The sequence below is a fragment of the Enterobacter sp. GD03975 genome, assembly GCF_029838645.1.
Classification (GTDB): domain Bacteria; phylum Pseudomonadota; class Gammaproteobacteria; order Enterobacterales; family Enterobacteriaceae; genus Enterobacter; species Enterobacter quasihormaechei.
This window is the reverse complement of sequence record NZ_JAOBZC010000001.1, coordinates 287,727-518,412: the sequence shown is the minus strand read 5'-3', so window position 1 is coordinate 518,412 and position 230,686 is coordinate 287,727. Positions and strand designations below refer to the sequence as shown.

The window sequence follows — 230,686 nt, the reverse complement described above, 5'->3', positions numbered from 1 at the left end:
CCTGCAATACACGGGCGGCACCACCGGCGTGGCGAAAGGGGCGATGCTGACCCATCGTAACATGCTGGCGAACCTGGAACAGGTTAACGCCACTTACGGGCCGCTGCTGCACCCGGGCAAAGAACTGGTGATCACCGCGCTTCCGCTGTATCACATTTTTGCGCTGACCATGAACTGCCTGCTGTTTATCGAGCTGGGCGGGCAAAACGTGTTGATCACCAACCCGCGCGACATTCCGGGGCTGGTGAAAGAGCTGGCGAAATACCCATTCACCGCCATGACCGGCGTGAACACGCTGTTTAACGCTCTGCTCAACAATAAAGAGTTTCAGCAGTTGGATTTCTCCACGCTGCACCTCTCTGCGGGCGGCGGAATGCCGGTTCAGCAGGCGGTTGCCGAGCGTTGGGTCAAACTCACCGGGCAGTATCTGCTGGAAGGCTATGGCCTGACGGAGTGCGCCCCGCTGGTCAGCGTTAACCCGCATGACATCGACTACCACAGCGGCAGTATCGGCCTGCCGGTGCCGTCAACGGAAGCCAAACTGGTGGACGATGAGGGTAACGAAGTGCCTCACGGCGAGCCAGGCGAGCTGTGCGTAAGAGGGCCGCAGGTGATGCTGGGCTACTGGCAGCGCCCGGATGCCACGGACGAGATCATCAAAGACGGCTGGCTGTACACCGGCGACATCGCGGTGATGGACGACGAAGGCTTCCTGCGCATCGTCGATCGCAAGAAAGACATGATCCTCGTTTCCGGTTTCAACGTCTATCCGAACGAAATCGAAGACGTGGTGATGCAGCACAGCGGCGTGCTGGAAGTGGCAGCGGTGGGCGTTCCCTCCGGCAGCAGCGGGGAAGCGGTGAAGATATTTGTGGTCAGGAAAGATCCTTCTCTTACCGAGGAAGCGCTGATAACGTTTTGTCGCCGGCAGCTGACGGGCTATAAAGTGCCGAAGCTGGTGGAATTCCGCGATGAGCTGCCGAAATCCAACGTCGGAAAGATATTACGACGAGAATTACGTGACGAAGCCCGTGCCAAAGTGGACAATAAGGCCTGAGCATCACGTTAATCGCCCAGACGCCGGTTAAGCCGGCGTTTTTTATGGGCGCAAACAAAAGAGAGTCCGATTTGAATTACCAGATGATCACTACCAACGACGAGCTGGCTTCGCTGTGCGAGGTGACGCGTGATTTTCCCGCTATCGCCCTGGATACGGAATTTGTCCGCACCCGCACGTACTACCCGCAGCTGGGCCTGATCCAGATGTATGACGGCAAGCACGTGTCGTTGATTGACCCCCTCGGCATCACCGACTGGGCGCCGATGCGCGCGCTGTTGCTCGATACCGCCGTAACCAAATATCTGCACGCCGGCAGTGAAGATCTGGAAGTGTTCCTCAATACCTTTGGCATCATGCCGGAACCGCTGATTGATACCCAGATCCTCGCGGCGTTCAGCGGTCGCCCGCTCTCCTGGGGCTTCGCCGCGATGGTGGAAGAGTACACCGGCCTGACGCTGGATAAGAGCGAATCGCGCACGGACTGGCTCGCGCGCCCGCTGACCGCGCGTCAGCTTGAATATGCCGCGGCGGACGTCTTCTACCTGCTGCCGATTGCCGGCCAGCTGATGAAAGAGGCGGAGGCGTCCGGCTGGCTGTCTGCCGCGCTGGACGAGTGTCGCATGACGCAGCAGCGTCGCCAGGAAGTGGTCGACCCGAAAGACGCCTGGCGTGATATCACCAACGCCTGGCAGCTGCGCACGCGTCAGCTGGCCTGCCTGCAACTGCTGGCGGACTGGCGCCTGCGTAAAGCGCGCGAGCGCGACCTGGCGGTTAACTTTGTGGTGCGCGAAGAGCACCTGTGGGCGGTAGCGCGCTATATGCCGGGCAGCCTTGGCGAGCTGGACAGCATTGGCCTTTCCGGGAGCGAGATCCGCTTCCACGGTAAAACGCTGCTGGCGCTGGTGGAAAAAGCCCAGCAGGTGCCGGATGACGCGCTGCCAGAGCCGCTGCTTAACCTGATGGATATGCCGGGCTACCGCAAGGCGTTCAAGGATATCAAAGCGCTGGTGCAGACGGTGGCGAGCGAAAGCAAGCTGAGCGCGGAGCTGCTGGCTTCACGTCGTCAGATTAACCAGCTGCTGAACTGGCACTGGAAGTTGAAACCGCAAAATGGTTTACCGGAACTGGTGGCAGGATGGCGGGGGGAACTGATGGCAGAACGCCTGAACACCTTGCTGGAAGGGTATCCGCGCTAAAGAAGTGTAGCCCCGGTAAGCGCAGCGCCACCGGGGAAATTGCCGGGCGGCGCGATGCTTGCCCGGCCTACGATACGACGAACCGCAAACGGTTTAACGCGACTCTTCCGCTTCCGGAAGCGTCACGTTCAGCTCCAGAATCGAAATATCCCCGTCTTTTTGCTCCAGCTGAACGGTGACCATTTCCGGGTCAATCTGCACGTACTTGCAGATCACTTCCAGAATGTCTTTGCGCAGCTGCGGCAGGTAGTGCGGTTCGGCGTCGCTACGACGACGCTCCGCAACGATAATTTGCAGACGTTCTTTTGCGATGTTGGCGGTGCTTTTTTTCCGCGAGAGAAAAAAGTCCAATAATGCCATAACTTATCCTCCGAACAGGCGTTTGAGGAAACCTTTCTTCTCTTCTTCAATGAAGCGGAAAGGACGTTCTTCTCCCAGCAGACGGTCAACGGTATCCGCATACGCTTTACCCGCGTCTGCCTGTGTATCCAGAATCACCGGCTCGCCCTGGTTAGAGGCGCGCAGTACGGACTGATCTTCCGGGATCACGCCAACCAGTTTGATGCGCAGGATCTCCAGCACGTCTTCCATGCTCAGCATGTCACCTTTATTTACGCGGCCCGGGTTGTAGCGGGTCAGCAGAAGGTGCTCTTTGATCGGCTCCTGGCCATTTTCCGCACGACGAGATTTCGACGCCAGAATGCCGAGAATACGGTCGGAGTCGCGTACTGACGAGACTTCCGGGTTGGTGGTGATGATGGCTTCATCCGCGAAGTAGAGCGCCATCAGCGCGCCGGTTTCGATACCGGCAGGGGAGTCGCAGACCACGAAGTCGAACTCCATCTTTTTCAGTTCGTCGAGCACCTTTTCCACGCCTTCACGGGTCAGCGCGTCTTTGTCACGGGTCTGGGACGCCGGGAGGATGTAGAGGTTCTCGGTGCGCTTGTCTTTAATCAGCGCCTGGTTAAGCGTGGCATCGCCCTGAATGACGTTGACGAAGTCATACACCACGCGACGCTCGCAGCCCATGATCAGGTCCAGGTTACGCAGACCGATATCAAAGTCGATTACGACGGTTTTCTTTCCCTTCTGGGCCAAACCAGTAGCGATGGCCGCGCTGGAGGTGGTCTTGCCAACGCCTCCTTTACCCGAAGTCACAACAATAATGCGTGCCATAGAAATTCCTTGTTAAAAGGGATCAATTTAACGGTTGAACGGTCAAAGCGTTGTCTGCCAGTTGCAGACGGGCCGCTTTGCCATAAAATTCGGCTGGGATTTTGTCGCTCAGCCAATATTCACCTGCGATAGACACCAGTTCTGCCGTCAGGTGAGTACAAAAAATTTGTGCTTCTCGATCGCCGCTGGCGCCCGCAAGCGCACGCCCTCGCATCATACCGTAAACGTGAATATTGCCATCCGCAATCAGTTCCGCGCCCGCGCTGACGTGGCTTGTAACAATCAGATCACAGTTTGGCGCATAAATGCGCTGACCGGAACGAACCGGCAGATCAATCAATCGCGTTTTTGTGACTGGGGTTACATTTTGCGCCGGAGGCGGGGGAGCGGGAACGGGTGCAGGCGCTGCACGTGGGGCCTTTTCTTTGCCTTCGTTCAGCAAAGGCAAACCTGCGCGGTCAATTTCGGCTTTCAGTTCAGCGTCTTTGCAGCCGCTAATGCCCACGATGCGTAAGCCCGTAGAGGTGACGGCCTGCTGGAGTCGCTTCCAGTTAACCGGACCCTCAAGGTCGCTTACGTTGACGACGACAGGAGCATGCTTAAGAAAAGCGGGAGCCTGCGCGATTTTGTCTTCTAACGCCTGACGAATAACCTCGGGTTTTGCATCATGCAAATGAACCACTGATAAGGTGAAGCTACTGCCTTTAAGCTCGATGGGCGTATTTGACATCCTGGCCTTACTCAATTTGCTATTAACCGCAACACATCGCCGCGATATTCCGAAGAGTATCAGGCATGTTATAGTCAGGAGTATATTGAGGCAAGCAACCACCCGTTAATTCAGAGTAAAAACATGTTTTGTGTGATCTACAGAAGTACGAGCCGCGACCAGACCTACCTTTATGTCGAAAAGAAAGACGATTTTTCCCGCGTGCCTGAGGAATTAATGAAAAGTTTTGGCCAGCCGCAGCTGGCGATGCTGCTACCGCTGGACGGCCGCAAGAAGCTGGTGAACGCCGATCTGGAAAAAGTCAAAAAGGCGTTGACCGAACAAGGCTATTATTTACAGCTTCCGCCACCGCCGGAGAATTTATTAAAACAGCATCTTGAGATGAGCGGAAAGAAATAAGCCCGGGTCACGCCGGGAACAACCCATCAACCGATTAGGGGTCGAGCATGTATCAACATCATAACTGGCAAGGTGCATTACTGGATTATCCCGTCAGCAAAGTGGTCTGCGTAGGCAGCAACTATGCAAAACACATTCAGGAGATGGGGAGCGCCGTGCCGGAAGAGCCGGTTCTGTTTATTAAGCCAGAAACTGCACTGTGCGATATTCGTCAGCCGCTGGCTCTGCCGCAGGGACTGGGCTCGGTGCATCATGAAGTGGAGCTGGCGGTGCTGATCGGCGCCACGCTGCGTCAGGCCACCGAAGAGCACGTAGAGAAAGCGATTGCGGGTTACGGTGTTGCGCTTGACCTGACGCTGCGCGACGTTCAGGGCAAAATGAAGAAAGCAGGGCAGCCGTGGGAAAAAGCCAAGGGTTTTGATAATTCATGCCCGATTTCCGGTTTCGTTCCGGTGAGTGAATTTACCGACGATCCGCAGAATACGCCGCTCAGCCTGAAGGTCAACGGCGAGATCCGCCAGCAGGGCTCGACCGCTGATATGATCCATAAGATCGTTCCGCTGATTGCCTACATGAGCCGCTTCTTCACCCTGAAACCCGGCGATGTGATCCTGACCGGCACCCCGGAAGGTGTGGGCCCGCTGCACGCTGGCGACGAGCTGGACGTCAGTTTTAACGGCCTGTCGCTAAAAACCCGCGTGCTGTAAAAGCACCTTGCCGCCTGAAAAGGGCGGCAAAACTTGCATCAACGTGCCAGACTCGTTATAAGGTGCGCTCTATTTTGACGTGTGGACATCCCGATGAACGATATTCCTTTCTGGCAAAGCAAAACGCTCGACGACATGACCGACGCGGAGTGGGAATCGTTGTGTGACGGCTGCGGGCAGTGCTGCCTGCATAAGCTGATGGATGAAGATTCGGACGAAATCTATTTCACCAACGTAGCGTGCAAGCAGTTGAACATCAAAACCTGCCAGTGCCGCAACTACGAGCGCCGTTTCGAATATGAGCCGGACTGCATCAAGTTAACCCGTGAAAACCTGCCGACCTTTGAGTGGCTACCGCATACCTGTGCGTATCGCCTGCTGGCGGAAGGAAAGGATTTGCCTGCGTGGCATCCCCTGCTGACGGGGTCGAAAGCGGCGATGCACGGCGAACGTATTTCCGTGCGCCATATTGCGGTGAAAGAGTCAGAGGTGCGGGACTGGGAAGACCACATCATGAATCATCCCAACCGCTGATAATAAAAAACCCGCCGAGGCGGGTTTTTTATTGTGCGCTGTTGTGTCGTGTGGCGCTGCGCTTACCCGACCTACAAAACCGTAGGCCCGCGCAAGCGAAGCGCCGCCGGGCACATTAACGCCCAAAAAGATCGCGTTTTTTCGGTCTGAACGGCTGGGCAATCAGCACCAGCAGCGCCACCACGAAGTAGGCGACGAAAATGCCCACCAGCCATTGTGGCATCTCCAGCGTCAGAAACTCCCACTGGCGTACGGAGCAGTCACCGGAGGCAACGAACACCTGCGGCAGCCACTTATCCAGCGGCAGCCAGCCCGGGAAGCGGGCCGCAAAATCGCAGGTCATAAACGGTGACGGATGAAGCTGCATCTGGGTGTGCTCCCAGGAAAGCGCAATCCCTTTCCAGGCGCTGTACAGCCAGATGGCAATCGCCGCATAGCGTAACGGTGTTTTGGGTGCAATTGCACCGACCAGACCCGCGCCCATAATGCCGAACAGCGCACAACGCTCATAAATACACAGTACGCAAGGTTTCAGCCCCATCACATGCTGAAACCACAGCGCGACCATTTCCAGCGCAAAGGCGGTCAGGGCCATCAACAACCACGCTCCGCGACCGCGTGAGCACTGGTTCAAAAATCGCAACATAATCATTTCCCTGGAACATGCTTAGACAGCGCAGTGTAAACGAATTTTAATGCGCCGCAAGTATACCTGCTTGTAACAACCATTGCGTACAGGGAACGAGAGTAATTTTGATGCACAGCAAACCAACCAGGGTAAGCACCAGCGTATACGGCAGCGCCATCCAGACCATTCTTCCATAAGAAAGCCGTATGAGCGGTGCCAGCGCCGAGGTCAGCAGGAAGAGGAATGCCGCCTGACCGTTCGGGGTTGCCACCGAGGGCAGGTTGGTTCCGGTGTTGATCGCCACCGCCAGCAGCTCAAACTGTTCACTGCTGACAATGCCTTGCTCCATCGCGGCTTTGGCCTCATTAATGTATACCGTCCCGACGAAGACGTTATCGGAGATGGAAGACAACAGACCGTTAAACAAATAGAACAGCGTAAGCTGAGAATCTGGCGTAGCCTGAAGCACAAAAGCGATAATGGGCGCGAACAGATGTTGATCAATAATCACCGCCACGACGGCAAAAAACACCGCCAGCAGGGCGGTAAACGGCAGCGCTTCGGTAAAGGCTTTACCGATAGCATGTTCGTCCGTTACGCCGCTCAGGCTGGTTGCCAGAATAATCACCGACAGGCCAATGAGCCCCACTTCGGCAAGGTGCAAGGCCAGCGCAGCGATAAGCCACACGCCAATAAGACCCTGTGCAATCAGGCGCAGCGTCTCCTGACGCGTACGTTGTTTGCGGCTCTGCTCGTCAAACTTTTGCAGCTCATGGCGGACCTGATCGGGCAACGTCGCGCCATACCCAAAAAGGTTAAATTTCTCAACCAGCACGCAGGTCGCTAATCCACAGACCAGCACGGGCACGCTGACCGGCGCCATGCGCAGGAAAAATTCGCCAAAATGCCACCCGGCGGCTTTAGCGATGATCAGGTTTTGCGGCTCCCCGACCATGGTCATCACGCCGCCCAGCGCCGTACCCACGCCCGCGTGCATCATCAGGCAGCGCAGAAACGCGCGGAACTGCTCCAGCACGTCGCGGTTGTGCGCCTCAACGTGGCTGTCGTCCTGCAAGTTATCGCCGGGACGAGACGAGGCCACCCGGTGGTAAATTCCGTAAAAACCGACGGCGACGCTGATCACTACCGCCACCACCGTCAGCGCGTCCAGGAAGGCTGAAAGGAAAGCTGCGGCGAGGCAAAACGCCAGCGAGAGAAGCGTTTTCGACGGAATGCTCAGCAGCAAACGGGTAAAGATAAACAGCAGGAGCTGCTTCATAAAGTAGATCCCTGCCACCATGAAGATCAGCAGCAGCAGGACTTCAAGATTCGACGCAATCTCGTTTTTAACGTGCTCCGCGCTGGTCATTCCCGTGGCCACGGCCTCCAGTGCCAGCAGCCCGCCGGGCAATAGCGGATAGCACTTCAGCGCCATCGCCAGGGTAAAGATAAACTCGGCGACCAACAGCCATCCGGCAACAAAGGGATTCAGCAAGAAGATAACGGGATTAACGACCAGGAATACCAGTAAAGTGAGTTTGTACCAGTCAGGTGACTGACCTAAAAAGTTGCGCCACAGCGCGCGCCCAAACGAAATTTCCACGACAGACGTCCTTTCCCCGTCAAATAAGACAAGACATCAGTATACGCAAAAATGGCGTCGGTGAGGGCGTTAACGCCATTTTGTAAATTTCATAAAAATGAAACGGCGATCCCTCTTTTCTGTCTCGGCTGCGCTATCTGCCTCTGTCCGCCTCTGGTATGATGAGTGCAATTTGCTAAAGCTGTGTAATGGAAATCTCACTATGGTCATTAAGGCGCAGAGCCCGGCGGGTTTCGCGGAAGAGTACATCATTGAAAGCATCTGGAATAATCGTTTCCCTGCGGGATCAATTCTACCTGCTGAACGCGAACTCTCTGAACTGATTGGCGTCACCCGTACCACGCTGCGAGAAGTGCTCCAGCGTCTGGCGCGCGATGGCTGGTTGACGATACAGCATGGCAAACCCACTAAAGTGAACAACTTCTGGGAAACGTCCGGGCTGAATATTCTGGAAACGCTGGCGCGTCTCGACCACGAAAGCGTACCGCAGCTGATTGATAATCTGCTTTCGGTGCGCACCAACATCGCTACTATTTTCATCCGCACCGCGTTTCGTCAGCACCCTGAAGATGCGCTGAAGGTGCTCGCCACCGCCAATGAGGTGGAGGACCATGCGGATGCCTTTGCAACTCTGGACTACAACGTGTTCCGCGGTCTGGCGTTTGCCTCCGGCAATCCGGTTTACGGCCTGATCCTGAATGGGATGAAAGGGTTATATACGCGCATTGGTCGTCACTACTTTGCTAACCCTGAAGCCCGTAGCCTGGCGCTCGGCTTCTACCATAAGCTGAGCAAACTCTGCACCGAGGGGCTGCACGACCAGGTTTATGAAACGGTGCGTCGTTACGGTCACGACTCCGGTGAAATCTGGCACCGAATGCAGAAAACGCTGCCGGGCGATCTGGCGATTCAGGGCCGATAATAGAAAAAACCTCTCGATTGAGAGGTTTTTTTTCGCCAGGTGGCGGCTTCGCCTGACCGGGCCTACAGGTCCCGTAGGCCCGGTAAGCGTAGCGCCACCGGGCAAAAAACCCCACTACAGCGTATTCATCCGCGCCGGACACCGGTCCAGCAGTTCCACGCTGCCGTCTTCGTTCTGCTGCTCCAGCAATACGTCAAACCCCCACAGGCGATGCACGTGCTTCAGCACTTCCTTACGCCCTTTATCCAGCGGCGCGCGGTTGTGCGGGATATAGCGCAGCGTCAGAGAGCGGTCGCCGCGCAGATCCACGTTCCACACCTGAATGTTCGGTTCAAGGTTGCTCAGGTTGTACTGGGACGACAGACGCGAGCGGATCTCCCGATAGCCTTCCTCGTTATGGATCGCCGAGATCTCCAGGTAGTTGTTGCGGTCATCATCCAGTACCGTGAAGAAGCGGAAATCACGCATGATCTTCGGCGACATGAACTGGCTGATAAAGCTCTCATCCTTAAAATCACGCATCGCGAAGTGCAGCGTTTCCAGCCAGTCAGAGCCCGCAATATCCGGGAACCAGTATTTGTCCTCTTCGGTGGGCGACTGGCAGATACGCTTGATATCCTGGAACATGGCAAAGCCGAGCGCGTACGGGTTAATGCCGCTGTACCACGGGCTGTTGTACGCCGGCTGGAACACTACGTTGGTGTGGCTGTGCAGGAACTCCATCATAAACCGTTCGGAGACTTTTCCCTCGTCATAGAGGTGGTTCAGAATGGTGTAGTGCCAGAAGGTCGCCCAGCCTTCGTTCATGACCTGGGTCTGCTTCTGCGGATAGAAATACTGGCTCACCTTGCGCACGATGCGCAGGATTTCACGCTGCCACGGCTCAAGCAGCGGGGCGTTTTTCTCCATAAAGTAGAGCAGGTTTTCCTGCGGCTCGGAAGGATAGCGACGCGCTTCGGCGACGGTTTTCTCCTCCTCACGTTTCGGCAGGGTACGCCACAGCATATTCACCTGGCTTTGCAGATACTCCTCGCGGCTCTTCTGCCGGGCTTTCTCTTCCTGCAACGAGATTTTCTGCGGGCGCTTATAGCGGTCAACGCCGTAATTCATCAGCGCGTGGCAGGAGTCCAGCAGCTTCTCCACTTCGTCCACGCCGTAGCGCTCTTCGCAGTCGGTAATGTAGTTACGGGCGAAGATGAGGTAATCAACGATGGAGCTGGCGTCCGTCCAGCTGCGGAACAGATAGTTATTTTTGAAGAACGAGTTATGACCGTAGCAGGCGTGCGCCATCACCAGCGCCTGCATGGTAATGGTGTTCTCCTCCATCAGATAGGCGATACACGGGTTAGAGTTAATGACGATTTCATACGCCAGCCCCTGCTGCCCGTGCTTATACAGCCGCTCTGTCTCAATGAACTTTTTGCCAAACGACCAGTGGGGATAGTTAATCGGCATCCCGACGCTGGAGTAAGCGTCCATCATCTGTTCAGAGGTGATGACTTCAATCTGATGGGGGTAGGTATCCAGACGATAGAGTTTGGCAACCCGGTCGATCTCCGCCAGGTAGACATCCAGCAACTCGAAGGTCCAGTCGGGTCCATCGCTCAGACGGGTGCTGTCCCTGGACATGGAATCTATTGTAGCCATTAGCGCGCCCTCGTTGTCGGTCGCTCTCTCTGACTGGAGAGCCTCCTTTCAAGCATAGATCACCCCATTCAAATACGCGGGGCGCAGAAATTTTTTCTTTGCGATTTCCCGTTTTCGATACGGCAAAAAAAGCGGAGGTCGCAGAATTTTATACTGGTTAAAAATAACGCGCAGCAGGAGATCCCAAATAAGCGTTATCCCCTGATACAGCGGGATATGTGAGTTAAGTCACCATAAAAAAGTCATATGTTGAATAATATTTTCAACTAGGTTATCAATCTGTAATTAGATGATTGTTCTTTTGCTCATAATGGAGTGGCTATGCGTGTTGTCATACTGGGAAGTGGTGTCGTTGGCGTAACCAGCGCCTGGTATTTAAGTCAGGCAGGACATGAGGTTACCGTTATCGATCGCGAATCCGGCCCGGCTCTGGAAACCAGTGCGGCGAATGCGGGGCAAATTTCCCCGGGCTATGCTGCCCCGTGGGCGGCCCCCGGCGTGCCGCTGAAGGCGATTAAATGGATGTTCCAGCGACACGCGCCGCTGGCGATCAGCCTGGACGGTTCACCCTTCCAGCTGAAGTGGATGTGGCAGATGCTGCGCAACTGTGACACCCGCCACTACATGGAAAACAAAGGGCGCATGGTTCGCCTGGCGGAATACAGCCGCGACTGCCTGAAGGCGCTGCGCGCCTCGACGGGCATTGAATATGAAGGGCGCCAGGGCGGTACGCTTCAGCTGTTCCGCACCGAGCAACAGTACGAAAACGCTACCCGCGATATCGCCGTGCTGGAAGATGCGGGCGTACCGTATCAGCTGCTGGAAGCCAGCCAGCTGGCGCAGGTGGAGCCGGCGCTTGCCGAGGTGGCGCACAAGCTGACGGGCGGCCTGCGTTTACCGAACGATGAAACCGGCGACTGCCAGCTGTTCACTCAACGTCTGGCGCGCATGTGCGAGCAAGCGGGAGTGACGTTCCGCTTCAACACCTCTGTCGACAAGCTGCTGTCAGAAGGGGAGAAGATTTACGGCGTGAAGTGTGGGGAAGAGGTGATCAAAGCCGATGCCTACGTGATGGCGTTTGGCTCCTACTCTACCGCGATGCTGAAAGGCATTCTGGATATCCCGGTTTATCCGCTGAAAGGCTACTCTTTGACCATCCCGGTGAAAGAGGACAGCGGCGCGCCAGTCTCTACCATTCTTGATGAAACCTACAAAATCGCCATCACCCGCTTCGATAACCGGATCCGCGTCGGCGGCATGGCGGAGATCGTGGGCTTCAATACCGAATTGCTCAAACCGCGTCGTGAAACGCTGGAGATGGTCGTCGGGGATCTCTTCCCGCGCGGCGGTTTTATTGAGCAGGCGACGTTCTGGACGGGCCTGCGCCCGATGACCCCAGACGGCACGCCGATTGTTGGCCGTACGCCGTACAAAAATCTGTGGACCAACACCGGTCACGGCACGCTTGGCTGGACCATGGCCTGCGGTTCGGGCCAGCTGCTGAGCGACCTGATCTCCGGTCGCACCCCGGCTATACCGTTTGACGATTTGAGCGCCGCACGCTATCAATCAGGGTTTACCCCCTCGCGCCCCCAGCACCTGCACGGCGCGCATAATTAAGGAGTTGTCATGTCCCGTCCAATTCTGGCCCAGCTGGATTTGCAGGCGCTGAAGGATAACCTGCAAATTGTTCGCCGTGCTGCGCCGGGTTCTCGTGTCTGGTCGGTGGTGAAGGCTAACGCCTACGGTCATGGTATCGATCGTATCTGGAGTGCGCTCGGTGCCACCGACGGTTTTGCTTTGCTCAACCTGGAAGAGGCCATCCTGCTGCGCGAGCGCGGCTGGAAAGGGCCGATTCTGCTGCTGGAAGGGTTCTTCCATGCGGAAGATCTGCCGCTGCTGGACAAGTACCGACTGACGACCAGCGTGCACAGTAACTGGCAGATCAAGGCCATTCAGGACGCGAAGCTGCACGCCCCGCTGGATATCTATCTCAAAGTGAACAGCGGCATGAACCGTCTGGGCTTCCAGCCCGAGCGGGTTCACACCGTCTGGCAGCAGCTGCGCGCGCTGAAAAACGTCGGTGAGATGACGCTGATGGCGCACTTCGCCGATGCGGAAAAGCCGGACGGCATTGCCGATGCCATGGTACGCATTGAACAGGCGGCAGAAGGGCTGGACTGCCCGCGTTCGCTGTCGAACTCAGCGGCTACGCTCTGGCATCCTGAGGCGCACTACAGCTGGGTGCGTCCGGGGATCGTTCTGTACGGCGCGTCCCCTTCCGGCCAGTGGCAGGATATCGCCAACAGTGGCCTGAAGCCGGTGATGACCCTGCGCAGTGAAATCATTGGCGTGCAGACGCTGAAAGCGGGCGATACGGTGGGCTATGGCAGCCGCTTTCGGGCGTCGGGCGAACAGCGTATTGGTATTGTGGCGGGTGGCTATGCGGACGGTTATCCGCGCATCGCCCCGAGCGGCACGCCGGTTTGGGTCGATGGCGTACGCACGGGCACGGTAGGTACCGTTTCAATGGATATGCTGGCCATTGATTTAACGCCGTGTCCCCAGGCGGGTATCGGCTCGCCGGTAGAGCTGTGGGGCAACGAGGTCAAAATTGACGACGTGGCCGCTGCGGCGGGCACCGTTGGGTATGAACTGATGTGCGCGCTGGCGCCAAGAGTGCCTGTTGTGACGGTGTAACGTGTTCGTGTGCCGGGTGGCGCTAACGCTTACCCGGCCTACGTTCGAGGGTGTTGTAGGCCGGGTAAGGTGAAGCCGCCACCCGGCAAAAAACAGCTACTCCGCATCCTCCTCCATCGGCCTTACGCCGACTTTGCGCACCGCGTTATCTTCTTTTTCGGCCACCGTCCAGATCATCCCGGCAAACTCCACCTGGTCACCCACAACCGGCGCAGCGCCTAATAGTCGCTGAATAATCTCGCCCAGCGTTTGCTGGTTATCGCGATTCTCAAGGCCATCTTCCAGGCCGTAAATCAGCGCCACGTCCGCAAAGCGGGCGCTGGCTTCCAGAATAAAATCGCCAAAGAAACGCTGATCCAGCGCCACCGGGGGCGACTGGCTGAACAGCTTGCCGAGGGCAGGCAGGTCGCGCTCGCGGCCAATCACGCAGAGGATATCGTTCTCACGCAGCCGCGTGCTGCCGGTCGGGTGGAGCAGGGCGTTGTCCCGGAACAGGGCAGCAATGCGCGTTTCAGCCGGCATGTGCAGATCGCGCAGGGAAGCGCCCACGCACCACTTATCGGCGCTCAGCTGATAGACAAACTGTTCCCACGGATTCTCAGGGTGAAGATCCAGCCCCACGCGGGAGACCGGCCAGCCGACGGGCGGCACCACCACTTTGGCTTTTTTCGCCGCCCAGCCCAGGGACGTCCCCTGAAACAGCAGCGACACCAGCACCACGAAGAAGGCGACGTTGAAGAACAGGCGGGCGTTGTCCAGCCCGGCCATCATCGGGAATACCGCCAGAATAATCGGCACCGCGCCGCGCAGCCCCACCCAGCTGATAAACACCCGCTCGCGCAGGTTAAACCCGCGGAACGGCAGCAGGCCGGCAAACACCGACAGCGGACGGGCGATGAAGATCATCCAGGCCGATAAAAGCAGCGCCGGTACGACGATGGGCAGCAGGTCGGAAGGCGTCACCAGCAGGCCCAGCACCAGGAACATCGCGATCTGCGCCAGCCAGGCCAGCCCGTCAAAGTTTTGCAGAATCGCATAACGGTTACGAATCGGTCGGTTGCCCAGCAGGAACCCGCAGAGGTAAACCGCCAGAATACCGCTGCCGTCCAGCGCGGTGGTGACGGCAAAGATCAGAATGCCGCCGCTCAGGGCGAGCAGCGGGTAAAGGCCGGAGGGGAGCGTAATACGGTTGATCGTATGCTGTAAGAGATAACCGCCGCCAAGACCAATGATAATGCCGAGGCCAAACTGCTGGAGGATGTGCCAGACAAACATCCAGCTCAGGCCGGTTTCGTGCTGCTGGATCATCTCAATCAGGGTGATGGTCAGGAACACCGCCATCGGATCGTTACTGCCGGATTCAATCTCAAGCGTTGAGCCAACGCGTTCGTTCAGCCCTTTGCCGCCGAGCAGAGAGAAAACCGCTGCCGCATCGGTCGAGCCGACGATCGCGCCAATCAGCAGGCCTTCCATCATATCGAGGTTAAACAGCCAGGCCGCCATCATGCCGGTCAGGCCGGAGGTGATCAGCACCCCGACGGTCGCCAGCGACAGCGCCGGGCCCAAGGCCACGCGAAACGAACTTGCCTGGGTGCGCATGCCGCCGTCCAGCAGGATGACCGCCAGCGCGAGGTTACTCACCATATAGGCGAAAGGGTAATTATCGAAGGGAATACCGCCGATCCCGTCGACTCCCGCCAGCATGCCGATAGCCAGGAAAATGACAAGAATAGGTATGCCAAGGCGCGATGAAAATGAACTTAATAAAATGCTGAAGGTTACCAGGATGGAACCGAGAATGAAAAGGCTGATTATCGCTGTGGCACCCAATGTCGTCTTACTCCCACCTCAATGTGAACGCTGTTATTAAAACCCTAACATATTAACAACGGTAACAGCGTTTTATTGAGGGGGAATAACGGCTTTTTTATGCCTTTAAGACCGGATGACCGCTGATTGTTAACCGACTGCCTGAATGATCGTGCGTCAGGCGCGCCCGGGCGCCCAGCGGCAGCGTGACGGTTTGCTGCTCATGGCCGAAGTCCAGCCCGGCAATCACCGGAACGTCCAGCCGGGAACGAATGAAATCAATCATCGTCTCGAGGGAGTAGCCCGCATCGTAATCGTTGGGGGCCGATCCGCTAAAACTGCCCAGCACAATGGCCGACTGCCGATCCAGGATCCCGGCGTGATAAAGCTGCAACAGCATGCGTTCGACGCGGAACGGGTGTTCGTTGATATCTTCCAGCACCAGTATGCCGTCCTCAATCTGCGGCAGCCACGGTGTGCCAATTAGCGACACCAGCATCGCGAGGTTCCCGCCCCACAGCTGTCCTTCACATTCCCAGTGCGGTCCGTTGCCTTGCCACCCAACGGTAAAAGTCGGGTTTTGCAGGGCGCGCCAGAAATGTTCCTCGGTAAAAGCATCCAGCTCCGGCGCGCCAAAGTTACCGGCCAGCATCGGGCCGCTAAAGGTAATGACGTTATGCAGTGCCAGCAGGCCGAGCTGGATCGCCGTGAAATCGCTGTGGCCGCAGATCAGCAGCGGATCCTGCTGCTGGCGTGCTGCCAGCCCGGCCCAGTCGATACTCTCCAGCAGCCGGCTCGCACCATATCCGCCGCGCACGGCCAGCACAACGTTGTTTTCGCCTTCCAGCGTCGCCAGGCTGTTGATATCGCTCAGTCTCTGCGCTTCCGTACCGGCAAAACGCTGCATGCGGCGGGGGATAATTGTCTGATTTTCTACCTGATGGCCCCTTTCCAGCAGGCGCTGAACGCCCCGCTGTGCCGCTTCCTGGTTGATGCAGTAGCCCGACGGTGCGATGAGATGAAACTGAGGCATGGCAATTCCTTGCTGAATGAGAAACTAATTGTCTATATCATGCCGCTTAAACGCCGCCTGCTTCAAGGGGCGACGTACCGCGATGACCGGCTATAAGGATAGATGACGTGAAATTGAGATGGTTTGCTTTTTTGATTGTGTTGCTCGCTGGCTGTAGTTCAAAACATGATTATCAAAATCCCCCCTGGAACCCTGACGTGCCGGTGAAGCGGGCCATGCAGTGGATGCCGATCAGCGAACAAGCCGGGAAGGCCTGGGGCGTGAGCCCGCGTCTGATCACGGCAATTATTGCGGTGGAATCCGGCGGCAACCCAACGCTGGTAAGTAAATCGAATGCGGTGGGGCTGATGCAGCTAAAAGCCTCGACGGCGGGAAGGGAGGTCTATCGCTATATGGGCTGGAAGGGACAACCCTCCACCAGCGAGCTGAAAAACCCGGAACGTAATATTTCTATGGGAACCGCCTACCTGAGCATTCTGGAGCACGGCATTCTGAAGGGAATTGAGGATCCGGAAGTGATGCAATACGCGCTGGTGGTGTCGTACGTTAACGGGGCCGGCGCGCTGCTGAGAACCTTCTCCTCCGATCGCAAAGAAGCGATAGAAGAGATTAACGATATGGATAAAGATGAATTCTTCGAACACGTTGTGAAGAACCATCCGTCAGCACAGGCGCCGCGCTATATCTGGAAAGTACAGAAAGCGATGGACGCTATGTAATCCCTTTGTCGGGCGGCTGCACGCTGCCCGACGCCTTTCAGAGCACTTTATTCGCGCGTTCACGCGCTTCACGCTCCAGTGAGAAGATGATGCGCTGGAGTTCGCGCTCGGCGCCTGGCCCAACATTCAGAAAGCGAAAGCTCAGGCGTGGCGTCGTAATGGTCTCGTTTTTGCCGTCCACCACCTTGCGCTCGCTGATGGCAATCAGCTGAGCATCAAACCAGAAGCGTCCCCATCCGCCCATATCCAGCTCGATCTGGCTAAAACGCATACCTTCCACCAGCCCTTCCGGCTTCGGCGTATCCATTAACGCGCCCATGCCGCCCAGCGATAAATCGAACAGGCGAAAGCGGATCTCTTTTTTGTCCGGCATTTTTGCCTTACAGAAGTAGGCCGGGTGAAGCGGGGCGCTGATGCGAAAAAACTCGCGGCGCTGCACGAACCAGAGATTTTCAGGCAACGGCGCGATAAACGCTGGCAAACCCTGGTAGGCGATCGCGGTGAGGCGAGGCAGCACAAACTCAACTTTTGCTCCGTGCGTTTCGGCCATTACCGAAAGATTTTCTGCCTGTAACGCGGCACGGTTTTCATCGCTCTGGCTACCCAGATCCACAATCAGGTGCTCTGCCGTCACGTCCAGGATCTTGCTGATAAACTGACGGGTTGTCCAGTTGATGCGCAGCGGCACCTCACCTTTTTTCAGGTCGCGTAACACCCCTAATACAGCCAGCGGATTTTGTTTCAGGAACTGCTCACTGTAGCTACTCACGCCAGATGGCTCCTCGATAGATGACAGACTGTCTCTGGGTTATCGGCACGCTCGCATGAAACTTAAGACAAACGATCTGTTTTCTCCGCGCATATTGCTTTGCTAATGGAAATGATAATAATTGGCGTTCCCAATATCATCTAATAACAAGACGACACTATGCATACTTCACGTTTGGCGTTATGCGCGTTGGCAGGCGCCGTTACGCTGGCATTGCAGACACAGGCTTTCGCAGAAGAATCCACCATCGTGGTGACAGGAACTGAGCAGGGCGATGCGCTTCCCGGCTGGACCAACAGCGCCACGAAATCAGCCGTAGCGGAAAGTAAAACGCCGCAGGTGATCAACACTATCGCAGCTAAAGAGATCGAGCAGCGGCACGCCGGTTCGGTAAACGAAATCCTGCGCTATGCGCCGGGCGTTTCCACGGAGGTGCGCGGCAGCACTTCTTATATGAGCGAATATAAAATTCGCGGGTTCAACGTTGAGCAGGAGTTCTACAACGGCCTGCAACTTCCCTATAACGTCACGGGTAACACCAAAGCGCGAATCGATCCGCTGTTGATTGAGAGCGTCGATATCCTGAAAGGGCCATCATCCGTGCTTTATGGCGGCGGCTCCCCGGGCGGGCTGGTCAATATCCAGAGTAAAAAGCCGCAGAAAGCGGCGAAAACGGAGCTGGGCTTTAATACCGGCAACCGCAATCTAAAAGAGGGTTATCTGGACTCCACGGGGCAGATCGCGACCAGCGACTGGCACTATCGCCTGCTGGGCAAAGCGACGGAAAGTGACGAACAGGCGCATACCACGCGCTATGAAAACTATCTGGTTGCCCCCTCCGTGACCTGGCAGCCGGACAGCAAAACGCGCCTGACCATTGACGCGCTGGCGCAAAATACGCCGAGCCTGACGCCGTCTGACCCGATGCCGCTGAGCTATCTGCGTTCGAAATACGCCGATCGTCGTGATTACGCCGGCGATGAGTGGAGCGGCTTTAAGCAACGCCAGTGGATGCTGGGCTACAGCTTTGAACATGAGTTTGACAGCGGCTGGGGCTTTAACCAGAAAGCGCGCTATTTTGATGTGGACACCCACCAGCGCAGCGTCTATTCCACCGGGACGGGCAGTGAGGTCTACCAGCTTAACCGCTTCGCCTACACCACGGATGAAGATTTGCAGAGCTTCAACATTGATAACCAGGTCACCCGCACCGTTGCGCTGGGAGACTGGAAGCATCATCTGCTGGCGGGCTTTGACTATCAGAAGCTGAACTCTCACTTCCACTATCGTTACGCCTCGTCCACGCCGGGTATTGATATGCGCAATCCGGATCGCGGGCAGATCGAAAGCAATGCGCTGGGGCTTTATACCGCGCAGAAAAACCGGTTGAGCTATCAGCAGAACGGCTATTACGTGCAGGATCAGGTGGAGTTCGGCGGGCTGAACCTGCTGGCCAGCCTGCGCTATGACGACTACCGTTCGGTCACCACCAACTATCTGCAAAACGGTGACAAAGCCTGGGTATCGCAGGATCGCCTCACCAAACGACTGGGCGCGCTTTATGCCTTCGATAACGGGCTCTCGCCGTTTATCAGCTACTCGGAAGGGTTCGCCCCGGTATCGCCGCAGGGTACGCTGACCGCAAAAGACGTTAAGCCCACCACCAGCAAGCAGGTGGAGGGTGGGGTGAAATACCTGCTGGCGGAATACGCAACCACCTTCACCGCCTCGGTGTTTAACATTCGTCAGAAAAATGTGGTGACCAGCGATCCGGGCTTCCTCAACTACCGCCAGACCGGGGAAGTGGAATCTAAGGGCGCGGAGATCTCAGCCATCAGTCGTCCAACGGAGAACCTGACGCTGATTGCCAACTACGCCTACACCCACGCCATTAACACCGAAGATGACAAATATCAGGGCAAACAGCCAACGCAGGTTCCTGAGAACGCCTTTAACCTTTGGGGGGATTACACCTTTGACAGCACGCCGCTGAGAGGGGTAACGCTGGGGGCCGGCGCGCGCTACACCGGGCCGATGGAAATCTCGCCGGGCAACGACGCAGGCAAGCTGGGCGGGACTACGCAGTACGATCTGGCGGCTTCTTACCGCATGGGCGAACTGGCGCCAGCGCTGGAGGGACTCACGCTGAAGGCGAGCGCGCAGAACGTCACAAACAAAGAAACGCTCACCTGCTATGACGCGACCAATTGCTGGATAGGCCGCGACCGGACCTTCCAGGTTGGGGCAAGCTACAGCTTCTGAAAAAAGCCCGGTAACGCTACCGGGCCACTTTATTGCACGGACCTTCCCCTCGCCTCTTTGGGGAGAGGGTTAGGGTGAGGGGCGCTACTGCGCCGCCTGTTTTGCAGGCGCGACATCATCGTTCGCCGCAGGCTGATTCTCCGGTACGCTGTCGCACGGATTCTCTTTCGGGCAGACCATGTCCAGCATCCTGAGCGTCACGCCGTTACTCCAGCCGAAACCGTCCTGCAACGGATACTCGCCGCCGCCACCGCCGGTACCGGTCGAAGAGACGTCATACTTCTCAACCAGTTTCTTCTCGCGATCGTAGGTATGCTGAACGTTTTTCAGGAAACGCCAGGTTACGTCCATCGCCACCTTTTGCTGACCGTAGTTTTGTAACCCTTCCACCGCTACCCACTGCAACGGCGCCCAGCCGTTCGGCGCATCCCACTGCTGCCCGCTGTTGATGGTGGTGGTAGAGATACCGCCCGGTTTCAACAGGCGCGACGACGCGGCTGCGGCCACCTTATCGGCGCGCTCCTGTGACGCGGCCTTCACGTAAAGCGGGAAGAGGGCCGCAGCCGTAAGCTGATTACGGACTTTCTTCGTTTTCAGATCGTAATCCGCGTACCAGCCCTCTTTATCGTTCCACAGGTGGCTTTCCATGGCTTTCTGGCGCGCGGAGGCCAGCGCGTCGTATTTGCTTGCGCTGGCGCTATCGCCATCTTCCTGGCTGGCGCGGGCCAGCAGTTTCTCCATCTTAAACATCAGCGCATTCAGATCCACCGGCACGATGCTGGTGGTGCGGATGGTATCCAGCTTCTGCGGATCGTCCATCCAGCGGGAGCTGAAATCCCAGCCCGAGGCGGCGGCAGAGCGCAGATCGCGGTAAATCTCCGTGGCCGGACGGTTAGGGTTGTTTTTGGCGGTCGTCACGTCATCCAGCCAGGATTCAGGTCGCGGCGTGTCCCGATCGTCCCAGTAGCGGTTGAGAAGGGCGCCATCGTCCAGCTTCACCACGCGTTTGTTCGCCTGGCCGGGCTGAACTCCCTCTGCTCCCTCCATCCAGTAGGCATACTCTTTCTCCATCTGCGGACGGTATTTCTTTAACGCGTCGCTGTCATGCGTGGCGAGCAGTTCCACCATCAGCGAGAAGAACGGCGGCTGAGAGCGGCTCAGGTAGTAGCTGCGGTTGCCGTTAGGGATATGGCCCCAGGTATCAAGCTCGTAAGCGAAGTTGTCCACCATGTCGCTGATTTTGTCCCAGTGTCCGCTCTCGGCCAGCCCCAGCATGGTGAAATAGCTGTCCCAGTAATAGACTTCGCGGAAGCGTCCTCCCGGCACGACATAGGGTTTTGGCAGGGGCAGGAGGGAGTCCCATTTGTTCGCTTTGTCTGTGGTGCGGGTCAGTACAGGCCACAGACCGTCGATGTGTTCGCGCAGGCTTTGACCTTCCGGAGGAACGTATTTCTCACCCTCCTTCGGCAGGATAAAGTTCATCTCCACGAAGTGGCGCAGGTCAAAACCGGACTGGGTATGCTGCATCCGGTAATCCGCCAGGATCATCAGCGGGTCGCTTTTGGGAACGGCATCCGCGAAGGTTTTCTGATCCGGGAACAGTTTGGCGCTCTGTACGTCATTAAAGAGAGGGCCAAGGAGAATATCCGGTGAGCGTTGCTGGCTCGTTGGCTGGTCTTCAGCATAACCAAATGCGGTAACACCGAGTAGTGCGCCTGCCAGCGCAAGGGGCAAAAAAGCGGGGCGTCGTGCGCGAGGTCTTATCATCGGTTCGTCTCCTGTCTTCACTGAGCAGCGTGACCGCTGTTGTCAATTACCTGAAAACCTTAGACGAATATCGTTAACTTAGCGTGTTGAATATCCCATTTTTCGCATAACCAGACAATTCGGGCGCGCTTTCACCGCACCGGGATCAGATCGATTCCTGAGGCTTTGAGCATTAACGAAATGAAACGGTGACTGACAAGCCGGGTAGGCTTCAGGCCACCCGGCTTAAGCCTTACAACCCTTTCTTATCCATCAGCACCGCCAGATCCACCAGACGGTTCGAGAAACCCCATTCGTTGTCGTACCACGACAGGATCTTCACCATATTCCCGCCAATCACCAGCGTTGATAGCCCGTCGATAATGGATGAGCGCGGGTCGCCCTGATAATCACTGGAGACCAGCGGTTCATCGCTGTAGCCCAGAATGCCTTTCAGCGGCCCGCTGGCGGCAGCCTGACGAAAGGCGTCATTCACCTCTTCGGCGGTCACATTGCGGCTCAGCGTTACCGTCAGATCGACAATCGACACCACCGGAACCGGCACGCGCAGGGAATACCCGGTAAGCTTGCCGTCCAGCTCGGGGATCACTTTCCCGAGCGCTTTTGCCGCGCCGCTGGAGTAGGGCACAATCGATAATGCTGCCGCGCGCGCGCCGCGCAGATCTTTTTCCGGCTGGTCATGCAGCGCCTGGCTGTTGGTGTACGCATGGGTGGTGTTCATCAGCCCGTGCTCAATGCCGAACTGCTGGTGCAGCACCTGCGCCGCCGGTGCCAGCCCGTTAGTGGTGCAGCTCCCGTTACTGACCACGAAATGCTGAGCCGGATCGTACAGCGTGTGGTTCACGCCCATCACCACCGTGAGATCGTCATTTTTAGCCGGCGCGGAAATAATGACGCGTTTTGCGCCGCCGCTCGTGATATGCACCGCCGCTTTTTCACGTTCGGTAAAGAACCCGGTCGCTTCTATTACCACCTCAACGCCTGCGTCTTTCCACGGAATATTTGCCGGGTCGCGTTCACTGAATACGGTGATGCGTTGCCCGTCAACCTGTAGCGCGCCCTCCGCCGCTTCAACAGGCACCGGCAGCGTGCCGAGCAGAGAGTCATATTTCAGCAGATGGGCGAGGGTTTTGCTGTCCGTCAGATCGTTTATGGCCACAATCTGGAGATCCGGGTTGCCCAGCGCCGCGCGCAGAACATTACGTCCGATACGGCCGAAACCGTTAATACCGACCTTAACCATGATGCACTCCTTATCTGTGTTGTCTGAAGTGACTGTAGGCGTCAGGTCGGATGGCGTAAATGACAAAAAAGGATCAGATTACGCCATTTTGCGGCAGTGGAAGCGCTGGCGGTATTCGCCCGGCGTGAGATGAAGCTGCTTTTCAAACACCCGACGCAGGTTAATGCTGGAACCAAACCCGCTTTTTTCGGCAATGACCTCAAGCGGATGCTGGGTCTGCTCCAGAAGCTGGCGGGCGGCGGCCAGGCGCGCTTCAGTGACATAACGGGCCGGTGGTACACCGACGTCACGCGTGAACACGCGGGTAAAATTGCGCGGGCTCATCGCGACCCGTTCAGCCAGCTTTTCGACGCACAAATCTGCGGTAAGGTTTTGCAGGATCCAGCTTTGCAGCTCGCTTACGGGTCCGGTCGCGCCGGACTGCTCCAGATTATAGCGGCTGAACTGTAACTGGCCGCCGGGCCGACGCAGGTACATCACCATATCCTGCGCCACGTTGCGGGCGAGGGTGAAGCCGTAATCGTCTTCCACCAGCGCCAGCGTCAAGTCAAACCCGGAGCTGACGCCGCCGGACGTCCAGACGGGTCCATCCTGAACATAGAGCGGGCCACCCTCAACGTTAACCGCAGGATAGAGCGTTTTCAGCGTATCCAGCAGCCGCCAGTGGGTCGTTGCCCGGCGCCCATCAAGCAGTCCGGCCTGTGCCAGCAGCAACGCTCCGCCGCAAACAGAGGCAACGCGTCGCGCATGCGGCGCGGCAAGGTGCAGCCAGTCCACCACGGCGGTGCTCTCCTGCTCATTTATGCCGCGCCCGGTAATGATGATAGTGTCCAGCGGCTCGCGCGGATCCAGCTCCGGCAGGCGATAGTCCGCCAGCAGGTTTAAACCGGACTGGCCGTGGATCACCAGATGAGGCTGGGTGGTGGCAATAATGATGCGGTAGCGAGGCTGCGCAAGGCCGTCCGGGTGCAGCCGGTTGGCCTGCATCAGAATGTCGGCGATACCGGCGGCTTCAAACAGCATGCCGCCGTCAGGAACGATAATCAGGATCTTCTTCATGTCCTGAAAAGTACCTTTATCACAAAATAAGTCAAGCGGCGGGATGAATGGCCAGGAGGATGTTGGCAGGAAGTAAAAAAAATATGTAGCAATGGTAAAACTTTTAGCGACAGGTATACCGTCAATACCCCTGATTGTGGGGTTAAATGCTTCCTGTTGAACATTAAAAGAACAAAAAGATGTAGCGGGACTTAATTATCAAGGCACAAAAAATAACCCCGAAGGCTAAATTCTCAAAAGTTATTTCGGCACGCGAAATTAATATACTGGTGTTATTTCCCTCTGCCTTGGTTAATGCGTGCACTCGTTAAGAATAAAACTTATCTTTGAAATGCAACAATGTAAATATCCTAAATATATCCCACAGCGCACAGAAAAAATGAAATTCTACTAATTATGGTAGTGGCGATAATAGGTGGCTTACGTTAATGATAGTGGTTCTCTTTTGGGTATTTAATTATTAATTTTCAACAAGATATACGCATTCTCTGACTAAGAAAAAGCAGATTTAAGCTAAGTGCGCATTTTTAATGAGATTAATCCTATAATGCATTGGGCGGATCGTTAAACGCCATTAAGCAGGCGGGAAATATTGAATTGATGGCAAGCTCATGTAAACTTGTCTACCGTTTGTCAAAATATGTCAGGAACACGCTGGGCCTATTTCTGGAGGGCTCGTGCGGTAGCTATGCCCTAAAATAGTTACATGCTGAAAATATTCTGACTATTTTAACAATAGCACCTAAGTCAAATTTTATCCCCTCTCTTCATCCTCTAAATATCGCTACGGAAAAGCATATGAAACTGCGCGTATTGTTATCACTTCTGTTTGTTATGGCGGTGGCGGGCTGTAAGGCGCCGCAGAAACCAGCGATCACCGATGATACGATCGTGACGAGCCAGGTTAATGGCGTCACGCTGACCCACCGTCACGCTGTTACCCCGCCGGCGGAGTTCACTCAGGTGAATGAACCGTATCGTGCCATGTACCCGGCATCCCTGATGAGCCGCCCTGACTACGGCGGAAAGGTGATCCGCACGCTTGAGACCGGCAAAACTTACGTTGTGCTGGGGCAGGTTGAACATTTCTGGATGGCGCTGGCCGATGAAGGGAGTGAACAGCTGATTGGTTACGTGCCGATGCGTGCCGTGATCAAGGCTGACCAGTACGAAGCCACCGTGCGTAAACAGGCGCAGCGCCCTAAAGCGCGCAAGAAAACCACCTGCGTCGATGTCGATGGCAACAGCAAAGCCTGCAAAGACAGCGCGAACGGTACCTGGATCCTGAACTAAACGGGTTTCACGAGCATATTTTTATGAATAATAAAAATTTTCATCGGATGTGGTTCCCATTTTTTGCGTTGATTTTCGCGCTGATCGGTGGTTGTACGTCGTCTTCACACAGCGACCCCTCCCGCTACAATCTACAGTTTCAGGCTCATCCTCAAATCAATGATTCTGCGCCGCTTAAGGTCAGAGTGATGCTGCTGAAATCCGATGCGGATTTCATGTCCAGCGACTTCTACTCCTTACAGAACAACGCGTCAGCCACGCTTGGCGCGAATCTGCTGAACAGCGATGTGTTCTTCCTGATGCCGGGCCAGCTTTCGAAAACCCTGAGCGGTCAAAGCTCGCCGGAAGCGCGCTATATCGGCGTGATGGCGGAATACCAGGCGCTGGACGGCAAAAAATGGCGTGTCTCACTTCCTTTGCCTGTTCCCGGCGAAAACGCGATTTACCAATTCTGGAAATGGTCCGCAGATGAACTCCAGGCCAGCGTCTTCCTTGACGTAAACGGTATCCGGGTCATCAGTCAGTAACGCCCTTCATAACAGGAAAGAGATCATCATGACGAAAGCAGAAAAGGTCGTCTGGACAGAGGGCATGTTCCTGCGTCCCCACCATTTTCAGCGGACAGAACGTTACCTCCTCAACCACGTTCGTGAATGGGGAGCATTGCAGCGATCGTACCTCTGGGGCTTTCTCGACCTTGAGCTGGACGAAGCGATGCTTCGCCAGGGCTGCATTGCCCTGAGCTACTGTAGCGGTTTGCTGCCTGATGGCACGTTTTTCCAGGTTCGCAGCGATCGCAACGGACCAGCCCCGCTAAAAATCCCTGATAACCTCACCAATGAAAAAGTGGTGCTTGCGCTGCCGGTTCGTCGCGGTGGCCGTGAAGAGGTGATTTTCAGCGAGGAGCACGCTTCTCTGGCGCGTTTTATTACCTTTGAGCAAGAGGTGGAAGACGATAACGCCATGTCGGTCGGGGAGGCGACGGTCCAGTTTGGCCGCCTGCGTCTGACCCTGATGCTGGAGAAAGATCTGACGGCAGAGTGGACCGCCATCGGCGTGGCGTTCGTTACCGAAAAGCGCAACGACAACCACGTGCGGCTGGATAACAGCTACATCCCGCCCATGCTGAACGCCAATAACAGCCCGCAGCTGTACGGCATGATCAACGATCTGCACGGCTTGCTGGTGCAGCGTAGCCAGCAGATTGGTGGCCGTCTGCGCCAGCCGGGGCGTTTCAATACGTCCGAGATGGTCGAGTTCACGCTTCTCTCCCTGATCAACCGCCACCTGGGCGACGTCTCGCATTTAAAAACGCTGCCGCTGCTTCACCCGGAAGCGCTCTGGCACAGCTGGCTGCCGTTTGCCACGGAACTCGCCACCTGGACGTCGCAGCGTACCGCAGAGAGCATCCTGCCGGTATACGACCATGACGATCTCGCCGCTTGCTTCAGCAAACTGATGCTGATGCTGCGTCAGGGGCTGTCGCTGGTCATGGAAGATCATGCCATTCAGCTGCCGCTGCACGAACGCTCTCACGGACTGAACATCGCCACCGTGCCGGAGACCAGCATGGTTCGCGAGTTTGGCTTCGTGCTGGCGGTAAAAGCCAACGTCCCGGGCGAACACCTGCAAACCCATTTCCCTGCCCAGATGAAGGTTGCGCCAGTCTCAAAAATTCGCGATCTGGTTCAGCTTCAGCTGCCGGGCATCATGCTGCGGGCCATGCCCGTCGCACCGCCGCAGATCCCGTGGCATGCGGGCTACAGCTATTTCGAGCTCGAGAGGGGCAGCGAGCTGTGGCACGAGATGGACAAGTCCGGGGCATTCGCGCTGCATCTCGCAGGGGAATTCCCGGGTCTCGATATGGAGTTCTGGGCCATCCGTAGCCCGACAGAATAATAAAGCGAGCGCTTAATATGCAGGAACGACAGGATACCGGCAGCGATGCCGTGTTTACCGGAGCCAGTGGGAATAATCAGCTGGTGGCGGCCGCCAATCCGCTGCTCAATGCGATTCCGCAAATCCGTCATTCGGTTTCCCACGACGATCAGGTCGGGCTGCGCCAGCGCCTGATCGACGAAATTCGCCGATTCGAAGTGCGGTGCCAGCAGGCGGGCTTACCGTATGAAGTGATTGTCGGCGCGCGCTACTGCCTCTGCACGGCGCTGGACGAAGCCGCCGCCCTGACCCCCTGGGGAAGCAGCGGCGTCTGGTCAAGCAACGGCCTGCTGGTGACGTTTCATAACGAAACCTGGGGCGGCGAGAAGTTTTTCCAGCTGCTGGCGCGTCTGTCTCAGAATCCGCGTGAACACATTCTGCTGCTGGAGATGATCAACTACTGTCTGCTGCTCGGCTTTGAAGGGCGCTACCGCGTGCTGGACAATGGCCGCACCCAGCTGGAAACCATCAAACAGCGTCTGTGGCAAATGATCCGCGGCGTGCGCGGCAGCTACCCGCCGCCACTCTCCCCGCATCCGGAAGATCGCCCCGTGCTGCGCAAGCTCTGGCGGCCAATGATTCCTCTCTGGGCGTGCGTGGCGCTGGTGGGCTTTATCGCCTGCCTGTTCTATATCGTCCTCAACTGGCGCCTGGGCGATAACACCAGCCCGGTGCTGGCGAAGATTTACCAGTCCCAGCTGCCGGAAACCACTATCCAGCAGCCTGCGCGTCAGATGCCGGCGGTGCTGAACCTGCGCGGTTTCCTCAAACCTGAAATTGAGGCCGGTCTGGTGGCCGTGAAGGATGAGGCGGATCGCAGCGTAGTGATCCTGAAAGGGGACGGACTGTTTGCTTCGGCCTCAACCGTGGTGCGCGATCGCTATGAGCCGGTCATCGACCGCATCGCCCAGGCGATGAATAACGTCAGCGGCAAAATTCTGGTGGTGGGGTACAGCGACAACGTGCCGATCCGCAGCGCCCGCTTCGCCTCCAACTATGAACTCTCGCTTGAGCGCGCCCGCTCGGTGCAAAAACAGCTACAGGGCAGCCTGTCCCAGCCTGAGCGCGTCAAAGCCGAAGGGCGGGGCGAGATCAACCCGGTAGCGCCTAACACGACGCCTGAGAATCGCGCCCGTAACCGCCGCGTGGAAATTACGCTGCTGGTGTCGCCTGACAATACCCAGGCCGAGCTGAACGGATTGCCGCAAGGAAACTAAGGATGCTGACTACTCTACTTTCTATACTGACCAATCGCATTCTGTGGAGCTTCCTGGGCGTAACGGCGCTCGCGGCGGTGATCTGGATGATTGGCCCGCTGTTGTCCATCGTGGATACCCGGCCTCTTGAATCCGAGCAGAACCGCGTCATCAGCATTGCTGTGGTCTACCTGATTTGGGCCCAGAGCCACATTCTGCCCCGGCTGTATAACGCCTGGCTGAACCGCAAGCTGATGGACAAGCTCAACGAAAACACCACCAGCCCGGAAGCGGCCGATCCGCAGAAACGTCTGAACAGCGAGGAGCAGATCCTTGCCGGGCGTTTCGACGAAGCCGCCCAGATGCTGAAAAAAGCCCACTTCAGCAAAGCGGGGCACGGCGCGCAGTGGACGCAGCGCTTCAGCACCCAGTACCTCTATCAACTGCCGTGGTACGTCATTATTGGCGCACCGGGTTCCGGTAAAACCACCGCGCTGGCTAACTCCGGGCTGCAATTCCCGCTGGCGGACCGCTTCGGTAAAACCGCGCTGCGCGGCATTGGCGGCACGCGCAACTGCGACTGGTGGTTCACCAACGAGGCGGTGCTGCTGGATACCGCGGGGCGCTACACCACTCAGGAGAGCGAGCAGGTTCAGGACGCCGGCGAGTGGCTGGAATTTATCAACCTGCTGCGTAAATACCGCCGCCGCCAGCCCATCAACGGCGTGATTATCACCATCAGTATTTCCGACCTGCTTTCGCAGTCCGCGGAGGCCTCCCGCCAGCAGGCGGTGAACCTGCGCCAGCGTCTCTCCGAGCTGCACGAACAGCTGGGCATTCGCTTCCCGGTGTACGTGATGGTCACCAAGGCGGACCTGCTTAAAGGCTTCCGCGCCTGGTTTGCGGATTACGACAAAGCCCAGCGCGATCAGATCTGGGGCTTTACCCTGCCGTGGGAGCAGACCAAACACGCCGATTACGACCTGATGGGCAACTTCCAGCAGGAGTTTTCCCTGCTGCAACAGCGTCTGGATGCCGGCCTGCCGGAAACCATGCTGAAAGAGCACGATGCAAAAGCCCGTGCGGAAGCTTATCTCTTCCCGCAGGAGTTCGCCGCGCTGCGCCCGCTGCTGGCGGACTACCTGAGCACGGTCTTTGCGCGCTCAAATTTCGAAACCGAATTTTCCCCGCGCGGCATCTACTTCGCCAGCGGCACCCAGGAAGGCATGCCGTTTGACCGCGTGATGGGCGAGCTGAACCGCGCGCTCTCGCTGCCGGAAGGGGGCGAAAGCGACCGCTGGGACTCGGTGAGTAAAGAAGCGCCGATCCCGGGGGCGAAAGGTCAGAGTTTCTTCATTAAAAACCTGCTGCAAAACGTCATTTTCCAGGAGGCGGGCATCGCCGGCGAAAACCGCTGGTGGGAACTGCGCAACCGCGCCGTGATGTGGTCCGGCTATGCGGCGCTGCTGGCCCTGCTGGTGATCCTGGGCGGCCTGTGGCTGACCAGCTACGCCAAAAATAAAGCCTATCTGGAAGAGGTGGATGCAAAAGTGCCGGGGCTGGAGCAGCAGAGCAAGGCGCTGCAAAACCAGCCTCAGCGCGATCTGTTTGCGCTTCTGCCGCTGCTTAACAGCCTGGTGGATCTGCCGAAAAGCGAGGCCTTTGACGTTAACGATCCGCCGGTTTCACGCCGCATGGGGCTTTATCGCGGAGATGACGTCAGCGATGCCTCGCAATCGCTGTATCAGAAAGCGCTGGATCAGATGCTGCTGCCCGCCGTGGCGATGCACATAACCACCTGGCTGCGCAACGACAACGGCAGCGACGTGGAGTACAGCTATGAGGCGCTGAAGGCCTATCAGATGCTCTACCAGCCGAAGCATTACGACGGCAAATTCCTGCACTCGTGGGTGATGCTCAACCTGCAACGTAACCTGCCGCAGAACGTGACGCAGGCAGAGCTTCAGGAGCTGGAGTGGCACCTGACGCAGCTGCTGGAACCGAAAATTCAGGCTTCACCGTATGCCCAGGATGAGGATCTGGTGGCCCGCGAGAGGGCGCTTATCAACCAGCAGCCGCTCTCCACCCGCGTGTACGGACGCCTGAAGCGTCTGCTGGAGCATGATGAAAACCTGAAGCCGGTTTCGCTTTCAGATCTCGGCGGCCCGCAGAGCGAGCTGGTGTTTTCCCGTAAAAGCGGCAAGCCGGTGAGTGAGGGCGTGCCGGGGCTCTATACGCCGGACGGCTACTGGAAAAGTTTTAACGACCAGATCGACAGCGTGACCACCGCCCTGCACGAAGATGATGCCTGGGTTCTGGGGGCGACCACCGCTCAGGAAGATAAACAGCAGATCGACAACGCCGTGCGTCAGCTTTACATGCGCGACTTCATCGTCAACTGGGATCGCTTTCTCGCGGACATACAGCTCAACAACAGCGCCGATCTTTCCCAGCGCATCAACACCGCGCGCTTGCTTTCAGGCACCAACTCGCCGCTGCGCCGCCTGGTGCTCAACCTGAGCAAGGTGCTGACGCTGTCGCGCACTGCGCCTGCGCCGGAGGATGCGCAGAAGGCGGAAGAGCAAAGCAACCGCGCCACCCGTACGCTGGAAGCGCTGTTCAGCAACGGTGACAACGCTCCAACGCAGGGCGCGGTCGTAACGCAGGCGCCCGAGCAGCTGGTGACCGACCACTATGCGCCGATGATTGAGCTGGCGCAGCCGCTGGAGAAGGGCGGTAAGACCATCGTCTTTGATGATTTTCTCAAGCAGGTTGACGAGCTTTATCGCTACCTGACAGCCGTTCAGGATGCAGCAAACAGCGGTATGCCCGCCCCGGGCGGCGATGCCATCAGCCGCCTGCAAGCCAGCGCGGGCCGTCTGCCGGGCGGGCTGCAAACCATGTTCAGTAATATGGCCGTGGGCGCCAGCAGCGATACCCAGCGTCGCGATCTGGAGAACGTGCGTAAGCGCATCAACGTGGAAGTGGGCGGGTTCTGCCGTCAGGCGATTGCCGGGCGTTACCCGCTGGTGCGTAGCGCCAGCACCGAAGTGACGCCGGACGATCTTGCCCGCATGTTCGCGCCGGGCACCGGGCTGATGGACACCTTCTTTCGCGACAACCTGACCAACAAGGTGGACACCACCCAGGCGAACTGGCGTTTTATGCCGGGTATCGACGGCAAAACGCTGCCGGGCAGCGAAGGGCTGCTGCGTCCGTTCCAGCAGGCGCAGTCCATCCGCGACGCCTTCTTTGCCAACGGCGCGACCACGCCATCCTTTAAGGTCACGGTGCGCACCGTGCGGATGGATAACACTATTCTGAACCTCACGCTGGACGTGGACGGTCAGCTGCTGCGCTACAGCCACGGTCCGCAGGCGGTGCAAATCATGAACTGGCCGGGGCCGGGCGGGACGAACCAGGTGCGTATGCAGCTCGGTCTGGCAAACGGCAGCACCGCAACGCTGGTAACCAACGGTTCATGGGCGCTCAACCGCTTTTTCGACAAGGCGCGCACCAGCCCTGGCGCGGGTAGCCTGAGCCGTCAGGCCACCTTCAACGTCGACGGACATCAGGTCACGCTGGAGTTTGCGCCGAACAGCATCCGCAACCCGTTCCAGCTTCCCCGTTTTTCATGCCCATAACCGCAAGGACAGCCGTATGACGAATACCCCTGCGATGAACCGCTACAGCTGGTATGGCAAATTACCCAGCGCCGGAGATTTTTTGCAGCGTCGCTTTCCGGATACCCTGCAACGCCAGTGGTCGCACTGGTTCCAGGTCGGCCTGCTGGCCTGGAACCAGGAAGAGCAGCGCAGCGGCGAGCGCCCGTTTTCTAAAGCCCCGGTGTGGAATTTTGTCGTCCCCCCGATGCTCGGCAGCCAGATGATTCAGATGGGCTGCCTGCTGCCGGGCCGTGACAGCGTGGGCCGCCACTATCCGGTCTGTATTCAGCTAAGCTTTACGCCGGCCGAGTGGTCGTCCCGCCTGCTCGGGCAGGCCGAAAGCTGGTACCAGCAGCTGGGGCGTCTGGGACTGCACGCGGTGCGTAACAGCTATTCTGCCTCCCAGCTGGATGACATGCTGATGACCATCCCGGCGCCACAGCCGGTAGAGCCGCAAAAGCGTTCCGACATTCTCGACGTGATTGGCTATGACGACGATGGTCAGAACACCCTGGGCTGGCCGCAGGCGGCAGAGTGTTTCGATCCGCTGCGCCAGACCAGCTACTGGTGGACGAACCGCTGCGACGGCTACCCGCTCTACACCCACGTGCACAGCGGAAACTTCACCGGGCAGCTCTTTACGCTGCTGTTCGATCCGGCAGGCGGCGCCCGACCGGGCCGCCACGGGCTTTACCCGCCTATGTTTGAATAAGCAGGGACCTTATGAATATCGATGAATTTCTCGCGCCGATAAGCCCCGACAACCCCTGCGGTGAAAACCTGGAGTACGACGCCGATTTCCAGGCGATGAACCAGGCAAGCCAGGGCAAAGCCGAGCAGCAGTTTGGCGACACCATCATCCCGGCAGAGCCCGCAGACTGGAACACCGTTGAAAAGCTCGCCACCGGCCTGCTGACCCGCACCAAAGATCTTCGCGTGCTGCTGGCGCTCACCCATGCCTGGACGCGTCGCCGCGGGCTGGCAGGCTACGCCGACGGGCTGCTGCTGGTGCAGGAAGCGTTGTCCCGCTACTGGGAACAACTCTATCCGCTGCTGGAAGAGTATGGCGAAACCGATCCGTTCTACCGCATCAACGCCCTCGCCGGGCTGAGTGATAAATCCGACCTGACCGTCGCGGTGCGCAACGCCTCGCTGCTGCGCTCAAACGGCGATGAAATTTCGCTGCGCGACGCGCAGGCGCTGCTCGACGGCAGCAAAACCGAATGCCCGGACTACCCCGGCGGTCGCCCGAGGCTGATTGACGAGCTGGCGCACGGCGACCAGCCCGGCACCGCGGCGGTTATCGTGATCAACGAGCGCCTGCTGGCTATCCGCGAACTGCTTACCGGCTATCTCGGCGAAAGCGGCGTGCCGGAGATGGAACAACTGCTGAAAACCGTCGGGCTGGTTTCCAGCGCCTGTCAGGTGACCGATATCAGCAAGCTGCTGCCAAACCGTGACGCGCAGGCTGAACCGCACGCCGAGCCACAGCAGGTGGCCGCCCAGCCCGTCCAGCAGGTGACGGACTGGCGCAGCGTGCAGGTGACCAGCCGCGCCGACGCGCAGCTGATGCTGGAAAAAGCGAAGCAGTATTTTGCTCAGTACGAACCAAGCCATCCCGCACCGCTGATGATTGAACGGGTGCAGCGGCTGTCTGAACTCAACTTTATGGACATTATTCGCGACCTGGCGCCGGACGGCGTTAACCAACTGGAAAACATCTTTGGACGCCGCGAATGACGCGTCCTGGCATTATGACGACAGGCATGGAGTCTGCCGTTTCACCTTCACCGCGCATCTTTGATGGAGAACATCATGGCAATGAGTAACAGTGGACAGAAATTCATCGCACGCAACCGTGCTCCCCGCGTGCAGATCGAGTACGACGTAGAGATCTACGGTGCAGAACGCAAAATTCAGCTGCCGTTTGTGATGGGCGTTATGGCCGATCTGGTTGGCAAGCCGGTGGAAAACCTGCCAGCCGTCGACGAGCGTAAATTCCTGGAAATCGACATCGATAACTTCGACGAACGCATGAAGGCGCTGAAGCCGCGCGTGGCGTTCCAGGTAGATAACACCCTGACCGGCGAAGGTAAGCTCAACGTCGATCTGACCTTCGACAGCATGGATGACTTCCTGCCGGACGCGGTGGCCCGCAAAGTTGAGCCGCTGAACAAGCTGCTGGAGGCGCGCACCCAGCTCTCTAACCTGCTGACCTATATGGACGGCAAAAACGGCGCGGAAGAGCTGATTGCAAAAATCCTTCAGGATCCGACGCTGCTCAAATCCCTGAGCCAGATGCCAAAAAATGACGAAAGTGCGAAAGGTAGCGAGGAATAATCGATGAGCAACCAGACTCAACAACACGATCAACAGGCGGGTCAGGCGTTCAGCCAGGACGAGTTCAGCGCGCTGCTGAATAAAGAGTTTCGTCCGAAAACCGACCAGGCGCGCTCCGCCGTTGAAAGCGCGGTAAAAACCCTGGCGCAGCAGGCGCTGGAAAATACCGTCACCTTCTCTAACGACACCTACCGCACCATTCAGAACCTGATTGCCGGTATCGACGAGCAGCTCTCGCAGCAGGTGAACCAGATCATTCACCACGATGAATTCCAGAAGCTGGAAAGCGCCTGGCGCGGCCTGAGCTACCTGGTCAACAACACCGAAACCGACGAGATGCTGAAGATCCGCTTTATGAGCATCTCCAAGCAGGAGCTGGGCCGCACCCTGAAGCGCTACAAGGGCGTGGGCTGGGACCAGAGCCCGATTTTCAAAAAAATCTACGAGCAGGAGTACGGCCAGTTTGGCGGCGAGCCGTTTGGCTGCATCGTCGGGGACTACTACTTCGACCACAGCCCGCAGGACGTTGAGCTGCTGGGCGAGATGGCGCGCATCGGCTCTGCCGCCCACTGTCCGTTCATCACCGGCACCGCGCCGGGCGTGATGCAGATGGAATCCTGGCAGGAGCTGGCTAACCCGCGCGATCTGACCAAGATCTTCCAGAACACCGAATATGCCGCCTGGCGTTCCCTGCGTGAATCCGAAGATGCCCGCTATCTGGGGCTGGTGATGCCGCGCTTCCTGTCGCGTCTGCCGTACGGCATTCGCACCAACCCGGTGGACAGCTTCGATTTTGAAGAGCAGACCGACGGCGCGAACCACAACAGCTACTCGTGGGCGAACGCGGCCTATGCGATGGCCGCGAACATCAACCGCTCCTTCAAAGAGTACGGCTGGTGTACCTCGATTCGTGGCGTGGAGTCCGGCGGGGCGGTGGAAAACCTGCCGTGCCATACCTTCCCGAGCGATGACGGCGGCGTGGACATGAAGTGTCCGACCGAGATCGCCATCAGCGACCGTCGTGAAGCCGAGCTGGCGAAAAACGGCTTTATGCCGCTGGTGCATCGTAAAAACTCCGACTTTGCCGCCTTCATCGGGGCGCAGTCCCTGCAAAAACCGGCCGAGTACCACGATCCTGACGCTACCGCGAACGCGCGTCTGGCCTCCCGTCTGCCGTACCTGTTTGCCTGCTGCCGCTTTGCCCACTACCTGAAGTGCATCGTGCGCGACAAAATCGGCTCCTTCCGCGAGCGCGAAGAGATGGAGCGCTGGCTGAACGACTGGGTAATGAACTACGTCGACGGCGACCCGGCGAACTCCTCTCAGGAGACCAAGTCCCGTAAACCGCTGGCGGCTGCGGAAGTGCAGGTGCAGGAAATCGAAGACAACCCGGGCTACTACGCCGCGAAGTTCTTCCTGCGCCCGCACTACCAGCTGGAAGGTCTGACCGTTTCCCTGCGTCTGGTATCTAAACTGCCGTCGCTGAAGACGAAAGATGCGTAAGAGCGTCAGCCTGCTGACAACGTGCGTTTTGTGAGTTTCGCCCGGCGGCGCTACGCTTGCACGGGCCTACGATGAAGCGTGCAATTTATTGATATCGTTGCGCAATGTAGGCCGGGTAAGCAAAGCGCCACCCGGCAAGAAAGACGGCTAAATTGTTAATCCTGTCCTTAACAGGTTCCACAATAACGCACGGTAATAAAGACTTCACATTCATTCCGTTATTTCGGGGGAATGTAAGACTGTCAAATGACACGGGTCGTTTGATATGAGGCAGAGGTAAAATATGGACGGTTTTATTCAGCCCCATGCTTTCCTGTTTGCCATATAAGGGCTTTTTCGAAAGCAATATTGTTCATCCACGAAGAGTAGATATTATGGCTATTGATATGTTTCTGAAGGTCGAGGGTGTTACGGGCGAATCTAAAGATTCTAACCACACCGGCTGGACTGACATTACCTCCTTCTCCTGGGGCGCGTCCCAGCCAGGTAATATGAGTGTGGGTGGTGGTGGTGGTGCCGGTAAGGTTAACTTTAACGATCTGCACGTTAACGCTCTGATCGACAAGTCCACTACAGCAATCCTGAAACACTGCGCAAGCGGTAAGCACCTGACCAAAGTTGAACTGTCCGTCTGCAAAGCGGGTGGTCAGCAGGTTGAATACACCCGCATCACCCTGGAAGACGTTCTCGTGACTTCCGTTCAGTACACCGGTGCAGACAACGGCGATACCGTTGGCGTGACCTATGCATTCCAGGCTGCGAAAGTGAAACAGCAGTACTGGGAGCAGACCACTGCCGGTGGTAAAGGTGCTGAAAGCAGCGCTGGCTGGAACATCAAAGAAAACAAAGAAGCGTAATTGCGCATATGGCCGGGGAGATATCCCCGGTCATTATTCGGAAGGCTTAATTTATTTTTTAGAGAATGAATTATGAGCGTAAAATCAATGATTTCCCCGGGTTATTGCGTTGTGCAGCAGGCGGGGACATTAGATTTCCAGGCCAGACTTCTGTTCAGTAAACCTGATAGTGAAGCGGCGCGTTACTTTATGCAAATCAACAGGGATACAGCATGGTTGAAGCCAGGGCAAATATTAATTCTTAATACCCCCGGTGCTGAGAATACTGTTCAGCTAAAACAATTACAAAATGCAAAGCAAAAGGTTAATGGTGCCCTGTCAGAGCTAAATACAGATGAGGCCAATTTCTTTAATAAACATTTTAATACCATCGCAGCATTAACAAATTTTATGGATAAATCCCTCGGGGTGGTTGCTGATGCGGGTGAAAGGTACTTTAGCGAAATAGAAAAGAAATTAAAAGCTATTGAGTTGGCTTATCAAAATCAATACAGAACGCAAGGGACGTTGATCGGGCAGCAGTTTTTTGTTGAGAGACAAAAACTTTTTTCTGAGCTGGACGTTTTATTAAATAAGCTTTCCAGACTAACGCTGAAACTGAAACCTTATGAAGAAATCAAGCACGCTTTAGGTTTATCAAGCAGGTCGATTGTCCACGAATGGAGTACCGCAGGTGTTGCCTCGATACGAGGGTATTCAACATATGTAGACAATGCATCAAAAGCTGCCCGTTACCTGAAAATGGGAGGATGGCTTGCTATCGGCTTCGCTGGTGCAAACACAACCAATGAAGTTTATGATGCCTGTACAGTAGGTAGAGAGCAGAATTGCTCTAAAGTCGCCGTTAAGAAGTACAGTCAATTCGGTGCAAGTCTTGCGGGCGGGATTTATGGCGGAAAATATGGAGCCATGGCTGGCGCTGGCGTATGTGTTGCATTGGGAGTGGCAACAGGTGGTGTAGGGTTGCTCGCATGTTCCGTGGTAGGCGCCGCTGCGGGTGGATACGTTGGTGGCGAAGTAGCCGGTGGAGCAACGGAATATGTAATGGATAAACTATGGTGAATGTAGAAAATATTCTTTTATTTCTGATCGTAGTTTTATTCTTAATTGTCGTAATCATGGATCTCGCTAGTTCTCGTTATTTTAAAAGACACGAAACTGAATATAATCTACTTCTTTCAGAATATAGGCAAAAAGGCTACGATCTCGATCTGGTGACAAATACCGCATCATTTTTTGGTTCGCTGGCGAATTATCAAAAAATAATCTGGTTTGTTCGTCTTCGCAAAGGCGTGAAGATGAAGTTTACCAAAGACAGAAATGTTCAGGATGATGCCTATAAATTCGTTCAGGCTTTACCGGAAGAGAGAATTGGCTGGATATTAAAACTGCATCGACACTATAAAATTCAGGCCTTGTTTTTTACACTATGGCTGCTTATCGGCATTATTTTCCTGAATTTAGTCAAATAGCACTAATCAGTTCTTAACCCCCAAACCCCGCCGTTCTCACCCCCGAGAGCGGCAGCGTTTGAGCGCTAATCATACCAGCAGGAATACGCCATGCGATTCACGATTATTTCTACGAAACCCGGTCATCAGCCGCCGCAAAGCAGCTGTGATTTTTATGCCCCGGGCGGCACCATTGGGCGCGGTACGGATAACAATCTGGTGCTGCCGGACAACGATCGCACTATCTCGCGTTTGCAGGCTATCGTTCACGTCGACGCCAGCGGCGAATGTCGCGTCACGAACCGTGGCAGCGTCACCCGCGTGGTATTGAATGATATTCCGCTGGAGCGTGGGCGTCAGGTTGAGCTTCAGGATGGGGATATTCTCGGTATTGATGATTATCGCATCGAAGTCAGCGAACTTATTCACGATACCCAGCCCGTGAGCCGCATGGCGGCCAGCATGCAGGAGGCGCGTCCAGCGGCAACACCTGCACCGGCAGCGGCGCCGCAACCAAAACCGGCCAGCGCCGCGCCTCGCGGAAAAGCGGAACCTACGGCCGTGCCGTCGGAAATCTGGGACAGCCTGATGCAGGAGTTCTCCATCTCCGACAGCATCTCCAGCAACCGGGCGAAACCACAGCCCGCCGCGTCCCACGACCCGTTCTCCCAGCCTGCGGCTCCGGAGCGGAATGCCGAAGATCCGCTGGCGATGTTCAACGACACCGATCCGGCACTTGAACGTAAAAACGTGGATCCGGACTCGCTGTTCAGCGATGACGCGTTGTTCAAGCAGGAGAGCATCTTTGACGATGTCACCCCTTCAACGCTGGTGCAGCCGGACGAAAGCAAACCTGCCCAGCCAAAGGAAGAGGCCGCGGATGAACTCGATCCGTTAGCCCTGTTTGGCGGGACGGCCAGCGCGCCTGCCGCGCGTCACGACGACCCGCTCGGCCTGATGGGCGGCGCGCCGTTAACCCATCCGGATGAAATCGCGGCTGATAAGCCGGAGCCAAAGCCTGAACCTCAGCCCGCACCGGAAGAGGATGCGCTTGCCGGTTCGCCGCTGTTCGATCCGGAACCGACTGAACCGCAGGACGCGCCGCGCGCGGAAGAAGAAGAGCCCGCGCGTCCCGATTACGCCGGCTTCACCATGCCAACGCCGCAGGCCGTGGCGCGCAGTCACGCCCAGGCGCCTAAGGGCCGCCTGCGCATCGACCCGGTTAAAAACGCCGCATCCCCCGCTGCTGCCGCACAGACCGGCGAGCGGGGCGAGGTGCTTCAGGGCGAACTGCTGGAGGCGCTGCTGGAAGGCATGGGCCTGAGCGAAATGCAGCCAGTGCCGCAGTTTGACCGCGAAAACATGCGTCAGCTGGGCCAGATCCTGGGCATGTTCTCGCAGGGGACCGTGGCGCTGCTTTCGTCGCGCTCCATCCTCAAGCGCGGGGTGAAGGCCGATATGACCATGGTGCTCGACGATGCCAACAACCCGTTCAAGCTGCTGCCGACCGGTAAAACGGTCCTGATACAGATGTTCGGCACGCCGATGCCGGGCTTTATGCCACCGACCAAATCGGTGCGTGATGCACTGATCGATCTTCAGGCGCACCAGCTGGGGATGATCTCCGGTATCCGCGCCATTATCGCCGCTATGCTGCAATCCTTTAACCCGGAACAACTGGAAGAGCAGGCGAAGCAGAACGGGATGACGTCGCGCCTGGCGCTGCCGGGCAGCCGTAAAGCCGCGCTGTGGGATTATTTCGTTCGCAGCTATGGCGAGACGGCGGGCGAGATCGAGGACGACTTCCATACCCTGTTTGGCGAAGCCTTCCTCCATGCCTATGACATGGAGGTCAATCAGTACAAAGACTCACAAAGCGGATCCGAAGAAAAATGAATATCGCAACGGCTTCTCTCTCCCGCCAGGGAACGCGCGCCAGCAACCAGGATCAGACGGGAGAAACCATCGGGGAACGTTCAGCCTGCTTTGTCGTCTGCGACGGCATCGCGGGCCTGCCGGGCGGCGAGGTGGCCGCTGAGCTGGCCCGCAACAGCATAATTTCCCGCTTTGATGGCGACAAGCACCTGAATGCGCAGCATATTCGTGACTACGTTCAAACGGCGAACCGTACCATCCTCAGCGAACAGCAGGCGGTGCAGGACTATCGCCGGATGGGCACCACGCTGGTCAGCCTGTTTATCGACAGGGATTACCGTCTGGCCTACTGGGCGCACGCCGGTGACAGCCGCCTGTACCTGTTTCGTCGCGGCTGGCTGTGGCACGTCACCACCGATCACAGCCTCGTCCAGCAGATGAAGGATGCCGGACATCAGACCGATGACCTCAACAGCAACCTGCTGTATCTGGCGCTGGGTATTGAGAATGGCGGACCGGAAGCGAGCTACAGCGATGTGGTGCAGGTTGAAGACGGCGATGCATTTTTACTCTGCACCGACGGTTTCTGGCACGGCGTCAGCGAAGAGCAGATGAAGCAGTCGCTGCACATGGTCAATACGCCACAGGAGTGGCTGACCTTAATGAACCAAATCATTCAAAAGAATGGCGAACAGGAGGGCAATGCTCAGGATAACTACACCGCCGTGGCGGTGTGGATGGGCAACCCTCAGGACACCACTTTGCTGCATACGCTCTCTGACGCAGCACAATTTCTTCCCTGCGGAACTGATTAGACACACAAGGATTGATATGAAACTTTGGCTATCGGGTTTGGCTCTTCTGACGGTGGCGACCACCGCACAGGCTGAAAACTTCCGCATCGTGCAGTCTCCTGCGCAGAAGCTGGATATCTGGATCGACAACATTAAAGACAATACGCCGCAAAGCTGGTGTAAGTCGGACGTGGCGCTGCGCATCGTGGCGAACGGTAAGAAAGAGGTTTCGGTGCTGGAAAACTTTGTGCCGCGCCTTGGCTCGCTGCTGGAGCACCAGTGCAGCAAGCTGAATACCCTCAACTGGACGCTGAACGATCCGCAGGGGACGACGCTTGCCCGTGGCACGGCGGCTAAAGCGCAGGACTGGGCACTGGTGGTAAAGCAGCAGGAAACGGCGGTGGCAGCGACCACCACCCCGGGCGCGCTGCTGCCGCCTGACCAGAATCCGGAGACGCACACCGTAGCGGCAGACCGTACCCCATGGCAGGAGTTTACCCTTCAGGACGGCTGCCACCTGCGCACCTTCTGGGAGGGTGGTTCCTCCGCGCCGGCGCTGTTTATTCCTGACTCCGACACCACCCGCTGCGGTAACGGCAGCTGGCTCAGCGGCCACACCGTGGTGACGCAAAACCGTAACGGGACGCAGAAAGCGATTCCGGTCACCTACATTCACGGCTTCCCGGTGATGGGGCTGAACAACGCGGTCGATCCTGAAAACGCGCTGATCACCTCCGTCAACAAAGAGCGCATGGTCTTCAGCACCCAGAACAGCGACCAGAGCTGGATGATCCTGCCGTACGACAGCACCCTGAACGGCTGGAAGAGCAACGGCACGGTGGCGGTGGAAATCACGCGCGAGATCGCCAGCGACGACGCCCGACTTCAGGCGCGTATCGCCGAGGTCAAGAAGATCTGGAGCGCATGGGTTGCACCGGGCGCTGAGCTGAACGTTGTTCTGATCGACACGCTGCGCCCGCAGCTGCGCGATCCGGCAATAGGCGCCTGGCGCGCGGCGAATTAAGGAGTGGCTATGAATACGCTTTATCAACGCCTGGCAGGTGAGTCGATTAACGACGCGCTGCTTCGCCTGGAAGCCGATATAAAAGCCCGCCCGGCGGATGCCGACCTGCGCGCCGCGTTTGTGCAGTTTCTGATCCTCAGCGGCAACTGGGCGCGCGCCCTGACCCAGCTGAAAAGCTGGCTGGCGCTGAAGCCGCAGGCAAAACCGACCGTGACGCTGCTGGAGCAGGCCATTCAGGGCGAACAGCAGCGGGCCCGCGTGTTTGCAGGAGAGGCGCGTCCGGCGATGCCCGAGGCGCAGTGGCCGTGGCTGACGACGTTAGCCCAGGCGCTGACGGAAAGCAGCGAGCATGCGCAAACGCTGCGTCTGGCGGCACTCGAACAAGCCCCGGCAAGCCGTGGACAGGTCACGCTGGAGAATGAAGAAAACCAGCCCTTCGAATGGCTGATGGACGGCGATGCCCGTCTGGGTCCAGTGTGTGAAACTCTGGTCAATGGCCGCTATTTCTGGGTGCCGTTCTGCGCTATCGACACGATCCGTTTTCAGGCTCCGGCCAGCGTGACCGATCTGGTATGGCGTCATGCGCTGGTCCGCCTCACGGACGGCAGCGAGCAGGTCTGTCAGATCCCAGCGCGTTATCCGTTTGCTGACGGCGCTTCCGATAGCGTTAAGCTGGGGCGCACCACCGAGTGGCTCCCGCTCGACGACGACGGTGTTCTGTATGAAGGCATAGGGCAGAAAGCCTGGCTGAGCGAGCAAAGCGAAAGCCCGCTGCTCACCCTGAGCCTGGTGACGTTTGCTGCGGATGGTGCGGATGAGTAATCCCGCTGGCGAAGGCGATCTGCTGCGCAGCGGCTGGCAGGCCCGCAGCAGGCAGGAGAAAGTGGGGGCACGCGACAAGATGCAGCCCTCGCTGTTGGATCGCCTGACGGATAACGATCCGGAAAAAAAACGCGAGTCCGCCAACAGCAATCTGATCACCCACGCCGCGCTGCGTCGCAACGTTCTGCGGGATTTACAGTGGTTGTTTAATACCATCAACCACGATGCCTCCAGCGACTTAAGCGGGCTGACGCAGGTGAGCCGTTCCGTCGTCAACTTTGGCGTTGCGCCGCTGGCGGGGAAAAGAATGTCCGATATCGAATGGCACGACATTCAGCGTAAGCTCACCGAAGCGATTATTAACTTTGAACCGCGGATCCTCCCGCAGGGGCTTCAGGTTCGCTGCGTATCCGATACCTCGTCGTTAGATCTGCACAACGTGCTGTCTATCGAAATCAAAGGCCGCCTGTGGTGCGTGCCGTATCCGCTGGAGTTTCTCTTTCGCACCGACGTCGACCTTGAAAACGGCCATTTTGAACTGAAGGATGCGGGGTAATTATGGAAAGCAAACTGCTCGAATATTACAACCGTGAACTGGCCTATCTGCGCGAGATGGGCGCGGAGTTCGCCGAACGCTACCCGAAGGTGGCGGGGCGGCTTGGCATGCGCGGCATCGAAGTGGCGGACCCATACATCGAGCGGCTGATGGAAGGTTTTGCCTTTCTGACCTCCCGCGTGCAGATGAAGATGGACGCCGAGTTCCCGCGCTTTTCACAGCGCATGCTGGAGATGATTGCGCCGAATTATCTGGCGCCCACGCCGTCGATGGCGATCGCTGAAATTCAGCCCGACAGCAGCCGCGGCGACCTGAGCAAAGGCTTCATGGTGCCGCGCGGCACCATGATGGACAGCCTGGCGCTGAAAAAAACCGGCGTCACGTGCAGCTATACCACGGCGCATGAAGTGAACCTGCTGCCGCTAAAAATCGACAGGATCGAGCTCGGCGGCGTGCCCGCCGATCTGCCGCTGGCCCAGCTCGGCCTGAGCCAGCGGGGGATCAGCAGCGCCTTGCGGATCCGCATTGCCTGCGATGGCCCGCAGCACCTTGGACACCTGGATTTTGACCGCCTGGAGTTCTTCTTAAGCGGCCCGGACATCGAAGCGCTGAAGCTGCTGGAGCTGGTCATGGAGCACCACGCGGGCATTGTCTGCCAGACGGTCAGCAAGCAGCCCCAGCGCCAGCTATTGTCGTCTGACGCCCTGCGTCAGGAGGGCTTTGACGCGGACCAGGCGCTGCTCCCGGACGATCTGCGCAACTTTGACGGCTATCGCCTGTTGCAGGAGTACTTTGCGTTCCCGGCACGCTTTCGCTTCATCAGCCTGAGCGGGCTGGGCAAGCTGATCCAGCGCTGCGAAGACGAAAAGGCGTTTGATATCTTTATTCTGCTCGACAAGAGCGACGATCAGCTGGAGCGCGTAGTGGACGCCAGCCACCTGGCGCTGCACTGCACGCCGGTGATCAACCTGTTCCCGAAAGTGGCGGCACGGCAAAAGCTGAACGAAGGCCAGCATGAATACCATCTGGTAGTGGATAACATCCGACCGCTGGATTATGAAATTTATGCCGTGAAAAAAATCTACGCCAGCGCCGACGGGCAGCGGGACGACCAGACGTTTCGACCGTTCTGGAGTACCTGGAGCGGCGACGCGGGTAACTACGGCGCCTATTTTTCCCTGCGCCGCGAGCAGCGTGTTCTCTCGGAACACGCGCTGCGCTACGGCACCCGCACGGGCTATATCGGCTCGGAGGTCTTTGTCTCGCTGGTGGATGCGCAGCACGCGCCGTGGCAGGAGAACCTGCGCTACATTTCCGCCGAGGTGCTGTGCACCAGCCGCGACCTGCCGCTGATGCTCCAGCAGGAGCTCGGGCAGTTTATTATGGCCGACTCCATGCCGGTGAAGGCGTTAACCCTGCGCAAAGGCCCGACGCCGCCGCGTCCGGCGCTGGCGGAAGGGTTCAGCACCTGGCGACTCATAAGCCAGCTGCAAATGAATTACCTCAGCCTGATGGACAGTGAAAACGAAGAGGGCGCCGCCGCGCTGCGTCAGCTGTTAGGCCTGTATGCCAACCTGGCGGAGACGCCGGTTGCCCGTCAGGTGGATGGTGTTCGCCACTGCGTGCTGGAGCCGGTTCACCGCCGCGTGCCGGAGCCGGGCCCGGTGGTGTTCGCCCGCGGGATCGGCATCACCCTGACCGTGGATGAACGCGCCTTTTCCGGCGCCAGCCCATGGCTATTCGGCAGCGTGCTGGAGCGCCTTTTTGCCCGCCTGGTCTCCATCAACAGCTTTACGGAATTCACGCTCAAGAGCCAGCAGCGCGGCGAAATCGGCTACTGGGCGCCGCGCATGGGTAAAAGGGCGCTGGTATGAGCGAGGTTGCCCCTGCAACGCTGCGCGTGCATCGCCTGACGCCGCTGCCCGATGCTTTCTGGCGTGGGGTGCGCGAGACGCCGTGGCGCTACGATCTGTTCCAGCTGTTAAGACGCATTGATGCCCAGGGCGGTGAACGTTATCCGCTGGGACGCGCGCCGCTGCCGAAATTTGAGCCGCTGCGTATTGGTCAGCAGCCTTCGATGGGCTTTGCGCCGTCAACGGTTGCCGAGGTCCGGCAGCGAGAAGAGAACGGGCTGCATGAGGTTTCTATTCTGAGCTTCGGCCTGTTTGGTCCTAATGGCCCGCTGCCGGTACACATGACCGAGTATGCCCGCGAGCGTATTCATCATCATCAGGATCACAGCCTCAGCGCGTTTGCCGACCTCTTTCACCACCGCCTGACGCTGCTGTTCTACCGCGCCTGGGCGGACGCGCAGCCTGCCGTTTCACTGGATCGCGACGACAACAGGCGCTTCGAAGGGTATCTGGCGTCGCTGATTGGCATGGGCCAGCCCGGTCAGATGTCGAAAGGCAGCCTGAGCGCGCATGCCCGCTTTACCCACGCCGGGCACCTGACCCGCCACGGGCGAGATCCGGAAGGGCTGGAGAAGATCCTGCGCAACTATTTCAACGTTCCGGTCAGGCTGGTGGCCAACGTCCCGCAGTGGATGCCGCTCTCAACGCGGGAGCAGGCACAGCTGGGTGAGGGGCGGCGCCTGCCGCGCATGGGGGAATCCGCCTTCCTCGGCATTGCGGTACGCGACGTGCAGCATAAGTTTCGGCTGGAGATTGGCCCCTTGAGCGCAGACGAGTACAACCGTTTTCTGCCGGGCGAAGGGTGGGTCACCGAGCTGCGCGACTGGGTGCGACAGTATGCCGGGGTGGAATTTGAATGGGAAACACGGGTGATCCTGCGCGCCGATGCGGTGCAGGGCGCCACGCTCGGCAGTGCCGGGCGATTAGGGTACAACACCTGGCTGGGCCTTCAGCCTCAGCCTGTTCCGCGTGGCGATCTGGTGTATCGCGCAGAGCGATAATCCTTCCGTATACCGAATCATTGTTAATGGAAACTAACATGTCAGAAATTAGCCGTGCCGTGCTTTTCGGCAAACTGGATACGCTGTTATTTACCTCTCTGGAGAGCGCGACTGCCTTCTGCAAACTGCGCGGCAACCCGTACGTTGAGTTGGTGCACTGGCTGCATCAGCTGATGCAGCAGCAGGATGGCGATCTGCAACGGGTCATCCGTCACTTCGCCCTTGATGAACAGCAGCTGACGCGCGATATCGTGGCGGCGCTGGATGCCCTGCCGCGCGGCGCCAGTTCCGTCTCTGACCTATCCGAGCATATCGACAGCGCCGTCGAGCGCGCCTGGGTCTACGGCTCGCTGAAGTTTGGCGTCAGCCGCATCCGCGGCGGCCATTTGCTGATCGGCATCCTGAAAACGTGGAATCTGGCTAACGTGCTGAAAGGCATTTCGGGGCAGTTCACCCGACTTAACGTCGAGGTGTTGATCGAGCAGTTCGACGCCATTTGCGCCGACAGCAAAGAGAGCCAGCAGGCTGCCGCCGCGGCGGACGCGCCTGCCGGTGCCGTACCGGCCGCGCAGGGCACGCTGGCGCAGTATGGTCAGGATCTGACGGCGCGCGCCCGGGAAGGCAAGATTGACCCGGTGGTGGGGCGCGATGAAGAGATCCGCCAGATGGTCGATATCCTGATGCGTCGTCGCCAGAACAACCCCTTGCTGACCGGGGAAGCCGGCGTCGGGAAAACCGCGGTCGTGGAAGGGCTGGCGCTGCGTATCGCCGACGGCGACGTGCCGGAGCCGCTGCAAAACGTTCAGCTGTGGCTGCTGGATATCGGCATGCTTCAGGCCGGGGCGGGCATGAAGGGGGAATTTGAAGCGCGCCTCCAGGCGCTGATTAACGAGGTGCATTCCAGCGCCACGCCGATTATTCTGTTTATCGATGAGATCCACACCCTGATTGGCGCAGGCGGACAGCAGGGCACCGGCGATGCCGCTAATCTTCTCAAGCCAGCCCTGGCGCGCGGCCAGCTGCGCACCATCGGCGCGACCACCTGGGCGGAATACAAAAAATACATTGAGAAAGATCCGGCGCTGACCCGCCGCTTCCAGACCGTACAGGTTCACGAGCCGGATGAAGCGAAAGCCGTACTGATGCTCCGCAGCACCGTGTCGCCGCTGGAAACCCATCATCAGGTTTTACTTCTCGACGAAGCGGTCAGCGCGGCGGTGAAGCTGTCGCATCGCTATATTCCTGCGCGTCAGCTGCCGGATAAAGCGGTGGCGCTGCTGGATACCGCCTGTGCGCGCGTGGCCGTCAGCCAGAGCGCGCCGCCTGCCCAGCTGGAAGACTGCCTGCGCCATCTTGCCGCGCTGGACGTGGAAATTGAAATTGCTGAACGCGAAGCCCGCGTCGCAGCCGGTGACGCAGAGCGCGTAACGACGTTACGCGCCGAACGCGATGCGTATGAAATAAAACGCGAAGCGCTGTCCCGGCGCTGGGAAGAAGAGCGCAGCCTGGTGCAGGAGATTATCCGCCTGCGTGCCGCGCTGTTTGCGGCGGGTGATGAGGATACGGCTGAACTGCGCGGCCAGCTGGCGGAGCAGCAGCAGGCGCTGACGACCTTACAGGGCGACGAACCGCTGCTGTTTGCCGCGGTGGATGAAAACGTGGTGGCGGCGGTGGTTTCGGACTGGACCGGGATCCCGCTGGGCCGGATGGTGAAAAATGAGATCGACGCGGTGCTTAACCTGGCCGACACGCTGAACCAGCGGGTCATTGGTCAGCGCCACGGTCTGGATCTGATCGCCCGTCGGGTGAAAACCGCGCGCGCGAAGCTTGACGATCCGAACAAACCGATCGGCGTATTTATGCTCTGCGGGCCGTCCGGCGTGGGTAAAACCGAAACCGCGCTGGCGCTGGCGGAGTCGCTTTATGGCGGCGAGCAGAACGTCATCACCATCAACATGAGCGAATTCCAGGAAGCGCACACCGTATCGACGTTAAAAGGTGCGCCTCCGGGCTATGTGGGCTATGGTGAAGGCGGCGTCTTAACCGAGGCCGTGCGCCGCCGTCCCTACAGCGTGGTGCTGCTGGACGAAATTGAAAAAGCGCACCCTGACGTGCACGAGATCTTCTTCCAGGTCTTCGACAAGGGCTGGATGGAGGACGGCGAAGGGCGTCACATCGATTTCCGTAACACCATTATTATTCTGACATCTAACGTGGGTACCGACCTGATCAGCGCCATGTGCGCCGACCCGGAGCTAATGCCGGAGCCCGATGCGCTGAGCGGCGCCCTGCGCCAGCCGCTGCTGGAGGTCTTCCCGCCGGCGCTGCTGGGGCGTCTGCTGGTGGTGCCGTATTACCCGCTGAGCGACGAGATGCTGGGGCAGATTGTCCGTCTCCAGCTCAAGCGCATTCAGCGACGTCTGGAAGAGAATCACAACATTATTTCTGAATTTGACGACAGCGTGGTCGAACAGATTGTTCAGCGCTGTACCGAGGTCGAGTCGGGCGGACGTATGGTGGATGCGATTCTGACCAATACGTTACTGCCTCAGATGAGCCAGATTTTACTTACCGCCAGCCGCAGCGACGAGCAGTACCGACGTCTGCACGTCACCTGCGAGCAGGGCGAGTTCCACTGTCAGTTTGCCGCGTAATAATCATCAAGAGAACTGTAAAAGATGACGGATAATGATAACAATCGGACTGTCCCAAACGCGCTCCCGGTCGGGTACCGTTTCAATGAGTTTGAAATAAAAGAGGTGATTGGCGGCGGCGGATTCGGCATCGTCTATCGCGCCTGGGATCACCAGCTCGAACGCACTATCGCTATCAAAGAGTTTATGCCTTCCTCCCTCGCCGTACGCGGCGAGGATATGACGCTGGTGCTGCGCAGTGAGCGCTTTGGCAAAGCGTTTTCTGCGGGCCTCAACAGCTTCATCCAGGAAGCCCGCCTGCTGGCGCGCTTTAACCACCCGAACCTGCTGCACGTGCTGCGTTTCTGGGTGCAAAACGACACGGCCTACATGGGGACGCTGTTTTACAGCGGCACCACGCTGTCGCGTCTGCGCGAAGAAAAACCGGAGCTGATTAACGAGGCGTGGATCCGCCGCATGCTGCCGATGCTGTTTGGCGCCATCAAAACGATCCACGACGAAGGCTACCTGCACCGCGATATCTCGCTGGATAACATTCAGATTCAGGATAACGGCCTGCCGGTGCTGCTCGATTTCGGTTCGGCGCGCCGCACCATCGGCAACCTTTCGGACGAGACGGAAACCATGCTGCGTCCAGGGTTTGCGCCTATCGAGCAATACACCGACGACAATGAAAGCGAGCAGGGGCCGTGGACGGATATTTACGCGCTCGGCGCCGTGCTGCGTACCCTCATCGTGGGCTCACCGCCGCCGGTCAGCGTGGTGCGTTCGATTCAGGACACCTGCAAACCGCTGGTGGAGCTGATGCCGCAGGGGTATTCCATCCCGCTGCTACAGGCCATCGACAAGGCGCTGGCGCTGCATATGGAAGACCGTCCGCAATCCATCGAGGAGTTCGCGGCGCTGATCGAGATGCCCGTCGCCGGTATCGACGAAGTGCTGACCGCGAAAAAGACCGGCACGATGCTGGTGCCGGTGGAAGAGGAAGCGTCTGCTTCCGCGCTGGACTGGCGACGTTACAAGCTGCCGGGTCTGGTTGCTGCGGGCGTGCTGGTTGGGGTTGTAGCCGGCGCGATGCTGTTCGGCGGCGGCAGTCAGGATACGCCAGCGCAGACGGCGCAAACGCCTGCCGTGAGTCCTCCGGCTAACACCACCGCCGCACCGGAAACCAAACCGGCAACCGCAGACGTGAGCGAACCGGTTGCGCCACCGCCTACGGCACAGCAGAGTGCGCCGCCTGTCGACGCCAGCCCGGTCGCACTGGTCTATATCCGCATGCTGGATGGCGAGACGCTGAAGGTTAACGGCGAGCCGAAAGCGCTGCGTCCGGGCAATAACGGCTACGCATCGCTGAAACTGCCGGCGGGTGAAACCCGTATTGAACTGGAAGGCAATGGAAGAACGCGTACCCAGACGCTGGATATTGCGAAGCCAGGTACCTGGCTGGTGAATCCGTAAGCCTGCGGGTAACAGGACGGAGCGAATGTATAACATCAAGTTTGTCTATCTTTTCCACGAGAACGTCTCGCCGGCGCTGTTTGCGAAAATTATCCGCCCGTCCGTTGCCGGGCAGTGGATTATGTCGGTTCCCGACCACTCGCTGCGCTCGCTCTTCACGCGCTACGATTTGCTGCGCACGATCACCGGCGCGAATCCTTATCAGTCCGGGCGTGATACCCGCACGCTGATCGCGCAGGATCTGGAGATGGGCAGGGTGGTCGCCATTGATGAAAGTTTTCGTGACTGGTCATCAGTAACGGAAATTTTTTATATCAACGCCAAAGGGCAACTTCAGGCTGCGTCCCTGGTTGGGCTGGGTTGGTATCCGGTGAGTACGATTGTCGACCGTTATGAAACCATGGTGAGAACGTATGGTTCTCGCCCTGCGCCAACGGTACTGCCGAAGCAGGTGGTGAAATCGAAAGCGGCGCAGGTTCCGGACGAGCCGACCCCGGGCAAAGACGGCAAAACCTATGCCGCACAGCTTCAGCAGATGACCAAAGCAGAACGCTGGCAGGCGCGTAAAGATCTGATCGCGAAGGGGAGCAGCAGCCTGTATCCGGATGCGCAGATCGCGGCTAAGCGGCTGGCGGCGAATAATATCGCGGTGGAAAAAGCGAAGCTGGCGGAGAATATTTACAAGACCGTCAACCCGCTGGAAGCCACGCCCGGCGTGCCGGAGGGGTGGACGGATATCAGTAATGATGATGCGCTGTTAGGAAAGTTCGGGCTGAACAAATCGATGCTCTTTGACGATGACACATCCCCCAATTTTCTGGCGCGCGTCTATCAACCGAAGCCGGAAGTGTTCGGCACTGACATGAACCCCACGCTGGTATTCAGGGGATCGCGCGAGCCTGGTTTCGCCTCGCTGTCTGAGAATGTCTCCTCTTTACTGACCAAAGGGGAGCTGGCGCCGGTGGTAAACGGGGCTGACTGGTCGAATAACTTCTCGCAGGGCATGGGTATGGCTTCAGATTATTATAAAAAGGCCGTGAGTATTGGTAAGGAGCTGGCAAGGTCAGGCCAGAATATTGATATTGCCGGACATTCCCTTGGCGGTGGCCTCGCCTCTGCAACCTCCATGGGCAGCGGGAAAGCGGGATGGACGTTCAATGCCGCAGGTCTGAATGCCGGAACCGTAGAAAAATACGGCGGCAAGCTATTAGGCAGTACGGATAATATCCAGGCGTATCGGGTAGAAGGTGAACTGCTCACCAGGATCCAGGAAGTTAACCCCTGGGAAGATCTTAAAACAATGAAAGGGCATGTCCCTTCGTGGATCCTCAAAGAGGAAATCTCTGCGCTGAGCCCCAACGCTGCCGGAATTCCTCACGATCTCCCTGGTGGAACCGGAAGCGCGCTGGACCGCCATGGCATTAACCAGGCGATAGATTGCATAGAGCAACAGAAGGATGAGGATATTTCGATAATCGGGAGTCGATTGTGAAAAAACGTTTGATGGCTTTTATCGCGTTATGTTTTTTATTCATGATTCAGGGGTGCAAGCAGGATATGGAACTTAATCCACAGGACTACTTCAGCGGCCAGCAGCTTGAACTGGCGAAAGCGATTGAGGAAGGCGACGTCGATGCGGTGAAGACGCTTGCGCCAGACAGCGACCTTAATCAACCGGGAAAGCAGGATATGACCCTGCTTTTCTGGGCCCTTGGCAATGCAATTAATGATAAAAAAACGTCGAACCATTTAGAGGTCATTACGTTACTTGTTCAGGCCGGCGCAGATCCGCTCCAGCCTCGACCGCAGGGAAAAAGCAGTCCTGCTGAATTTGCCCTGAAGGGAGACAGTGCGGACTGGATCAACGCAATGCTGGACGGTGGCCTCTCACCCAACGTGAAAGATAAGGTTTTTCACGAACCGATCGTCTTCCAGTCGCTTAAAGCGAAAAACTCAGAGACGCTGGAAGCCATGCTCGATCGCGGTGCTGACGTCAACTCAACCAACTCACTGGGTAAAACGCTGGTGTTCGATGCGCTGGATAATCAGTCATACGATCATGTCTTGTTGCTGCTCGATCGTGGAGCGGATCCGTCAATTAAGGCCAAAAATGGCTGGTCGATGAGTAATGCACTCGCGGACGCGCTGCAAGGGCTTGAGCGAGGCAGTGAGCAGTACGAGAAATTAAACGAAATAAAAGAGAAGCTTATCCAGAAGGGGGGCGAATGGCCACCTCAGCCCGTTAAGTAATTGCTTAACGGCCATGAAAGTCAGAGATAAGGTTTTCATTTTCTGGGGATGCATGGATGCCCTGGCCATTGTCCTCTATTGTGCCCAGTCCGTGCGTCATGACAGGATCCCTTTTATTTCCGATATACACGCCTTCAGTACGGTTGTGAACACGCTTTCTGCTGGCGGGTATAGCGCTCTGGTTACTCTTTTTTTTATTCTTGATTTCTTGCTGTTGCTCTCTTTTATTGCCTCAGCATGGTGCTTCTTCGCCCGGAATTTATACGCGAGCAGACTGGCATTCTGTCAGGAAATACTGCGTCTGGTTACATTTCGCTACTCAGTTTCCCTTTTTCCCCTGGTGTTAAGTTTCACGGGCGTGATGAATGTCTGGCTAAATGGCTTTTTGTTCTTTTTGTCAGAGTTTCTGAAAATATATTCCCTGTGGATTTATAAATATGAAGGGGAAAGGCCCCCGGTTAAAGAGTAAGACGGCCAATAACCAGAACATTCACGTTTAAAAAAACCTTGCGTTAAAAATATTCTCAGCATAAACCATTACGGAATAAAGATTATGCTCAACCGAATTACCGTTCAGCTCCCGGTCGAGGGGCTGCTTTTCTGGAAACTCTCCGGCCGCGAGGCGATGTCCGAGTCGTTCGCGCTGACGCTGACCCTGCTCGGCACGGATGCGCGCATTGACCGCAGCAGGCTGCTCGGTCAGCCGGTCACGGTGACCATCCCCACGCAGAGCCTGCTCACTCCCCGCTACATCAACGGCAAGGTGACGCGCGTGGCGGTGAGCGCCGTTGAGCTGACGGGCACCCGCTACGCGGTGTACCAGCTGACGGTGGAGCCGGACCTGTGGCCGATGAAGCGCGACCGTAACCTGCGGATCTTCCAGGGCCAGACGGTGCCGCAGATTGTGAAAACCCTGCTGGGTGAGCATCAGGTTAACCTCGAAGACAAGCTCACCGGCAGCTACCGGGTGTGGGACTACTGCGTGCAGTATCAGGAGTCGAGCCTGGACTTTATCAGCCGCCTGATGGAGCTGGAGGGGATTGCGTACTACTTCAGCCACGAGGCCGACAAACACACCCTGGTCCTGACTGACGCTGCGACGCAGCATCAGCCGTTCAGCGGCTACGAGGTCATCCCGTACCACCATACGCCGTCCGGCGGCAGCACTGACGAAGAGGGCATCAGCCAGTGGGCGCTCGAGGACAGCGTGACGCCGGGGATTTACAGCCTCGACGACTACGACTTCCGCAAGCCGAACGCGTGGCTGTTCCAGGCGCAGCAGAACCCGGCGTCACCGAAGCCGGGCAGCATCGACGTGTACGACTGGCCGGGGCGCTTTGTGGAGACGGGCCATGCGGAGTTCTACGCCCGTATCCGTCAGGAGCGCTGGCAGGTGGAGCATCAGCAGATTCAGGCGACGGCTACCGCAGCGGGCATTGCGCCGGGCCACATCTTTACCCTGACCAACGCCCCGTTCTTCAGCGATAACGGGGAGTATCTGGTCACGGCGGCGGGCTATCACTTCGAGGAGAACCGCTACGCGAGCGGCGAGGGGGAAACCATTCACCGCACCGATTTCAGCGTCATTCCGGCGGCGGTGTCGTACCGTCCGGCGCAGTCCACGGCGTGGCCGCGCACCTACGGCCCGCAGACGGCGAAAGTGGTGGGGCCGCAGGGGGAGAGCATCTGGACGGACAAATATGGCCGGGTGAAGGTCAAGTTCCACTGGGACCGTCTGGCGAAGGGCGATGACACCAGCTCCTGCTGGGTGCGCGTGTCGAGCGCATGGGCAGGCCAGGGCTACGGCGGGGTGCAAATTCCGCGCGTGGGCGACGAGGTGGTGGTGGACTTTATCAACGGCGACCCGGACCGTCCGATTATTACCGGGCGCGTGTACAACGACGCGAGCATGCCGCCGTGGGCGCTGCCGGCTGCGGCAACGCAGATGGGTTTTATGAGCCGGACGAAGGACGGCTCCGTGGACAACGCCAACGCCCTGCGTTTTGAAGACAAGGCGGGCGCGGAGCAGGTGTGGATCCAGGCCGAGCGCAATCTTGATACCAGCGTTAAAAATGATGAAACGCACAGCGTCGGCGGGGCGCGCAGCCATTACGTGAAGAAAAATGAGCTGCATCGCGTCGAGGCTAATCAGATCCAGGCCGTGAAAGGCGGAACCGAGATCCTGACGGGGAAAGGCAAGCTGGATGCGGCGGTGGAGCAGTATGTGATCGCGTCAGGGACGAAGCTGCGGCTGGTCTCGGGTGAAAGCGCGATAGAACTTAACGCTAACGGCAAAATTAACCTGATCGGTAAAGAGTTTAACTTCTTCGTTGAGGGGGATGGTCACATCACCACGGGCGGCAAGCTGCACCTGAATACGTCGGGTACCAAGCCGGGCACGACGGCGCCGGGATCAGGGCATAAAGGGGATATTGATGCGGCGGTGCAGGAGAAATTTTCGCCGGGAAAGGAGAGTAAGGCGGGTGCGGCTGCCAGTGCGCCTGCCGAAACATCCAAAACGGCTACTCCCCCAACGTCCAGTGTGCCTTCAAGCGGTTATGGCAAAGATGTAGATAGCCTTGTAGACAAATCACCTACCATGAAGAATGACATTGCAACCTTAAAGAAACGAGGCTGGACATTTGAAAAGGGTGAAGCAGGTAAAGGGACGTACGCCGATCGTCAAAAGCGCGTTATTACCGTTGATAAAAATGAGCTCGGTAATCCGGATGCAGTCGTTCAGTCTCTGTCACATGAAAGTGGCCACGCTTTATATGAACCCAACATTGATCTTTCATCGCGTGATGCTTACCTCAACAGTGCTCTCAGTGATGAGGGCGCTGCGACGCTGAACAATATTCGAGTACAACGCGAAATCTTAGCCAATAAGGGTGGAGATATAGGTATTGCAGGCAATCCGGCAAATCATTCACAATATAATCGCATCTATGATTCTCTCGAACGAGGGACTATTAAGGAAAGTGAAGCGCGAACGCAGATAGGCCGTATCTTTGGTAAAGGCGAACAAACGTCGAACACAGGGCAATTTTACGAAGATTATTATGGCGGTTGGTATGATAAAAATTATCCATAGTCTAAAAACTGGTGCGGTGCTAGCGGCTTTATTAACGACGGGAATGGCAGGAGGTAACATGCAGAAACAGGATCTTTGGCAGTTCATTACAGAAATGAGCGCATCACTCGAAACGTTGTCCGTTACAAGTCTGAATAACGCTCCGTTGTCATTTAAGCTGACGAAACAGAATGAATATATCAATTTCTACAATGCCGACGATGTTGAACTCGCGGATGGAACCAACATTACTGCAATAGATTTACGTTTAAGTAAAGAAAGCGATGGTATGGCACCGTTACTGAATTTTGCACCGTCCGGCCAGTGCATCACTCTTGATACCGTTAAAAAACATTATCCGCAACTAACGTTAACTGATTATCCGCGAGGCCGTTCGGAGAACGAAGTGACCAGTTATACAGCGCCAAAGGATAAGAATGGGCAAAAAATAAGCTTCAGTTTCACGGTAAAAAAACCTGACTGCCTGGGTGGGGTTGCTATTAGCGCCGACTAAGAATGCTGATTTCATTACACACCGTTTTTTTAAAGTGGTGAGTAGCATAATATTTATCCAGCAAATGACGATTAACGTGAATAAACGCCTTTTTGTTTCTCTTTGTTTTACCCTGATCTCGACCTTTTTGTGCAGTTATGAAGTATTAGCGCAGGCTATGCCACCCATTCTGGCTGAACAGGATTTTTCCAAACAGATTAGAGACAAATCTGTCGCCCTGGGCGACAGATGGACTCCTGATATTGCCCGAAAAATCGACGTGCCGGTGGAAGAGGAGGTTACCGGTGAGGTTCCTTTTGACGGGATTTGGGCTGCCGGGGTCGAGAACGACTCGTCATTAACCCTGCGGTTAGCGGAATCAGGCAACCGTATCACCGGCTCTTATTGCTATATATCCCAGAAAGGGAACCGCATAGATTGCCCGGAGGATGATGAGCGTAATCTTAGCGGTACGATCGCAGGCAATCATGCCAACGTTGAATTCAACTCATCATTTGGCGGCGTAGGCGGACAGGCTGTTCTGGAAATAAAGGGGAGTGAAATGGAATGGCGATTAGTTACTTCTCCTCAAAATGGAAATTACTATGCCCCGCTGCGGTATACGTTACGTAAAGCCGCTTCGGTTCAAAACGCTGAAACCAGAAAACTGGACACCGATAAATTCGCTGTTTCTCTGATAAACAAGTGCGGCCATTTTGAGAGCGAATGTGACCAGATGGTTTATCTCGGCGTGCGCAAAGGCGATAACAGTACGATCTCCTTAATGGGAAAAACGTTGCGCGACTCCGCAGGTAAAATAATCGGCTCAACGTACAGCAATGGCGGGATCGTTTACACCGTGACGTATGCGCCTGCGAAATTGGTTGTCAGCAAAGGCAACCATGTTTTAGTCGAACAGTCAGGTCAGTGGCTTAAATAACAGAATCATCGGCAAAAAGGCCAATGTGGATTGGCCTCTGTTATTTCTCTCAATACTAATCATCCCGAGTTCACTTATGAAATACACCCTCCAGGAAGGTTCCTTCACCCTATTTCCTGCCGCCTGGCAGGACAACAGCATGAACATCATTCGCGATGACGAGAGCGGGTTATCTGTAGTGGTCAGCCGCGGCGTCATCCCGGATGGTAGCGACTACGAACAAGAATTTCACCGCCAGTGGGAAGTCCTGCGTCCTCAGATGGGGGAGCTCGCCCAGAGTGAATTCCAGCGCGTCAACGCGGGACCTGACGGCAAAATCGACGGCCTGGAGGTTGAAACCACCTTTGACCGTAACGGCCAGCGCCTGTGGCAAAAACAGCTGGCCGTGCAGACGCCGGGCAAACCAGTATTGATGATTTTTACCCTCTCGTCGCTCAAAGCCTTTACGGAAGAGGACGAGGCGCGCTGGAGCGCACTGAAGCAAAGTCTGACGCTAAACGACAACCGGAATGTGTAAGGCATGAGCGATAACAACGCGGCCCGTAAGGGCGACGAGATTATTCACTCCAGCATTTTTGCTGATATAACCAGCATTGTGGCGGAAGGTGCCGCCTATGCGGTGATCGGCGCGGCGGTGGGCGCGGCAGCGACCGTCGCGGCTCCGCTGCTGGGTGCCGGGGCCGCTGCCGCAGGCGTGGCGGCGATAGGGTCCAGCTGTCTTTTGAGCGGCATTATTGGTGGTGTCCTGGCGAACGTTGCGGGGATCACCGACGATATCAGCAACGCCGCTGAAGGGCTGGGTAACGCGCTTTTCCCGCCGTCGCCTGCGGGTAAGATCACTACCGGTTCCAGCAACGTTATGACCAATTCGATCCCGGCTGCACGCGCAGCCGGGACCTTGACCCCTGCCGATACCCCATCACCTGAGCCGCAGTCGCCTGGCAGCTTTGCCGACTACGCGGGCATGCTGCTTTCCGCCGCCGGACAGTTCGGCAGCGAAATGTGGCAGCCGAGCGTGGCTTCTGCCGCTGCCGGCACCTCGCCGCTGGAAGAAGACAAGGTGGCGTGCGATAAACACTCCGGGCCGCAGTATCTGGCTGAAGGCTCCAAAAGCGTCTTCATCAACGGGCAGCCCGCGGTGCGCGCGAAAGATCGCACCACCTGCGAGGGCACCGTGTCCGACGACGTCTCCCCGAACGTGATTATCGGCGGCGACACGCTGACGGTCCGCGACATCAAAAGCGGCAAAACGCCGGGTCTGGCGCTGGGGATGATTGCGCTCTCCCTGCTGCGCGGGCGTCCTGGCAAGATTTTGAAAAACATGCCCTGCGCGCTGGCGTCTGCCGGCGGCGGGATGCTGGCGGATATGGCGGTCAACGCCGTGTTCGGCTCCTCGCACCCGGTTCACGCCGCCACCGGCGTGAAGGTGCTCAATGACGATGATGAGCTCGATTTCTCGCTGCCGGGGCGCTTTCCTTTGCGCTGGCAGCGCAGCTACAACAGCCTGACTACCCGCGAAGGGCTGTTTGGCCTTGGCTGGGCAACCACCTTTGACAGCTATCTGACGCTGGAAGAAAACAACGCCACCTGGTTCGACGAAACCGGGCGCGAGCTGAGCTTTACGCTGCCGCCGGTCGATCGCGCGTTTTACAGCATTAGCGAAGGCATTATTATCCGTCGCAATGACAGCGGCGACGTGGCGATTGCCGACGATGACGGCGCGGTGTGGCGTCTGTATAAACCGACCCGCGCTAACCCATCCATCCTGCGTCTGGCGTCCCTCAGCGATGAATACGGCAACGCGCTGCTGACGGAGTGGGACGAGCACGGCAGGCTGGTCGGTCTTCACGACGAGCCGCGGGCGATTGACGTCACCCTGCGCTATGAGGACGAGCGTTTCCCGCAGCGCGTTACCTCGGCGAGCCATTTTGACGGCAGCCGCACCTGGCCGCTGATGCAGTGGGGCTACGACGGACGCGGCCAGCTGGCCAGCGCGACGGATGCCTCCGGTGTAGTGACCCGTGAATACCGCTATAACGATAACGGACTGATGGTCTGGCACCGCCTGCCGGGCGGGCTGGAGAGCGAATACCGCTGGCAAAAATTCGACCACTGGCGCGTGGTGGAAAACCGCACCAGCACCGGCGACGGCTGCCGCTTTAGCTACGATTTAACCGCCGGGCTGACGACCGTCGAGCACTACGATGGACAGACGCGAAAGCACTACTGGAACGCGCAGAGCCTGATTGTTCGCTACGTTGACGAGCGCGGCGAGAACTGGCGCTACGAGTGGGATGAAAATGAGCTTCTGACGCGCCGCATCGATCCGCTCGGCAATGCCGTCACCTTCGTCTATGACGAGATGGGCAATCGGGTGCAGGAGATCGACGCAGACGGTAACGCCCGCACCACCACCTGGCTGGAGCACCGTGCGCTTCCGGCGTCAATCATTGAAGCAGACGGTAGCGCGACCCGCTTCTGGTACGACGAACACCACGGGCTGAAGCGCGTGGTCGATCCAATCGGGCACGTTACGCAACTGCGTCGGGACGAGTATGGGCAAGTTGTTGAAGAGGTGGATGCCGCCGGCAACAGCCGCTTCCAGGAGTACAACGAGGCCGGGCAGGTGGTTCGCGCCACGGACTGCTCTGGTCGGGTAACTCAGTATCGCTATCATCCGCTGGGCTGGCTGGTGGCTGAGATCAGTGCTGACGGCGAAGAGACGCGCTACCGCTACGATGCCGCGGGGCGTCCGGTACAGCTCGATCGCCCGGAAGGGTGGACAGAGTCGCTCAAATGGAACGAGCGTGGCCTGCCGGTGAAGCATGCGGGTGCCGACGGGAAAGAGAGCGAGTTTAAATACGATGACGCGGGGCGTTTAACCGCCACGCGTAATACGCAGGGTGAAGAGGTTCGTCGCCGCTGGGACAGCCGCGGGCGTCTGATTGCTCTGGAAAACGAAAACGGCGAAGCGTACCGGTTTATCTGGGGCGCAGACTCGCTGTTGCTGGAAGAGGTGGGACTTGATGGCGTGGCCTCGCAGTATCGCTACGATGCCTGTGGCCGCACGATAGCGCGTACCTTTGCCGCCGGACATCCGGAGGCCATCACGCATGCCTTCGCCTGGAGCGCGAGCGGTCAGCTGGTGGCCCGCACAACGCCGGAAGGGCAGACCCGCTACCACTACACGCCGTCCGGGCTGTTAAGCCGAATTGGGCTGCATCCCGCGCTTTCAGCCGATGCCTGGAGCACCGAGGCGGAGCAGGAACTCGCCTTTGAGTATGACGCGCTCGGTCGCGTGACGCGTGAGTCGGGCGAGCACGGGGAGCTGACGTGGGAATATGATGCGCTGGGCAACCGCACCTCCGTCACGCTGCCCGATGGCCGCGAGCTGAAACAGTTCTACTACGGCAGCGGGCATCTGCTCAGCATTGCTCTCGATAAGCTGTCGGTCTCCGACTTTACCCGCGACGAGCTTCACCGCGAGACCAGCCGCACGCAGGGGCTGCTGACCACCCGCAGCGAATACGACCGCCTTGGTCGCCTGCATCGGCGGGACGTCTTTACCGGCAACGCCCAGCGCCCGTCGCCGCGCCGCTGGTCCCGCCGCTGGGATTACGACTACCGTAATAACCTGGTTCGCGAAGAGCGGGACGATAACCCGTTCAGCTGGTACCGCTGGCAGTACGACAGCGCAGGCCGGCTGCTGGTTCAGGATGGCACGCTGCCCGGCCAGGAGCAGTGGCGCTGGGATGCAGCCGGTAACCCGCTGGAAGGCTCAGCTGAGAAGGTCACGCACAACCGCCTGAAGCAGCTGAACGGCATTCGCTGGCGCTATGACGTCCACGGTCGTACCGTGGAGAAAGATAACGGCCAGACCCGCTGGCACTACCGCTACGACGGTGAGCACCGCCTGACGGAGGTGATCAGCCAGCCGCGGGACCGCAACAGGCCGCAGACGCAGGTCAGCTTCCGCTATGATCCGCTCGGTCGCCGCATCAGCAAAACGCGTCGCCAGATGCTGGGCGGCCAGCCAACCGGTAAGCCTGTCACCACGCGGTTTGTCTGGGAAGGGTTCCGGCTGTTGCAGGAAGTGCACGGGGATGTGCCGCTGACCTACGTCTACAGCGATCAGGACAGCTACGATCCGCTGGCGCGTATCGACGGGGTTGATGCCCCGGAAATCTTCTGGTTCCACTGCCAGCCGAACGGCACGCCGGAACGGATGACGGATAGCGAAGGACAGGTGCGCTGGGAAGGGGTAAACAGTGCCTGGGGCAAGCTGTTGCGGGAAAGCGAAACGCAGGTATCAGGATATTCTCAGAACCTGCGCATGCAGGGGCAATACCTGGACCGCGAGACAGGGCTGCACTACAATCTGTTCCGGTATTACGACCCGGACTGCGGACGGTTTACGCAGCAGGACCCGATAGGGCTGGCGGGGGGGATAAACCTTTACCAGTATGCGCCGAATGCGCTGGGGTGGGTGGATCCGTGGGGGTTGAGCCGTGAGTGTAGCGGTAAAACAAAACCTGATTTCTATGTCGGGCCAGCGGGGCCAAGCGCTACAATGCCTTCAACTGCTTATCGTTATGTTCGATATTTGAATGACGATGGCAGTTTAGATAAATGGGTTCCTGGTCTTCTCGAAACAAAAAAAGCGCCCGTAACGTATTTTGGATTCGAAAAATTTGAAACGGGTAAAGCGACTCGTGATGCGTTTCAGATAAAAGGTCCCGATAAAGTTGATCCGAAGTTACCAGCGGATGTCTCTTGGAGTGATGCAAGGATTAGAGGAACGTTTGATACATTGCAACTTTATGAAAATGGTACTCCTCAAGTGAGGCATCCAAGAATGTTTGGAGATGAAATTGGTGCACCATTAGAACAATTTACGCATGCTTATCCGCAATACGGAAAGGGAGGCGTAGAACAAATGCATGCAGACAAACGGACAATTACTTTCGACAAAATTGATATTCTTCCGGAGGAATAATGAATTACGATTCATATGATGAAGTACTCGATTATCTCAAAGTTTTTTTCAACGAAAGAGTGGATTCATCAATTTATTTAGAAAAACTAATGACTTTGATTGAAGGTTCTCGCTCTGAAAAAACCGTGACTATAAGAGCTATTTATGAAACGTACATGCAGTATGTAAAAGAAAATAGAGATAACATTAAAGTTATCTCTGGGGAAAAAGAAATGTGGACTGATTTATTGCACCATTGGCAATAAGGATTTATTGTCATGTAGATTAGATTGAAATGGTTATAATAGTGTGGCGTAATGCAATAATTGATGCAGATGCATTTTATTTGCGTAGTGGGAAATGCAGTGTGAGCCTTGCATATAACACCTGTAATCTGTACGCGGAAATGCTTCTTTATATGGATGCCATCATGTTGTAGTTGATTTAGTTACAATCTCGTGTTCGGCATTCAAAAGTAGAACAGGGCAACATGATTGAATTAAATTTTAAACCGATCACAGGTGAACTAAATATTGATGGTCTGCCTTTGAAAATTGATACTGAAGAAGGCTTTTTGAGTGTGATTTATACCACGAATTAGTAAAGCAGAGAGCTATAAAGAAAACCATACCAAATCACTACCTTGTTGACTCAGTAGCGTTTTTTGAAAGAGAATTTCAAGTTACTATACGTCCTGTGTGCTATGGTTTTCCTTTTATGCTTCATCTTGTTGATAAAAACAGTCAGTAGTATAAATCATTAAATGATTGGAATGCCCGAACTAATATTAACATGCTAAATGAATCAGTGAAAAGCTTGTCTGATTGGCTGAAAGAATCACTAAGCCTGGACACTCCTGATACCACGAAAACAGACGTCATTAGGTGGAACTTTGAGTAGGGGCATGTTTCAGTCTCATATTAGACAAAGTCATTTAATCGTGGGGTATATATAGTTTGGAATTTAACGTAGTCACTTCCAGACAAGGTGGTTTAGATATGTTAGAAATGAAACTTGATGTTCATACTGGATTTGTAGCAATCAACAACTACCCCATCGAATTAAAAGATGTTGATACTTTTAAAAATTCCGCATTTTACAAGTTCTTCTCGCCGTTGACTACAGTAGGTCCTTTTTATTTCGCTATCGATAATATTAAATGGAAAGATCAAGTTTTCATTTTGGAACTGAGGCCTTCAGTATTTTCTTTTTCTCCATTAATATTCCTTACTAGTAAGGATGGAAGTTTTTATAAAACTCTAACGGATTGGGATAAAAGGGCTAGTCTAAGTAATTTATCGGATGAGCAGCAGCGTTTGATATCATGGGTTCAGAATGAAATAACCTCAAGCCCTAAGCTCAAAATTAACAAACCCCCATATGGATTTCAATGGGATCATGATTGGGGTAGAATTGTTGTACAATCTAATGAAAAAAGCTTCGATTGTGGTATTTATATCGAATGGAATGTTTGATTATACGATGTAATTGATTAATAAAAGCCTTCATTTTCCTCTCACCTGACTTTTCTATTAATACAATTAAAGGTTAGAAATGAAAATAATTAATAGACTAAAAAAGAAGTTATTAGTCCTCGATGGCACTGACAATGATTTCATAGAGTATGGAAAGGAAATAGCATGCCCTGAATGCGAGGGGATAATAGCCTACTCTATCGTAAACTCATATGAGTTTGACACGCTCACAGAAGAGGTAAAATGCTTTTTGGTTAAGAAAATGAGAGGTGTGAAGCTTGTTAGTGAACATAAAAAATATAGCTACGACGATAGCCAATTATATGTTTCGAAAAATACATGTTCAAAGTGTTTGAAAGAGTTTTCTACTGTATTAACGTATAAAGAAGTGCAGCCAGCCCGATACCGGGTATATCTTGTGGGGCTTTTTGAAGGTGATCTGAAACAGATCAAACTTTAAAAATTGAGGTTTATCAATGATTGAAAATCTCATTTTTTTTAAAGAAAAAGACCTGCTTCAATGGGGTCGTGGTGAAGGTAACATAGTGGTTAGTATGCCATTTTTAGACCATGCAATGGTCGACTCAACACGCCAGTTAGTCTTTGCGTTAAACGAGCCTAAACCATTACTAACCGTTTTGACCATCTTCAATGCTAAGGGCGAAAAACTATTTTGGTCTGCACCTCCTGAAGATGCGACTTTCTATTACTTAACATTCAACCTGTCAAAGGAAGTGGTCGTTGTCTGTAGCTATCCAGCAAAAAAAAATGGCTGGCATGACTGGTTTTATTCCTGGGATATGAAGCGTAACGCGTTGTCTCTATCGGGCCCTGCATACTAAGATCACAAGTGCCAAAAAATATGATAACTATAATCGGTGGCCAAAAAAGAACTGTATCAGCAGTTACAACAAGCAGTTAAAAAAAAGCTACAAGTTGAGTGAATAAAAAAGGGTATTCAGAGGGAATCTTTCTGACTTCCGGAAGAGAGATCCCAAGAACCGGAGGAGTCATTCTCGCTTAATCTGAGAGTCCTGCATCTCTTAAAGAGCGCTAGCGCGAGGGCTCTTTTCAGGCGTTAAGCTTGTGTCTGCCGAAATCATTCCCTTTGATTCCAGCATGAAAACTGAACTCTTAGACAATGTGTTTTAACCTCACAATAAAAAAATCCACGCCAAGGCGTGGATTTTTCCGTACAAAACAAATCAAACGTTAAACAAGAAGTTCATCACATCGCCATCTTTAACGATGTAGTCTTTCCCTTCCGCACGCATCTTGCCTGCTTCTTTCGCGCCTTGCTCACCCTTGTAGGTGATAAAGTCTTCAAACGCGATGGTCTGGGCACGAATGAAGCCCTTCTCGAAGTCGGTGTGGATCTTACCGGCTGCCTGAGGCGCAGTCGCACCGACAGGGATGGTCCACGCACGCACTTCTTTTACGCCTGCGGTAAAGTAGGTTTGCAGGTTCAGCAGCTCATAGCCCGCGCGGATCACGCGATTCAGGCCCGGCTCTTCCAGACCCAGCTCGGCCATGAACTCTTCACGGTCGGCGTCGTCCAGCTCGGCGATATCGGATTCAACGGCAGCGCAAACCGCTACAACCACAGAACCTTCAGCCGCGGCAATTTCACGCACTTTGTCCAGGTACGGGTTGTTTTCGAAACCGTCTTCGTTAACGTTGGCGATGTACATGGTTGGCTTCAGCGTCAGGAAGCTCAGGTATTTGATCGCCGCCTTGTCTTCTTCAGTCAGGTTTTTCAGCGCGCGGAGCATGCCCGCGTTTTCCAGCTGTGGCAGACATTTTTCCAGTGCAGCCAGTTCCGCTTTCGCGTCCTTGTCGCCGCCTTTGGCTTTCTTCTGCACGCGGTGAATTGCGCGCTCGCAGGTGTCGAGGTCAGAGAGCGCCAACTCGGTGTTGATGACGTCGATGTCGTCAGCCGGATCCACTTTATTATTAACGTGGATGATGTTGTCGTTCTCGAAGCAGCGCACAACGTGGCCGATCGCTTCGGTTTCACGGATGTTGGTCAGGAACTGGTTGCCCAGACCTTCACCTTTGGATGCGCCTTTTACCAGACCCGCGATGTCCACGAACTCCATGGTGGTGGGCAGAATGCGCTGCGGCTTCACGATTTCCGCGAGCTGGTCCAGACGCGGATCGGGCATAGGCACAACGCCGGTGTTCGGCTCGATGGTACAGAACGGGAAGTTCGCCGCTTCAATACCTGCTTTGGTGAGCGCGTTGAACAGGGTGGATTTGCCCACGTTTGGCAGACCGACGATACCGCATTTGAATCCCATTTCTAAATCACCTTAATCTCTTGATAATCAATCCGTTAACGATAACCGATTGAAGAAAAGTAAATAACTACGCCTATTATACACGTAACCCGCGCGCCGCGCGGTAAAAATGCCGCAGGGCCTTGTTTATTGCGCTTTGAAAGCGTGCAGTCGATTGGTGGCTTTCGTTAAGCCGTTCTGAAGCCAAATCTCGGTGCAGCGGGCCGCTTCGTCTACCGCTTCGTCAATCAGCTTTTGCTCAGAAACCGGTGGTTTACCGAGTACGAAACCAACAACTTTGTTTTTATCGCCCGGATGACCGATTCCCACGCGCAAACGGTGGAAATTAGGGTTATTGCCCAGTTTACTGATGATATCTTTCAGACCGTTGTGGCCACCATGACCACCACCCAGCTTGAACTTCGCCACGCCTGGCGGCAGATCCAGTTCGTCGTGGGCCACCAGAATTTCATCCGGATTGATGCGGTAGAACGTTGCCATGGCCGACACGGCTTTGCCGCTCAGGTTCATAAAGGTGGTTGGCACCAGCAACCGCACGTCGGCACCCGCAAGATTGATGCGTGAGGTATACCCGTAAAACTTTGGTTCTTCACGCAGAGGCGCGCGCAGACGCTCCGCCAGCAGATCAACATACCAGGCGCCGGCATTATGGCGGGTAGCGGCATACTCTGCGCCCGGATTGGCGAGGCCGACAATCAGTTTAATCGTCACGATTTACTTCCTAATGGGTTCCAGATCTGGTGCGTAGTTTACTGTCTGGCGCGCCGCTTGACAAAGTTCCGCCTGCTGTACATCGAATTGCGAATAATTTCTTATTTGAACAATTAGAATTTCAAGCTGTTCAATGTCTTATTTGTAAATTTTTGTCTGGGAGTTATCTGTAAATGTGATCGCTCGCGCAACTCATATAAGAGGCGTTGTCTATACTTTACACACAAGGAGAAGGGGCTTTTCCCTGACAACCCAAAGTTCCGGAGGTGACATATGAAACGCAAAAACGCTTCGATGCTCGGTAACGTGCTAATGGGGTTGGGACTGTTCGTGATGGTCGCCGGTGTCGGTTATTCAATTTTAAACCAATTACCGCAGTTTGACCTCCCACAATACTTTGCGCATGGCGCGGTGCTGAGCATCTTCCTCGGTGCGGTATTGTGGCTCGCCGGGGCGCGCGTAAGCGGACATGAGGAAGTCTGCGATAAATACTGGTGGGTGCGCCATTACGATAAACGATGCCGCCGCGACCAGCATAAACCCAGCTAGTGTGCCAGTTTTACAAAAGAACGACTCCTTCTGGAGTCGTTCTTTTTTCAGGCTATTTATTCCAGATCGGTGAGCGCCGCTTCACGATTCGGGTAAAAGGCCAGTCGGCCAGGGATCGGCTGTACGCCAGCGCGCGCCATCGTGCGCAGGGGCTGAAACTCCAGGTTACTCACCCGCAGCTCGCAGCCTTCCGGCAGGCGTTTCACAAAACGCTGGAAGGCATCCAGACCGCCGGCATCCAGAACCGGGACGGCATCCCACTTCAGTACCACAATCCGTTTACCCGCCACACGAGACTCCAGATCGCTGAACAACCCCTCTGCGGCAGCAAAGAACAGGGGTCCAATCACGCGCAGCACCAGTACATCGTCAGGCACCTCAACGTTAACCGGAGAGAGACGCGTCATCTGCGCGATGCGGCGCATAAACAGCAGCGAGGCCAGCACAATGCCCACGCTGATGGCGATAACCATGTCGAACAGCACGGTCAGCGACATACAGATCAGCATCACGATGATGTCGTCTTTCGGCGCACGGCGCAGCAGATTCACCACCTTATGCGCCTCACTCATGTTCCAGGCCACCATTAGCAGCAGGGCAGCCATGGCTGAGAGGGGAAGCCACGAAAGCAGCGGGGCCAGGATCAGCAGCGCCATGATCACCAGCAGTGAGTGAATGACCGCCGACACCGGCGATGTCGCCCCTGCGCGAACGTTCGCGGCGGAACGGGCGATCGCAGCCGTTGCCGTAATACCGCCGAAGAACGGCGCAACGATGTTCCCTAAGCCCTGGCCGACCAGCTCGCTGTTAGCTTTATGCTTTGTCCCGGTCATGCCGTCGAGCACCACGGCGCAGAGCAGGGATTCAATCGCCCCCAGCATCGCCATGGAGAACGCGGCGGGCAGCAGGGCGCGAAGGGAATCCCAGCTCAGGGTGAAGCTCGAACCTGGCATGTCCCACGGCAGAACCAGCTGCGGCAGCAGCTGCGGAATACCGTTACCCTGTGAACCGTCCGCCAGAATATAGTGGAACTGCGAGCCGATAGTGGCGACCTGTCCACCGAGCAGGTTGACGACGCCCATTACCGCGCAGCCCAGCAGCAGGGCGGGCAGATGCCCCGGGAGACGAATGCCCAGGCGAGGCCAGACGACAAGCGTCCCGAGGGTGACGATGCCAATGGCCGCATCGCCCAGGTTGGCCGTCGGCAGCGCCATAAACAGCGCGCCCACTTTCTGTAAATAGTGCTCCGGAACATGGGTCATTTGCAGACCAAGGAAATCCTTAATCTGCATGGTCCCGATGGTGATCCCAATCCCCGAGGTGAATCCCAGCGTCACGGAAAGAGGAATATATTCAATCAGGCGACCGAAACGGGCCAGACCGAACAGAATTAAAAAGACGCCGGACATCAGGGTGGCGACCAGCAGACCTGCCAGACCAAACTGTTGGGAAACCGGATAGAGGATCACCACGAAGGCGGCGGTTGGGCCGGAGACGCTGAAGCGGGACCCGCCCGTCAGCGCAATCACAATCCCGGCGACCGCCGATGTGTAAAGACCGTACTGTGGCGCGACGCCGCTACCAATCGCCAGCGCCATCGCCAGCGGAATGGCAATAATCCCGACGGTGATCCCGGCTATCAGGTCACGGATAAAGCGTGACGACGTGTATTTCTCTTTCCAGCAGGCGTCGATGAGGGCGCGAAAGGGCAGAACATGTGAGGAGGTTACGTTTTTCACAATTATCTATCATCCGTGTGCGCATCATCTGTCATGTGAATGGCAGGTGAAGGAGGCATAAATCATACAAATGAAAATTATAAACAAAAAAACCCGCCGTAGCGGGTTTTTTGGCCGTGCTCGATCAGTGTTCGAACATTGCAGAGATGGATTCTTCGTTGCTGATACGACGAATCGCTTCGGCCAGCATCCCGGACAGGGTCAACGTACGCACGTTTGGCAGTGCCTTGATCTCGTCGCTCAGTGGGATGGTATCGCACACCACAACTTCATCAATGACGGAGTTACGGAGGTTGTTCACTGCATTGCCGGAGAAGATCGGGTGAGTTGCGTAAGCGAATACGCGTTTCGCACCGCGCTCTTTCAGCGCTTCTGCGGCTTTACACAGCGTACCGCCGGTATCGATCATGTCGTCTACCAACACGCAGTCGCGGCCAGCTACGTCACCGATGATGTGCATCACCTGAGAAACGTTGGCGCGCGGACGGCGTTTGTCGATGATCGCCATGTCGGTATCGTTCAGCAGCTTCGCGATAGCACGAGCACGTACCACGCCGCCGATGTCCGGAGAAACCACAATCGGGTTGTCCAGATTCAGTTGCAGCATATCTTCCAGCAGGATTGGGCTGCCGAATACGTTATCAACCGGAACGTCGAAGAAGCCCTGGATCTGCTCTGCGTGCAGGTCGACCGTCAGTACGCGGTCAACGCCGACGCTGGACAGGAAGTCCGCGACAACTTTAGCGGTGATTGGCACACGCGCGGAACGGACGCGACGGTCCTGGCGGGCATAGCCAAAGTAAGGAATAACAGCAGTGATACGGCCAGCAGAAGCGCGACGCAGCGCGTCGACCATAACAACCAATTCCATCAGGTTGTCGTTCGTTGGAGCACAGGTGGACTGGATGATGAAAATATCACCACCGCGTACATTTTCGTTAATTTGTACGCTGACTTCGCCGTCGCTAAAGCGACCTACAGCGGCGTCGCCGAGGGAAGTGTACAGGCGGTTGGCAATACGTTGTGCTAGTTCCGGGGTGGCGTTACCAGCAAAAAGCTTCATATCAGGCACGAGAAGAACCTCAGGCATGCGTCCAGTGGTGGATAGCGTTCGCCGCAAACTGCGGGGCCTAAGCAAACGCTATCCAGGCGGTGTATTAAAGAGCGCGATGCAACGTCTGGAACAGGGTGACGTTGTCACCGAAACTCAGTCTGCGCCAGAATGGCCTGCTGTAGGGGGGAGGTGTTCATCCCGCGTGCTACAAAACCATGCAGCCAATCCGGCGCTTGCTCAAGCACCTGACGGGCGGCGGATTCGGTGTCAAATTCAGCAAAGACACAGGCCCCTGTACCGGTCAGGCGCGACGGCGCGTATTCTAACAGCCAGGAAAGCACCGCATCAACCTCGCGAAAACGTTTTCTTGCGATATCCTCGCAATCGTTGCTGAATTCACAATTTAATAACGTATCTATTGACCGTACCGGGGTATTTCTTTTCAGGTCAGGATCTTTAAAGATGACCGGGGTAGGAATGCTCACCCCGGGGTGAACAATCAGATACCATTTTTCCGGCGGATTAACCGGCGTGAGGATTTCACCCACGCCCTCGGCAAACGCCGCGTGGCCGCGCACAAATACCGGTACATCTGCGCCCAACGTTAATCCTAGCGCTGCCAGTTCGTCCGTTGTCAGACCGCAGCCCCACAGGTGGTTAAGCGCCACCAAAACGGTCGCGGCATTTGACGAACCGCCACCAAGACCGCCGCCCATCGGCAGACGTTTGTCGATACGGATATCCGCACCACTTCCCGCAGGCAGGCGACCCGACGCCGACGCCGCTTTCATCAGCAGGCGCGCGGCACGCACGATCAGGTTATCGTCGTGCGCCACGCCGTCGACCGGCGTCAGCAGGCAAATTTGCCCGTCCTGACGCGGTTCAATGAAAATCGTGTCGCCGTAATCAACAAACTGAAACAGCGTTTGCAAAGTATGATAGCCGTCAGCGCGCTGCCCGGTAATGTAGAGAAACAGGTTCAGTTTTGCAGGAGAGGGCCACTGGGTCATCATTTAACGATCCAGTTGTCCATTTTCAGCTTGATACGCTGGCTGCCCTGCGTCAGCTCCATGTTGGACGGCAGCGACGGTTGTGTCTTGCTGTCATACGCGCTGTACACCACTTTCCAGGTTTTACCGCCCTGGGTGTAGTTCACCTGGCTCAGACGGTATTGATCGTCGAGCGTATAGTCGGTCGCATCACCCGGCAGGCCAAGGATCCACTGGCGCAGGCTATTGAGCGGAATCGGCATCCCGGTTAATTTGCCAATCATCTCTTCGGCGTCGGTGGCCGTGTAGTGCTGGCCTTTATTGTCGGTGATCTGCGCTTCGCCAGGCTTCGCGTTAAGCTCCAGTTCGGTGCTGCCCAGCGGGTTCAGCAGCAGCAGGCGATAGTTGTCCTGACCCGTTTGCTGCCAGAAGAAACGGGCGTAAACCTTTTGTTCGTCAGAGAGATAGGCAAACGCACCGCGGGTCTGGTACTGGCTTAACTTCAGCACGTCCTGCTGGTGCTGGCGCCACTGCGGTGAGTCGGGGCTTTTGCCGGGGCCTTTCGGCTGATGAACGGAACAGGCGGTCAGAACCAGGGCCGCCAGAGGCAGCAGGCGAATCATTCGGGTCATAATGATGACAAATCCTTGAGATACGTTGCAGTTATAAGTGTTAATGCTAGCGTTGAAGGGTGTCACCGTCTACGTTCAAATTATCTCAAAGCGTTGAGTAACCTATTACTCCGAAAGGGTGCGGTCTCTTTTATTGATCTCGCGCATCCTGTATGATGCGTCCTGCTAACCTTATTAACGCTGGTACTACTCCCGCTCAACATGACCCTATTAGCACTCGGTATTAACCACAAAACAGCCCCGGTTTCACTGCGAGAACGCGTTACGTTTTCGCCGGATACGCTCGACCTGGCGCTGGACAGCCTGCTTGCACAGCCGATGGTGCAGGGCGGCGTGGTGCTGTCGACGTGCAACCGTACCGAGCTGTATTTGAGCGTAGAAGAGCAGGACAACCTGCACGAGGCGCTGATCCGCTGGCTATGTGACTACCACAATCTCAACGAAGAAGAGCTGCGCAACAGCCTGTACTGGCATCAGGATAACGATGCGGTCAGCCATCTGATGCGCGTTGCCAGCGGTCTGGATTCGCTGGTGCTGGGCGAGCCGCAGATCCTCGGCCAGGTAAAAAAAGCCTTCGCGGATTCCCAGAAAGGGCATCTGAAAGCCAGCGAGCTGGAGCGTATGTTCCAGAAGTCATTCTCCGTGGCGAAGCGTGTGCGAACCGAAACCGACATTGGTGCCAGTGCGGTTTCGGTTGCTTTCGCGGCCTGTACCCTTGCCCGTCAAATCTTTGAATCGCTGTCGACCGTCACCGTACTGCTGGTGGGGGCGGGTGAAACCATCGAGCTGGTGGCGCGCCATCTGCGCGAACACAAAGTGAAAAAGATGATCATCGCCAACCGCACCCGCGAACGTGCGCAGGTGCTGGCAGATGAAGTGGGCGCTGAGGTGATTGCGCTGAGCGACATCGATGAACGTCTGAAAGAGGCGGACATTATTATCAGCTCGACCGCCAGTCCGCTGCCGATCATCGGGAAAGGGATGGTCGAGCGCGCGCTGAAATCCCGCCGCAATCAGCCTATGCTGCTGGTGGATATCGCCGTTCCGCGCGATGTCGAACCGGAAGTGGGCAAACTGGCCAATGCCTACCTCTACAGCGTGGACGACCTGCAAACCATCATTTCGCACAACCTTGCCCAGCGTAAAGCGGCGGCAGTGCAGGCGGAAACTATCGTTGAGCAGGAAACCAGTGAATTTATGGCCTGGCTGCGCGCGCAAAGCGTCAGCGAGACGATCCGCGAGTATCGCGGTCAGGCGGAGCAGGTGCGTGATGACCTGACGGCCAAAGCGCTGGCAGCCCTTGAACAGGGCGGCGACGCGCAGGCGATTATGCAGGATCTGGCCTGGAAACTGACCAACCGCCTGATCCATGCGCCAACCAAATCTCTTCAGCAGGCTGCCCGTGACGGGGACGATGAACGCCTGACTATTCTGCGCAACAGCCTCGGGCTGGAATAGCGCCCTATACCCATTTTCTATGACAAGGTGCATTTACGCCTATGAAGCCTTCTATCGTCGCTAAACTGGAAGCTCTGCACGAGCGCCATGAAGAAGTCCAGGCGCTGCTCGGCGATGCCGGGACCATTGCCGACCAGGAACGTTTTCGCGCGCTGTCGCGTGAATACGCGCAGTTAAGTGATGTTTCAAAATGCTTTACCGACTGGCGACAGGTCCAGGAAGATATCGAAACCGCGCAGATGATGCTCGACGATCCTGAAATGCGCGAGATGGCGCAGGAAGAGTTACAGGACGCCAAAGCGCGTTCAGAAGAGATGGAGCAGCAGCTTCAGGTACTTCTGCTGCCGAAAGATCCGGACGATGAGCGTAACGCCTTTGTGGAAGTGCGCGCCGGTACCGGCGGCGACGAAGCGGCGCTGTTTGCCGGGGATCTGTTCCGTATGTACAGCCGTTATGCGGAATCACGCCGCTGGCGCGTGGAGATCATGAGCGCCAACGAAGGCGAGCATGGCGGATACAAAGAGGTTATCGCCAAAATCAGCGGCGACGGCGTCTATGGTCGGCTGAAATTTGAATCTGGCGGTCACCGCGTGCAGCGCGTGCCGGCGACCGAATCGCAGGGACGTATTCACACCTCAGCCTGCACGGTGGCGGTCATGCCCGAGCTGCCGGAAGCGGAACTGCCGGACATCAACCCGGCGGATCTGCGTATCGACACCTTCCGCTCGTCAGGGGCGGGCGGTCAGCACGTTAACACCACCGACTCCGCCATCCGTATTACTCACCTGCCGACCGGGATTGTGGTGGAGTGTCAGGACGAACGTTCCCAGCACAAAAACAAAGCCAAGGCGTTGTCCGTGCTGGGCGCGCGCATTCACGCGGCGGAAATGGCGAAACGCCAGCAGGCGGAAGCGTCTACCCGTCGTAACCTGCTGGGCAGCGGCGATCGCAGCGACCGTAACCGCACCTATAACTTCCCGCAGGGCCGCGTCACCGATCACCGCATTAACCTGACGCTCTACCGTCTGGATGAGGCGATGGAAGGTAAGCTCGATATGCTGATTGAGCCTATCGTGCAGGAATACCAGGCCGACCAGCTGGCGGCGCTGTCCGAGCAGGATTAATGGATTTTCAACGCTGGCTACGCCATGCCGCCAGCGCGCTTTCCGCGAGCGAAAGCCCGAAGCGCGACGCTGAAATCCTGCTGGAACACGTGACGGGCAAAGCCCGGACGTATTTACTGGCCTTCGGTGAAACCGAACTGACCGCTGAACAGCTGGCGCAGCTGGAAGTGCTCCTTGACCGCCGTAAAACCGGCGAGCCGGTGGCGCATCTGGTGGGCGAACGTGAGTTCTGGTCGCTGCCGCTGTACGTCTCGGCGGCCACGCTGATCCCGCGCCCGGACACCGAGTGTCTGGTGGAGCAGGCGCTGGCGCGGCTGCCGGCGCAGGGCTGCTCTGTTCTCGACCTCGGTACCGGCACCGGCGCGATTGCGCTGGCGTTGGCCAGCGAGCGGCCGGACTGCACCGTCACGGCAGTGGACGTGATGCCTGATGCGGTCACGCTGGCGCAGCGTAACGTTGCGCGCCTGGGGCTGAGCAATGTTTCCGTTCTGCAAAGCAGTTGGTTCGCCGCGCTTGAAGGCCGCATGTTTGACATGATTGTCAGCAATCCACCCTACATTGACGAAGCCGATCCGCATCTCGCGCAGGGCGACGTTCGCTTTGAGCCGCTGACGGCGCTGGTCGCTGCGAATCACGGCCTTGCGGATCTCGATCACATTGTGACAACGTCACGGCAACATTTGCTTCCCGGTGGCTGGCTGCTAGTAGAACATGGCTGGACGCAGGGAGAGGCGGTGCGAGCGCTGTTTACGCGTGCCGGTTACGCCGCGGTGGAAACCTGCCGGGATTACGGCGGCAACGAACGCCTCACGCTGGGGCAGTGGGCATGAAAGCAGTCGATACGCCATTTACTGATAAAGGCGCATGGCTGACTGAGACGCTGTTTGGCGTTATCATCTACATCGTTTTGGGTTTTATCGCGCGTAGGCGTTACCGTCCGCGCAGCCAGCACGCTTTTTGCTGGGTCTGGTGGTGCTGTACATCATCATTAAACTCGCCACCACAAGAATACCGTTACTGGGGTAAGTCATGAGGTCCTTAGCCGATTTCGAATTTAACAAAGTGCCGCTCTGCGATGGCATGATCCTGATTTCAGAGATGATCCGCGACGATTTCACGTCGCAGTACGTTTACGCTGAACTGGAAAATCTGGTCAGCCTGGCGCGCGAAGAGATCAATCAGGCACGTCCGCAGGACTGGCAATTAGAGAAGCTGATAGAGCTTTTCTACGGCGAATGGGGTTTCTGCGACACGCGAGGCGTATACCGCCTGTCTGACGCACTGTGGCTGGACCAGGTGTTGAAAAATCGTCAGGGCAGCGCCGTCGCGTTGGGCGCCATTTTACTGTGGGTTGCGCACCGGCTGGATATTCCGCTGGTGCCGGTCATTTTCCCGACGCAGATGATTTTGCGGGCGGAGTGGCTGGACGGGGAGATGTGGTTAATCAATCCGTTTAACGGCGACACGCTGGATGAACATACGCTGGACGTCTGGCTGAAGGGCAATATTAGCCCTATTGCTGAGCTCTTCAATGAAGATCTCGATGAAGCCGACAACGCTGAGGTGATCCGCAAGCTACTGGATACGCTGAAGTCTGCGCTGATGGAAGAGCGTCAGATGGAGCTGGCCCTGCGCGCAAGCGAAGTGCTGTTGCAGTTCAATCCGGAAGATCCGTACGAAATCCGCGATCGCGGCCTGATTTATGCGCAGCTCGACTGTGAGCACGTGGCGCTGAATGATTTGAATTATTTCGTCGAGCAATGTCCGGAAGATCCGATCAGCGAAATGATTCGCGCGCAGATCAACGCGATCGCGCATAAACACATTACACTGCATTAATCTTAATTCCGATTCACACCTGAATAAGGCGATCCTATGAAACAAAAAGTGGTTAGCATTGGTGATATCAACGTGGCAAACGACCTGCCGTTCGTGCTGTTTGGCGGTATGAACGTGCTGGAATCCCGCGATCTCGCTATGCGCATCTGCGAACACTACGTGACCGTGACCCAAAAGCTGGGCATTCCGTACGTGTTTAAAGCCTCTTTTGACAAAGCCAACCGCTCCTCCATTCACTCCTACCGTGGCCCGGGCCTGGAAGAGGGGATGAAGATTTTCCAGGAGCTGAAACAGACGTTTGGCGTGAAAGTGATCACCGACGTGCACGAAGCCTCTCAGGCGCAGCCCGTGGCGGACGTAGTAGACGTGATTCAGCTTCCGGCGTTCCTGGCTCGCCAGACTGACCTGGTTGAAGCGATGGCGAAAACCGGTGCCGTGATTAACGTGAAGAAACCGCAGTTTGTGAGCCCAGGTCAGATGGGTAACATCGTCGACAAGTTTATCGAAGGCGGTAACGACCAGGTGATCCTGTGCGACCGTGGTTCAAACTTCGGTTACGACAACCTGGTTGTGGATATGCTGGGCTTCAGCGTGATGAAGAACGTCTCTAACCAGTCTCCGGTGATTTTCGACGTAACCCACTCTCTGCAATGCCGCGACCCGTTTGGCGCAGCGTCCGGCGGCCGTCGTGCGCAGGTGACCGAACTGGCACGCGCCGGGATGGCAACCGGCCTGGCGGGCCTGTTCATTGAAGCGCACCCGGATCCGGCTAACGCGAAATGCGACGGCCCATCCGCGCTGCCGTTGGATAAGCTGGAGCCGTTCCTGAAGCAGATCAAGGCGATTGACGATCTGGTGAAGAGCTTCGACGAGCTGGATACCAGTAACTAATAAAAAACCCGCTTCGGCGGGTTTTTTTATGGGGCATATTGCCGGGTGGCGCTGCGCTTACCCGGCCTACAAAACCGTAGGCCCTGCAAGCGAAGCGCCGCTGGGCAAAAACACTACGCAAATATCGTCATCAGATACGCAATAAACAGCGCCATATGTGCCGCGCCGTTAAGCACATTGGTGCGACCGGTAGAGAAGGAGATCTGGCACAGCAGCAGCGACGCCACCATCACAATCATCTCTGGCGCCCCCAGCGCAAACTGCAATTCATTCCCCGTCATAAAGGCAATCAACGTTACCACCGGAACGGTAAGGGAGATGGTCGCCAGTACGGAGCCGAAGAACAGGTTCATCGCACGCTGCACCTGATTGTTCAGCACCGCTTTCAGCGCTCCCAGGCCTTCTGGCGACAGGATCAGCAGTGCCACCAGGAAACCGGTAAAGGCGACCGGCGCGTTCAGTTCGGTTAACAGCGTTTCCAGTGGGTTGGCGTTCATCTTGGTGACCGCGATAACCGCAATCAGATGCACGATCAGCCAAACCGTGTGCCACGCGCTGCTGTGGGCCGACGGCTTGCCGTGGTGCGGGTCATCGTCGTCGCTGTCATCTTCATGTTCGTAAACAAACAGGCTCTGGTGCGTTTTGGTCTGAATGAGCAGGAACACGCCATACATCGCCGCGGAAATCAGCGCGACCAGCAGCGCCTGGCCAGTGGAGAAGTTTGCACCCGGCAGCGCCATCGGGAATACCAGCACAATAATCGCCAGCGGGAACAGGGCAATCAGATACTGTTTAATGCCAAAAAGGTTCATGTACTGGGTGGCAAATTTACGGCCACCGAGTAAAAGCGAGAAACCGACCAGGCCGCCGGTGACAATCATGATGATGGAATAGAGCGTATCGCGCATTAACGTTGGCGCGGCGTCGCCGGTCGCCATCAATGCGGAAATTAAGCTGACTTCAAGAATAACAACCGAAAGACTTAATATTAATGAGCCGTACGGCTCTCCCAGACGGTGTGCTAAGACATCCGCATGGCGGACGACGCTAAATGCGCTGGTTAAAATACCTACCAGCGCCAGAATATTGATCCCGACCACCACTGGCAGTGACTGACTGCTTCCCCAGAAGAGCAGCACAGCCAGTGCCAGAACCGGGAAAATGAGAGACGTCTCCTTGTGGCGGGTCTTTACCGCCTCGTGTGTTGCTGTCATGTGCTTCTCCGTCAATGCAGGTGCTTGTAATTATAGATAGATTTTGAGGACATTAAACTAACAGAAATCTGTTAAATACCCTTTGTTTTTTACTTAATTTTACCCTTTGCTATGTTTTTTATTCTTGAGGGTTATAATACCTCATCTTCATAAAATAATAATTTAATAACAACACGTTGTGATTTTAAGTCGTTCATTTCTTCCTGTCGGCTGGCACCCTGGCGTATCGTCGTCCACACTTATCTTTTAGCCAAAAAGAGAGGTTAACGATGCCATACAAATCGAAAAGCGAATTACCGGATAACGTGCAACACGTATTGCCTGCCCACGCGCAGGATATCTACAAAGAAGCCTTTAACAGCGCCTGGGATCAGTACAAAGATAAAGAGGACCGCCGGGATGATGCCAGCCGTGAAGAAACGGCGCATAAGGTAGCCTGGGCCGCCGTAAAAAATGACTATGAAAAGGGGGACGATGATAAGTGGCATAAAAAGAAATAGTCGCCGACTAATACGCTGCCTTCGTTTTGACTTTTCAGGCGGTTGATCTGCCGTTGTATTGCATCTGGCCCGTGAATTGCTTATCGTTGCTCGGCTGCTGTTAAAATGAACAGCGCAGAATGCCGGGAAGGCGAACTACAGATGTCGCAAGGAAGCATGCAGTGGCGGAGGTGTAATGTGTTAACGCGTGATTTCTTGATGAAGGCAGATTGTAAAACGGCATTTGGTGCTATTGAGGAATCGCTTCTGTGGTCGGCTGAACAACGTGCGGCGTCGCTTGCGGCAACGCTGGCCTGTCGCCCGGATGATGGCCCGGTCTGGATTTTTGGCTACGGTTCGCTGATGTGGAACCCGGCGCTGGAGTATGTCGAATCGGCAACCGGCACGCTGCCGGGCTGGCACCGCGCGTTCTGTTTGCGCCTGACGGCCGGACGCGGCAGCGCCTGTCAGCCTGGCCGCATGCTTGCACTAAAAGAGGGCGGGCGCACCACGGGCGTGGCATACCGCCTGCCGGATGCCACGCTGGAAGACGAACTGACGCTGCTGTGGAAGCGCGAGATGATTACCGGCTGCTATATGCCCAGCTGGTGCAGGCTGGAACTGGACGATGGCCGTACCGTAAACGCACTGGTGTTTATTATGGATCCGCGCCATCCACTCTATGAAGCCGACACCCGAACCCAAGTGATTGCCCCGCTGATTGCCGCCGCCAGCGGACCGCTGGGCACGAACGCCCAGTATCTTTTCTCGCTCGATCAGGAGCTGAAGCGTCTCGGTATGCAGGACGACTGTCTGAGCGAGCTGGTGGTGAAGGTAAAAACTCTATTGGAGGGCAACCCGCTCAGCAATACGCTGCGCCCCGGTTTTGCCTGAATACGACGCCCGGCTGACCGGGCGTCAGTCGATTTAAAAGGTTAACACCTTGTCCGCAGCCAACGTCCACTCGGCAAGCTCAGGCAGCGTGCCGATCTCAACCCCATCAATCAGCGGTAGCCCAGTAATGCCGCGCCCGTCCGTGCAGGTTTTACACAGTTTGACCGGCACTTCTTGCGCCGTGAGGATCTCCAGCATCTGCTGAATGTTGTAGCCTTCAGCCGGTTTCTGTCCTTTAAGCCCCGCGGTGACCGCATCCGACATCAAAAACAGCCGCAAATCGGTTTCGCTCTCTTTTTCGCGCAGGGCGATCGCCAGACGCAAGCTGTTAAAGAGGGATTCGCTGCCGTAGGCCGCCCCGTTGGCGACGATAACGATTTTTTGCATGTTGACTCCTGTTCTTTCAAAGGCACGAATATTGCTTGTCTCAGCGGAGATGACCGATCCGGGAGAGAGAAGATGACGACAATCACTGGCCGTTTGCCCGGCGCAACCGAATGGTTCCAGCGCGCAACATATCAGCGCAGGGAACAGCTCAGCAGACTTGCGCAGCTGGGAGAGCTGGTGAACAGCATTAGCCAGCTGGTGCATATGCTACAGTGTGAGCGCGGCGCGTCAAACGTCTGGCTTTGCTCGCAGGGCAAACTGTATGCCCCGGAATGCAAAGCCAGCCGGGGGCTGGTGGATGAAAACCTGGCGGTATTGCTTACCCTGCTGAATGGCCAGGCGTCGCTGCCGGGAAGTGCCGTCTGTGAACGCATCGCCGTTGCGCTGCAATGTCTGGAGACGCTGCCGGCCCTTCGCGAGGGCGTGACGCAGCAAAGTATTACCGCTCCTCAGGCGATGGAGCACTACAGCCGGATGCTTCGCCATCTGCTCAGTATCGTCCCGCAGCTCAATGACAGCATTGACGATCCGCACATTGCGGGCCGTTTCGTCGCGCTTTTTAGCCTGATGCAGGGCAAAGAGCTGGTGGGGCAGGAGCGCGCGCTGGGGGCAATTGGTTTTACCCTGGGGTTTTTTGATGATGAAACCCGCCAGAGGCTGGTGGACCGGATCGACGGGCAGCAGGCCTGCTTCGACATCTTTCTTTCTCACAGCCGCGCCGGGGTGCAGGAGGCGTTTGCCCAGAACTGCCTGCCGGGTCTGGAAACCGAGCAGCTAAGACGCGTGGCCTGTACCCGCCAGCCCGGTGCTAACGGCGGTAACGTCGCGCTGACGTGGTTTACCTTACAGACAAGCCGCCTTGAGCATCTGCGCACGCTGGAGGAGGGGATGATCGCCGATCTGATGCTGACGGTGGAGGAACGTCTTCGCAGCGAGGACGGCCGCGGCCGGTTAAGCGATCCCGATGAACCTCTCGCGCCTTACCCGGATAAACCTCTGCTTACGCTGGTGCGCCAGCAGGCGCGCGAGATAGAACAGCTGTCCCGCCAGCTTGCCTCGCTGCGCGATACGCTGGAAGAGCGGAAGACCATCGACAAAGCCAAAAGCGTACTGATTGCTCACCAGAATATGAGCGAAGAGCAGGCGTGGACTGCCCTGCGAAAAATGGCGATGGATAAAAACCAGCGCATGGTGGATATCGCCCGTGCGCTGCTCACCGTCAAGAACCTCTGGCCAGTCATCCCTAAGGAGTAGTTGCACGATCGGTGGGCATTTTCTGCCTGTTTAGAGTGCGTCAAATCACATTCAGGCGAAGTAATGCCTGAAAAACAAGGGATTAAAAGCTGGCATTACCTTTGCATTAACAGATTAACCATTTCTGACGATGCGCCAACGGCGGTGCATGCGTCTTCGGGATAAAGGCGTCCAGCGGTGCTTCAGCACCGTCGGGCGCTTTTTTTTTTGCTTTTTTTCAGGAGCGATTATGGCGGATTTGTCGAGACGGCGGTTATTGCAGGCCAGCCTACTGGCCAGTGGCGCGATGCTGTTGCCAGGTGTCATGCAGGCCGCGTGGGCGGCGGGGTCAGATAAGCCAGAGCAGGATACCGTGCGTATCGGGTTTATTCCCCTGACCGACTGCGCGCCAGTGGTTATCGCGGCCCTGAAGGGGTTCGATAAAAAGCATGGCATTACCATTGTGCCGACCAAAGAGGCGAGCTGGGCGGCGGTGCGCGACAAGCTGGTGGCGGGCGAACTGGACGCCGCGCACATTCTTTACGGCCTGCTGTACGGGCTGGAGCTGGGGATCGCGGGCAAGCCACAGCAGATGGCGAACCTGATGACCCTCAATCAGAACGGCCAGGCCATCACGCTTTCAGGCGATCTGGCGGAGAAGGGCGTTCGTGACCTCGACGGGCTGAAAAAGCTGATCGGCCAGCAGGCGCCGGGAACCTACACCTTCGCGCATACCTTCCCGACGGGGACCCACGCCATGTGGCTCTACTACTGGCTGGCCAGCGCGGGCATCAATCCCTTTGACGACGTCCGCACCGTGGTGGTGCCGCCACCGCAGATGGTAATGAACATGCGCATCGGCAACATGGTCGGGTTTTGCGTCGGCGAGCCGTGGAACGCGCGGGCGATTAACGACCGCATCGGCTTTACCGCCGCCACGTCGCAGTCCATCTGGGCCGATCACCCGGAAAAAATCCTCGGCACCCGCCGCGACTGGGTGGCGAAAAATCCGCACACCGCGCGGGCGCTGGTAAGCGCCGTAATGGAAGCCGCGCGCTGGATCGACGCGTCGGCGGAAAACAAACGTGAAACCGCGCAGATACTTTCTCGCCGCGCCTGGCTGAACTGCAAGGAACAGTACCTCACCGGACGCATGCTCGGCGAGTACGACAACGGCCTGGGCCAGCGCTGGCAGGATGCGCACCCGATCCGCTTCTTCAACGAGGGGGCCGTGAGCTACCCGTACCTCTCCGACGGGATGTGGTTCTTAACCCAGTTCCGCCGCTGGGGCTTGCTTAACGCCGCGCCGGACTATGCGGGCATCGCACAGCGCATTAACCAGACCGCGGTCTGGCAGGATGCCGCTACCGCCGTGGGCGGCATGTCTACACCGTCATCACCGTATCGCAGCAGCACCCTGATGGACGGCACCGTCTGGAACGGCACCGATCCGGAAGGATACGCCAACCGCTTCGCCATTCACCGTAAAGGGGCCTGAGTATGCCGCATCTGCAAAACAGGAAATCACAAGAGACGTCAGAGAGCGGGGAAGTGATTGTCCTGCCTCCGTTACAGGTTCGCCGCCGCACGCCCGCCTTTGCGCGCCGGATGAACGATTTTTTACAGCGCGTCATCCCGGCTCTGCTCGGTCTCGGGCTGCTGGTGATGCTCTGGCAGCTGGCAGCGATAAGCAGTAAAGGCTTTCCGACGCCGCTCAGCACGCTTGATTCGGCCATAACCCTGTTCGCCGATCCGTTTTATCGTGACGGGCCAAACGATATGGGCATCGGCTGGAACGTGCTTGCGTCGTTGCAGCGCGTCGCCATCGGTTTTGGCCTGGCGGCACTGGCGGGCATCCCGCTGGGCTTTTTGATTGGCCGCTTCACCTTTTTCTCACGCATGTTTAACCCGCTGATCGCGCTCCTGCGCCCGGTCAGCCCGCTGGCCTGGCTGCCCATCGGCCTGCTGCTGTTCCAGAAGGCGGAGCCAGCATCGAGCTGGACCATTTTTATCTGCTCCATCTGGCCAATGGTCATAAACACTGCCGAAGGGGTGCGCCGCATTCCGCAGGACTACCTGAACGTGGCCCGCGTGCTGCAACTCTCCGAGTGGACCATTATGCGCCGCATTCTTTTTCCCGCCGTGCTGCCTGCGGTGCTGACCGGGGTGCGCCTCTCCATCGGCATTGCCTGGCTGGTGATTGTCGCCGCCGAGATGCTCACCGGGGGCCTGGGCATTGGCTTCTGGATCTGGAACGAGTGGAACAACCTCAACGTTGAAAACATTCTCATTGCCATCGTCATCATTGGCGTGGTCGGGTTGCTGCTGGAGCAAGGGCTGATGCTGATCGCCCGTCGCTTTAGCTGGCAGGAAAAATAAGGAGCAAAGATGAAACCGTTAATTCAGGTCCAGGCCGTGAGCCAGCGTTTTTCCACTGCCAGCGGCGAGTTTCTGGCGCTACAAAACGTCTCTTTCGATATCCACGAGGGCGAAACCGTCAGTCTGATTGGTCACTCCGGCTGCGGCAAATCGACGCTGTTAAACCTGATCGCCGGGATCGCGCTGCCTACGGAAGGCGGACTGATTTGCGACAACCGCGAAATCGCCGGGCCGGGGCCAGAGCGCGCGGTGGTGTTCCAGAACCATTCGCTGCTGCCGTGGTTAACCTGCTTCGACAACGTGGCGCTGGCGGTGGATCAGGTCTTCCGTCACACCATGAGCAAGGCGGAGCGCAAAGAGTGGATTGAGCACAACCTCGACCGCGTGCAGATGGGCCACGCGCTGCATAAGCGCCCCGGGGAGATCTCCGGCGGCATGAAGCAGCGCGTGGGGATTGCCCGGGCGCTGGCGATGAAACCCAAAGTGCTGCTGATGGATGAGCCGTTTGGCGCGCTGGATGCCCTGACGCGAGCCCATTTGCAGGACTCGGTGATGCAGATCCAGCAGGCGCTGAACACCACCATTGTGCTCATCACCCACGACGTGGACGAGGCGGTGCTGCTTTCTGACCGGGTGCTGATGATGACCAACGGCCCGGCGGCCACCGTGGGCGAGATCCTGCGCGTCGATCTGCCGCGCCCGCGCAACCGGGTGCAGCTGGCGGACGACGGCCGCTATCACCACATGCGCCAGCAAATCCTCCATTTCCTCTACGAAAAACAGCCGAAAGCGGCGTAACGGGGAGGCACGATGCGACTGGTCATTATCGGTAATGGTATGGCGGCAACCCGGCTGATTGCTTCGCTGACCGAGCGTGCGCCCGGTCGCGTTGCGATTACGGTAATCGGTGACGAGCCGCAGCATGCCTATAACCGCATCCAGCTCTCACCGGTTCTCGGCGGAGAGAAGCAGGCGGAGCACCTCTCTCTGCACGATGAAGGCTGGTATACGGCACGAGGCGTGACGGTGCTGCGAGGAGAAACGGCGCTCGGCGTTGACCTGAACGCGCATGAAGTGCATACCACCGCCCGCACGCTGAGCTGGGATGCGCTGGTGTTTGCCACCGGGTCGACACCTGTTGTGCCGCCGATCCCCGGCGGCGACGCGCCGCACGTGTTTACCTTTCGCACCCTGGCAGAAACCTGCGCCATTCAGAACATCTCCGGACCGGCAGTCGTGTTGGGCGGCGGGGTGCTCGGCGTGGAGGCGGCGGCCGCGCTGGCCCTTTCAGGTGACAACGTCACGCTTGTGCATCGCGGCCCGTGGCTGATGGAGCAGCAGCTTGACCAGCAGGCGAGCGTGCTGCTGGAAGAGGCGCTGGCGGAGCGGGGCGTGCGCTGTGAGCTCGCCTCCGGCATCGCGGCGATCAACGCGAATAGCGTGACGCTGCTCAACGGACGCCGCATCGACGCCACGCGCGTGGTGCTGGCGACTGGCGTGCAGCCCAACGTTGCGCTGGCGCGGGCCAGCGGCATTCGCTGCGTGCGCGGCATTGTGGTGGATCAGCAGATGCAAACCTCCGTGCCGAATATCTACGCCATTGGCGAGTGCTGCGAAATTGACGGCCAGAGGTTTGGCCTGGTCGCCCCCTGTCTGGCGCAGGCGGACATCCTGGCCGCGCGCCTCGCCGGTGACGTAACCGCGCCCTTTACCCTGACTGACAACGGCGTGCGCCTAAAGGTGACCGGCGTGGAGCTGTTTAGCCTCGGTCGCGCCACGGCGTGCGCGGACGATGTGGTCTGGAGCTCATGGGATCCGCTGACCCGCCACTATCGTCGTTTACTGATCCATCGCGGGGCGCTGGCTGGCGTGCTGCTGATGGGCGACTGCCGCAGCGCGGCGACATTTACCGATTTACTGGCAACGGCTGCGCCCGCACACGCGGACTGGCTGTTCGATCGTTTCACAACGCAACCGCAGGTTGCAGGACAGAACGCTATGACAAAACCTACTCTGGTGGTGGTTGGGCACGGTATGGCCGGCCATCATTTCCTCGAAGACTGCGTTAACCGCAATCTGCATCAGCAGTATCAGATCGTTGTCTTTGGCGAAGAGCGCTATGCCGCCTACGACCGCGTGCATCTGTCGGAGTATTTTGGTGGACGCAGCGCAAACTCGCTCTCGCTGGCGGAGGGAGATTTCTTTGCCGACAACGGCATTGAGCTGCGCCTGTCGCAGCAGATCGTCGCTGTCGATCGTGAAGCGCACGTGGTACGTACCGCCAGCGGCCATGAGACCCACTGGGACAAGCTGGTGCTGGCCACAGGCTCGTACCCCTTCGTGCCGCCGGTACCGGGCAACGATCTGCCGGGATGCTTTGTCTACCGTACCCTTGACGACCTGGACAATATCGCGGCCCACGCGGCGGGCTCGCGCCGCGGCGTGGTGATTGGCGGCGGCCTGCTCGGGCTGGAGGCGGCAAATGCACTCAAACAGCTTGGGCTGGAAACCCACGTGGTGGAGTTCGCGCCGAATCTGATGGCGGTGCAGCTCGACAATGACGGCGCGGCGATGCTGCGCAGGAAAATCGAGGCGCTGGGCGTTGGCGTTCACACCAGTAAAGCCACCACGGAAATTGCTTCGACGCCCGACGGGCTGGTGCTGCGCTTCGCCGACGGTGAACATCTCGAAACGGACATGGTGGTCTTCTCTGCCGGCATTCGTCCGCAGGACGCGCTGGCGCGCAGCGGCGGGCTGGCTATCGGTGAGCGCGGCGGGATTTGCATTGACGATGGCTGCCGGACCTCCGATCCGAACGTGTTTGCCATCGGTGAATGCGCCCTGTGGGAGGGGAAAATCTTTGGTCTGGTGGCCCCGGGCTATCAGATGGCGCGCGTGGCCGCCGCCGTGCTGGCGGGTGAGGAAAAACGCTTCACCGGTGCGGATATGAGCACCAAGCTCAAGCTGCTCGGCGTGGACGTGGCGTCGTTTGGGGATGCCCACGGGCGCACGCCGGGGGCGCTAAGCTACCAGTGGACGCATGGGCCACAGCAAATCTACAAAAAAATCGTGGTCAGCCACGACAGCAAAACTCTGCTAGGCGGCGTGCTGGTGGGCGATGCCAGCGAATACGCCACGCTGGTGCAGATGATGCTCAACGGCATCAGTCTGCCAAAAGCGCCGGAAACGCTGATCTTACCGGCTTCGTCAGGCAGCGCGCCGAAAGCGCTGGGCGTGGCGGCGCTGCCGGAAAGCGCGCAGATCTGTTCGTGTCATAACGTCAGCAAAGGCGATATTTGTCAGGCGGTGAGCGCGGGGGCAACGGATCTCGGCGCCATTAAGCAGTGCACCAGAGCGGCGACCGGCTGCGGTGGCTGTAGCGCGCTGGTGAAGCAGGTGATGGAGTTCCAGCTTGCGGAGCAGGGCGTGGAGGTGAAAAAGGACATCTGCGAACACTTCCCGTACTCGCGCCAGGAGATTTACCACCTCGTGCGCGTCAACCATATCCGAACCTTCGACCAGCTTATCAGCCGCTACGGTCAGGGGCACGGGTGCGAGATCTGTAAGCCGCTGGTGGGGTCCGTGCTGGCCTCCTGCTGGAACGAGTATCTGCTCAAACCGGCGCACCTGCCGTTGCAGGATACCAACGACCGATACTTCGCCAATATCCAGAAGGACGGGACGTACTCTATCGTGCCGCGCATGCCTGCGGGTGAAGTGACCGCCGACGGGCTGATCGCCATCGGCCAGATTGCGAAACGCTATAGCCTTTACAGCAAAATCACCGGCGGGCAGCGTATTGACCTGTTTGGCGCCACGCTCGAACAGTTGCCGGAGATCTGGCAGGCGCTGGTTGAGGCAGGGTTTGAAACCGGGCACGCCTATGGAAAATCCCTGCGCACGGTGAAATCCTGCGTCGGGTCGACCTGGTGCCGCTACGGCGTTCAGGACTCTACCAGCCTCGCGGTCAGGCTGGAGCACCGCTACAAGGGGCTGCGCGCGCCGCACAAAATTAAAATGGCGGTTTCCGGCTGTACCCGCGAGTGCGCAGAGGCGCAGAGCAAGGACGTGGGGGTGATTGCCACGGATAAAGGCTGGAACCTTTACCTGTGCGGCAACGGCGGGATGAAGCCGCGCCACGCGGATCTCTTCGCCAGCGATCTGGACGACGAAACGCTGATCCGCACCGTCGACCGCTTCCTGATGTTCTATATCCGCACGGCAGATCGCCTGCAACGCACCAGTACCTGGATGGACAACCTGGAAGGCGGCCTCGACTATCTGCGTGAGGTGATCCTGAACGACAGCCTCGGGATCGCCCACGAGCTGGAGCAGGAGATGGCCCGGGTAGTAGAGACGTACCAGTGTGAATGGCAAACCACCCTTAACGATCCTGACCGCCTGGCGCTGTTCCGCACCGCGGTGAACCTCCCTGTCGTGGAGGAAAGCAAGCGCTGGCAGGAAATTTGCGGCATTGACGATATCCCGGAGCAGGCGGGCATCGGCGCGCATCTTGGGCGCAAACCGATTGCGCTGTTCCGCTTTGGTCAAACCGTTTATGCCCTCGACGATCGGGAACCGGGTAGCCGCGCGAACGTGCTTTCGCGCGGCATCCTCGGCGATGCGGCGGGCGAACCGGTCGTTGTCTCTCCGCTCTACAAGCAGCGCATTCGCCTGCGCGACGGCTGTCAGGTGGAGAGCGGCGAACCCGCGGTGCGCGCCTGGCCGGTAAAAATCGAAAACGGCAAGGTGTGGGTTGGCAACGAAGAGCTGGTGATGCGCGCGGAGGCCTCATGACGGAAACCCGGACAACGTGCCCTTACTGCGGCGTGGGCTGCGGGGTGGTCGCCAGCGTAGACGGCGAAAAGGTAAGCATTCGGGGAGATGAAACCCATCCTGCGAATTTTGGGCGGCTGTGCGTGAAGGGATCCGCCCTCGGAGAAACGACGGGGTTGCAGGGACGCCTGCTGCGCCCGATGGTCGACGGCCTGGAGGTAGACTGGCCCGAGGCGCTGGGCGAAGCGGGCGAGCGGCTGCGGAACATCATCAGCGAATGGGGGCCACATGCGGTAGCGTTTTACGCCTCCGGCCAGCTGTTGACCGAGGATTACTATGCCGCCAACAAGCTGATGAAAGGATTTATCGGAGCGGCGAACATTGATACCAACTCGCGGCTGTGTATGTCGTCGGCGGTGGCGGGCTACAAACGCGCCTTCGGTGAAGACGTGGTGCCGTGCAGCTACGAAGATGTGGAAAACAGCGATCTGGTGGTGCTGGTCGGGTCCAACGCGGCCTGGACGCATCCTGTGCTGTATCAGCGGCTGGTGCAGGCCAAACACAACAATCCGCAGATGAAAGTGGTCGCGATCGATCCGCGCAAAACCGCCACCTGCGATGTCGCAGACCTGCATCTGGCGCTGAAACCCGGCAGCGACGCCGGGCTGTTTGTGGGGTTGCTCAACCTGATTCAGGGGAGCGGCGAGTGGACTATCCCTCGCGTGGCGGCGTTTTGCGACCTGACGCCAGACGAGATTGGCACCTTCTACGACTGGTTTGTCACCGCGCCCCGCGCGATCACGCTCTACACCATGGGGATCAACCAGTCCTCCAGCGGCAGCGACAAGTGTAACGCCATCATTAACGTGCATCTTGCCAGCGGGAAGTTCAACCGTCCGGGCTGCGGCCCGTTTTCGCTGACCGGACAGCCAAACGCCATGGGCGGGCGGGAAGTGGGCGGACTGGCGAATCAGCTGGCGGCACACATGAATTTTGAGCCGGACGATCTCGCGCGCGTGGCCCGCTTCTGGGGCACCGAGCGGCTGGCGCAGACCCCGGGCCTGATGGCGGTGGACCTGTTTTACGCCATTGCCCGCGGCGAGGTAAAGGCGGTGTGGATCATGGGCACCAACCCCGCCGTGTCGCTGCCGGACAGCCACGCGGTGTGCCAGGCGCTGGCGGCCTGTCCGCTGGTTATTGTTTCTGAGGTGATGCAGGAGACGGATACCAGCCGGTTTGCCCATATCCGTTTTCCCGCCCTGGGGTGGGGCGAGAAAAACGGCACGGTGACGAACTCTGAACGCCGTATCTCCCGCCAGCGCGCCTTTCTGCCTGCGCCCGGTGAGGCCAAACCGGACTGGTGGATCGTCGCCCGGATCGCAGACCAGCTCGGCTATGGCGAGGCCTTTGCCTGGGAACATCCTCAGGAGATCTTTTGTGAACACGCGGCGCTGACGGCTTATGAAAATAACGGCGAACGGGCCCTGAACCTGCACGAGCTGGCGTCGTTGACGCGAGAGGCGTGGGACGATCTGGCGCCGTACCAGTGGCGCGCCGGTGATTTCCCGCAAAGGACGATTGTTCCGGTTGAGCCCTCAACTCATGGGGCCTGCGTTAACGAACTGTACCCGTTAATACTGAACAGCGGGCGCATCCGCGATCAGTGGCACACCATGACGCGCACGGGGTATGTTCCGCGCCTGATGCAGCATATCGACGAGCCATTTGTTGAGATAAGCGCAGCCGATGCGGCCCGCGCAGCCCTGACGGACGGCCAGCTGGCGCGGATAAGCTCCCCGCGCGGAGTGATGGTTGCCAGAGTACGTATTTCCCCCGGGCAGCGTGCGGGCGAGCTGTTTGCGCCGATGCACTGGAACGCGCAGTTTGCCCGGCAGGGGAAGGTCAATGCGCTGGTGGAGGGACGGGTGGATGCCTGTTCCGGCCAGCCTGAGAGTAAACAAACGGCGGTAAGGATCATGCCCTGGCTCCCCGCCTGGCAGGGAGAACTGTATGCCCGCGAGCTGCCGGCGTTGCCGCCGTCGGTCTGCTGGTGGCGTAAAGCCTCACGTCTGACGGTAGCGGGAGATCGGCCTCTGCTGTCGTGGATTATGGCGTATGCCAGCGCCCGGGGCTGGCAGCTACAGGTGGCTCAGACAGGGGAACGCAGCAGCATACTGGCCTGGCATCTCGGCGAACTGATGCTTGGCTACTGGGAGGGCAATACGCTGCCGGCGCTGGCGCATGCGTTTATTAAAGAAGCCTTTGCTTCTGCGCCCGTACAAATCGCTGAACGCCATGCGCTGCTGCACGGACAACGGCCGGGTGAAGGTGCCGATCCCGGACGAATTATCTGTAGCTGCTTCAGCGTGGGTGAAAACACGATACGCCAGGCGATAGCTGGAGGCTGTGATTCTGCGACAGCGCTCGGTGTGAAGCTGCGCTGCGGAACTAACTGCGGCTCCTGCGTGCCGGAGCTGAAAGGGCTGTTGGGATAATGGCGTCGGGTGGCGGCTATGCCTTACCCGATCTACGGGCCGGTACAAATTTGTAGGTCGGGTAAGGCATAGCCGCCACCCGACAAATCTTTTCAGGATATTCCTGAAATTTCTGTTAAGACTGGTTTTCAGGGCTTATGGCGTTAACATATAAGTGTTTGTTCAAAAACACAGGTTCTTATTGACGACGTTGAAGGCTGTATCGTCCCGCATCCGTTTTTTGCTGTTACTCCCCTTTATTTCGGCTGGAGCCGTTCACGGTGCGCCGAAATCCTTCGTGCAGCAGGCGCAAAACCCGTTTGATAACAACGGCGATAGCCTGCCGGATCTGGGTATGGCACAACCGACGAGCGAGGGCGAAAAGCACCTGGCTGAAATGGCAAAAGCCTTCGGTGAAGCCAGTATGACCGATAACGGCCTGACCGCCGGGCAGCAGGCGCGAGAGTTCGCGTTTGGCAAGGTGCGGGATGCCGTGAGCGGGGAAGTTAACGAGCAGATTGAATCCTGGCTTTCGCCCTGGGGGAATGCCAGCGTCAACGTGCTGGTGGATGACGAAGGGAACTTCAACGGCAGCAGCGGCAGCTGGTTTATCCCCTGGAACGATAACAGCCGTTATCTGAGCTGGAGCCAGCTGGGCCTGACGCAGCAGACGGATGGGCTGGTGAGCAACGTAGGGATTGGTCAGCGCTGGGTGGCCGGAAAGTGGCTGCTTGGCTACAACACCTTTTACGACAACCTGCTTGAAGACAACCTGCAACGCGCCGGATTGGGCGCAGAGGCGTGGGGAGAAAACCTGCGCCTGTCGGCCAATTACTACCAGCCGTTTGCCGGCTGGCAGCCGGGTTCCGACATTCGGGAGCAGCGCATGGCGCGCGGGTACGACGTAACGGCGAAAGCCTGGCTACCCTGGTTTCATCATCTGAACACCAGCGTCAGCTTTGAACAGTATTTCGGCGATAACGTCGATCTGTTTAACAGCGGTACGGGGTATCACAACCCGGTCGCGGTCAACCTGGGGCTGAACTATACCCCCGTTCCACTGGTCACCCTGACGGCTGCCCATAAGCAGGGGGAGAGCGGGGTTAGCCAGAATAACCTCGGGCTGAAGCTCAACTATCGTTTTGGCGTGCCGCTGGCGAAACAGCTTTCCGCCGGGGAAGTGGCGGCGACGCGCTCGCTGCGGGGAAGCCGCTATGATTCACCTGAGCGCGATAATCTGCCCGTCATGGAGTTTCGTCAGCGAAAAACCCTCTCGGTCTACCTGGCTACGCCGCCGTGGGATCTTAAGCCGGGTGAAACCGTCATGCTGAAGCTGCAAATTCGCAGCACCCACGGTATCCGTCAGATCCACTGGCTGGGTGATACCCAGGCGCTCAGCCTGACCTCACCGGCAAACAGCAACAGCAGCGATGGCTGGAGCGTGATTATGCCCGCCTGGAACGACGCGGAAGGGGCGAAAAACGAATGGCGGCTTGTGGCCGTGGTGGAAGATAAGGATGGGCAGCGTGTCTCCTCCAATGAGATCACGCTTTCCGTGGTGCAACCGCTCGTCGCAATGCCTGACGACGATCCACGGTGGAAGTTGCTGCCGGACGACTAAGTTAAAAAATGCGTTCCTGATGCACCCAGACGGCAGCTTCGACGCGGGACTTTAGCTTCATTTTCTTCAGCATGTGTTTGACATGCACCTTGACCGTGCTTTCAGTGATGTCCAGACGGCGGGCGATCATTTTGTTAGGCAGACCCTGGGCAATCAGCTTCAGAATGTCGCGCTCGCGCGGGGTCAGCTGGCTGACGTCACGATCGGACGTAGCGCGGTTCGCACGCAGGCTGGCGGCCAGCACCGGCGTTAACGCTTCGCTCAGCACCATCTCGCCTGCGGCAGCCTGTTGCAGCGCCTTGAGCAGATCTTCCGGCTCCATATCCTTCAGCAGATAGCCGTCTGCTCCCCGCTTGAGGGCGGTGACCACGTCTTCCTCGTGGTTGGAGACGCTGAAGACCACCACCCGGCCAGAAAGGGATTTCTCCCGCAGCTTGTCGAGGGTTTCCAGGCCATTCATGCCCGGCATGTTGAGATCGAGCAAGATCAAATCAGGATCGAGCGATTCGGCAAGTTCAATCCCCTGTTCACCGTTGCTGGCTTCACCGACGACGGTGATATCCGGCGCCATACTGACAAGCTGTTTAACGCCAGTGCGCAGCATCGGGTGATCGTCAATCAGCAGGATCGATGCCGGTTCCTGATTAGTCATGGTTTTCTCCTTGAGCAGTTATGAGGGACTTTTCGGGTATAAAGGTGACCACGACTTCGGTGCCACCTGACTCTCCCCGGCGAACCTGGCAATCACCGCGCAGGCTTTGCGCGCGGTCTCGCATGATAATTAAACCATAATGGTTCGTTCGTTCGGCATTTTCCGGCACGCCGCGACCGTTATCCTGAACCCTGAGCTTCACCTGATTATCCTGGCAGCTGACGGTGACCGTAACGGCCGTTGCCTCGGCGTGCTTGAGCACGTTGCTCAGGGCTTCACGGGCAATTTGCAGCACATGGATCGCCTGGTGAGAGGGGACAAAACGCGGCGGCAGCTGGTAATCCAGCTTCACCGGGAAGCCCAGCCGGGCGCTAAATTCCTGGCAGCTGGATTCCAGCGCCGGGCGCAGCCCCGGCTCGGTGAGCTGCAAACGGAAGGTGGTCAGCAGCTCGCGAAGCTGAACCCATGAGGTGTTAAGCTCGTTGCGGATCTGGCTGAGCAGCTGTTTGTTGCTTTCGGGCATGCCTTCGTCCTGCATTTGCAGGCAGCTCACCTGCATCTTCATGCAGGAGAGGGACTGGGCGATAGAGTCGTGCAGCTCGCGGGCGATGGTGGCGCGCTCCTCCATAACAATCAGCTGCTGCTGTTTTTCCTGGTGGCGATCGAGCGCGAGGGTGGCCGTGAGCTGCTCAACCAGGGTATCCACAAGCTGCTGCTGGTCGTGGCTGAGGTGACGCCCGGCGGGCAGGGTTGCCAGCAGAATGCCGTACTGGGTATGGCTGTCCATCAGCCGCCACTTGAGGGGCGTGCCGCTGGTGGTCAGCGGAGGCAAGCCGCGCGGGCACAGATGACACCCTTTATCGTCGCAGGAGATGTCCGACTGACAGGTAAATTCCTGGTGGTTTTCTTCGTCTTCAACGTCGTAAACCCGTAGCTCAAGATCGCGGAGCAGGGTCAGGTTTTGCAGGCCGTTCAGTACCGGCGAGAGACGCTCGCAAAGCGGCACCTGCATATGCAGGCGACGGTTCGCCTGCCACAGGAAAGAGAGGATCTCGTTTTTCTGCTCAAGCCCGGCGGTTTTCTCCTGGACGCGTTTTTCCAGTACCGCATAGCTTTCCGAGAGTTCAGCCGACATCGTATTGAGCGCCTCGCCGAGCATCGCCATTTCGTTGCGCCCGCTGATGTGCGTGCGTTGGGTAAAATCGCGTTGAGTGACGGCGCGGGCCATCGCCAGAAGCTGTTTCCAGGGGTTCAGCAGCCGCGCGCGCAGCCAGATAACCGTGAAAATCAGCAGCAAACCCATAAACAGCGCCATCGCACGATGAACCATCACCACACGGTCAATGCGTAACTCTGTCGTGCGATCGAAAGAGCTGACAAGATGGTCGATGCGTGACACAAACCCGGCGACATCCTGCGCGACCGTTTCCCGATTTTCCGCCCGCTTTAGCCCGGGCGCCAGCTGGGTGTGCCAGTAGCCCTGAAGCGCCTTAAGCTGAGATTGTTGGCCGTCACGAATAGCGGCTCTTTCCAGCTCAGGGCTGAATGCGGTACGCTCCATTTCGTCGATAAGCGGCTGGTCAGCCTGCGTCAGCGGAACCGACGCCAGCAGCCGGTAACTCTGCATGCGTAGCGAGCCTGCCTCGTTGATGGCATGCGCATTACCCTGTACGCCCTGTACCAGCCAGCCAGAAATAGCCATGCCGGTCACACCGATAGCGGTGGACAGCAGAACGATAAGCGCCAGCTGGTTAACCAGCGTTAGCGGAGATAAACATCTTTTTAACATAGAGTTGACGGGCTCCTGACGTGACCTGCTTGCAGGAATGGCGCTATTCTGGTGCATACCCCGGAGTATACCCATACCAATAAAGGATTACCTCTAAATTGCCGGAGGGGTAACGGTTAGTGGGTGGACGAAGCAGGGATGCGTCAGCACCGTGAAAAACCACACCTTTTTTACGTTTTGCATCTACTCACTAAGAGTGATGGCTTTTTTTTCACCGCGAAACCTCCCACTTTTCCTTTGATTTATATCAACTTACCGCCGCTCTAAAGCCCTAATGTTTGCAGCATCATTCGAGAATCAGAGGTGTCTATGAGTCACTCTTCCGCTCCCGAAAGGGAAACTGGTGCCGTAATTACAGACTGGCGTCCAGAGGATCCGGCGTTCTGGCAACAGCGCGGCCACCGTGTAGCAAGTCGTAATCTGTGGATTTCCGTTCCATGTCTGTTACTTGCGTTTTGCGTCTGGATGTTGTTCAGTGCGGTTGCGGTTAACCTGCCTAAAGTGGGCTTTACCTTTACCACCGATCAGCTGTTTATGCTGACCGCGTTGCCGTCGCTTTCAGGTGCACTGCTGCGTGTGCCTTACGCATTTATGGTGCCTGTCTTCGGCGGTCGTCGCTGGACGGCTTTCAGTACCGGGATCATGATCGTTCCGTGCGTATGGCTCGGTTTTGCGGTGCAGGATACCTCCACGCCGTTTAGCGTGTTCGTGATCATCTCTCTGCTGTGCGGCTTTGCGGGTGCGAACTTTGCGTCCAGCATGGCGAACATCAGCTTCTTCTTCCCGAAAGCGAAGCAGGGCGGTGCGCTGGGCATTAACGGCGGTCTGGGTAACATGGGCGTGAGCGTGATGCAGCTGCTTGCGCCGCTGGCGATCTCCGTCTCCATCTTTGCCGCCTTTGGTGGCGGTGGCGTGACGCAGCCTGACGGTTCAATGCTGTTCCTGCAAAACGCAGCCTGGATCTGGGTGCCGTTCCTGGTGGTCTTTACGCTGGCGGCGTGGTTCTTCATGAACGATCTGTCCGCGTCCAAAGCTTCCCTGAGCGAGCAGTTGCCGGTGCTGAAACGCGGCCACCTGTGGGTGATGGCGCTGTTGTATCTGGCAACCTTCGGCTCGTTCATCGGCTTCTCCGCGGGCTTTGCGATGCTGTCGAAAACCCAGTTCCCGGACGTGCAGATCCTTCAGTTTGCCTTCTTCGGTCCATTTATTGGCGCGCTGGCACGTTCGCTGGGCGGGATGATCTCCGACCGTCTGGGCGGGACTCGCGTTACGCTGGTGAACTTTGTTGTGATGGCTATCTTCTGTGCGCTGCTGTTCCTGACGCTGCCTGTTGATGGTCAGGGCGGTAACTTCTTTGCCTTCTTCGGCGTCTTCATGGTGCTGTTCCTGACGGCCGGGCTGGGCAGTGCGTCTACCTTCCAGATGATCTCTGTCATCTTCCGCAAGCTGACCATGGACCGCGTTAAAGCGCAGGGTGGGAGCGACGAGCAGGCGATGCGTGAAGCCGCCACCGATACCGCTGCGGCACTTGGGTTTATCTCTGCAATTGGCGCGATTGGTGGCTTCTTTATTCCAAAAGCGTTCGGTATCTCACTGGATCTGACCGGCTCTCCGGCGGGTGCGATGAAAGTCTTCCTCGTCTTCTATATCGCCTGCGTGGCCATCACGTGGCTGGTATACGGCCGTAATACCAAGAAAAACAAGTAAGCTTGATTATCCGTTTGCGCGGCCTCAGTGCCGCGCTTTTTTTTATGCTTTATTAGTTACAACATACTAAAAAACGTATTCACGTTCACTCGCAGGTAACACTGTGATCGCCATCGCTTTACAGGTGTTTCTACCCCTTAATACCTAAGATGTTAAATTTTGCTTCGTCTTTTGTACGATAAATAAAAAATATCCATATAAATCATTAATATAAAAAATAATTACAGATACCGCTTTGGTGGTATTTGATCTAATACCCCCCGTGACAGACGCCCTTCGCCTTGATCGTTATCAATTCTCACCATCTTTCATAGCGTTACCTTCGCTGCAAATCAGCAATGTCGATTTAGAGAGCCACAGGCTCCACACAGGAGATACCCGATGAGCAAATTTTTGGACCGGTTTCGCTACTTCAAACAGAAGGGTGAAACTTTTGCCGATGGGCACGGCCAGGTTCTGGATACCAACCGGGACTGGGAAGACGGTTACCGTCAACGCTGGCAGCATGACAAAGTTGTCCGTTCTACCCACGGCGTAAACTGCACTGGCTCATGTAGCTGGAAGATTTTCGTTAAAAACGGTCTGGTGACCTGGGAAATGCAGCAGACCGACTATCCGCGTACCCGTCCGGATATGCCGAACCATGAACCGCGCGGCTGCCCGCGTGGGGCCAGCTACTCCTGGTATCTCTATAGCGCCAACCGTCTGAAATATCCGCTGATGCGTAAACGCCTGATGAAAATGTGGCGTGAAGCGAAAGTGCAGCACAGCGATCCGGTTGATGCGTGGGCCTCTATCATTGAAGATGCCGACAAAGCGAAAAGCTTCAAGCAGGCGCGCGGTCGCGGTGGTTTCGTTCGTTCTTCCTGGAAAGAGGTGAACGAGCTGATTGCCGCCTCCAACGTCTATACCGTGAAAACCTACGGTCCTGACCGCGTGGCGGGCTTCTCGCCAATCCCGGCGATGTCGATGGTCTCTTACGCTTCCGGCGCGCGCTACCTGTCGCTTATCGGTGGGACCTGCCTGAGCTTCTACGACTGGTACTGTGACCTGCCGCCTGCGTCACCGCAGACCTGGGGTGAGCAGACCGACGTGCCGGAATCTGCCGACTGGTACAACTCCAGCTACATCATCGCCTGGGGCTCTAACGTGCCGCAGACCCGTACCCCGGATGCGCACTTCTTCACCGAAGTACGTTACAAAGGGACGAAAACCGTCGCGGTAACGCCGGACTACGCGGAAATCGCCAAGCTGTGCGACCTGTGGCTGGCACCGAAACAGGGTACCGATGCCGCAATGGCGCTGGCGATGGGCCACGTCATGCTGCGTGAGTTCCACCTCGACAAGCCAAGCCAGTACTTCACCGATTACGTCCGTCGCTACACCGACATGCCTATGCTGGTGATGCTCGAAGAGCGCGACGGCTACTACGCGGCGGGCCGTATGCTGCGTGCTGCGGATCTGGTGGACGCGCTGGGGCAGGAAAACAATCCAGAGTGGAAAACGGTCGCCTGCAACAGCAACGGCGAGCTGGTGGCACCTAACGGTTCTATCGGCTTCCGCTGGGGCGAAAAAGGCAAATGGAACCTGGAGCAGCGTAACGGCACCACCGGCGAAGAGACGGAACTGCGCCTCAGCATGCTGGGCAGCCAGGACGAGATCGCCGATGTCGGCTTCCCGTACTTTGGCGGTGAAGGTTCCGAGCACTTCAACAAGGTTGAGCTGCAAAACGTCCTGATGCACAAACTGCCGGTTAAGCGCCTGCAACTGGCGGACGGCTCTACCGCGCTGGTCACGACGGTCTACGACCTGACAATGGCGAACTATGGCCTGGAGCGCGGTCTGAACGACGAAAACTGCGCAACCAGCTACGACGACGTGAAGGCCTATACCCCGGCCTGGGCGGAGCAGATCACCGGCGTGCCGCGCGCGCAGATCACCCGTATCGCGCGTGAATTTGCGGAAAACGCCGACAAAACTCACGGTCGTTCGATGATCATCGTGGGTGCCGGTCTGAACCACTGGTATCACCTCGATATGAACTATCGCGGCCTGATCAACATGCTGATCTTCTGCGGCTGCGTCGGTCAGAGCGGCGGCGGCTGGGCGCACTACGTGGGCCAGGAAAAACTGCGTCCGCAGACCGGCTGGCAGCCGCTGGCGTTTGCCCTTGACTGGCAGCGCCCGGCACGTCACATGAACAGCACTTCCTACTTCTATAACCACTCCAGCCAGTGGCGCTACGAGACGGTTACCGCGCAGGAACTGCTGTCGCCGATGGCGGATAAATCCCGCTACAGCGGCCACCTGATTGATTTCAACGTGCGCGCTGAACGTATGGGCTGGCTGCCGTCGGCGCCGCAGCTGGGCACTAACCCGCTGCGCATTGCACAAGAGGCGAAGAAAGCGGGCATGTCGCCGGTGGATTACACCGTGAAATCGCTCAAGGAAGGCTCAATTCGTTTCGCGGCAGAACAGCCTGAGAACGGTAAAAACCATCCGCGCAACCTGTTCATCTGGCGCTCCAACCTGCTGGGCTCGTCCGGTAAAGGCCACGAGTACATGCTGAAATACCTGCTGGGCACCGAGAACGGTATTCAGGGTAAAGACCTCGGCAAGCAGGGCGGCGTTAAGCCAGAAGAAGTGGAATGGAAAGACAACGGTCTGGACGGCAAGCTGGATCTGGTGGTGACGCTGGACTTCCGTCTGTCCAGCACCTGCCTGTACTCCGATATCGTGCTGCCAACCGCCACCTGGTACGAAAAAGACGACATGAATACCTCGGATATGCATCCGTTTATTCATCCGCTGTCTGCCGCCGTTGACCCGGCGTGGGAATCGAAAAGCGACTGGGATATCTACAAAGACATCGCGAAGAAATTCTCCGAAGTCTGCGTAGGCCACCTGGGCAAAGAGACCGACGTGGTGACGCTGCCAATCCAGCACGACTCCGCTGCCGAACTGGCGCAGCCGCTTGACGTGAAGGACTGGAAAAAAGGCGAGTGCGACCTGATCCCGGGCGTGACCGCGCCGCACATCATTCCGGTTGAACGTGATTACCCGGCAACCTACGAGCGCTTTACCTCTATCGGCCCGCTGATGGAGAAAATCGGTAACGGCGGCAAAGGCATCGCCTGGAATACCCAGAGCGAAATGGACCTGCTGCGCAAGCTCAATTACACCAAAGCAGACGGCCCGGCCAAAGGCCAGCCAATGCTGAACACGGCAATTGATGCGGCGGAGATGATCCTGACCCTGGCACCGGAAACCAACGGCCACGTGGCGGTGAAAGCGTGGGCGGCCCTGAGTGAATTTACTGGTCGTGACCACACGCATCTGGCGAAGAATAAAGAGGAAGAGAAAATTCGCTTCCGCGATATTCAGGCCCAGCCGCGAAAAATTATCTCCAGCCCGACCTGGTCTGGTCTGGAAGATGAGCATGTGTCCTATAACGCTGGTTATACCAACGTTCACGAGCTGATCCCTTGGCGCACGCTTTCTGGTCGTCAGTCTCTGTATCAGGACCATCAGTGGATGCGTGACTTCGGTGAAAGCCTGCTGGTGTACCGTCCGCCAATCGACACCCGCTCCGTGAAAGCGGTAATGGGCGCGAAATCGAACGGTAACCCGGAGAAGGCACTGAACTTCCTGACGCCGCACCAGAAGTGGGGTATCCACTCCACCTACAGCGACAACCTGCTGATGCTGACGCTGTCGCGCGGGGGGCCGATTGTCTGGATGAGCGAAGCGGACGCAAAAGATCTGGGTATCGAAGATAACGACTGGATTGAAGTGTTCAACAGCAACGGCGCCCTGACGGCGCGTGCGGTGGTGAGCCAGCGCGTACCGGCCGGGATGACCATGATGTACCACGCGCAGGAACGTATCGTGAACCTGCCGGGTTCAGAGATCACTGAGCAGCGCGGCGGTATTCACAACTCCGTGACCCGTATTACGCCGAAGCCAACCCACATGATCGGTGGCTATGCGCAGCTGGCCTACGGCTTTAACTACTACGGCACCGTAGGATCGAACCGCGATGAGTTCGTGGTGGTACGTAAGATGAAGAATATTAACTGGTTAGATGGCGAAGGTAATGACCAGGTACAGGAGAGCGTAAAATGAAAATTCGTTCACAAGTCGGCATGGTGCTGAATCTGGATAAATGCATCGGCTGTCATACCTGCTCGGTCACCTGTAAAAACGTCTGGACCAGCCGAGAAGGTATGGAGTACGCCTGGTTTAACAACGTGGAAAGCAAGCCGGGCACCGGCTTCCCGACCGACTGGGAAAACCAGGAGAAGTGGAAGGGCGGCTGGATCCGTAAAATCAACGGCAAACTGCAACCGCGCATGGGTAACCGCGCGATGCTGCTCGGTAAAATCTTTGCTAACCCGCATCTGCCGGGCATCGACGATTACTACGAGCCGTTTGATTACGACTATCAGAACCTGCACAACGCGCCGGAAAGCAAACACCAGCCGATCGCCCGTCCTCGCTCGCTGATCACCGGTAAGCGCATGGACAAAATTACCAGCGGTCCAAACTGGGAAGAAATTCTGGGCGGCGAGTTCGAAAAACGCGCGAAGGACCAGAACTTCGAGAACATGCAGAAGGCGATGTACGGCCAGTTCGAAAACACCTTCATGATGTATCTGCCGCGCCTGTGCGAACACTGCCTGAACCCGGCGTGCGTCGCGACCTGCCCGAGCGGCGCCATCTACAAGCGTGAAGAAGACGGCATCGTGCTGATCGACCAGGACAAGTGCCGCGGCTGGCGTATGTGCATCACCGGCTGCCCGTACAAAAAAATCTACTTCAACTGGAAGAGCGGTAAGTCAGAGAAGTGCATCTTCTGCTATCCGCGCATCGAAGCCGGTATGCCGACCGTCTGCTCCGAGAGCTGCGTAGGCCGTATTCGTTACCTCGGCGTGCTGCTGTACGACGCGGACGCGATTGAGAATGCCGCAAGCACCGAGAACGAAAAAGATCTCTATCAGCGTCAGCTGGAGGTCTTCCTCGATCCGAACGATCCGAAGGTGATTGAGCAGGCGCTGAAAGACGGCGTACCGCAGAGCGTGATTGACGCCGCGCAGCAGTCTCCGGTGTACAAAATGGCGATGGACTGGAAGCTGGCCCTGCCGCTGCACCCGGAATACCGCACGCTGCCGATGGTCTGGTACGTGCCGCCTCTGTCGCCGATTCAGTCTGCGGCGGACGCGGGTGAGCTGGGCAGCAACGGTATTCTGCCGGACGTGGAAAGCCTGCGTATCCCGGTTCAGTACCTGGCCAACCTGCTGACCGCCGGAGATACCCAGCCGGTGCTGCTGGCGCTGAAACGTATGCTGGCAATGCGTCACTTCAAACGTGCGGAAACCGTTGACGGCGTTAACGATACCCGCGCGCTGGAAGAGGTCGGCCTGACCGAAGCGCAGGCGCAGGAGATGTACCGCTATCTGGCAATCGCTAACTACGAAGATCGTTTCGTGGTGCCAAGCAGCCACCGCGAGCTGGCTCGCGAGGCCTTCCCGGAGAAAAGCGGGTGTGGCTTTACCTTTGGCGACGGTTGCCACGGGTCAGACAGTAAATTCAACCTGTTCAACAGCCGCCGCATTGACGCGATGGATGTGACCAGCAAAACGGAGCCGCACCAATGATTGAACTCGTCATTGTTTCGCGTCTGCTCGAGTACCCTGATGCTGCGCTTGCGCAGCATCAACAGGAACTCTTTGATGCACTCGCGTCATCTGAAAACCTGGATAAAGAGGATGCCCAGAAGCTGGGCGTTTTCCTCCGCGACCTGCTGGCGCGCGATCTTCTCGACGCGCAGGCGGACTACAGCCAGCTGTTTGACCGTGGTCGTGCGACGTCTCTGCTGCTGTTTGAACACGTTCACGGTGAATCCCGCGACCGTGGTCAGGCGATGGTGGATCTGATGGCTCAGTACGAACAGCACGGCCTGCAACTCGACAGCCGCGAGCTGCCGGATCACCTGCCGCTGTACCTGGAGTATCTGGCGCAGCTGCCCAAAGAAGAGGCCCTGGGGGGGTTGCAGGACATCGCTCCCATTCTGGCGCTGCTCGGCGCACGTCTACAGCAGCGTGAGAGCCGCTATGCCGTACTGTTTGATCTGCTGGTGAAGCTGGCGAACGCCTCGGTCGACAGCGAAAAAGTGGCGGAGAAAATCGCGGATGAAGCTCGCGACGATACCCCACAAGCACTGGACGCCGTCTGGGAAGAAGAGCAGGTGAAATTCTTTGCTGACCAGAACTGTGGCGAGTCTGAAATCTCTGCGCATCAGCGTCGTTTTGCCGGAGCGGTGGCTCCGCAATATTTGAATATCTCTAACGGAGGACAGCACTAATGCACTTCCTGAATATGTTCTTCTTTGACATTTACCCGTATGTCGCGGGCACCGTGTTCCTGGTGGGAAGCTGGCTGCGTTATGACTATGGCCAGTACACCTGGCGTGCTGCCTCCAGCCAGATGCTGGATCGTAAGGGGATGAACCTGGCGTCAAACCTGTTCCACATCGGGATTTTGGGGATTTTTGCCGGTCACTTCCTGGGGATGCTGACGCCGCACTGGATGTACGAAGCGTGGCTGCCGATTGAAGTGAAGCAGAAGATGGCGATGATCGCCGGGGGTGCCTGCGGCGTGATGACCCTGGTGGGTGGTCTGCTGCTGCTGAAACGTCGTCTGTTCAGCCCACGCGTGCGGGCTACCACCACAGGCGCGGACATCCTGATCCTCTCCCTGCTGATGGCGCAATGCGCGCTGGGTCTGCTGACTATTCCATTCTCTGCGCAGCATATGGACGGCAGTGAAATGATGAAGCTGGTGGGGTGGGCGCAGTCCGTCGTGACCTTCCACGGCGGTGCATCTGAGCATCTGGACGGCGTGGCGTTTATCTTCCGCGTTCACCTGGTGCTGGGTATGACGCTGTTTGTGCTGTTCCCGTTCTCCCGTCTGGTGCATATCTGGAGCGCGCCGGTGGAGTACCTGACGCGCAAATATCAGGTAGTGCGTGCTCGTCGCTGATTCCGTTGTTTTGAAAAAACCCCGCTTTTGCGGGGTTTTTTTTGGCCTGGTGCCTGGGTTTAGCGCGGATGTCGCGGTCGGATGCCGGGTGGCGGCTGCGCCTTACCCGGCCTACGAATATAGTTGTAGCCCCGGTAAGCGAAGCGCCACCGGGGAAAACAGGCAGGGAAGGATTAATCCCGGCATCGGAAAACATGGCGCATTGTGCTTTTGGAGAGTGCTGAAGGATCTGGAAAGTGATGGTGGTGGGGGAAGGATGACTCGGCGCGTTGCGCCTCGCCCTTCGGGTCGTTGCCTGCGGCAACGCTTTCTCGCTACGCTCGAATCGAACCTTGGTCGAAGCTTCTCATCCTTCCGCGCACTGGAGAAACATGGCGCATTGTGCTTTTGGAGAGTGCTGAAGGATCTGGAAAGCGATGGTGGTGGGGGAAGGATTCGAACCTTCGAAGTCGATGACGGCAGATTTACAGTCTGCTCCCTTTGGCCGCTCGGGAACCCCACCAGGGGTAATTCATATTTTGAGGTAAAGCTGAAGATGGTGGTGGGGGAAGGATTCGAACCTTCGAAGTCGATGACGGCAGATTTACAGTCTGCTCCCTTTGGCCGCTCGGGAACCCCACCACGGGGTAATGCTTTTTACTGGCCTGCTTCCTGTTGGAAGCGGGGCGCATCATATCAAATGAGACGCCCCTGTAAAGCATTCCTTTAGGTAAATGACGCTGTTTGCCTGCTTTTTATCCGTAAAGGCGCAAAGCTAATCAATTCATTTTACAAAGGATTAAAGAATAATCGTTCTGTTGCCGTACACGAAAACGCGCTGGGCAAGAACCTGATACAGCGCACGGCTCAGCACGTTCTTCTCAACGTCACGGCCCGCTCGCATCATATCTTCTGCCGTGTAGGTGTGATCCACATGAATCACGTCCTGCATGATGATTGGACCTTCGTCCAGATTATCATTCACGTAGTGGGCGGTCGCACCAATGATCTTCACCCCACGCTCGTAAGCCTGGTGATATGGACGCGCGCCAATGAAGGCTGGCAGGAACGAATGGTGAATGTTGATGATTTTGTTCGGGAAGCGTGCCACGAAGGACGGCGTCAGGACGCGCATGTATTTTGCCAGCACAACGTAGTCCGGGTTATGCGCCTCGATGGCCTGTGCCATGAGGTTGTCGTGTTCTTCACGGGTATGGCCTTCATGGCTGACCAGCTCGAACGGAATGTCGAAGCGCTCAACCAGAGTACGCAGCGTTTCATGGTTGCCGATGACGGCAGCAATTTCGACGTCCAGGCCACCGTAGTTGGCTTTCATCAGCAGATCGCCCAGGCAGTGCGCCTCTTTGGTGACCAGAATCACGATGCGGCGACGACCCGCCGGGTTCAGTTCGCGCACCGAGCCTTCCGGCAGGGCGCTGTCCAGATCGGCAAGCAGGGTGGTGTCGTTGAAAATGCCTTCCAGCTCGGTACGCATAAAGAAGCGACCGGTACGGTGGTCAACGAACTCGTTGTTCTGCACGATATTCAGTTCATGTTTGTAGCAAATGTTGGTGATTCGTGCGATCAGCCCTTTTTGATCGGGACAGATGGTGCGCAGAACTTTACGTTGTAGTGATTGCATCGCCGGGAAATCCTGTTTATGTATTTGCGAAGTCTGAGTTGTCAGGCATTGCTGCCGCAACACTTTTTAAATTTTTTTCCTGAACCACAGGGGCAGGGATCGTTACGACCGAACTGCGGACGTGTGCCGTCAATATAATACCATTGCCCGCTGTCCTTTAAGAACCGGGAGCGTTCAATGATGGCGCCAGGTCTGTTTTGTTCGCTAAAGCGGGCGACAAAACTGACATAGCCTTCGTTGGCATCGCGGCCGGGAGCGGTATCAAAGACGGTGAGGCCCAGCCAGACGGTGTTGGCAAAACCGGCTTCAATCTCTTGACGAAAATCGGCCGCATGGCAGGACGGATGCCAGGTTTTAATCAGGTAGTCTGCGTTTTTGATCACAAAAGCAGTATACCGTGAGCGCATAAGGTGTGACGGGTCTGGTGCAACCTGCTCGCCAGAAAGATATCGCTGGCAACATAGGCTATACTCCAGAGCGCTACCACAGGGGCAGAGTTGAGACACAATTCTTTTCCTGGAACAAAAAATAAGGCGTTAAACGCTTAAGGTAGCAATATGTTAACTGAGCAGTTACGTTGACGCTATGTCGGGAATCCAGGGGAAGTAAAACAGGGCTAATGAGAAAGGTAAAAATTGGACTGGCGTTGGGCTCAGGTGCCGCCCGGGGCTGGTCGCATATTGGCGTTATCAATGCTTTAAAGCAGATGGGAATTGACGTTGATATTGTTGCAGGGTGTTCGATAGGGTCGCTGGTCGGATCCGCGTACGCCTGCGGTAAGCTCCCGGAGCTTGAAAGCTGGGTGCGCTCCTTCAGTTACTGGGATGTGCTGCGCCTGATGGATCTCTCCTGGCAGCGTGGTGGCCTGCTGCGCGGCGAACGCGTGTTCAATCAGTTTCGTAAGATAATGCCTCTCGCTGACTTCAGTCACTGCCAAATGCCTTTTGGTGCCGTTGCAACCAACCTCAGTACGGGCAGGGAGTTATGGCTCACCGAAGGGGATATCCATCTCGCCGTACGTGCCTCCTGTAGTATACCTGGGTTAATGGCGCCTGTGCCTCACAATGGCTACTGGCTCGTTGACGGTGGCGTAGTGAATCCTGTCCCTATCTCACTGACGCGGGCCTTGGGCGCGGATATCGTCATCGCCGTGGATTTACAACACGACGCTCACCTTATGCAGCAGGATTTGATGTCGGTTAATCTTCACAGCAATGATGCCGAAGAAGAGAAACTTGCCTGGCATGCGCGTTTACGCGGCAGAATAGGGCGCCTGACTGCGCGTCGTGCGGTGACCGCACCGAACGCCGTTGAAATCATGACGACTTCGATACAAATTCTCGAGAATCGCCTGAAGCGAAACCGTATGGCGGGCGATCCTCCGGATATTCTTATTCAACCCTATTGTCCGCAAATCTCTACACTTGATTTCCACCGGGCTGAGGCCGCCATAGCAGCGGGCTCGTTAGCCGTCGAAAAGAAAATAGATGAACTGTTGCCTTTTGTGCGTACAGCACGTTAAGCACTTTTTTGATTACTTCAGCAAAATCTGACAGGCGATAGTACTAATAGCATGCCACTATTGAGTAACTGTCAGCCAGGGGAGGAACCATGACAAAGCCATTGGCCGGAAAACACATTTTGATAGTTGAAGACGAGCCCGTTTTCCGATCGCTACTGGATTCGTGGTTATCCTCGCTGGGTGCAACCACGTCCCTTGCCGAAGATGGCGTCGAGGCGCTGGAAAAGATGGCCAGCATTGCGCCTGACCTGATGATCTGCGATCTCGAGATGCCGCGGATGAACGGCTTAATGCTGGTGGAAAAACTGCGTAATGAAGGTTATCAAACACCGATACTCGTGATTTCGGCCACCGAAAATATGGCCGATATTGCCAGGGCATTGCGTTTGGGGGTGCAGGATATCCTGCTCAAACCGGTCAAAGATTTAAACCGACTGCGTGAAACGGTATTGGCCTGCCTGTATCCCAATATGTTTAATTCCCGCGTTGAAGAAGAGGAGCGTCTTTTTCAGGACTGGGATGCCTTAGTCAGTAATCCGCTCGCGGCGGCAAAGCTGCTTCAGGAACTCCAGCCGCCGGTGCAGCAAAATATTTCTCATTGCAGAGTAAATTATCGTCAGCTGGTAGCGGCTGACCAGCCTGGACTGGTGCTGGATATTGCGCCGTTATCGGACGCCGACCTCGCCTTTTATTGCCTGGATGTTACCCGAGCGGGAGATAACGGCGTTTTGGCGGCCTTATTACTGCGAGCGCTCTTTAATGGATTGCTACAGGAACAATTATCCCATCAGGGGCAACGGCTTCCTGAGTTAGGCAGTTTGCTAAAACAGGTGAACCAACTTTTTCGCCAGGCCAATTTACCGGGGCAGTTCCCGCTTCTGGTTGGCTATTATCACAGCGGGTTGAATAACCTTATTCTGGTGTCTGCGGGTTTAAATGCCACACTGAATACTGGAGAACACCATATTCAGGTGAGTAACGGCGTGCCGTTGGGCACGCTGGGTAATACTTACCTTAATCAAATTAGCCACCGCTGCACCTCATGGCAGTGCCAAATTTGGGGGGCAGGAGGGCGGTTACGCTTAATGTTGTCCACAGAGTAAGCAGTCAGATTTTATTTTTCAGATTGCTTTACCTGTGTTTTTGCTGGCGGTGCTACTATCGCGGCAAGTTTCATGCGTATTTGTCTTAATTGATCGGCAACGCGTTCTTTTCAGACCCGTATTAGTGGCTGAGACTGTATACTCAACGCGTTATTCAATGCATAAAAGTTCAAAACTTGAACAGTTCAGGAGAATTTCAATGGCTGCCCTAAATTCGAAAGTCAGAAAGGCCGTTATCCCGGTGGCGGGATTGGGTACCAGGATGTTGCCAGCAACGAAGGCAATCCCAAAAGAGATGCTGCCTCTGGTTGATAAGCCATTAATCCAGTATGTCGTGAATGAATGTATTGCAGCAGGCATCACCGAAATTGTGCTGGTTACGCATTCATCTAAAAACTCTATCGAAAACCATTTTGATACCAGTTTCGAACTCGAAGCGATGCTGGAAAAACGCGTTAAGCGCCAGCTGCTGGAGGAAGTGCAGTCTATTTGCCCTCCGCACGTTACCATTATGCAGGTTCGTCAGGGCCTGGCGAAAGGTCTGGGGCACGCAGTACTGTGTGCACACCCGGTAGTGGGTGATGAGCCGGTCGCGGTTATTCTGCCGGACGTGATTCTTGATGAGTACGAGTCCGATCTTTCCCAGGAAAACCTGGCAGAGATGATTAAACGCTTTGATGAAACCGGCAGCAGCCAGATTATGGTTGAGCCAGTTGACGACGTAACCGCTTACGGTGTGGTTGACTGCAAAGGCGTTGCTCTGAAGCCTGGCGAAAGCGTACCGATGGTTGGCGTTGTTGAAAAACCTAAAGCTGACGTCGCGCCGTCTAACCTTGCTGTCGTGGGTCGTTACGTGCTGAGTGCTGAAATCTGGGCGCTGCTGGCGAAAACGCCTCCAGGTGCGGGTGATGAGATCCAGCTGACGGATGCTATCGATATGCTGATCGAGAAAGAGACCGTAGAAGCCTACCATATGAAAGGTAAGAGCCATGACTGCGGGAATAAACTCGGTTATATGCAGGCCTTCGTAGAATATGGTATTCGCCATAACAGCCTGGGTGAAGAATTTAAAGCCTGGCTCAAAGGCAGCATGGGTATTAAGTAATAAACCCACAGGCTGCTGAACAAGACCGGTGTGGCGATGCCCACCGGTTTTTTTATGCCTGTCACCTGGTAATTGTCGGCGGATTGTCAAGGACGTTAAATAGTGAATCTCGCAATATGACAGAATGTAAGGAGATGTTCGGGCGAATATTACGGGCATAAAAAAATCCCGCACCTGGCGGGATTTTTCAGAATCTTTCCAGATTAATCCTTGATCAGGAAGTCATCCAGTTGTTTACCTTGTTCGTCCATTGCTTTCTTGATTACAGCAGGAGTACGACCCTGGCCAGTCCAGGTTTTCTCTTCGCCGTTCTCATCGATGTAGCTATATTTAGCTGGACGTGCCGCACGTTTTGCTTTGGTGCCGGTTTTAGCCGCAGCCATGCTGTTCAGCAATTCGTTTGGATCGATACCATCGGCAATCAGCATTTCGCGGTACTGTTGCAGTTTACGTGTACGTTCTTCGATTTCAGCCGCAGCTGCGCTTTCTTCTTCACGACGTTCGTTAACGACAACTTCTAATTTTTCGAGCATTTCTTCAAGCGTCTCAAGGGTACATTCTCTTGCCTGCGCACGAAGAGTACGGATGTTGTTCAGAATTTTAAGTGCTTCGCTCATTGTAGTAATCTCAAACTTATAATGGGGGTGGGTTTGTTGTCCTAATAATAGAGCGTTAATTTCACTTGTGCAATAGGTGGGAATGTAAGGAATTCAAAAAATACAAAATAAACGACGCTATTATTAATTACGCTAACTTAAATTTCATTGTTTGCTCGGTCTGTGAGATATCGTTTCAAACGGCAAAAGCTTGTCATTTGCATGTTTGTTTTGTGACTTTTACCTCAGGAATTATAGTTGCGGTTGATAAATATCAGCCTTTTGTATTACCCCCGCTAAGCGTAGCGAGGGCCGGAATAGTTAATAAATAGTGAATTTTAATGAACGGAGAAGCCACTATAAAAAGAAGTGTTATCTCTGGACTGGTGCTCACCTTATTGTCCGTGCTTAATGCCTTTACTACCTGTTTTAACGCATTATTTTGCGCTATCCACAAAGGGTTTATTGGCGCGGAAGAGCCTTGCGCGTGCAGCCCACGGCTGATGACGGTACAAAATATGGTACAATGATTCATCGGGAATATTACACATTGATTAGGGTTCTTTGGCCAATGGCACAACTTTATTTCTACTATTCGGCAATGAATGCAGGGAAATCGACGGCGTTACTGCAATCCTCATACAATTATCAGGAGCGGGGGATGCGTACCGTTGTTTATACCGCCGAAATCGACGATCGCTTCGGGGCGGGGAAGGTAAGCTCAAGAATAGGCCTCTCGTCGCCTGCAAGGCTGTTTAACCCTGAAACGGACCTGCTGGAGGACATTCGTGCTGAGCACGCCTCTAAGCCTGTCCATTGCGTCCTGGTAGACGAAAGCCAGTTCCTGACCCGTGAGCAGGTCCATGCGCTTTCTGAGGTCGTGGATGAGCTGGATATTCCCGTTCTTTGCTATGGTTTACGCACCGATTTTCGCGGTGAGCTATTTGCCGGCAGCCAATATTTACTTGCCTGGTCGGATAAACTGGTGGAGCTAAAAACGATCTGCTTTTGTGGCCGTAAGGCGAGCATGGTTCTTCGCCTTGACCAGTCCGGTAAACCTTATGCTGATGGCGAGCAGGTGGTGATAGGGGGCAATGAACGCTATGTCTCGGTCTGCCGCAAGCATTATAAAGAGGCGCTGGTTGTAGGCTCGCTGACGGCGTTACAGGGCGACAGTCGAAAGTAACAGGAATTTTTACTCTTTTTCAGATATAAAAAAAACCCGCCATCGGCGGGTTTTTTTGTCACACTGTCAATTAAGCGTTTTTCTTCGCTTTCTTGTCAGCCTTTACCACTGCGGGGATGTCAGCTTTCACAGCAGCGACATCGCTTTCAGTGAAGTTACGACCGTAATAAGTATCCAGCAGGATCTGTTTCAGTTCGGAAATCAGTGGGTAGCGTGGGTTAGCACCGGTACACTGGTCATCGAATGCATCTTCAGACAGCTTATCTACGTGAGCGAGGAAGTCAGCTTCCTGAACGCCCGCTTCGCGGATAGATTTAGGAATACCCAGTTCAGCCTTCAGGCTTTCCAGCCATGCCAGCAGTTTCTCGATCTTCCCGGCAGTACGGTCGCCCGGTGCGCTCAGACCCAGGTGGTCTGCGATTTCAGCGTAGCGACGACGAGCCTGAGGGCGGTCGTACTGGCTGAATGCAGTCTGCTTGGTTGGGTTGTCGTTGGCGTTATAGCGGATAACGTTGCTGATCAACAGGGCGTTCGCCAGACCGTGAGGAATGTGGAACTGTGAACCCAGCTTGTGCGCCATGGAGTGACACACGCCCAGGAAGGCGTTAGCAAACGCGATGCCCGCGATGGTTGCAGCACTGTGTACACGTTCACGCGCAACAGGGTTTTTTGAACCTTCGTTGTAAGAGGCTGGCAGGTTTTCTTTCAGCAGTTTCAGCGCCTGCAAGGCCTGACCGTCAGAGAACTCGGAAGCCAGTACGGAAACATAAGCTTCCAGAGCGTGAGTCACCGCATCCAGACCACCGAACGCACACAGTGATTTCGGCATATCCATCACCAGGTTGGCGTCAACGATAGCCATATCTGGCGTCAGCGCGTAGTCGGCCAGCGGGTATTTCTGACCCGTTGCGTCATCCGTCACAACCGCAAATGGCGTGACTTCAGAACCGGTACCGGAAGTGGTGGTGACGGCGATCATTTTCGCTTTCACGCCCATTTTCGGGAACTTGTAGATACGTTTACGGATATCCATAAAGCGCAGCGCCAGTTCTTCGAAGTGAGTTTCCGGATGCTCGTACATGACCCACATGATTTTCGCGGCGTCCATTGGGGAACCGCCACCCAGTGCGATGATCACATCGGGTTTGAAGGAGTTGGCCAGTTCAGCACCTTTACGGACAACGCTCAGGGTTGGGTCAGCTTCAACTTCAAAGAAGACTTCAGTTTCGACGCCAGACGCTTTCAGAACAGAGGTGATCTGGTCTGCATAGCCATTGTTGAACAGGAAACGGTCAGTCACGATGAGCGCACGCTTGTGGCCATCAGTAATCACTTCATCCAGCGCGATTGGCAGTGAGCCACGACGGAAGTAGATAGATTTCGGAAGTTTGTGCCACAACATGTTTTCAGCTCGCTTAGCAACGGTTTTCTTGTTGATCAGGTGTTTTGGACCAACGTTTTCAGAGATGGAGTTACCACCCCATGAACCACAACCCAGAGTCAGGGAAGGTGCGAGTTTGAAGTTGTACAGGTCACCGATACCACCCTGAGAAGCTGGGGTGTTAATCAGGATACGTGCCGTTTTCATCTTCTGACCGAAGTGTGCAACACGCTCAGGCTGGTTATCCTGGTCGGTGTACAGGCAAGAGGTGTGACCGATACCGCCCATGGCAACCAGTTTCTCTGCTTTTTCTACCGCGTCATCGAAATCTTTCGCACGGTACATAGCCAGCGTCGGAGACAGTTTTTCGTGAGCAAACGGCTCGCTTTCATCAACGACGTTAACTTCACCAATCAGGATCTTGGTGGAAGCAGGAACGCTAAAGCCGGCGAGTTCGGCAATTTTATAGGCTGGCTGACCCACGATAGCGGCGTTCAGCGCGCCATTTTTCAGAATCACGTCCTGAACGGCTTTCAGCTCTTTACCCTGCAACAGGTAGCCGCCGTGGCTGGCGAAACGTTCACGAACGGCGTCATATACTGAGTCAACGACGACAACGGACTGTTCAGATGCACAGATAACGCCGTTATCGAAGGTTTTAGACATCAGCACAGACGCGACGGCGCGTTTGATGTCAGCGGTTTCGTCAATAACAACCGGGGTGTTACCCGCGCCTACGCCGATAGCTGGTTTACCGGAGCTGTAAGCGGCTTTAACCATGCCAGGACCACCGGTCGCCAGGATCAGGTTAATGTCCGGATGATGCATCAGGGCGTTGGACAGCTCGACAGAAGGTTGGTCGATCCAGCCGATCAGATCTTTTGGTGCGCCCGCCGCGATAGCCGCCTGGAGCACGATGTCTGCTGCTTTGTTAGTGGCGTCTTTCGCACGTGGATGCGGGGAGAAAATGATTGCGTTACGTGTCTTCAGGCTGATAAGAGATTTGAAGATGGCGGTAGAGGTTGGGTTAGTGGTTGGAACGATACCGCAAATGATGCCGATCGGTTCTGCTATGGTGATGGTGCCGAAAGTATCGTCTTCTGACAGCACGCCGCAGGTTTTCTCATCTTTATAGGCGTTGTAGATATACTCTGAAGCAAAGTGGTTTTTAATCACTTTATCTTCAACGATACCCATGCCGGATTCGGCAACGGCCATTTTAGCGAGAGGGATTCGAGCATCAGCAGCAGCCAGAGCGGCCGCGCGGAAGATTTTATCAACCTGTTCTTGGGTGAAATTGGCATATTCACGCTGGGCTTTTTTAACGCGCTCGACGAGGGCGTTCAGTTCAGCGATATTGGTAACAGCCATAATGCTCTCCTGATAATGTTTAAACTCTTTTAGTAAACCAGCGCTCGATACGTCTGACAGTATAGTCAGTGCCGATCCCACTTGCGTAACACACAGTAAAACAAAGGATTACGCACTGCTTATGCTCACTAATTTACTAAAAGAGCCTTACCTTAGCATCATACCTTTTTGATAGGTGATCTCCCTGGCGGCGTAACCAAGATTACTCACTTCTGAGTACGAAAATTATGATCAGGATCAATTTTGTCCTAAGCTGATACCTTTCAGCAGGGTTATTTCGTGCTAATTTTTCCAGTGTTAAATAATTAAGTAACTATTGGAAGTGGCGCTATCATTGATTATACAAACGTTTAACATCATGAATTGATAACGTTTTAGAACACATTTCTGGTGAAGTGTGCGGCTAAAAAGCGTATCTTCAGCGCGGATTTATCATGACACGCTGTTTCTCCCTGGCCATGCTCAATTGCGGAGCTTAATGTGATTCAAACGCTCTTTGATTTCCCTACATATTTTAAGTTTTTTATCGGTTTGTTTGCGCTGGTCAACCCGGTAGGGATCATCCCTGTCTTCATTAGTATGACCAGCTATCAAACGGCCGCTGCAAGAAACAAAACCAACCTGACGGCAAACCTGTCGGTGGCTATCATCTTGCTGACCTCTCTTTATCTGGGGGACGCCATCCTTCAGGTCTTCGGCATCTCGATTGATTCGTTCCGAATAGCGGGTGGGATCCTTGTGGTGACGATTGCCATGTCGATGATCAGCGGCAAGCTGGGGGAGGATAAACAGAACAAGCAGGAGAAATCAGAGACCGCAATCCGCGAAAGCATCGGCGTTGTGCCGTTGGCATTGCCGCTGATGGCAGGCCCGGGGGCAATCAGTTCAACCATCGTCTGGGGAACGCGCTATCACAGCCTGATGCATCTGATCGGCTTTTCTGTCGCCATTGCGCTGTTCGCGCTGTGCTGTTGGGGCGTTTTTCGCATGGCGCCATGGCTGGTTCGCTTGCTGGGACAAACGGGCATCAACGTGATCACCCGTATCATGGGCCTGCTGTTAATGGCATTGGGCATCGAATTTATCGTTACCGGTATAAAAAGCATATTCCCAGGATTATTACATTGACTTTCATTTGAAAGAGCGGAGCCGACGGCTCCGTTTTTTTTACGTGATTATCAGCAAATCATATAAATAAAGTTGAATTACGGTCCAGCCATAATAAGTTCTACTAATAACGCTCTCTTGTTGTTTTTCAAGAGGTTGTTTATTTTCAGCTTCCCCCTCTGCGCATAAATCCTTCGAACCCTCTGTTATTTTACTCACATGATACTCTGGGGCTTGCTGACAGATAACCGAAATGATATTAGTAATTTTGAGGCTGACCCAGACGAATGTGCTAAATAATAACCAATTGTTAAATTTTCGTGAAAAATCGTTCAGATTGGTCATGGTAATACGCTCTCAGCGAGGCAATCTTGTAACCGTTTGATTTCAAGTATTTTTACTTTGTATTGGTGGGGTTGAAGATTTATGGCTCAGATGAGCCATCCACCGTAAAAGAGAAATGCTTAACAAATTTGCAAAATGTATTGGCGAGAGTTGGCACCATTTGGTACTTTCCGGCCTTATATTTCGCAGCATTAATCAAGTTGATGAGAACTATTTTCATATAGACCTCACGAAAGATATCCAATGCATCTCTCTGACAGGGGAGAGGTGTAAAGAATCGACGCAAGATCGCCGTACGAGCGGTCAGTAATAATGAAGTCGGTGATAGCAAGAAGTAAAAAAAGAACCTGACAGTAGCAAAAAAAACTCCTGCGCTGTACAGGCCCCGACAGGGGATTACACAACTGGCGAAGGCCAGTCATTATAATGAGTGGAGTATCAACACAATGTCCATCATCACAAAAAAAAGTCTGGTAGCGGCGGGGATTTTAACTGCGCTAATCGCGGGCAACGCTGCAATGGCTGCGGACGTTCCTGCCGGTGTTCAGCTGGCTGAGAAGCAAACGCTGGTGCGTAATAACGGTGCGGAAGTGCAGTCTCTCGATCCGCACAAAATTGAAGGTGTTCCAGAGTCTAACGTTAACCGCGATCTGTTTGAAGGTCTGTTGGTGACGGACGTAGACGGCCACCCGGCACCGGGCGTGGCGGAAAAATGGGACAATAAAGATTTTAAAGTCTGGACCTTCCATCTGCGTAAAGATGCCAAATGGTCCGACGGTACGCCGGTTACCGCCGAAGATTTCGTTTACAGCTGGCAGCGTCTGGCGGATCCGAATACCGCCTCCCCGTATGCGAGTTACCTTCAGTACGGTCATATTGCCAATATTGATGACATCATCACGGGCAAAAAGCCTGTTACCGATCTGGGCGTAAAAGCCATTGATGCCAACACCTTTGAAGTGACGTTGAGCGAGCCTGTTCCGTACTTCTATAAGCTGCTGGTTCACCCGTCTGTTTCCCCGGTACCAAAATCCGCTGTAGAAAAATTTGGTGAAAAATGGACGCAGCCTGCGAATATCGTGACCAACGGTGCGTACAAGCTGAAAAGCTGGGTCGTTAACGAACGTATGGTACTGGAGCGCAACCCGCAGTATTGGGATAACGCGAAGACCGTCATCAATCAGGTCACCTACCTGCCAATTGCTTCAGAAGTGACGGACGTCAACCGCTACCGCAGCGGTGAAATCGACATGACCTATAACAACATGCCGATTGAACTGTTCCAGAAGTTGAAAAAAGAGATCCCGAAAGAAGTGCACGTCGATCCTTATCTGTGCACCTACTACTACGAAATTAACAACCAGAAAGCACCGTTCACCGACGTGCGCGTGCGTACCGCGCTGAAGCTGGCTCTGGATCGCGATATTATCGTTAATAAAGTGAAGAATCAGGGCGACCTGCCAGCTTACAGCTACACCCCGCCTTATACCGACGGTATGAAACTGGTTGAGCCTGAGTGGTTCAAATGGTCCCAGGAAAAACGTAACGAAGAAGCGAAAAAACTGCTGGCTGAAGCTGGGTACACCGCTGATAAGCCGCTGACGTTTAACCTGCTGTACAACACCTCGGATCTGCATAAGAAACTGGCTATCGCCGTGGCGTCAATCTGGAAGAAAAACCTGGGCGTGAACGTGAAGCTGGAAAACCAGGAATGGAAAACCTTCCTCGATACGCGCCACCAGGGAACGTTTGACGTGGCGCGCGCCGGCTGGTGTGCGGACTATAACGAACCGACCTCCTTCCTGAACACCATGCTCAGCGACAGCTCAAACAACACGGCACACTATAAGAGCCCGGCGTTTGATAAGCTGATTGGCGACACCCTGAAAGTGGCAGATGACGCCCAGCGCGCCGATCTGTACGCGAAATCAGAACAACAGCTCGATAAAGACTCTGCGATCGTGCCGGTTTACTACTACGTCAACGCCCGCCTGGTGAAACCGTGGGTAGGGGGTTATACCGGTAAAGACCCGTTGGATAATATTTCCGTTAAGAATCTTTATATTATCAAGCATTAATGGCAATACGTGGGGCGAGCGAGCTTGCCCCACTGTGTCTACTTTGTAACATTCATCAGGCACACGCCAGAAGGTACGGGCAATGTTGAAATTTATCCTGCGTCGCTGTCTTGAAGCGATTCCAACGTTATTTATTCTAATTACAATTTCCTTCTTCATGATGCGCCTTGCGCCGGGCAGTCCATTTACCGGTGAACGTACGCTGCCGCCAGAAGTCATGGCCAACATCGAAGCGAAATACCATTTAAACGATCCCATTACCACGCAGTACTTCAATTATCTGAAGCAACTTGCACACGGTGATTTTGGACCGTCATTCAAATATAAAGACTATTCCGTTAACGACCTGGTGGCTTCCAGCTTCCCGGTATCGGCTAAATTAGGGGCTGCTGCATTTATCCTGGCCGTTGTTCTCGGGGTCACTGCGGGCGTTATCGCCGCGCTAAAACAAAATACCCGATGGGATTATACCGTCATGGGGGTCGCAATGACCGGGGTGGTTATTCCCAGCTTCGTTGTCGCGCCGTTGCTGGTCATGATATTCGCCATCACCCTGAAATGGCTGCCCGGTGGCGGCTGGAACGGCGGAGCCCTGAAGTTCATGATACTGCCGATGGTGGCATTATCTCTGGCGTACATTGCCAGCATCGCCCGTATTACCCGCGGTTCAATGATTGAAGTTCTGCACTCGAACTTCATCCGTACCGCCCGTGCGAAAGGGCTGCCGATGCGCCGGATTATTTTCCGTCATGCACTCAAGCCTGCACTGTTACCGGTGCTCTCCTACATGGGGCCTGCTTTCGTCGGCATTATCACCGGTTCAATGGTAATTGAAACCATTTATGGCCTGCCGGGCATCGGACAGCTGTTTGTTAACGGGGCGCTTAACCGTGACTACTCGCTGGTGCTGAGCCTTACGATCCTCGTGGGCGCGCTGACCATTCTGTTTAATGCCGTTGTCGATGTGCTGTATGCCGTTATCGACCCGAAAATCCGTTACTAACTGGAGCACGCCATGATGTTGAGTAAGAAAAACAGCGAGGCGCTGGAAAACTTCAGTGAAAAGCTGGAGGTTGAAGGTCGTAGCCTTTGGCAGGACGCCCGCCGTCGTTTTATGCATAACCGCGCCGCCGTTGCCAGCCTGGTCGTGCTGGTGCTTATTGCGCTGTTCGTCACCCTGGCGCCAATGCTGTCGCAGTTCACCTATTTCGATACGGACTGGGGCATGATGTCCAGCGCGCCGGATATGGAATCCGGGCACTATTTTGGTACCGATTCATCTGGCCGTGACCTGCTGGTGCGCGTGGCGATCGGTGGCCGCATTTCCCTGATGGTCGGCATCGCGGCGGCGCTGGTGGCGGTAATCGTCGGCACGCTTTACGGTTCGCTTTCCGGTTACCTTGGCGGGAAAGTGGACTCCGTAATGATGCGTCTGCTTGAAATCCTGAACTCCTTCCCGTTCATGTTCTTCGTTATTTTGCTGGTGACCTTCTTTGGTCAAAATATCCTGCTGATCTTCGTGGCCATCGGGATGGTCTCCTGGCTGGACATGGCGCGTATTGTGCGCGGCCAGACGCTGAGCCTTAAACGTAAGGAGTTTATCGAAGCTGCACAGGTTGGTGGGGTTTCTACCGCCAATATCGTGGTGCGTCATATCGTTCCTAACGTGCTGGGCGTGGTCGTGGTGTACGCCTCCCTGCTGGTGCCAAGTATGATCCTGTTTGAATCCTTCCTGAGCTTCCTGGGATTAGGTACGCAAGAGCCGCTGAGCAGCTGGGGCGCGCTGTTAAGCGATGGCGCAAACTCCATGGAAGTATCACCGTGGCTACTGCTGTATCCGGCGGGCTTCCTGGTGGTCACTCTGTTCTGTTTCAACTTTATCGGCGATGGCCTGCGTGATGCCCTCGACCCGAAAGACCGTTAAGGAGCGCCGTCATGACCATTATTGAAACGGCAACCGCGCCACAGGCGCAACAGCGGTCCAGTGCACTGCTGGACGTAAAAGACCTCCGTGTGACGTTTAAAACCCCCGACGGTGATGTGACTGCCGTTAACGATCTCAACTTCGACCTGCGTGCCGGTGAAACGCTGGGCATTGTGGGCGAATCCGGGTCCGGTAAATCCCAGACCGCATTTGCGCTGATGGGCCTGCTGGCGTCAAACGGTGCGATCGGCGGTTCGGCGAAATTCAACGGGAGAGAGATCCTGAATTTGCCGGAGCATGAGCTGAACAAGCTGCGCGCCGAGCAAATCTCAATGATTTTCCAGGATCCGATGACCTCGTTGAACCCCTATATGCGTGTGGGCGAGCAGCTGATGGAAGTGCTGATGCTCCACAAGGGCCTGGGCAAAGCCGAAGCGTTTGAAGAGTCTGTCAAAATGCTGGATGCGGTGAAAATGCCTGAAGCACGCAAGCGCATGCGCATGTACCCGCACGAGTTCTCCGGCGGGATGCGTCAGCGCGTCATGATCGCGATGGCGTTGCTCTGTCGGCCAAAACTGCTGATCGCCGATGAACCGACCACCGCCCTGGACGTGACCGTTCAGGCGCAGATCATGACGCTGCTGAACGAGCTTAAGCGTGAGTTCAACACCGCGATAATCATGATCACCCACGATTTGGGCGTCGTTGCCGGGATCTGCGACAAAGTATTAGTCATGTATGCAGGCCGCACGATGGAATACGGTAATGCACGCGATGTCTTCTACCAGCCCGCCCATCCGTACTCTATTGGCCTGCTGAATGCCGTACCGCGCCTTGATGCGGAAGGGGAGTCGCTGCTGACCATCCCGGGTAACCCGCCAAACCTGCTGCGTCTGCCGAAAGGCTGTCCGTTCCAGCCGCGTTGTCCGCACGCGATGGAAATTTGTAACAGCGCACCGCCGCTGGAAGCGTTTGCCCCAGGCCGTCTGCGCGCCTGCTTTAAGCCGCAGGAGGAGCTGGTATGAACGCAATCGACGAAAAAAGAAATGTGCTGCTCGAAATCGCTGACCTGAAGGTCCATTTCGATATCAAAGACGGCAAACAGTGGTTCTGGCAGCCTGCCAAAACCCTGAAAGCGGTGGATGGCGTTACGCTGCGCCTGTACGAAGGGGAAACCCTGGGCGTGGTGGGCGAATCCGGCTGCGGCAAATCGACGTTTGCGCGTGCGATCATCGGCCTGGTGAAAGCCACCGACGGCAAAGTGGCCTGGCTGGGTAAAGATCTGCTGGGGATGAAGCCGGATGAGTGGCGCGACGTGCGCAGCGATATCCAGATGATTTTCCAGGATCCGCTGGCGTCCCTGAACCCGCGTATGACCATCGGTGAAATCATTGCCGAGCCGCTGCGTACCTATCATCCGAAGATGCCGCGTCAGGAAGTGCGCGACCGCGTGAAAGCGATGATGCTCAAGGTGGGTCTGTTGCCTAACCTCATCAACCGCTATCCACACGAGTTTTCCGGCGGTCAGTGTCAGCGTATCGGCATCGCACGTGCGTTGATCCTTGAGCCGAAACTGATTATCTGTGATGAGCCGGTTTCGGCGCTGGACGTTTCCATTCAGGCTCAGGTTGTTAACCTGCTCCAGAAACTGCAACGGGAAATGGGGCTATCGCTGATCTTCATCGCCCACGATCTGGCGGTGGTAAAACACATTTCAGACCGTGTGCTGGTAATGTATTTGGGGCACGCCGTGGAGCTGGGCACCTATGATGAGGTGTACCACAATCCGCTGCATCCTTACACCAAAGCGCTGATGTCTGCGGTTCCCGTTCCGGATCCCGATCTGGAAAAGAATAAAACCATCCAGCTTCTGGAAGGTGAACTGCCTTCGCCGATTAATCCGCCTTCAGGCTGCGTATTCCGTACGCGGTGCCCCATCGCCGGGCCGGAATGTGCAAAAACGCGTCCGGTTCTGGAAGGCAGTTTCCGACATGCGGTTTCCTGCCTGAAAGTAGACCCGTTATAATCGCAAGGGCTGACATGATGTCAGCCCTTATTTTCGAGGTTAATGTGTCGCGATTACTCACGTCGGCCCGTCAGCGGCTGTATCATTTCTTATTTGATCCTCAAACGGTTTCCGGTCGCCGCTTCGAAGGACTGTGCGGTTTATTTGCGCTGATTAGCGTCATTATTATCTTTATCGAATCCGGCGCCGGCACGCAGTACCACATGACGTATGAGGAGTGGCACGTATTTGTCTGGCTGGAATTAATCGTCACGCTGGTGTTTACCGCAGAATATGTGCTCAGGGTCATTAGCTGGCCAAATCCGGCAAAATATGTTTTTAGCTTTTGGGGTTTTATTGATTTAGCCACCATTCTGCCGCTGTACGTTATGTGGCTGTGGCCGGAAATAAGCCTGAACTATGTGTTTGCCTGGCGCGCAATGCGGGCGATTCGCGTGTTGCGCATTCTGAAGCTGCTGCGCTTTATGCCGTCGCTGCGGGTGTTTTGGGTCGCGATTGTTAGCGCCCGCCACCAGCTTATTCTCTTCTATTCGTTTATTGCCATCGTGATGATCGTGTTTGGCTCTCTGATGTATTTAATTGAAGGGCCGAAGTACGGGTTTACCACGCTTAATGCTTCCGTTTACTGGGCCATCGTCACGGTGACGACCGTGGGCTACGGGGATATTACGCCGCATACGCCGCTCGGAAGAATCGTGGCATCCGTTCTGATCCTGATCGGCTATTCGGTGATAGCGATCCCGACGGGGCTAATTACCACCCACATGAGCAGCGCGTTTCAGGGCAGCAAACGGCAGCGTAAATGCACGAGGTGTCAGCAGGGGAATCATGAACCCGGCGCGCGGTTTTGTCACCACTGTGGAAATGCCTTACCGGATTGATTAAAAAAGGCTGCGATGGCAGCCTTTTTTATTATTCGCGCCAGAGAATATGGCACAGCTTGTGGTCTTTTTCGCGGCACAGCAGCACGCGCGCAAAGATGTCGTTAATTTCGCCGCCGTCTTCGTCCGCCAGCCCAATCACCACTTCGGCAAAGAAATCCGGGTTGAGGTCAAAATCGACGTGTTCGGCCCAGTCTTCAGACGGATCGAACAGCTCGGCGCCGCCACGCTCTTCAAATTGCAGGTTGAAAAGAATAACGTCAGCCGGGTCGAGATTATCGACCGCCAGTTCGAGAAAAATATCGTAGGCCTGCTCGAGCGTTTCGTCTTCGGTCAGGCGATTGTTCAGATCCATTTCCATGATGACTACCTGTTAAACATCGTTGGGCACGTTTTACAGCAACGGACTAAAGAAGTAAAACAGTCGTTCGGCAATTCGCTGCCACAGCGGACGTTTCGCCCACAGCCTGGCGTCCAGCAGGCGTGAGCGGGAGATATAATCGTCCTGAACCGCCGCCAGATCGCCGCCAAACCCGGCGTCATCAATGACCAGCGTAATTTCAAAATTCAGCCACAGGCTCCGCATATCGAGGTTGACGGTGCCCACCAGGCTCAGCTCTCCGTCTACCAGCACGCTCTTGGTGTGCAGCAGCCCGCCCTCGAACTGATAGATTTTCACGCCCGCGGCCAGCAGCTCGCTGAAGAACGCACGGCTTGCCCACCCGACCAGCAGCGAATCGTTCTTGCGCGGCATAATAATGCTCACATCCACTCCGCGCTGCGCCGCCGTACAGATGGCATGCAGAAGGTCGTCGCTGGGAACGAAATAGGGCGTGGTCATGATCAGATATTCACGCGCTGAGTACGCGGCGGTAAGCAGTGCCTGGTGGATCAGATCTTCCGGGAAGCCAGGACCGGAGGCGATGGTATGGATAGTGTGCCCGCTGGCTTCCTCAAACGGCATGATATTGCCATCCGGCGGCGGGGGAAGAATGCGTTTGCCGGTTTCGATTTCCCAGTCGCAGGAGTAGACGATGCCCATAGACGTTGCCACCGGGCCTTCCATGCGAGCCATCAAATCAATCCATTGCCCCACGCCGGAATCCTGTTTGAAGAAGCGGGGGTCAACCATATTCATGCTGCCGGTGTAGGCGATATAGTTATCGATCAGAACCATTTTTCGGTGCTGGCGGAGATCCATGCGCCGCAGAAATACGCGGAAAAGATTCACCTTCAGCGCCTCGACCACCTCGATACCGGCATTGCGCATCATGCCGGCCCACGGACTGCGGAAAAAGGCCACGCTGCCGGCGGAGTCCAGCATCAGGCGGCAATGGATACCGCGACGTGCAGCCGCCATCAGCGATTCGGCTACCTGGTCCGCCATGCCGCCCGGCTGCCAGATGTAAAACACAATCTCGATATTATGCCGGGCAAGTTGAATGTCCCGGATCAGCGCCTGCATCACATCGTCGGAAGAGGTCATCAACTGGAGCTGGTTGCCTTTTACGCCGGCGATCCCCTGGCGGCGTTCGCACAGCTTGAACAGGGACGACGCCACGCTGCTGTTCTCTTCGGCGAAGATATGCTTGCAGGCTTTGAGATCGGCAAGCCATTTTGCCGTGGAGGGCCACATGGCGCGGGCGCGTTCGGCCCGGCGTTTACCCAGATGAAGTTCACCAAAAGAGAGATAGGCGATTATGCCCACCAGCGGGAGAATGTAGATAATCAGAAGCCAGGCCATGGCGGAAGGGACCGCTCTGCGCTTCATCAGAATGCGCAACGTCACCCCGGCAATTAACAGCCAGTATCCTAAAATGACCAGCCAACTCACCACGGTGTAGAAGGTTGTCATAAATAAAAAATCCTTTTGAAAGCGTATTGTTATGAGTTTACGCATCAGGATTCATCTGGCAAATAAAAACGGCAGATAAAAGCGCTGGTTTGCTGCCCGCTTAGGCTTATAATGGCATCTCTGTTAGAGAAAGAGTTGTAGACATGAAGCGCAGTAGAACTGAAGTCGGGCGCTGGCGCATGTTGCGACAGGTGAGTCGTCGAAAGGCTCGTTGGCTGGAAGCACAATCCCGCCGCAATATGCGTATCCACGCCATCAGGAAATGTGGGCTGAACAGACACCGTAATGCGCTGTTGTTCGCGGTCCAGGACATCTGATAACCCTGAGGGCACCGAAAGGTGCCCGTTGTTTAACTGACGCGGTCTGCGGCTTTAACGGTATACAGTTTCAGATTTCGGGAATATCGACGTTGCGGCGATATTCCCTTTGTTTTGAGCAAAAGGAGTGAGACGTGTTTGCGGAGTTTGGTGTACTGAATTTCTGGACCTATGTTGTCGGCGCATTTTTTATCGTGCTGGTTCCAGGACCGAACACCTTGTTTGTGCTGAAAACAGGGATTGGCCACGGCGTGAAAAAAGGGTATCTGGCCGCCACCGGTGTATTTATTGGTGATGCGGTGCTGATGTTTCTGGCCTGGGCGGGCGTCGCCGCGCTGATCCAGACCACGCCGGTGTTATTCAATATCGTCCGCTACCTCGGGGCGTTTTATCTGCTGTGGCTCGGCGGGAAAATGCTCTGGTCCGTTATTAACCGTCAGAGTAATACACATGATAACAGCGCCGAACCGGCAAGCGCGATCCTCAAGCGTTCGCTGGTATTGAGCCTGACGAACCCGAAAGCGATTCTCTTTTACGTGTCGTTCTTCGTCCAGTTCATCGATGTAAACGCGAAGAATACCGGCACGTCGTTCCTGATCCTCGCCACAACGCTTGAGCTGATTAGCTTCATGTACATGAGCTTCCTGATTTTCTCAGGCGCGTTTGTGACGCGTTACCTGAAAACCAAAAAGAAACTGGCGAAGCTGGGGAATGGGCTGATCGGTCTGCTGTTTGTCGGCTTTGCGGCGAGGCTGGCGTCGCTGCACTGAATGAAGAAAAGGCTCCTGAGGGAGCCTTTCTTTTAGAACACTTTTTTATACGGACGAACCGTGACTTTCTCGTACACGCCGGCTGCGACGTACGGGTCTGCTTCTGCCCACGCCTGCGCGGCTTCCAGAGATTCAAACTCGGCAATCACCGTGGAGCCGGTAAAACCTGCCGCTCCCGGATCGTTGCTGTCAACGGCAGGCATCGGGCCCGCGGTCAGCAAACGGCCTTCATCCTGTAGCAACTGTAAGCGCGCCAGATGGGCAGGGCGAACGGAAAGACGTTTTTCCAGAGAATCATGTACATCTTCAGCGTAAATCACGTAAAGCACGGCAAAGCTCCTTAACCGGTGAAAGTGACAATTACGTTATGTGAAAGCACAAATGACTGCAATGTAAAGATAATCACATTGTTAAAACCCTGATCTGGATGCCCCTTTTTTGCCCGCTTATGCGCTTAAATTGCGCCAGGACAAAGTGTCTTATTGAATATGATTGCTATTTGCATTTAAAATCGAAGTTCGGTTTTTTAACGTTGATGATTATGACTTCGATGACCCTTGATTTACCTCGCCGCTTTCCATGGCCGACGCTGCTTTCCGTCGTTATTCACGGTGCTGTCGTGGCGGGTCTGCTCTATACCTCGGTTCATCAGGTTATTGAAATGCCGGCGCCAGCGCAGCCAATTTCTGTGACCATGGTATCGCCTGCGGATCTTGAACCGCCGCAGGTTGCGCCGCCGCCGCCACAGCCCGTTGTTGAACCGGAGCCCGAACCCGAGCCAGTTCCTGAGCCGCCGAAAGAAGCGCCGGTGGTGATCCATAAGCCAGAGCCAAAACCTAAACCTAAACCGAAGCCAAAACCCAAGCCGGTTAAAAAGGTGGAAGAGCGTCCTAAACGTGAAGTGCGTCCGGTAGAGCCACGCGCCACGCAACCGGTTGAAAATGCCGCGCCGTCGCGTCCGCTGATGAATAACACCGCGACCGCGACGAAACCGACGGTAACCGCGCCAGCGGGCCCGCGCGCGCTGAGCCGTAATCAGCCGCAGTATCCGGCGCGCGCGCAGGCGTTACGCATTGAGGGGCGCGTAAGGGTGAAATTTGACGTCACCGCCGACGGTCGCGTTGATAACGTGCAAATCCTCTCCGCCCAGCCGGCGAATATGTTTGAACGTGAAGTGAAATCGGCCATGCGCAGATGGCGCTACGAGGCCGGTAAACCCGGCAGCGGGCTGGTTGTGAACATTGTCTTCCGCCTGAACGGCGGGGCGCAGATGGAATAACGGCCAAAAAAAGCCTCCGCAAGGAGGCTTTTTTTATACCTGAAGCTAGCTCCGGGGAAGCTGGCGCGGTTTACCGTCGCTATCCACCGCCACATAGATGAATAATGCCTCCGTCGCCTTATAGCGCTGACCAATCGGTTCAGAAGAGACTTTTTTTACCCATACCTCAATGTTGATGGAGATAGAGGTATTGCCGCGTTTTACGCAGCGCGCGTAACAGCAAACCACATCTCCAACCGCAACCGGACGCAGGAAGGTCATGCCATCAACCCGGACGGTGACTACGCGCCCGTGGGCGATCTCTTTAGCCAGAATTGCGCCGCCCATATCCATTTGCGACATTAGCCAGCCGCCAAAAATATCGCCATTGGCATTGGTGTCAGCGGGCATTGCCAGTGTGCGTAAAACCAGTTCGCCCTGAGGGGCGTCAATTGTTGTCATTGTTTTTAAACTCGTAACTGAAGACTTCAGGCGGGATGCTACTATGATTTCTGGCTGGAGAGAATAGGGTGAGCGCCCGCAGCGCGGGCGCCTGAGGGTCAGAAGGACATGGTTACGCCGGCGTAATACGCGCGGCCCGGTTCGTTATAGGTCGATGCACCGTCATTTTCACGGTAAATCTGCTTGTCAAAGAGGTTGCTGATGCCGGCATTCAGGCGCAGGTTTTTGGTCAGCTGATAATTACTGCCGATACCCACGATGGAATACGCGCCGATCTCTCTGTTGGACATCGCATTCTCCTCTTTGCGGATTTCAGCGTTCTCTCTGGGCTTCTGGCGGCCATACATCGTCCAGCTTACGTTGGCTGAAAGTTTGCTGTTAACCTCCCAGTCCAGCATGGTGTTGACGGTATATTTGGGGATGATAGACAGCGGGTTGCCGGTGTCTTTACTTTCAGACTGGATCATATACGTCGCATTGGTACGCCAGGTCAGCGTGTCGCGAATAACCGGCACGGTGAGGTTACCTTCCAGCCCTTCAACAACGGCCTTGCCGCCGTTCTCCCATTGCAGGATATTTACGTCGTTGCTTGTCTGCCCCAGCACGTCCGTTCCTGAAACGATCTTGTTTTTGTAATCGTTGCGGAACCAGGTAATCCCAGCCTCGTAGCCTTCCAGGGCAAAAGCCAGGCCGATCTCTTTGTTCACGCTGATTTCCGGATCCAGATCCGGGTTGCCTAACAGGTAGCAGCTTCCCTCGGAAATGTTGTTCGGACAACCGTTCCCGCGGGTGGAAAGCAGATAGCCTTCGCTGGACTGATACAGGTTCGGCGCTTTAAATACCCGAGCGATACCCGCTTTGGCCTTGAACATGTCGCCTAAATCCTGTGAAACATTAAGGCTTGGGCTCCAGTTGCTGCCAAATTTATTGTGATAATCGAAGCGGATCCCCGGAATCAGGTTGGTCCCCTGACGCGCTTCAATATTGTCCTCAAGATAGATCCCGGTGAGATCGGCGCTGTTTTTGCTGTTGCGCTCGGAAGCGGTGCCGGAAACGCCGTTAATCACTTCTCCCGACACGTCCGTCGCCTGCATTGACGCCGGGTCGTTGAGCTCATCGCGGTTCCACTCCGCGCCGATGGTCAGCGTCTGGTCCACCAGCCAGAACAGCGGAATGTTCAGCTCGCCTGTGGAACGGTACGACTCAAGCCGGCTGGTGTCGTACTTGTCGCTGTTGATCATACCCTCAACTCTGCCCGTCGACCCTTCCTGCAAGCGGGTGTTGTTGGTCTTCTCGTAGTAGACGCCAAACTTCGACTGGCCCCAGTCCCAGATGCCGTTGTGCGTAATGCCGTATGACTGGCGGTACATACGGTTAGTTTCGTGACCGTACAGGGACGACACCAGGCCACCAGGGCTGACGTTGCCGTTGCTGTACTGCGTATCGCCCGCGTAGATATTGCCCTGGCGGCTGTAGCTGTAGTCGAAGTCGATAATTTGCTGCGGCGTGAGTTTCCAGGAGAGAAGGGCGTTGATGTCTTTGTTTCGTACGCCTTCGCGTCCGGCGGCGTAAGAGCCGTTTTGCGCGGTGTTAATATCCTCGGCGTCCGCGTCGGTTTTGTTGATGTTCCCGTAAAGGCGCATCGTTAACGCATCACCTGCGAGAGGGCCGCTCAGATCGAAGTTAGCGCGTTTTGTCGCTCCCTCTTTATCATTTTCAGGCTGGTTGGTGTAGAGCGAGAGCGAGCCGTGCCAGTCGTTGGTCGGGCGTTTGGTAATGATGTTGACGACGCCACCGGCAGCCCCCGAGCCATAGCGAGCGGCGGCAGGCCCGCGGAGCACTTCAATGCGCTCGACCATTTCTGGCGGAACCCAGTTGGTGTCCCCGCGGGTGTCGCGCTCGCCGCGCCAGCTGTAGCGCACCGAGTTACGGGATGTCACCGGCACGCCGTCAATCAGGATCAGGGTATTTTCCGGCCCCATACCGCGAATATCGATCTGGCGGTTGTTGCCGCGGCTGCCCGTCGCGCTGTTGCCGGTGAGGTTTACCCCGGGCATTTTACGAATGATTTCAGAAAGATCGTTTACCGGCGGGTCCTTTTCGATGTCCTTCGCCGTAATAACCGAGACGCCAGGCTGCTGCTTCAGCGCCTCTTCAGCCGTCGCCTGAACCACCATGGTTTCACCGTCGTCGAGAGTCTCTTCTGCTGCATGCGCGCCCTGGCCCAGTGCCGCAAGGATGGCCAACGTAAGTGAAGCGGGGGCAAATCTTATTATGCTTTTCATCAACTCATTTCCATTTGTTAAAATGCGATGACGAATATTAATGATAGTGATTCTCATTACAATGAGAAGAGAGCAATCTCCATAAAATCTTCATGATTCAGTCATTTTTGAAGAAGGGGGGCGGAATGTGAAAGGAAAGTGAAAAAAGGCCAGATCGCATTGCGATCCGGCCCGTAGGGTTACTGCTTATCGTCCTGCGGCATGTGCCGGTAGATGTACACGCCGCTTAGCAGCGTAAACACGAGCGTCAGGGCCGTCAGGCCAAATACCTTGAAGTTGACCCAGATATTCTGCGGCAGCCAGAAAGCGATGTAGATATTGGCAAGACCGCACAGGATAAAGAACAGCGCCCAGGCCAGGTTCAGACGCCCCCAGACTGCCTGAGGCAGCGTCAGCTCTTTGCCCAGCATGCGCTGGATCAGCGGCTTTTTCATCACCCACTGGCTGATGAGCAGCGCGCCCGCAAACAGGCCATAAATCACCGTGACCTTCCATTTAATGAATTCATCATTGTGGAAGAACAGCGTCAGGCCCCCAAACACCGCCACCATCAGGAAGGTGATGAGCGCCATCTTCTCAACCTTGCGGTAGCGAACCCAGCTATAAATCAGCACCACAGCCGTGGCCACAATCAGCGCCAGCGTGCCGGCATAAATGTCGTACAGCTTATAAAAAGCGAAAAATACGATCAGCGGTAAAAAATCAAGAAACTGCTTCATTCTGCGATCCCGGTTACTGACGAATTAACATGTACAGGCGGAACAAATAGACCAGCAGCACGGCTGAAATCAGGTTGCTCAGCGTATTGGCGACAACCGCACCGACGTTTGGCGTTAACACCGCGAAATTCGGTGCAAACAGCAGTAGCAGCGTTTTGGCCAGCAACCAGCTGATAACGGCCGGCGCGACCAGTCTCATATTTGCCCACGCGAGCCGGATGCTGCTACGCATGGCGGTGAAAATGCCCATTTTGTCCTGCACCACCATGACTGGCGCGAATGAAAGAACGATAGCCAGCAACACGCCAGGAACGACAACCAGCATTATCCCCATCTGGACGAGCAGTGTGGTCAGGAAGATGAGGATAAACAGCTTGGGCAGCACCGGCGCGCTGGCGCCGATTGCACGTAACGCGCTGACGCGTTGCCCGGCAGACACCAGCTGAATCATCAGCAGCACGCCACCGGCCAGAATGGCATTGCCAATCAGGCCCGAGAAGGTCGATGCCGCAGAGGCGCGCAGCAAGATTTGCTGTTGTTCTGGCGTCATATTCTGCACAAGGTCAAACAACCCCGCGCTGCCTGCAAGATGATCCCCCTGGCTCAGCGTGGCAATCTGTTCATCACTGGGTGAGAACGCATGACCCAGCACCACCGTAATAAAGGCGCACAACAACGCGATCAGTAAAAAGGTAATGAACTGATTGCGGAAAAAATTTCCCGTGTCACGGTAGACAGACTTCGCCGTGATAGACATGCACTCTCCTTGAGTATTGCAGGTGTTAATTAGCCGGCAATTGTACACCGGATATGGCGCTGGTGGCAGCATCAAGGCTTGTATGGAAAAGCATATCTTTGTAAACCTGCAAAAGAAGGACCCACCCAATCAGACTGTGAGAGCCAGAAATTGTCCAGCCGCTACTGCAAGCGCAAGTGAGGAAAAGCAGAAATTTTTGTTACCGAGAAATGCCAGAAATTGACGTGGTAACAACTTATTGCTTTATATGGCGTCACCAAAAATTAACCTAGATCAATGAATGTTAACTTACTGGTTTTAATGTGATCTGTGTTAGATCACTTATTACTCTTTTGTGAGTATATTCTCCTCCGCAATTAAAACCACAACGATGGAGCGGATATGAAAAAATTAGCGGTGGCAGCCCTTATCTTAAGCAGTCTCTCTGGCGGCGCGTACGCGCATGAAGCAGGTGAATTCTTTATTCGTGCCGGTTCGGCAACGGTGCGCCCAACGGAAGGCTCAGACAGCGTACTGGGGATGGGCGGTTTCAACGTCAGCAATAATACTCAGCTAGGCTTGACCTTTACCTATATGGCAACGGATAACGTGGGCGTTGAGCTTCTTGCCGCCACGCCGTTTCGTCACCGCGTCGGTTTGGGACCGACCGGAGACATTGCCACGGTGCACCATTTGCCGCCAACGCTGATGGCGCAATGGTACTTTGGGGATTCCAGCAGCAAGGTGCGCCCCTATATTGGCGCGGGCGTTAACTACACCACCTTCTTTGACGAGAAATTTAACGATACCGGGAAAGCAAACGGGCTTTCCGATCTCAGCCTGAAGGACTCCTGGGGCGTGGCGGGGCAGGTGGGGCTGGACTATCTGATCAACCGCGACTGGCTGATCAACGCCTCGGTCTGGTACATGGATATTGATACCGACGTTCGCTTCAAGGCGGGCGGAGAGCAGCAGAGTATCAGTACCCGTCTGGATCCGTGGGTGTTTATGTTCTCTGCGGGTTACCGTTTCTGATTCGGTAAAAACTGGCCGCACAGCGGCCAGTGCCGGACGTTAAAAGGACGGATAAACGGGGCGTTCGTCCAGCTTCATGCAGTGGCTGAGCGTCGATTTGCCATCATACAGGTAGCTGAACGCATCGCGTGAAATGGAGTGGAACAGAACATCCCCGTTTGCAAAGGGAATAATTTCGGTATCGCCGACACGTTTATGGCCAGCGCCGGTTTCAAAATGCCCGGGCCACTTTTCCTGGGTGTGGTCGTAGACGTGCAGAATAATTTCGACCAGGCCGCGTTCCGGGCAGTTCAGCCGCAAAAACGTCGATGAGAAATTCAAAGACGAAGCGTGAAACGAGATAAAAACAAGCAAAAATCCAAAACATCTAAAAAACATCAACGCGTCAAAACCCTACTCAAACCAGACGTAAGATTTTACTTAAGTGTAAATCTTTCCTGTTGCTGTGGATCAATAAGAGTTAAGTTTCAAAAGCCTATGTTAAGTCTTCCTCGCCTTGTGTTCTCGCGGGGACGATATATCCCTGTAAGTCCGTGAATTGCTGTATGGTGGTTCTTCCATACATCTGGCTGGAGGGGATATCCCCAACATCAAATTTGAGTGTCCGGTATGTGCAGGCAAACAGTTTTATTTCACCACGTTTAGCCCGACGCACAGCCAACCTCACGGTGCGGTCTGTTCAGTTTGCGGAACCCGCCTCACCACCCATTCATGCCTTCCGAAACTCAAAAGGCGACGGTGGCTAAAGCCAGCAAGTTGAAACAAGGCCTCCCGTAGAGGCCTTTTTCGTACCTGAGAGCTACTTCTGAATCAAATACCGTACGGTTGGCCCGTCCTGCTGGATATCCAGCACGGTATAGCCGTGGTTTTTAGCATCAAGCGGAATGTTGTTGATGGACTGGGGGCAATCGCTCACCACTTCCAGAATTTCACCTTTTTTCAACTGCGGTAACGCCTCAAGCGTGGCGACGGCCGGGTAAGGGCAGGGTTCACCCACCATATCAAGACGATAGTCAGGCACGATCTCTTTCATGCGGCATTCTCCTGAGTTTCAGTTTTGAGGGTAGCCCGGCGGAAGAAGCGCTTCTCTTGTGAAACCACCAGTAAGAAGGCAACAAGCAGCAGGGCGTAGGTCACCATGAGCCCCCCAAGTGGACCAAAGGTATTCAGCAGATTGACCTTGTCCCAGTTGGTTGCCAGCACCGGAGAGACGTCATCCCAGTAGTACGCCAGGAGGGTTGAGCCAATCACGTTACCCAGACCAACCCACCAGTAATGCACCTGGCCTTCCACGGCGCGATACATCCAGCCGGTTTCGCACCCGCCGGCCAGCACAATGCCAAAACCAAACAGCAATCCGCCAATGACCGCATTAGGACCAGCCCACATGATTTTCGGCTCCACGCCAAGCTGCACATAGCTAAAGATGCCGATCGCGCTGACCGCCATACCGGCAATGATTGCCTTCGCCATCATCGTTCGTCCGGTGATCCACATATCGCGAAACGCGGAGGTAAAGCAGATCTGCGCACGTTCAATCAGCAGGCCGAAACCAATGCCGAACAGCATTGCCAGGCCGAGTTTTGGCTGATTCATCGCCGTGCACATCGCCCATGCAACCATGGCAAAAAAGACCAGCATACCGAGGCGGAAGCGACGACGGGCCTGATCGGGCTTTTGAGTCAACGGAGAGGCAGCGCTCACTTTCGTCATTTTCACCGGAATGCGGAACAGCGGCAGCAGGGTGAACTTTGCGCCGAAGTATGAGCCGATGGCGGTGGCGACGGCAAAGAACCACGCATGCAGCGAGAACTGCGGAATACCGGTAAAGAACGCGGCAAGGTTACAGCCCATCGCCAGGCGGGCGCCAAACCCGGCAATGATACCGCCGACCACGGCCTGCATAATGCGGATGCGGCTTTTCGGCATGCGTAACTTAACGTTGTTGGCCCACAGCGCGGCCGCAAAACAGCCGCCGAACATGCCGATGATCATCATCCCGTCAACGCGGGTCAGCGGTGTGCCCTCAAGATGGATCAGCTTAAAGTAGCCCCACTCTTCGGCATGAACGCCAGCAAGCTGCAATAGCTGTCCACCCCAGCGGGTAAACTCGCCCGTAACGGCCCAGAAGGTGCCGGTAATACCGAAATAATAAGTAGAGAGAATGCCTGCCGCGATAACGGCCGGAACAGGTGACCAGAACTTAACCAGGTAAGTCTGCTTGAAGTAATGCCAGGACATGAATAACCTCTGAACTCAGAAGGATAACGCTAAAAAGAGCCCAGATCATACGCTTACGAGAAAGATTGGGAAGTCATTCACACCGAAAATATCGACAGGATCAATTTTGACAGGTTGCTCTCAAGGAGCAAGGGGGAAAACCGCCTGGCTCCGGGGCCAGACGGTTATAACGGTTACGCCCTGCGCGTGGCCGTCTTCATGGATGTGACGAACGTTTTCAGCTCAGCCAGCATCTGCTCAGGTTTATCCACGTTTTTCTCGATAATTTTAACGATAGCCGAACCGGAAATGGCCCCGGCGGCCTTCGCGTCAATGGCCGCAGTAACCTGATCCGGAGACGAAATCCCGAAGCCCTGAAGCGGTGGTGCGGCATGGTATTCTGCCAGCTTCTCCACCAGGTGATGCAGCGGCAGCGCGGCTTTGTTCTCCGCGCCGGTCACGCCCGCACGGGAGAGCAGGTAGGTGTATCCTCGTCCGTAAGAGGCAATCTGGCGCAACAGTTCGTCATCGGCATTCGGCGGACAGATGAAAATCGGCGCGACGTTGTGGCGCATCGCCGCCTGACGGAACGGCGCGGACTCTTCAACGGGCACGTCAGCCACCAGCACGGAGTCGACACCCACGCGGGCGCACTCGGCGTAAAATGCATCAATACCGCGGCTGAAGACCAGGTTGGCGTACATCAGCAGGCCAATCGGGATGGTCGGGTGCTTCTGGCGGATCGCCGCCAGCATTTCAAAGCACTGGGTCGGCGTCACGCCTGCCGCAAAGGCGCGCAGGGTGGCGTTCTGGATGGTTGGGCCATCCGCCAGCGGATCGGAGAAGGGAATACCCAGCTCCAGCGCGTCGGCACCGGCTGCGATCAGGGTGTCGATAATCTTCAGCGACTGCTCGGGGCCGGGGTCGCCCAGCGTCACGAAGGGAACGAACGCGCCTTCCTGGCGGGCCTTCAGCTGTGCAAATATGTTGTCGTAGCGTTCCATCAAATTTCCCCTCGTGCTTTCAGAATATCGTGAACGGTAAAGATATCTTTATCCCCGCGGCCGGAAAGGTTCACCACCAGCAGCTGCTCTTTTTCCGGGTTTTCCTTCATCATTTTCAGCGCGTGCGCAAGGGCGTGGGAAGACTCCAGCGCCGGGATGATCCCTTCATTGCGGCACAGCGTTTTGAAGGCCTCCAGCGCTTCGTCATCGGTGATGGAGACGTAATCTGCGCGCCCCGTGCTGTTCAGGAAGGCGTGCTGTGGCCCAACGGACGGGAAATCCAGCCCGGCAGAAATCGAGTAAGACTCCTCAATCTGCCCTTCGTCGGTCTGCATCATCGGGGCTTTCATGCCGAAGTAGATCCCCACGCGGCCATGCTTCAGCGGCGCGCCGTGCTCGCCCGTTTCAATGCCGTGACCGGCAGGCTCGACGCCAATCAGCCCAACGCGGGTTTCGTCGATAAAATCGGCAAACATGCCGATGGCGTTAGATCCGCCGCCGACGCAGGCAATCACCGCATCCGGCAGGCGACCCTCTTTTTCAAGGATCTGCGCTTTGGTCTCTTCACCGATCATGCGCTGGAATTCGCGCACGATGGTCGGGAACGGGTGCGGGCCCGCCGCGGTGCCGAGCATATAGTGGGCGGTTTCGTAACTGCCAGACCAGTCGCGCAGCGCTTCGTTACAGGCATCTTTCAGCGTGGCGGAGCCGCTGTGCACCGGGATCACCTCCGCGCCCATCAAACGCATACGGAACACGTTCGGCGACTGGCGCTCAACGTCTTTGGCACCCATATAGATGCGGCACTTCAGGCCGAGCAGGGCGCTGGCGAGAGCAGAGGCCACGCCGTGCTGGCCCGCGCCGGTTTCAGCGATAATTTCGGTTTTACCCATACGCTTAGCGAGCAGCGCCTGGCCCAGCACCTGGTTAGTTTTGTGCGCGCCGCCGTGCAGCAGATCTTCACGCTTAAGGTAGAGCGTGGTTTTAGTGCCTTCGGTCAGGTTACGGCATTTGGTCAGCGCCGTCGGACGGCCCGCGTAGTTTTTCAGCAGGTCGGTAAACTCCGCCTGAAACGCCGGATCTTTTTGCGCGCTCACGAACGCTTCTTCCAGCTGGCGCAGCGCGGGCATCAGGATTTGTGGGACGTACATCCCACCGAACTCACCAAAATACGGGTTAAGTAATGTCGTCATCTTCTCTTCCTTAATATGCACGCAGAGTTTTGAATACCGATGCCAGCTTGCTGGCGTCTTTTATGCCCGGTTGGGACTCTACGCCTGAATTGAAATCGAGGCCGGCGCAGCCGGTTTTGGCCGCTTCCACACAGTTATCGGGGCTTAATCCCCCCGCCAGCAGAACATTGTCCAGCGCTGCTCCACGCAGCAGCGACCAGTCGAAGCGCTGCCCCGTACCGCCCTGACCGTTGTCGAGCACGTATTTATCAACATGATTCAGGTTACGCGCGGGCAGGGTGTCACCGACGCTCTGCGCTTTCCAGATCTGAACCTGAGGCGCCAGAACATGTCGCAGAGCATCGATATACGCCTGATCTTCGTCGCCATGCAGCTGGACCGCGCTCAGGGATAACGCGTCCGCTTTTGCTGCAATGTCGGTGATATCCGCATTGCGGAATACGCCCACATAGCTGAGTGGGGCAGCCGCAATCACCCTACGCGCCTGCTCTTCATTAACCGCGCGTGGAGAGGACTCAACAAAGATCAGCCCGCCATAGATGGCGCCCGCTTCATATGCGGCCTGCGCGTCCTGTTCGCGGGTCAGGCCGCAGACTTTGTTCTCACCCAACAGCACGCGGCGCACGGCAGCATTGAGATCGTCGTGTTCCATCATCGCGGAGCCGATCAGGAAACCGTTGGCAAAGTGGCTCAGCTCGCGCACCTGAGCGTAGCGGTTAATTCCGGATTCGCTGATCACCGTGACGCCCGCGCCCAGACGCGGCGCAAGCTGGCGCGTGCGGTCCAGGTCAATCGACAGGTCGCGCAGATCGCGGTTGTTAATGCCGACCACTTTCGCCTCCAGCGCGATGGCGCGCTCCAGCTCCTCTTCGTTGCTCACTTCGGTCAGCACGCCCATGTTCAGGCTATGCGCGACGGCGGAGAGCTGGCGATACTGCTCGTCGTCGAGCACAGAGAGCATCAGCAAGCAGGCATCGGCCTGATAAAAACGCGCCAGCCAGATCTGATATGGGTCGATAATAAAGTCTTTGCACAGAATCGGCTGCGGCGCGATGCCGCTGACGACGGGCAGAAAATCAAAGCTGCCCTGGAAATATTTTTCATCCGTCAGAACGGAGATGGCAGACGCATGATGCTTGTAGATACCGGCAATACGCGCCGGGTCGAAATCGTCACGGATCACACCCCTGGACGGAGACGCTTTTTTACACTCCAGAATAAACGCAGTGCGCGCGCCCCGAAGGGCATCATAGAAACGACGGCTGCTCGGCACGACGTCATTCTGGAAACTGGCAAGCGGCTGCTGTTGCTTGCGGGCTTCCACCCAGATGGCCTTATCGGCAACGATTTTCGCTAAAACGGTCTGCATTATTTACCCTCTTGCCGCAAGTGCGGTTACGCGATCGTAAGCTGCACCGGAGCGCAGTACGTCCAGAACTTTTTGGGCGTTGGCTTTCAGATCTTCCTCGCCATGTAAACGCATCAGCATGGCAACGTTGGCCGCCACGGCGGCCTCATGGGCAGCCTCACCTTTACCTTGTAATAAGCGCGTGAGAATGTCACGGTTTTCTTCCGGCGTACCGCCAGCCAGCGCATCCTGATGATACGGGGTCAACCCGAAGTCAGCGGCATCAAGCTGATAGTTCAGCACTTCACCGTTATTCAGTTCGGCCACCAGCGTGGGCGCATGCAGAGAAACCTCATCCATTCCGCCGCTATGTACCACGGCGGCACGTTTGTAACCCAGAACGCGCAGCGTCTCGGCAATCGGCAGCACCAGCTCCGGGCTGTAAACGCCAATCAGCGCCAGCGGCGGGTGCGCCGGGTTAATGAGGGGACCGAGCACGTTAAACAGTGTGCGGGTTTTAAGCTGCTGGCGAACCGGCATCGCGTGGCGGAAACCGGTGTGGTACTTCGGCGCAAACAGGAAGCAGACGCCAAGATCGTCCAGCGCTTCACGGGAACGCTCGGCGTTCATGTCCAGGTTGATGCCGAAAGCGGCCAGCAGGTCGGACGATCCGGACCGGCTGGAGACGCTGCGGTTACCGTGCTTGGCCACCTTCAGGCCGCATGCCGCCGCCACAAAGGCGCTGGCGGTCGAAATGTTGATGCTGTTGCTGCCGTCGCCACCGGTCCCGACGATATCCGCAAACTGGTAGTCCGGACGCGGGAACGGGGCGGCATTTTCCAGCAGCGCGGTGGCCGCACCGGCGATCTCCTGCGGGCTCTCGCCGCGCACTTTCATGCTCACCAGCGCAGCGGCCAGCTGCTCAGGCTTCAGCTCGCCCCGCACGACGGCGGAGAAAAGCTGGTGGCTCTCCTGCTGGCTCAGGGTCTGGGCCTGATACAGTTTTTCCAGAATCGGTTGCAGGGTATTGGTCTGCTCCAGCTTTTGCAGCGCCCAGTCGAGCGTTTGCTCCAGCAGGCGTGCGCCGTTGGACGTCAGGATAGATTCCGGGTGGAACTGCATCCCGCAGACGCGATCCGCATCGTGACGCACCGCCATCACCATTCCTTCAAACGAGGCGTTGATGGTCAGCCCGGCCGGAATATTGCTGCCGACAAGCGAGTGGTAACGCGCCACCGGAAGCGGGTTCGGCAGTCCGGCAAACATCGCCTGACCGTCATGTTCAATGCTCGACGCTTTACCATGCAGGATCTCGCCCGCCTGGCCGACGTAACCGCCGTAGGCTTCCACGATTGCCTGATGACCGAGGCAGATACCGATAATCGGCAGCTTGCCGCGCATGCGTGTCAACAGTTCAGGCATACAGCCCGCTTCGCTCGGCGCGCCTGGGCCCGGGGAGAGCATCAGCACCGGGTTCTGCATGGTCGCCAGACGGTCAATCAGCGTCTGGGCCGGAACATGGTTGCGATAGATAACAACGTTATGACCATTCGCACGCAGCTGATCTGCCAGGTTGTAGGTAAAGGAGTCGATATTATCGAGCAGCAGAATGTCAGCCATCAGAAAATCTCCTGTGCATGGTGTGCGGTAGCAATGGCGCGCAGTACCGCGCGTGCTTTACTGCGGGTTTCGTCAGCTTCAGACTGCGGAACAGAATCAAGAACAATCCCGGCCCCGGCCTGGACGGTAGCAATGCCGTCCTCAACGTAGGCGGAGCGGATCACGATGCAGGTATCAAGATCGCCGTGAGCGGTGAAATAGCCCACCGCACCACCGTAGCTGCCGCGACGGCGTCCTTCCGCTTCGGCAATCAGCTGCATGGCGCGCACCTTCGGCGCGCCGCTCAGGGTGCCCATATTCATGCAGGCGCGGTAGGCGTGCAGAACGTCGAGGTCGTGGCGCAGCTCACCGACCACGCGGGAAACCAGATGCATGACGAAGGAGTAGCGGTCAACTTTGGTCAGATCCGCTACGTAACGGCTGCCCGGCGTGCAAATTCGCGCCAGATCGTTACGCGCCAGGTCAACCAGCATCAGGTGTTCAGACAGCTCTTTGTGATCGGTACGCATTTCCAATTCGATGCGGCTGTCGAGATCGCGGTCCAGGGAACCATCGGCACGACGGCCGCGTGGACGGGTGCCCGCAATCGGGTAGATCTCAATCTGTCGGCTGGTGGCGTCGTACTTCAGGGAGCTTTCCGGCGACGCGCCAAACAGCGTGAAGTCATTGTCCTGCATAAAGAACATGTACGGGCTTGGGTTACTTTTTTTCAGCACATCGTAAGCCGCCAGCGGCGACGGGCAGGGCAGTGAGAAACGACGGGACGGCACCACCTGGAAAATTTCCCCGGCGCGAATCGCTTTTTGCATCTGACGTACCACCGCGCCGTATTGATCGTCGGTCTGACTTACCTCGCAGGTCATCTCCTCAATGCGCTGCACCGGCAGCGCAGGCGGTGCTTCCGACATCTGCTGTTGCAGTTGCGCGATGCGCTGCTCAAGGCGGTTTTTCTCAGACCCCGACGGAGTGAACAGGCTGGCCTGGATGCGGGTATATTTTTTCTGATGGTCGATCACCAGCAGGGTTTCGGCCAGGTAGAAGCAGTAGTCCGGGCAGCGGTTGCCCTGCTCGGTTGCCGGTAAATCTTCAAAGCCGGCTACCAGGTCATAAGCAAACAGCCCGCCAAAGAACATCGCCTCGCGCTCATCTTCCGGCACGGTGACCAGATTTTGCAGCAGGCGGAAGGCATCGAAAACGGACAGCGAGCAGAGGCGGGCATCTTCATCCAGCAGCTGGCTCACCGGCGGGAAATGCAGAATACGCAGGTCCGGGTGCCGTTCATTTTCAATGCCTGAAGGCAGCGCCGCATCCAGCAGCGGCAGCAGCGACGCGCCATTGTCAGACAACGCCTTGATGGTGACGGTGTCACCTAACGCGGTAATGCGCAGCGCGCTGTCAACCAGCAGCAGGCTTTTGAGGTCGTCCTTGCTGTCGATATCCGCAGACTCCAGCAGCAGCGTCGCGGGACGTGCGCCGCACACCTGATGAAACAGCGCGGTAGGGTTATGGCGATAGGCCGCCTCGCAGGTCAGCAGTTCGAGGTGTGGTTTGGCTGTTTGCATGTTGTTGTTCTCATATTTTGTTCAAAAAAAAGCCCGCTGGGTAGCGGGCGGGTATCTGTTTGCATTTCGCAGACGCGTGACACTGCCCGAAGATCAGGAAGTACGCCACCAACCGTGCAGAGCGAAATGTGCTGTCATTTTCAGATACCTTTCTCGTGTGAACTTGCGTACTAGTTAACTAGTTCGATGGCGTGTTGTCAACCCCTGATTTCAGTATTTCATGGTAAGCCGGTATCATAGGGGTTTCGGATGTCTCCAGACTGTTATGGGAAGTGCTTTGAGCGATACCACCTACGCCGTAATTTATGATTTACACAGCCATACGCAGGCTTCAGATGGCCTGCTGACGCCCGAAGCCCTGGTCCATCGCGCCGTTGAAATGCGAGTCGGCACGCTGGCAATAACCGATCACGACACAACCGACGCCATCCCCGCCGCGCGTGCGGAGATTGCCCGCAGCGGACTGGCGCTAAATCTCATACCCGGGGTTGAGATCTCCACGCTCTGGGAAAACCACGAAATTCATATCGTTGGCCTGAACATCGATCCTGAACATCCGGCAATGCGTGCTTTTTTGCAAGAACAAAAAGCACGCCGCAATCAACGTGCGGAGATGATCGGCGAACGTCTTGAGAAGGCACATATTCCCGGTGCGCTGGAAGGCGCGCGTAAGCTCGCGAACGGCGGGGCGGTAACGCGCGGCCATTTCGCCCGTTTTCTGGTTGAAGCCGGTAAGGCGACGACCATGGCGAATGTTTTTAAAAAGTATCTGGCGCGCGGGAAAACCGGATACGTTCCACCCCAGTGGTGTACAATAAAACAAGCTATTGATGTCATTCATCATTCTGGTGGTAAGGCCGTACTGGCCCATCCGGGGCGGTATAATCTTTCTGCTAAATGGCTGAAAAGGCTGCTGGCGCACTTTGCCGAATGCGGCGGTGAGGCGATGGAAGTTGCCCAGTGTCAGCAGGCTCCCAATGAGCGTTCGCAGCTTGCGACCTACGCCCGCCAGTTTGGCCTGCTTGGGTCACAGGGTTCAGATTTCCATCAGCCCTGCGCGTGGATTGAACTGGGGCGCAAGCTCTGGTTACCTGCGGGCGTTGAGCCTGTCTGGCAGCTCTGGGAACAGCCACAGCAAATTGAAGAGAGGGAAGTATGAGTCAGTTTTTCTATATCCATCCGGATAACCCGCAGCCACGCCTGATTAATCAGGCTGTGGAAATCGTCCGCAAAGGCGGCGTAATTGTCTACCCAACCGATTCCGGCTACGCGCTGGGCTGTAAAATCGAAGACAAAGGGGCGATGGAGCGTATCTGTCGCATCCGTCAGCTGCCGGACGGCCACAACTTTACCCTGATGTGTCGCGACCTCTCCGAGCTATCGACCTACGCGTACGTCGACAACGTGGCCTTTCGTCTGATCAAAAACAACACGCCGGGTAACTACACGTTTATCCTGAAAGGCACGAAAGAGGTGCCGCGCCGGCTGTTGCAGGAAAAACGCAGAACCATCGGGATGCGCGTGCCGTCTAACCCGATCGCCCAGGCGCTGCTGGAAACCCTCGGCGAGCCGATGCTCTCCACATCGCTGATGCTGCCGGGGAGTGAATTTACCGAGTCCGACCCGGAAGAGATCAAAGATCGTCTGGAGAAGGTGGTGGAGCTGATTATTCACGGCGGCTATCTCGGCCAGCAGCCGACCACCGTGGTGGATCTCACCGAAGATGCGCCAGAAGTCATTCGTGAAGGCGTGGGCGATGTTAAGCCTTTCTTGTAAGGGTGTAAGCAGATATACTACGCGGCCATCAAAGCAGGGCGCTGCCCTGTTTTTGACCTGATTCGACGCCTGTGAAGGCGACACCTGAGGAAGCTCAATGAGCGAGAAGTTACAGAAAGTGCTGGCGCGCGCCGGCCACGGTTCGCGCCGTGAAATCGAAGCCATTATTGAAGCAGGCCGCGTGAGCGTGGACGGCAAAATTGCCACGCTCGGCGACCGCGTAGAAATCGTACCGGGGCTGAAGATCCGCATTGACGGCCATCTTATCTCCGTGAAAGAGTCTGCTGAACAGATCTGTCGCGTACTGGCTTACTACAAGCCGGAAGGCGAACTGTGTACCCGCAACGATCCGGAAGGCCGCCCGACGGTGTTTGACCGTCTGCCTAAACTGCGTGGCGCCCGCTGGATTGCCGTGGGGCGTCTGGACGTGAACACCTGCGGCCTGCTGCTGTTCACCACCGATGGTGAACTGGCAAACCGCCTGATGCACCCGAGTCGTGAAGTGGAGCGTGAATACGCCGTGCGCGTCTTCGGCCAGGTTGATGAGAACAAACTGCGCGATCTGTCGCGTGGCGTTCAGCTTGAAGACGGCCCTGCGGCGTTCAAAACCATCAAGTTTACCGGTGGTGAAGGTATTAACCAGTGGTACAACGTAACTCTGACAGAAGGACGTAACCGCGAGGTTCGTCGTCTGTGGGAAGCGGTAGGCGTACAGGTGAGCCGACTGATCCGCGTTCGCTATGGCGACATTCTCCTGCCTAAGGGCCTGCCACGCGGTGGGTATACCGAACTGGATCTGACGCAGACCAACTACCTGCGCGATTTGGTTGGCCTGACGCCAGAAACCACCTCGAAAGTGGCGGTGGAAAAAGATCGTCGTCGCATGAAGGCAAATCAGATCCGCCGTGCGGTGAAGCGTCACAGCCAGGTCAGCAGCAATCGCCGCTCTGGCAGCCGCAATAACAACGGCTAATCGAAAAGCCCGGTAAAGATACCGGGCTTTTTCTTTAGTAATCAATCCCTATCTGCGCTTTGATACCCGCATCGAACGCATGCTTAACCGGACGCAGCTCGCTGACGGTATCTGCAATCTCCAGAATATCCCGATGACACCCGCGCCCCGTGACGATCGCCGTCTGGTGTGCAGGACGATTCCTGAGCGCCTCCAGCACGGCTTCCAGCGGCAGGTAGTCATAGGCCACCATATAGGTGATCTCATCCAGCAACACCATATTCAGCGTCGGGTCAGAGAGCATTCTTTTGGCATGTTCCCAGACGGCGAGGCAGGCTGCGGTATCCGTTTCCCGGTTCTGGGTATCCCAGGTGAAACCGGTCGCCATAACCTTGAACTCAACGCCATGCGGTTCGAGTAGATTACGCTCGCCGTTGGGCCATTCCCCCTTGATAAACTGGATCACGCCCACTTTCTGCCCATGACCAACGGCGCGGGTGGCGGTACCGAAGGCGGCTGTGGTTTTGCCTTTGCCGTTACCGGTGAACACGATGAGGATCCCGCGTTCGTCCTGGGCGGCGGCCACACGTGCGTCAACCTGTTCTTTCAGACGCTGCTGGCGCTGCTGATGACGGTCTTCACTCATTGCGATATCCCCGGTTTGCGGCCTGGCTGGGCATCGAAGGTCATACCGGTTTTGCGACGGCTGTCGTCACCCATCAGCCACAGGTAAAGGGGCATGATATCGGCCGGGGTTTTAAGCTTCTGCGGATCTTCTGTCGGGAACGCGCTGGCACGCATTTTGGTGCGCGTACCGCCAGGGTTAATGCAGTTAACCCGCAAAGGGCGGTTTTGATACTCTTCAGCCAGCACCTGCATCATTCCTTCGGTGGCAAATTTTGAGGCTGCGTAAGCTCCCCAGTTCGCACGGCCCTGACGACCTACGCTCGAGGAGGTAAACACCAGCGAGCCGGAATCTGATTTGAGTAATAAAGGAAGCAAGGCCTGGGTGAGGAAAAACGTCCCGTTGACGTTAACCTGCATCACCTGCTGCCAAATCTCCGGATCCTGTTCATCCATCGGGCGCACTTCGCCCAGCAATCCCGCGTTGTGCAGCACGCCGTCAAGACGGGGATAATGCGTGCTGATGCGCTGGGCAAGGGCCTGACATGACGCTGGCGTGCAGGTCAGCAGATCGAGCGTATACCAGGGCGTGGGCGTACCGCCGGCGTCTTCGATTTCACGGGCAACGGATTTTAGCTTTTCTTCATTACGTCCCAGCAGAATAAGGCTCGCACCGTATTCAGAATAGGTCAGCGCCGCTTCGCGACCAATCCCGTCGCTGGCACCGGTAACCAGAATGATGCGATTCTGTAGAAGGTTTTTTTGTGGCTGATAATGCACGGTGGCTCCTCAGGCGCATTGAGCGTGACTTGCACCTTTATTTATGACTTTTCGGCTTTATGCCCGAAACAGCGTCAGAATTCAATCAGTCTACAGGACAGAACGCTGGGAAATTAACAATTTGCAAAGATTTAAACCAGAACAGGGGGATTCCTGAAGCCGCCTCGCAGAGGTAATGTCCAGAGCGAGACGCCCGCGCAGGGCTGTTGTACACTGGCGTGAAAGATTCGTGGTTAAATCAAGGTGGACGCGTGGAATTACTTTCTCAATATGGGTTGTTTTTGGCGAAAATCGCGACGGTGGTTATTGCTATCGCGGTGATTGCCGCTCTGATTGTCAACCTGACGCAGCGTAAGCGTCAGCGTGGTGAGTTACGCATTACCCGCCTGAGCGAGCAGTATAAAGAGATGCAGGAGGAGATGTCTCTGGCGCTGCTTGACGATCATCAACAGAAGCTGTGGCTAAAAGCCCAGAAGAAAAAACATAAGCAGGAAGCCAAAGCGGCGAAGGCGAAAGCGAAGCTCGCCGCGCCGCAGGCTGATGCAAAGCCGCGCGTCTATGTGCTCGATTTTAAAGGCAGCATGGACGCGCATGAAGTCTCCTCTTTGCGCGAAGAAGTGACGGCGGTACTGGCCGTGGCGACACCGCAGGATCAGGTTGTAGTACGCCTTGAAAGCCCCGGCGGCGTCGTGCATGGGTATGGACTGGCGGCGTCGCAGTTACAGCGTCTGCGTGATAAACAGATCCCGCTCACCGTAGCGGTAGATAAAGTCGCGGCGAGCGGCGGTTACATGATGGCGTGCGTGGCGGATAAAATCGTCGCAGCACCTTTTTCAATTATCGGCTCGATTGGCGTGGTCGCGCAGATCCCTAACTTCAATCGTTTCCTGAAAAACAAAGAGATCGATATCGAACTGCATACGGCGGGTCAGTACAAACGTACGCTCACGCTGCTCGGCGAGAACACCGAAGAGGGACGGCAGAAGTTCCGGGAAGATCTGAACGAAACCCACCATCTGTTCAAAGATTTCGTGCACCGCATGCGCCCAACGCTGGACATTGAGCAGGTAGCTACGGGCGAACACTGGTACGGCACGCAGGCGCAGGAGAAAGGGCTGGTGGACGAAGTGGGTACCAGCGACGATCTCCTGATAAACCTGATGGAAGGCCGTGAGCTGGTGGGGGTGCGCTTCACCCGTCGTAAGCGCCTCCTCGACCGTTTTACCAATAGTGCGGCAGAAAGCGCGGATCGCCTGCTGCTGCGCTGGTTGCAGCGCGGACAAAAGCCGTTGCTCTAAAGAAAAACGCGAGGCATATGCCTCGCGTTTTTACTTTTAATCGACCAGGTGATACTTCTCTGAGAGAGCATGCGCCAGGTATTTAAACATGTTAAATACGGCGGTGCTTTTCGGGGTTGGCAACCCTTGTTCATCAAGGAAATATTCACCGCTGAACACCAGCACGCCATTACGCTGTTCCACGCCAGTCGCTTCGATCCCCGCCAGGGTGTCTTCATGGTCGCGAATGAGTTTGTTTGCTTCGATAAGCAGAGAAGCTCGGTCAATGGGTTGGGTCGTTTTCTGCATATTCCACTCCTTAAACAGTGACAATAGTCTACGCCTGGGTCGCTTCAGGGGCAAATTTTCCCTGTTATCCGAGGGGATAAGGAAAGGGGATTGGCTGGCGGGAATTGCTTTTGCATGCTAATAAAGTTGCGTAACGAATTTTATCAGGTACAGTGTGCGCTTTCGTCATTCTGGCAACAGAATTGCTTGACATTCGACCGGGAATTCGTCACGAATGAGCTTTGATGTGAGAAAAATACCCGAAAACTCAATGACCTGGATGTCGCCATTCTGACGTTCGGTAAGACATAGGGGTTGATATCCCCTGTCGACGTCGCAATATCAATGGCTCGTCGTCAGCGGAAGGGAAATCAACGTGCGGCGTATTCCTGGAAGAATTAAATTAGGTAAAGGTGAATATGGGTAAAGCTCTCGTCATCGTTGAGTCCCCGGCAAAAGCCAAAACGATCAATAAATATCTGGGCAATGACTACGTGGTTAAGTCCAGCGTTGGTCACATTCGCGATTTGCCGACCAGTGGCTCAGCCAGCAAAAAGAGCGCAGACTCTACCTCCACCAAAGGGGCTAAAAAGCCTAAAAAGGATGAACGTAGCGCGCTTGTCAACCGCATGGGTGTTAACCCATGGCACAACTGGGATGCACAATACGAAGTGCTGCCAGGCAAAGAAAAAGTCGTTAACGAGCTGAAGCAGCTTGCTGAAAAAGCAGACCACATTTATCTCGCAACCGACCTTGACCGCGAAGGGGAGGCCATCGCATGGCACCTGCGGGAAGTGATCGGGGGTGATGACAAACGCTACAGCCGCGTAGTGTTTAACGAAATTACAAAGAATGCGATTCGTCAGGCGTTTGAAAAGCCGGGTGAACTGAATATCGACCGCGTCAACGCTCAGCAGGCGCGTCGCTTTATGGACCGCGTTGTAGGCTACATGGTCTCGCCTCTGCTGTGGAAAAAGGTCGCGCGCGGCCTGTCTGCGGGGCGCGTGCAGTCCGTGGCCGTTCGTCTGGTTGTTGAGCGCGAACGCGAAATCAAAGCGTTCGTCCCGGAAGAGTTCTGGGAAGTGGATGCCAACGTCACCACGCCGGGCGGCGATGCGCTGCCGTTGCAGGTGAGCCACCACAACGACAAGCCGTTCCGTCCTGAAAATCGCGACCAGACCATGGCCGCCGTGGCGCTGCTGGAAAAAGCACGTTATCAGGTTCTGGATCGTGAAGACAAACCGACCAGCAGCAAGCCTGGCGCACCGTTTATCACGTCAACGCTCCAGCAGGCGGCAAGCACGCGTCTGGGTTACGGCGTTAAGAAAACCATGATGATGGCCCAGCGTTTGTATGAAGCGGGTTACATTACCTACATGCGTACTGACTCCACCAACCTGAGCCAGGACGCTGTCAGCATGGTGCGCGGCTATATTGAGGATAACTTCGGTAAGAAATACCTGCCGGACAGTCCTAATCAGTACGCCAGCAAAGAGAACTCTCAGGAAGCGCACGAAGCGATTCGTCCTTCTGACGTTTCCGTCCTGGCCGAATCACTGAAGGATATGGAAGCGGACGCGCAGAAGCTGTATCAGCTGATCTGGCGCCAGTTCGTGGCCTGCCAGATGACGCCAGCGAAATACGACTCCACCACGCTGACCGTTGGTGCGGGTGATTTCCGCCTGAAAGCGCGCGGTCGTATCCTGCGCTTCGACGGCTGGACAAAAGTGATGCCTGCGCTGCGCAAAGGTGATGAAGACAGAACGCTGCCTTCCGTCAACAAAGGGGACGAGCTGTCGCTGGTCGATCTGGTCCCGGCTCAGCACTTCACCAAGCCGCCTGCGCGTTTTAGCGAAGCATCGCTGGTAAAAGAGCTGGAAAAACGCGGCATCGGTCGCCCGTCTACCTATGCGTCAATCATTTCGACCATTCAGGATCGTGGATACGTTCGCGTTGAGAACCGTCGTTTCTATGCTGAAAAAATGGGTGAGATTGTCACCGACCGTCTGGAAGCTAACTTCCGTGAGCTGATGAACTATGACTTCACCGCACAGATGGAAGACAGCCTCGATGAGGTTGCCAGCCATAAGGCCGAGTGGAAGAAAGTTCTCGACAGCTTCTTCAGCGATTTTACCAGCCAGCTTGAGAAAGCTGAAAAAGATCCTGAAGAAGGCGGCATGCTGCCTAACCAGATGGTGCTCACCAGCATCGACTGCCCAACCTGTGGCCGTAAAATGGGGATCCGTACTGCAACAACGGGCGTATTCCTCGGTTGTTCTGGTTATGCACTTTCTCCAAAAGAGCGCTGCAAAACCACCATCAACCTCGTGCCGGAGAACGAAGTTCTCAACGTGCTGGAAGGGGACGATGCGGAAACCAACGCGCTGCGCGCCAAACGCCGCTGTAAGAAATGCGGCACGGCGATGGACAGCTATCTGATCGATCCGAAACGTAAGCTGCACGTTTGCGGTAATAACCCGACCTGCGACGGTTATGAGATCGAAGAAGGCGAGTTCCGCATTAAGGGCTATGACGGTCCGGTCGTTGAGTGTGAGAAATGTGGTTCCGAAATGCACCTGAAAATGGGACGCTTCGGTAAGTACATGGCATGTACCAACGACGACTGTAAAAACACGCGTAAGATCCTGCGTAACGGTGAAGTTGCGCCGCCGAAAGAAGATCCGGTTCCGCTTCCGGAACTGCCGTGCGAGAAGTCAGACGCCTATTTCGTCCTGCGTGACGGCGCTGCCGGGGTGTTCCTGGCCGCTAACACCTTCCCGAAATCGCGCGAGACTCGTGCGCCGCTGGTCGAAGAGCTGTACCGCTTCCGCGACCGTCTGCCGGAGAAACTGCGTTACCTGGCCGATGCGCCACAGCAGGATCCGGAAGGCAACAAAACCGTGGTGCGTTTCAGCCGTAAAACGAAGCAGCAGTACGTGGCGGCAGAAAAAGAGGGTAAAGCAACCGGCTGGTCAGCCTTCTTTGTCGACGGTAAATGGGTTGAAGGCAAAAAATAATCATCTCTTACCGTAACTTACCTGTGAAAGGGCCGGATCTCCGGCCCTTTTTTATTACCTCGTTATTATTTTTTGTTCCGTACTATACAGCCTGGCTATAAATGATATAGTGGTTATAGTTAACCCGTTTCTTATTATTAAATCGTCTTAAGCGATTGTCGCGTGCGTTAAATCGGATGGTCTGGCATGAAATTACAGCAGCTTCGCTATATCGTTGAGGTCGTTAATCACAACCTTAATGTCTCTTCCACCGCAGAAGGCCTTTATACCTCGCAGCCCGGCATCAGCAAGCAGGTGCGTATGCTGGAGGATGAGCTGGGTATTCAGATATTTGCCCGCAGCGGTAAGCACCTGACGCAGGTCACGCCGGCAGGACAGGAAATTATCCGCATCGCGCGGGAAGTGCTTTCCAAAGTTGATGCCATTAAATCCGTCGCAGGGGAACACACCTGGCCGGATAAAGGCTCACTGTATATTGCCACCACGCACACCCAGGCGCGTTACGCGCTTCCCGGGGTGATTAAAGGTTTCATTGAACGCTATCCCCGCGTTTCCCTGCATATGCATCAGGGATCGCCGACACAAATTGCCGAGGCCGTGTCCAAAGGTAATGCCGATTTTGCCATCGCGACGGAAGCCCTTCATCTGTACGATGACCTGGTTATGTTGCCGTGCTACCACTGGAACCGCTCCATTGTGGTGACCCCTGACCATCCGCTGGCGGGGAAGGGCGAAGTGACAATAGAAGAGCTGGCGCAATACCCACTGGTGACCTATACGTTCGGTTTTACGGGCCGTTCTGAGCTGGACACCGCTTTTAACCGCGCCGGATTAACGCCTCGGATTGTCTTCACCGCGACGGACGCGGACGTCATAAAAACCTACGTGCGTCTGGGCCTGGGTGTGGGGGTTATTGCCAGCATGGCGGTGGATCCTGTCTCAGACCCGGATCTGGTGCGTCTGGACGCGCATGATATTTTCAGCCACAGCACCACCAAGATTGGTTTTCGTCGCAGCACGTTCCTGCGCAGCTATATGTATGATTTTATTCAACGCTTCGCGCCCCATTTAACGCGTGATGTGGTAGATACGGCCGTAGCGTTACGCTCCAACGAAGATATCGAAGAGATGTTTAAAGACATCAAACTTCCCGCCAAATAATCACATCCGGTATCTTTCTCTTGCGGAAAGATACCGCCATTTCTCTTTAAGCTAAATTAGAATTAACCTCATTTGCGCCGACTGTCATATATCGTCATAACCCATTTGATGATTGGGGTTTTACTGTCGCAAATTTGCGACAAAAGTAGAAACTAATTTACAGGTGTGCAAATTATTCCTTTCAATTATTTATTTCCGGTCAAAAGATTGAATTTTTCCCAGGCCCAGATGCGTAAATTCACTGGCTTTTCGGCTAAAGTTTCTTTAGGATTTATCTCATCAGATGATTACTTGTGCCAATTGTTTGGTCTCTAAATGATAAGCGATGTCGATTGTATGAGGTTAGCAATGCCGTCAGGAAGTGAAGAACCGCAAAGGGATCCCGCACTTAAGCGTAAAGCCTGGCTGGCGGTCTTTCTTGGCTCTGCCCTGTTCTGGGTGGTGGTTGCTCTCCTTGTCTGGAAATTCTGGGGTTGAATATGGTCATGACGGTGCGTACGGAAGTGCGAAAAGAGATATGTCAGCTTCGTGACAATGCTCACAAAGCGCGCAAGGTGCCAGCAACCAGCGTGCCAGCCTCCTGGAAACTGACGCCACAGCAGCAGGCCTTTATTGATGTGTTCGCGGAAGACGAGCCCAAAAAACAATAATTTTGCTTTTTGCGTAACGATGCAAATAGTCTGAATAAAGACTGTGCGCTTTTGTACTCTTTAATAAATACACATCAGCAATATAGATCGAGGGCAGACCTCGGAACCTCAAATAATTAAAGACTGGTGTCCCTATGACAAATAACATGACAACCGTAAAATACTGGTCATGGCTCGGCGTATTCTCAGCGTCGATCCTCTTCTGGTGTCAGCTTATCTGGCTGGCTCTCCACTAAATCGTAAAACCTCGCCACGGCGGGGTTTTTTGTTTTATCCCTCGCGTTGGACCATTCCGAAATTTATCAATTTGGGTTGTTATCAAAACGTTACGACATCTTTGTGTTATCTTTAATTACAGCCCTGATGATTGTCAGGACATCCCTGTTTTTAAGGAGGAGCTTATGTCGTTAACCCTACGCGAAGCCAGTAAGGACACGTTACAGGCGGAAAATAAAACCTGGCACTACTACAGCTTACCGCTGGCTGCCAGGACGCTTGGGGACATTTCGCGGTTGCCCAAGTCGTTGAAAGTCTTACTGGAAAACCTCTTACGCTGGCAGGATGGCGACTCGGTTACCGAGGAGGATATCCAGGCTCTGGCAGGGTGGCTAAAGAATGCACATGCAGACAGAGAAATTGCCTATCGCCCGGCCAGGGTGCTGATGCAGGATTTTACCGGCGTGCCGGCGGTTGTGGATTTGGCCGCCATGCGTGAAGCCGTCAAGCGTCTCGGGGGCGATACCGCTAAGGTTAATCCACTCTCCCCGGTAGACCTCGTCATCGACCACTCCGTCACCGTCGACCACTTTGGTGACGACGATGCGTTCGGCGAAAACGTCCGTCTGGAAATGGAACGTAACCATGAACGCTACGTATTCCTTAAATGGGGTCAGCAGGCGTTCAGCCGCTTCAGCGTCGTTCCACCGGGCACCGGAATTTGCCACCAGGTGAACCTGGAATATCTTGGTAAAGCCGTCTGGAGTGAATTGCAGGATAAGGCGTGGGTTGCGTACCCGGATACGCTGGTGGGCACCGACTCTCACACGACCATGATTAACGGCCTCGGCGTACTGGGTTGGGGTGTGGGCGGTATCGAAGCGGAAGCGGCCATGCTTGGCCAGCCGGTATCGATGCTCATTCCCGATGTAGTGGGCTTTAAGCTCACCGGTAAGCTGTCCGAAGGCATTACCGCCACGGATCTGGTCCTGACGGTCACCCAGATGCTGCGTAAGCATGGCGTGGTAGGCAAATTCGTTGAATTTTATGGTGATGGTCTGGATTCTCTGCCGCTGGCGGACCGCGCCACCATCGCCAATATGGCACCGGAATATGGCGCAACCTGCGGCTTTTTCCCGATTGATAGCGTAACGCTTGAGTATATGCGTCTCAGCGGTCGCAGCGAGGAGCAGGTTGCCCTCGTCGAGGCTTACACTAAAGCGCAGGGCATGTGGCGTAACCCGGGCGACGAGCCGGTATTTACCAGTACGCTGGAGCTGGATATGGGCACCGTTGAGGCAAGCCTCGCAGGGCCGAAACGTCCTCAGGACCGCGTCGCGCTGAGCAACGTACCGAAAGCTTTTGCCGCCAGCAATGAGCTGGAGGTTAATGCCGCGCAAAAAGATCACCGTCCGGTGGACTACGTGCTCAACGGGCATCAGTATCAGCTCCCTGACGGCGCCGTGGTAATCGCCGCTATTACCTCCTGTACCAACACGTCTAACCCCAGCGTGCTAATGGCCGCCGGGCTGCTGGCGAAAAAGGCGGTCGAGCTGGGGCTTAAGCCACAGCCGTGGGTGAAAGCGTCTCTGGCGCCGGGCTCGAAAGTGGTGTCTGATTATCTGGCGCAGGCCAGACTCACACCTTATCTCGACGAGCTGGGCTTTAACCTGGTGGGCTATGGCTGTACCACCTGTATCGGTAACTCGGGTCCACTGCCTGAACCTATTGAAGTGGCGATCAAGCAGGGGGATTTGACCGTTGGCGCGGTGCTTTCCGGTAACCGAAACTTTGAAGGGCGTATTCATCCGCTAGTGAAGACCAACTGGCTGGCCTCGCCGCCGCTGGTTGTGGCTTACGCTCTGGCCGGAAACATGAACATTAACCTGGCGACCGATCCAATTGGTCACGATCGCAAGAATGAACCGGTCTATCTGAAAGACATCTGGCCATCATCGCGTGAAATTGCGCGTGCGGTCGAAAAAGTCTCCACCGAGATGTTCCGCAAAGAGTATGCGGAAGTGTTTGAAGGGACGCCGGAGTGGAAAACGATCGACGTGGTGGGTTCTGATACCTATGACTGGCAGGATGATTCCACCTATATCCGCCTGTCGCCATTCTTCGATGAGATGCTGGCAGAGCCCGCACCGTTGAAGGATATTCAGGGTGCGCGGATCCTGGCGATGCTGGGGGACTCCGTCACGACAGACCATATCTCCCCGGCGGGAAGCATCAAGGCGGATAGCCCTGCGGGACGTTATCTGCAAAGCCGGGGCGTGGAGCGACGTGATTTTAACTCCTACGGCTCGCGTCGCGGTAACCACGAAGTGATGATGCGCGGGACTTTTGCCAACATCCGCATTCGTAATGAAATGGTGCCGGGCGTGGAAGGGGGCATGACGCGCCACCTGCCGGATACGGAGGTCATTTCAATTTATGACGCTGCCGTGAAGTATCAGCAGGAGGGGACGCCGCTGGCCGTGATTGCCGGGAAAGAGTACGGCTCCGGCTCCAGCCGCGACTGGGCTGCGAAAGGTCCGCGTCTGCTGGGGGTTCGCGTGGTTATTGCCGAATCCTTTGAGCGTATTCACCGTTCAAACCTGATCGGGATGGGGATCCTGCCGCTTGAGTTTCCGCAGGGCGTGACGCGTAAAACGCTGGGGCTGACCGGGGAAGAGCAGATTGATATCAGCGGTCTGCAAAATCTGCAACCGGGTAAAACGGTGCCCGTGAAGTTAACGCGCGCAGACGGTCGAACGGAGGTGCTGGAGTGCCGGTGTCGCATTGATACCGCAACAGAACTGACCTATTACCAGAACGACGGCATTTTGCATTACGTGATTCGTAAGATGCTGGACTGATAAAACTCGCCCGGCAGACGTGCCGGGCGTTTTGCGATTACTCGCTCAGAAGATGGCCCATTTTGGCGGCTTTGGTATCGAGGTAGTGCGCGTTTTTCGGGTTGCGGCCAACAATCAGCGGCACGCGTTCAACGATGTTAATACCCGCTTCAGTAAGGATCTCTACTTTTTTCGGGTTGTTGGTCAACAGACGCACTTCGTCCACGCCCAGCAGCTTGAACATATCCGCGCACAGGGTGAAATCGCGCTCATCAGCAGCAAAGCCAAGCTGATGGTTGGCTTCGACCGTATCGTAGCCCTGATCCTGCAACGCATAGGCGCGGATTTTATTCAGCAGCCCGATATTGCGTCCTTCCTGGCGGTGATACAGCAGTACGCCACGACCTTCCTCTGCGATATGAGAAAGGGCGGCTTCGAGCTGGAAACCGCAGTCACAGCGCAGGCTGAACAGCGCGTCACCGGTCAGACACTCTGAATGAACGCGAGACAGTACCGGCGTCTGTCCTGAAATGTCACCGTATACGAGCGCGACGTGATCTTGTCCGGTTGCCAGTTCTTCAAAACCCACCATCAGGAAATCGCCCCATGGGGTTGGCAGTTTGGCTTCTGCCACACGTTTAAGCTGCATGTGATTCTCCAGAGAAGGCTGACACGTTTCGTGTCTGTGCCCCATTTTGCTTTCTGTATTCGCCTATTTTGCCACAAGCCCGGCAACTTCACCTAATCACCACCACGCTATACGAACGTTAAACGCACGATCCGACATATCCACCAGAATGATGAAATTCAGTTATGATTGTGGTGCTTAGTCAAAAAGGAGAGGACATGCTTTCAATTGCCAGACGTACGGCCGCCGGCGCCGCCGTATTGCTAGTTGTACCCCTTGTCGTTTGGTTCTCCGGCTGGATGTGGCAGCCTGGACATAACGAGACATGGCTGAAAGCCTTATACTGGATAACCGAAACGGTTACCCAGCCGTGGGGGATTATTACGCATGTGCTGCTCTGTGCATGGTTTCTGTGGTGCCTGCGCTTTCGCCTTCGCGCGGCGCTGGTGCTGTTTGCCATTCTCGGTGGCGCCATTCTTGTGGGGCAGGGTGTGAAGTCATGGGTGAAGGATCGCGTGCAGGAGCCCCGTCCCTTTGTTGTCTGGCTGGAAAAAACGCACCATATTCCGGTAGATGAGTTCTACACTTTAAAGCGTAAGGATCGCGGGGCGTTGGTGAAAGAACAGCTTGCGGAACAGCAGGATATCCCGGCCTTTTTACGCAAACACTGGCAAAAAGAGACCGGCTTTGCCTTTCCTTCTGGTCATACAATGTTTGCTGCCAGCTGGGCGTTACTCGGCGTGGGGCTTCTGTGGCCGCGTCGGCGTACCCTCACGATTGCGATTTTGCTTGTCTGGGCGACAGGCGTAATGGGCAGCCGAATGCTGCTCGGGATGCACTGGCCGCGCGATTTGGTGGTGGCAACGCTGATCTCGTGGATACTGGTGACGCTGGCGACATGGCTTGCACAACGTTTTTGTGGACCACTGACGCCGCCGCCGCAAGAGGAGCAAGAAATAGCCGAAAGGGAGTCTGGCGGAACCTGAAGGTTGATATTCCGCAATTTGACCATAAATCCATGAAGGGCGCGTCACTTTTTCCATTTCGCGCCCGCCACTAAAATGGTAGCTTATAAGGCTGATTGCAGTGAGTTGAACACGCTTTATACGCTCGAACCACATAACGGGAAGTCATGTGAAATATTTACTCATTTTCTTACTGGTACTGGCGATTTTTGTCATTTCAGTCACATTGGGCGCGCAAAACGATCAACAGGTCAGTTTCAACTATCTGCTGGCGCAGGGCGAGTACCGGGTGTCGAGCCTGCTGGCCGTGTTGTTCGCAGCGGGTTTTGTCATTGGCTGGCTCGTATGCGGCCTGTTCTGGCTTAAGGTTCGTGTTTCTCTTGTTCGCGCTGAACGTAAAATTAAACGACTTGAACATCAACTTACGCCTGCGACTGACATTCCGGCGAGCTCTGGTGTGCCGGTAGTCAAGGAATAATCGAATATGCTGGAGTTGTTGTTTCTGCTTTTGCCTGTCGCCGCAGCCTATGGCTGGTATATGGGCCGCAGAAGCGCGCAACAAACAAAACAGGATGAAGCAAACCGACTCTCCCGTGACTACGTTGCGGGGGTGAACTTCCTGCTGAGCAATCAGCAGGATAAAGCGGTCGATCTGTTCCTCGACATGCTCAAAGAGGATACCGGCACCGTAGAGGCGCATCTCACCCTGGGAAACCTGTTCCGCTCGCGCGGAGAGGTTGACCGTGCCATCCGTATCCACCAGACCCTGATGGAAAGCGCGTCGTTGACCTATGAGCAACGGTTGCTGGCCGTGCAGCAGTTGGGCAGAGATTACATGGCGGCGGGGCTTTACGATCGCGCTGAAGACATGTTCTCCCAGCTGGTGGATGAGACCGATTTCCGTATCGGTGCGCTTCAGCAGCTTCTGCAAATCTACCAGGCTACCAGCGACTGGCAAAAAGCGATTGATACCGCAGAACGGCTGGTCAAACTCGGCAAAGACAAACAGCGCGTCGAAATTGCCCACTTTTACTGCGAGCTGGCCCTTCAGCAAATGGGTAGCGATGACATGGATAAAGCCATGGCATTGCTTAAGAAAGGCGCCGCGGCCGATCGCAACAGCGCCCGCATCTCGATCATGATGGGGCGGGTCTTTATGGCAAACGGTGATTACGCTAAAGCGGTTGAAAGCCTGCTTCGCGTTATCGATCAGGACAAAGAGCTGGTCAGCGAAACGCTGGAAATGCTGCAAACCTGCTATCAGCAGTTAGGTAAGCAGGATGAATGGGTTGCGTTTTTGCGCCGCTGCGTTGAAGAGAACACCGGGGCTACCGCCGAGCTGATGCTGTCCGACGTCGTCGAACAGCACGAAGGGAGTGATACCGCCCAGGTGTATATTACCCGTCAGTTGCAGCGCCATCCGACGATGCGCGTCTTCCACAAGCTGATGGATTACCACCTTAACGATGCAGAAGAAGGCCGCGCTAAAGAGAGTCTGATGGTGCTGCGAGACATGGTGGGCGAGCAGGTGCGGAGTAAACCGCGCTATCGCTGCCAGAAATGTGGCTTTACCGCTTACTCGCTCTACTGGCATTGTCCTTCATGCCGTGCGTGGTCCACCATTAAGCCAATCCGTGGTCTGGACGGGCAGTGATTTTTTTAAAACACCTTATTTTAGTTACAACATACTAATGGGTACATTCATTCCGTCAGCACCGTGCGGTCTGTGGTTCAGCAGGAAAAGCATTCGATTCTGTTCATTTATGCCGATGGCAGGTAGAATGCACGCCGTTTATCTGTTTCGCGCCGCTGTGCGCCCATAGACGAAAAGGGCTGGTCATGACGTCTGTTACTTCCTCCACTTCCCGCGTAGTTACCGATTCTCCCGTTGTTGTTGCTCTGGATTACAATAACCGTGACGCCGCACTGGCCTTTGTTGATGGTATTGATCCCCGTGATTGCCGTCTGAAAGTCGGCAAAGAGATGTTTACGCTGTTCGGCCCGCAAATCGTTCGCGATCTGCACCAGCGTGGTTTCGACGTTTTCCTCGACCTGAAATTTCACGATATTCCTAATACTACTGCGCACGCCGTTGCTGCGGCGGCTGAACTGGGAGTGTGGATGGTTAACGTTCATGCTTCCGGCGGGGCACGGATGATGACAGCGGCGCGCGAAGCGCTGATGCCGTTTGGCAATGACGCACCGCTTCTGATCGCCGTCACCGTCCTGACCAGTATGGATGAATCCGACCTGCGCGACCTGGGTGTGACGTTGTCACCTGCCGAACATGCGGAGCGTCTCGCTCGCCTCACGCAACAGTGTGGCCTTGATGGGGTGGTCTGTTCCGCTCAGGAGGCGGTTCGCTTCAAAACTGAGTTAGGCCGCGACTTTAAGCTGGTGACGCCGGGTATTCGTCCGGCGGGCAGTGAGTCAGGAGATCAGCGACGCATCATGACGCCAGAGCAGGCGCTGAGCGCGGGCGTAGACTATATGGTGATTGGTCGCCCGGTGACGCAATCTGCTCATCCGGCAGAGACCCTGAAAGCGATTAATGCATCACTGAAAAAGGGGGCATAATGCGTGACGCCAACAGTCGTCTGGTCTATTCAACGGATACCGGGCGCATCGAAGAGCCAAAAGAGAAAGCGGAACGCCCGAAAGGCGATGGCATCGTGCGGATCCAGCGCCAGACCAGCGGCAGAAAGGGCAAAGGCGTTTGCCTGGTCACCGGCGTCGATCTGGATGATGCAGAGCTGGTAAAACTCGCCGCTGAGCTTAAAAAGAAATGCGGATGCGGTGGGGCAGTGAAAGACGGCATTATTGAAATTCAGGGCGATAAACGCGATTTAATTAAATCGCTGCTGGAAGCCAAAGGCATGAAAGTCAAACTGGCGGGCGGCTAAAATAAATGAGCCACGGACATTGCCGTGGCTCTTTTTTTACGTGCGTAAGTCAGACCTGAAAATACAAAATATATTATTATACCGGTGAGAACCGTTATGGTGATTATTTGCCCACCTGGTGACCGATAACACCACCTACGGCAGCACCACCTAAAGTACCCAGCGTACTACCATCCGTTAACACTGCACCACCAAGCGCACCAGCACCGGCACCAATTGCGGTGTTACGGTCACGTTTAGACCAGTTAGAGCAGGCGCTCAGGGACATTGCTACAGTGATTGCCAGAACAGCGGCGGCTAATTTTTTGCTGGTAAAGGTCATAATACTTTCTCCTGAATTATCGATTCACGGAAAGGAATGCATATTAAGTATAGACAATATTCATACCTAAATTCTGTTTCCGTGAAAGCTGGTCGCGCAGGCGTTTCATCATCACGCAGGTGATAGTCACTTCCTGTTATATCGCTAATATTAATTTTACGTATTTAGAAAGGTTTCAACAGGTAAAAACTCTTAAAGGAGGGATCGGAATAATCTCAGAGAAAGGTTTAAGTGCGCCCTTTATTCGGGCGCAGCAGGATAATCAGGCCGTTTTTTTCACAATATCGACAGTCAGGCCGTCCTGTTCTAATTGCTGGCGGTATTCCTCGCGCAAACGCTCATCCGTAATTACGCGGCTGAAGCGCGAAGCAGGCCCCATCGTATACGGGTGTACGGCGCCAAACTTAGAGCTGTCGGTCAGCACAATTGCTTCACACTCTTTGGCGAGCACGGCGTTAACCACATCGGAGCGCATCATGTCGCGACCGGTAAAACCGGTGTCAGGCTGCCAGCCGTCAATACCAATAAAGGCTTTGCTGAAGTGAACCTGCTGAACGTATTGACGCGTTAAAGGCCCAACCATGCTTTCGCTTTTCTTCTGGTAAATACCGCCCAGCAGGATCACCTCGCAGCGAGTTTCCTTCAACAGGTGGGCGATATAGCTGCTGACGGTGATGATGGTAATGTCTTTTTGATCGGCAAGCGTGCGTGCCAGAAGGGCGTTGCTGCTGCCATTTTCAATAAAGACGGTCTCACCGTTATTCACTAAGGATGCCGCAAACTCCGCAAGCTCCCGCTTGAGCGCATAATTATTCATCATGCGGGTTTCGACGTCGTCACTGTCCAGTGGAACGGCATAACCGTGCGCACGACGCAGGTAGCTCTGTTTTTCCAGAATATTCAGATCCTGACGGATGGTGACTTCAGAAACGCCGGTGGCTTTAGCGAGATCGACAACGCTAACGCGTCCCTGATCGATCACCATCTGCAAAATGATTTGTTGTCGGGAATTCATAGCATCCATTTAAAAGACAAAGGCGGAAAAGACGTGGTTACACTTCCCACGGGGCTTTTGGTTGAGTGGAGTCTGGTGCGTTATCGGCGCCGTTCTCTGCCAGCAGTTCAGACTTGAGGATCTCAAGATTACGGATAGCAGAGTGATAATCACCCGCGACAAGAATATCCAGCACGGTATCGATACGCTGTGCCACGGCTGCTGCATCAATGTTAGACATAAGCTCACCCTGAAGCGAAAAGTTAATATTATCAATGATGCAGAAAATTGATTCAAAAGAGAAGGTAAAAAATGCAATAACCAAATTCGTTAAATGAAAGTGAAAATTTTAACCCCCGCAGGCTGCGGGTTCCAGGGGGGATTAGTGTAAAACGGCGCTAACGGGCATTCCTGGCCTGATAGTGGGTCAACAGTTAATCGTTATCCAGCGCCTTACGCAGGTTGGTATCCAGCCAGAGAAATTCAAACACGCGCTGGTTCATCTCTGGCGAGAACACGCAGAATTTACCCCGACTATTTTCTTTGTCGGTATACATGGCGGTGGGATACTGAAAAGTATGAGTAAAAACGATAATTTTGCGGGAGAGAGTACGGGAGAGAAGTATCGGCCATCCGTTAAGAAGATGACCGATATTCCAGGTGATTATCAGGCGACAGGGCGCGCGATAATGCTGCGGGTTTCCATGCGAACTTCAGCGATGGTGACATCAATCACGTCAGTGACCTTGTAAACCGTTTCGCCTTTAATTTGCACTGTCCCGTTTTCCTGGCTGCAAACCAGCTCGTCGCGAACGGCATGCAGGAACGGGGCAGGGATAAAGGCTACGGCGCCATTATCCACCAGACGTACGCGCATACCGCCTCGGCTGATGTCGATAATTTCAGCCGGGAAACGGGTGTCAGTTCCTGCCTTATCATTCAGGAAGCGCGCGTATAACCAGTCACCGACATCACGCTCCGCCATACGGTTCAGACGGCGACGCTCTGCCATCTGCAACGTCGTATCATCCTGTGGGCGGGCAACGGATTCCCCTTTAACGATCGCTTTCAGCAGACGATGGTTAACCATGTCGCCGTACTTACGGATCGGGGAAGTCCAGGTGGCGTACGCCTCAAGGCCGAGACCAAAGTGCGGGCCTGGCTCGGTGCTGATTTCCGCGAAGGACTGGAAACGGCGAATACGGCTGTCAAGGAACCCTGACGGCTGCGCGTCCAGCTCGCGGCGCAGTTTGCAAAAACCTTGCAGGGTCAGCACTTCCTCAGGATCAACGTGTACGTCATGGGTTTTCAGCAGGGCAGCCAGCGCTTCGGTGTTCGCCGGATCGAACCCGGTGTGCACGTTGTAAATGCCGAAGCCTAATTTGTCGCGCAGCACGCGTGCGGCACAAATGTTGGCGGAAATCATCGCTTCTTCAACGATGCGGTTGGCAATACGGCGTGGCTCAGCGACGATGTTCAGCACTTCGCCTTTTTCACCCAGCACGAAACGGTAGTCAGGGCGATCCTTGAAGACCAGCGCGTGGGTCTGACGCCATTCGCTGCGGCTCAGGCAGACGCGGTGCAGCAGGCGAATTTGCGCGGCAATATTCTCAGAGTCAGGTGTCCAGTTACCGGTGTTCTCCAGCCAGTTGGAGACGTTGTCATAGGCCAGCTTGGCTTTGGATTCGATGGTGGCGGCGAAGAATTCGATATCTTCTTCAATGGTGCCGTCAGCCGCGATGGTCATACGGCACGCCAGTACCGGACGCACTTCATGGGGACGCAGGGAACAGAGGTCGTCGGAAAGCTCGCGCGGCAGCATCGGGATGTTGAAGCCCGGCAGGTAGTTGGTGAACGAACGCACTTTGGCCATCTCGTCCAGCTTGCTGCCTTCGACAATCCATGCGGTAGGGTCGGCGATCGCAACGGTCAGATGCAGTTTACCATCCGCGGCTTCTTCCGCGTACAGCGCGTCGTCCATATCCTCGGTGCTGGCGCTGTCGATGGTGACAAAGTCCAGCCCGGTCAGATCGCGACGCTCCAGTCCCTCGTCCTGCATTTCTGTCGCCACGCCATCCGGCGCCTCTTTTTCCAGGTTATGGCGCGCCAGCGTCACCCACCACGGCACGAAGTGGTCGTCGCCAAAGGTGATGAACTGGGTCAGCTCGGCGTAAAAGCCGCGATCGCCTTTTAACGGATGACGGCGCATCTCAGCAACGGCCCAGTCACCCTCTACAAAATCATGCTCAACGCCACGCGCGGCGCGGCACGGAATAGCCTCTTTCAGGAGAGGATGATCCGGCACGATAGAGAGACGATCGTCTTTTTTATGCACTTTCCCGACAAAGCGGGTCAGGAAAGGCTCGATCAGTGCTTCCGGCTCGGCAGACTCTCGTTCCTTTTCGGTATGAATAACGGCCGAAATGCGGTCGCCATGCATCACTTTCTTCATCTGAGGAGGCGGAATGAAGTAGCTCTTTTGTCCGTCAACTTCCAGAAAGCCAAAGCCCTTTTCCGTGGCTTTTACGACCCCTTCTGCACGCGGCGTCTGGGAATGCAGTTGCTGTTTAAGCTGCGCAAGCAGCGGGTTGTCCTGAAACATAATGTTCTATTTTCGTAGCCATTGAGCGGCTGACAGTTTTACGCGATTCTCACTGCTACAGCAAGCGCTCTTTAGGTAAAGAGTACGGTTATTCCTCTCTGCCGAGCGCCACGCGCAGGCGGTCCAGCCAGCCGTAAAACGCGTGCCGGGTGAGCAAATTAATGGCGATTTCTGGCGGGATACCCGACTCGGTCAGGGGCGTTAACTGGGCGGCGCTAAAGCGATCCGGCGAAGCGGCGAGCAGCGTATGGGCGGCTGAGAGCATCGAAGAGGAGGGGTCTTCGCTTTGCGGATGGTTAACCAGAATGTCGCCCGTCAGATTAAGCAGCATCGGTTCATGGCACAGCACCGGCGTGAGCGCCTGTAGCGCCGGTTCCGCCTGCCAGCGTGAAAGCGCCTCAAGCTGAAGCGCGCTGGCATATTTTAGTTCAACCGCGGGTAGCGTGGCGGCCCATCTGCGGAAGCTGACCGGTAGCGTATGGGGCTGAATGTGGTGTCCGGGCAGCCAGCGTACCGGATGGCCGAGCAGCGCCTGAAACACCGCAACTACGCGTGCCTGAAAACCGATAAAACCGATGATCTGGTTGATAAGCACAATGTCATACGTCGTGAGTCCAACCTCATCAAGGTGGTATTGGGCTTTGTCGTCGATGACATCGGGCGAGCTGGCTAACTGGCGGGCATACTGGGTGATTTCTGCAAGGCGTCGATTGCTTTCCCGGGAAGAGTCGGGGCCCGGAAGGGGGGCGAGCAGCGCCGCGTAGTGGTTACAGAGCCGCTGGACGCCACACGCCTGCGCAACCGTTAAGGCCGTACTCAGCCTGTCGTAGGCGCTAAGCGTATGCAGACGGTTAACAGGAGTATCAAGCGGGAACAGTAGGTTGCAGAGAGCTCGGGCAGGCGTGAGCCAGACAGCGCAGCTTGCGAGGATGTCATCAGGCAGGGCTAAATCGAGCAAAAAACGATCGTCGACGTTAGCGGCTTCAGGCACCAGCGGCAGAACATCCGTCTGCGAATGATTCGACTGGGTTTCATGATACCAGTGGCCTTTGCCGGAAAAACGGCGTTGTTCCATGGGCGTTCCTTGATCTCAAAATGGCGATCAATATCCTGGCGTAAGGCGGATGAGGGGAAAAATATTGTTAGGTGATAACAAATAGCAGAACGGAATAACGACGTGCGGGGAGAGGAGAAAACTCTCTTCCCAGGCGGGAAGAGAGTAACAGGCTTATTTGATTTCCAGCTCGTTCATTGCAGCGATGTTGAAGCCGCCGTCAACGTGAACCACTTCGCCGGAGATACCCGCGGAAAGGTCAGAGCACAGGAATGCCGCAGAGTTACCCACATCTTCAATGGTAACGGTACGACGAATCGGGGTAACCGCTTCGCAGTGTGCCAGCATTTTACGGAAATCTTTGATGCCGGAAGCGGCCAGGGTACGGATTGGACCCGCAGAAATGGCGTTAACACGCACGCCTTCAGGACCCATTGCGTTCGCCATGTAGCGTACGTTGGCTTCCAGAGACGCTTTCGCCAGACCCATCACGTTGTAGTTAGGGATAGCACGTTCTGCGCCCAGGTAGGACAGGGTCAGCAGGGCTGCGCCCGGGTTCAGCATTGCGCGGCAAGATTTTGCCATCGCAACAAAGCTGTAAGAGCTGATGTCGTGCGCGATTTTGAAGCCATCACGGGTAACCGCGTTCACGTAGTCGCCGTCCAGCTGGTCGCCAGGAGCGAAGCCGATGGAGTGAACGAAACCGTCGAATTTCGGCCATGCTTTTGCCAGTTCAGCAAACATGCCATCAATGCTTTCGTCTTGTGCAACGTCACATTCCAGAACAATGCTGGAACCCAGCTGCGCGGCAAATTCTTCAACACGGCCTTTCAGCTTGTCGTTCTGGTAGGTGAACGCCAGCTCAGCGCCTTCGCGATGCATAGCCTGTGCGATGCCGTATGCGATGGACAGTTTGCTGGCAACGCCAGTCACCAGAATGCGCTTACCGGAAAGAAAACCCATAGCTTTAATCCTTATATTCATTGCTTATTTTGCCTTGTAATTCATAGCGTTACAGGCAGTATTTCAAAATCATTCGAAATTAGCTCGAAATTATAGCCCACTCACAGCCCCTTGTGTCACGATATTTCTCGCTTCAGGGCGTTGACTGGGCTCATGGAAGACGTTGAACTGACGCTTCATCAGGCTGTTTCGTGCGTATTCCAGCAGTATATCACCGGGGGCTGGGTTCGCCTCATCCAACCAGAAGCTGGCCTTCACGCTTACAGGGGCGGATATTCATTCGCTGGCGAGGGGATTCGGGCAATAACCTTAATTTCAAAATCAAATCCGGCCAGCCAGTTAACGCCGATAGCCGTCCAGTTGGGGTAAGGAGGCTGCGGAAACGCCCGTTTTTTCGCCTCCATGATGACGGGGAACTGATTTTCCGGATCGGTATGAAACGTCGTGACATCAATCAGATCGTCAAACGTGCATCCTGCGGCGGCCAGAGTCGCCTGTAAATTATCGAATGCGAGCTGCACCTGAGCGGCGAAGTCAGGTTCAGGCGTGCCATCGCTGCGGCTGCCGACCTGACCGGAAACAAATAACAGATCGCCAGAGCGAATGGCAGCCGAATAGCCATGCTCCTCATAAAGGGCATGTCGATTGGCAGGGAAGACAGGATTACGTGGAGGCATGGTATTTCCTTTTCTGTCAGAGGTGTTGTTGTGGTTACTTAAGAGAAGTAACATACGCGATGTATGTGAAAAAAGGTAATTCACATACGCCGCGTATGTCAAATTAAAAATACCGCTTTTATAGGAAGTTCTATGGCTACGAAACGTCGTGCTGAAACGGCTCAGGAAAATCGCGAAAAAATGATTCAGGCGGCGCGGAAGGCTTTTGCTGAAAAAGGCTATGCCGCAGCGTCGATGGATGAACTGACGGCAAGCGTGGGGTTAACGCGCGGCGCGCTGTATCATAATTTTACCGATAAGAAAGGATTACTGGCGGCGGTAGTCGCGCAGATAGACAGCGAAATGGCGGCCAACGCGAAAGCCATTGCCGCAGCCGCAGACGATGACTGGGAGCGCCTTCTGGCGGAAGGTATCGCCTACATCAACATGGCGCTCGTTCCGGAAGTTCAGCGCATCGTGCTGCTTGACGGCCCGGCCGTACTGGGCGATCCGGCGCAATGGCCCAGCCAGAACAGCTGTCTTGAGTCCACCCGCCAGACCATCGAAACATTAATCGAACGCAACGTGCTTAAAAAAATGGATGCAAAAGTCGCAGCCCATTTGCTAAACGGCGCTGCGCTGAATGCTGCCCTGATGATTGCCGCGAGCGATGAGCCGCAGAAGACGCTGCCGCATGCTATTGAGGTGTTTACTCTGCTGGCAAGCGGGTTACGCAACGGCTAACGATCTTTCCGCCACGCGTCCGCCGTCAACGCTTCACCAAAGTGTCCGGCAATCAGGCGTTTTGTCAGGTCGTGGAGCGGGGAGGCCAGCACGTCAGCGGTACTGCCGCGCTCAACCACTTCACCCTGGTGCATCACCAGCACCTGATCGCTGATGTGCTTCATCATGCCCAAGTGCTGGGTCACGTAGATATACGAGATCCCCTGCTTTTCCTGTAGCTCCAGCATCAGGTTAATGAGTTGCGAACGCATCGACATATCCAGCGACGCCAGCGCTTCGTCGGCGATAATCACCTTCGGGCGCAGGATCAGCGCGCGGGCCAGACCGAGACGCTGCTTTTGGCCCGGAGCCAGCATGTGGGGGTAATAGCTCACGTGGTCGGGCAGGAGTCCTACCAGACGCAGTGTTTCGACAATCCGTTTGCGACGCGCTTCCGGCTCCAGGTCGGTATTCAACCGCAGCGGGAAGTCCAGGATCTGGGAAATACGCTGGCGCGGGTTGAGGGACGTCGACGGATCCTGAAATATCATCCGGATGCGCTGACTGCGGAAAGAGTAGTCACCAAATTCCAGAGGATGATCGTCAATCAGTATTTCACCGCCACTCGGCTCTACCATGCCCGCGAGCATTTTTGCGAGGGTCGATTTGCCCGAACCATTTTCACCGATAATCGCCAGCGTTTGCTTTTCGCGCAGCGTGAAGCTTAGCGGTTTAACCGCCTCGACGGTCTGACGGTGAAACAGGCCTGTACGATAGCGAAAGGTCTTACTCAGGTTACGCACTTCCAGTAAGGTTTCGACCATTTCACTCTCTCTCCATGTTCAGCGGGAAATGACAGGCAAACAGATGGTTTTTCGGCCCTGTCAGGCGCGGTGTTTCAATACATTTACGCTGAGCATACGGGCAACGCGGACCCAAACGGCAGCCAATGGGCAGCGACTCCAGCAGGGGGATCGCGCCGGGCAGGGTATTCAGACGGCTCTTGTGCGGCATCGCGCTGCCAAAGTCAGGGATCGCCCGAATCAGCGCCTGCGTGTAGGGATGATGCGGCGTCGTCACCAGGTCTTCACTTGGCGCGGTTTCTACCGTTTGTCCACAGTACATCACGTCAATTTTATCCGCCCACTTGCTGAGCATTTGCAGGTCATGGCTGATCAGCAAAATGGTGGTGTTGTTATTCTGATTCAGACGCGTAAGAAGGCGGAAAATCTGCGCCTGGGTCGTTGGCTCCATCGCGTTCGTGGGTTCATCCGCAATCAGCAGACGCGGCTGATTGGCCAGGGCGATAGCTATCATCACTTTCTGGCATTCACCGTCGGTCAGCTCATACGGAAAGCTGCGCATTGCGTCTTTATGATCTTTGATCCCGACGCGGTGCAATAGCTCAACGGCACGGCGCTTACGCCAGCCGAAACGCTGCCACCAGCGGCCTTTATAGGTCCAGCCGGGAATATTCTGCATCAGCTGTTTGCCCACGCGCTCGGACGGGTCAAGACAGGATTGCGGCTCCTGGAAAATCATCGAGACGTTATGGCCCACCAGCTTGCGGCGTTCTCGCGGGGAGAGACGCAACAGATCGATGTCGTCGAAGCGCATACGGTCGGCGGTGACGCGCCAGTTGTCTTTCGACACGCCGCAAATGGCTTTGGCGATCAGGCTTTTACCTGAACCCGATTCGCCCACCAGACCGCGGATTTCGCCTTCTGCAAGGGTAATGCTGATGCGATCCACGGCTTTAACCCAGCCTTCACCCGTTTTGATTTCGATGGTGAGGTTACGGATATCAAGTAACGGCATTATTGCACCCCCGCATTGATTGCGCGGCGGATCCCGTCGCCCAGCAGATTGATAAGCAGAACGCTCACCATAATGGCCGCGCCCGGCAGCATGACCGTCCACGGCGCAACGTAAATCAGCTCCAGCGCATCGCCGAGCATAGCGCCCCATTCCGGAGAAGGGAGCTGCGCGCCAAGGTCAAGGAAGCCCAGCGCCGCGATATCCAGAATCGCCATCGACAGGGCGCGGGTGATCTCCGTCACCAGCCCGGCGGCAATATTAGGCAGCACGGCAAACCACAGAATATTGAACGTGGTGGCACCGTCCAGACGGGCGGCGACGACATACTCTTTCTCCAGTTCGTCATGAACCAGGCTGTAAACCGAGCGCACCATACGCGGCAGAATCGCCAGCCAGACGGCAAACATCGCATGCGTTAGGTGCGGCCCCGCGAAGGCCACGACGATTATCGCCAGCAGCAGCGAAGGAATAGAGAGCAGGGTATCCAGAATATGGTTAAGCACGGCTGAGCGCAGCCCGTGGGTTGATCCGGCAAAAATACCCAGCGCCAGGCCGCAGATCGCCGCGGCAAGCGTCACCACAAATGCGCCGCCCACCGTAGGGGCCGCGCCGCTCAGCAGACGGCTTAGCACGTCGCGTCCGAGATCGTCAGTACCGAGGAAGAAAGAAACCTCCCCGTAGCGCGACCATGACGGCGGTAAAAGCTGGTAGCCAAGGAACTGCTGATCGATGCCATACGGCGCAAACCACGAACCCAAAACGCACAGCAACACGAGGCCAATGCAGCCGTAAAAGCCGATCATTGCCGTGGTGTCGCCGTAAAAATTACGCCACACGGTACGTAGCGCACCGGGCGTGCGCTTTTCGCTGTAGACGTTATCGTAAGGCATACCATTCCTTATGCTTCAACGGGTTGGCCATGGCACCCAAAATATCGGAAACAACGTTAACAATAATAACCAGTGAGCCAATCACCATCACGCCGGCGGAGATAGCCGCATAGTCCTGCTGGCGAATCGCGTTGATCATCCAGCGCCCAAGGCCCGGCCAGCTGAAGACCATCTCGGTGATCATCGCCAGCGTCAGCATGGTTGAGAATTGCAGCCCAAGACGGGGGATCACCGGCGGCAATGCATTGTGCAGCACGTGGCGGCGCAAAATCGTCAGACGAGACAGTCCGCGCGTGGCCGCGGCTTTAACATAGTTTCGCTCGAAGACTTCGATGGTGCTGATACGCATCAGGCGGATCACTTCGGTGGTGGGCGCGACGGCCAGCGTGAGCACCGGCAGCACCATGTGGCGCAACGCGCTTACGATCATTTCGTCGCGCCAGACCGAATCAGAAAGCCAGGCGTCAACGATGGCGAAGCCGCTCACCGTATGCACGTTATACAGCAGATCAAAACGCCCCGACACCGGCAACCAGCCCAGCGTCAATGAGAAGAAGAGGGTTAGCAGCAGCGCCAGCCAGAAGACTGGGATAGAGAAGCCAATTAAGGCAAGCGCGCTGATGAATTTATCCTGCCATTTATTGCGATAAATTCCCGCCAGCATCCCCACCGGGATCCCCACCATAAGGGCAAAGCCGAAGGCGAGTATACACAGCTCCATGGTGGCCGGGAACACCACCTTAAGCTGCTCGGAGATGAGCTGTCCGTTGATGCTGGACACGCCGAAATCCCAGTGCAGCAGGCCGTTAAACCAGAACAGCCAGGCGTCCCAGAGGGATGAGCCCTGAAGCGGAGCGTGCGGCGTAAAGTAGCTAAGGCTAAAGCCGACAAAGGTCAGTAGGAACAGGGTGACCAGCAGTAACAGCAGCCGACGCAAGGTAAAGATAATCATGGCTTTTTCACCTCTTGCTCTTTCTCACGGGTCACGCCCGCGAAGGAGGCGTTACCAAACGGGCTAAGTACCAGCCCTTTAATATCGTAACGGTAGGCCTGAAGGCGCAGGGAAGAGGCAAGCGGCAATACGGGAAGCTCTCTGGCCAGAATATTTTGCGCCTCATCGTAGGCTTCAATGCGTGACGCAAGCTGCTGGGACGCCAGCGCTTTTTGCAGCACGGCATCAAATTCACGGTTACACCAGTGGGCATAGTTGGTCTGGGAATTTATCGCTGCACAGCTCAGTAGCGGACGGAAGAAGCTGTCCGGATCGTTACTGTCGGTAGACCAGCCAGCCAGCGTTAAGTCGTGGTTCATGTCCATCAGCCGCGCCTCCTGGAAACGGCCTTCGACCGGAACGATGATCACCTTAACGCCCACCTGCGCCATATCTGCCTGCAACAGCTCGGCGGTTTTCAGCGGGCTGGGGTTCCACGCCTGAGAGCTGGTAGGCACCCAAAGCTGTAGCGTCAGGTTTTCTGCCCCCAGCGCTTTAAGCTGTTCGCGCGCTTTGGCCGGATTATATTCCGTGATCTTCGCCTCGCCGTCATAGGCCCATGAGGCACGCGGCAGAATCGAGGCGGCGGTTTCCGCGGTACCGTAGTAAATCGACTGCATCAGACGCTGATTATTGATCGCTAACGCCAGCGCATGGCGCACGGCCGGATTATTCAGCGGCGGCTTATCGGTGTTAAATGCCAGATAAGCGATGTTCATTCCCGGGCGCAGGGTCAGGCGCAGGCGAGGGTCGTCGCGCAAAATCGTTAACTGGCTGGCCGCAGGCCACGCAAGGACGTCGCACTCGCCGGTCAGCAGCTTGGAGAGGCGGCCAGTTCCTCCTGAACCCAGATCAACGATAACCTGCGGCATCAGCGGCTTGCCGCGCCAGAAATTATCGTGACGTTGCAGGCGAATGTATTGTCCGGCGCGGTACTCAGCCAGCTGGAACGGCCCTGTGCCCACGGGCTCACGATCGAGGCGTTCCTGACGATCCTTTTTCGTCAGCTGATCCGCGTACTCCGCTGACATGACGGAGGCGTAATGCGTCGCCAGGTGCCAGAGGAAGGAGGCGTCCGGGTGCGTCAGGCGAAACTCAACGGTACGGTTATCCAGCTTGCGCACGCTTTTGACCGTGTCCGCGAATTGCAGACTGTCGAAATAGGGGAAGTTACTGCCGTTGACGTTATGCCAGGGATGATTGCGGTTGAAGATGCGCTGGAAGGTGAAAACCACGTCATCCGCGTTGAGCTTGCGGCTTGGCGTAAACCACGGGGTGTGCTGAAAAGCAACATCATCGCGTAGACGGAAGCGGTATGTTGCCCCGTTATCCATCACTTCCCAGCTTTCGGCAAGCTCCGGAACCAGCCGATAGGTATAAGGATCGACGTCGAGCAGGCGATCGTAGAGCTGTGCGGCCAGCGTATCAACAATCAGGCCGCTCCCGGCCTTTTGCGGATTAAAGGTATCAACTTGTCCGCTGACGCAATAGACGAAACCACTCTCACGGATATCAGGGGGCACAGCGCGATCGGGCGCAGCAAAGGCCAGATTGCTGAACAGACCGAGTGCAAACAGGGACGATAAAACCAGGCGCATAGTTTTTAAGGTTTTTAGATTCGATCTGCAAAGTGTATCGCACTTACGCCTGCTTCGTAAAAATGTCTGGGGGTAAGTGCTGATAATGTCAGCGCATTTGATGTTTTTTGAGCAATGCCCTTAACTGATGGTAGGTCAGACCCAGCAGTTCAGCCGCCCGTTTCTGATTATATTTCGCCTCTTTCAGGCTCTGCTCGAGCAACTGCTGCTCCTGCTGATGCTGGAACTGGCGTAAATCGAGCGGCAACGCCGGACCCTGCTGGCGCACTGCCGGGGCAGGGGCCTGTTGAACCTCGCGCCGAAACGGATCGAGTATAATGTTGTCCAGCTCGGACTCGCTGCTGCCATGACGGTAAACGGACCGTTCCACCACGTTTTTGAGTTCACGAATATTTCCCGGCCAGTGGTAACCGAGCAGGGTCTCGGTGGCCTGTTCGCTAAAGCCCGGAAAGAGCGGCAGGCCCAGTTCCCGGCACATCTGAATGGCAAACTGATCGGCCAGCAGCATGATATCGCTACGTCGCTCCCGCAGCGGCGGCAGCTGAACGACATCGAAAGCCAGCCTGTCCAGCAGGTCAGCGCGGAATTTGTCCTCTGCCACCATTGCGGGCAGATCGGCGTTAGTGGCGCACACCAGGCGAACGTTGACCTGGAGCGGCTGACTACCGCCAACGCGTTCCAGTTCGCCATACTCTATGACGCGCAGCAGCTTTTCCTGCACCAGCATCGGCGCTGTGGCCAGCTCGTCGAGGAAAAGCGTTCCGCCATCGGCGCGCTCAAAACGGCCGGGATGGCGTTTTTGTGCGCCGGTAAAGGCGCCGGCTTCATGACCGAAAAGCTCCGTGTCGAGCAGATTTTCATTCAGTGCCGCGCAGTTAAGCGAAATAAAGGGACCGTCCCAGCGGCCAGACAGAAAGTGCAGGCGGTTAGCAATGAGTTCTTTACCGGTTCCACGTTCCCCGATGATTAGCACCGGTTTATTCAGCGGCGCGAGGCGTGACACCTGTTCAAGCACTTCCAGGAAGCTGTTCGCTTCGCCAAGCAAATTGTCTTTGTATTCAGCCATGATGAAATTAACCACTCCTTAGTGATATTCACCAGGTGAGAATAGTCTCTGGCTGGGTGAATATCAATCAGATTCAGTAAAATCAATAAGATAAAAAGTTGGCACGGGAATTGTATTTACTACACAGCAGGGCATCGCCCGATAACAGAACTATGAGGATTGAATTATGGGTATTTTTTCTCGTTTTGCCGACATCGTGAACGCCAACATCAACTCGCTGCTGGAGAAAGCGGAAGATCCGCAGAAGCTGGTGCGCCTGATGATTCAGGAAATGGAAGACACGCTGGTTGAAGTACGCTCCACCTCCGCCCGCGCGCTGGCAGAGAAAAAGCAGTTAACGCGTCGTATCGAGCAGGCGACTGCCCAGCTCAACGAGTGGCAGGAAAAAGCTGAACTGGCGCTGCGCAAAGATAAAGAAGATCTGGCCCGCGCTGCGCTGATTGAGAAGCAGAAGCTGACCGAGATGGTTGCCACGCTGGAACATGAAGTGACGCTGGTGGATGATACCCTGACCCGCATGAAGAAAGAGATCTGTGAGCTTGAAAATAAACTCAGCGAAACCCGTGCGCGTCAACAGGCGCTGGCGCTGCGCCATCAGGCTGCAAGCTCGTCCCGCGACGTGCGTCGCCAGCTGGACAGCGGCAAACTGGATGAAGCGATGGCGCGTTTCGAATCGTTCGAACGCCGTATCGATCACATGGAAGCGGAAGCCGAAAGCCACAGCATCGGTAAGCAGAAAACCCTCGATCAGCAGTTTGCTGACCTGAAAGCCGATGATGAAATTAGCGAGCAGCTGGCTGCGCTGAAAGCCAAAATGAAACAAGATAATCAATAATAATTCCTGCGGCACCTGAGCGTGCCGCATCGCAAGACAAGGAGTACACATGAGCGCGCTTTTTCTGGCAATACCCCTGACAATTTTTGTGCTGTTTGTTCTGCCCATCTGGTTATGGCTGCACTACAGCAACCGCACTTCACGCGGTGAGCTGTCGCAGAGTGAACAGCAGCGGCTGGCGCAGCTCTCTGCTGAGGCAAACAAAATGCGCGAACGTATTCAGGCGCTGGAAGCTATCCTGGATGCGGAACACCCGAACTGGAGGGAGCGTTAATGGCTGGACTGAATCTGAATAAAAAATTGTGGCGCATTCCACAGCAGGGCATGGTACGGGGCGTTTGCGCCGGGCTGGCACACTATCTGGATGTCCCGGTAAAACTGGTCCGCGTGGTCACCGTATTGTCGATTTTCTTTGGCCTGGCCTTTATTACTCTGGTGGCATACATCATTCTGTCGTTTGTACTCGATCCTATGCCGGACGGTGAACTGGATGCAGAGAACACGCCAACCAGCAGCGATCTCCTCAATGCGGTAGACGAGCAGCTGAGCGCAGGGGAGAAGCGATTGCGCGAGATGGAACGTTACGTCACCTCCGATACCTTTACGCTGAGAAGTCGTTTTCGTCAGCTTTAAGAGAGAACACACATGAAACAAAACTGGCAACAGGCCGGTCAGAAGGTAAAACCCGGCCTGAAAATCGCAGGTAAACTGGTTCTGATGACGGCGTTACGTTATGGTCCGGCGGGTGTGGCGGGCTGGGCGATCAAGTCTGTTGCCCGTAAGCCGGTCAGAATGGTGCTGGCGGTCGCACTGGAGCCGCTATTAAAGAAACTGGCGAAACGCGTTTCCCGCCGCTACCTTTCACGCTAATCCCTCGCGCAAAAGCCCTTTCTCGCTCAGAGAGAGGGCATGAATTTCCCCTCTGCTTTTTCTCGTTCTTTGCGGCAGCTCACATTACTGCGTTGCGCTGCTTTGAGAATGCCTTTTTCAGCCCACAGGTGCGTTGACAGATATTTTTCATGGGAGTAGATTGCCAGTCCGTGGGACCGCTACCATGGAAAATAAAGTGAACGCAAAAATTAAAAAACTCATCAATCATATTTACGGTGAATCATTTTCAGATGCACACCTGAACGTGTTATTAACGAAGCTTGAAAAGGCGGCGGTTAATATTACGGAAAAGCGTAAGTCAGGCTGGGATGAAAAAGACGTTGTTCTGATTACCTATGCCGATCAGTTCTCCGCGAAAGGGGAGAAAGCATTACCGGTATTTACCCGGTTCTATAATGAATGGCTTTCTCGCACGTTTTCCCATGTTCATCTTTTACCTTTTTATCCGTGGTCGTCAGATGATGGATTTTCCGTTATCGATTATCACAACGTTGCACCTGAAACGGGTACCTGGCAGGATGTCGCGGAATTAAAACAGTCAGCCAGCTTAATGTTTGACTTCGTTTGCAACCATATGTCAGCGAAAAGCGAATGGTTTGCTCATTATCTGGCGCAGAAGCCCGGCTATGAAGATTTCTTTATTTCAGTCGACCCCGAAACCGATTTATCCGCAGTGACGCGTCCACGTGCCTTGCCGCTGCTGACGCCGTTTACGCTGCATGATGGCAGCGTTCGTCATCTGTGGACCACATTCAGTGAAGACCAGATCGACCTCAACTTTGCCTCGCCGCAGGTGCTGATTGCCATGGTGGACGTACTGCTCCATTACCTTGCAGAAGGGGCGCGTTACATCCGACTGGATGCGGTCGGTTTTATGTGGAAGATCCCTGGAACAAGCTGCATCCATCTGGAACAAACCCATTGCCTCATCCAGTTATTCCGCGCCATTACGGATGCCGTTGCACCCGGAACGGTGATCATCACTGAGACAAATGTTCCACACAAAGACAATATCTCTTACTTCGGTGATGGTGAAAATGAAGCCCAGATGGTCTATCAGTTCTCCTTACCGCCGCTGGTGCTGCATGCCGTTCATCGTCAGGACGTTAAAGCCCTTAGCCAGTGGGCGGGGTCGCTGGCGCTGCCTTCAACACACACCACCTGGTTTAACTTCCTGGCCTCGCATGATGGTATCGGTTTGAACCCGCTGCGCGGCATTCTTCCGGAATCAGAGATCCTCTCGCTGGTCGAGAAGCTTCAGCAGGAAGGCGCGCTGGTCAACTGGAAAAATAACCCTGACGGAACGCGAAGCCCCTACGAAATTAATGTCACCTATCTTGATGCCTTAAGTTTACAAGACAGTTCTGATGATGAGCGTATTGCCCGGTTCATCCTCGCGCATGCTGTATTGTTAAGTTTTCCAGGCGTACCGGCGGTTTATATTCAGAGCATTCTTGGTTCGCGTAACGATTATGAAGGTGTTGAACGCCTTGGCTATAACCGCGCGATTAACCGGAAAAAATACACGGCGGGGCAGGTCGATAGCGAACTGAATAATAAGAAGAGTATTCGTTCTCAAATTTATTCTCGTTTGAGTGAGCTTATCGCTATTCGTCGCGGGGAAAGTGCATTCCATCCAGACAGTCAGGCTGTTTTCGACGCAGTGGGTGAACAAATTCTTAAAATTATCCGCGTTGCTGAAAATGGCGAACGTATTACAGCATTATTTAATTTTAGCAATAAAATGCAGACCGTTTATGAGCAAACGCTATCTGGTAAGGAATTACTATCAGGACAACATATTAGCGGTACGGATCTGACCCTCAATCCATGGCAGGTAATGTGGATTAAAGAAAACTAAAAAGGACCCTAAAATGAAAATGCCCAAAATTGTGCTGTTATCAGCACTGGTTTCGTGCGCCCTGTTATCAGGCTGTAAGGACGATAAAGCATCTCAGGTCACCATTGAGTTTATGCACTCGTCGGTGGAACAGGAACGCCAGGCGGTGATAACGAAACTGATCGAGAAATTCGAGAAAGAAAACCCGACGATTACGGTGAAGCAGGTACCCGTTGAAGAAGATGCCTACAACACCAAGGTCATTACGCTGGCCCGTACCGGTGCGCTGCCGGAGGTGATTGAGATCAGCCATGATTACGCCAAAGTCATGGATAAAGAGCAACTGCTGGATCGTGACGCCATCGGCCGCGCCATCAAGTCGGTGGGCGAAGAGACATTTTACGACGGCATTTTACGTGTGGTTCGCACGGAAGATGGCAGCGCATGGACGGGGGTGCCGGTTAGCGCCTGGCTGTCCGGCATCTGGTATCACAAAGATGCGCTCGGAGCCGCGGGTATTGAAGAGCCGCACAACTGGGAGCAACTGCTGAAAGCCAGTCAGGCACTCAACGATCCGGCTAAAAAACATTACGGTATTGCGCTTCCAACCGCAGAAAGCGTTATGACCGAGCAGGCCTTCTCGCAGTTTGCCTTGTCGGGCGGCGCCAACGTCTTTGATGCAAACGGCAACGTGGAAATCGATACCCCTGAAATGTCGAAAGCGCTGGCATTTTATAAGGCACTGGCCGCGACCACAATGCCGGGTTCGAACGATGTCATGGAGATCAAAGACGCCTTCATGAACGGCTCTGCGCCTATGGCCGTGTATTCCACCTATATCCTGCCTGCGGTCTACAAAGATGGCTCGCCGGCCAACCTTGGCTTCGTGGTCCCGACGGAAAAATCCTCAGCCGTCTACGGCATGATTACCTCATTGACCATCACCACCGGTCAGACCGAAGAAGAAACGCAGGCCGCCGAGAAATTTGTCACCTGGATGGAGCAGGCTCAGAACGCCTCTGACTGGGTCATGATGTCTCCGGGCGCCGCGCTACCGGTCAATAAACTCGTGGTGGGCACAGATTCCTGGAAAAACAACGACGTGATCAGGGCCTTTGGTCAACTGCCATATGAGCTGATTGCGCAGTTCCCGAACGTCCAGGTGTTTGGTGCCGTGGGCGACAAAAACTTTACCCGCATGGGAGACGTTACCGGGTCCGGCATTATCAGTTCCATGGTGCATAACGTGACGGTGGGACAAAAAGATCTCAATGCGACGTTAAGCAACAGCCAGAAAAAACTGACTGACCTGATATCACAACGATAGGAGCGCTTTGCGAAGGGAATTATGAAGACGTTGTTTTCTGGTCGTTCAGATATGCCTTTCGCCATGCTGCTGTTGGCCCCCAGCCTGATTTTGCTGGGGGGCCTGGTGGCCTGGCCAATGATTTCCAATATTGAAATCAGTTTTTTACGTTTACCGCTGAACCCGCGTATTGATGCGGCGTTCGTCGGCCTGGATAACTACATTCGCATTTTGGGCGATGCCGCGTTCTGGCACTCCCTGTGGATGACGTTCTGGTACACGGCGCTGGTAGTGATCGGCAGTACCGGGCTGGGGCTGGCCGTGGCGATCTTCTTTAACCGTGAATTCCGTATGCGGAAAACGGCGCGTTCGCTGGTGATTCTGTCCTACGTGACGCCGTCTATTTCCCTGGTGTTTGCCTGGAAATACATGTTCAACAACGGCTACGGGATTGTGAACTATCTGGGCGTTGACCTGCTGCATCTCTATGACCAGGCACCGCTATGGTTCGACAATCCGGGCAGCAGCTTTGTGCTGGTGGTGCTGTTCGCCATCTGGCGCTACTTCCCGTATGCCTTTATCTCGTTCCTCGCGATTTTGCAGACCATTGATAAATCACTGTACGAAGCGGCAGAGATGGATGGCGCCAATGCCTGGCAGCGTTTTCGCATCGTCACGCTGCCCGCCATCATGCCGGTGCTGGCAACGGTGGTCACGCTGCGAACCATCTGGATGTTCTACATGTTCGCGGATGTTTATCTGCTGACCACGAAGGTCGATATTCTGGGCGTGTATCTTTACAAAACGGCCTTCGCATTCAATGACCTGGGCAAAGCGGCTGCGATCTCCGTTGTGCTGTTTGTGATCATCTTCGCCGTCATTCTGCTGACCAGAAAAAGGGTAAACCTCAATGGCAACAAATAAACGCGTACTGGGCCGCATCGGTTTTTATCTGGGGCTGGCGGTATTTCTGATTATCACGCTGTTTCCGTTTTTTGTGATGTTAATGACGTCGTTTAAAAGCGCGAAAGAGGCGATATCGCTGCATCCGACAATTCTGCCGCAGGAGTGGACGCTTCAGCATTACGTCGACATTTTTAACCCGCTGATTTTCCCGTTTGTGGATTACTTCCGTAACAGCATGGTGGTGTCGCTGACCTCCTCGGTCATTGCGGTGTTTCTCGGCACGCTGGGCGCTTATGCGTTGTCCAAACTGCGCTTTAAGGGGCGCACGACGATCAATGCGAGCTTTTACACCGTCTATATGTTCTCCGGGATCCTGCTGGTGGTGCCGCTGTTCAAAATCATCACCGCGCTCGGCATTTATGACACCGAGCTGGCGCTGATCGTCACTATGGTGACTCAGACGTTACCGACAGCGGTCTTTATGCTGCGCAGCTACTTCGACACCATCCCGGACGAAATTGAAGAAGCCGCCATGATGGACGGCCTGAACCGCCTGCAAATTATCTTCCGCATCACCGTGCCGCTGGCGATCTCTGGCCTGGTGTCGGTCTTTGTTTACTGCTTCATGGTGGCGTGGAATGACTATCTGTTCGCCTCCATTTTCCTGTCCAGCTCCAGCAACTTTACGTTGCCGGTTGGGCTGAACACGCTCTTCAGTACGCCAGATTACATCTGGGGCCGAATGATGGCGGCATCGCTGGTGACGGCGCTCCCGGTCGTCATTATGTATGCCCTGTCTGAACGTTTTATTAAAAGTGGTTTGACCGCCGGCGGCGTGAAGGGCTGAGGCGGCCGATTTTAACAAGGAGTGAGTCATGAAAAAATTAGTTGCGACAGCGCCCCGTGTAGCGGCGCTGGTTGAATACGAAGATCGTCCTGTTGCAGCGCATGAGGTGAAAATTCGCGCCCGTTATGGCGCGCCGAAGCACGGCACCGAAGTCGTGGATTTTCGTGCGGCAAGCCCGTTCATTGATGAAGAGTTCAACGCCGAGTGGCAGATGTTTACCCCACGTGAAGAAGGGGCAGCGCGCGGCATCGAATTTGGCAAATTTCAGCTGGGGAACATGATCGTCGGCGACATCATCGAGTGTGGCGCAGACGTCACGGAATACCAGGTCGGCGACAGTGTCTGCTGCTACGGCCCATTGCAGGAGACGGTCATCGTCAACGCGGTGAACAATTATAAGCTGCGCAAAATGCCGCAGGGCGCGTCCTGGAAAAACGCTGTTTGCTACGATCCGGCGCAGTTCGCCATGAGCGGCGTGCGTGACGCTAACGTCCGCGTGGGGGATTTCGTTGTGGTTGTCGGGCTGGGCGCGATTGGCCAGATCGCCATTCAGCTGGCGAAAAAGGCCGGTGCGTCCGTGGTGATTGGTGTCGATCCTATCGAACATCGCTGTGACATCGCCCGCCGTCACGGTGCTGACCACTGCCTGAACCCAATCGGTACCGATGTCGGTCTTGAAATTAAGAAACTGACCGGCAAACAGGGTGCGGATGTGATCATCGAAACCAGCGGTTTTGCGGATGCGCTGCAATCTGCGCTGCGCGGGCTCGCCTACGGCGGCACGATCTCTTACGTGGCGTTCGCTAAACCGTTTGCGGCGGGCTTCAACCTGGGCCGCGAAGCGCACTTCAACAATGCGAAGATTGTCTTCTCCCGCGCGTGCAGTGAACCGAACCCGGACTATCCGCGCTGGAGCCGCAAGCGCATTGAAGAGACCTGCTGGGAACTGCTGATGAACGGTTATCTCAACTGTGAGGATCTCATCGACCCGGTCGTCACCTTCGCCACCAGCCCGGACAGCTATATGAAGTATGTCGATCAGCACCCGGAACTGAGCATCAAAATGGGCGTCACTTTTTAAGCTAAGGAAAGCAAATCATGAAGATCGCAACACAAAACCAGGCCTTTTTCCCAACCAACATCATGGAAAAATTCAAATACATCAAAGCGATGGGGTTTGATGGCTATGAAATTGATGGCCGCCTGCTGGTGGAAAATCTCGATGAAGTTAAAGCCGCTATTAAAGCCACCGGCCTGCCGGTGACCACGGGGTGTGGCGGATACGACGGCTGGATCGGGGATTTCATCGAAGAACGCCGTTTGAACGGCTTACAGCAGATCGAACGCATTCTGGAAGCGCTGGCGGAAGTGGGCGGAAAGGGGATCATCGTGCCGGCGGCCTGGGGGATGTTTACCTTCCGTCTGCCGCCAATGACCTCGCCACGCAGCCTGGACGGTGACCGCAAAGCGGTTAGCGCCTCCTTGCGCTGGCTGGATGAGGTCGCCGCGCGTACCGGGACCACCGTCTACCTGGAGCCGCTGAACCGTTATCAGGATCATATGATCAATACGCTGGCCGACGCGCGTCGTTATATCGAAGAGAACGGCCTGAAGCACGTGCAGATCATCGGTGATTTCTATCATATGAACATTGAAGAAGACTCGCTGACGGATGCGCTGCATCAGAACCGCGATCTGCTGGGCCATGTGCACATTGCTGATAACCACCGCTATCAGCCGGGCAGCGGCAGCCTCGATTTCGCCAGCCTGTTCGATCGACTGCGTGCCGATAACTATCAGGGTTATGTAGTGTACGAATGCCGGGTTCGTGCCGACGATCCGGCCAAGGCCTATCAAGACTCACTCAATTACCTGCGTGAATGCTAAGGATGACGAGCGTGATGAGTGCTTCTACACCTTTGCCTCTGCGCGTCGCCATCATTGGCGCCGGGCAGGTTGCAGACAAAGTGCATGCCTCGTATTACGCCTCGCGCAGTGATGTTCAAATGGTGGCTGTCATGGACAGCCGCCCTGAACAGGCACAGGCGTTCGCGGAACGTTATGCTATTCCATCGGCATGGCAGGACGCTCACGAGATGTTGCAGACAGTAAGACCGGATGTGGTGAGCGTCTGTTCGCCTAACCGGTTCCATTTTGAACACGTCATGGCGGCCCTCGAAGCGGGTTGTCATGTGATGTGTGAAAAGCCGCCGGCGATGACGCCGGAACAGGCCGACCAGATGCGTATTGCGGCGCGTAAGGCTGGAAAAGTCCTCGCGTATGATTTTCATCATCGCTTTGCCCTGGATACCCAGCTGCTGCGTGATGCGGTGATGAACGGCACGCTCGGTGAAGTCTACTTTACCTCGGCGCAGGCGCTGCGCCGCTGCGGTGTACCGGGTTGGGGCGTATTTACCAACAAATCGCTCCAGGGCGGCGGACCGCTAATTGATATTGGCATTCATATGCTGGATGCCGCCATGTACGTCCTGGGTTTCCCGGCGGTGAAGCGGGTGACCGCGCACAGCTTCCAGAAGCTCGGAAACCAGAAACACAGCGGCCAGTTTGGCGAGTGGGATCCCACACAGTTTACCGTTGAAGATGCCCTGTTTGGCACGATCGAGTTCTGCAACGGCGGCGTTCTGCGTCTGGATACCTCCTTTGCGCTTAACATCCGCGAGCAGTCCGTCATGAACGTTTCCTTCTGCGGTGAGAAAGCGGGCGCAACGCTGTTCCCGGCGCATATCTATAACGACGAAGCCGGAGTTTTGGAAACCCTTGCCCAGCGTGAAGAGGCGGACGATCGGCGCCATCTGCGCAGCATGGATGCCTTCGTACGGCATGTCCTGGGTGAGCCCGTGATGATCGCTGACGCAGAGCAGGGACTGGTTATTCAACAGCTTGTCGCCGCGCTTTATGAATCCGCAGAAACAGGGGAAAGCGTGACATTATGCTGAACGTATCTGTATTAACCGATCCGGGATTTTGTCCTCACAGCCTGAATAAATATGCCTCAGTCATGACCTGCGGTAATGGCTACATGGGCATTCGCGCTGCGCATGAAGAAGATTACACCCTGCAAACCAGGGGCATGTATCTTGCCGGCCTTTATCATCGCGCGGGTCGCAACGAGACCACTGAACTGGTCAACCTGCCGGATATCACCGGTATTGATGTTGAGCTGGACGGCGTCAATTTCACCCTCCTTTCAGGGGAAATACTTGAGTGGCAGCGCGAGCTGGCCTTTGCAAACGGCGAACTGCATCGCAACGTTGTCTGGCGTTCACCCAACGGCAAACGCTATCGGCTGGAGAGCCGTCGTTTTGTGTCGCTGGACCAGCTGCCTTTAGTGGCTATGCAGCTTGCAATCACCCCCCTTGATGCCCCCGCGCAGGCCGTGCTGAAAACCGGTATTGATGCGACGCAAACGAACAGCGGCAGACAGCATCTGGATGAAATCTCGGTCAGGGTCTTTGACCAGCATTACATGCAGGGCGTGTATGAAACGCAGGACCGGGCTTCTGAGATTGTGGTTTCGGCGTTTTGCCAGCTCTCGACGAAGAGCGACAGCTGCTTCACCGCCAAAAATCGTCGGCTCAGCGTGCATCATTCGCTGACGATTGCCGAAAGTGACACTGTCATGCTTGAGAAGATCGTCTGGGTAACGCATCGCAGCGATAAAGCGCTGTCGCAGGAAACTTTCGCGCGCAACGCGCTGGCCGATCTCAAAGTCTGTGCGGCAAGAGGCTACGAGGCGCTGCGTGAGAGCTCAGCGTATGCCTGGAAAGACGTCTGGCGCGACGCCCGTGTGGAAGTGACTTCCCCGGAGCAACAGGATCAGCTGGCGCTGGATTACGCCGTCTGGCACCTGACGACAATGACGCCTGCCCATGATGAGCGAAGCAGTATCGCCGCAAAAGGGCTGACGGGTGAGGGGTACAAGGGGCACGTCTTCTGGGATACCGAAATTTTCCTGCTGCCGTTCCATCTGTTTACCCGTCCAAAAATTGCCCGCAGCCTGCTGCGCTATCGCTGGCTTAATCTCTCAGGCGCCCGTGAAAAAGCGCGTCGTAACGGCTGGCCGGGCGCGCTGTTCCCGTGGGAAAGCGCCGCCAGCGGACAGGAAGAGACGCCTGAGTTCGCGGCAATTAACATTCGTACCGGGGTTCGCCAGAAGGTGGCTTCCGCACTTGCTGAACACCACATCGTGGCAGATATCGCCTGGGCCGTCGTCGCTTACTGGCAGGCGACGCATGATGATGCCTTTATGCGTCACGAAGGCCTGACGTTGCTGATGGACACCGCTTCGTTCTGGATGGGACGCGCGACGGACGTCAATGGTCGTCTGGAAATCCATGACGTGATCGGACCGGACGAATACACCGAGCATGTTAACAACAACGCCTACACCAACTATCTGGCCTGGCACAACGTGGCCTGTGCGCGCCAGTTTATGACGATGTTCGGGCGTGACGATGCGCGTTTTACGGAAAATGCCGAGACGTTTCTGGCGCGTTTGTGGTTACCGGAGGCCAATGCAGAGGGTGTGATCCCGCAGGATGATACCTTTATGACAAAACCGGCCATCGATCTGAGCCGCTACAAGGCCAAAGCGGGTAAACAGACCATTCTGCTCGATTACTCCCGCGCGGAAGTGAACGAGATGCAGATCCTGAAGCAGGCCGATGTCGTGATGCTTAACTACCTGCTGCCGGAACGGTTTACGCCGCAGCAATGTGCCGCCAATCTGGCGTTCTACGAGCCGCGCACGATTCATGATTCGTCACTGAGTAAAGCCATTCACGGCATTGTGCTCGCGCGCTGCGGTGACACCGAGGGGGCCTATGCGTTCTGGCGTGACGGTATCGCCATCGATCTGGGGGACGACCCGCATAGCAGCGATGACGGTATACATGCTGCGGCCACCGGCGCGATCTGGTTGGGGGCGATTCAGGGGTTTGCCGGGATGCACATTAGCGACGGGGAACTGCATCTTGCGCCGAAGCTGCCCGCTCACTGGCGGAAACTCGCCTTCCCGCTGCGGTGGCGCGACGCAACAATACACATCACCTTTGAAGATGATCTGTTAACCATTGAAACTACTGCCCCCGTCACGTTGACGCTGTGGGGTCAAACGCTGAACGTATCGGGGCGGAAGGTATGTGCGCATCAGGACTTTCTTGCACCTGTTAATGGGACCGCTACCACGGAGGGGCGCCATGATGCTTAACGCTGTTGTATTCGATCTGGACGGGGTGATCACCGATACCGCGCACCTTCACTTTCTGGCCTGGCGTGCCGTGGCCCAGGGGATCGGGATCACCTTCGACGAAGTGTTTAACGAACAACTGAAGGGAATAAGCCGCATGGATTCTCTTCAGCGCATCCTGAAGCACGGCGGGAAAGCGGGGATGTTCAGTGAAGAGCAGTGTCTGGCGCTAGCAGCCAGGAAAAACGCGCTCTATGTCCAGTCGCTGGCGTCTCTGACGCAGGATTCGCTGCTTCCGGGTATTCGCGAGGTGCTGGCGGATATTCGTGCTGCGGAGGTCAAAATTGGGCTGGCATCCGTATCGCTTAACGCCCCGGGGATTTTGCATGCGCTGGGTATTCATCAGGCCTTCGATTTTTGCGCCGATGCTTCCCGGATCCTCCGCTCAAAGCCGGACCCGGAGATCTTCCTCGCGGCATGTAAAGGACTGAACGTGCGTCCTGAAGAGGCCATCGGTATTGAAGATGCCGCCGCGGGGGTGGATGCGATCAACGCCGCAGGAATGCTGTCGGTCGGGATTGGACCTGGCCTGGACCATGCGGGATTACAACTTCATTCAACGCAGGAGCTGACCTGGGAACGCCTGACGGCGTTCTGGGCATCCCGGGCGTACTGATAAGGAATTTATAATGGCTCAACTGTCTCTGAAACACATTCAGAAAATCTATGATAACCAGGTCCACGTGGTTAAGGATTTTAATCTCGAAATTGAAGACAAAGAATTTATTGTCTTCGTCGGTCCATCGGGCTGTGGTAAATCCACGACGCTTCGAATGATTGCCGGCCTCGAGGAGATCAGCGCAGGTGAACTGATTATTGACGGGGTTTGCATGAATGATGTTCCCGCCAAATCTCGTGATATCGCGATGGTTTTCCAGAACTATGCGCTCTATCCGCATATGACGGTCTACGACAACATGGCGTTTGGCCTGAAGATGCAAAAAATTGCCCCCTCCATCATCGAAGAACGCGTTAGCTGGGCGGCCCAGATCCTGGGCTTACGCGACTATCTCCAGCGTAAACCTGGCGCGTTGTCCGGCGGTCAGCGCCAGCGCGTGGCGTTAGGCAGGGCGATAGTGCGCGAAGCCGGGGTTTTCCTGATGGATGAACCGCTGTCAAACCTTGATGCCAAGCTTCGTGTGCAAATGCGCGCTGAAATCAGCAAGCTGCACCAGAAGCTCAATACCACCATGATTTACGTGACGCACGATCAGACGGAAGCCATGACGATGGCGACCCGCATCGTGATTTTAAAAGACGGCATCATCCAGCAGGTGGGCGCGCCGAAACAGGTCTACAACGAGCCCGCGAATATGTTCGTGGCAGGGTTCATTGGTTCACCTGCGATGAACTTTATTCGTGGCGCGATCGACGATCGCTATTTCGTGACGGAAACGCTGCGCCTGGAGATCCCGGAAGACAAGCTCGCCGAACTGAATGCACAGGGTTACCAGCGTAAAGCGGTCGTCTTTGGGATCCGTCCTGAAGACATTCTTACTCTACAGCGTAGCGGTGAAAACGTTACGGCGAAAATCAGCGTCGCGGAACTCACCGGGGCAGAATTTATGCTGTATGCCACCGTGGGTGGGCATGAACTGGTGGTCCGTGCGGGTGCAGCGGATGATTACGTCGCAGGAGATATTATCGGCATCCAGTTCGATATGAGTAAGTGCCATTTCTTCGATGCTGAAACTGAAGCAGCAATTAGATAAGAAAGGTGTTCGCCGGAAATGAAAATTTCCGGTTTTTTTGTGAGTTAATTATAAAGGAATATTTTAATGAGTACTCTACTAAGAAGTGCTGCGCTCGTTCTGTGCGCAGGGGTTAGCTGCGCGCAAGCAACAGAAACAGCAAAACACTGGGAGTTTAATATTGGTGCCATGTATGAAATTGAAAACGTCGAAGGGCAGGGTGACGATAAAGATGGATTATATGAACCTTCCGTGTGGTTTAACGCCACGTATGATGCGTGGACCATTTCACTGGCCATGTATCAGGAAGGCCCGGTTGATTACAGCAGCATGACGCGCGGCACCTATTTCGATCGCCCTGAATTCGAATTACGGTATCGCTTCATTGGCACCGATGATTTTACGCTGGGTCTTACGGGCGGTTTCCGTAATTATGGATATCATTTTAAAGATGAACACGGTGCGAAAGACGGCAGTGCTAATATGCAGCGCTACAAAATTCAGCCAGACTGGGATCTGAAATTAACCGATGACTGGCGTTTTAGCGGTTGGTTTGCCATGTATCAGTTTGCGAATGACCTGGGAAAAACCGGTTATTCTGACAGCCGTGTTGAAACGGAAACCGGTTTTACCTGGACAATAAACGAAACCGTCTCTGCAAAAGTTAATTACTATTTAGAGCGTGGTTTCAATATGGACAGTTCACGTAATAACGGTGAATTCTCCACCCAGGAAATTCGTGCCTACCTGCCGGTTTCATTAGGCCAGACAACGCTTACGCCTTACACCCGTCTGGGGCTCGATCGCTGGTCAAACTGGGACTGGCAGGACGATCCAACCCGTGAAGGGCATGACTTCAACCGACTGGGGCTGCTCTATGCTTACGACTTTGCGAATGGCCTTTCCATGACGCTCGAGTATGCCTACGAATGGGAAAATCATGACGAAGGTGACAGCGACCGCTTCCACTATGCGGGTGTCGGCGTGAATTACGCGTTCTGATGACGTGATACCAGGGGCGTTTGCCCCTGGTTTTTAGCGTAACGAAGCCGCATCTGTAAAGTGGGTTTCAACCAACACCTTATGCGGCGCAGGTTTACTTGCAATGCACTTGAATAAAAGAGTGCAGCTCTCTTCGCCCAGCTTTCTCGTTGGGATATCAAAGCCGCCGGGTGCAGGGGTCAAGATGAGAGACAGCATCGGGTCGCTGTATCCTGCCATGGCAACCTGCTCCGGGATCGTCAGATTTAGCGCATCCGCGGCACGATAAAGACTCAGCAATTTCATGCTGTCAGTTGCAAAAACCGCATCGGGCGGGTTGTCTGAGGAGAGGAGCTGGCTGGCCGCCTTAAGCGCGCTTTCGTGGGTATATCCGCCATCGATAATCCAGGCTGGGTTAATTTCGATGCCGTGTTTCTCAAGGCTGGACTTATAGCCCGCCAGGCGATCGATAGAAACGTGATAATCGAGCGGGGCATGCAGGCAGGCAATTTTGGTGCGGCCATGCTTGATAAACGAGTCTGTTAATATGGCACTGTCGCGGAAATTATCCGTATCGACAGAATAGATATTCTGGTAATTCCCTTCCACTTTACCAATAACAACCACGGGCACACCGTATTCATCCAGCGTCGAGAAAAAAGACTCGTTCGCCGGCGAGCTTAGCATGATGATCCCTTTGATCATCTTCTGCTTTATTTTACCCACGCATTTTTGCAGATCGTCTTCACTGCTTTTGGACGTTTGTAAAATAACATCAAAACCTTCCTCTTCTGCTTTTGCCGTTATGGCATGCAGTACATCAGAGAAAAAGGGATTTCCAGCAGTGGTTTTGGTTGAGCGGGTCGAAATAACCATAATGGCGTCGAAGCCAGAAGAGGTGAGTGCGCGGGCAAGTTTATTAGGCTGGTAATTTAATTCATCTATCGCCTTCAACACCTTTTCACGCGCTTCAGGAGAAATATTCGTTTGTTTATTCAGAACGCGTGACACGGTTGATTTCGAAACGCCAGCAACGCGGGCAATATCATAGATGGTGGGTGACATACACCTTACTCACTCCAGACGGACAGCAATTGCGCCCATCTTACTGGAGAGAAAACGGCAATAGCAATAATTAAGAATTGATAATCAACGATCTGCCCCAATTTACTGTATTCTGAAGTGACTCTTTTCAGGGTTCCAGCAATGAAGGACGGCGATGAAGCGACTTAAAAACGAATTCAATTCTCTGGTGAACCGTGGCGTTGATCGCCACCTGCGTCTTGCCGTGACGGGGCTGAGCCGCAGCGGTAAGACGGCATTCATTACGGCGATGGTCAATCAGCTGATGAACCTGCATGCGGGAGCGCGGCTGCCGCTGCTAAGCGCGGTGCGTGAGGAGCGGCTGTTGGGCGTGAAACGCGTACCGCAACGTGATTTTGGCATCCCCCGTTTCACCTATGATGAAGGTCTGGCACAGTTGTACGGGGAGCCTCCCGCCTGGCCCACCCCGACGCGTGGCGTGAGCGAAATTCGCCTTGCGCTTCGTTTCCGCTCGAATGAATCCCTGATGCGTCACTTCAAAGAAACGTCCACGCTGTATCTCGAAATTGTGGATTATCCGGGTGAATGGCTGCTTGATTTACCAATGCTGGCGCAGGATTACCTGAGCTGGTCCCGACAGATGACAGGTCTGTTGCAGGGGCAGCGGGCAGAGTGGTCGACCAAATGGCGCCAGCTTTGCGAAGGGCTGGATCCGCTGGCGCCGGCGGATGAAAATCGTCTGGCCGTCATAGCCGAAGCCTGGACGGATTACCTGCACCAGTGCAAACAAGAGGGGCTTCATTTTATCCAGCCGGGCCGTTTTGTGCTGCCGGGTGATTTAGCCGGCGCCCCCGCGCTCCAGTTTTTCCCGTGGCCGGACGTTGACAGCATCGGCGAATCGAAGCTGGCGCAGGCGGACAAGACCACCAACGCCGGTATGCTCCGCGAGCGATACAACTACTACTGTGAAAAGGTGGTTAAGGGCTTTTATAAAAATCACTTTTTACGCTTTGACCGCCAGATCGTGCTGGTGGACTGCCTGCAACCGCTCAACAGCGGGCCGCAGGCGTTCAATGATATGCGGCTGGCGCTGACGCAGCTGATGCAGAGTTTCCATTACGGACAGCGTACCCTGTTTCGCCGTTTGTTCTCTCCGGTCATCGATAAGCTGTTATTTGCCGCCACAAAAGCGGACCATGTGACAGTCGATCAGCACGCCAATATGGTCTCCCTGCTGCAACAGCTGGTGCAGGATGCCTGGCAGAATGCGGCTTTCGAAGGGATCGGCATGGATTGTCTGGGGCTGGCGTCCGTACAGGCTACGCAAAGCGGTTTGATTGACGTTAACGGCGAGAAAATTCCGGCCCTTCGGGGCAACCGCCTCAGCGACGGGGAGCCGCTCACGGTCTATCCGGGGGAAGTTCCCGCGCGTCTGCCGGGCCAGGCCTTCTGGCAAAGCCAGGGTTTTCAGTTCGAAGCCTTCCGTCCGCAGAGGATGAACGTTGACCAGCCACTGCCGCACATCCGTCTGGATGCGGCGCTGGAGTTTTTGATTGGAGATAAATTGCGATGACGGAACCGTTGAAACCACGCATTGATTTTACCGGTCAGCTTGATCAGACCCCGCATGAAGCGTTCAAAACGGCGCAAACCTTCAGCGGCCCGCAGGCCGACAACTTTGCTCCCGTGCTGACAGAGGAACCGCTGGTTGAAGAGGGGCAGGCGGAAGCGGTCGTTGACGCGGCACTGCGCCCGAAACGCAGCCTGTGGCGCAAGATGGTCACCGCCGGGCTGGCCCTTTTTGGCGCGAGCGTAATCGGGCAGGGCGTGCAGTGGGGCGTCAATGCCTGGCAAACCCAGGATTGGGTGGCGTTGGGTGGCTGTGCCGCCGGAGTGTTGATCGTTGGTGCGGGCGTAGGCTCAGTCGTCACCGAGTGGCGTCGCCTATGGCGTCTGCGTCAGCGCGCGCACGAACGCGAAGAAGCGCGGGATTTGCTACACAGCCACGGCACGGGAAAAGGGCGCGCATTTTGTGAAAAGCTCGCGGCTCAGGCCGGGATAGATCACGCTCATCCGGCGCTACAGCGCTGGTATGCGGCGATCCACGAAACCCAGAATGATCAGGAGGTGGTCACGCTATATGCCCATATTGTCCAGCCGGTACTGGATGCGCAGGCTCGCCGTGAGATCAGCCGTTCGGCGGCGGAATCCACGCTGATGATCGCCGTTAGCCCGCTGGCGATGGTGGACATGGCCTTTATCGCCTGGCGCAACCTGCGCCTGATTAACCGCATCGCCAGGCTGTACGGCATTGAGCTTGGCTATTACAGCCGTCTGCGCCTGTTCAAACTGGTGTTGCTGAATATCGCCTTTGCCGGGGCCAGCGAACTGGTGCGCGAGGTCGGAATGGACTGGATGTCGCAGGATCTCGCGGCGCGTCTCTCCGCGCGGGCGGCGCAGGGGATCGGTGCCGGTCTGCTGACAGCACGCTTAGGCATTAAAGCGATGGAGGTCTGTCGTCCACTTCCCTGGATCGACGGCGACAAGCCGCGATTGGGCGATTTCCGCCGCGAGCTGGTAGGTCAGCTTAAAGAGACGCTCAGTAAAAAACCTGTGCAGTGAGGATTTGTTTACTAATCGTGCGGGCTGTCAATATTTGTTGACAGCCACCTTCCCGAACACCGTGATCTGACATATCATTTTACTGTTAATGGCTTAAACGGTGAATTTCCCATGCGTCTGGAAGTCTTTTGTGAGGACCGTCTCGGTCTGACCCGCGAGTTACTCGATCTTCTTGTTTTACGTAGCATTGATTTACGTGGCATTGAGATCGACCCTGTCGGGCGAATTTACCTCAACTTTGCCGAAATTGAATTCAATACCTTCAGTAGCCTGATGGCGGAAATCCGCCGTATCGCTGGCGTTACGGATGTTCGCACCATCCCCTGGATGCCGTCCGAGCGAGAACATCTTGCTTTGAGCGCGCTGCTGGAAGCGATGCCGGAGCCGTTTCTGTCTCTCGATCTGAAAAATAAAGTCGAGCGCGTTAACCAGGCCAGCTGCCAGCTGTTTGCGCAGAGCCAGGAAAAGCTCATCGGTCACCACGCTACGCAACTGATCCCGGGATTTAATTTCCAGCGCTGGCTGGACAGCAGCCCGCAAAATACCCATAGCGAGCACGTCGTCATCAACGGACAGAATTTCCTGATGGAGATCACGCCGGTCTACCTGAAAGGCGAAAATGCCGCGCGGGTGCTGACCGGCGCAGTGATCATGCTGCGCTCCACGGTGCGCATGGGCCGCCAGTTACAGAATCTGTCCAGCCAGGACGTTGGCGCATTCAGCCAGATTATTGCGGTAAGCCCGAAGATGCGTCACGTGATCGACCAGGCGCGCAAGCTGGCAAATCTGACCGCGCCGCTGCTGATTACCGGTGATACCGGTACGGGGAAAGATCTGCTGGCGCATGCTGTGCACATGGCCAGCCCGCGCGCGGCAAAACCGTATCTGGCGCTGAACTGTGCATCGATTCCGGAAGATGCGGTGGAAAGCGAGCTGTTCGGGCATGCGCCGGAAGGCAAAAAAGGCTTCTTTGAACAGGCAAACGGCGGTTCGGTGCTGCTGGACGAGATTGGCGAAATGTCGCCCCGCATGCAGGCGAAGCTGCTGCGCTTCCTGAATGACGGCACGTTCCGTCGCGTGGGGGAAGATCATGAAGTGCATGTGGATGTGCGCGTCATCTGCGCCACCCAGAAAAACCTGGTGGAGCTGGTGCAGAAAGGGGTGTTCCGCGAAGATCTCTACTATCGTCTGAACGTTCTGACGCTCAATATCCCGCCGCTGCGCGATTGCCCGCAGGACATCATGCCGTTGACGGAGCTGTTCGTCGCCCGTTTTGCCGACGAGCAGGGCGTGCCGCGTCCGAAGCTTTCTGCCGACCTCGGCACCGTGCTGACGCGTTACGGCTGGCCGGGCAATATTCGTCAGCTAAAAAATGCGGTTTATCGCGCATTAACTCAGCTTGAAGGGTATGAACTGCGTCCTCAGGATATTTTGTTGCCGGATTACGATGCCGGGACGGTATCGGTAGGCGAAGAGGCCATGGAAGGCTCGCTGGACGACATCACTAGCCGTTTCGAGCGTTCGGTGTTAACGCAGCTCTATCGTAGCTATCCGAGCACGCGCAAGCTGGCGAAACGTCTTGGGGTCTCACATACCGCGATTGCGAATAAGCTGCGCGAATATGGGTTGAATCAGAAGAAGGGTGACGAATAAACAAAAAAGCCTCTTTGCAGAGGCTTTTTTACGTTTAGGCTTTAAGTGCCTCAAGTGCAGCGGTGTAATCCGGTTCGGTGGTGATTTCGTTAACCAGCTCGCTGAAAACAACGTTGTCGTTTTCGTCGATGACCAGCACCGCACGAGCAGCCAGACCTTTCAGCGCGCCTTCGGAAATGGCAACACCGTATTGCTCCAGGAAATCCGGGCTACGCAGAGTGGAAAGGGTGATGACGTTGCTCAGGCCTTCAGCGCCGCAGAAGCGGGACTGGGCAAACGGCAGGTCAGCAGAAATGCACAGCACCACGGTGTTGTCCATTTCGGTCGCCAGCTGGTTGAATTTACGCACGGATGCCGCGCAAACGCCCGTATCGATGCTTGGGAAAATGTTCAGGACTTTACGTTTGCCAGCAAACTGGCTCAGCGTGACGTCAGACAGATCTTTAGCCACCAGAGTAAAAGGCTGTGCTTTGCTGCCAGACTGAGGGATGGAACCTGCAACAGCTACCGGGTTGCCCTGGAAATGTACGAGTTGTGACATAGATATCTTCCTGTTTACAAATAGTTAACGTCGTGGCTAGTGTATGTCATCCGCAGTTAGCACGGCAAACCAATTTTATGCCTTACCGGCCTGCAAGGAGTCAGTGATGAGAAGCGTTAAGGTCTATGAAGAAGCCTGGCCATTGCACACCCCATTTGTGATCTCGCGCGGCAGCCGTAATGAGGCCAGTGTGGTGGTGGTTGAATGTGAAGAGGAAGGCGTAAAAGGCGTCGGGGAATGTACCCCTTATCCTCGCTACGGAGAAAACCTGGCCTCAGTCATGGCGCAAATTATGACGGTGGTGCCCGACTTGCAGGCGGGCCTGACGCGTGAGTCCCTTCAGCAACGGTTGCCGGCCGGCGCGGCACGCAATGCGATCGACTGCGCACTCTGGAGTCTGGAAGCGGCGAAGCAACACAAACCGCTGCCTTCACTGCTGGACGTTACGCTGCCGCAATCGATCGTCACCGCCCAAACGGTCGTCATCGGTGAACCCGAGCAAATGGCGGCCAGCGCTCAGGCGTTATATGCCACCGGTGCAACCTTATTAAAGGTGAAGCTCGACGATCGTCTTATTAGTGAACGCATGGTCGCCATTCGTGCGGCGGTTCCAGATGCCACCCTGATAGTCGACGCGAACGAGTCATGGCACAGCGAAGGGCTGGCGGCCCGCTGTCAGCTGCTTGCCGATCTGGGCGTTGCCATGCTGGAGCAACCTCTCCCGGCAGACGACGACGCCGCGCTGGCGAATTTTATTCATCCGCTTCCCGTCTGTGCAGATGAAAGCTGTCATACCCGTGAGAGCCTGTCAGATCTTAAGGGCCGCTACGAGATGGTGAACATCAAGCTGGATAAAACAGGGGGGTTAACCGAAGCCCTGGCGCTGGCAAAGCATGCGCAGGCGCAAGGCTTTACCCTGATGCTGGGCTGTATGTTGTGCACGTCCAGAGCGATCGGCGCTGCACTCCCGCTGGTGAACAGCGTGCGTTTTGCCGATCTGGATGGCCCAACCTGGCTGGCGGTTGACGTTTCACCCGCCCTGAGTTTTACCTCTGGCGTTCTTCATCTTTGAGGCTGCCAGCGCAGAAGATCTGTCATCGCTCTGAGGTATTTTTCACTCGCTTCATCCGAGGAGATCGGCGGAAATTCTGCGGTGATACAGTGCAGGCCGAGATCGGCGCACCAGCTTCCAAACGACCCGGGAGTTTCATAGCCGACGCTGGTTACCAGCGGAAGAGCAAACGCATCCGCCAGCCACTGCCCGAGCGCCGTATGACGAGGATCTTCAATACAGGCGAGGGGATCGTGGAAAGAGACTACCCAGGCCGGGTGGATCTTATGAATAAGCTGGCACAACGCCTGAGTCTCGGGCTCGGAACCCGGTTTGTCGCCCGTGAGCAGAACCACATCGCGTTCCTGCGCCGAACTGTTCCAGCGATACACCGTTTCACCCGCGCGCCAGTTTGCTGCCGGAAAGTTCCTGTTTAGGTCAACGCCTCGTGCATTTGCCCGTAATCCAAGCTGGCAACCGTCCGGGTTGACGGTCAAAATCACATGATGTCGTCGTAAATCGGGGGCCAGCGTACGTAGCGCGCACGAAAGCGTCACGATGGACGAGTTTTCATCGCCATGCGTGCCCGCAATGATTAAGCCGCTAGTACGATCGGGCTCGGGTGCGGGGAACCAGATCAGTGGAGCGCCTAAAAATGAGCGGCCATAATGTTCAGTCCCGGGCGGGAAGGCGCCGCGTTCCGTTCTTGGTCGGGTGGTTGCCATAGTAAACCCTGATGATGAAGTCGCTTCTGGCAGTGTTGTGCAAAACCCGCGCTTAATCAAATAGTTTCCGTCTGGATGGAAAATTGCCTGACATCAACTTTCCAGAGGAAGCATTTGCATTTCTCCGTGTCGAAACAAATAATTACGCATCTGCCTGTTACCTGACATCATTAAGGGGATCGTATGAAGCATCCTGTTTCGCTTCTTTGTACTGCGCTGTGGCTGTGCGGGCTTTCTTCACTTTCATATGCCGCGGAGGTTCCCAAAGGAACGGTTCTGGCGCAAAAGCAGGAGCTGGTTCGACACATTAAAGATGAACCCGCTTCGCTCGATCCGGCAAAAGCGGTGGGTTTACCCGAGATACAGGTGATCCGCGACCTTTATGAAGGGCTGGTGAATCAGAACGAAAAAGGGGAGCTGGTTCCCGGCGTGGCGACGCGCTGGCAAAGCAATGATAACCGTGTCTGGACGTTCACGTTGCGGGATAACGCTAAGTGGTCTGACGGTAGCCCGGTGACGGCACAAGATTTTGTCTACAGCTGGCGTCGCCTGGTTGATCCCAAAACGACGTCACCTTTCGCCTGGTTTGCAGCGCTCGCGGGCATTAACAATGCGCAGGCCATTATTGATGGTAAATCTGCTCCGGATACGCTCGGCGTGACGGCAGTTGATGCTAAAACGCTGCGCGTGCAGCTGGACAAACCGCTGCCATGGTTCAGCAACCTCACGGCGAACTTTGCGTTCTATCCGGTTCAAAAGGCAAACGTGGAAAGCGGTAAAGAATGGACGCGCCCTGGCGCGCTCATCGGCAACGGTGCATATGTGCTGAAAGACCGCGTGGTGAATGAAAAGCTGGTGGTTGAGCCGAACACTCACTACTGGGATAATGCCAATACGGTGATAAAAAAAGTCACATTCGTGCCGATCAACCAGGAGTCCTCAGCGACCAAACGCTACCTGGCGGGCGACATTGATATCACGGAATCATTTCCGAAAAACATGTACCAGAAGCTGCTAAAGGATATTCCGGGGCAGGTGTATACCCCGCCACAGCTTGGAACCTATTACTACGCGTTTAACACGCAAAAAGGCCCAACCGCTGATGCGCGCGTGCGTCTGGCGCTCAGCATGACTATCGATCGGCGCATTATGGCGGAAAAAGTTCTGGGAACCGGTGAGAAACCGGCCTGGCATTTCACTCCTGATGTCACTGCGGGTTTTACGCCGGAACCCTCGCCATTTGAGCAGATGTCGCAGCAGGAGCTGAATGCTCAGGCGAAAACGTTATTGCAGGCGGCAGGCTATGGTCCCCAGCGCCCGCTGAAATTAACGCTGCTGTACAACACGTCTGAAAATCACCAGAAAATCGCAATTGCCGTCGCATCTATGTGGAAGAAAAATCTGGGCGTTGACGTTAAGTTGCAGAATCAGGAGTGGAAGACCTACATCGACAGCCGTAATACCGGGAATTTTGACGTGATCCGTGCGTCGTGGGTAGGGGACTACAATGAGCCGTCGACATTCCTGTCGCTGTTGACGTCCTCACACACCGGCAACATCTCCCGGTTTAACGATTCTGCTTACGATAAGATTCTTCATCAGGCGACGCTTGAAACGACTGAAAAAGCGCGTAATGCAGACTACAATATGGCCGAGAAGATCCTCACCGAGAAAGCACCGATTGCCCCGATTTATCAGTACACAAATGGTCGTCTCATTAAGCCCTGGGTTAAAGGGTATCCGATAAATAACCCAGAGGATGTTGCGTACAGTCGTACAATGTACATTGAAAAGCATTAAAAACCAGGTAAGGCGCTTAAGTGGCTATGGCAAATAGCCGTACATCGCTTAAGCGTCTGAACGCAGGGTTAATGCTATTTACAGGCGAGTTATTACCAAAATCCTTCCATAAAAAACCGCATTCATTCTTTTGATGAATGCTTCCAGCGATATTACTTTAAGAACTTTCACTCACTTGTCACCATTATACCAGAACAGGTAATCAGGGGATCCGAGAAGGGGTGTATGACAATGTGCATTAAAGCCCCCGGCAGTATATCGGGGGAGAGGATATACCATTTAAGCATGGCACCAGAAACAGGCTGGTATATACGTCGCGAACATCAAAGTGCGAAAGAGAATGTCCTCATGACAGAGGACTATTTTTTCCATGCCGTCGACTGTCTGGCCTGAACGTAAGCCACCCTCGCGGGAGAAGTCATTGAAACGTAGTTAATATATAAAATACGTTAACTTATTAAGCATGACTAAACACTGTTGCCCAACGGTACTCCTCCTAAAATAGGTAAAGGCTAATATTTAAGGGGAGCGGTAACCAAACTACAAACCGAATATTTCCCATATAGCATGCTTTTTCTCTGTCTTAAGTGAAACTGCGCAAATCAAACTGCAAAACAACAAACCAGCGACGAACGTGAGGACAAATTTCTGTGGCAATGCTATAACCCTAAGTGCCCACCAAAATATAAAGCTGTAGGAAAAACTATGCTAAGAAATATTAGTGTCAGAACCTTCATTGTCTATTTCCTTTTATGTGTATTTTTGGTAAGTGATGGAGTTATAGCGCTATTTTCAGGGAGTTTTTCGCTTTTTATTGCAGTCGTTATCGTACAATGCATCGCCTTGATTTCACTCTGGGCGTATATGACAAAATATCTTGTGACGCCGATCAATACTGTGAAAAAAAGTATTGAAGAAGTGACGTCAGGTAATCTCGGCGTGTCGATACCTGAATTTGGCAATAACTGTGCGGGACGTCTGATCCCGGGCATTAATAGTCTGTCCAGCAACATTGCAACGCTGGTCCGTGAGATCCGCGCCTCCGCGCAAACCGCGATGACGCTTTCAGATCAGCTCTCTTCACGCAGCGCGCAGCTTTCGGTCAAAACAGAACAGCAATCTGCCTCGCTGGTGGAAACGGCTGCCAGCATGGAACAGATGGCTGCAAGTACAAAAAATAATGCCGACAATACCCGTTTAGCCAGCGAGCAGGCGAATATCGCGACGTTGCAGGCGCGTAAAGGCGGAGAGTTAATGGGTCAGGTCTCAAACAATATGCAATCAATTACCAATTGCGCCCAGCAAATGACGGAGATTATATCCCTGATTGACGGAATCGCTTTCCAGACCAATATTCTGGCGCTAAATGCCGCCGTTGAAGCGGCAAGAGCGGGCGACCATGGTAAAGGATTCTCTGTGGTGGCCGGTGAGGTCAGAAGCCTGGCGCATCGTAGCGCCGAGGCGGCAAAAAATATTAAATCACTGATTGATGTTACCAGCCATAACGTGACGCAGGGCGTGAACGTGGTCTCTGAGGCCGAAAAAAACATGCACGACATTGTTACCGGTTCTGGCAACGTGAGCCGACTGATGGATGAAATTTCCGCCTCAACGTCAGAACAGGAAAAAGGCATTTCACAAATCACTCAGGCATTGTCGGAGCTGGAACGCGTAACGCAAAGCAACGTGTCGATGGTTGAAGAACTTAGTGGTTCGTCTGATGTGCTGCGCAATCAGGTGATTGAGTTACAGGCGCGAACACGCAATTTCCGTCTGGAAAATGAGTACGAGACTGACAATGCGTTAACACGCCGCGAGTGGGCGGTGAATTCCTGAGCGTATTCAGGACGATGCCTCATATAATTATTGCTTAACCCTCGACGAAAGCTAGACTGACACCGAAAGCGATAAAACGGTGGAGGCGCTGTGGAGAGTATTAAAGGGTCTGAAGTTAACGTACCTGACGCGGTTTTTGCATGGGTATTTGATGGACGCGGGGGCGCAAGGCCGCTTGAAGATCAGGATCAAATCGACAGCGAACATCCGTGCTGGCTGCACCTTAACTACACGCATCCGGACAGCGCCGAGTGGCTCGCGTCCACGCCGCTATTGCCCAACAATGTCCGGGATGCGCTGGCGGGAGAAAGTCTCAGACCCCGCGTCAGCCGGATGGGTGAGGGGACGTTAATCACGCTGCGTTGCATAAATGGCAGTACGGATGAACGTCCGGATCAGCTGGTGGCAATGCGTGTTTACATGAATGAACAACTGATTGTTTCTACCCGGCAGCGTAAAGTGCTGGCGCTTGATGACGTCATTAACGATCTGAAAGAGGGCACGGGGCCTACGGATTGCGGAAGCTGGCTGGTGGATGTATGTGATGCGCTAACCGATCATGCCAGCGAATTTATTGAAGAACTCCACGATAAAATCATCGATCTGGAAGATAACCTGCTCGATCAGCAAATTCCTCCGCGTGGTTTTCTGGCGTTGCTGCGTAAACAGCTCATCGTTATGCGCCGCTATATGACCCCGCAGCGCGACGTATATGCGCGTCTGGCCAGCGAACGCATGACCTGGATGAACGACGATCAGCGTCGCAGAATGCAGGATATTGCCGACCGCCTTGGCCGTGGTCTGGACGAGATCGATTCATGTATCGCCAGAACGGCGGTCATGGCGGATGAGATAGCGCAGGTGATGCAGGAATCATTAGCCAGGAGAACGTACACCATGTCGTTGATGGCGATGGTCTTTTTACCGAGTACGTTCTTAACCGGGCTCTTTGGCGTCAATCTGGGGGGGATACCCGGCGGGGAATACCACTATGGCTTTACCACATTTTGCGTCATGTTAGTGGTTTTGATTGGGGGTGTTGCATGGTGGTTGCATCGCAGTAAATGGCTGTAAATTTACGTTTTTATGATGCTTCGGCTGCTTCAAAACGACATTTTAATTGAGCGAAGTCAATAAACTCCGACCATGTTAGGTGCAATATTACTCCCGCAGGTGAATGCAACGTCAAGCGATGGGCGTTGCGCTCCATATTGTCTTACTTCCTTTTTTTGAATTACTGCATAGCACAATTGATTCGTACGACGCCGACTTTATAGTCGGCTTTTTTTTGCCTCCTGTTTATCTGCGTCTACCCTTTAGGGGTCAGCACCCAAATCTGGAGGAAAAGATGAGTATGCTACTTGCCCTGCAACGTCTGACCACCTGGCAGTCCGATCCGGTGCCCACCGATCCGACCCCGATACCCGATCCCATCCCACGTCCGCAGCCGATGCCGGATCCGCCACCGGACGAAGAACCGATTAAATTGTCGCATCGTTAGCGGAGATCTGCGAGGATACGCGCCAACTGACTGCAATCATTACCACGAGAGTATATTGTGACCGCTTTTTCCACGTTGAATGTTCTGCCTGAAGCCCAACTGACTAACCTGAATGAGTTGGGCTATCTCACTATGACCCCCGTCCAGGCCGCCGCCCTGCCGGCTATCCTCGAAGGCCGTGACGTGCGCGTGCAGGCGAAAACCGGCAGTGGAAAAACGGCTGCCTTCGGACTCGGCCTGTTGCAGCACATTGATGCAACCCTGTTTCAGACCCAGTCCTTGATACTCTGCCCGACGCGTGAGCTTGCCGACCAGGTCGCGGGTGAGCTGCGTCGCCTGGCGCGTTTTTTGCCAAACACTAAAATTTTAACGCTCTGCGGCGGGCAACCGTTCGGTGCGCAGCGTGATTCTCTTCAGCATGCGCCGCATATCATTGTGGCGACGCCGGGCCGTCTGCTCGATCACCTGCAAAAAGGCACCGTTTCACTCGATGCTCTGCAAACGCTGGTCATGGACGAAGCTGACCGCATGCTGGATATGGGCTTCAGCGATGCGATTGACGAAGTGATCCGCTTTGCGCCGGCCACACGACAGACGCTGCTCTTTTCTGCTACCTGGCCTGAGGCCATTGCGGCGATCAGCGGGCGTGTGCAGAAAAATCCGCTGACCATTGAAATCGATACTGTCGATGCCTTGCCGGCGATAGAGCAGCAGTTCTTTGAAACCTCTCAGCAGGGCAAAATTCCACTGCTGCAAAAATTGTTGAGCCAGCACCAGCCGGCGTCCTGCGTAGTGTTCTGTAATACCAAAAAAGACTGTCAGGCGGTGTGCGATGCCCTGAACGATGCCGGGCAGAGCGCGTTATCGCTGCATGGCGATCTGGAGCAGCGCGACCGCGATCAAACGCTGGTGCGTTTTGCAAACGGCAGCGCTCGCGTGCTGGTTGCCACGGATGTGGCAGCCCGTGGCCTTGATATCAAATCGCTTGAGCTGGTGGTGAATTTCGAGCTGGCATGGGATCCGGAAGTGCATGTCCACCGCATCGGACGTACCGCGCGTGCGGGTAACAGCGGTCTCGCTATCAGCTTCTGCGCACCCGAAGAGGCGCAGCGCGCCAATATTCTTGCGGAAATGCTGCAACTGAAACTCAACTGGGTAAATGCCCCAGTGAACACCAGCGTTGCTCCGCTGGCGGCGGAAATGGCTACGCTTTGCATCGACGGCGGTAAAAAAGCCAAAATGCGTCCCGGTGACGTTCTGGGGGCGTTAACAGGAGATATCGGTCTCGACGGGGCAGATATTGGCAAGATCACGGTCCATCCTGCACATGTCTACGTCGCGGTTCGCCAGTCGGTTGCCCACAAGGCCTGGAAACAGTTGCAGGGCGGGAAGATTAAAGGGAAAACCTGCCGCGTTCGGCTGCTGAAGTAAGGAAAAAAGCGTCTCAGAAGCAGTGTCTGAGACGCTGTCAGGTTATTTCACTTCCACCACGTTCAGGCGCAGTTCATCGAACTGTGCCTCTTCTTCCTCTGGCTGCCAGCCGGCAGGCTGCATCGGGATGTCTTCGCGGTCAAAGGCCAGGTCCCCGCCATTCACTACTTCTGAACCGTGGTTAATGCCTTTGAAATCGAATAGCTCAACGTCGGCCAGGTGCGAAGGTACCACGTTCTGCATTGCGCTAAACATGGTTTCGATGCGCCCTGGATAGCGTTTATCCCAGTCACGAAGCATGTCGCCAATGACCTGACGTTGCAGGTTCGGCTGTGAGCCGCACAGGTTGCATGGAATGATAGGGAAGGCTTTAGCCTGAGAGAAACGCTCAATGTCTTTCTCGCGGCAGTAGGCGAGTGGGCGGATCACAATGTGTTTGCCGTCATCGCTCATCAGCTTCGGCGGCATGCCCTTCATTTTGCCACCGTAGAACATGTTCAGAAACAGCGTTTGCAGGATGTCGTCCCGGTGATGACCAAGTGCAATCTTGGTTGCGCCCAGTTCTGTTGCGGTGCGGTACAGAATGCCGCGACGCAAACGTGAGCAGAGCGAGCAGGTTGTTTTGCCCTCTGGGATCTTCTCTTTAACGATTCCGTAGGTGTTCTCTTCTACGATTTTGTACTCAACGCCCAGGTTCTCCAGATACTCGGGGAGAATATGCTCCGGGAAGCCCGGCTGTTTCTGATCGAGATTAACCGCGACCAGGGAAAAGTTCACCGGTGCGCTTTGCTGAAGATTGCGCAGGATCTCCAGCATGGTATAGCTGTCTTTACCGCCCGACAGGCAGACCATGATGCGATCGCCTTCTTCAATCATGTTGAAGTCTGCAATGGCTTCGCCCACGTTGCGGCGCAGTCGCTTTTGCAGTTTATTCAGGTTGTACTGTTCTTTCTTATTAATTTCTTGATTTTCTTGCATTTATTCGTTACTCAGATCTCAAATGGGGCACAAGGCGAGGAAAACGATTTCAAAGCGTCAGCTTCGTATCCGGCTTTTCTACCTGTTCGCTGTTCATCTCTTCTCTGCATGTAGCATAGATTTCATACACCATCTGCGCATTATCGTGCCCCATCTGGTTAGCAATAAAAGACGGGTTTGCGGCTGCCGGTAAAAACCAGCATGCGAAAGTGTGCCGTGTATGGTACGGATTGCAGCGACGAATGCCAGCACGTTTTACAATTGAGTCCCACAAGGCGAATGGGTTGTCTACACTTAAAGCTTACGCAATAATAAAACGGAGGTGAAAATGACTGACCGACCAGTTAATGGTGACCATCCTGATTTTAACCCCATCCCGGATAATCCGGAAAAGGATGGAAGTAAGTCCAAAGACGATCCTGGCTCAGCGCCTGAATCGGGCGATAAAGATCCAGAGTGATGACAAGCCGCCTTCACTAAGGCGGTTTTAACAAAATGCACAGCACCTCTTAGCTTTCCATTATCTACGATACCATGAAGAATAAAGACGAACAGACAGGATTAGTTGGGCTGGCGATTGGTGCCGCCGTTATTGGGCTGGTTTCATCACAGAAGATCATCAACCGCCAAAGTATTGTCGATGAGCTGGTCAGGCTCGGCAGGCAGAAGGGGGATGGTGTCGAAGATGAAGTCTTTTTAAAAGCAGCTGAGTTAGTGAGAAAAGGGGTTTAAGCGATGGCTGAAATTCGGCAAGCACAGTGCCATTGTGGGGCGGTACAGTTTACCGTTGAGCTGACAGACGGCCTGAATACCGCACGCCGCTGTAGCTGCTCATTTTGTCGTATGCGTGGGGCGGTAGTCGTATCTGCGCCGTTGACGGGCATTAAGGTGACACAGGGGGAAGACAGGCTCACGGAGTACCGCTTCAACACCGGCACTGCGCGCCATTTCTTCTGCTCGGTCTGCGGTATTTACACGTTCCATCAACGACGCTCCAATCCCAACGAATACGGCGTCAATGTCGCCTGCCTCGAAAATGTCACGCCATTCGACTTCCCGGAAGTGGCGGTGATGGATGGGGTAAATCATCCCATGGATGGTGACAGCGGGGTGGTTGGTTATCTCTCATTCCGTAAAGAAGAAGCGAAACATCATTAAACGTTAGCCCGCAGATTTCTGCGGGCTGATACCATTAGAACTGATAAACCAGGCCCAATGCGACAACGTCATCAGTACCAATGCCGTTGTTTTTGTAGAATGAATCATCTTCATCCAGCAGGTTGATTTTATAATCAACATAGGTGGACATATTTTTGTTGAAATAGTAGGTAGCACCTACGTCAGCATATTTCACCAGGTCTTTATCGTCCTGGCCATTGCCCAGATCTTTGCCTTTGGATTGTAAATACGAAATAGCCGGACGCAGGCCAAAGTCAAACTGATATTGCGCAGTGACTTCTACGTTCTGCGTTTTATTTGCTACCGCATCCGCATTGTCACCGTACGGCGTCATATTACGGGTTTCGGAATACATTGCCGCCAGGTAGATATTGTTGGCATCGTATTTCAGACCTGCGGTCCATGCATCCGCAGTGTCGCCGCCCGCAGTGGTGTAATTTACCTGATCGTTGGTACGGTCAGAAGAGGCGTATGCGGCGCCCGCACTGAAGCCCATGCCAAAATCATAGGTGGCGGAGATACCGTAACCATCACCGTTTTCATGGCGAGTGTCACGGCCGTTGTTGGTTCCTTCGTTGGTAGAGCAGAAATCCTCGTCGCAGTTGTTACCTTCATTATTACCCTGATACTGCACCGCAACGTTCAGGCCCTGTACCAGACCAAAGAAGTCGGTGTTACGGTAGGTCGCAACGCCATTGGCACGACCGGTCATAAAGTTGTCGGCATAAGTGTAAGAGTCGCCACCAAATTCAGGCAGCATATCGGTCCAGCCTTCTACGTCGTACAGTACGCCATAGTTACGGCCGTAATCGAAGGAGCCGTAGTCGCCTACCTTCACACCCGCGAAGGCCAGACGCGTCCATGACTGATTGTCAGAACCTTCGGTGTTGTTTGCCTGAATGTTGTATTCCCACTGCGCGTAGCCGGTCATCATGTCGTTGATTTGGGTTTCACCTTTAAAACCCAGACGCATATAGGTTTGGTCGCCATCTTTCGACGCGTCGTCAGAGAAATAATGCAGACCATCAACTTTGCCATACAGATCCAGTTTATTGCCGTCTTTATTATAAATTTCAGCTGCGTGAGCGGTTCCAGCCATTAACAAAGCGGGGATCATCAGTGCCAGTACTTTTCTTTGCATTTGGATTATTCCTTTGCGGTTATTTTTTTATTACTTCGTGAACTTTCCGGACTGGAAAGGTGTCCCATGCTAAATCACTCTGATGGCGGATGAATAAATTATAATTGTTACGGGTTAAGTAAAATCTCAACCAAATAATGCGGCTGAAATGATGATTGATGCCGTGAATAAATCACGGTGACAGATACAAAATAAAAATTATTAATTACGGGATAAACAAGGTAATCTTCCCGGCGTTATATGCCTTTAAGATTTTTCCATCCATAATTACCGTGAATATTGTTCAGAAGATTGAGGCAATTTTCACCGATTTTTGGATTCGCCCGGTGCGCATGCATCGGGCTTTTTTTATGGCAAAAAAATGCCCGGACAAGCCGGGCATAAAGGTTATTCGCTGGTGGATTTTTCCGCTTTCCCCGCCAGTTGTGCCAGGAAGTCATACCGCTTCTGAAGATCCGCTGCCGCATCCTTCCAGAGCTGCTCTGCTACCTCTGGCTGCTGAGCGTTCAGCCTGCGGAAACGTTGCTCCTGAAGCAGGGTCTCGGCGAGGGCGTCTGACGGTGGACGCGAATCCAGCGCCAGCGGCAATTTCCCTTCATCGGCACGGCGCGGATCGAAGCGGTACAGCGGCCAGAATCCGGTTGCGGTAAGCTGACGCATCTGGTCGTGGCTAAGCGCCAGATCGTAGCCATGTTCCTCGCACGGGCTGTAGGCGATGATCAGCGACGGGCCAGGATAAGCTTCCGCTTCCTGAATGGCTTTTACCGTCTGGTTGAGCTGTGCGCCCAGCGAAATCTGCGCGACGTAGACATGGCCATACATCATCATGCTGACGCCGAGATCCTTACGCGCCTTGCGTTTGCCATGCTCACCAAATTTCGTGACCGCCCCCAACGGCGTCGCTTTCGAGGCCTGTCCACCGGTGTTGGAATAGCACTGGGTATCAAGAACCAGAATATTGACGTTTTCGGTCAGGCTCAGCACGTGATCGAGTCCACCGAATCCAATATCGTAGGCCCATCCGTCACCGCCGATGAGCCAGATCGATTTTTCTACCAGCGCGTCGGCATCGGTCAGCAGTTGTTCAGCCCCTTCAATACCCTGAAGCGCATTGCGCAGTTCAGCAACCTGCGCGCGACGAACGTCAGGCGTGGCCTCCGCATGCAGCGCGTCATTAAGCTCTGCCGGGATTTTATCGGCAAACTCTTCCAGCAGACGCATTACGCGGGCACGGTGCTGGTCGACCGTCAGACGGAAGCCCAGTCCAAATTCTGCGTTATCCTCGAAAAGCGAGTTTGCCCACGCCGGACCGCGGCCGTTCGCGTCGGTGGTATACGGCGTGGACGGCAGGTTACCCCCGTAAATTGACGAGCAGCCAGTCGCGTTGGCAATCAGCATTCGGTCGCCGTAAAGCTGGGTAAGCAGTTTAATGTACGGCGTTTCACCGCAGCCTGAACACGCCCCGGAGTACTCGAAAAGCGGCGTAATGAGCTGTGAGGTACGAATGTCAATGCGTTCCAGCTTGTTGCGGTCGATTTCAGGCAGGTCGAGGAAGAAATCATAATTCACTTTCTCTTCTTCAACATGGTCCAGACGCGACATCATATTGATGGCTTTGATTGTCGGATCCTGACGATCTTTCGCCGGGCACACCTCAACGCACAGGTTACAGCCGGTGCAGTCTTCTGGCGCCACCTGAAGAACATATTTCTGGCCACGCATATCGCGGGATTTTACATCCAGCGAGTGCAGGCTCTCCGGCGCGTCAGCCATTGCTTCCGGCGATACCACCTTGGCGCGAATGGCCGAGTGCGGACAGGCCGCCACGCAGTGGTTGCACTGGGTGCACAGCTCTTCTTTCCAGATGGGGATCGCTTCGGCAATATTGCGTTTCTCCCAGCGGGTCGTGCCCATTGGCCAGGTGCCGTCAGGCGGAAGCGCAGAGACGGGCAGGGTGTCGCCCAGTCCGGCAAGCATCGCCGCCGTTACGGTTTTGACAAAATCCGGTGCGGCGTCAGACACCACTGGCGGTCGGTTCGGGCTGCCGGCATTGACTGGCTGCAACGGCACTTCAAACAGCGACTCGCGGGCCAGCGCCAGCGCCTGCCAGTTGCGTTCAACCAGCTCCTGACCTTTGCTGCTGTAGCTTTTGGCAATCGCCCCCTGAAGTTCCATCAATGCGCTATCGCCCGGCAGAATGTTGGTCAGGTGGAAGAACGCCATCTGCATGACCGTATTGATACGCGCTGCCAGGCCGCACTCGCGGGCAATCTTCGCGGCGTTAATGACATACAGGCGCGCCTGTTTCTGGTTCAGCACCGCCTGGACTTCCTGAGGCAGTCGAGCCCAGACCTCATCGGCGCTGTAAGGGGTGTTGATCAGGAAAATACCGCCGGGCTTCAGGCGCTCGGCCATCTGGTATTTATCAATGAACTGGAGCTGGTGACAGCCAACAAAATCTGCCTGCGAAATAAGGTACGCCGAGCGGATAGGGTGTTCGCTAACGCGCAGGTGGGAGACGGTCAGCCCACCCGCTTTTTTGGAGTCATAGACGAAATACCCTTGCGCATACCACGGCGTGGAGTTACCGATAATTTTGATGTTGTTTTTGGTCGCCGAGACGCTGCCGTCGCTGCCCAGGCCGTAGAACAGCGCTTCTAGTTTCGCATTCGAGGGCAGGGTGTTTTCCGGCAGCGGGAGAGAAAGGTTAGTCACGTCATCATAAATGCCGACCGTAAAGCGCGGTTTCGGTTTTACCTCGCGCAGTTCAGTGAATACGGCCAGGACGCATTCTGGTCCGAACTCTTTGGAGGATAAACCATAACGTCCGCCAATGACGCGCGGCAGCGTTTCGCGTTCGCTAGCATTGAACGCCTCAGCCAGCGCCGTCATCACATCAAGATAGAGCGGTTCAGCCTGTGCGCCAGGCTCTTTGGTGCGGTCAAGCACCGCCACAGCACGCGCGCTTTCCGGCAGGGCTGCGAGCAGGTGTTTCGCTGAGAATGGACGATAGAGGCGAACTTTGAGCACGCCCACTTTTTCCCCACGCGTCAGCAGTTCATCGACCACCTCTTCACAGGTGCCGATGGCTGAACCCATCAGGACGATCACGCGCTCGGCCTGCGGATGGCCGTAATATTCAAACGGCTTATATGCGCGACCCGTCGCAGCGGCAAAATCGTCCATCGCCTGTTCGACATGATCGTATACCGCGTTGTACCACGGGTTTGTCGCCTCGCGGGACTGGAAATAGGTGTCCGGGTTTGCGGACGTTCCCCTAATCACCGGGTGTTCCGGATTGAGGGCACGCGCGCGATGAGCATCAATGTCAGCCTGCGGCAGCAGGTTCAGAATAGTATCGTCCGGCAGCGGAACGATTTTATTGATCTCGTGTGACGTGCGGAAACCATCGAAGAAATGAATAAACGGCACGCGGCTTTTCAGCGTGGCAATATGCGATATCAGCGCGAAGTCCTGTGCCTCCTGCACGCTACCGGCGCAGAGCATGGCGCAGCCGGTCTGACGCACGGCCATCACGTCCGAGTGATCGCCAAAAATAGAGAGCGCGTGAGTGGCCACGGTGCGCGCGGCAACGTGCAGGACAAACGGTGTTAACTGTCCTGCCAGCTTGTAAAGCGTGGGGATCATCAGCAGAAGACCCTGTGACGAGGTAAACGAAGTCGACAGGGCACCGGTCTGCAACGCACCGTGCACGGTGGCAATGGCGCCGGCTTCGGACTGCATCTCAACCACGCGCGGGACGTCGCCCCAGACGTTTTTTAGGCCATTCCCGGCCCAGGCGTCTGCCTGTTCAGCCATTGTTGAGCTTGGAGTAATTGGGTAGATGGCGATAACTTCGCTGGTACGAAACGCAACCGACGCGACTGCACCATTGCCGTCAATAGTTTGCATAGGACAACACCCTTACATTGCGCAAAAAGAGGGGCCTGTAAAACGACGACAGACCCTGAATATTATCTGTGTATTTTAGCAAAGCTCAGGGTTTGCGATTTTCGCTTTTGTGTCCTCGGTATGCGCTGTATCAATGACTCGATGGCTAGTTGCGTTAAAAAATTGCGAGAAATTGTTACCAGAGCGCATAAATACGCACATCCGCTCTCGACGATGCGGCGCGTGATGCCTATTATGCTTAGGTTTCGCTTTAATTATGGGGAGAAAGGTATGCGTTCAGCATTTTGGGTAGGATGTGCCGCGTTACTGTTATCGGCATGCAGCAATGAACCTGTACAGCAGGCGACAGCGGCACACGTTACGCCAGGTATGAGAGCGGCTATGTCCAGCTCTGGACAAGCTAACTGCGCAATGATCGGAGGGTCACTTTCCGTTGCCCGCCAGCTCGACGGCTCCGCCATCGGCATGTGCGCATTGCCTAACGGCAAACGCTGTAGTGAGCAGTCGCTTGCCGTAGGGTCCTGCGGAAGCTACTGAGTTATTCTACTCGCTTAAACATCAATGACTTATCGGCTGTTGCCAGCGTTAACTGGTCTTCGGTCAGGTCTACCTGTGCGCCTTTGCTTAGCATATCGGCGATGGTCTGATCCAGTGCATTAAGCTGCGGCTCGGTGCAGAGTTTCCGCGTCATGGCCAGCGTTTTGACGGTCAATTCTCCTTCGGACAACTTCCCCTGTCCGTTGAAGCCGTTGCACATCGTGCCGGAGACGACAATGTTGTTAATCAGGCTGATATTAGGCTGCGCACTGAAGCGAATTTCAGGCTGCGTTTTACCGACTTTCACCGCTTTGCCATCAACGTTTTCCAGCACGAAGCGGTGATTCTCTAGCTGTTCGGTCTGAACGGAGGCTTTGCCAGGGTTAACGCATCCAGCCAGTGTGAGGCTGATTAAACTTACTGCCGCGAGCTTTTTCATTTTTCTTCTCAAACTATCAATGCTGTAAATATTTTTTCAGTGTAACGATACCCTCCTGGGTGTTAATGGGGTTTATCTGAAAGTGCGAGAAAGGACCGGGCGGCGGCGCACCCGGTGAGATACTTAATGAGATTTAAATCCAGCCGCTGCCATCAGCATTTTGAAGAGCATACTGACGCAGGCCAGCGCCAGTACGCTGCCGCCCCAGATGATGGCAAGCCACATCAAACGTTTCCATACAGGTTGTTGCATCAGTGATAACCCTCCCCATGCTGTACTTTTCCGCGAAAAACGTAATAACTCCAGAAGGTGTAGACCAGAATGACGGGAATGATCAACAGTGCTCCCACCAACATAAAGCCCTGGCTTTGGGGTGGGGCGGCGGCCTCCCAGAGGGTAATGTCCGGTGGGATGATATGCGGCCAGATGCTGATCCCAAGCCCGCTAAAACCAAGGAATACCAGTCCTAAGGTCATGATAAACGGCAGGGTATGGCTCGCCGGATTATTCAGGCAGCGCCACTGACACAGGCTCAGGATCACAACCAGCGCAGGGACGGGCAGCAGGTAAAACAGGTTCGGCAGCGTAAACCAGCGTGCGGCAATGGCCGGTTGCGCCAGAGGCGTCCAGATACTGATTGCTGCAATGCACCCCAGAAGGAGGAGCAGGAGCATCTTCGATATCTGACGCATCCGCCGTTGCAGGGCATTTTCGCTTTTCATGACCAGCCATGTTGATCCTAACAGCGCGTAAGCCACCACCAGGGCCGCACCGCAAAAAAGAGTAAATGCGGTAAACCAGTCAAATGGACCGCCGCTGTAAGCGCGACCGGTGACGCTGAATCCATGGATCACCGCGCCGACGGTAATGCCCTGGCTGAACGTCGCCACAATCGACCCGCCAATAAAGGCCTTATCCCAGAACGGGCGGTGCGCCGGAGTCGCCTTGAAGCGAAATTCAAAGGCAACTCCGCGAAATATAAGCCCGATCAGCATTATGGTCAGGGGAATGGTGAGCGCGTCGATGATGACCGCATAGGCGAGAGGAAAGGCACCAAACAGAGCCGCACCGCCAAGCACCAGCCAGGTTTCGTTTCCGTCCCAGACCGGGGCCACGCTGTTGACCATCACATCGCGATCGTCTGCATCCGGCGTTGCCGGAAACAGGATTCCTATGCCCAGGTCAAAACCATCCATTACGATATACATCAGGGTGGCGAAAACGATAATAACGAACCAGATAATGGAAAGATCGATACCCATTACGGTTACTCCTTAAATTCAGTGGTGACGGCAGAAAGCGGACGAGCAGGGCGGCCGTCGGATTCGGTCGCAAAGGATCCATGGGGCTGCGGCCCTTTTTTAATCAGACGCACCATATAGCTGTAGCCCACGCCAAACACTGCGGTATAAACCACGAAGAAAGCCAGCAAGCTGATGCTCATGTGCAGATCACCATGCGCGGAAACCGCATCCTTTGTGCGCTGTAGCCCATAGACGACCCAGGGCTGGCGGCCGACCTCCGTAGTTACCCATCCGGCGAGGATGGCGATCAGCCCGGACGGCCCCATCAGCAGGGCAAACCACAGGAAGGGACGCGATGTATAGAGGCGGTGTTTGTAACGCAGCCACAGTGCCGCCACGCCCAAAAGCAGCATCAACATTCCTAAACCGGCCATAATGCGGAAAGACCAGAAAACAATCGTGGCGTTCGGACGATCTTCTTTCGGGAACGCCTTCAATGCCGGAACTTGTTTTTCAAGGCTGTGGGTCAGGATCAGGCTGCCCAACGCGGGTATCGCCAGTCCAAAACGGGTCCGTTCCTGCTCCATATCCGGCCAGCCAAACAGCAGCAGCGGCGTAGGCTCACCCGGCGGGTTCTCCCAGTGGCCTTCTATAGCGGCTATTTTCGCGGGCTGGTGTTTTAAGGTGTTCAGCCCGTGCATATCGCCCACCAGCGCCTGGACAGGGGCTACGATCAACGTCATCCACAACGCCATGGAGAACATGGTACGAATGGCGGGCGTGTTGTTGCCGCGCAGCAAATGCCACGCCGCAGAGGCACCGACAAACAGCGCGCTGCTGAGGAAAGCCGCTATCGACATGTGCAGAAGGCGATAAGGGAAGGAGGGGTTAAACACTACGGCAAACCAGTCCACAGGAACCACCTGACCGTTTACGATTTCATACCCTTGCGGTGTCTGCATCCAGCTGTTTGACGAGAGGATCCAGAACGTAGAAATGATGGTTCCCAACGCGACCATGCAGGTTGAAAAGAAGTGCAGCCCCGGCCCGACCTTATTCCAGCCAAATAACATCACCCCGAGGAAACCTGCCTCCAGGAAGAACGCGGTGAGCACTTCATAGGTCAGCAGGGGGCCGGTAATACTGCCCGCGAACTGCGAAAACCCGCTCCAGTTGGTACCAAACTGATAAGCCATCACCAGACCGGAGACCACGCCCATACCAAAGTTGACGGCGAAGATCTTCGACCAGAAATGGTACAGCGAACGCCAGACGGGATTTTTTGTTTTCAGCCACAGCCCTTCCAGCACGGCGAGATAGCTCGCCAGGCCGATGGTGATTGCTGGAAATATAATATGAAAGGATACGGTAAAGGCGAACTGTATTCGCGCAAGATGAAACGCATCTAGACCAAACATGCATTGCCTCAATGTTAAACGGTGTGCTGTTATGATAAAGAGCGGCCAGATGTGATATCAGAAGCAGAAAGCTATAATTTATCTATAACAGTTGAGGAAAACGGCTAACTTTATCTGGCTGATATACTTAACCAGGAAGAATAAAAAAATTCTTTTTATGATTTTTACGCATTAAACAGCTTGCTTTGTCTCCAGCAACATGCGTTAATGGATTTCTGGTTTTGAATCCAAATAAATATCTGACGTAGTTTTATAAAGCAGTTCTCATCACGTTGTGCCTCTCCGCAGCCTCTCTTGGGTCTTTATCTACATTCCGATTCGTTTTGTATCGAACCATTTATGCCTGATCGGCTCATGAGTAATTTACGTTTTTACGTTTACAGGAGAATCCTATGACTTCTTATATCCATTTCCGCTGCCCATGCTGTCATGGTTCGCAGTACCGCACCTCAGCTTTTGACGTGTCTGATAAAAACCCGTTCGGCGCGAAATGCATTTTCTGCAAATCGCCGATGATCACGCTCGACCACCTGGCCGCTGCGCATTCTGCTCAGAATCACGTTACCGAATACCGCAAGTAAGCCACCGCATTTCCCATAACAGTTAGCAAAATCTTCTCTTTTTCTCCTGCTGATATACACTGTCAGCAATAAGGAGAATCTGATGAAAAAATACCAGCGTCTGGCGCAACAAATAATCTCGCAGATTGAGCTTGGCGTATGGTTGCCGGGCGATAAGCTGCCTTCCCTGCGAGAGCAGGTGGCAAGCAGCGGCATGAGCTTTATGACCGTGGGCCACGCGTATCAGATGCTGGAAAGTCAGGGGCGCATTGTTGCCAGACCGCAGTCGGGCTACTACGTTGCCGCGCGCCCGACCACGCACCAGCCTGCACCGCCCGCGCAGGTGATGCGCGACGAAGTGGTAGACATCAACACCTATATCTTCGACGTGTTACAGGCCAGCCGCGACCCCTCCGTTGTCCCTTTTGCCTCAGCATTTCCCGATCCGCGCCTCTTTCCGCTTCAGCAACTCAACCGCTCGCTGGCTAACGTCAGTAAAACCGCCACGGCCATGAGCGTGATTGAAAACCTGCCGCCGGGTAACGTCGACTTACGTCATGCCATTGCCCGTCGCTACGCTCAGCAGGGGATGAATATCTCCCCGGATGAAATTGTGATCACCGCGGGCGCGCTTGAGGCGCTCAACCTCAGCTTACAGGCCGTCACGGAACCAGGTGACTGGGTTATTGTTGAAAACCCCTGTTTTTATGGCGCACTCCAGGCGCTTGAACGTCTGAAGCTGAAAGCGCTGTCGATTGCCACTGACGTGCGGGAAGGTATCGATCTCAATGCCCTTGAGCAGGCGTTAAACGACTATCCGGTAAAAGCCTGCTGGCTGATGACTAACAGTCAGAACCCGCTCGGCTTTACGCTGAGCGCAGAGAAGAAAGCCCAGCTGGTGGCCTTGTTAACCCGGCACAACGTCACGCTGATCGAAGACGATGTTTACAGCGAACTCTATTTTGGCCGCGAAAAGCCGCTTCCGGCAAAAGCCTGGGATAAGCAGGACATGACGTTGCACTGCTCCTCATTTTCCAAATGTCTGGTGGCCGGTTTTCGCATTGGCTGGGTGGCGGCGGGAAAACATGCGCGCCGTATTCAGCAGTTGCAGCTAATGAGTACGTTATCGACCAGCTCTCCCATGCAGCTGGCGCTGGTGGATTATCTGGCGACCAAGCGTTACGACGCCCACCTCCGTCGCCTGCGGCGTACGCTTGCTGAACGTAAACAGCAGGCCTGGCAATCGCTTCTGCGCCATATGCCTGCCGGCGTCAAAATCCATCATAACGACAGCGGATACTTTTTATGGCTGGAGCTGCCTGAACAGCTGGATGCGGGGCTGTTAAGTGAAAAGGCATTAACCCATCAAATCAGCATTGCCCCCGGCAAGATGTTTTCCACCTCCGACATCTGGACGCCGTTTTTCCGTTTCAATACCTCCTGGGGTTGGAGCGAGCGGGAGGAACAGGCTGTCGTCCAGCTGGCGGCGCTAATTCGCGAAATGATGCTGCCGCCAGTCACACCTTGATGAAAATTCCTGAAGCGGCAGGGCGCGCGGTCTACCTTTAATATGGGGGTACGGCTTAAAAGCGTGACGTTGTCACGTATCGATCCGACAAACGTGTGCTGACAGCGAAAATAATGTCGACTTTAACAGGACGGTGCTATGCAAAATCAATTGCTGATTAATGGTGAACTGGTGGCCGGCGAAGGTGAGAAGCAGGCGGTTTATAATCCTGCCACGGGTGAGGTGCTGCTTGAGATTGCTGAAGCATCGTCTGCACAGGTGGACGCCGCCGTCCAGGCTGCCGATCGTGCGTTCACAGAGTGGGGACAAACGACGCCGAAAACGCGCGCCGACTGTCTGTTAAAGCTGGCTGACGTGATTGAAGCCAACGCCGACGCGTTCGCGCAGCTGGAATCCCTTAACTGCGGAAAGCCGCTCCATTGTGCCCTGGGGGATGAAATTCCTGCCGTGGTTGATGTGTTTCGCTTCTTTGCCGGGGCCGCCCGCTGCCTGAATGGGCTGGCTGCCGGAGAATATCTGGAAGGACATACCTCGATGATTCGCCGCGATCCGGTTGGCGTTGTCGCCTCTATCGCGCCCTGGAACTACCCTCTGATGATGGCGGCGTGGAAGCTGGCCCCCGCGCTGGCAGCGGGAAACTGTGTCGTCATCAAACCATCAGAAATCACCCCGTTGACGGCGCTGAAGCTGGCAGAACTGGCGAAAGATATCTTCCCGGCAGGCGTGCTGAACGTGCTGTTTGGTCGCGGCAAGACCGTAGGGGATCCGCTGACCGGTCACGAAAAAGTGCGCATAGTTTCCCTCACCGGCTCTATCGCCACCGGGGAACATATCATTGGTCATACCGCATCCTCTATCAAACGTACCCATATGGAGTTGGGTGGAAAAGCGCCGGTCATTGTCTTTGACGATGCAGATTTGGATGCCGTGGTTGAGGGGGTGCGTACGTTTGGCTTCTACAATGCCGGTCAGGATTGTACCGCAGCCTGTCGAATCTATGCCCAGGAAGGAATTTATCCCGCCCTGGTTGAAAAGCTGGGCGCAGCCGTTGCCAGCCTGAAAATGGGCGCACCGGACGATGCATCAACGGAGCTTGGTCCGCTCAGCTCCGCAGCGCATCTTTCCCGCGTTTGTGCTGCCGTGGATGAAGCCAAAGCCCTTGAACATATCCGCGTCGTCACCGGCGGCAGTAAAGCAGAGGGGGGCGGATATTACTTCCAGCCAACGCTCCTGGCCGGGGCAAAGCAGGAAGATGCGATCGTCCAGCGAGAAGTGTTTGGTCCGGTAGTCAGCGTGACGGCGTTTGAGGATGAAGCGCAGGTGCTGGCCTGGGCCAACGATTCGCAATACGGCCTGGCCTCGTCCGTCTGGACAAAAGACGTCGGGCGCGCCCATCGACTCAGCGCACGATTGCAGTATGGCTGCACCTGGGTGAATACCCATTTTATGCTGGTGAGTGAAATGCCCCACGGCGGGATGAAGTTATCCGGTTACGGCAAAGATATGTCGGTTTACGGCCTTGAAGATTACACGGTTGTGCGACATGTGATGATCAAACACTAAACCCTCATGCCCGGCACAGTGCCGGGCGATTGTGCTTACCAGCCACACACGTCGTGTTCATTTTCCGTATCGTAGGCGCGAACGGTATTCACCAGATCCTTCACGACATCTGCCGCGACATCCGGGATCAACAGCTCCATAGGCGCCTCTGTCTCATAATCTACCGACACGCCGTTGCTGTTGTTGGTGACGGTCACGGTATAGGTTGCCTTACCCATAACTTACTCCTTATGCGTGTTGACCACTTTACCGATACCCGCCCCGCTGAGCGTGACGGCAGGATCCGCGAAAAAGTCGATATTAAAGTAAGTATCGTCGGTCAATAGCTCAATGCGGTGCCATTTTTGCGGAGGGGAGATGCCAAAAGAACCGGCCTCAATCACCACTTCCAGATCGGGTTCGGTGGCATCGCCATCGGCAAAGCCAAAGTAACGCACCGCCCCCTGCATAACGGACAAACGCCCGTACACGCCAGCTTTGGTGTTGTGATGGGTAAAAAGCGCTTTTGGGGTGGTCTCTTTATTCCAGAACGGGGTAGAGCGGGTGTGAACAAAGTTTTCAGGAATACGTAACATAATAGTTTCCTTCATGATATCGGGCGCTTAAAGGGACTTAAGCACCTCAGGTTCAACAAAGAATTCAATATTGAACAGGGTGTCGTCGGTCATCAGCTCAATGTGATGCCATCTCTCTGGCGGGAAAACGCCGAAATGACCCGCCTCAATGACGAGTTCGCTGTCAGGCTCGGGCGTAAATTCATCAGCATAGCCCAGATAACGCACTGCGCCGCGCATCACCGACAGGCGCGGATAAACGCCCGGACGCGTACCCGTATCAAGGTGGCGTTTAAAAATGCCGGCGGGGGCCGTTTCTTTGTTCCAGAAAGGCGTGGAACGGGTGTGAATGCAACTCTGTGGAATGCGTAGCATGTTTCCTCCCTTGAAAGCCTGCTCTTATTAGACTGCTTTCTGAGGAAATGAATTTATCAAAAAGTGCATTTTATATGCATCTTATCAATAATAACCGTTTTGCTTTACCCGGCGTTGTTACACAAGATACTCAGTTGTTATTATCCTTAGTATTTAAGTGGTTATGATGTAATGAAAAAACTTGATCTGTGTCAACATATGACGCATATTGCGTGCGGTTATTTTTTGGCTCAGGTAAACAGAATGACGTTGTATCAAAAGATGTTGGTGTTCTACGCAATCATGGCCTCTGTCTGTGCCTTAATCACCTGGTTCCTGTCTAAAGATCGAAAACGTATTCGCTTGTTGAGTGCATTCCTGGTGGGCTCCACCTGGCCGATGAGCTTTCCTGTTGCCCTGTTGATCTCCCTTTTCTGAAGCACGCTTCCAGAATTGTCATCCAGACATAGCATTCCATAAATTGAGCCTGTATAAATATACAGTCATCATACATGGAGTGCTTATGAACAGTTTCTATTCACAGCAAGCAGGCTGTACCGTTCGCTGGCAAGTTCTTCCCGGATTCGGTGACCCGGTTGTGTTTATCCACGGGTTGGGCTGTGCATCGTCGTATGAATATCCTCGTATTGTCTGTGATACCCGTTTCGGCGGGCGCAGAGCCATTCTGATCGATCTTCCCGGTAGCGGTTACAGTGACAAACCTGGTAACTACCGTTATCGCACAAGCGAACAGGCGCAGGTGGTGGTTGAACTGTTAAACCATCTCGGTCTGGATAGGCTCTGGCTCTATGGTCATAGCATGGGCGGGAGTATCGCGATCGAAACGGCAACGCTATTGAAGTCGCGCGTGAAGGGCCTGATCGTGTCTGAACCCAATTTTCGTGCAGGTGGCGGGATGTTCAGCCGATCTATTGCGGCCCAAACCGAACAAGATTTTCTGGAGCAGGGATATGATGACTTGCTGCGGGCGGAAACGTCGGCGTGGGCGGGAAGCCTTCAAAGCAATGCCCAGTGGGCCGTCTGGCGCGGCGCAACGAGCCTCGTCGAGGGCATTAAACCTGACTGGGAACACCTGTTCTTGTCATTGAACTGCCCGATAAGGTTAATTTTTGGTGAGCGGTCTCTGCCTGATGAAGATTTTAATCGCCTGCAACAAAAAGGCGTTCCGGTAAAAATTATCCCTGATGCGGGCCATTCAATGTCCTGGGAAAATCCCTCCGCGTTGGCTCAGGCTTTGTCTGACTTTCTGAGCGGAGCATGAATGGGCAGCCCGCACTTAAGCGGGCTGCAATGATTAATACAACAGGGCAGACAGTGCTTTGCGCTCGGCAGGCTGAACGTCATACGGACATTGATAATCCACGTTTTCAATGGCGCGGGTGTAGAGCGCAACCAGCCAGTCATAAACGTAAGCTGTCGCCGCATGAACAGGCTGCTCACCCAACCGGGTGAGGCGGGGTGAGGTGCTACTCACCACCGGCGTCACAAAAATGGCCTGACCTTTGCGGATCCGGCTTGCAGGCCGTTCAGCGACGGGAGTCAGTTCATATCCAAGCCAGCCAATGAAATTGCCTATCGCGGCGTGCAGCTGTGCGGCACTACTTTTATCGGTTTCCACAATGCGTTGCAGTTGCTGCGGCAGGTTCAGCCGGTAACTGGTGACGATCAGCACATCGGCAATCTGCTGTAATACGCCTGCGTCCAGGCCCAGCCGGGCAGCCGCCGCGTCGTTGCGACTCCACTGACGAAGATGGTTAACCCATACGCTATGGGCCATTCGCGCCTTGTCCTTGGTCTGCAACACGCCAGGATTATCCTGGAACTCTTCCGCAAACAGATCGATAACGTCGTTAAACAGGCCGTTGACCTGTTCCTCACGAGGCTGGTGAACCGTCAGCAGCGTCTCAAACGCTTTTAACGGCGGCAGAAGCCCTTCAAGCAGTTCACCGTGACGAGCGGCGCTGCCTTGCAGCGTTCGAACCATTTTTTCGGCCTGAGCCCGCTCAGCTATTGGGTCGCGGGTAAGTGGGCCGATATACGGGCGCATCAGTGCCGACAGCGACTGTTGCAACACGCTTTTCAACGTTTGAAGACGCTTCTGGCGCTGGGCCGGCAGGGTAGCCTGCGACAGCCATTCGATCACCCGCTGCATGCTGTGCGTATCAAGTGCCTGGAGCGTGCCCCAGCGCAGACCCGGCTGGCCCAGCAACTGCTGCACCGCTTCGTCAAGGTTCTGCTTCGTGGTGAACCGCGCATCATGAGGGGTGATGGCCCAGACCAGCCCCGGCAATGCGGACTCTTCTACCGGCTGCGTCTCTTTGACCCAGTTTTGCAGGAGCGTGGCCGTTTTTGCCGTCTGCTGGTGGTGCGCTGTTGCGTTGCAGATAACGAGCACATCCGGCTGAATTTGCTGACGATAATGCTCCAGCAACCACTGGCATTTTGCCTGCGTCATCAGCGGCGTGTTTTCCTCAGTAATGGCCGGAATATCAATAATATCGACGTTATCGAGGGCGCAACTCTCAACGGGCAGCACCAGTTCGCGTGTCAGACATGCCAGTACATCGACGGGCAGGCTAATGGCATTAAGCAGCTCGCCGTTATTGATCGGGTGAAGCAGGGTTTCCTGCGCTTCTGGTACGGTAAATGCCCCATGAGTCAGGAAACCTTCACACGGCAGGCCAAAGCTGTCCACCAGAAGACTCAACGGCGCGGTAAGCGCGCTGGCATGGCCGGTTTGATGCAGCACATGGGCGAGTTTAAGCCACTGCTGGGTTAACTCCTGTTGCTCACCCCACAGCAGGGACCAGACGCTGGCGCGCGTGCTGAGATCCAGCGACGGGATCAGCAGGGCAAACTGATGCCACAGGGCATCGTCAATCTGCTGCTTAGCAGCCGGGACCCTGCTCTGCCAGAAACGGGCAATGGTCGCCACTTCCTGTTCGGTCATTCCCGGCACGCTCTGCGGTTGACGCAGCGCACGCCATTTTTCAAGCCGGGTATCAATCACGGACTTATCCACCGCGCGGATCTGCGGATCCAACGTGGTACGCGCGATAAACAGCTGCACCAGCTCGGCCTCCGTCACCAGGCGCAGACGCAGCGGAAACGCCTCATCGGCAATCTCGCCGGACGACCTGCTGAAACGAACGGCCATGTTGGTTGGCGCATGTCCCGGATTGATATGCGAGAAATAATCGAACGTGCGTTGACCCGGCGTGACGTTCAGCCGTTCGCCGCCGCTGCCGCACAGAGAGGCCAGCAGGTGTGCTTTCGCCGTCTGCGAGTGGCCGTATAAGCCAATGCTGCTCCGGCTGACAAGGGCGCGATCGAGCGCCTCTTCGCGCGCGCGGGCTGCGTTAAGGCGGGCAAGCAGGGCGTCGGCGTCGTTATCCAGCATCGGGGCGTGCTGTCGCGTCTCGTTGATCCACCCGATTAAGGCCTGGGTGGTGGCAGTCGTCCCGGTCATTTGAGGTATACGCTCCCGCTGTCGATCCAATAATGGCTGCCGCTGTGTCGGCGATCGGCCAGAGTATTCAGTTTAAACGTCAGGGCATCGGGCGGCACGGGCGTGCCGTCATGGAGCCAGGCGTCGCTCAGCTCGAACGATTCCGGGCCTTCCTGCCTGTTGCCGCCACGCAGCTTCAGGCGCACGTTCAGCACGCCGTCGCCCGCGATGGCTTTCGCCAGCTCGGCAGAGTTGATGCTCAGGGTGTAAAGCGGCGTGGCGGGCCAGCGGGCATTGGCCAGCTGCCGGAAGCCGAGCGTGACGTTACCGCGCAGCGGGAAGTGCAGACGGGCGTCCAGTTTCGCGCCGGGTTTATCGAGGTCGATGTCGTGGTACCAGACGTTCTCGTCCCGCAGGGTATTGATCGTGTTATCCAGCACCCCCAGATAACGCACCGTAGAGTACGCGCCAATATCGGCCGCTTTGAAGTTAAAGCGCGGCAGACGAAGATCCAGCGCCAGGCTACAGAGCATCGCACCCACGGCGGCGGTGGATTTCGGGTTGCCGATCCGTCCCTGCTGGCTGAACGGATACCATTCATGAACCTGGTATTTATCCAGCCAGACGATACGGTTGACGGGCACCGGTTGCAGGTGGCGAATCAGGGCCTGAACGCCCGGCAGGCAGCCCGGTCGCCCCGTGATCAGCAGAATATCGCAGCTGTAGTGAGAGATTGCTTCGCATACCGCATGAAGCGGGGCGGCGAGCGTGAACTGCCCCGCCAGCATGGCGTCCTGCATCTCCCGGAAATTGACGTGCAGCGGCACGCTGAACAGATCAAAGTGCTCTGAGCCGGCAGGCAACGCATGGTCGATCGCCTGCTGGAGATAATTCATCACGTTACGCGTTGGTTTTTGGGTCAGCAGATCGCCAAAGGTGGCGTGCAGCCCGGCCAGGGGATCGTCAATATCGCTCGATTCCCACGCCGCCAGGATCGCGTGACCGATCGGCATAAACAGCTGAAGCGCCGTTTGCTGGCGCAATACTGCCTGGGTATCAATCCGCCCGGAGTCACCGAACAGGGACGCCATCAGCAGGGAAGCATCGGCTATGCCGGATTTCTGAAGCTGGGTTTGCAGCGCGGGCAGTACGTAGCGCTGGATCACGTCCAGCAGCGTATCATCGCCGGCTACCTTGAACCCTTCGCGGAACAGCAGCTGCGGGGTAATTTTGACGTTATTACCGGAGCCATCATCGAGCTGATAGTGCGTGATGGCCATATCCGTCGTGCCGCCGCCGATATCGATAGAGGCAACGCGCAGCGCACGCCCCGGCTCGACGCCCGGCTCAGGCGCGCGATCCGGACGGGCGAGGGAGGCGAAAAACGCTTCGGTCTGGCCGCCGAAGTGGGAAATGGCTTCGTTATACAGCCACACCAGCTGGCCGCAGCTGGCTTCGTCCCACTCCATCTGGATCTCAGGAACCGGAACCACGCTTTTTTCCTGCTGCTTCCGGCTGGCAAAATCTTCATCCTGCGGATGCCAGCCCATCGCTTTCCAGACGATGGCAATGGCTTCGAACATGCGGCGACGGAAGATCTCGCGCTCCTGTTTCGGCATCGCCGAAGGCAGGGTGAGGATCAGCGTACGCAGCTGGCGTGGAGAGGCCGGGAAGCCGAGCCGCAGGCGCGTGGCAACGCTGTTAATCTGGCCAAGCGCCTGCGCCAGCAGTTCACAGAGCATGTGCGTCATCAGGGTGCTGCGGCTGTACTGCGGAGAGAAGACTGGCAGCCGCTCATCCTGCGGCAGCGTAAAGAGCGGTTCCCCGTTGTCGTTCATCAGGTTCATCAGCGGAAACGCGGTCGCCAGCGGTTCGCGTTGAGTTTTGCTGTTCATCTGGCTGAAGCGCCAGTCCTGCACGACCGGCGTTTCGTCCCACAGGTAGCGACGCGGGCTCGAGATCCCGCTATTGCCTTCAGTGCCCAGACGCTGCATCGCCAGCTTACGCGCTTCATCACCCACTCGGACAATAGATGGCCAGACGAACGCATCCTCACGGCCGCTTTCCACCGAGAAGTGTTGCTTGCCAAAGCGCGCTTCGGAAAATTCGAGACGGCTGGTAAACAGCGGCTCATTCAGGAACTGCGGCTCGCTCAGAGAGCGCACCTGGAGTTCAGCCGTCTGGCGCAGGCCGTCATTGGCATCACCATGATCTTCAATAATCACGCCGCAGGTGTGGGTATTGCCTACGTCAAGGATCAGATCGACAGGAATGGCAGGGGTGCTCAGAGTGTGGGTAACAAACTTCACTTCCGGCACGGTCAGTTGTTCACCGAGCATAGATAGCAGGTTGAGCCAGTGTGCCTGATACTCAAAGCTACGCATGGCCTGATGCAGCTCGCGTTCAGATCGTTTTTCAACTCCGTCGGCAAACTGCGTAAAGGCTTCGCGCAGCCAGCCGTCAATCCAGGTCTGGTCGAGAAAGCTCTCAACTTCATTGTCGCGCCAGGCAAGTGCGAAACGCGTCCCGTTCAGGATATCGTTTTCAATCGGCGACAGCGCGGACGTTGCATGTTCTGCAATCTGGCTGTCGAGGGCGATGGTGACGCGGTGCGTGTTGCCAGCCGCGTCGGGTGTGGAAAGCTTTCGCACCTGGACGCGGGCCCAGTTGTCCGGGCCATCAACAAACGTCCGCGGCGGATTAAAGCGCAGGAAAGGAAGCGGCAGCCAGACGCCGTCCAGCACGGTCAAAGAGTCGTGCAGCGGAATAGTGCTTTCAGGCTTGACCACTTCCGGTTGCCCGCCATCGGCGGCAGGCAGCGTGTACCGACCGTTAACCAGATCAAAATCCAGACGCAGCAGCGGGCCATTTGCCGTTTTACGCACGAAACGCCCATTGCTGGCGGTGTCCTGCGGCGTCAGGCCAAAATCGAGGAACTGTACGCCGCTGTTAGCAATCAGCGTAACGCTCTGTTTATAGTCGCAAAGATTAACCAGCATAGGATCAGACACCTGCTTTCTTGAACGTCAAAGGAACGACGGTGTTGGCATCGTAACGTGCGGTGCATTCCGCCACATCGCTGGCACCCGCCTTACAGGTCACTTCCGGCATCGGATACCGTGAGCCGTCGGTGCAACGTGCGTTGCCGCGCGTTTTGATCAACAGCTCGCCGTTGCTGTGTAATCCGGAGAAGACGTCTACGCGGCAGACAATATTGTCGCCATGCACGACCCGGGCGAAACCTTTGTTGTTCTGGATCTGATAGCGCAGCGATGGCGGTTTGCCGGTGAGCGGGTCCCGCACATCGAGAAACGCGCGCCAGGTACCGTTCAGGAAACGCGTTAATCCGGCCTTGACCTGGTTTGCCTCCATTACCATTGCATCTTTCGGTATCGCGGTAATGACCACAGGCTCGGCCGCCGGGGCAGGCGCTTTTATCTTCGGCTCTACCACTTCGGCCTGGTGCAGCGGGAGTTTTAACTCAAGCGGCTCCACCGTCTTAACCGGGACCGGCGCAATCGCCACGGGGGCTGGTGCAGGCGTGGCGGCCGGCACCGCGGTCGCGGCCTGTTTTGGCCACAGCAGCGGGGTGGCAATGGCCGCAACGATGACCGCGGCAACCGGCAGTAGCCACAGAGGGGAGCGACGCTTTTTCTGCACGACCGTCGGTGCGGGCTCTGGCGGCTCGACGTTCATGCGCACCGGCTCTGGCGTATAGAGTTCATCTTCTGTGATACGGACTGTAGCCGCAGGCGTGATAAGCGGGGCATCGGCCTGCTCAAAAGTCACCGCCGGGGCGGGTTCTGGCTCCGGTTCAGGTTCGACAATCACCTCTGGCTCAGGCTCAGGGATCAACGATTCGCGCAGGCAGTCCAGCACGTCATCGCGCGCATTCTCGTTAAGATTGACGAAACCCCAGAAGCAGATCACCGGCTTGCCATCGACGAGATAGACAAAGTTCTCCCCGGGAAACTGGAAGGCTTTTGAAAGCAGTGAGCCAAACAGCTGCTGCGCCGTTTTCGATGACTGGAGGCATTTTTTACTCAGCGACTCCACGCTGGCAAGCGTGTTTTCCAGATAGCGCAGGGCACGAAAGCGATCGTCTTCGTCCGCCGCCTTCCAGCTGGAGACCGAGCCCTCAACCGGGGAGTACCAGTCAACGCGGTCGGCGCCGTCATTGACCTGAGGAATGGCCAGACAATCGACGATAGCCTGCTGTTTGCGCAACCGAAGCGCTTCCCGAATTTGCAGGGCTGATTCAAAAACGGCCTGTCCGCCGCCGCCAACGGCCTGAAAATCATCCAGATTGCCGCTGCGTAAAAGTGTTTTTGCCACGATTTGGTCCTGTAGACTTTTTCACGCCGTTACTTTAGCTAAACGCGATTGCAAACAAACGGCTGAGGAGACGGCAAAAGGGACGATTTCTTGCGGCATTGATCGGAACGGTTGTGCTTGACGAATAACGCACCTTAAGGCAAATCGTTTTTCGTGTGCTGGTGCTTAAACCAGCGAAAAGTGCGGCTTTAGAATAACCTGATAGTGATTCGTTATTTGTCAGGTTATATCGCCTGTGCTGTTATTACTGTCCACTATAATAAAACCGAAGGGTAATAACCATGTCTACAGGGAAAACCGTGCTCGCCCTCGCGCTGAGCGCGCTGCTGCCGGCAAGTGCCGCATGGGCGGCAAACAAAGACACCATTATCTACTGCTCCGAAGCGTCACCGGAGTCGTTTAACCCGCAAATCGCCAGTTCTGGACCCTCGTTCGTCGCCAGTTCGCAAACGCTGTATAACCGTCTGATTAACTTCGATCCGGTGAAGAATACCCCCGTGCCTTCGCTCGCCGAGTCGTGGACCATTTCTCCCGATGGCAAAACCTATACCTTTACCCTGCGAAAAGGGGTGAAGTTCAACAGCAATAAATTCTTTAAACCGACGCGCGACTTCAATGCCGATGACGTTATTTTCTCGGTCATGCGTCAGAAAGACCCTAAGCATCCGTATCACAACGTATCCCAGGGTAATTACGAATACTTTAATGACGTGGGCCTCGACAAGCTCATTCAGGATGTGAAAAAGATCGACGATTACCACGTTCAGTTCACGCTGAGTGAACCCAACGCGGCATTTCTGGCCGACTGGGGAATGGACTTTGCCTCAATCCTCTCCGCCGAGTACGCGGATGCGATGCTGAAAAAAGGCACGCCTGAAAATGTGGACACCTGGCCAATCGGCACCGGGCCCTATGTGCTTCAGCAGTACAAGGTGGACTCGCTGATCCGCTACGTCGCCAACCCAAACTACTGGGACGGTGAAGTCCCGACCAAACACCTGATCTTCTCCATCACGCCAAACGTGGAAACCCGTCTGGCGAAGCTGCAAACCAACGAATGCCAGATCGTTCCTGCGCCGTCGCCGGTGCAGTTTGAAGTGATTGAGAAAAACAAAGACCTGACGCTGCACTCGGTGGACGCGCTGAACGTGGGGTATCTGGCGTTTAACACAGAGAAAAAACCGTTTGATAATGTGCTGGTACGCCAGGCCCTGAACTATGCGACGGACAAAAAGGCCATCGTGAACGCGGTCTTTATGGGATCTGGCACGGTAGCCAAATCGCCGATCCCGCCGAACATGCTCGGCTTTAATAAAGACCTGAAGGATTACGACTACGATCCGGAAAAAGCAAAAGCCCTGCTGAAGCAGGCGGGTCTGGAGAAGGGCGCGGAGGTCACGCTCTGGTCGATGCCGGTTCAGCGCCCGTACAACCCGAACTCACGGCGTATAGCGGAGATGATCCAGGCCGACTGGGCGAAAGTGGGCGTGAAGGCAAAAATTGTGTCTTACGAGTGGGGCGAGTACCTCTCCGGCATGCGTAAAGGCGAGCATGATTCCGCGCTGTTCGGCTGGATGTCCGACAACGGCGATCCGGATAACTTCGCTGACGTACTGCTGGGTTGTAACAGCATTAAAACCGGATCCAATGCCGCGCGCTGGTGTGATAAGGGGTATGATGAGCTTGTGCAAAAGGCTAAGCTGACCAGCACCCCGGAAGAACGCGCGAAGCTGTACGGCCAGGCGCAGGAGATTTTCTACCAGCAGGCGCCGTGGATTGCGTTAGCTAACGGCAAAACGTTCTACGCGACCCGCAGCAATGTGACGGGCTACAGCGTGAGTCTGATGGGCAGCGATTTTTCGAAAGCGAAGCTGAACTGATCGTATTATTGCCGGGTGGTGCCAGGGTTTCCCGGCCTACATTCAGCACCCGTAGGCCCGGTACGCCTGGCACCACCGAATACGTTAAAAGGAGTGACAATGTCACATTTAAACGATGTTATCGCGCGCGTTGATGCCGCCATCGAAGAGAGCGTTATTACCCACATGAATGAACTGCTGATCGCATTAAGCGATGATGCAGAGCTGAGCCGTGAAGATCGCTATACCCAGCAGCAGCGCCTGCGCACCGCGATTTCACATCACGGTAAGCAACATAAAGAAGAAGCGGAGGCGCGCCATGCTCACCTTACGCAGGGCGGGACTATTCTGTAAGGGTTAAAACTGGCGCCGCGCCACCAGCCAGGCGCCGACCACCAGCAACACTGCGCCGCAGACCGGGCCAATCAGCGCGCGCAGCGGGACGCCGTGGCTTTTGAGGATGTCCATCACCAGGCCGCCAATTAGCTGGCTTGCCACCAGTACGGCAATCGTCGTTGCCGCGCCCACGTTCTGATACCCGCTAATACTGGCAAAGACAAAAAACGAGCCCAGCAGCCCGGGGATCAACGTCCACCAGCGCACCGTTGACGCCAGTTCGCTAACCCCCGCCAGGCCATTTTTCACCAGCAGGATGCTGACAAACAGCACGATCCCCACCAGCGAATTGAGCAGCATGGCGATAAGAATGGTGGAGGAGGATTGCGTAATGCGCACCATCAGGGTGTTCTGCACCACCAGCCCAATCCCGGCGGCTACCAGAAACGCTAACGTCAACGATTGGTTCATGGCAGAGCATCCGGATCGCTGCGCTCATCAAGCTGGAGCTGCATAAAGGTTAAATCCAGCCAGCGGCCAAATTTGGTGCCCACCTGCGGCATATTTCCGGTAGTGATAAAGCCCAGAGTGTTGTGCAGATGAATGGACGCCTGGTTCTGGGCCTCAATCCCGGCAACCATCACATGCTTACCGATCTGGCGGGCTTCATTAATTAATTCCGTCATCAGCAGCCGACCAATGCCTTTGCCCTGATGATCCGGATGAACGTACACCGAGTGCTCCACCGTATGGCGAAAACCGTCGAATGCCCGCCAGTCGCCGAATGAGGCGTATCCCGTCACCACACCGTCTTCTTCACTGACCAGTACCGGATAACCCACCATCGTACGCGCCTCAAACCATGCGATACGGTTATCGGTGTCGACGGTTTTATCGTTCCAGATGGCGGCGGTGTGCAGTACCGCATGGTTATAAATTTCAGCGATAGCGGCACAATCTTCTTTGCAGGCATGACGAACGATCATGGTTAACCTCTGGCTGTGTTGTTCACTATAGTAGTACGATCTACTCACAATATTACACAGTTCTTGTATTGCACCGCTACGACAAAATCCCTATTTTTTTACCGCCAGACCGCCCAGAGAGAGCATCCATACACTATAGTATGACGTCATGAACACAATAACAGACAATATGAATCAACGGATTAGCGCCCGTATCCGCCTGGAACGCGAGTCTCGGGGCTGGTCTATAAGCGAACTGGCCGAACGGGCGGGGATTTCGCGCGCCATGATCCACAAGATTGAGCGGGGCGACAGTAGCCCAACGGCGACGCTGCTTGCCCGTCTTTCCGGTGCCTTCGGTATCAGCATGTCAACGCTCATCGCGCGCGCGGAAATGCAGGAGGGCAAGCTGTTACGTCTGGCGAACCAGCCCGTGTGGCGCGATCCGCAAACCCACTATGTGCGTCGCCACGTGTCGCCGCGCACCGATCTGCCTATCGATCTCGTCCAGGTCGAACTGCCCGCGGGCAGCGATGTGCCAATGCCTGCCTCCTCCTATGCGCTGGCGCGACAGCTGATCTGGTTGCAGTCCGGTGAACTGGTCTTTCTGGAGGGGGACACCCGCCATGAAATGAAGGCCGGAGATTGTCTGGAACTCGGGCCGCCGAACGACTGCCGGTTTATCAACGAAACGGATGAACCGTGCCTTTATCTGGTCGTGCGGCTTAATCAGTCCGGCTCATAATGCAAAAGCGATCCGCAGCATAACGTGCCAGGCTTGAATGACATTTTCAGCAGTAAGGAGAGATGAATGAGTCAATCTACTACGCAAAACCGACGCTGGGTACTGGCCTCTCGTCCGCACGGCGCGCCGGTCGCCGATAACTTCCGCTTAGAAGAACAACCTATCCCCACGCCCGCAGAGGGCCAGGTATTGTTACGCACCGTATGGCTCTCGCTGGATCCGTATATGCGAGGCCGCATGAGCGATGCGCCATCCTATTCACCTCCGGTCGAGATTGGTGCCGTGATGGTGGGCGGCACGGTAAGCCGCGTCGAGACGTCCCGCCATCCTGATTATAAAGAAGGTGAATGGGTTCTGGGTTACAGCGGCTGGCAGGACTATGAACTGTCGGACGGGAAGGGGCTGGTGAAACTGGGCGAAAACCCGTCGCGCCCTTCGTGGTCACTGGGCGTGCTGGGGATGCCGGGTTTCACCGCGTATATGGGGCTGCTCGATATCGGCCAGCCTCAGGCGGGGGAAACGCTTGTCGTGGCCGCAGCCACGGGGCCGGTAGGCGCAACGGTGGGGCAGATCGGTAAAATAAAAGGGTGCCGGGTCATCGGCGTGGCCGGCGGTGAGGAAAAATGCCGTCATGCGGTTGAAGTGCTTGGTTTCGACGCCTGTCTGGATCACCGTGCGGACGATTTTGCTGAACAACTGGCGAAAGCCTGCCCGCAGGGCATTGACGTTTATTACGAAAACGTCGGCGGTAAAGTCTTTGACGCCGTGCTTCCGCTACTGAATACCTCCGCGCGCGTACCGGTTTGTGGACTGGTCAGCGGCTACAACGCGACCAACCTGCCAGAGGGTCCGGACCGGTTACCGCTGCTGATGGGAACCATCCTGAAAAAACGCATCCGCATGCAGGGCTTTATTATCGCTCAGGACTATGGTCATCGTATCGACGAGTTCCAGCAAGAAATGGGCCGCTGGGTGCAGGAAGGCAAAATTCACTATCGCGAGCAGGTTACGGAAGGGCTGGAAGCGGCCCCTGACGCGCTGATTGGGCTGCTTGAAGGGAAAAACTTCGGCAAAGTCGTGATCCGCGTGGCGGCAGACTAATCAGGGCATCGGTTATGGCGGACGGGGTCCGCCATAATTATTTGTGCAGATACGATATATTGTCTTTAATTAACCCATAAGCTTTGCGCGCCTTCGGCCCAGCTCAGCCATAAGTAGTAAACGCACTATTATTTGAACGATTTTTTATTTTAACGCGCGCCCAACTTACCAGGCATGACGATACAGGATTATATCGAACCGGCGATGTTTTTTTAAACAGTCGCCGAAAATGGCATTTTGTTTTGGCTACGGGAATTTGACATGCTTGATTTGGATAATTTGGAAAAAGCACAAAGAATCAGTCTGACTATGCAAGTTGAGAACAGTTTAAAGGGAGCGTTAATTACGGGCTCATTAAAACCTGGGGCTCGACTCATCACCAAAGAGATTGCGGATAAATTAGGCACCAGCATCACGCCGGTGCGCGAGGCCCTGCTGCGCCTGGTGTCGGCGGGCGCCTTACAGGCCACGCCTGCGCAGGCGTTTTTGGTCCCTGAAGTCACGCTGGAACGGTATAACGAAATTAACGCCATCAGAAAGCAGCTTGAGCCGATGGCCGTTGCGGCGGCGTGCCAGAATATGACCGACACCAAACTGGATGCACTACGTGCGCTGGCAGATAACTTCAGCACCGCCATGCATCAGGGCGATGTGCAGAAAGCGATTCAGGCCAACCGCGTGTTCCGGTTTACCCTCTATCAATATGCCGAGATGCCGACCCTGAACTCGCTGATTGAGCAGCTGTGGGTACGGATAGGGCCCTGTATCAACTACCTGCATGAAGAGCTGAGTGACGTGCCCGCAGAGACCTATCATTATGACGATCTGCTTTCTGCGCTTGAGAAAAGGGATGTGGCGGCCAGCCGGGAAGCGATCGATAAAGCCATCGATGAAGCCAATATTCTTCTGCAACGGCAGTACTACAGTTAAGGCGCTTTCTGGCAGACTTATCTGTTTATACCTGTTTAACATTACCTGAATGAATTCCCGGCGCATCAGGCAACCGGGAATAATGTTATTTTTTTAATTTTTACCGGCAACGCGCGCTGCCGGAGACTGTTTTATTCAAAACGATATGAGACCGACAGGCCCACGCCATAGTTACGACCAGGGGCAGGTTCGTAATACCGGTTGTAGCCAGCGTTAACAATCTCTGAACCGGCGTACTCTTTATCGAACAGGTTATCGACGCGACCAAAGATGTCCATTCCCCATTTGCCGTAATTGAGCTTATACCCGGTATTCAGACCGACCACGGTATAAGAGGGCGCTTTGGCGGTATTAGTATCGTTTGCCATAACGTCGCTCATGTAGCGTGCATCTGCACCCGCGTACCAGCCTTCCTCCGGCTCCCAGCCAAACGATGCATACCCCATGTTACGGGCAATACCCGGCATTCGGTTGCCGCTACAGTCTGCATTGTTACAGACGTTAGTACGGTAGGTGGCATCAAGATAGGTCCACGCCATTTTCAGCTTCCAGTTCTCGGCAAACTGCTGATCGAGCGCAATTTCCACACCCTGTCGGCGCGTTTTTCCCGCATTTTTGTAGGTGGTGCGGCCATCTTTGCTTTCGTCGACTACGATTTCATTGTCGGTGTCCGTACGGAACAGCGCTGCCGTCAGGATGCCATTGCCGATGCGGGTTTTGCTGCCGATCTCATAGGTATTGTTGGTTGACGGTTGCAGGTTGATATTGAGGCCACCTTTCCCATCAGAGCGATAGGAGAGTTCGTTGATGGTTGGGGTCTCAAATCCGCGTCCCGCTGCGGCATACAGGTTCCATGCGTCGGTCACGGCGTATTTCACTGCACCTGCCGGAAGCCATTTATGGTAGCTGGCGTCGCCGCTGTCATCGCCGTTTTGCGGTGTGAT

The 230,686-nt window shown here is 55.6% G+C and carries 210 protein-coding genes, 2 tRNA genes, 1 other RNA gene, 3 pseudogenes and 1 other annotated feature (2 of these 217 only partly in view); of the genes and pseudogenes, 133 read left to right on the top strand and 83 right to left on the bottom strand.

Going from position 1 to position 230,686, the window contains the following annotated elements:
- Together fadD and rnd are read left to right on the top strand one after the other, a co-directional pair.
- A protein-coding gene (fadD, locus tag N5C09_RS02345) for a long-chain-fatty-acid--CoA ligase FadD (protein WP_129741659.1) crosses the window boundary here: on the top strand, nt 1-1,057 show its 3' portion. 629 nt of this gene lie to the left of the window's left edge; the window shows 1,057 of its 1,686 coding nt (coding positions 630-1,686); the start codon falls outside the window, past its left edge; the stop codon is at nt 1,055-1,057.
- Between the two features lie 83 nt (nt 1,058-1,140).
- Complete coding sequence (rnd, locus tag N5C09_RS02340; protein WP_146748973.1) at nt 1,141-2,256, top strand: ribonuclease D; 1,116 nt, start codon at nt 1,141-1,143, stop codon at nt 2,254-2,256.
- A gap of 93 nt (nt 2,257-2,349) precedes the next feature.
- Here the strand turns inward: rnd and minE are convergent, their stop codons facing one another.
- The 3 genes from minE to minC are packed head-to-tail and all read right to left on the bottom strand — an operon-like array spanning nt 2,350 to nt 4,162.
- Complete coding sequence (gene minE, locus N5C09_RS02335) at nt 2,350-2,616, bottom strand: cell division topological specificity factor MinE (RefSeq protein WP_003859937.1); 267 nt, start codon at nt 2,614-2,616, stop codon at nt 2,350-2,352.
- A 3-nt stretch (nt 2,617-2,619) separates the two neighbouring features.
- Nucleotides 2,620-3,432, bottom strand: a complete 813-nt coding sequence (gene minD, locus N5C09_RS02330; RefSeq protein ID WP_063449608.1) for a septum site-determining protein MinD — start codon at nt 3,430-3,432, stop codon at nt 2,620-2,622.
- A 22-nt stretch (nt 3,433-3,454) separates the two neighbouring features.
- Nucleotides 3,455-4,162 carry a septum site-determining protein MinC gene (gene minC, locus N5C09_RS02325; protein WP_063868495.1) on the bottom strand — a complete coding sequence of 236 codons (708 nt, stop codon included), beginning with the start codon at nt 4,160-4,162 and terminating at the stop codon, nt 3,455-3,457.
- Nucleotides 4,163-4,285: 123 nt separating this feature from the next.
- Between minC and N5C09_RS02320 the strand changes: the two genes are divergently transcribed.
- The 3 genes from N5C09_RS02320 to N5C09_RS02310 all read left to right on the top strand — a co-directional run bounded on the left by N5C09_RS02320 (nt 4,286) and on the right by N5C09_RS02310 (nt 5,802).
- On the top strand, nt 4,286-4,561 hold the full coding sequence (locus tag N5C09_RS02320) for a YcgL domain-containing protein (protein WP_279748372.1): 276 nt from the start codon (nt 4,286-4,288) through the stop codon (nt 4,559-4,561).
- 47 nt (nt 4,562-4,608) lie between these two features.
- Complete coding sequence (locus tag N5C09_RS02315; protein ID WP_063449605.1) at nt 4,609-5,268, top strand: fumarylacetoacetate hydrolase family protein; 660 nt, start codon at nt 4,609-4,611, stop codon at nt 5,266-5,268.
- A 93-nt stretch (nt 5,269-5,361) separates the two neighbouring features.
- The gene (locus N5C09_RS02310; protein WP_063449604.1) at nt 5,362-5,802 is read left to right on the top strand and encodes a YcgN family cysteine cluster protein; all 441 of its coding nucleotides are present in this window, start codon (nt 5,362-5,364) and stop codon (nt 5,800-5,802) included.
- A 115-nt stretch (nt 5,803-5,917) separates the two neighbouring features.
- Here N5C09_RS02310 and dsbB read toward each other — a convergent pair whose 3' ends face one another.
- Together dsbB and nhaB are read right to left on the bottom strand one after the other, a co-directional pair.
- Nucleotides 5,918-6,448 (bottom strand): disulfide bond formation protein DsbB, encoded by a 531-nt coding sequence (gene dsbB, locus N5C09_RS02305; protein WP_063868496.1) that lies wholly within the window; start codon nt 6,446-6,448, stop codon nt 5,918-5,920.
- A 46-nt stretch (nt 6,449-6,494) separates the two neighbouring features.
- Entirely contained in the window at nt 6,495-8,033 is a 1,539-nt protein-coding gene (gene nhaB / locus N5C09_RS02300) for a Na(+)/H(+) antiporter NhaB (protein WP_063868497.1), read from the bottom strand.
- Nucleotides 8,034-8,235: 202 nt separating this feature from the next.
- Here nhaB and fadR point away from each other — a divergent pair, with 202 nt between their 5' ends.
- The gene (gene fadR / locus N5C09_RS02295) at nt 8,236-8,955 is read left to right on the top strand and encodes a fatty acid metabolism transcriptional regulator FadR (protein WP_003859951.1); all 720 of its coding nucleotides are present in this window, start codon (nt 8,236-8,238) and stop codon (nt 8,953-8,955) included.
- A 114-nt stretch (nt 8,956-9,069) separates the two neighbouring features.
- Here fadR and N5C09_RS02290 read toward each other — a convergent pair whose 3' ends face one another.
- Nucleotides 9,070-10,602, bottom strand: a complete 1,533-nt coding sequence (locus N5C09_RS02290) for a SpoVR family protein (protein WP_063449601.1) — start codon at nt 10,600-10,602, stop codon at nt 9,070-9,072.
- Nucleotides 10,603-10,923: 321 nt separating this feature from the next.
- Here N5C09_RS02290 and N5C09_RS02285 point away from each other — a divergent pair, with 321 nt between their 5' ends.
- Both N5C09_RS02285 and dadX read left to right on the top strand, forming a co-directional pair.
- Nucleotides 10,924-12,222, top strand: a complete 1,299-nt coding sequence (locus tag N5C09_RS02285) for a D-amino acid dehydrogenase (protein ID WP_131636911.1) — start codon at nt 10,924-10,926, stop codon at nt 12,220-12,222.
- A gap of 9 nt (nt 12,223-12,231) precedes the next feature.
- Nucleotides 12,232-13,302, top strand: coding sequence for a catabolic alanine racemase DadX (dadX, locus tag N5C09_RS02280; RefSeq protein ID WP_063449599.1), 1,071 nt, complete (start codon nt 12,232-12,234; stop codon nt 13,300-13,302).
- Between the two features lie 96 nt (nt 13,303-13,398).
- On the opposite strand, the gene N5C09_RS02275 is transcribed toward dadX, so the two are convergent.
- Entirely contained in the window at nt 13,399-15,132 is a 1,734-nt protein-coding gene (locus tag N5C09_RS02275) for a potassium/proton antiporter (RefSeq protein WP_279748371.1), read from the bottom strand.
- A 97-nt stretch (nt 15,133-15,229) separates the two neighbouring features.
- Complete coding sequence (gene ldcA / locus N5C09_RS02270) at nt 15,230-16,144, bottom strand: muramoyltetrapeptide carboxypeptidase (RefSeq protein WP_279748370.1); 915 nt, start codon at nt 16,142-16,144, stop codon at nt 15,230-15,232.
- A 107-nt stretch (nt 16,145-16,251) separates the two neighbouring features.
- Here ldcA and emtA point away from each other — a divergent pair, with 107 nt between their 5' ends.
- A complete protein-coding gene (emtA, locus tag N5C09_RS02265) occupies nt 16,252-16,863 on the top strand; it encodes a membrane-bound lytic murein transglycosylase EmtA (RefSeq protein ID WP_063449596.1) in 612 nt (203 codons plus the stop codon).
- Between the two features lie 37 nt (nt 16,864-16,900).
- Here the strand turns inward: emtA and N5C09_RS02260 are convergent, their stop codons facing one another.
- On the bottom strand, nt 16,901-17,632 hold the full coding sequence (locus N5C09_RS02260) for a flagellar brake protein (RefSeq protein ID WP_063868503.1): 732 nt from the start codon (nt 17,630-17,632) through the stop codon (nt 16,901-16,903).
- 159 nt (nt 17,633-17,791) lie between these two features.
- Between N5C09_RS02260 and N5C09_RS02255 the strand changes: the two genes are divergently transcribed.
- Nucleotides 17,792-19,894: a TonB-dependent siderophore receptor gene (locus N5C09_RS02255; protein ID WP_279748369.1), complete on the top strand. Its 2,103-nt coding sequence runs from the start codon at nt 17,792-17,794 to the stop codon at nt 19,892-19,894.
- 84 nt (nt 19,895-19,978) lie between these two features.
- Here the strand turns inward: N5C09_RS02255 and N5C09_RS02250 are convergent, their stop codons facing one another.
- The 3 genes from N5C09_RS02250 to N5C09_RS02240 all read right to left on the bottom strand — a co-directional run bounded on the left by N5C09_RS02250 (nt 19,979) and on the right by N5C09_RS02240 (nt 23,963).
- Nucleotides 19,979-21,661 (bottom strand): alpha,alpha-trehalase, encoded by a 1,683-nt coding sequence (locus tag N5C09_RS02250; RefSeq protein WP_279748368.1) that lies wholly within the window; start codon nt 21,659-21,661, stop codon nt 19,979-19,981.
- A 232-nt stretch (nt 21,662-21,893) separates the two neighbouring features.
- Complete coding sequence (gene gap, locus N5C09_RS02245) at nt 21,894-22,904, bottom strand: type I glyceraldehyde-3-phosphate dehydrogenase (RefSeq protein WP_279748367.1); 1,011 nt, start codon at nt 22,902-22,904, stop codon at nt 21,894-21,896.
- A 78-nt stretch (nt 22,905-22,982) separates the two neighbouring features.
- Nucleotides 22,983-23,963 (bottom strand): helix-turn-helix domain-containing protein, encoded by a 981-nt coding sequence (locus tag N5C09_RS02240; protein WP_193033872.1) that lies wholly within the window; start codon nt 23,961-23,963, stop codon nt 22,983-22,985.
- 798 nt (nt 23,964-24,761) lie between these two features.
- Here N5C09_RS02240 and N5C09_RS02235 point away from each other — a divergent pair.
- The 32 genes from N5C09_RS02235 to N5C09_RS02080 all read left to right on the top strand — a co-directional run bounded on the left by N5C09_RS02235 (nt 24,762) and on the right by N5C09_RS02080 (nt 64,351).
- A complete protein-coding gene (locus tag N5C09_RS02235) occupies nt 24,762-25,256 on the top strand; it encodes a hypothetical protein (RefSeq protein WP_107535535.1) in 495 nt (164 codons plus the stop codon).
- A gap of 23 nt (nt 25,257-25,279) precedes the next feature.
- Nucleotides 25,280-25,783 (top strand): type VI secretion system lipoprotein TssJ, encoded by a 504-nt coding sequence (gene tssJ / locus N5C09_RS02230; protein WP_063449589.1) that lies wholly within the window; start codon nt 25,280-25,282, stop codon nt 25,781-25,783.
- A gap of 28 nt (nt 25,784-25,811) precedes the next feature.
- The gene (gene tssK / locus N5C09_RS02225; protein ID WP_131638177.1) at nt 25,812-27,155 is read left to right on the top strand and encodes a type VI secretion system baseplate subunit TssK; all 1,344 of its coding nucleotides are present in this window, start codon (nt 25,812-25,814) and stop codon (nt 27,153-27,155) included.
- A 17-nt stretch (nt 27,156-27,172) separates the two neighbouring features.
- The gene (locus N5C09_RS02220) at nt 27,173-28,411 is read left to right on the top strand and encodes a DotU family type VI secretion system protein (RefSeq protein WP_063868511.1); all 1,239 of its coding nucleotides are present in this window, start codon (nt 27,173-27,175) and stop codon (nt 28,409-28,411) included.
- Nucleotides 28,412-28,413: 2 nt separating this feature from the next.
- Entirely contained in the window at nt 28,414-32,034 is a 3,621-nt protein-coding gene (gene tssM, locus N5C09_RS02215) for a type VI secretion system membrane subunit TssM (protein ID WP_063449586.1), read from the top strand.
- Nucleotides 32,035-32,050: 16 nt separating this feature from the next.
- Complete coding sequence (gene tagF, locus N5C09_RS02210) at nt 32,051-32,767, top strand: type VI secretion system-associated protein TagF (RefSeq protein ID WP_279748366.1); 717 nt, start codon at nt 32,051-32,053, stop codon at nt 32,765-32,767.
- A gap of 11 nt (nt 32,768-32,778) precedes the next feature.
- The gene (gene tssA / locus N5C09_RS02205; protein ID WP_279748365.1) at nt 32,779-33,795 is read left to right on the top strand and encodes a type VI secretion system protein TssA; all 1,017 of its coding nucleotides are present in this window, start codon (nt 32,779-32,781) and stop codon (nt 33,793-33,795) included.
- A gap of 75 nt (nt 33,796-33,870) precedes the next feature.
- Nucleotides 33,871-34,395: a type VI secretion system contractile sheath small subunit gene (gene tssB, locus N5C09_RS02200; protein WP_022648413.1), complete on the top strand. Its 525-nt coding sequence runs from the start codon at nt 33,871-33,873 to the stop codon at nt 34,393-34,395.
- Between the two features lie 3 nt (nt 34,396-34,398).
- Nucleotides 34,399-35,898 (top strand): type VI secretion system contractile sheath large subunit, encoded by a 1,500-nt coding sequence (tssC, locus tag N5C09_RS02195; RefSeq protein WP_063868514.1) that lies wholly within the window; start codon nt 34,399-34,401, stop codon nt 35,896-35,898.
- Between the two features lie 374 nt (nt 35,899-36,272).
- Nucleotides 36,273-36,755 (top strand): type VI secretion system tube protein Hcp, encoded by a 483-nt coding sequence (locus N5C09_RS02190; protein WP_014884229.1) that lies wholly within the window; start codon nt 36,273-36,275, stop codon nt 36,753-36,755.
- A 72-nt stretch (nt 36,756-36,827) separates the two neighbouring features.
- On the top strand, nt 36,828-37,817 hold the full coding sequence (locus N5C09_RS02185; protein ID WP_131638171.1) for a hypothetical protein: 990 nt from the start codon (nt 36,828-36,830) through the stop codon (nt 37,815-37,817).
- A complete protein-coding gene (locus N5C09_RS02180; RefSeq protein WP_279748364.1) occupies nt 37,811-38,227 on the top strand; it encodes a hypothetical protein in 417 nt (138 codons plus the stop codon). The genes N5C09_RS02185 and N5C09_RS02180 overlap by 7 nt, the downstream gene beginning before the upstream one ends.
- 90 nt (nt 38,228-38,317) lie before the next feature.
- Nucleotides 38,318-40,102, top strand: a complete 1,785-nt coding sequence (gene tagH / locus N5C09_RS02175) for a type VI secretion system-associated FHA domain protein TagH (protein WP_279748363.1) — start codon at nt 38,318-38,320, stop codon at nt 40,100-40,102.
- Complete coding sequence (locus N5C09_RS02170; RefSeq protein ID WP_063449579.1) at nt 40,099-40,896, top strand: protein phosphatase 2C domain-containing protein; 798 nt, start codon at nt 40,099-40,101, stop codon at nt 40,894-40,896. The genes tagH and N5C09_RS02170 overlap by 4 nt, the downstream gene beginning before the upstream one ends.
- A 16-nt stretch (nt 40,897-40,912) precedes the next feature.
- Nucleotides 40,913-41,899 (top strand): hypothetical protein, encoded by a 987-nt coding sequence (locus tag N5C09_RS02165; RefSeq protein ID WP_063868520.1) that lies wholly within the window; start codon nt 40,913-40,915, stop codon nt 41,897-41,899.
- Between the two features lie 9 nt (nt 41,900-41,908).
- Complete coding sequence (locus tag N5C09_RS02160) at nt 41,909-42,721, top strand: type VI secretion system accessory protein TagJ (protein WP_279748362.1); 813 nt, start codon at nt 41,909-41,911, stop codon at nt 42,719-42,721.
- Nucleotides 42,714-43,277 carry a type VI secretion system baseplate subunit TssE gene (tssE, locus tag N5C09_RS02155; protein ID WP_015570336.1) on the top strand — a complete coding sequence of 188 codons (564 nt, stop codon included), beginning with the start codon at nt 42,714-42,716 and terminating at the stop codon, nt 43,275-43,277. The genes N5C09_RS02160 and tssE overlap by 8 nt, the downstream gene beginning before the upstream one ends.
- Nucleotides 43,278-43,279: 2 nt before the next feature.
- Nucleotides 43,280-45,151: a type VI secretion system baseplate subunit TssF gene (tssF, locus tag N5C09_RS02150; protein ID WP_279748361.1), complete on the top strand. Its 1,872-nt coding sequence runs from the start codon at nt 43,280-43,282 to the stop codon at nt 45,149-45,151.
- Complete coding sequence (gene tssG, locus N5C09_RS02145) at nt 45,148-46,191, top strand: type VI secretion system baseplate subunit TssG (protein ID WP_064910445.1); 1,044 nt, start codon at nt 45,148-45,150, stop codon at nt 46,189-46,191. Before tssF ends, tssG begins: the two co-directional genes overlap by 4 nt.
- Before the next feature lie 38 nt (nt 46,192-46,229).
- The gene (gene tssH, locus N5C09_RS02140) at nt 46,230-48,845 is read left to right on the top strand and encodes a type VI secretion system ATPase TssH (RefSeq protein WP_279748360.1); all 2,616 of its coding nucleotides are present in this window, start codon (nt 46,230-46,232) and stop codon (nt 48,843-48,845) included.
- A gap of 24 nt (nt 48,846-48,869) precedes the next feature.
- On the top strand, nt 48,870-50,303 hold the full coding sequence (locus tag N5C09_RS02135) for a protein kinase (protein WP_279748359.1): 1,434 nt from the start codon (nt 48,870-48,872) through the stop codon (nt 50,301-50,303).
- A gap of 25 nt (nt 50,304-50,328) precedes the next feature.
- Nucleotides 50,329-51,795, top strand: coding sequence for a phospholipase (locus N5C09_RS02130; RefSeq protein WP_112793039.1), 1,467 nt, complete (start codon nt 50,329-50,331; stop codon nt 51,793-51,795).
- On the top strand, nt 51,792-52,553 hold the full coding sequence (locus tag N5C09_RS02125; RefSeq protein ID WP_279748358.1) for an ankyrin repeat domain-containing protein: 762 nt from the start codon (nt 51,792-51,794) through the stop codon (nt 52,551-52,553). Before N5C09_RS02130 ends, N5C09_RS02125 begins: the two co-directional genes overlap by 4 nt.
- 52 nt (nt 52,554-52,605) lie before the next feature.
- Nucleotides 52,606-53,022, top strand: a complete 417-nt coding sequence (locus tag N5C09_RS02120) for a hypothetical protein (RefSeq protein WP_230373053.1) — start codon at nt 52,606-52,608, stop codon at nt 53,020-53,022.
- Between the two features lie 84 nt (nt 53,023-53,106).
- On the top strand, nt 53,107-55,647 hold the full coding sequence (tssI, locus tag N5C09_RS02115; RefSeq protein WP_279748357.1) for a type VI secretion system tip protein TssI/VgrG: 2,541 nt from the start codon (nt 53,107-53,109) through the stop codon (nt 55,645-55,647).
- Nucleotides 55,628-56,140 (top strand): hypothetical protein, encoded by a 513-nt coding sequence (locus N5C09_RS02110; RefSeq protein WP_242672223.1) that lies wholly within the window; start codon nt 55,628-55,630, stop codon nt 56,138-56,140. Before tssI ends, N5C09_RS02110 begins: the two co-directional genes overlap by 20 nt.
- Nucleotides 56,141-56,204: 64 nt before the next feature.
- Nucleotides 56,205-57,059 (top strand): hypothetical protein, encoded by an 855-nt coding sequence (locus N5C09_RS02105; RefSeq protein ID WP_279748356.1) that lies wholly within the window; start codon nt 56,205-56,207, stop codon nt 57,057-57,059.
- A gap of 76 nt (nt 57,060-57,135) precedes the next feature.
- On the top strand, nt 57,136-57,576 hold the full coding sequence (locus N5C09_RS02100; protein WP_279748355.1) for a DcrB-related protein: 441 nt from the start codon (nt 57,136-57,138) through the stop codon (nt 57,574-57,576).
- A gap of 3 nt (nt 57,577-57,579) precedes the next feature.
- Nucleotides 57,580-62,055, top strand: coding sequence for an RHS repeat-associated core domain-containing protein (locus tag N5C09_RS02095; protein WP_279748354.1), 4,476 nt, complete (start codon nt 57,580-57,582; stop codon nt 62,053-62,055).
- The gene (locus N5C09_RS02090) at nt 62,055-62,300 is read left to right on the top strand and encodes a hypothetical protein (RefSeq protein ID WP_279748353.1); all 246 of its coding nucleotides are present in this window, start codon (nt 62,055-62,057) and stop codon (nt 62,298-62,300) included. The genes N5C09_RS02095 and N5C09_RS02090 overlap by 1 nt, the downstream gene beginning before the upstream one ends.
- A 732-nt stretch (nt 62,301-63,032) precedes the next feature.
- A complete protein-coding gene (locus N5C09_RS02085) occupies nt 63,033-63,509 on the top strand; it encodes a hypothetical protein (protein WP_279748352.1) in 477 nt (158 codons plus the stop codon).
- A 476-nt stretch (nt 63,510-63,985) separates the two neighbouring features.
- Nucleotides 63,986-64,351, top strand: coding sequence for a hypothetical protein (locus N5C09_RS02080; protein WP_279748351.1), 366 nt, complete (start codon nt 63,986-63,988; stop codon nt 64,349-64,351).
- Between the two features lie 363 nt (nt 64,352-64,714).
- Here the strand turns inward: N5C09_RS02080 and ychF are convergent, their stop codons facing one another.
- A complete protein-coding gene (gene ychF / locus N5C09_RS02075; protein WP_010432886.1) occupies nt 64,715-65,809 on the bottom strand; it encodes a redox-regulated ATPase YchF in 1,095 nt (364 codons plus the stop codon).
- 126 nt (nt 65,810-65,935) lie between these two features.
- On the bottom strand, nt 65,936-66,520 hold the full coding sequence (gene pth, locus N5C09_RS02070) for an aminoacyl-tRNA hydrolase (RefSeq protein ID WP_279748350.1): 585 nt from the start codon (nt 66,518-66,520) through the stop codon (nt 65,936-65,938).
- Nucleotides 66,521-66,793: 273 nt separating this feature from the next.
- Between pth and ychH the strand changes: the two genes are divergently transcribed.
- Nucleotides 66,794-67,069, top strand: a complete 276-nt coding sequence (ychH, locus tag N5C09_RS02065; protein WP_279748349.1) for a stress-induced protein YchH — start codon at nt 66,794-66,796, stop codon at nt 67,067-67,069.
- Between the two features lie 56 nt (nt 67,070-67,125).
- Here ychH and dauA read toward each other — a convergent pair whose 3' ends face one another.
- The 4 genes from dauA to lolB form a co-directional block, all read right to left on the bottom strand.
- On the bottom strand, nt 67,126-68,808 hold the full coding sequence (dauA, locus tag N5C09_RS02060) for a C4-dicarboxylic acid transporter DauA (protein WP_279748348.1): 1,683 nt from the start codon (nt 68,806-68,808) through the stop codon (nt 67,126-67,128).
- A gap of 124 nt (nt 68,809-68,932) precedes the next feature.
- Nucleotides 68,933-69,880, bottom strand: a complete 948-nt coding sequence (prs, locus tag N5C09_RS02055) for a ribose-phosphate diphosphokinase (protein ID WP_003856663.1) — start codon at nt 69,878-69,880, stop codon at nt 68,933-68,935.
- Between the two features lie 125 nt (nt 69,881-70,005).
- Complete coding sequence (gene ispE / locus N5C09_RS02050) at nt 70,006-70,875, bottom strand: 4-(cytidine 5'-diphospho)-2-C-methyl-D-erythritol kinase (protein WP_107535500.1); 870 nt, start codon at nt 70,873-70,875, stop codon at nt 70,006-70,008.
- The gene (gene lolB, locus N5C09_RS02045) at nt 70,872-71,483 is read right to left on the bottom strand and encodes a lipoprotein insertase outer membrane protein LolB (RefSeq protein WP_003856665.1); all 612 of its coding nucleotides are present in this window, start codon (nt 71,481-71,483) and stop codon (nt 70,872-70,874) included. The genes ispE and lolB overlap by 4 nt, the downstream gene beginning before the upstream one ends.
- A gap of 201 nt (nt 71,484-71,684) precedes the next feature.
- On the opposite strand from lolB, the gene hemA reads away from it, so the two are divergent.
- From hemA to kdsA, 6 genes and pseudogenes are all read left to right on the top strand, one after another.
- The gene (gene hemA / locus N5C09_RS02040; RefSeq protein ID WP_063452225.1) at nt 71,685-72,941 is read left to right on the top strand and encodes a glutamyl-tRNA reductase; all 1,257 of its coding nucleotides are present in this window, start codon (nt 71,685-71,687) and stop codon (nt 72,939-72,941) included.
- Between the two features lie 41 nt (nt 72,942-72,982).
- On the top strand, nt 72,983-74,065 hold the full coding sequence (gene prfA, locus N5C09_RS02035) for a peptide chain release factor 1 (RefSeq protein WP_003856667.1): 1,083 nt from the start codon (nt 72,983-72,985) through the stop codon (nt 74,063-74,065).
- The gene (gene prmC, locus N5C09_RS02030) at nt 74,065-74,895 is read left to right on the top strand and encodes a peptide chain release factor N(5)-glutamine methyltransferase (protein ID WP_279748347.1); all 831 of its coding nucleotides are present in this window, start codon (nt 74,065-74,067) and stop codon (nt 74,893-74,895) included. Before prfA ends, prmC begins: the two co-directional genes overlap by 1 nt.
- 14 nt (nt 74,896-74,909) lie before the next feature.
- Nucleotides 74,910-75,091 (top strand): annotated as a pseudogene (locus tag N5C09_RS02025) (SirB2 family protein); the annotation flags it as partial.
- A gap of 3 nt (nt 75,092-75,094) precedes the next feature.
- On the top strand, nt 75,095-75,904 hold the full coding sequence (gene sirB1 / locus N5C09_RS02020; RefSeq protein ID WP_022648376.1) for an invasion regulator SirB1: 810 nt from the start codon (nt 75,095-75,097) through the stop codon (nt 75,902-75,904).
- A 36-nt stretch (nt 75,905-75,940) separates the two neighbouring features.
- The gene (gene kdsA, locus N5C09_RS02015; RefSeq protein ID WP_003856671.1) at nt 75,941-76,795 is read left to right on the top strand and encodes a 3-deoxy-8-phosphooctulonate synthase; all 855 of its coding nucleotides are present in this window, start codon (nt 75,941-75,943) and stop codon (nt 76,793-76,795) included.
- Nucleotides 76,796-76,908: 113 nt separating this feature from the next.
- Here the strand turns inward: kdsA and chaA are convergent, their stop codons facing one another.
- Nucleotides 76,909-78,009 carry a sodium-potassium/proton antiporter ChaA gene (gene chaA, locus N5C09_RS02010; RefSeq protein ID WP_024907071.1) on the bottom strand — a complete coding sequence of 367 codons (1,101 nt, stop codon included), beginning with the start codon at nt 78,007-78,009 and terminating at the stop codon, nt 76,909-76,911.
- A 269-nt stretch (nt 78,010-78,278) separates the two neighbouring features.
- Here chaA and chaB point away from each other — a divergent pair, with 269 nt between their 5' ends.
- Entirely contained in the window at nt 78,279-78,509 is a 231-nt protein-coding gene (gene chaB, locus N5C09_RS02005; RefSeq protein ID WP_063865900.1) for a putative cation transport regulator ChaB, read from the top strand.
- 177 nt (nt 78,510-78,686) lie between these two features.
- Nucleotides 78,687-79,382: a gamma-glutamylcyclotransferase gene (locus tag N5C09_RS02000; RefSeq protein ID WP_063452227.1), complete on the top strand. Its 696-nt coding sequence runs from the start codon at nt 78,687-78,689 to the stop codon at nt 79,380-79,382.
- Nucleotides 79,383-79,415: 33 nt separating this feature from the next.
- Here N5C09_RS02000 and N5C09_RS01995 read toward each other — a convergent pair whose 3' ends face one another.
- A complete protein-coding gene (locus N5C09_RS01995; RefSeq protein WP_236330790.1) occupies nt 79,416-79,769 on the bottom strand; it encodes a DsrE/DsrF/TusD sulfur relay family protein in 354 nt (117 codons plus the stop codon).
- A gap of 72 nt (nt 79,770-79,841) precedes the next feature.
- Here N5C09_RS01995 and nasR point away from each other — a divergent pair, with 72 nt between their 5' ends.
- The 7 genes from nasR (at nt 79,842) to N5C09_RS01960 (ending at nt 92,252) form a co-directional block, all read left to right on the top strand.
- A complete protein-coding gene (gene nasR / locus N5C09_RS01990) occupies nt 79,842-81,023 on the top strand; it encodes a nitrate regulatory protein NasR (protein WP_236330793.1) in 1,182 nt (393 codons plus the stop codon).
- A gap of 229 nt (nt 81,024-81,252) precedes the next feature.
- Nucleotides 81,253-82,500: a CmpA/NrtA family ABC transporter substrate-binding protein gene (locus N5C09_RS01985; protein WP_063865896.1), complete on the top strand. Its 1,248-nt coding sequence runs from the start codon at nt 81,253-81,255 to the stop codon at nt 82,498-82,500.
- Between the two features lie 2 nt (nt 82,501-82,502).
- The gene (ntrB, locus tag N5C09_RS01980) at nt 82,503-83,381 is read left to right on the top strand and encodes a nitrate ABC transporter permease (protein ID WP_279748346.1); all 879 of its coding nucleotides are present in this window, start codon (nt 82,503-82,505) and stop codon (nt 83,379-83,381) included.
- A 9-nt stretch (nt 83,382-83,390) separates the two neighbouring features.
- A complete protein-coding gene (locus N5C09_RS01975; protein ID WP_063865895.1) occupies nt 83,391-84,179 on the top strand; it encodes an ABC transporter ATP-binding protein in 789 nt (262 codons plus the stop codon).
- A 12-nt stretch (nt 84,180-84,191) separates the two neighbouring features.
- Nucleotides 84,192-88,178, top strand: a complete 3,987-nt coding sequence (gene nirB / locus N5C09_RS01970) for a nitrite reductase large subunit NirB (RefSeq protein WP_279748345.1) — start codon at nt 84,192-84,194, stop codon at nt 88,176-88,178.
- On the top strand, nt 88,175-90,652 hold the full coding sequence (locus N5C09_RS01965) for a nitrate reductase (protein ID WP_279748344.1): 2,478 nt from the start codon (nt 88,175-88,177) through the stop codon (nt 90,650-90,652). The genes nirB and N5C09_RS01965 overlap by 4 nt, the downstream gene beginning before the upstream one ends.
- 181 nt (nt 90,653-90,833) lie before the next feature.
- Nucleotides 90,834-92,252, top strand: coding sequence for a YchO/YchP family invasin (locus N5C09_RS01960; protein ID WP_279748343.1), 1,419 nt, complete (start codon nt 90,834-90,836; stop codon nt 92,250-92,252).
- Between the two features lies 1 nt (nt 92,253).
- On the opposite strand, the gene narL is transcribed toward N5C09_RS01960, so the two are convergent.
- Nucleotides 92,254-92,904, bottom strand: a complete 651-nt coding sequence (narL, locus tag N5C09_RS01955) for a two-component system response regulator NarL (protein WP_003856701.1) — start codon at nt 92,902-92,904, stop codon at nt 92,254-92,256.
- On the bottom strand, nt 92,897-94,693 hold the full coding sequence (narX, locus tag N5C09_RS01950; RefSeq protein WP_279748342.1) for a nitrate/nitrite two-component system sensor histidine kinase NarX: 1,797 nt from the start codon (nt 94,691-94,693) through the stop codon (nt 92,897-92,899). Before narX ends, narL begins: the two co-directional genes overlap by 8 nt.
- A gap of 309 nt (nt 94,694-95,002) precedes the next feature.
- Here narX and N5C09_RS01945 point away from each other — a divergent pair, with 309 nt between their 5' ends.
- From N5C09_RS01945 to narI, 5 genes are all read left to right on the top strand, one after another.
- Entirely contained in the window at nt 95,003-96,400 is a 1,398-nt protein-coding gene (locus N5C09_RS01945; RefSeq protein WP_063452236.1) for a NarK family nitrate/nitrite MFS transporter, read from the top strand.
- 381 nt (nt 96,401-96,781) lie between these two features.
- Nucleotides 96,782-100,525: a nitrate reductase subunit alpha gene (locus tag N5C09_RS01940; RefSeq protein ID WP_193037711.1), complete on the top strand. Its 3,744-nt coding sequence runs from the start codon at nt 96,782-96,784 to the stop codon at nt 100,523-100,525.
- Entirely contained in the window at nt 100,522-102,057 is a 1,536-nt protein-coding gene (gene narH / locus N5C09_RS01935; RefSeq protein WP_279748341.1) for a nitrate reductase subunit beta, read from the top strand. Before N5C09_RS01940 ends, narH begins: the two co-directional genes overlap by 4 nt.
- Nucleotides 102,054-102,764 carry a nitrate reductase molybdenum cofactor assembly chaperone gene (gene narJ / locus N5C09_RS01930; protein ID WP_063866535.1) on the top strand — a complete coding sequence of 237 codons (711 nt, stop codon included), beginning with the start codon at nt 102,054-102,056 and terminating at the stop codon, nt 102,762-102,764. Before narH ends, narJ begins: the two co-directional genes overlap by 4 nt.
- Nucleotides 102,764-103,441: a respiratory nitrate reductase subunit gamma gene (narI, locus tag N5C09_RS01925; protein ID WP_279748340.1), complete on the top strand. Its 678-nt coding sequence runs from the start codon at nt 102,764-102,766 to the stop codon at nt 103,439-103,441. Before narJ ends, narI begins: the two co-directional genes overlap by 1 nt.
- A 240-nt stretch (nt 103,442-103,681) precedes the next feature.
- On the opposite strand, the gene N5C09_RS01920 is transcribed toward narI, so the two are convergent.
- From N5C09_RS01920 to N5C09_RS01900, 5 genes are all read right to left on the bottom strand, one after another.
- Nucleotides 103,682-103,812: non-coding RNA, RtT sRNA (locus N5C09_RS01920), on the bottom strand.
- A gap of 46 nt (nt 103,813-103,858) precedes the next feature.
- Nucleotides 103,859-103,943: transfer RNA gene (locus N5C09_RS01915), tRNA-Tyr, on the bottom strand.
- 34 nt (nt 103,944-103,977) lie between these two features.
- Nucleotides 103,978-104,062: transfer RNA gene (locus N5C09_RS01910), tRNA-Tyr, on the bottom strand.
- A 157-nt stretch (nt 104,063-104,219) separates the two neighbouring features.
- Nucleotides 104,220-105,062, bottom strand: coding sequence for a formyltetrahydrofolate deformylase (gene purU, locus N5C09_RS01905; RefSeq protein WP_063452241.1), 843 nt, complete (start codon nt 105,060-105,062; stop codon nt 104,220-104,222).
- Between the two features lie 41 nt (nt 105,063-105,103).
- Complete coding sequence (locus N5C09_RS01900; RefSeq protein ID WP_279748339.1) at nt 105,104-105,568, bottom strand: YchJ family protein; 465 nt, start codon at nt 105,566-105,568, stop codon at nt 105,104-105,106.
- Between the two features lie 113 nt (nt 105,569-105,681).
- On the opposite strand from N5C09_RS01900, the gene rssA reads away from it, so the two are divergent.
- From rssA to galU, 3 genes are all read left to right on the top strand, one after another.
- The gene (rssA, locus tag N5C09_RS01895; protein ID WP_063866537.1) at nt 105,682-106,584 is read left to right on the top strand and encodes a patatin-like phospholipase RssA; all 903 of its coding nucleotides are present in this window, start codon (nt 105,682-105,684) and stop codon (nt 106,582-106,584) included.
- A gap of 89 nt (nt 106,585-106,673) precedes the next feature.
- Nucleotides 106,674-107,687, top strand: a complete 1,014-nt coding sequence (rssB, locus tag N5C09_RS01890; RefSeq protein WP_279748338.1) for a two-component system response regulator RssB — start codon at nt 106,674-106,676, stop codon at nt 107,685-107,687.
- A gap of 199 nt (nt 107,688-107,886) precedes the next feature.
- Nucleotides 107,887-108,792: a UTP--glucose-1-phosphate uridylyltransferase GalU gene (gene galU / locus N5C09_RS01885; protein WP_063452245.1), complete on the top strand. Its 906-nt coding sequence runs from the start codon at nt 107,887-107,889 to the stop codon at nt 108,790-108,792.
- Between the two features lie 203 nt (nt 108,793-108,995).
- Here the strand turns inward: galU and hns are convergent, their stop codons facing one another.
- Nucleotides 108,996-109,409 carry a histone-like nucleoid-structuring protein H-NS gene (gene hns, locus N5C09_RS01880; protein ID WP_003856724.1) on the bottom strand — a complete coding sequence of 138 codons (414 nt, stop codon included), beginning with the start codon at nt 109,407-109,409 and terminating at the stop codon, nt 108,996-108,998.
- Between the two features lie 550 nt (nt 109,410-109,959).
- Here hns and tdk point away from each other — a divergent pair.
- On the top strand, nt 109,960-110,574 hold the full coding sequence (tdk, locus tag N5C09_RS01875; protein ID WP_063452325.1) for a thymidine kinase: 615 nt from the start codon (nt 109,960-109,962) through the stop codon (nt 110,572-110,574).
- A 70-nt stretch (nt 110,575-110,644) separates the two neighbouring features.
- Here the strand turns inward: tdk and adhE are convergent, their stop codons facing one another.
- Nucleotides 110,645-113,326, bottom strand: a complete 2,682-nt coding sequence (gene adhE, locus N5C09_RS01870) for a bifunctional acetaldehyde-CoA/alcohol dehydrogenase (protein WP_279748337.1) — start codon at nt 113,324-113,326, stop codon at nt 110,645-110,647.
- Nucleotides 113,327-113,806: 480 nt separating this feature from the next.
- Here adhE and N5C09_RS01865 point away from each other — a divergent pair, with 480 nt between their 5' ends.
- From N5C09_RS01865 to N5C09_RS01835, 7 genes are all read left to right on the top strand, one after another.
- The gene (locus N5C09_RS01865; protein WP_063452247.1) at nt 113,807-114,454 is read left to right on the top strand and encodes a YchE family NAAT transporter; all 648 of its coding nucleotides are present in this window, start codon (nt 113,807-113,809) and stop codon (nt 114,452-114,454) included.
- 770 nt (nt 114,455-115,224) lie between these two features.
- A complete protein-coding gene (gene oppA / locus N5C09_RS01860; protein ID WP_279748336.1) occupies nt 115,225-116,856 on the top strand; it encodes an oligopeptide ABC transporter substrate-binding protein OppA in 1,632 nt (543 codons plus the stop codon).
- A gap of 82 nt (nt 116,857-116,938) precedes the next feature.
- Entirely contained in the window at nt 116,939-117,859 is a 921-nt protein-coding gene (gene oppB, locus N5C09_RS01855) for an oligopeptide ABC transporter permease OppB (protein ID WP_063452249.1), read from the top strand.
- A 12-nt stretch (nt 117,860-117,871) separates the two neighbouring features.
- The gene (gene oppC / locus N5C09_RS01850; RefSeq protein ID WP_003856740.1) at nt 117,872-118,780 is read left to right on the top strand and encodes an oligopeptide ABC transporter permease OppC; all 909 of its coding nucleotides are present in this window, start codon (nt 117,872-117,874) and stop codon (nt 118,778-118,780) included.
- Nucleotides 118,781-118,791: 11 nt separating this feature from the next.
- Nucleotides 118,792-119,805, top strand: a complete 1,014-nt coding sequence (locus N5C09_RS01845; protein WP_063866542.1) for an ABC transporter ATP-binding protein — start codon at nt 118,792-118,794, stop codon at nt 119,803-119,805.
- On the top strand, nt 119,802-120,806 hold the full coding sequence (oppF, locus tag N5C09_RS01840) for a murein tripeptide/oligopeptide ABC transporter ATP-binding protein OppF (protein WP_003856743.1): 1,005 nt from the start codon (nt 119,802-119,804) through the stop codon (nt 120,804-120,806). The genes N5C09_RS01845 and oppF overlap by 4 nt, the downstream gene beginning before the upstream one ends.
- A gap of 14 nt (nt 120,807-120,820) precedes the next feature.
- Complete coding sequence (locus N5C09_RS01835) at nt 120,821-121,687, top strand: ion transporter (protein WP_279748335.1); 867 nt, start codon at nt 120,821-120,823, stop codon at nt 121,685-121,687.
- Nucleotides 121,688-121,718: 31 nt separating this feature from the next.
- Here the strand turns inward: N5C09_RS01835 and N5C09_RS01830 are convergent, their stop codons facing one another.
- Together N5C09_RS01830 and cls are read right to left on the bottom strand one after the other, a co-directional pair.
- Nucleotides 121,719-122,048 (bottom strand): HI1450 family dsDNA-mimic protein, encoded by a 330-nt coding sequence (locus N5C09_RS01830; protein WP_006810881.1) that lies wholly within the window; start codon nt 122,046-122,048, stop codon nt 121,719-121,721.
- A gap of 33 nt (nt 122,049-122,081) precedes the next feature.
- Complete coding sequence (gene cls / locus N5C09_RS01825) at nt 122,082-123,542, bottom strand: cardiolipin synthase (protein WP_063452252.1); 1,461 nt, start codon at nt 123,540-123,542, stop codon at nt 122,082-122,084.
- A gap of 143 nt (nt 123,543-123,685) precedes the next feature.
- On the opposite strand from cls, the gene N5C09_RS01820 reads away from it, so the two are divergent.
- Nucleotides 123,686-123,859: a YciY family protein gene (locus N5C09_RS01820; RefSeq protein ID WP_017384232.1), complete on the top strand. Its 174-nt coding sequence runs from the start codon at nt 123,686-123,688 to the stop codon at nt 123,857-123,859.
- 134 nt (nt 123,860-123,993) lie between these two features.
- A complete protein-coding gene (gene leuE / locus N5C09_RS01815; protein WP_236330041.1) occupies nt 123,994-124,629 on the top strand; it encodes a leucine efflux protein LeuE in 636 nt (211 codons plus the stop codon).
- A gap of 32 nt (nt 124,630-124,661) precedes the next feature.
- On the opposite strand, the gene N5C09_RS01810 is transcribed toward leuE, so the two are convergent.
- The gene (locus tag N5C09_RS01810) at nt 124,662-124,958 is read right to left on the bottom strand and encodes a YciI family protein (protein ID WP_063452254.1); all 297 of its coding nucleotides are present in this window, start codon (nt 124,956-124,958) and stop codon (nt 124,662-124,664) included.
- A gap of 221 nt (nt 124,959-125,179) precedes the next feature.
- Here N5C09_RS01810 and tonB point away from each other — a divergent pair, with 221 nt between their 5' ends.
- Nucleotides 125,180-125,908 carry a TonB system transport protein TonB gene (tonB, locus tag N5C09_RS01805; protein WP_074177750.1) on the top strand — a complete coding sequence of 243 codons (729 nt, stop codon included), beginning with the start codon at nt 125,180-125,182 and terminating at the stop codon, nt 125,906-125,908.
- A gap of 45 nt (nt 125,909-125,953) precedes the next feature.
- Here the strand turns inward: tonB and yciA are convergent, their stop codons facing one another.
- From yciA to N5C09_RS01785, 4 genes are all read right to left on the bottom strand, one after another.
- The gene (gene yciA, locus N5C09_RS01800) at nt 125,954-126,349 is read right to left on the bottom strand and encodes an acyl-CoA thioester hydrolase YciA (RefSeq protein WP_063866544.1); all 396 of its coding nucleotides are present in this window, start codon (nt 126,347-126,349) and stop codon (nt 125,954-125,956) included.
- 98 nt (nt 126,350-126,447) lie between these two features.
- Nucleotides 126,448-128,634, bottom strand: a complete 2,187-nt coding sequence (locus N5C09_RS01795; RefSeq protein ID WP_279748334.1) for a TonB-dependent siderophore receptor — start codon at nt 128,632-128,634, stop codon at nt 126,448-126,450.
- A gap of 179 nt (nt 128,635-128,813) precedes the next feature.
- A complete protein-coding gene (locus tag N5C09_RS01790; protein ID WP_063452258.1) occupies nt 128,814-129,353 on the bottom strand; it encodes a septation protein A in 540 nt (179 codons plus the stop codon).
- Nucleotides 129,354-129,366: 13 nt separating this feature from the next.
- Nucleotides 129,367-130,110 (bottom strand): YciC family protein, encoded by a 744-nt coding sequence (locus tag N5C09_RS01785; protein ID WP_045347760.1) that lies wholly within the window; start codon nt 130,108-130,110, stop codon nt 129,367-129,369.
- Nucleotides 130,111-130,491: 381 nt separating this feature from the next.
- Between N5C09_RS01785 and ompW the strand changes: the two genes are divergently transcribed.
- Nucleotides 130,492-131,124: an outer membrane protein OmpW gene (gene ompW, locus N5C09_RS01780; protein ID WP_107535482.1), complete on the top strand. Its 633-nt coding sequence runs from the start codon at nt 130,492-130,494 to the stop codon at nt 131,122-131,124.
- Nucleotides 131,125-131,163: 39 nt separating this feature from the next.
- On the opposite strand, the gene N5C09_RS01775 is transcribed toward ompW, so the two are convergent.
- The 9 genes from N5C09_RS01775 to trpL form a co-directional block, all read right to left on the bottom strand.
- Nucleotides 131,164-131,502 (bottom strand): hypothetical protein, encoded by a 339-nt coding sequence (locus tag N5C09_RS01775; RefSeq protein WP_279748333.1) that lies wholly within the window; start codon nt 131,500-131,502, stop codon nt 131,164-131,166.
- A gap of 421 nt (nt 131,503-131,923) precedes the next feature.
- Entirely contained in the window at nt 131,924-132,157 is a 234-nt protein-coding gene (gene yedF, locus N5C09_RS01770) for a sulfurtransferase-like selenium metabolism protein YedF (protein ID WP_279748332.1), read from the bottom strand.
- Entirely contained in the window at nt 132,154-133,365 is a 1,212-nt protein-coding gene (yedE, locus tag N5C09_RS01765) for a selenium metabolism membrane protein YedE/FdhT (RefSeq protein ID WP_279748331.1), read from the bottom strand. Before yedE ends, yedF begins: the two co-directional genes overlap by 4 nt.
- Before the next feature lie 173 nt (nt 133,366-133,538).
- Nucleotides 133,539-134,348 carry a tryptophan synthase subunit alpha gene (gene trpA / locus N5C09_RS01760; protein ID WP_279748330.1) on the bottom strand — a complete coding sequence of 270 codons (810 nt, stop codon included), beginning with the start codon at nt 134,346-134,348 and terminating at the stop codon, nt 133,539-133,541.
- Nucleotides 134,348-135,541, bottom strand: coding sequence for a tryptophan synthase subunit beta (gene trpB / locus N5C09_RS01755; protein WP_063452264.1), 1,194 nt, complete (start codon nt 135,539-135,541; stop codon nt 134,348-134,350). Before trpB ends, trpA begins: the two co-directional genes overlap by 1 nt.
- Nucleotides 135,542-135,551: 10 nt before the next feature.
- The gene (gene trpCF, locus N5C09_RS01750) at nt 135,552-136,910 is read right to left on the bottom strand and encodes a bifunctional indole-3-glycerol-phosphate synthase TrpC/phosphoribosylanthranilate isomerase TrpF (RefSeq protein ID WP_279748329.1); all 1,359 of its coding nucleotides are present in this window, start codon (nt 136,908-136,910) and stop codon (nt 135,552-135,554) included.
- Nucleotides 136,911-136,913: 3 nt separating this feature from the next.
- Nucleotides 136,914-138,509, bottom strand: a complete 1,596-nt coding sequence (trpD, locus tag N5C09_RS01745; RefSeq protein ID WP_063452266.1) for a bifunctional anthranilate synthase glutamate amidotransferase component TrpG/anthranilate phosphoribosyltransferase TrpD — start codon at nt 138,507-138,509, stop codon at nt 136,914-136,916.
- On the bottom strand, nt 138,509-140,071 hold the full coding sequence (locus N5C09_RS01740) for an anthranilate synthase component 1 (RefSeq protein ID WP_131636974.1): 1,563 nt from the start codon (nt 140,069-140,071) through the stop codon (nt 138,509-138,511). The genes trpD and N5C09_RS01740 overlap by 1 nt, the downstream gene beginning before the upstream one ends.
- Nucleotides 140,072-140,094: 23 nt before the next feature.
- Nucleotides 140,095-140,188, bottom strand: a sequence feature (Trp leader region).
- Nucleotides 140,165-140,209, bottom strand: a complete 45-nt coding sequence (gene trpL, locus N5C09_RS01735; RefSeq protein WP_071524153.1) for a trp operon leader peptide — start codon at nt 140,207-140,209, stop codon at nt 140,165-140,167. (Overlaps the previous feature by 24 nt.)
- 127 nt (nt 140,210-140,336) lie before the next feature.
- Here trpL and rnm point away from each other — a divergent pair, with 127 nt between their 5' ends.
- From rnm to rluB, 3 genes are all read left to right on the top strand, one after another.
- Nucleotides 140,337-141,230 carry an RNase AM gene (gene rnm / locus N5C09_RS01730; protein ID WP_064910501.1) on the top strand — a complete coding sequence of 298 codons (894 nt, stop codon included), beginning with the start codon at nt 140,337-140,339 and terminating at the stop codon, nt 141,228-141,230.
- Nucleotides 141,227-141,847, top strand: coding sequence for an L-threonylcarbamoyladenylate synthase (locus tag N5C09_RS01725; protein WP_279748328.1), 621 nt, complete (start codon nt 141,227-141,229; stop codon nt 141,845-141,847). The genes rnm and N5C09_RS01725 overlap by 4 nt, the downstream gene beginning before the upstream one ends.
- A gap of 97 nt (nt 141,848-141,944) precedes the next feature.
- Complete coding sequence (gene rluB, locus N5C09_RS01720; RefSeq protein ID WP_003856794.1) at nt 141,945-142,820, top strand: 23S rRNA pseudouridine(2605) synthase RluB; 876 nt, start codon at nt 141,945-141,947, stop codon at nt 142,818-142,820.
- 34 nt (nt 142,821-142,854) lie between these two features.
- On the opposite strand, the gene cobO is transcribed toward rluB, so the two are convergent.
- Both cobO and N5C09_RS01710 read right to left on the bottom strand, forming a co-directional pair.
- Nucleotides 142,855-143,445, bottom strand: a complete 591-nt coding sequence (gene cobO / locus N5C09_RS01715) for a cob(I)yrinic acid a,c-diamide adenosyltransferase (RefSeq protein ID WP_279748327.1) — start codon at nt 143,443-143,445, stop codon at nt 142,855-142,857.
- Complete coding sequence (locus tag N5C09_RS01710) at nt 143,442-144,203, bottom strand: YciK family oxidoreductase (RefSeq protein ID WP_112791786.1); 762 nt, start codon at nt 144,201-144,203, stop codon at nt 143,442-143,444. Before N5C09_RS01710 ends, cobO begins: the two co-directional genes overlap by 4 nt.
- A gap of 251 nt (nt 144,204-144,454) precedes the next feature.
- Here N5C09_RS01710 and sohB point away from each other — a divergent pair, with 251 nt between their 5' ends.
- The gene (sohB, locus tag N5C09_RS01705) at nt 144,455-145,501 is read left to right on the top strand and encodes a protease SohB (RefSeq protein ID WP_279748326.1); all 1,047 of its coding nucleotides are present in this window, start codon (nt 144,455-144,457) and stop codon (nt 145,499-145,501) included.
- Between the two features lie 36 nt (nt 145,502-145,537).
- On the opposite strand, the gene N5C09_RS01700 is transcribed toward sohB, so the two are convergent.
- Nucleotides 145,538-145,789 carry a YciN family protein gene (locus N5C09_RS01700; protein ID WP_063452272.1) on the bottom strand — a complete coding sequence of 84 codons (252 nt, stop codon included), beginning with the start codon at nt 145,787-145,789 and terminating at the stop codon, nt 145,538-145,540.
- 398 nt (nt 145,790-146,187) lie between these two features.
- Here N5C09_RS01700 and topA point away from each other — a divergent pair, with 398 nt between their 5' ends.
- From topA to acnA, 6 genes are all read left to right on the top strand, one after another.
- Entirely contained in the window at nt 146,188-148,785 is a 2,598-nt protein-coding gene (topA, locus tag N5C09_RS01695) for a type I DNA topoisomerase (protein WP_063866559.1), read from the top strand.
- Nucleotides 148,786-148,971: 186 nt separating this feature from the next.
- Nucleotides 148,972-149,946, top strand: coding sequence for an HTH-type transcriptional regulator CysB (gene cysB / locus N5C09_RS01690; RefSeq protein ID WP_006810844.1), 975 nt, complete (start codon nt 148,972-148,974; stop codon nt 149,944-149,946).
- Between the two features lie 336 nt (nt 149,947-150,282).
- Entirely contained in the window at nt 150,283-150,423 is a 141-nt protein-coding gene (locus tag N5C09_RS01685) for a YmiA family putative membrane protein (RefSeq protein ID WP_216636322.1), read from the top strand.
- A gap of 2 nt (nt 150,424-150,425) precedes the next feature.
- A complete protein-coding gene (locus tag N5C09_RS01680) occupies nt 150,426-150,596 on the top strand; it encodes a hypothetical protein (protein WP_063866560.1) in 171 nt (56 codons plus the stop codon).
- Between the two features lie 134 nt (nt 150,597-150,730).
- The gene (gene ymiC, locus N5C09_RS01675) at nt 150,731-150,832 is read left to right on the top strand and encodes a small membrane protein YmiC (protein WP_063452276.1); all 102 of its coding nucleotides are present in this window, start codon (nt 150,731-150,733) and stop codon (nt 150,830-150,832) included.
- Between the two features lie 165 nt (nt 150,833-150,997).
- A complete protein-coding gene (gene acnA, locus N5C09_RS01670) occupies nt 150,998-153,673 on the top strand; it encodes an aconitate hydratase AcnA (protein ID WP_107535473.1) in 2,676 nt (891 codons plus the stop codon).
- Between the two features lie 37 nt (nt 153,674-153,710).
- Here acnA and ribA read toward each other — a convergent pair whose 3' ends face one another.
- Entirely contained in the window at nt 153,711-154,301 is a 591-nt protein-coding gene (gene ribA / locus N5C09_RS01665; RefSeq protein ID WP_013096372.1) for a GTP cyclohydrolase II, read from the bottom strand.
- Nucleotides 154,302-154,498: 197 nt separating this feature from the next.
- Here ribA and pgpB point away from each other — a divergent pair, with 197 nt between their 5' ends.
- The 5 genes from pgpB to yciH all read left to right on the top strand — a co-directional run bounded on the left by pgpB (nt 154,499) and on the right by yciH (nt 158,148).
- Nucleotides 154,499-155,266, top strand: coding sequence for a phosphatidylglycerophosphatase B (gene pgpB, locus N5C09_RS01660; RefSeq protein ID WP_279748325.1), 768 nt, complete (start codon nt 154,499-154,501; stop codon nt 155,264-155,266).
- Between the two features lie 148 nt (nt 155,267-155,414).
- Nucleotides 155,415-155,723 (top strand): LapA family protein, encoded by a 309-nt coding sequence (locus tag N5C09_RS01655; protein WP_006810839.1) that lies wholly within the window; start codon nt 155,415-155,417, stop codon nt 155,721-155,723.
- A gap of 6 nt (nt 155,724-155,729) precedes the next feature.
- On the top strand, nt 155,730-156,899 hold the full coding sequence (gene lapB / locus N5C09_RS01650) for a lipopolysaccharide assembly protein LapB (RefSeq protein WP_063452279.1): 1,170 nt from the start codon (nt 155,730-155,732) through the stop codon (nt 156,897-156,899).
- Between the two features lie 185 nt (nt 156,900-157,084).
- Complete coding sequence (pyrF, locus tag N5C09_RS01645; protein WP_063866563.1) at nt 157,085-157,822, top strand: orotidine-5'-phosphate decarboxylase; 738 nt, start codon at nt 157,085-157,087, stop codon at nt 157,820-157,822.
- Nucleotides 157,822-158,148, top strand: a complete 327-nt coding sequence (gene yciH, locus N5C09_RS01640) for a stress response translation initiation inhibitor YciH (RefSeq protein WP_063866564.1) — start codon at nt 157,822-157,824, stop codon at nt 158,146-158,148. The genes pyrF and yciH overlap by 1 nt, the downstream gene beginning before the upstream one ends.
- Before the next feature lie 103 nt (nt 158,149-158,251).
- On the opposite strand, the gene osmB is transcribed toward yciH, so the two are convergent.
- The 8 genes from osmB to N5C09_RS01600 all read right to left on the bottom strand — a co-directional run bounded on the left by osmB (nt 158,252) and on the right by N5C09_RS01600 (nt 164,760).
- Nucleotides 158,252-158,470, bottom strand: a complete 219-nt coding sequence (gene osmB, locus N5C09_RS01635; RefSeq protein ID WP_017384212.1) for an osmotically-inducible lipoprotein OsmB — start codon at nt 158,468-158,470, stop codon at nt 158,252-158,254.
- Nucleotides 158,471-158,732: 262 nt separating this feature from the next.
- Nucleotides 158,733-159,485 carry a DNA-binding transcriptional regulator YciT gene (locus N5C09_RS01630; RefSeq protein WP_279748324.1) on the bottom strand — a complete coding sequence of 251 codons (753 nt, stop codon included), beginning with the start codon at nt 159,483-159,485 and terminating at the stop codon, nt 158,733-158,735.
- A gap of 37 nt (nt 159,486-159,522) precedes the next feature.
- Nucleotides 159,523-159,705 carry a hypothetical protein gene (locus tag N5C09_RS01625; RefSeq protein ID WP_063867062.1) on the bottom strand — a complete coding sequence of 61 codons (183 nt, stop codon included), beginning with the start codon at nt 159,703-159,705 and terminating at the stop codon, nt 159,523-159,525.
- Nucleotides 159,706-159,898: 193 nt separating this feature from the next.
- Nucleotides 159,899-160,021: a hypothetical protein gene (locus tag N5C09_RS01620; RefSeq protein WP_279748323.1), complete on the bottom strand. Its 123-nt coding sequence runs from the start codon at nt 160,019-160,021 to the stop codon at nt 159,899-159,901.
- 110 nt (nt 160,022-160,131) lie between these two features.
- The gene (locus N5C09_RS01615) at nt 160,132-162,066 is read right to left on the bottom strand and encodes an exoribonuclease II (protein ID WP_063866567.1); all 1,935 of its coding nucleotides are present in this window, start codon (nt 162,064-162,066) and stop codon (nt 160,132-160,134) included.
- Between the two features lie 88 nt (nt 162,067-162,154).
- Nucleotides 162,155-163,141, bottom strand: coding sequence for a CMD domain-containing protein (locus N5C09_RS01610; RefSeq protein WP_279748322.1), 987 nt, complete (start codon nt 163,139-163,141; stop codon nt 162,155-162,157).
- Nucleotides 163,142-163,294: 153 nt separating this feature from the next.
- The gene (gene fabI, locus N5C09_RS01605; protein ID WP_003856831.1) at nt 163,295-164,083 is read right to left on the bottom strand and encodes an enoyl-ACP reductase FabI; all 789 of its coding nucleotides are present in this window, start codon (nt 164,081-164,083) and stop codon (nt 163,295-163,297) included.
- Between the two features lie 260 nt (nt 164,084-164,343).
- Nucleotides 164,344-164,760 carry a RidA family protein gene (locus N5C09_RS01600; protein WP_279748321.1) on the bottom strand — a complete coding sequence of 139 codons (417 nt, stop codon included), beginning with the start codon at nt 164,758-164,760 and terminating at the stop codon, nt 164,344-164,346.
- A gap of 132 nt (nt 164,761-164,892) precedes the next feature.
- Here N5C09_RS01600 and N5C09_RS01595 point away from each other — a divergent pair, with 132 nt between their 5' ends.
- Entirely contained in the window at nt 164,893-165,483 is a 591-nt protein-coding gene (locus N5C09_RS01595; RefSeq protein WP_279748320.1) for a TetR/AcrR family transcriptional regulator, read from the top strand.
- On the opposite strand, the gene sapF is transcribed toward N5C09_RS01595, so the two are convergent.
- The 6 genes from sapF to pspF form a co-directional block, all read right to left on the bottom strand.
- On the bottom strand, nt 165,480-166,286 hold the full coding sequence (sapF, locus tag N5C09_RS01590; RefSeq protein ID WP_003856838.1) for a putrescine export ABC transporter ATP-binding protein SapF: 807 nt from the start codon (nt 166,284-166,286) through the stop codon (nt 165,480-165,482). The two genes, N5C09_RS01595 and sapF, sit on opposite strands and share 4 nt — an antisense overlap.
- A gap of 1 nt (nt 166,287) precedes the next feature.
- Nucleotides 166,288-167,280, bottom strand: a complete 993-nt coding sequence (gene sapD / locus N5C09_RS01585) for a putrescine export ABC transporter ATP-binding protein SapD (protein ID WP_063866571.1) — start codon at nt 167,278-167,280, stop codon at nt 166,288-166,290.
- Complete coding sequence (sapC, locus tag N5C09_RS01580) at nt 167,280-168,170, bottom strand: putrescine export ABC transporter permease SapC (RefSeq protein WP_063452289.1); 891 nt, start codon at nt 168,168-168,170, stop codon at nt 167,280-167,282. The genes sapD and sapC overlap by 1 nt, the downstream gene beginning before the upstream one ends.
- Nucleotides 168,157-169,122, bottom strand: a complete 966-nt coding sequence (gene sapB, locus N5C09_RS01575; RefSeq protein ID WP_279748319.1) for a putrescine export ABC transporter permease SapB — start codon at nt 169,120-169,122, stop codon at nt 168,157-168,159. Before sapB ends, sapC begins: the two co-directional genes overlap by 14 nt.
- Nucleotides 169,119-170,759, bottom strand: a complete 1,641-nt coding sequence (gene sapA / locus N5C09_RS01570) for an ABC transporter substrate-binding protein SapA (protein WP_193032774.1) — start codon at nt 170,757-170,759, stop codon at nt 169,119-169,121. The genes sapB and sapA overlap by 4 nt, the downstream gene beginning before the upstream one ends.
- An 88-nt stretch (nt 170,760-170,847) precedes the next feature.
- On the bottom strand, nt 170,848-171,825 hold the full coding sequence (gene pspF / locus N5C09_RS01565; RefSeq protein WP_279748318.1) for a phage shock protein operon transcriptional activator: 978 nt from the start codon (nt 171,823-171,825) through the stop codon (nt 170,848-170,850).
- Nucleotides 171,826-171,991: 166 nt separating this feature from the next.
- Here pspF and pspA point away from each other — a divergent pair, with 166 nt between their 5' ends.
- The 15 genes from pspA (at nt 171,992) to N5C09_RS01490 (ending at nt 186,412) form a co-directional block, all read left to right on the top strand.
- Complete coding sequence (pspA, locus tag N5C09_RS01560) at nt 171,992-172,660, top strand: phage shock protein PspA (protein ID WP_279748317.1); 669 nt, start codon at nt 171,992-171,994, stop codon at nt 172,658-172,660.
- Between the two features lie 49 nt (nt 172,661-172,709).
- Nucleotides 172,710-172,934: an envelope stress response membrane protein PspB gene (gene pspB / locus N5C09_RS01555; RefSeq protein WP_063452294.1), complete on the top strand. Its 225-nt coding sequence runs from the start codon at nt 172,710-172,712 to the stop codon at nt 172,932-172,934.
- Nucleotides 172,934-173,293 carry an envelope stress response membrane protein PspC gene (pspC, locus tag N5C09_RS01550; protein ID WP_063452295.1) on the top strand — a complete coding sequence of 120 codons (360 nt, stop codon included), beginning with the start codon at nt 172,934-172,936 and terminating at the stop codon, nt 173,291-173,293. The genes pspB and pspC overlap by 1 nt, the downstream gene beginning before the upstream one ends.
- A gap of 12 nt (nt 173,294-173,305) precedes the next feature.
- Nucleotides 173,306-173,530, top strand: a complete 225-nt coding sequence (pspD, locus tag N5C09_RS01545) for a phage shock protein PspD (RefSeq protein ID WP_063866575.1) — start codon at nt 173,306-173,308, stop codon at nt 173,528-173,530.
- 184 nt (nt 173,531-173,714) lie between these two features.
- The gene (locus tag N5C09_RS01540) at nt 173,715-175,412 is read left to right on the top strand and encodes a sugar phosphorylase (protein WP_279748316.1); all 1,698 of its coding nucleotides are present in this window, start codon (nt 173,715-173,717) and stop codon (nt 175,410-175,412) included.
- A gap of 13 nt (nt 175,413-175,425) precedes the next feature.
- Complete coding sequence (locus N5C09_RS01535; protein WP_279748315.1) at nt 175,426-176,718, top strand: ABC transporter substrate-binding protein; 1,293 nt, start codon at nt 175,426-175,428, stop codon at nt 176,716-176,718.
- 21 nt (nt 176,719-176,739) lie between these two features.
- Nucleotides 176,740-177,621 carry a sugar ABC transporter permease gene (locus N5C09_RS01530; protein ID WP_102750156.1) on the top strand — a complete coding sequence of 294 codons (882 nt, stop codon included), beginning with the start codon at nt 176,740-176,742 and terminating at the stop codon, nt 177,619-177,621.
- On the top strand, nt 177,608-178,450 hold the full coding sequence (locus N5C09_RS01525) for a carbohydrate ABC transporter permease (protein ID WP_063866579.1): 843 nt from the start codon (nt 177,608-177,610) through the stop codon (nt 178,448-178,450). Before N5C09_RS01530 ends, N5C09_RS01525 begins: the two co-directional genes overlap by 14 nt.
- Before the next feature lie 28 nt (nt 178,451-178,478).
- Complete coding sequence (locus tag N5C09_RS01520; RefSeq protein ID WP_279748314.1) at nt 178,479-179,531, top strand: zinc-binding alcohol dehydrogenase; 1,053 nt, start codon at nt 178,479-178,481, stop codon at nt 179,529-179,531.
- Between the two features lie 17 nt (nt 179,532-179,548).
- The gene (locus tag N5C09_RS01515; RefSeq protein ID WP_279748313.1) at nt 179,549-180,337 is read left to right on the top strand and encodes a sugar phosphate isomerase/epimerase; all 789 of its coding nucleotides are present in this window, start codon (nt 179,549-179,551) and stop codon (nt 180,335-180,337) included.
- Between the two features lie 11 nt (nt 180,338-180,348).
- A complete protein-coding gene (locus N5C09_RS01510) occupies nt 180,349-181,407 on the top strand; it encodes a Gfo/Idh/MocA family oxidoreductase (RefSeq protein WP_279748312.1) in 1,059 nt (352 codons plus the stop codon).
- The gene (locus tag N5C09_RS01505) at nt 181,401-183,680 is read left to right on the top strand and encodes a glycoside hydrolase family 65 protein (RefSeq protein WP_279748311.1); all 2,280 of its coding nucleotides are present in this window, start codon (nt 181,401-181,403) and stop codon (nt 183,678-183,680) included. Before N5C09_RS01510 ends, N5C09_RS01505 begins: the two co-directional genes overlap by 7 nt.
- Entirely contained in the window at nt 183,670-184,335 is a 666-nt protein-coding gene (gene pgmB / locus N5C09_RS01500; RefSeq protein ID WP_279748310.1) for a beta-phosphoglucomutase, read from the top strand. The genes N5C09_RS01505 and pgmB overlap by 11 nt, the downstream gene beginning before the upstream one ends.
- Before the next feature lie 13 nt (nt 184,336-184,348).
- Complete coding sequence (locus N5C09_RS01495; protein WP_107535455.1) at nt 184,349-185,431, top strand: ABC transporter ATP-binding protein; 1,083 nt, start codon at nt 184,349-184,351, stop codon at nt 185,429-185,431.
- Between the two features lie 66 nt (nt 185,432-185,497).
- A complete protein-coding gene (locus N5C09_RS01490; RefSeq protein WP_063866586.1) occupies nt 185,498-186,412 on the top strand; it encodes an OmpG family monomeric porin in 915 nt (304 codons plus the stop codon).
- A gap of 33 nt (nt 186,413-186,445) precedes the next feature.
- On the opposite strand, the gene N5C09_RS01485 is transcribed toward N5C09_RS01490, so the two are convergent.
- Nucleotides 186,446-187,456 carry a LacI family DNA-binding transcriptional regulator gene (locus N5C09_RS01485; RefSeq protein WP_279748309.1) on the bottom strand — a complete coding sequence of 337 codons (1,011 nt, stop codon included), beginning with the start codon at nt 187,454-187,456 and terminating at the stop codon, nt 186,446-186,448.
- A 154-nt stretch (nt 187,457-187,610) separates the two neighbouring features.
- Here N5C09_RS01485 and N5C09_RS01480 point away from each other — a divergent pair, with 154 nt between their 5' ends.
- The 3 genes from N5C09_RS01480 (at nt 187,611) to tyrR (ending at nt 191,710) form a co-directional block, all read left to right on the top strand.
- The gene (locus N5C09_RS01480; RefSeq protein ID WP_112791805.1) at nt 187,611-189,008 is read left to right on the top strand and encodes a YcjX family protein; all 1,398 of its coding nucleotides are present in this window, start codon (nt 187,611-187,613) and stop codon (nt 189,006-189,008) included.
- The gene (locus tag N5C09_RS01475; protein WP_279748308.1) at nt 189,005-190,057 is read left to right on the top strand and encodes a YcjF family protein; all 1,053 of its coding nucleotides are present in this window, start codon (nt 189,005-189,007) and stop codon (nt 190,055-190,057) included. The genes N5C09_RS01480 and N5C09_RS01475 overlap by 4 nt, the downstream gene beginning before the upstream one ends.
- Nucleotides 190,058-190,168: 111 nt before the next feature.
- The gene (gene tyrR, locus N5C09_RS01470; protein WP_063452310.1) at nt 190,169-191,710 is read left to right on the top strand and encodes a transcriptional regulator TyrR; all 1,542 of its coding nucleotides are present in this window, start codon (nt 190,169-190,171) and stop codon (nt 191,708-191,710) included.
- A 34-nt stretch (nt 191,711-191,744) separates the two neighbouring features.
- On the opposite strand, the gene tpx is transcribed toward tyrR, so the two are convergent.
- Nucleotides 191,745-192,251, bottom strand: coding sequence for a thiol peroxidase (tpx, locus tag N5C09_RS01465; RefSeq protein WP_063452311.1), 507 nt, complete (start codon nt 192,249-192,251; stop codon nt 191,745-191,747).
- A 106-nt stretch (nt 192,252-192,357) separates the two neighbouring features.
- Here tpx and ycjG point away from each other — a divergent pair, with 106 nt between their 5' ends.
- On the top strand, nt 192,358-193,323 hold the full coding sequence (ycjG, locus tag N5C09_RS01460) for an L-Ala-D/L-Glu epimerase (RefSeq protein ID WP_279748307.1): 966 nt from the start codon (nt 192,358-192,360) through the stop codon (nt 193,321-193,323).
- Here the strand turns inward: ycjG and mpaA are convergent.
- Nucleotides 193,314-194,027 carry a murein tripeptide amidase MpaA gene (gene mpaA / locus N5C09_RS01455; protein ID WP_063866593.1) on the bottom strand — a complete coding sequence of 238 codons (714 nt, stop codon included), beginning with the start codon at nt 194,025-194,027 and terminating at the stop codon, nt 193,314-193,316. The genes ycjG and mpaA overlap by 10 nt on opposite strands.
- 183 nt (nt 194,028-194,210) lie before the next feature.
- Between mpaA and N5C09_RS01450 the strand changes: the two genes are divergently transcribed.
- The 6 genes and pseudogenes from N5C09_RS01450 to dbpA all read left to right on the top strand — a co-directional run bounded on the left by N5C09_RS01450 (nt 194,211) and on the right by dbpA (nt 200,595).
- On the top strand, nt 194,211-195,827 hold the full coding sequence (locus N5C09_RS01450) for a peptide ABC transporter substrate-binding protein (RefSeq protein WP_279748306.1): 1,617 nt from the start codon (nt 194,211-194,213) through the stop codon (nt 195,825-195,827).
- A 177-nt stretch (nt 195,828-196,004) separates the two neighbouring features.
- Nucleotides 196,005-196,220 (top strand): annotated as a pseudogene (locus N5C09_RS01445) (hypothetical protein); the annotation flags it as partial.
- Between the two features lie 312 nt (nt 196,221-196,532).
- Complete coding sequence (locus N5C09_RS01440) at nt 196,533-197,663, top strand: methyl-accepting chemotaxis protein (protein WP_279748305.1); 1,131 nt, start codon at nt 196,533-196,535, stop codon at nt 197,661-197,663.
- A gap of 90 nt (nt 197,664-197,753) precedes the next feature.
- A complete protein-coding gene (gene zntB / locus N5C09_RS01435; protein WP_063866610.1) occupies nt 197,754-198,737 on the top strand; it encodes a zinc transporter ZntB in 984 nt (327 codons plus the stop codon).
- A gap of 274 nt (nt 198,738-199,011) precedes the next feature.
- Nucleotides 199,012-199,164, top strand: coding sequence for a hypothetical protein (locus N5C09_RS01430; protein WP_154817044.1), 153 nt, complete (start codon nt 199,012-199,014; stop codon nt 199,162-199,164).
- 57 nt (nt 199,165-199,221) lie between these two features.
- Complete coding sequence (gene dbpA, locus N5C09_RS01425) at nt 199,222-200,595, top strand: ATP-dependent RNA helicase DbpA (protein WP_063449900.1); 1,374 nt, start codon at nt 199,222-199,224, stop codon at nt 200,593-200,595.
- A gap of 42 nt (nt 200,596-200,637) precedes the next feature.
- Here dbpA and ttcA read toward each other — a convergent pair whose 3' ends face one another.
- Both ttcA and N5C09_RS01415 read right to left on the bottom strand, forming a co-directional pair.
- Nucleotides 200,638-201,573: a tRNA 2-thiocytidine(32) synthetase TtcA gene (gene ttcA, locus N5C09_RS01420; RefSeq protein WP_063866612.1), complete on the bottom strand. Its 936-nt coding sequence runs from the start codon at nt 201,571-201,573 to the stop codon at nt 200,638-200,640.
- Nucleotides 201,574-201,622: 49 nt separating this feature from the next.
- A pseudogene (locus tag N5C09_RS01415) lies at nt 201,623-201,868 on the bottom strand (tyrosine-type recombinase/integrase); the annotation flags it as partial.
- A 33-nt stretch (nt 201,869-201,901) separates the two neighbouring features.
- On the opposite strand from N5C09_RS01415, the gene N5C09_RS01410 reads away from it, so the two are divergent.
- From N5C09_RS01410 to N5C09_RS01400, 3 genes are all read left to right on the top strand, one after another.
- On the top strand, nt 201,902-202,033 hold the full coding sequence (locus tag N5C09_RS01410; RefSeq protein ID WP_255507681.1) for a hypothetical protein: 132 nt from the start codon (nt 201,902-201,904) through the stop codon (nt 202,031-202,033).
- A 74-nt stretch (nt 202,034-202,107) separates the two neighbouring features.
- Nucleotides 202,108-202,305, top strand: coding sequence for a hypothetical protein (locus N5C09_RS01405; RefSeq protein WP_112791814.1), 198 nt, complete (start codon nt 202,108-202,110; stop codon nt 202,303-202,305).
- Between the two features lie 3 nt (nt 202,306-202,308).
- A complete protein-coding gene (locus N5C09_RS01400; protein WP_279748304.1) occupies nt 202,309-202,731 on the top strand; it encodes a GFA family protein in 423 nt (140 codons plus the stop codon).
- Nucleotides 202,732-202,765: 34 nt separating this feature from the next.
- On the opposite strand, the gene ompC is transcribed toward N5C09_RS01400, so the two are convergent.
- Both ompC and nifJ read right to left on the bottom strand, forming a co-directional pair.
- Entirely contained in the window at nt 202,766-203,893 is a 1,128-nt protein-coding gene (gene ompC, locus N5C09_RS01395; protein WP_063866616.1) for a porin OmpC, read from the bottom strand.
- Between the two features lie 387 nt (nt 203,894-204,280).
- Nucleotides 204,281-207,805, bottom strand: coding sequence for a pyruvate:ferredoxin (flavodoxin) oxidoreductase (gene nifJ / locus N5C09_RS01390; RefSeq protein WP_279748303.1), 3,525 nt, complete (start codon nt 207,803-207,805; stop codon nt 204,281-204,283).
- Nucleotides 207,806-208,075: 270 nt separating this feature from the next.
- Here nifJ and N5C09_RS01385 point away from each other — a divergent pair, with 270 nt between their 5' ends.
- Complete coding sequence (locus tag N5C09_RS01385) at nt 208,076-208,342, top strand: DUF333 domain-containing protein (protein WP_003856935.1); 267 nt, start codon at nt 208,076-208,078, stop codon at nt 208,340-208,342.
- A gap of 1 nt (nt 208,343) precedes the next feature.
- Here N5C09_RS01385 and hslJ read toward each other — a convergent pair whose 3' ends face one another.
- The 4 genes from hslJ to N5C09_RS01365 form a co-directional block, all read right to left on the bottom strand.
- The gene (hslJ, locus tag N5C09_RS01380) at nt 208,344-208,781 is read right to left on the bottom strand and encodes a heat shock protein HslJ (RefSeq protein WP_279748302.1); all 438 of its coding nucleotides are present in this window, start codon (nt 208,779-208,781) and stop codon (nt 208,344-208,346) included.
- Nucleotides 208,782-208,904: 123 nt separating this feature from the next.
- Nucleotides 208,905-209,033, bottom strand: coding sequence for a DUF2474 domain-containing protein (locus N5C09_RS01375; RefSeq protein ID WP_017693358.1), 129 nt, complete (start codon nt 209,031-209,033; stop codon nt 208,905-208,907).
- A complete protein-coding gene (gene cydB, locus N5C09_RS01370; protein WP_279748301.1) occupies nt 209,033-210,043 on the bottom strand; it encodes a cytochrome d ubiquinol oxidase subunit II in 1,011 nt (336 codons plus the stop codon). The genes N5C09_RS01375 and cydB overlap by 1 nt, the downstream gene beginning before the upstream one ends.
- Nucleotides 210,044-210,048: 5 nt before the next feature.
- Entirely contained in the window at nt 210,049-211,443 is a 1,395-nt protein-coding gene (locus N5C09_RS01365; RefSeq protein WP_279748300.1) for a cytochrome ubiquinol oxidase subunit I, read from the bottom strand.
- A 392-nt stretch (nt 211,444-211,835) separates the two neighbouring features.
- Between N5C09_RS01365 and N5C09_RS01360 the strand changes: the two genes are divergently transcribed.
- From N5C09_RS01360 to patD, 3 genes are all read left to right on the top strand, one after another.
- Nucleotides 211,836-212,024 (top strand): hypothetical protein, encoded by a 189-nt coding sequence (locus N5C09_RS01360; RefSeq protein WP_063866623.1) that lies wholly within the window; start codon nt 211,836-211,838, stop codon nt 212,022-212,024.
- A gap of 82 nt (nt 212,025-212,106) precedes the next feature.
- The gene (locus N5C09_RS01355; protein ID WP_279748299.1) at nt 212,107-213,531 is read left to right on the top strand and encodes a PLP-dependent aminotransferase family protein; all 1,425 of its coding nucleotides are present in this window, start codon (nt 212,107-212,109) and stop codon (nt 213,529-213,531) included.
- Between the two features lie 138 nt (nt 213,532-213,669).
- Entirely contained in the window at nt 213,670-215,094 is a 1,425-nt protein-coding gene (gene patD, locus N5C09_RS01350) for an aminobutyraldehyde dehydrogenase (protein ID WP_279748298.1), read from the top strand.
- Between the two features lie 35 nt (nt 215,095-215,129).
- Here patD and N5C09_RS01345 read toward each other — a convergent pair whose 3' ends face one another.
- From N5C09_RS01345 to N5C09_RS01335, 3 genes are read right to left on the bottom strand one after another with little or no spacing between them, the layout of a single operon-like run.
- Nucleotides 215,130-215,312 carry a DUF1869 domain-containing protein gene (locus N5C09_RS01345; RefSeq protein ID WP_063449914.1) on the bottom strand — a complete coding sequence of 61 codons (183 nt, stop codon included), beginning with the start codon at nt 215,310-215,312 and terminating at the stop codon, nt 215,130-215,132.
- Nucleotides 215,313-215,315: 3 nt separating this feature from the next.
- Nucleotides 215,316-215,669, bottom strand: coding sequence for a DUF1971 domain-containing protein (locus N5C09_RS01340; RefSeq protein ID WP_063948367.1), 354 nt, complete (start codon nt 215,667-215,669; stop codon nt 215,316-215,318).
- A 27-nt stretch (nt 215,670-215,696) separates the two neighbouring features.
- Complete coding sequence (locus tag N5C09_RS01335; RefSeq protein ID WP_063866626.1) at nt 215,697-216,023, bottom strand: DUF1971 domain-containing protein; 327 nt, start codon at nt 216,021-216,023, stop codon at nt 215,697-215,699.
- Between the two features lie 243 nt (nt 216,024-216,266).
- Between N5C09_RS01335 and N5C09_RS01330 the strand changes: the two genes are divergently transcribed.
- Nucleotides 216,267-216,440: a GhoT/OrtT family toxin gene (locus tag N5C09_RS01330; protein ID WP_032670341.1), complete on the top strand. Its 174-nt coding sequence runs from the start codon at nt 216,267-216,269 to the stop codon at nt 216,438-216,440.
- An 85-nt stretch (nt 216,441-216,525) separates the two neighbouring features.
- On the top strand, nt 216,526-217,284 hold the full coding sequence (locus tag N5C09_RS01325; RefSeq protein ID WP_279748297.1) for an alpha/beta hydrolase: 759 nt from the start codon (nt 216,526-216,528) through the stop codon (nt 217,282-217,284).
- A gap of 33 nt (nt 217,285-217,317) precedes the next feature.
- Here N5C09_RS01325 and N5C09_RS01320 read toward each other — a convergent pair whose 3' ends face one another.
- Genes N5C09_RS01320 through N5C09_RS01310 form a run of 3 tightly spaced genes read right to left on the bottom strand, consistent with a single transcriptional unit; the run spans nt 217,318 to nt 223,806 of the window.
- The gene (locus N5C09_RS01320) at nt 217,318-219,492 is read right to left on the bottom strand and encodes a virulence factor SrfC family protein (RefSeq protein ID WP_279748296.1); all 2,175 of its coding nucleotides are present in this window, start codon (nt 219,490-219,492) and stop codon (nt 217,318-217,320) included.
- Nucleotides 219,489-222,470: a virulence factor SrfB gene (locus tag N5C09_RS01315; RefSeq protein WP_279748295.1), complete on the bottom strand. Its 2,982-nt coding sequence runs from the start codon at nt 222,468-222,470 to the stop codon at nt 219,489-219,491. The genes N5C09_RS01320 and N5C09_RS01315 overlap by 4 nt, the downstream gene beginning before the upstream one ends.
- A 4-nt stretch (nt 222,471-222,474) precedes the next feature.
- Complete coding sequence (locus N5C09_RS01310) at nt 222,475-223,806, bottom strand: SrfA family protein (protein WP_279748294.1); 1,332 nt, start codon at nt 223,804-223,806, stop codon at nt 222,475-222,477.
- 281 nt (nt 223,807-224,087) lie between these two features.
- Here N5C09_RS01310 and N5C09_RS01305 point away from each other — a divergent pair, with 281 nt between their 5' ends.
- Together N5C09_RS01305 and N5C09_RS01300 are read left to right on the top strand one after the other, a co-directional pair.
- Nucleotides 224,088-225,686, top strand: a complete 1,599-nt coding sequence (locus N5C09_RS01305) for an ABC transporter substrate-binding protein (RefSeq protein ID WP_279748293.1) — start codon at nt 224,088-224,090, stop codon at nt 225,684-225,686.
- 99 nt (nt 225,687-225,785) lie between these two features.
- Nucleotides 225,786-226,019 carry a YdcY family protein gene (locus N5C09_RS01300; protein ID WP_107535429.1) on the top strand — a complete coding sequence of 78 codons (234 nt, stop codon included), beginning with the start codon at nt 225,786-225,788 and terminating at the stop codon, nt 226,017-226,019.
- Nucleotides 226,020-226,022: 3 nt separating this feature from the next.
- Here N5C09_RS01300 and N5C09_RS01295 read toward each other — a convergent pair whose 3' ends face one another.
- Both N5C09_RS01295 and N5C09_RS01290 read right to left on the bottom strand, forming a co-directional pair.
- Nucleotides 226,023-226,472, bottom strand: coding sequence for a DMT family transporter (locus N5C09_RS01295; RefSeq protein WP_063866633.1), 450 nt, complete (start codon nt 226,470-226,472; stop codon nt 226,023-226,025).
- Complete coding sequence (locus tag N5C09_RS01290) at nt 226,469-226,987, bottom strand: GNAT family N-acetyltransferase (RefSeq protein WP_279748292.1); 519 nt, start codon at nt 226,985-226,987, stop codon at nt 226,469-226,471. The genes N5C09_RS01295 and N5C09_RS01290 overlap by 4 nt, the downstream gene beginning before the upstream one ends.
- 148 nt (nt 226,988-227,135) lie before the next feature.
- Here N5C09_RS01290 and N5C09_RS01285 point away from each other — a divergent pair, with 148 nt between their 5' ends.
- The 3 genes from N5C09_RS01285 (at nt 227,136) to N5C09_RS01275 (ending at nt 229,742) form a co-directional block, all read left to right on the top strand.
- Complete coding sequence (locus N5C09_RS01285) at nt 227,136-227,711, top strand: XRE family transcriptional regulator (RefSeq protein ID WP_063866635.1); 576 nt, start codon at nt 227,136-227,138, stop codon at nt 227,709-227,711.
- Between the two features lie 66 nt (nt 227,712-227,777).
- Nucleotides 227,778-228,812 (top strand): NADP-dependent oxidoreductase, encoded by a 1,035-nt coding sequence (locus N5C09_RS01280; RefSeq protein ID WP_131636919.1) that lies wholly within the window; start codon nt 227,778-227,780, stop codon nt 228,810-228,812.
- A 261-nt stretch (nt 228,813-229,073) separates the two neighbouring features.
- A complete protein-coding gene (locus N5C09_RS01275; protein ID WP_063449925.1) occupies nt 229,074-229,742 on the top strand; it encodes a GntR family transcriptional regulator in 669 nt (222 codons plus the stop codon).
- 131 nt (nt 229,743-229,873) lie between these two features.
- Here the strand turns inward: N5C09_RS01275 and pqqU are convergent, their stop codons facing one another.
- A protein-coding gene (gene pqqU / locus N5C09_RS01270; RefSeq protein ID WP_279748291.1) for a TonB-dependent receptor PqqU crosses the window boundary here: on the bottom strand, nt 229,874-230,686 show its end. 1,305 nt of this gene lie beyond the right edge of the window; only the last 813 of its 2,118 coding nucleotides appear in the window; its start codon lies beyond the right edge, outside the window; its stop codon occupies nt 229,874-229,876.

Bases quoted from the DNA above. Each gene is read 5' to 3' on its own strand.
- N5C09_RS01335 (WP_063866626.1), bottom strand. From the start codon at position 216,023: ATGCTACGCATTCCACAGAGTTGCATTCACACCCGTTCCACGCCTTTC.
- N5C09_RS01360 (WP_063866623.1), top strand. From the start codon at position 211,836: ATGACTTCTTATATCCATTTCCGCTGCCCATGCTGTCATGGTTCGCAG.
- minC (WP_063868495.1), bottom strand. From the start codon at position 4,162: ATGTCAAATACGCCCATCGAGCTTAAAGGCAGTAGCTTCACCTTATCA.
- N5C09_RS01430 (WP_154817044.1), top strand. From the start codon at position 199,012: ATGAGTATGCTACTTGCCCTGCAACGTCTGACCACCTGGCAGTCCGAT.
- yciA (WP_063866544.1), bottom strand. From the start codon at position 126,349: ATGACAACAATTGACGCCCCTCAGGGCGAACTGGTTTTACGCACACTG.
- N5C09_RS01355 (WP_279748299.1), top strand. From the start codon at position 212,107: ATGAAAAAATACCAGCGTCTGGCGCAACAAATAATCTCGCAGATTGAG.
- N5C09_RS01375 (WP_017693358.1), bottom strand. From the start codon at position 209,033: ATGCAACAACCTGTATGGAAACGTTTGATGTGGCTTGCCATCATCTGG.
- N5C09_RS02135 (WP_279748359.1), top strand. From the start codon at position 48,870: ATGACGGATAATGATAACAATCGGACTGTCCCAAACGCGCTCCCGGTC.
- tssC (WP_063868514.1), top strand. From the start codon at position 34,399: ATGAGCAACCAGACTCAACAACACGATCAACAGGCGGGTCAGGCGTTC.
- dadX (WP_063449599.1), top strand. From the start codon at position 12,232: ATGTCCCGTCCAATTCTGGCCCAGCTGGATTTGCAGGCGCTGAAGGAT.
- sapA (WP_193032774.1), bottom strand. From the start codon at position 170,759: ATGCGCCTGGTTTTATCGTCCCTGTTTGCACTCGGTCTGTTCAGCAAT.
- N5C09_RS01340 (WP_063948367.1), bottom strand. From the start codon at position 215,669: ATGTTACGTATTCCTGAAAACTTTGTTCACACCCGCTCTACCCCGTTC.
- N5C09_RS01620 (WP_279748323.1), bottom strand. From the start codon at position 160,021: ATGTATACCGACAAAGAAAATAGTCGGGGTAAATTCTGCGTGTTCTCG.
- pspA (WP_279748317.1), top strand. From the start codon at position 171,992: ATGGGTATTTTTTCTCGTTTTGCCGACATCGTGAACGCCAACATCAAC.
- sirB1 (WP_022648376.1), top strand. From the start codon at position 75,095: ATGAGGTCCTTAGCCGATTTCGAATTTAACAAAGTGCCGCTCTGCGAT.
- N5C09_RS01300 (WP_107535429.1), top strand. From the start codon at position 225,786: ATGTCACATTTAAACGATGTTATCGCGCGCGTTGATGCCGCCATCGAA.
- sapD (WP_063866571.1), bottom strand. From the start codon at position 167,280: ATGCCGTTACTTGATATCCGTAACCTCACCATCGAAATCAAAACGGGT.
- chaB (WP_063865900.1), top strand. From the start codon at position 78,279: ATGCCATACAAATCGAAAAGCGAATTACCGGATAACGTGCAACACGTA.
- pspF (WP_279748318.1), bottom strand. From the start codon at position 171,825: ATGGCTGAATACAAAGACAATTTGCTTGGCGAAGCGAACAGCTTCCTG.
- sapB (WP_279748319.1), bottom strand. From the start codon at position 169,122: ATGATTATCTTTACCTTGCGTCGGCTGCTGTTACTGCTGGTCACCCTG.
- N5C09_RS01410 (WP_255507681.1), top strand. From the start codon at position 201,902: ATGACTGACCGACCAGTTAATGGTGACCATCCTGATTTTAACCCCATC.
- osmB (WP_017384212.1), bottom strand. From the start codon at position 158,470: ATGACCTTTACCAGCAAAAAATTAGCCGCCGCTGTTCTGGCAATCACT.
- N5C09_RS01505 (WP_279748311.1), top strand. From the start codon at position 181,401: ATGCTGAACGTATCTGTATTAACCGATCCGGGATTTTGTCCTCACAGC.
- N5C09_RS02290 (WP_063449601.1), bottom strand. From the start codon at position 10,602: ATGGCTACAATAGATTCCATGTCCAGGGACAGCACCCGTCTGAGCGAT.
- N5C09_RS02095 (WP_279748354.1), top strand. From the start codon at position 57,580: ATGAGCGATAACAACGCGGCCCGTAAGGGCGACGAGATTATTCACTCC.
- N5C09_RS01965 (WP_279748344.1), top strand. From the start codon at position 88,175: ATGACGGAAACCCGGACAACGTGCCCTTACTGCGGCGTGGGCTGCGGG.
- N5C09_RS02320 (WP_279748372.1), top strand. From the start codon at position 4,286: ATGTTTTGTGTGATCTACAGAAGTACGAGCCGCGACCAGACCTACCTT.
- cobO (WP_279748327.1), bottom strand. From the start codon at position 143,445: ATGAGTGAAGACCGTCATCAGCAGCGCCAGCAGCGTCTGAAAGAACAG.
- hemA (WP_063452225.1), top strand. From the start codon at position 71,685: ATGACCCTATTAGCACTCGGTATTAACCACAAAACAGCCCCGGTTTCA.
- oppC (WP_003856740.1), top strand. From the start codon at position 117,872: ATGATGTTGAGTAAGAAAAACAGCGAGGCGCTGGAAAACTTCAGTGAA.
- N5C09_RS01995 (WP_236330790.1), bottom strand. From the start codon at position 79,769: ATGCAAAAAATCGTTATCGTCGCCAACGGGGCGGCCTACGGCAGCGAA.
- N5C09_RS01485 (WP_279748309.1), bottom strand. From the start codon at position 187,456: ATGTCACCCACCATCTATGATATTGCCCGCGTTGCTGGCGTTTCGAAA.
- hns (WP_003856724.1), bottom strand. From the start codon at position 109,409: ATGAGCGAAGCACTTAAAATTCTGAACAACATCCGTACTCTTCGTGCG.
- N5C09_RS01600 (WP_279748321.1), bottom strand. From the start codon at position 164,760: ATGCCTCCACGTAATCCTGTCTTCCCTGCCAATCGACATGCCCTTTAT.
- ttcA (WP_063866612.1), bottom strand. From the start codon at position 201,573: ATGCAAGAAAATCAAGAAATTAATAAGAAAGAACAGTACAACCTGAAT.
- ispE (WP_107535500.1), bottom strand. From the start codon at position 70,875: ATGATGACCCAGTGGCCCTCTCCTGCAAAACTGAACCTGTTTCTCTAC.
- N5C09_RS02255 (WP_279748369.1), top strand. From the start codon at position 17,792: ATGCATACTTCACGTTTGGCGTTATGCGCGTTGGCAGGCGCCGTTACG.
- N5C09_RS02240 (WP_193033872.1), bottom strand. From the start codon at position 23,963: ATGAAGAAGATCCTGATTATCGTTCCTGACGGCGGCATGCTGTTTGAA.
- N5C09_RS01345 (WP_063449914.1), bottom strand. From the start codon at position 215,312: ATGGGTAAGGCAACCTATACCGTGACCGTCACCAACAACAGCAACGGC.
- N5C09_RS01450 (WP_279748306.1), top strand. From the start codon at position 194,211: ATGAAGCATCCTGTTTCGCTTCTTTGTACTGCGCTGTGGCTGTGCGGG.
- ompW (WP_107535482.1), top strand. From the start codon at position 130,492: ATGAAAAAATTAGCGGTGGCAGCCCTTATCTTAAGCAGTCTCTCTGGC.
- N5C09_RS01820 (WP_017384232.1), top strand. From the start codon at position 123,686: ATGAAGCGCAGTAGAACTGAAGTCGGGCGCTGGCGCATGTTGCGACAG.
- trpCF (WP_279748329.1), bottom strand. From the start codon at position 136,910: ATGCAGACCGTTTTAGCGAAAATCGTTGCCGATAAGGCCATCTGGGTG.
- N5C09_RS01685 (WP_216636322.1), top strand. From the start codon at position 150,283: ATGAGGTTAGCAATGCCGTCAGGAAGTGAAGAACCGCAAAGGGATCCC.
- ldcA (WP_279748370.1), bottom strand. From the start codon at position 16,144: ATGCCTCAGTTTCATCTCATCGCACCGTCGGGCTACTGCATCAACCAG.
- minE (WP_003859937.1), bottom strand. From the start codon at position 2,616: ATGGCATTATTGGACTTTTTTCTCTCGCGGAAAAAAAGCACCGCCAAC.
- tagH (WP_279748363.1), top strand. From the start codon at position 38,318: ATGCGATTCACGATTATTTCTACGAAACCCGGTCATCAGCCGCCGCAA.
- N5C09_RS01975 (WP_063865895.1), top strand. From the start codon at position 83,391: ATGAAACCGTTAATTCAGGTCCAGGCCGTGAGCCAGCGTTTTTCCACT.
- N5C09_RS01495 (WP_107535455.1), top strand. From the start codon at position 184,349: ATGGCTCAACTGTCTCTGAAACACATTCAGAAAATCTATGATAACCAG.
- ychH (WP_279748349.1), top strand. From the start codon at position 66,794: ATGAAACGCAAAAACGCTTCGATGCTCGGTAACGTGCTAATGGGGTTG.
- sapF (WP_003856838.1), bottom strand. From the start codon at position 166,286: ATGGTCGAAACCTTACTGGAAGTGCGTAACCTGAGTAAGACCTTTCGC.
- N5C09_RS01725 (WP_279748328.1), top strand. From the start codon at position 141,227: ATGAGTCAGTTTTTCTATATCCATCCGGATAACCCGCAGCCACGCCTG.
- N5C09_RS01325 (WP_279748297.1), top strand. From the start codon at position 216,526: ATGAACAGTTTCTATTCACAGCAAGCAGGCTGTACCGTTCGCTGGCAA.
- tonB (WP_074177750.1), top strand. From the start codon at position 125,180: ATGACCCTTGATTTACCTCGCCGCTTTCCATGGCCGACGCTGCTTTCC.
- prmC (WP_279748347.1), top strand. From the start codon at position 74,065: ATGGATTTTCAACGCTGGCTACGCCATGCCGCCAGCGCGCTTTCCGCG.
- N5C09_RS02090 (WP_279748353.1), top strand. From the start codon at position 62,055: ATGAATTACGATTCATATGATGAAGTACTCGATTATCTCAAAGTTTTT.
- minD (WP_063449608.1), bottom strand. From the start codon at position 3,432: ATGGCACGCATTATTGTTGTGACTTCGGGTAAAGGAGGCGTTGGCAAG.
- tssJ (WP_063449589.1), top strand. From the start codon at position 25,280: ATGAATAATAAAAATTTTCATCGGATGTGGTTCCCATTTTTTGCGTTG.
- N5C09_RS01535 (WP_279748315.1), top strand. From the start codon at position 175,426: ATGAAAATGCCCAAAATTGTGCTGTTATCAGCACTGGTTTCGTGCGCC.
- N5C09_RS01835 (WP_279748335.1), top strand. From the start codon at position 120,821: ATGATGTCAGCCCTTATTTTCGAGGTTAATGTGTCGCGATTACTCACG.
- cydB (WP_279748301.1), bottom strand. From the start codon at position 210,043: ATGGGTATCGATCTTTCCATTATCTGGTTCGTTATTATCGTTTTCGCC.
- sapC (WP_063452289.1), bottom strand. From the start codon at position 168,170: ATGCCTTACGATAACGTCTACAGCGAAAAGCGCACGCCCGGTGCGCTA.
- N5C09_RS01795 (WP_279748334.1), bottom strand. From the start codon at position 128,634: ATGAAAAGCATAATAAGATTTGCCCCCGCTTCACTTACGTTGGCCATC.
- trpB (WP_063452264.1), bottom strand. From the start codon at position 135,541: ATGACGACATTACTTAACCCGTATTTTGGTGAGTTCGGTGGGATGTAC.
- N5C09_RS01625 (WP_063867062.1), bottom strand. From the start codon at position 159,705: ATGTCTAACATTGATGCAGCAGCCGTGGCACAGCGTATCGATACCGTG.
- tdk (WP_063452325.1), top strand. From the start codon at position 109,960: ATGGCACAACTTTATTTCTACTATTCGGCAATGAATGCAGGGAAATCG.
- N5C09_RS01540 (WP_279748316.1), top strand. From the start codon at position 173,715: ATGGAAAATAAAGTGAACGCAAAAATTAAAAAACTCATCAATCATATT.
- N5C09_RS01740 (WP_131636974.1), bottom strand. From the start codon at position 140,071: ATGCAAACAGCCAAACCACACCTCGAACTGCTGACCTGCGAGGCGGCC.
- narH (WP_279748341.1), top strand. From the start codon at position 100,522: ATGAAAATTCGTTCACAAGTCGGCATGGTGCTGAATCTGGATAAATGC.
- ribA (WP_013096372.1), bottom strand. From the start codon at position 154,301: ATGCAGCTTAAACGTGTGGCAGAAGCCAAACTGCCAACCCCATGGGGC.
- N5C09_RS01295 (WP_063866633.1), bottom strand. From the start codon at position 226,472: ATGAACCAATCGTTGACGTTAGCGTTTCTGGTAGCCGCCGGGATTGGG.
- pgmB (WP_279748310.1), top strand. From the start codon at position 183,670: ATGATGCTTAACGCTGTTGTATTCGATCTGGACGGGGTGATCACCGAT.
- acnA (WP_107535473.1), top strand. From the start codon at position 150,998: ATGTCGTTAACCCTACGCGAAGCCAGTAAGGACACGTTACAGGCGGAA.
- N5C09_RS01630 (WP_279748324.1), bottom strand. From the start codon at position 159,485: ATGAATTCCCGACAACAAATCATTTTGCAGATGGTGATCGATCAGGGA.
- pspD (WP_063866575.1), top strand. From the start codon at position 173,306: ATGAAACAAAACTGGCAACAGGCCGGTCAGAAGGTAAAACCCGGCCTG.
- pspB (WP_063452294.1), top strand. From the start codon at position 172,710: ATGAGCGCGCTTTTTCTGGCAATACCCCTGACAATTTTTGTGCTGTTT.
- N5C09_RS02185 (WP_131638171.1), top strand. From the start codon at position 36,828: ATGAGCGTAAAATCAATGATTTCCCCGGGTTATTGCGTTGTGCAGCAG.
- hslJ (WP_279748302.1), bottom strand. From the start codon at position 208,781: ATGAAAAAGCTCGCGGCAGTAAGTTTAATCAGCCTCACACTGGCTGGA.
- oppF (WP_003856743.1), top strand. From the start codon at position 119,802: ATGAACGCAATCGACGAAAAAAGAAATGTGCTGCTCGAAATCGCTGAC.
- yedF (WP_279748332.1), bottom strand. From the start codon at position 132,157: ATGAAAGAGATCGTGCCTGACTATCGTCTTGATATGGTGGGTGAACCC.
- fadR (WP_003859951.1), top strand. From the start codon at position 8,236: ATGGTCATTAAGGCGCAGAGCCCGGCGGGTTTCGCGGAAGAGTACATC.
- adhE (WP_279748337.1), bottom strand. From the start codon at position 113,326: ATGGCTGTTACCAATATCGCTGAACTGAACGCCCTCGTCGAGCGCGTT.
- tssK (WP_131638177.1), top strand. From the start codon at position 25,812: ATGACGAAAGCAGAAAAGGTCGTCTGGACAGAGGGCATGTTCCTGCGT.
- N5C09_RS02165 (WP_063868520.1), top strand. From the start codon at position 40,913: ATGAAACTTTGGCTATCGGGTTTGGCTCTTCTGACGGTGGCGACCACC.
- N5C09_RS01790 (WP_063452258.1), bottom strand. From the start codon at position 129,353: ATGAAGCAGTTTCTTGATTTTTTACCGCTGATCGTATTTTTCGCTTTT.
- tssH (WP_279748360.1), top strand. From the start codon at position 46,230: ATGTCAGAAATTAGCCGTGCCGTGCTTTTCGGCAAACTGGATACGCTG.
- prfA (WP_003856667.1), top strand. From the start codon at position 72,983: ATGAAGCCTTCTATCGTCGCTAAACTGGAAGCTCTGCACGAGCGCCAT.
- nirB (WP_279748345.1), top strand. From the start codon at position 84,192: ATGCGACTGGTCATTATCGGTAATGGTATGGCGGCAACCCGGCTGATT.
- N5C09_RS01985 (WP_063865896.1), top strand. From the start codon at position 81,253: ATGGCGGATTTGTCGAGACGGCGGTTATTGCAGGCCAGCCTACTGGCC.
- N5C09_RS02100 (WP_279748355.1), top strand. From the start codon at position 57,136: ATGAAATACACCCTCCAGGAAGGTTCCTTCACCCTATTTCCTGCCGCC.
- narX (WP_279748342.1), bottom strand. From the start codon at position 94,693: ATGTTAAAAAGATGTTTATCTCCGCTAACGCTGGTTAACCAGCTGGCG.
- pgpB (WP_279748325.1), top strand. From the start codon at position 154,499: ATGCTTTCAATTGCCAGACGTACGGCCGCCGGCGCCGCCGTATTGCTA.
- ymiC (WP_063452276.1), top strand. From the start codon at position 150,731: ATGACAAATAACATGACAACCGTAAAATACTGGTCATGGCTCGGCGTA.
- N5C09_RS01775 (WP_279748333.1), bottom strand. From the start codon at position 131,502: ATGTTTTTTAGATGTTTTGGATTTTTGCTTGTTTTTATCTCGTTTCAC.
- N5C09_RS02310 (WP_063449604.1), top strand. From the start codon at position 5,362: ATGAACGATATTCCTTTCTGGCAAAGCAAAACGCTCGACGACATGACC.
- N5C09_RS02130 (WP_112793039.1), top strand. From the start codon at position 50,329: ATGTATAACATCAAGTTTGTCTATCTTTTCCACGAGAACGTCTCGCCG.
- N5C09_RS01940 (WP_193037711.1), top strand. From the start codon at position 96,782: ATGAGCAAATTTTTGGACCGGTTTCGCTACTTCAAACAGAAGGGTGAA.
- nasR (WP_236330793.1), top strand. From the start codon at position 79,842: ATGACGACAATCACTGGCCGTTTGCCCGGCGCAACCGAATGGTTCCAG.
- dsbB (WP_063868496.1), bottom strand. From the start codon at position 6,448: ATGTTGCGATTTTTGAACCAGTGCTCACGCGGTCGCGGAGCGTGGTTG.
- N5C09_RS01290 (WP_279748292.1), bottom strand. From the start codon at position 226,987: ATGATCGTTCGTCATGCCTGCAAAGAAGATTGTGCCGCTATCGCTGAA.
- N5C09_RS02170 (WP_063449579.1), top strand. From the start codon at position 40,099: ATGAATATCGCAACGGCTTCTCTCTCCCGCCAGGGAACGCGCGCCAGC.
- yciH (WP_063866564.1), top strand. From the start codon at position 157,822: ATGCGTGACGCCAACAGTCGTCTGGTCTATTCAACGGATACCGGGCGC.
- N5C09_RS01330 (WP_032670341.1), top strand. From the start codon at position 216,267: ATGACGTTGTATCAAAAGATGTTGGTGTTCTACGCAATCATGGCCTCT.
- tpx (WP_063452311.1), bottom strand. From the start codon at position 192,251: ATGTCACAACTCGTACATTTCCAGGGCAACCCGGTAGCTGTTGCAGGT.
- rnm (WP_064910501.1), top strand. From the start codon at position 140,337: ATGGGAAGTGCTTTGAGCGATACCACCTACGCCGTAATTTATGATTTA.
- N5C09_RS02315 (WP_063449605.1), top strand. From the start codon at position 4,609: ATGTATCAACATCATAACTGGCAAGGTGCATTACTGGATTATCCCGTC.
- N5C09_RS01830 (WP_006810881.1), bottom strand. From the start codon at position 122,048: ATGGAAATGGATCTGAACAATCGCCTGACCGAAGACGAAACGCTCGAG.
- N5C09_RS01785 (WP_045347760.1), bottom strand. From the start codon at position 130,110: ATGTCTATCACGGCGAAGTCTGTCTACCGTGACACGGGAAATTTTTTC.
- N5C09_RS01440 (WP_279748305.1), top strand. From the start codon at position 196,533: ATGCTAAGAAATATTAGTGTCAGAACCTTCATTGTCTATTTCCTTTTA.
- rnd (WP_146748973.1), top strand. From the start codon at position 1,141: ATGATCACTACCAACGACGAGCTGGCTTCGCTGTGCGAGGTGACGCGT.
- N5C09_RS01285 (WP_063866635.1), top strand. From the start codon at position 227,136: ATGAACACAATAACAGACAATATGAATCAACGGATTAGCGCCCGTATC.
- N5C09_RS02110 (WP_242672223.1), top strand. From the start codon at position 55,628: ATGATAAAAATTATCCATAGTCTAAAAACTGGTGCGGTGCTAGCGGCT.
- mpaA (WP_063866593.1), bottom strand. From the start codon at position 194,027: ATGGCAACCACCCGACCAAGAACGGAACGCGGCGCCTTCCCGCCCGGG.
- N5C09_RS01405 (WP_112791814.1), top strand. From the start codon at position 202,108: ATGAAGAATAAAGACGAACAGACAGGATTAGTTGGGCTGGCGATTGGT.
- N5C09_RS01275 (WP_063449925.1), top strand. From the start codon at position 229,074: ATGCTTGATTTGGATAATTTGGAAAAAGCACAAAGAATCAGTCTGACT.
- N5C09_RS01530 (WP_102750156.1), top strand. From the start codon at position 176,740: ATGAAGACGTTGTTTTCTGGTCGTTCAGATATGCCTTTCGCCATGCTG.
- ntrB (WP_279748346.1), top strand. From the start codon at position 82,503: ATGCCGCATCTGCAAAACAGGAAATCACAAGAGACGTCAGAGAGCGGG.
- N5C09_RS02235 (WP_107535535.1), top strand. From the start codon at position 24,762: ATGAAACTGCGCGTATTGTTATCACTTCTGTTTGTTATGGCGGTGGCG.
- N5C09_RS01490 (WP_063866586.1), top strand. From the start codon at position 185,498: ATGAGTACTCTACTAAGAAGTGCTGCGCTCGTTCTGTGCGCAGGGGTT.
- N5C09_RS02160 (WP_279748362.1), top strand. From the start codon at position 41,909: ATGAATACGCTTTATCAACGCCTGGCAGGTGAGTCGATTAACGACGCG.
- purU (WP_063452241.1), bottom strand. From the start codon at position 105,062: ATGCAATCACTACAACGTAAAGTTCTGCGCACCATCTGTCCCGATCAA.
- patD (WP_279748298.1), top strand. From the start codon at position 213,670: ATGCAAAATCAATTGCTGATTAATGGTGAACTGGTGGCCGGCGAAGGT.
- N5C09_RS02105 (WP_279748356.1), top strand. From the start codon at position 56,205: ATGACGATTAACGTGAATAAACGCCTTTTTGTTTCTCTTTGTTTTACC.
- N5C09_RS01520 (WP_279748314.1), top strand. From the start codon at position 178,479: ATGAAAAAATTAGTTGCGACAGCGCCCCGTGTAGCGGCGCTGGTTGAA.
- N5C09_RS01515 (WP_279748313.1), top strand. From the start codon at position 179,549: ATGAAGATCGCAACACAAAACCAGGCCTTTTTCCCAACCAACATCATG.
- tssF (WP_279748361.1), top strand. From the start codon at position 43,280: ATGGAAAGCAAACTGCTCGAATATTACAACCGTGAACTGGCCTATCTG.
- N5C09_RS01475 (WP_279748308.1), top strand. From the start codon at position 189,005: ATGACGGAACCGTTGAAACCACGCATTGATTTTACCGGTCAGCTTGAT.
- galU (WP_063452245.1), top strand. From the start codon at position 107,887: ATGGCTGCCCTAAATTCGAAAGTCAGAAAGGCCGTTATCCCGGTGGCG.
- N5C09_RS02250 (WP_279748368.1), bottom strand. From the start codon at position 21,661: ATGATAAGACCTCGCGCACGACGCCCCGCTTTTTTGCCCCTTGCGCTG.
- tssA (WP_279748365.1), top strand. From the start codon at position 32,779: ATGAATATCGATGAATTTCTCGCGCCGATAAGCCCCGACAACCCCTGC.
- yedE (WP_279748331.1), bottom strand. From the start codon at position 133,365: ATGTCCTGGCATTACTTCAAGCAGACTTACCTGGTTAAGTTCTGGTCA.
- ychF (WP_010432886.1), bottom strand. From the start codon at position 65,809: ATGGGATTCAAATGCGGTATCGTCGGTCTGCCAAACGTGGGCAAATCC.
- narJ (WP_063866535.1), top strand. From the start codon at position 102,054: ATGATTGAACTCGTCATTGTTTCGCGTCTGCTCGAGTACCCTGATGCT.
- rssB (WP_279748338.1), top strand. From the start codon at position 106,674: ATGACAAAGCCATTGGCCGGAAAACACATTTTGATAGTTGAAGACGAG.
- trpD (WP_063452266.1), bottom strand. From the start codon at position 138,509: ATGGCTGACATTCTGCTGCTCGATAATATCGACTCCTTTACCTACAAC.
- lapB (WP_063452279.1), top strand. From the start codon at position 155,730: ATGCTGGAGTTGTTGTTTCTGCTTTTGCCTGTCGCCGCAGCCTATGGC.
- oppB (WP_063452249.1), top strand. From the start codon at position 116,939: ATGTTGAAATTTATCCTGCGTCGCTGTCTTGAAGCGATTCCAACGTTA.
- N5C09_RS01615 (WP_063866567.1), bottom strand. From the start codon at position 162,066: ATGTTTCAGGACAACCCGCTGCTTGCGCAGCTTAAACAGCAACTGCAT.
- N5C09_RS01280 (WP_131636919.1), top strand. From the start codon at position 227,778: ATGAGTCAATCTACTACGCAAAACCGACGCTGGGTACTGGCCTCTCGT.
- tyrR (WP_063452310.1), top strand. From the start codon at position 190,169: ATGCGTCTGGAAGTCTTTTGTGAGGACCGTCTCGGTCTGACCCGCGAG.
- N5C09_RS01610 (WP_279748322.1), bottom strand. From the start codon at position 163,141: ATGGAACAACGCCGTTTTTCCGGCAAAGGCCACTGGTATCATGAAACC.
- N5C09_RS01680 (WP_063866560.1), top strand. From the start codon at position 150,426: ATGGTCATGACGGTGCGTACGGAAGTGCGAAAAGAGATATGTCAGCTT.
- N5C09_RS02085 (WP_279748352.1), top strand. From the start codon at position 63,033: ATGTTAGAAATGAAACTTGATGTTCATACTGGATTTGTAGCAATCAAC.
- nifJ (WP_279748303.1), bottom strand. From the start codon at position 207,805: ATGCAAACTATTGACGGCAATGGTGCAGTCGCGTCGGTTGCGTTTCGT.
- tssE (WP_015570336.1), top strand. From the start codon at position 42,714: ATGAGTAATCCCGCTGGCGAAGGCGATCTGCTGCGCAGCGGCTGGCAG.
- N5C09_RS01700 (WP_063452272.1), bottom strand. From the start codon at position 145,789: ATGCAGAAAACGACCCAACCCATTGACCGAGCTTCTCTGCTTATCGAA.
- chaA (WP_024907071.1), bottom strand. From the start codon at position 78,009: ATGACAGCAACACACGAGGCGGTAAAGACCCGCCACAAGGAGACGTCT.
- ompC (WP_063866616.1), bottom strand. From the start codon at position 203,893: ATGCAAAGAAAAGTACTGGCACTGATGATCCCCGCTTTGTTAATGGCT.
- N5C09_RS01845 (WP_063866542.1), top strand. From the start codon at position 118,792: ATGACCATTATTGAAACGGCAACCGCGCCACAGGCGCAACAGCGGTCC.
- narI (WP_279748340.1), top strand. From the start codon at position 102,764: ATGCACTTCCTGAATATGTTCTTCTTTGACATTTACCCGTATGTCGCG.
- N5C09_RS01595 (WP_279748320.1), top strand. From the start codon at position 164,893: ATGGCTACGAAACGTCGTGCTGAAACGGCTCAGGAAAATCGCGAAAAA.
- N5C09_RS01400 (WP_279748304.1), top strand. From the start codon at position 202,309: ATGGCTGAAATTCGGCAAGCACAGTGCCATTGTGGGGCGGTACAGTTT.
- N5C09_RS01945 (WP_063452236.1), top strand. From the start codon at position 95,003: ATGAGTCACTCTTCCGCTCCCGAAAGGGAAACTGGTGCCGTAATTACA.
- N5C09_RS02080 (WP_279748351.1), top strand. From the start codon at position 63,986: ATGATTGAAAATCTCATTTTTTTTAAAGAAAAAGACCTGCTTCAATGG.
- kdsA (WP_003856671.1), top strand. From the start codon at position 75,941: ATGAAACAAAAAGTGGTTAGCATTGGTGATATCAACGTGGCAAACGAC.
- N5C09_RS01385 (WP_003856935.1), top strand. From the start codon at position 208,076: ATGCGTTCAGCATTTTGGGTAGGATGTGCCGCGTTACTGTTATCGGCA.
- pspC (WP_063452295.1), top strand. From the start codon at position 172,934: ATGGCTGGACTGAATCTGAATAAAAAATTGTGGCGCATTCCACAGCAG.
- fabI (WP_003856831.1), bottom strand. From the start codon at position 164,083: ATGGGTTTTCTTTCCGGTAAGCGCATTCTGGTGACTGGCGTTGCCAGC.
- N5C09_RS02180 (WP_279748364.1), top strand. From the start codon at position 37,811: ATGGTGAATGTAGAAAATATTCTTTTATTTCTGATCGTAGTTTTATTC.
- rluB (WP_003856794.1), top strand. From the start codon at position 141,945: ATGAGCGAGAAGTTACAGAAAGTGCTGGCGCGCGCCGGCCACGGTTCG.
- tssM (WP_063449586.1), top strand. From the start codon at position 28,414: ATGCTGACTACTCTACTTTCTATACTGACCAATCGCATTCTGTGGAGC.
- topA (WP_063866559.1), top strand. From the start codon at position 146,188: ATGGGTAAAGCTCTCGTCATCGTTGAGTCCCCGGCAAAAGCCAAAACG.
- ycjG (WP_279748307.1), top strand. From the start codon at position 192,358: ATGAGAAGCGTTAAGGTCTATGAAGAAGCCTGGCCATTGCACACCCCA.
- N5C09_RS02285 (WP_131636911.1), top strand. From the start codon at position 10,924: ATGCGTGTTGTCATACTGGGAAGTGGTGTCGTTGGCGTAACCAGCGCC.
- trpA (WP_279748330.1), bottom strand. From the start codon at position 134,348: ATGGAACGCTACGACAACATATTTGCACAGCTGAAGGCCCGCCAGGAA.
- N5C09_RS01480 (WP_112791805.1), top strand. From the start codon at position 187,611: ATGAAGCGACTTAAAAACGAATTCAATTCTCTGGTGAACCGTGGCGTT.
- cysB (WP_006810844.1), top strand. From the start codon at position 148,972: ATGAAATTACAGCAGCTTCGCTATATCGTTGAGGTCGTTAATCACAAC.
- N5C09_RS01525 (WP_063866579.1), top strand. From the start codon at position 177,608: ATGGCAACAAATAAACGCGTACTGGGCCGCATCGGTTTTTATCTGGGG.
- oppA (WP_279748336.1), top strand. From the start codon at position 115,225: ATGTCCATCATCACAAAAAAAAGTCTGGTAGCGGCGGGGATTTTAACT.
- tssI (WP_279748357.1), top strand. From the start codon at position 53,107: ATGCTCAACCGAATTACCGTTCAGCTCCCGGTCGAGGGGCTGCTTTTC.
- tssG (WP_064910445.1), top strand. From the start codon at position 45,148: ATGAGCGAGGTTGCCCCTGCAACGCTGCGCGTGCATCGCCTGACGCCG.
- N5C09_RS01315 (WP_279748295.1), bottom strand. From the start codon at position 222,470: ATGCTGGTTAATCTTTGCGACTATAAACAGAGCGTTACGCTGATTGCT.
- N5C09_RS02220 (WP_063868511.1), top strand. From the start codon at position 27,173: ATGCAGGAACGACAGGATACCGGCAGCGATGCCGTGTTTACCGGAGCC.
- N5C09_RS01305 (WP_279748293.1), top strand. From the start codon at position 224,088: ATGTCTACAGGGAAAACCGTGCTCGCCCTCGCGCTGAGCGCGCTGCTG.
- tssB (WP_022648413.1), top strand. From the start codon at position 33,871: ATGGCAATGAGTAACAGTGGACAGAAATTCATCGCACGCAACCGTGCT.
- gap (WP_279748367.1), bottom strand. From the start codon at position 22,904: ATGGTTAAGGTCGGTATTAACGGTTTCGGCCGTATCGGACGTAATGTT.
- narL (WP_003856701.1), bottom strand. From the start codon at position 92,904: ATGACTAATCAGGAACCGGCATCGATCCTGCTGATTGACGATCACCCG.
- pyrF (WP_063866563.1), top strand. From the start codon at position 157,085: ATGACGTCTGTTACTTCCTCCACTTCCCGCGTAGTTACCGATTCTCCC.
- N5C09_RS01320 (WP_279748296.1), bottom strand. From the start codon at position 219,492: ATGACCGGGACGACTGCCACCACCCAGGCCTTAATCGGGTGGATCAAC.
- N5C09_RS02120 (WP_230373053.1), top strand. From the start codon at position 52,606: ATGGATGCCCTGGCCATTGTCCTCTATTGTGCCCAGTCCGTGCGTCAT.
- cls (WP_063452252.1), bottom strand. From the start codon at position 123,542: ATGACAACCTTCTACACCGTGGTGAGTTGGCTGGTCATTTTAGGATAC.
- tagF (WP_279748366.1), top strand. From the start codon at position 32,051: ATGACGAATACCCCTGCGATGAACCGCTACAGCTGGTATGGCAAATTA.
- lolB (WP_003856665.1), bottom strand. From the start codon at position 71,483: ATGACCCGAATGATTCGCCTGCTGCCTCTGGCGGCCCTGGTTCTGACC.
- N5C09_RS01365 (WP_279748300.1), bottom strand. From the start codon at position 211,443: ATGTTTGGTCTAGATGCGTTTCATCTTGCGCGAATACAGTTCGCCTTT.
- N5C09_RS02190 (WP_014884229.1), top strand. From the start codon at position 36,273: ATGGCTATTGATATGTTTCTGAAGGTCGAGGGTGTTACGGGCGAATCT.
- rssA (WP_063866537.1), top strand. From the start codon at position 105,682: ATGAGAAAGGTAAAAATTGGACTGGCGTTGGGCTCAGGTGCCGCCCGG.